This window comes from Citrobacter sp. TBCS-15, from assembly GCF_005280815.1.
Lineage (GTDB): Bacteria > Pseudomonadota > Gammaproteobacteria > Enterobacterales > Enterobacteriaceae > Citrobacter > Citrobacter werkmanii.
Map to the genome: position 1 here is coordinate 402,838 of NZ_SZWK01000292.1, position 230,686 is coordinate 633,523.

Here is a 230,686-nt window from a genome sequence, read left to right on the forward strand (position 1 = left end):
CGATCCGGTAAAAATGCGCGTGAGGTGATCTCTGCCGTTAAAGCCAAACTCGATACGCTGAAAAGCAGCCTGCCGGAAGGCGTTGAGGTAGTTACAACATACGATCGCAGTCAGCTTATCGATCGCGCCATTGATAACCTGAGCTACAAGCTACTGGAGGAGTTTATCGTCGTTGCGCTGGTGTGCGCGCTGTTCCTGTGGCATCTGCGTTCGGCATTGGTGGCGATTATTTCCCTGCCGTTGGGGCTGTGTATCGCGTTTATCGTGATGCATTTCCAGGGGCTGAACGCCAATATTATGTCGCTCGGGGGAATTGCTATTGCCGTTGGGGCGATGGTTGATGCGGCAATCGTGATGATTGAGAACGCCCATAAGCGACTGGAAGAGTGGGGGCATCAGCATCCGGGTGAAAAGCTGGATAACGCCACGCGCTGGAAGGTCATTACCGACGCCTCGGTGGAAGTTGGCCCGGCATTGTTCATCAGCTTGCTGATTATCACGTTGTCATTTATCCCTATTTTCACCCTTGAAGGGCAGGAAGGGCGGCTGTTTGGTCCGCTGGCGTTCACCAAAACCTATGCCATGGCGGGCGCGGCATTTCTGGCCATTGTGGTTATTCCGATCCTGATGGGGTTCTGGATCCGCGGCAAAATACCAGCGGAAAGCAGCAACCCGCTTAACCGCTTCCTGATCCGTATTTACCATCCGCTATTGCTGAAGGTGCTGCACTGGCCCAAAACCACTATCCTGGTCGCGGTGCTGTCAATACTGACGGTTATCTACCCGCTGAATAAAGTCGGTGGTGAATTCCTGCCGCAGATTAACGAAGGCGATTTGCTGTATATGCCTTCGACACTGCCGGGGATTTCGGCGGCGCAGGCGGCGGACATGCTGCAAAAAACCGATAAGCTGATCATGACCGTTCCTGAAGTGGCGCGCGTATTTGGTAAAACCGGCAAGGCGGAAACCGCAACAGATTCCGCGCCGCTGGAAATGGTTGAAACGACGATCCAACTGAAGCCGCAGGATCAGTGGCGTCCGGGTATGACGATGGACAAAATCATCGCCGAGCTGGACAAAACCGTGCGCTTGCCGGGGCTGGCGAATCTGTGGGTGCCACCTATTCGTAACCGCATCGACATGCTCTCTACCGGGATAAAAAGCCCTATCGGGATTAAAGTGTCAGGTAACGTTCTGGCTGATATCGACGCGACGGCGGAACAAATTGAAGAGGTGGCCAGAACCGTGCCAGGCGTCGCCTCTGCGTTAGCTGAGCGTCTGGTAGGGGGACGCTATCTCAACGTGGATATTAATCGTGAGAAAGCGGCCCGTTATGGCATGACCGTTGGCGATGTACAGCTGTTTGTGACCTCCGCAGTGGGAGGCGCGATGGTGGGCGAAACGGTAGAAGGGATCGCGCGTTATCCTATCAACCTTCGCTATGCGCAGAGCTATCGCGACAGCCCGCAAGCGCTGCGTAATTTGCCCATTCTGACCCCCATGAAACAGCAAATCACCCTGGCTGATGTGGCGGATGTCACGGTCGTTTCTGGGCCGTCAATGTTAAAAACCGAAGATGCGCGACCCACCAGTTGGATTTACATCGATGCCCGCGATCGTGACATGGTTTCGGTGGTGAACGATCTGCAAAAAGCGATCGCGGAAAAGGTACAGTTAAAGCCGGGGACCAGCGTGGCGTTCTCCGGTCAGTTCGAACTGCTTGAACGCGCCAGCCATAAGCTCAAATTGATGGTGCCGATGACGCTGATGATTATCTTCGTCCTGCTTTATCTGGCTTTCCGTCGCTTTGGCGAAGCGCTGCTGATTATCACCAGCGTTCCCTTTGCGCTGGTAGGGGGGATCTGGTTCCTCTACTGGATGGGGTTCCATATGTCGGTCGCGACCGGAACCGGGTTTATTGCGTTGGCCGGCGTGGCCGCAGAGTTTGGCGTGGTGATGCTGATGTATCTGCGTCACGCCATTGAAGCAGAGCCAGCGCTGGAAAACCCGCAAACCTTTACGGCGGATAAACTGGATGAAGCGTTATATCACGGCGCTGTACTGCGCGTGCGCCCGAAAGCGATGACCGTGGCGGTGATTATCGCCGGTCTGTTGCCCATCTTGTGGGGGACGGGAGCCGGGTCAGAAGTGATGAGCCGCATAGCCGCGCCGATGATTGGCGGCATGATCACCGCGCCGCTGTTGTCGCTATTCATCATTCCGGCTGCGTATAAGCTGATGTGGCTGCACAGGCATCGCAAGCAAAAGTAACCTTCTCAATCATACGCCTGTCTTCGGTTTGTACCCCGAAGCAGGCGTAGCTCTATGCTTCCAGCGCTTTCACGCGTTTGCGGTATTCGCCCGGCGTACAGCCGAATTCGCGTAGAAAGACTTTATAAAACGATGACTCGCTGGCGTAGCCCACCGATTCAGCTACCACAATCAATGGTTGAGATCCGCGTGACAACATCTGAGCGGCGATTTGCAGGCGCAAAGTGGTTAACACCGCCAGCGGTGTGGCGTTTGAGACTTCACGGAATAATTGCGCAAAGCTGGCCCGCGACATGTGTACGCGTTTCGCCAGCTCTTCGACGGTCCACGCAAAGGACGGTGATTCGAGCATCAGAAACACCACGGCTCCGAGTTTGGGGTGCAGCAGTAAATTCAACACGTTTTGTGCGGGCGATGCTCTGGTTAACCACTCACGAACGGCTAAGGCGAACAGCGTGGCGCATTGTTGGCTGCATACAGCGCTGGAACCCGGCAGCCCACTAATGGATTCCTGTTGCAATAGCGCAATCACGGCCTTGAGCCAATGGCTGACGGGACTCTTTTCTTCAGGCGCCAGAATCAGTGCTTCCGGTAGCGCGGTTAAAAAATAGCGTGAGGTGGCGTGCAGTTGCAGGCTACCGCAAACGATATGCGTTTGTTCATCCCCTGACTGGCAAAGTCGATGGGCGGAGTTCTGCGGCAGGATAACGAGAGTCCCTGGTCGCAGGGTGAAAGATGTCCCATCGGGCATATCAAGTTGGGCTGCCCCCTGAGTGACCGTATGCCAGCGGATAACGGACAGCTCGCCCGCCGCATGCGGCAGTTGCCAGTCTCTGCTCAGTAAACAGTTTTGATCGATCGAGCCTTGCGGATCGTTAAGCATGAGTAATCGACTGAGAGTGTCCATGAAGACTCCTGAGCAGTTTTTACCACTATTAGTTTGGCGGGATTATCTCGAAAATTCTAAATTAAAGTAATATCTTCAAAGTGTTAATTTATTATTCTTATATGTTTCGTGAAAAGAGGTTAAAAGTGATTTAGACGATTTGACAGTAATGAGCGCGTTCTGGATACGTTTCCCTTGCCTGGTTACCCCTATACTTCAGTTCAACAAATGAACAGTGACCAGGCGGAGAGAGAGCATGAATCAGTATCAGGCGATTATTATTGGATTTGGCAAAGCGGGTAAAACGCTGGCAGCTGCCCTGGCAAAAACGGGCTGGCGGGTGGCGATTGTTGAACAGTCGAACACCATGTACGGCGGGACATGCATCAACATCGGCTGTATTCCAACTAAAACCCTGGTACACGACGCTGAACTCCAGCATGACTTTGCTGCGGCGATGCAGCGCAAGGGTGCCGTTGTCAGTTTCCTGCGCGATAAAAACTTCCATAATCTGGCCGATCTGGAAAATGTAGATGTGATCGACGGTCGTGCTGAATTTGTCGATAACCGTACTGTGCGGGTCGTGCAGTCAACTGGCGCGATTGAGCTAAGCGGCGAGAAGATCTTTATTAATACCGGTGCGCAGTCAACGATACCAAACGTAGAAGGGTTAACCACCACACCGGGTGTGTTCGACAGTACCGGGCTGTTGAATTTGACGCAACGACCTGAGCGTTTGGGTATTTTGGGCGGCGGTTACATTGGTGTAGAGTTCGCATCAATGTTTGCCAACTTCGGCAGCAAAGTCACCCTTTATGAAGCCGCTCCGCTGTTTTTAGCCCGCGAAGATCGGGATATTGCCGAAGCTATCGCCGGGATTTTACGCGACAAAGGGGTTGAGATTATCCTTAACGCCAACGTACAGGCGGTTTCGTCCGTGGACGGCGCGGTACTGGTGAAAATGCCGGGAGGCGTCCAGACTGTGGATGCGCTGCTGGTGGCATCGGGCCGCACACCGGCGACCGAAAATCTGCAGTTGCAGAAAGCGGGTGTGGATGTAAACGACCGCGGCGCCATTATCGTGAATAAATATCTGCGTACCTCGGCAGATAATATTTGGGCAATGGGCGATGTCACCGGCGGGTTGCAGTTCACTTATATCTCACTGGATGATTTCCGTATTGTGCGTGACAACCTGTCAGGCGAGGGGGTACGTCACACCGGCGATCGTCAAAATATACCGTATTCCGTCTTTATGACGCCGCCGCTTTCCCGCGTGGGGATGACCGAAGAACAGGCCCGCGCCAGTGGTGCTTCTGTGCAGGTAGTCACGCTACCGGTGGCGGCGATTCCGCGTGCGCGAGTGACGGATGACACCCGTGGCGTACTTAAAGCGGTGGTGGATAGCGAAACGAAACAGATATTAGGTGTTTCGCTATTATGTGTGGATTCGCATGAGATGATTAATATCATCAAGACGGTTATGGATGCAGGATTACCCTATACAACTTTACGCGATCAAATATTTACCCATCCGAGTATGAGTGAATCATTAAACGATCTCTTTTCTCTCGTTAAATAATAAAAGCGCAGGGAAGATATACACCACGGATTTCCGTACTTGTCTGGAGCTGGACCTCTGGTGTTGAAGGATACGTTAATGCTGGCGGGAGCGGTGATGATCGTTGCAGATTCAGTCAGCTCAATCGTTATGCAGCGGTATTGAATTTTTAACGTTGTGCCCTCTGTAAGGTAGCAAGCCACTCTAGTTCGATTCGGTATTTACCGGGCCAGCAGGATGCTGGCTTTTTTCTGACTTAAGGGAAATTTATTTAATATATAAAATGTAACTATTCACTTTATAACAATAACGAGTCAGGGCTGTTTTGGCAGTTAATGATATGAAGAGGTGAGTACCATACGCACTGATGACAAAAGCGCGACAACCTGCGCATCGCCCAACCATCCCAATACCTTCATTTTTCTCTATTTTTTTCTGTGCAATTCTTGCTATTTGTTATCTCAAAACAGTATCTTAAATAAAATTATTATTCATTTTTGTTATAGTTAATCCATAAGTTCGCGTGGTTTTAAGCGCGGCTTAAGCTAGAATTATCCTGATTAAATGTTTTTACGTATCAATAATTGGCTAAAGATAGTTAAAAACTTAATTTTTAACCAACTGTCTGACATGGAATCCACTATGGTAATTAAGCACCAGGGCGGATGCTGATCTCGCGTTTTTGGGTAACCAAAAGCGGGACATATCTTAAATATGGAAATAAGGGTTTTAGAATGAGCTTTGGATTAGCAAAGGACAACAAGTTTGAAATCATCGCTATCCTTCGTGAAGAGCTGCACAAGAAAACGAAACTGGAAGTCTTATGCGAAAACAGTAGCGTTATCACACAGCTAGATAAGGTCGATTTCGAACGGTTTGTCATCTCCGGCCATGAAGAGATTGTGCCTGAAAAGGTCCAATACTTTATCCTGCACAGCGAAAGCGGGATTGTAAAATTTAGTGCCAGATTTGAACAAACTCCACCAGCAGGTGCGGAGGCAGGATTATCCTACCTCATCCCGGATATGATTTTCTTTGCCCAGCAGCGACAAAATCAGCGTTTTTCCTTCCTGAAGGGTTATGACTTTTTCTGTTTTGGTCGTTACAAAAACGGAGAAAACTACTCTTTCAGGATTAAAAACATCTCTCAGGGTGGCTGTGCGTTAATTGTTAAAGATGTAAATACCCGCTTTGTTTATAAAGATGCGGTGATTAAAAATGCCTCGCTGGAGTTTGATACGTTTGGCAGTTTACAGCTGGATTTAAAAGTGATCGATGTCGTCACGATCAATGAGTTTGATGAGGATAATCAGTTGTACTCCTGTCATCAGATCTCGTGTGAGTTCGATTTTAAAAATCGTCGTGAAGAGGCTGAAGTCGAGAAAATTATTATCAAATTTTTAATGAGTAACAAGATCAGAAGCTTATAAGGAGCGGTAAACAGGATGTTGATGTGTGGCAATGATAATTTTGTGGGCAACGGTATGTTCGCCTACCTGACCAGCAAACAAGTACCCGTACAAACATTCCAGTTTGAGGATATGTTGCATCAGTCATCATTATGTCAGCATCAAACCATGGTTTTTAATATCATTAATAATGAACAACCGTGTTCAGACGTCGTACAGTTTCTGAATAAAAATCGATTCAAGTTCTATAATAACGTCGTAGTGATTGTGGCTGACAGTTTGGTGGCGAAATTATGCGTGGAGTTATTATATATTGAGAAAGCAATAGTGTTGACTGAGAAATCTTCACTGCGAGATTTCGGTCAATTGGCGACGTTGTCGGTCGGGAAATGGAATCCCCGGCTGTATCGTTCGCAGAAAAGGTTAACTGAAAGGGAACAGCAGATCCTGAGTTTGCTGGTAAGTGGTTATACCGCTAAAGAAATTTCTGAATTAGTGAACCTTAACTATAAAACCATTCAGGCTCATAAAATGCGAGTCGTCGCCAAGTTGGGACTGAACAATACTTCTGATTTAAATAAATTAATTGTCAGATTCACCCATCGTATGTCTTTTTTACCCTAGTCTGGTGATTCTTTTCTGATGTAAAACATCTCATAGTAGATATAATTCGGGAGCGATGTGACTGGTTTTAAATTATATGATTTGTAGAGGTAGAGGGAATGTTTAATTCCAACGAGGTGCTCACCGCGCTTGAACAGGCATTGAATACCAGTCAGTTTTATATGGTTTATCAGCCCATTTTTAATTTGCACACTCAGCAAATTAGCGGATTTGAAGCATTAATGCGTTGGAACAGCCCTCAGATGGGGATGATCTCTCCCGATATTTTTATTACGTTATTGGAAGACAGCGGCAATATCATTTCAATTGAAGACATGGTTACCCACACACCCTGGGATGTGGCGACTTCCTGGCCCGATCCTCTTGTATTATCAATCAATATTTCCGCACTTGAATTTTGTGACCCTCTCTTACCCCAACGCGTCAGACGTAATCTCACCCTCTGTGGGCTACCGCCTTATCGGTGCCAAATTGAGGTGACGGAAACGTCACCACTGCGCGACAGCCAAATAGCGGTTAACAATATGCTGGAGCTAAAGGATATCGGGGTTAAACTCGCTCTTGATGATTTTGGTACTGGTCACGCGAATCTTAATTATCTGCTGAAGTATCCTTTTGATACCCTAAAAATTGATAAGGAATTTGTTGCTGGCATTGAGCCCGATACCCGATCGACAAAGATTGTGGAGGGCATTATTTCACTGGCACACAATTTTGGTATTGAAGTTCTCGCCGAAGGGGTGGAAACCCAGTCCCAACTGGACCGTTTAATGCAGATTGGCTGTGACAAAATTCAGGGCTTTTTCATTTCTCCGCCGGTGTTAGCAGAAGAAATCCCGTTACTCCTGACGCAGTATAATCGTTAATCCCACCTTTTTACGTTTCCCAACCCCTTGATTGTTCAGCGTTGTTGGTAAGCCCGTAGGGCCGATAAGCGTAGCGCATCAGACAGCCCTGAAAGGCAAAAAAAAGCCCCCTGCAGAACAGAGGGCTGGTGAGTTTATGACTGCTTAGAACGATTTCTTAAAGCCAATGGAAGCATTAATCGGGGCTTCAACTTGCGACTTACTACCACCGTTGCTGAATTGCGTACCCAGTTCACCGTAGACCTGCACGTTTCTGTCGATTGACCAGGACAGACCGGCCGCAACTTCAGTGCTGGAGTACTGCTGTGAGGATTCCAGCGTGGTGGTGGCGACCGCATTGCTAAAGTGCGTTTTGTCTTTTGAACCCAGACCCTGCCAAACGTTAACCCTGCCGTACGGCTGGAATTTGCCATGGTTGGTGTCATAGTCGGCAACCAGACGTACGCCCAGACGGGCGGTAAAGGAATCTGCGGTGTCCATTTTCACTTTCGTTTGGGTCACACCGTCAAGCCGACCATTATCAAAATCGCTGTATTGGTAGATCAACTGAGCCTGAGGTTCCAGACTCCAGGCGCTTGAACCCAGACGGAACGATTTACCCATCTCCGTTGACGCCGTCAGCGTGTTGCCTTTGACGGTATAAGAACCGTTGTTCCCGGTCGCCGCCAGGCGAGATTTATGGTTACCGTACTGCAGGACGTTATCAACATACATCCCATCGCCCGAGAACCAGGTGGCGTAACCGCCGACGTAAAACGCATTGTCATCGATGTTACCGCCTTTGCCGTCGCTGCCTGTCTTCGTGCCTTTCACGTTGCTGTCGATGTCAAGGATGCTGGTATACATCCCGGCTTTCCAGCTTTCGTTAGCATACATGTCAACGCCGACCTGAATACCCATGGTATGGGTGCTGGTTTGTGTCCCGGCCGCATCGTCCAGTTTGGTTTTACCGGAGTAACCAAGCATTCTCGCCCAGGCGCGATTATCTTCGTCAATACCCGGTTTAACCTCGTCGCCCATACGTTGGTGCATGTTACCCAGCAGGCTGATGTCGCCCTGACGCACAACGCTGGCAAGGCCAGAATACAGCATAGTTTCTGGACGATATTCGCTTCTCAGATACCAGTTTTCCCCCTGACCCTGAGCATTGCCCGCATGCAGTTGGTACTCAAACGCGCCTGCTGCCATACGATCGGCGGCAAGATGGAAGGCGTCACGCGACGTTTGCGCGGTGGTGGTTGCGCCATTGAGCGCCGTAACGACTTCGATACCATCACCGACGGTCGGCGCGCCGAGGCCAGAACCATCAACGTCCAGCAGCGTACTCCCGCTGGCTTTACCGCCATCAATAATCAGACGGTCGGCAATGCCTGCACCGCTACCATTCTGAATGGCCGCCATGTTGATGGTCCCTTTTTCGCCGATGTAATCCCCTTTGACGGTTAACGTTGCGCCAGTCTGCTGGCCGATGAGCGAGACATCACCGCCGTTGCTCAGGCCCGCGACTGTCTGGTTGTATCCCTGCGTGTTCAACATGGTGTCAGCGACAACGTAGTGGTGTGACGCACTACTCAGGGTGTTGGTGTTACCCGCCCGCAGTACGCCGTTGGCAATTAACGTTGCGCCGCTGTAGCTGTTTTCACCTTGCAGTTCCGTAATACCGCTGCCGGTTTGGTGCAACTGGCCTTTACCGCTGATATTGCCCGCTAACGCCAGGGTATCCGCGCGATCAACCTTGAGTACGCCGTTATCAACGATATCTCCCTGAATGCTGCCAATGTTACCGCCATTACCCAACTGTAAAACACCTTGTTCGATGGTAGTGCCCCCGGTGTAGGTATTATCCAGCGTCAGGGTGAGGGAGCCTTTACCGGTTTTGGTCAGATGACCATTACCTTCGACTTCCGTCAGCAGGGAAACGTTATGTCCGTTGGTATTGAATGTCCCGCCACCGGATTCCAGCGTCACCTGACGGGCGGTATCAAATGCTTCGCCATACTTCAGCGTACCGCCGTTGAAGGTAATACCCGTCTCTGGCGCGCCAAGGTTGGTATCACCCGCCACCTGCAACGTACCTGAGGTGATAGTGGTTCCACCGCTGTAGGTGTTGTCGCCAGTGAGGATCAGCGTCCCGAGATCGCCTTTATTCAGGCCGCCGGTACCGCGGATCACGCTGTCGATAGTTGCGGTGTAGTTTGCGCCGTCTACCGTGCCATCGCCGACGCGAATCAGCGTGTTCGCCGTGTCGGTGGTAATGGCCTCACCACCCACGCGATAGCCATCGGTGGCGAACTGTGCGCCGCTGATGATGACGTCGCCTTTGCTGTTATCGACGGTGACGTTGCCAGCTTCACCCTGGAAGACAGCGAAGGCGGCATCGGTAAACGGTGCGTTCAGCGCGCCTTCTGGCGTTGATTCATCCGTGGTCCAGTTGTCGTTACCCTGGCTGGATTGCCAGATACCGTCGCCGCCGTTGATGACGCCGTTGTTTTTCAGCTCGCCATTCTCACCGCCGGTGCCGTCCCAGAAGCGCAGCGTCAGTCCGGCATGGTTGACCAGGTTAACCTGGTTGTTAACCGAGGTTTGCACGTACAGGCTGTCTGCGGCTTCCGGCGCGTTGGCAATGTCCATCACATTGTTGGTCAAGGTGCCGGTGTAGTTGATGACGCGGTAAACGCCCACGTCAAAGCTGCCGCCCGGAGATGTCTCGATATTGAGCTTACCGTCGAGCGTCAAGTCGCCATTCACATCAATCAGGTCGTTGAAGGCCCCGCCTGGGGTATAAGCCTGACCAAACTGGTAATCCAGTTGGGCGTTATCACTCAGCGTCAGTGAACCGGTGGTCAGTTTACCCACGCTGTTGATGGCAGCACCAGCTGTAATATGAGCGTCGTCCAGCACGTCAACCGCGCCGCCGATAATACCGTTACCGCCGAGCGTCGCGCCGGATTTAACCGTTACCTGACCGGTCGCGGCGGACTGGTTGCCGTTGACCAGCAGCACGCCTTTATTGACGTCCGTGGTACCGGTGTAAGTGTTATCGCCTGTCAGCGTTAACGTACCGTCACCGATTTTCACCAGGCTGCCGTCGTTACCGCTGATAATGCCGCTGATGGTGTCATCAAGATGCAGATTCCCCAGCGACAATGTTTTATTGCCCAGTTCGACATTCCCCGCGCCGGACAACGAGCCGATAGACGTTGCGCTGTCGACCGCGCTGATATCGACCTTACCGCCCGCCAGGTTCTTAACGACGGTATTTTCAGCCATCGCCTGGTCGGCAAAGGTCATCAGTCCACTATTGTTCACGCTGGCATTGCCGCCGCTGGCATTATCTTCCAGAGCCAACGTACTGTCTTTTGCCACGTTAACCGTCGCGTTGCCTGCAGTGGCGTTGTCGGTTAACAGCGCTTTTGCTGCGCCCGTCAGGTTCAGTTTGGCGCTTGCGGCGGTGACGTTATCCGCCAGCGTTAACAGGCTGTCGGCGATGTTCATGGTCAGGGATTGCAGACTGGTATCTGTCCCGCTGACATTGAGCGTCGCCCCCTTATTGACGTTCACGGTGCTGCTTTCATTGCTACCAAAGGCTCCGGTTTTGCTGACGTTGACCGTGACATTGTTGGCATTACCCGTCCCGGCAATTTCGGTATCGCCTTTGTAGCTGTTGGCGCGATCGAGTGACAAGGTGCTGCCCGCATCGCTTGAGCTGCTGGTGACTTTCAGTTTACCGTCGCCGGTAATCTCACCGGCTGGCGTGAAGTGGTGCGAATTGAGGTCAAACACCGCCGCGTTATCACTCGTTCCCAGCTCAATAGTGCGATTGCTGGTCAGGTCTGCGCCCATCTGCAGGGTGGAGCCGTTGTTAATAACCAGATCGGTTCCGCTTTGGCCGAGGTTGCTGTCAGAGGAAATCTGCAACGTACCGCCATCAATGCGCGTGCCGCCGCGATACTCGTTATCACCGCTGAGGATCAGACGACCAAGGTCGGTTTTCACCAGCGTCAGTTTGTCAGTCGTGCTGGCTTCGCGGATCACGGACTCAATGGCCGCGGTATAGTTTTGACCCGCGCCACCGGCACCAACGCGCAGCAGCAGTTCACCGGTGCCTGGCGTCTGGCCTGCATGGGTCGCGTTTTCTGTGGTGGCATACGCGTTAAGCGCATCACCTTTAACCACATAGCCATCGGCGTCAAACTGTGCCCCGGAGAAATTAACTTCGCCCGCGGCGTTATCCACGGTAACGGTTCCGCCTTTGGTGGTGAAGACGGCAAAGGATTTTTGCGCCCAGGGGGCGTTACCTTCACCGGTTGCCGTGGTCCAGTTGTTATCTCCCTGGCTGCCGATCGCCATCCATTTGCCATCGCCGCCGTCAATTTTGCTGTTGCCTTCAATGCCCGACGCGCCATGGCTCTGGTTGACGGTTGCGCCGTCCCAGAACTGCAGGGTAACGCCGTTGGCATTCACCAGGTTGACCTGTTTGTCGATAGAGGTCTGGACAAAAATATTACTTTTATCCTGGCTGTCTGGTATTGCGCCCAGCTCCAGCGTCTGGTTATTCAGCGTGCCGCCGTAGTTATAGATACGATATACGCCCGGTCCGAAGTTACCGCCCTGTGAAGTGGTAACATCCAGGGTTCCGTCAAGTTGCAGATCGCCTGCGACGTTGACCAGATCGTTTAATGCACCGCCTGGCGTATAAGCGTTGCCCAGTTCGAAAGCGGAGGTCGTTTTGCTGCCAAGCTGCAGATTACCGTTAATGGTGAGCGTACCTGCACCGCCATCACCCGCGCTGAGGGTGGTGGCATCGTTCATCAATACATTGCCGCCGATAATGCCATTCCCGCCAAGTGTGGAGGTGCCGCTGACGGTAGTTGCGCCGCGCGCCGCGCTTTGATCGCCATTCACCAGCAGTGTACCGTTGGTGACGGTGGTGTCGCCGGTATAGGTGTTATTGCCGTTCAGGCGGGTAATGCCGCCGCCGATTTGTTGCAGTGCGCCGATGCCCGAAATCACCCCGTTGAGCAGGACGTTGTTGGCGCGGTTGATCGCCAGCATGCCGTTGTCGATGATGTCAGACACGGCGCTGACTTCGCCTGCATTTCCGCCGTCACCCAACTGCAGCGTACCGGTTTGATCAATGGTGGTAGAGCCGGTGTAGGTGTTGTTGGCGGTAAACACCGTGGTACCGCCCGCCGCACGTTCAAATTTCCCGTCGCCGCTGATGATACCGCGATAGATTTGCGCCGCTGATGCATCCCCCTGGGTGTCGAAGATAACCCGACTGCCTGCGCCCTGGGTCGTCACATCGTAATCGCCAATGCTGGCGGCAGTACTGGTCGGCTCAACGTGATCGCCGGTGCGCAGCGTTGCGCCATTATTTACGGCAATGGTTTTACTCGCCAGACTCAGGTTTTCAACGACGCGGACATCCGCGTTTGATCCGCTGATGGTCAGTGAATCCCAGCCGGAGCCAATGTTGGTGCCGGTATTCAGGTTGTCGCTGGCAAGCGTGCCAATCTTCGCATCTTTCGTATTGGTGAAGGTGAGGGCATTGCCCGTACCCGCAGCGGTAATGATGTGGCGCGTTTTATCCAGTATTACATTGCCGATGTTGGCTTTATTGTTGCCGCCAGTGCCAGCGAAATTCACTTCACCCGCATAGGAACCGCTACGCCAGTTGAAGGTGTCCCTGCCTTCGCCGGTATTGATGACACCGCTGGTGATACCGCCGCTGATATCAATGGTGTCATTTCCCTTGCCCGATTGAATCGCCACTGCCGTGTCGTTGATGGCCTGAAGGGTACCGGTATTGGTGATTTTTTTCTTGCTGTCGCCGCTGGCGTCAATCACCGGTGAAGTCGTACTGGCAGAAATAATCTTCCCGCTGTTGGTTAATGCGCTGACGTTTTTAGCGATGATCGCAGAACCGCCCGCGCTGTCATGTACGTTGATATCGGCACTGGTCGTGACCTGGCCATCCGTGTTGGCGCGGATACCGCTGCCTTCGCTGTTTAGCACCTCAACGGTATAGCCTTTGCCGATTTTCAGATCGTCCGTCACCGCGTCGCCATTGCGTTGCTCAAAGGCGAAACCGGTACCTTTCCCGTTGACGTTGAGGATGTTGTTCAGTCCATCGTTCATGGTCAGCGCGACGCTGGTGCGGATCCCTGGACCATCGTTGGAATCGATGGTGACATCACGCAGCGTGATATTGGTGTTGTTGGCATCGTTTTGAATACCGGCACCAGTACCCTCAGCGCGAATCATCACGCTTTGCGCGGCCAGTGCGCCAGCGCCCTCGGCCAGACGAATACCGTCAGCAGATCCATTGGTGGTAATGCTGTCGCCAGTTTTACCGTTGATCAGCAGACTGGCCCCCTGGGTCAGCAGAACGCCAGCAGTACCATCATCAACCTGAATTTTGCCCAGCTTACTAATCTGCGCGTTAGAGCCTGAGGCGCGTACGCCGATGCCGTTGCTGACATGCAGGGCGCTGGAGGAGTTATTGGTTAAGTTCCCGCCTTGTTGCACATCAACGCCGATGCTGTCGACGCTGGCCAGATCGATAATCGATTTGGTATCGAGGAGCAGGTTGCCCAGATTTCTCGCCACATAGGCGATAACCTTGTTGCCGCTGGCTTCAGAGGTGATCTTCGCGTTAGAGGTGAGGGTCGTGTTTGTAGCATTCCCCTGCGTGTTGCCATTCAACTGATGCGCCTGACCATCCACCACCCCGGCAATGGTGCTTTCACCGGTTAAATTGATGGTAGTTTTATCGCTGATGGTACCGTTGGCGCCGCCTTCGATGACCAACGCTGCGGAGTTGGTGCCCTTAACGGTAAACGTCGCTTCCCCGGTATCTACGCTGCTGCCTGTGCCGGTGGCGAGAACGCCAACAGAATTGTTACCGCTAAGCGTCAGATTCAGGTCAGAAGTGGACTGATCTTTCGGGTTAGTCGTATTACCGGCCAACAATGCGCCATTGGCGATACGGAAAATAGTGGTGCGATCCTGACCATTGTCATTCATCACTGCCTGCCCAATATTGGCGGTCGCACCTTTACCATACAGGTAATAACCAATCTGATCGGTGTTGTTGAACACCGGGCTACTCAGACTATCGACGTTAGCGATGGCATTATCACGCACGTGTACGCCGATATTACCGGCCTGATTCAGGGTGATACCAGAATAGACATTGACCGTTGCCTGACCGTTGGCGCCGCCTTCCGCCCAAATAGCATAGTTTCGGTTACCGACGCCGCCGTCACCGTCTACTACGATAGAACCAGAAGCGCTGGTGGTGACTTCGGCGTTTTTCTTATTGGCGCTGACGTGGATCCCGACGTTATTGTTGCCATTAACGTTAATCTTGCCGTCATTTCTAATGATCTGACCATTCTCTGCGCCACTGTCACGCACAGTGATGCCGTAGTTCTTGCTGGTGCCTCCACGATCATCGCCATTGATTGTGATAGTGCCGGTATTCAGCACATTACCTGTTGCATTGCCGATCAGGATCCCGGCGGCGTTACGTATGCCGACGCCAAGGGTGATGAGACCGTTGTTAATCACCTCTTTGGCGCTTTTGGTCATGATACCGGCGCTTGGGCTGGCACCGCCTGGCAATACGGCATCCAGGGAGGAATTATTCGCATCGCGGCCAAGGTATATCGTTGCATCTTTGGCGTTGGTAAATGTGGCGTTGTCGGCGACTTCCACGCCAAAGGCGGTGCCATTACCAAAGGACTTCTTGTTTTTGCGTCCGTCGACGATATTGATATCGCCGTTATTCGTGCCCTGCGCGTCGTTAGACAGCTGCATACCAATGGCCAGCGTCAGCGAAGTTTCGGGATCGTCTTTACTCCAGGGGTCGGCAGCAGAAGCGGTACCGAAGTTATCGGTAGTAATCGCCTGGTTGATGGTGCCTTCGTTGATAATGACGCTGGCGCCTTGCCCCTGCATACCAAATGCACCGTAGCTGTTGACGTTTTGGTTACCGTCTTTATCAATAAACAGCCCGGAGTTGATGGTTCCGTGGTTGGTTGCCGTTGCATCTTTCGCCAGCATGCCAATTGCCAGGCTTTGCCCGGTAGAGGTACGCAATGCGTTCAGTTCGCCCAGGTTAGTGATAACCCCGCCGTCAATGGCTTTCATAACGCCATTAATACTGCCGTCTACGGCGATCATCGCGTCTTTGTTCAACGTACCGGCGGTACCTGCGCCGTTGGCATAGATAGCGTGCAGCTCACCGCGATCGGCGGTTGTGTTATTGCTGTGCGACTCGCCATCGGTCCAGACGTCGTAATCCCAGGAGATAACATCAGATGACTTACCTGAGGTCAGTAAGTCATCAATCAGCTCAGCATACTTCGCTTGTGCGGCGGAGACGGTTGTGATTTGACTGTCTTCAACATCCAGCCACAACTGGATCTGACTGACTTTTTGTCCATCCGGTTTTTGCGCGGCATCATCGCTTTCGCCTAACAACCAGCTATTGAACTCAGCCAGTTCCGCAGCCGTGGTAATTGAGAACGTTTTTTCCCCCGTTTCGATAACCTCGCCAGCGTCGTTATAGCCATACGTCATCAGCGTTACATCGCCGCCAAATACGGAGGTTGTCCTGGAACCGTTAAACGTTTTGGTCGGAATAACGGGGGCGGCGTTAAATTTGATGTAGTTATCGGATTGCCAGTTCACCTGGCTGTTGGCGCCTTGCGCTTCCAGCAGTGAGGAATCTTTAGCCAGTAATTCGATGGTATTGGCTTTGTCACGCACATGAAGCGTATCGTTGCCAATATTCAGATTGGCCGTGGCGCCATTGGTCGCCAACGCGATGCCAAATTGCTTATAGATTTGCGTTTGTTGCGGATCATACGTATTTAAAACAGCATCGCCGATTTGTGATTCAGTGATAAACCCGGCTAACGCGCTGGTATCAAAAACTTTAATGGTTTCTGGCTCTCCAGGAAGCGCCGGATCAAAAATATCAAAATCCGTGCTTTGCGAAGGTTTCGCTGATTGGGTATGAGTCAGGTATTCTGCCAGCTCTTCCTCCGTGGAGATTGTTTTTACGCTCTGGTCAGGGCTGGTAGCCTTAAGCGTGATTTTGCCGGTTTGCAGCAGCTCACGGATAGTCGTTGACTCAACAACGCCGCTTTGGCCTGGGGTAATCGTCGGGATCGCGCCGCTGATATTGAGCGCCTGACCAGTGGTATTATCTTCATATAAGAAGCCGTAGTTATGAATTCCCTCATAAACGCCAGCGGAAATTCCTCGCTGGTAGTCAGTAGAAATATTATGATCGCCGGTATCAATAATCGGATCAGCCGAGGCCATCATCGACGCTCCGCTTAATGCGCCAGCCGCCAGTACGGCGACAGTTTTACGCGAGCTGCTTTTTTTCTTACCTTTAGTTAATTCAGACACGACCACCCAGATACCGAGCGCCGCGTTCCAAATAATGCTGTAAACTTTGTTCATATATAACCCTCGTCTACATTCCTGTTATGTATGTGTTAATACGTTGAGTTGTTGGCTATGGTTGGCCCGCGGACGCGTTACCCGGTATGGTGATTTTGGGCAAATAGGGTTCCCTTCCGAGCTATGCGGAATTAAAAAATGAGCCGAAAGGACAGCTTTAAATAATAACCGTGATAATTGTCCTTAAATAAGTCAGTTATGGCTGGCTATAGTGGGAAATGGTGTACTTGAGCTGGGTGTTATTTTTACCGAGCTTTCTGGCAATGTTGCTTTTGTACGCCCCGATGGTTTTTTCACTTTTTTGTGATGCCCCGGCGATTTGTGCCAGTGACCAACCCCGGGCAAGCATCATCATCACATTGAATTCGTTTGCGGTGATTTTTGTGTGCAGTGCTTTGATATTATTTTGTTTTTTATTCTGTATGATACGTGTAACGGCATGCAGCAGCCGATCAAGACTGGCATCTTGATCGAGTAATTGCATATTCTTCCCGCAAACGGTTTGAAAAAGAGAAAAGGTGGCTTCATCTGCCAAAACAATAATCTTTGTGGCAGGGCGGATAGCCATGCTGCGGATAATTCTGGCATATTTTAAAAAATCTGATTTGTCAGGATTAATAATGATGTAATCTGTATCATCTGGCAGAAACTTGACTGCTGAAAACGTCTGAGAGGAGTGGTACGTGATATCAATATATAAGGATGAACCACGTAGAATTTCTCGCATGCCTAGCCAGGGATAAAGTGAGTCACCCAAAAAAATAGCCTTAGACATTACGATCTCCTTGAAATTTTAATGCAAGCGGTCGCCTCTTTTTTCTGGCTGAAAAAAGAGTTTCTTGCGACGCGTGGAATGTTAATTAAATCTCGTATAACGTTCTTTGGTTTGAACGTATCCTTATTTATTGCCAATTCAACAGATATTTTCTGTATTTATTTGAAGCATTAACTATTCTGAAAGTAGATATTACACTTTGTTAAAATTTAAGATAAATCGTTTATATCACCTCTGAGCAGATGATTGATAGATTTCGCTTATGAATCACCATAAGAATGAGCCCACCTTTTCCATAAAGGCAGGATATTCCTGGGCTTATTGACGGCGATTTATTTAAAAATGATTATATTTCAAAGGAATGCTCGCTTGTGATGATGGACTGGTTGGTGGGTAGGAGAATTCTTAATTAAGATTAGGAAGAAGGGGCGGGTGGGAACAGTGAAGATGGAAATATCGCCAAATTTACATTAAGCATCTAAAAATGTTTGAATTTAAGGCTATTTAGCCAATTAAATAAACATTTATAGTTTTTTATTCTGAGTTGATCTTTTTGTGCTTTATTTGAGCATGTTGCTTGCCGTTGTCATTTTATCTGCTTACTTCGCTGCTAGCGCTCAGCCCGCTAACAGCTCCTGCTCGACCTGTTGCACCTGTTGTTCCAGTGAGTTGCGGATTTCCGTCAGCGCCCGTTGCTGGTCAGAGAAGTAAGCCTCTTTATCGGTCACGGAGGAAGCAAGGCGCCAGGCGTTTTCAGCCTCTAGTTCGGTAATCTCTTTCAGCAGTGCGTTAATTTGTTCTCTGAGCTGCTGTATTTTGCTGCGTAAATGCTGCAGATCGTTCAATCGGTCACTCGCCATCATCGGTTCGAGACCACTTTGTAACTGGGTCAGTAACGCCCGTACGGCGGCAAGGTCGGCATTTTGGCGCGCCTGGTTAAGCTGCACCATCATCTGATGCGCTTTCTCTTTCAGATCATCCGCCACCACGTCCGGGTGGCAAAGACGACTGGCCTGCCGCCACAGGCGTTTTAGCTCGTTACGTTCATCGGCAGAAAGTCGTTGGTCGCGAGTAAAACGATGCTGTGCGTCCTGCTGCTGCTCCTGATATTCATCATATTCATGACTGGCCTCTTCTTGTGCCTGGCGAGTCGCGCTGTCGTCCTGGCGAGAAAAGTCGTTTTCCAGCTCACGAATCTCCGCCAGCAGGGCGGTGATCAGCTCCGTTTGTTGCTGAATGCGTTGCCGGGTTTCGACAGATTCGCGCGAATCTGAGTGCTGGTTCATCCATTGCTGCTTGAGTCTGGCCAACTGCTCAACGGCCTGGGAAATATAGTGCTGACAGGATTGATAGTCTTTTTCCCGGCGCTTTCGCTCCGCTTCCTGTTTACGTTGGGCGCTGACGGCCAGTTGCTTACGCAGCTCAAGGATGCGGCTCATCAGCGGCCCAAGACGAAGATGGTATAGATCGTTGAAATCATCGAGGATTTGAATGCGCGTGTTGCGCTTATCAATCAGGTCACGCAGTTGTGTTTCAAGCGCTTTCAGTTCGAGTTTACTCGCCGCAATCGCAGGATCCTGCCACGTAGAGACCGCTCTCTGAGATTGCAGCCAGGCCGTGATTTCACGCAGAGCATCGCTAAAGCGCCGGGCTTCGATCGCCTGCACGATGGTGTCTGGCACGACTGACAAAGGCTCATTTTTCAGATGCGCCACCTGCTGAAAAATAATCTCCTCATCTTCCAGTTCAATAGCGCTTTTGACGATTTCCAGTCGTTTGATGATCTTATTCATGACAGTCGTTGCCTGGCCTGACTCAAAAACGAATGGCTTAAATACAACAGGCCCACCCGTTTGAAAATGTTAGAAAAACAGTAAGGTGCATTCTGTGGCCTGCAATACCTTTTCGTCCAGAATAATTCACTGTAATTATGAAAAGCGTGAACTCTGGTAAGGAGCCCACCCATGAAAAATAACAACTGCTCAGGCATCGCTGACAACCATGATGTTAAACGATTGCGCCTTGCGGCAACCAGGTTGAAATGTTAAAAGAAGCCCCTTCAATAAAAACGACACAGGGGAAGGGCGTGAAAAACGCGTCAACTGCATCTGGCACCAGCGTGCCTGATGCCGCGTCGACGAATGAGCCGACGCTTCAGCGGGGGTTGCAAAACCGCCATATTCAGTTAATTGCGCTGGGCGGCGCAATTGGAACCGGCCTGTTTTTGGGCATTGGACCGGCCATTCAGATGGCGGGGCCTGCGGTGTTACTGGGTTACGGCGTAGCCGGAATCATCGCTTTTTTGATTATGCGTCAACTGGGCGAAATGGTGGTGGAAGAACCCGTTTCCGGATCGTTTGCCCATTTTGCCTATAAATACTGGGGACCTTTTGCTGGCTTTTTGTCCGGCTGGAACTACTGGGTGATGTTTGTGCTGGTTGGCATGGCGGAGCTGACAGCGGCCGGCATCTACATGCAGTACTGGCTGCCCGATGTCCCCACCTGGATTTGGGCTGCCGCTTTCTTTGTGATCATCAATGCCGTCAATCTGGTTAACGTACGTCTGTATGGCGAAACGGAATTCTGGTTTGCGCTGATTAAAGTGCTGGCCATTATCGGCATGATTGGCTTTGGCATCTGGATGCTGTTTTCCGGTAACGGCGGGGAACATGCGAGCATCGATAATCTCTGGCGTTACAACGGCTTTTTTGCCACTGGCTGGAATGGATTGATCCTCTCGCTGGCGGTGATTATGTTCTCATTTGGCGGGCTGGAATTGATAGGGATCACCGCCGCGGAAGCGCAGGATCCACAGAAAAGTATTCCGAAAGCGGTAAACCAGGTGGTGTACCGTATTCTGCTGTTTTATATCGGTTCTCTGGTGGTGCTGCTGGCCTTGTATCCGTGGGTGGAAGTGAAATCGAATAGCAGCCCGTTCGTGATGATTTTCCATAATCTTGACAGTAATGTGGTGGCTTCTGCGCTGAACTTTGTCATTCTGGTGGCTTCGCTGTCGGTCTATAACAGCGGGGTTTACTCGAACAGCCGGATGTTGTTTGGTTTGTCCGTTCAGGGAAATGCGCCGAAGTTTTTAACCCGCGTCAGTCGCCGTGGCGTACCGGTGAACTCATTGATTTTGTCCGGCGCGATTACGTCACTGGTGGTGTTGATCAACTATGTGCTGCCGCAAAAAGCGTTCAGTCTGTTGATGGCGCTGGTTGTCGCGACGCTGCTATTAAACTGGATTATGATTTGTCTGGCGCATTTGCGATTCCGCGCGGCGATGCGCCGCAAAGGACGTGATACGCAGTTCAAAGCGCTGCTTTATCCGGCCGGAAACTATCTGTGCATTGCCTTCCTCGGCATGATTCTGGTGCTGATGTGCACCATGGATGATATGCGCCTGTCCGCTATTCTGCTGCCGATATGGATCCTGTTCCTGTTTGTTGCCTTCAAACTGCTGCGCCGCAAATCCCGCTAATATCTGACCGATCTCATCCTGGTGATGAGATCGGTCACTGCTTCTCATTGCCGATTAACGCTGAAAGATCCCTGACAATGCGCGAATATCATTTCCGGTAGGCGACTGATGAATGCGTAAGCCAAACTCTTCGATCACTGCAAATATATGGTCGAAGATATCAGCCTGAATACTTTCATATTCCAGCCAGACTACCGTATTAGTAAAAGCATAAATTTCGATCGGTAAACCGTGATCGTCCGGCGCAAGCTGGCGTACCATTAACGTCATATCTTTGCGAATCCGCGGATGGTGACGTAAATATTCGTTCAGATAGGCACGGAAAGTGCCAATATTGGTCATCCGGCGGTGATTCAATACCGATTCAGGCGCATCCAATAGCTGATTCCACTCGTCAATTTCCTGATGACGCGTAGTTAAATACGGCTTTAGCAGGTGTGCTTTATGCAGTCGCTGGCGTTCATCTTCGTCAAGAAAATGAATGCTGGTGGCATCAATGCTGATGCTGCGTTTAATGCGTCGACCACCGGAAGCTGACATCCCACTCCAGTTTTTAAAAGAGTCCGATACCAGTGACCAGGTGGGAATAGTGGTGATGGTGTTATCCCAGTTGCGCACTTTTACGGTGGTTAAACCAATATCGATAACCGCACCGTCTGCGCCGTATTTCGGCATTTCCAGCCAGTCGCCCAGTTTGAGCATATCGTTCGCTGAAAGCTGGATCCCAGCCACCAGACCGAGGATTGGATCTTTAAATACCAGCATTAAGACGGCGGCCATCGCGCCCAGGCCGCTTATCAGTATTGCCGGAGACTGACCAATCAGCAGGGAAATCATCAAAATCCCAACGATAATTGCGCCAATCAGTTTGATTCCCTGGAATATACCTTTCAACGGTAGCTGAGATGCGGCAGGGAGTTTTTGCGACAGATTGAGAATAACGTCCAGCAGGGAGAAGAGGGACAGCAGGGCGTACATCATGATCCACAGCTGTGCGCAGGTCACTAATATCTCTGCAGCTTCGCTGCCTTTTTGTAACCACAGCGCGGCCTGAATGTTGACAATGATACCCTGCAGGGTGAATGCCAGTCGGTGAAATAACTTATTCTGCGTGATGATTTGTAGCCACAGACGGGAGCTGGCGTTCGCGCGCTTTTCAAATGCGCGCAGCACCACCCAGTGCAAAATAACGTGAACAATAATGGCGGTGAGAAAAATAATGCCAAAAATCATCACCAGCGAGGTGGTGTGGTTTATTTCAATGCCGAGTTCTTCTACCTGAGATATCAATTCCTGCATAAGGTCTCCTTAATAAACAGCGGCCTATGATGACCGCTGTCGGGAGCTTATGCAAATTACGCTCGTCTTGCCTACGATTTTGCGGCGATGCTGGCGCACACCGGATTGATATTCAGCGTGCGGCGAAATAAAAGGGTAGTCAGTAACAGCACGGTCATCATTGTGGCTTCGACGGCTAAAAAACCGATAACCGAGCGCGTGTAATCGCCATGGTAATGTTGCTGCAGATGCAGGAACAGCGCCCCCAACACGGCGGGACCGAGTCCTAATGTTGCCTGCTGCAATGTACTCAGAATGGTGGTTCCGGCGCCCGCATCGTGCGTGGCGATATCGCGCATACCGATGCGATAAAAACTGTTCACAATCAGCGCCTGACCATAGCCGATAAACGCTGTAGCTGGAACGAGCGTAATGGCCGAGGTGCGCATGCCTGAATACCAGAAGGTCATCATTAACCCCATTAAGCCAGCGATCTGAATAACCAGCCCAGTGAGCAGAATACGCCCCGTACTATAGCGGGCAATTAATCCCGGGGCGTAACATGCAGAGATAAAATAGGCTGCGCCAAGCGCAATAAAGCTATTGCCGGATTCCCACGGGGCCATACCGAGACCGGCCTGTAAGGTTAACGCCATGCAGAACATAAATCCTGACCAGGCGCTAAAAAACAGTAATGCGATTAGCACGCCGAACCGGATGCTGCTGAGTTTTAACAGGCGTGGCGGTAAGAGAGGATGTTGCCCGGTCTGTTCTTGTCGTAACGCATTGCTGCGCATCCACCATCCTAAAGGCAGAATAGCGACCAGTGCAGCCTGCGTCTGCCACGGCCAGCCGGTTTCCGGGCCTAATGCCATAGGAAACAGCAAACAACAGAGAATCACAGCCAGACTACTGGTGCCCAGCCAGTCGATGCGGGTTCGGGTTTCCCGGGTGGTTTCAGGGACATAGCGTTGGCTGAACATCAGGACTAACAGACAAATCGGGACATTAATAAAAAAAGCATTGCGCCAGCCCAGCCCTGCAATATCTGCCGAAACCAGCCAGCCCCCGCCCATTTGGCCGACAATAAACGCGATGCCGCCAATGCCTCCATACAAACTGATGGCCCGCGCATGTTCAGGACCTTTCAGCGTGACGTGCAGGGTGGCAAGGATCTGTGGCACGATCAGCGCCGCACCCGCACCTTGTAGAACGCGAGCACTCAGCAACATGTGAATGGAATTCGCCATCCCGCAAAAAAGGGAGGCGATGCCAAACAGTACGACGCCCGCCATAAACAGGCGGCGGCGACCATAGTTATCACCAAGTTTGCTGCCTAGCGCCAGACAAACGGCGAAAGTCACCCCGTACAAAGCGACAATAAGTTCAAGCTGCGTGGTAGTGGCCTGGAGCGACTGGGTAATGGAATCCAGAGCGACATTGGTAATTGATGTATCAATGAGCGGGAGCATTTGGCCTGTCAATAACAGGAGCAACCCTATGCGGCCGGGTGAAACAGTTGATGTACTCATAGTAACTCCATTGCATCATTTTGCAGATGGACGTAGCATCACTGAAAAATTAAACGGGTACCAGTTCCTGATTATACTGGTATTGTTACTACTATGCTGGAGAGTCCATGGCGGTAATAGCGCAACAGGAATCCGCGGTTATCCTCCCCGATGATAGCCGCAAGCAGCTTGGCGCGTTTTTACGTGCGCGACGGGAAAGCCTCGATCCGCAGCGTCTGGGTCTGCCGCGTATTGGGCGGCGAAGAACGCCCGGTCTGCGCCGCGAAGAGGTCGCGATGCTGGCTAACGTGGGCGTCACCTGGTACACCTGGCTGGAGCAGGGGCGAGAGGTCAATCCGTCGCAAGCGGTCTTGCTGAATGTGGCGAATGCGCTGCAATGCAGTCCGCTGGAAACCCGCCACCTGTTTGTGCTGGCCGGATTGACGCCACCGGAATCCACGCCGGTGATGGTGTGTGAAGGGATCACACCAGGCACCCGAAAAATGCTCGACAGTCTGATGCCGCAGCCCGCCAGTATTCAGAAACCCAGTTTTGACATCGTGGCCTGGAATGAGAGTTTTTGCCGGTTGATGGGCGTTGATTTTTCCACGCTCCCGAGCGAAGACCGCAACTGTATTTACCTCTATCTCACCAATGAAACCTGGCGTAGCCGTATAGCAAACTGCGATGTATTACCGACGTTTGTTTCTTATTTCCGTGCGGCAATGGCGGAACATCGCAGCGATCCTGTTTGGGAAAATAAACTGGCACGCTTTTTTGCCGCATCGTCTGAATTTGAAGCATTATGGCATCAGCGTTATGACGTTCGCGGTGTGGAAAATCAGGTCAAAAACTTTGTCCATCCGCAGCTAGGGCGTTTTAGCTTGCAGCAAATGTACTGGTATTCCGCCCCGCGTAATGGTTCGCGGCTGCTGGTTTATTTACCGATGGATGAAGCGGGGGAGCAGGCACTGGCGTGGCTGAATCAGTAGTGATACGCCCGATGGCAGTGATACTCATCGGGCGTGACGGAAAAAATCAGACTTCCGTCAGCGTTGTTTCCAGCGGCAGACGAGATTTCGGCAGCGCAGCGTTGAAATCTTCCACGCTGTGATGACCTACCGGGACCACGACCACGCTAGTGAAACCTTTTTCTTTCAGGCCAAACTCTGCGTCGAGAACGGCGGCATCAAAGCCTTCGATTGGCACCGCGTCCAGGCCCAACGCCGCAACGCCCAGCAGGAAGTTACCGACGTTCAGGTACACCTGTTTCGCCATCCAGTGGTTGTCATCTTTGAGATCTTTGCGGTGCAGGTCGGCAAAGAAAGTACGGCCTTTATGGTTAGCGGCTTTGGCTTCCGGGGTAGCGAAACGCCCATCGCACTCTTCTTGATCGACAACGCGCTCCAGCCACGCATCGTCCATCGACGTTTTGGCGCAGAACACCACAACGTGGGATGCATCCAGCATTTTACGCTCGTTGAATATAAAGCCACCGGCTGCGGATTTCGCCACGCGCGCTTTACCTTCGTCAGTGCTGGCAACGATAAAGTGCCACGGCTGAGAGTTGGTGCTGGACGGACTAAACTGCAGCAGCGTTTTTAATTTTTCGGCCTGCTCAGCGGTCAGTTTTTTATTCGGATCGAATGCCTTAGTGGAGTAACGTTTTAAGGCGACAGAAACAATATCCATAACTACTCCTGGTGATTTTCCTACCCTGCGGGTGCGTTTTGTTCCAGCAGGGTACAGGGTTAGCAGAAAAAAGATAAGACAGAAAAATGCAAAAACACTTATCGACGTTAACGATAAATCAGACAGGGCGCAGGTGCTTTTGCTCTCGTTTGGGTAGGCCATCCACTACCTGGTGCCATGAGTCATTCACCAGGTCCGTCAGCAATGACTCGGTAATGTCGTCGCCTGGATAGACTGAGATCCAGTGCTTTTTATTCATGTGATAACCGGGTTCAATGCTGGGGTAGATCTGTTGATTTAACAATGATTTTTGCGGTTCGGATTTCAGGTTAACCAGCGGGCGTCCGTGATGTTCAAACACCAGCATGAAAATCTTACCACCGACCTTGAACACGTCGTATTCCGGGCCAAAAGGCCAGCAGTGCTCGGTGAAAGGCAGTTCTAGCGCAAGGCGCTTTGCGCAGTCATGCAGTGTCTTTCCGTCCATTATTTTTCCTCGCGAGTCAGGGCGCGCCACATGGCTTCAAACCCCAGCGAAATGTATTCAGCTGCGCGGGCAGGATTGCGGGCAGCGAATTCCATGGTTGTTTCTGCAAGTGTTAAAAAAAGCCCGTCGCCAAAGGCGCGATACTCGTCCGACATAAATTCAGGTCGCACGGAGCGATGGCAAAGATCGCGCAGTTCCGGGAACATATCGTCAGCCTTCTGTTCTGTTTCTTTACTGATTTTCTCGCTGACGGCCAACTGGCGAATGGTGCGATGTCCGCAGGTATGATTCAGACCCCAGCTAATGTAGCTATTCCAGATGTAGTGAGTCATGGTTTTGGCATCGGTCACTGAGCGATCCAGATTTGCCATCATTGACTGGCAGAGATCATGTTTTAAAAAGAGGTAAAGTTCGTTGATCAAATCATCTTTGGTCGCGAAATAGCGAAACAACGTTCCCTCCGCAACCCCTGCATTGCGCGCGATTACGGCGGTAGAGGCCGCAATACCTGATTGTGCAAATGCTGTGGTTGCAGCTTCCAGTAATGCCAATTTTTTGTCTTCACTCTTCGGACGAGCCACTACACTTTACCCTTAAGTCTGTAAAAAACATGATTGAATCACGGCCTTTGCAGCACCGCAACGGCGAATGTCAAAGATTGAAAATCATCTTGACGGCGAACTTTCGATTTCTATAATGAGTGCTTACTCACTCATAATCAAGGGTCAGTCGCGCAAACCAGCGGAAAGGAGGCGCGTTTAAGGTCAGGATATGAAGCGTCTCACAGTTTGTGTGGTTGTTATTATGCTTATTGCCGCTGCTACAAGTTTACCGTTTGTACTCAATGCCGGATTTGGCCAGGCGCCGCAAGGGGCACAACTGAGTCAGGTTGAACAGTCGCCACACTATCGTGATGGACAGTTTCATAACCAGCTGCCGACACCGGGCTATACCGGTAACAAAGGTATGCTGGCGGCCTGGTGGGAGTTTCTGGTCGCTAAGCGTGAAAATGCGCGGCCAGCACAGCCGTTACCGTTGGTGGCGAGCGATCTCGCCGGGTTACCGCCGCAGCAGGATACTCTGGTCTGGCTGGGTCACTCTTCATGGTATTTGCAACTGGCGGGTCAACGCATCCTGCTTGATCCGGTGTTCAGCAACTATGCCGCGCCGTTTTCATTTCTGAATAAAGCCTTTGCCGGGGATTTTCCGTGGACCGCACAGACAATGCCGGAGATCGATCTGCTTATCATCTCGCACGATCACTATGACCATCTGGATCTCGCCACCATCAAGGCGTTAATGCCGAAGATTAAGCGGGTGATTACGCCGCTGGGTGTGGGGTCGCATTTGCGTTATTGGGGAATGCGCAGCGAGATAATCGACGAACGTGACTGGAATCAGTCCGTCAGAGTGACGGACTCACTGATTGTGCATGTTCTGCCAGCCCGCCATTTTTCGGGACGAGGCATTAAGCGTAATCAGACGCTATGGGCCAGCTTTATGTTTGAAACGCCGGAACAGAACATTTATTACAGCGGTGATTCCGGCTATGGACCGCATTTTAAAGCCATTGGCGAGCAGTTTGGCTCGGTTGATTTGGCGATTATGGAGAACGGTCAGTATGACCTGGACTGGAAGTTTATTCACATGATGCCGGAAGAGACGGCTCAGGCCGCGGCGGATCTGCATGCGAAAGCCGTTTTGCCTGGGCACGCAGGTCGTTTTGTTCTGGCGAAACATACCTGGGATGATCCGTACAAACGACTGGCGCTTGCAAGCCGCCAACAAGATTACCGACTGCTGACGCCGATGCTGGGTGAACCGGTCATACTGTCCGAACCGGACCAAACATTTGCGGCCTGGTGGCAGCAGGCGAATCAATGAACACAGGGGAGAGCATGATGACGATTTCTGCTCAGGTAATTGATACGATTGTTGAATGGATTGATGATAATTTGAATCAACCATTGCGCATTGATGATGTTGCCCGCCATGCGGGTTATTCAAAATGGCACCTACAGCGTCTTTTTATGCAGTACAAAGGCGAGAGCCTGGGGCGTTACATCCGCGAGCGTAAACTGCTGCTGGCGGCGCGCGATCTACGCGATACCGATCAGAAAGTGTACGACATCTGTTTGAAGTACGGATTTGATTCGCAGCAGACCTTTACGCGTATTTTTACCCGTACGTTTAGTCAACCGCCTGGCGCTTATCGCAAAGAAAATCATAGCCGAACGCATTAACGGCACCGGGTTCTCGCGGGCTTAATCCGCCAGCGAGAACCAGCGCCGCCAGATGTAGCGCAGCACAAAATACTCAATCACCCCCAGTAGTAAAAACCACAGGCAAAACAGCAACGTGTAAAACTGGTTGAGGTCCATCAGATGAAAAGTGGCAACCAGTTTTTGCGCCAGCACCAGGCCCAGTGAAGGGGCAGGCAAGAGCAGGCAGGACAGAAAAGCCAGCAGCAGGATCCCTGCGGCGGTCATCAGCGATTCAAGCGGGTGTCTCATGGTATTGTTAAACTTGAGTTAAAATACCATTGTCCGGGATCTCAGCGGGCAACGCAAATCCCCCGCCTAAAGCCCTGCCCAAATCTCACAGTGTTTTTTCACCAGGCCACTCAACGATCCGCCTTCCGCCACGAAATCACGCATATTCTGTGCTTCATCATAACCATTTTTAACCTGTAGGCGTAAGGCTTCAATCGCGCTGGTCGCACCCACTTTGTCCGCAGAGGCGGCGACATTCTCCAGCAGCCGTAGCGTGTCATCCGCCAGGCGATGTCCATCGCCCGTATTCACGTCGGTGACGATTCCCGCCATACCAAAACGGCAGGCCTGAAAACGGTTGAATTTATACAGTAAATAATCCTGTTCCTGGTGTTTGAATGGACGTTTGGTGAGTAACCAGTGGGCGGTGGACTGAATCAGTCCCGCCATATTGACCGCGTGTTTAAGTGTCAGCGGAGTGTCCATTACCCGAACCTCAACCGTACCGAAGTGCGGGCTGGGGCGGATATCCCAGTGCAAATCTTTAATGCTATCAATCATGCTGGTGTAAGCCAGGCGACGAAATAGTCCCGTAAATTCCGGCCAATTATTCACCCATGGCATCGGACCGTTATCGGGAAATCCGGAGAATATATTCAGGCGCGAGCAGGCAAATTGCGTGTCGGATGTCTGCATATAAGGTGAGGCGGCAGAGAGCGCAATAAAATGAGGAACAAATCGCGACAGCCCGTGCAGGAGGTAAATGGCATCATCACCGTTGGCGCAGCCAACATGGACGTGTTGACCGAAAACGGTCGCCTGCTGAATAAGATAACCAAAATTTTCCAGATTACGTCGATAGCGTTCGTCATCGCAGACTTCCTGACGTTGCCATTTTTGAAATGGGTGCGTACCACCGCCGCAGATGGCGAGGTGATGATCTGCCGCAACCCGCATGATTATCTGCTGCATGGCCGACAATTCAGCATCAGCCTGGTCGATATTGCGACAAACTCCGGTTGCCATCTCCAGCATACTTTCGGTGATGTCGTGCTTCACCTCCCCGGCGGTAAGCTGCGGCTTAATGGCGTCAATCAGCCGGGAAGAATCCTGGCTCAGGTCGTAACCTGGGGGATTAACCACCTGCATTTCCAGTTCAATGCCTAACGTAAAAGGGTCGGAAACATGAAAATCGGGTAGTGACATAGGGTTCTCTTCAGCGTTGATTTTAATTAAGTATAGAAGGGCGGCTGATTTTCTGTTCGGCGTAAGAAATCATGGCATGACGCTTTGAAGGCGAAATGGCAGGTGCTATAACTATTTTTTGCTTCGCAACAGGGGTTGAGTCGTGCCGGAAATAAATCTTTATGGACAGACAGTCGGCGATGTTGTTCCGGACTGGAAAGGTGCCGCCGTGCTGCCACGGGAAGAGCTTGTTGGGCAGTACTGCCGTTTGGTTCCTCTGGATGCTGACAGCCATGTCGCCGACCTGTTTGATGCCTATGCGCAGGCACCCGACGATCGCGACTGGACCTGGCTTGCAAGCTCTCGCCCAACGAGCGTTGAAGCCGCGGCTTGCTGGATCACGGCAAAATCCACTGACGCCTCTCTGGTTCCTTATGCGGTAATTGAACAGCGTTCCGGGCGTGCCGTTGGCCTGGTGTGTTTTATGGCGATCGAGCGGGAGCATGGCTCGGTCGAAATTGGTCATGTGACCTGGTCGCCGCGCATGAAAAATACGGTACTCGGCACCGAAAGCGTCTGGCTGCTGCTGCGTCAGGCGTTTGCGTTAGGGTACCGTCGTGTGGAGTGGAAATGCGATTCGTTGAATACGGCGTCGCGACGGGCGGCAGAGCGTCTTGGATTTATCTTTGAAGGGCGTTTTCGCCAGAAGATTGTGCGTAAGGGGCGCAACCGCGACAGCGACTGGTTATCAATAATTGATAGCGAATGGCCGCAGCGCGATGCCGCATTGCAGCGCTGGCTGGCTGCCGACAACTTTGATGAACATGGGCGGCAACGCAGGTCGATGGCAGAGTGCTTTTCCTGTGAGGTCGTCAACGCTGAGACAGTGCAGACGCAACAGCAAGGTTATCAACAACGCTGGCAACAGGAACACGGTCCGGTGGCGCAAACACCGCCCGCGCCGCTGGCTGATTTTCTCGCCGCGCAACCCCATAATCCCAATCCCGTCTACGACACGCTCAGCTCTCGAGCAGGATTAGCGGCGCTGACAAAAGCGAATGTATCCGCCCTGGAGCCGATGGCGGCGATTATCAATACTGAAGTGGATACCGGGGAGCGTCGCATTCCGGTACGAATTTATCGCCCGACACTTACCACAGAGCCGAAGGTGGTGGTGTTTATCCATGGCGGTGGACATCTGAGTGGTTCGGTGGAGGTGTACGACCCCATCGCCCGACATCTGGCGATGGCGACAAAAAATACCGTTGTTGCGGTTGATTATCGACGTGCGCCAGAAAATCCTTACCCGGCGGGTCTTTGCGATGCTAAAGCCGCGATAGAAAACGTCTGGTCGCTGCTCGAAAGTCAGCATATTCCTTATACTCGCCAACTTACGCTTATTGGTGACAGCGGCGGCGGTGCATTCAGCGCGACGCTGGCCGCTGCTTTATCCCGCGAGCTGCCGGGATTAATTCATCGCCTGGTGCTGATTTATCCGAGCCTGGACTACACCCTGAACTGGCCGTCGGTACAGGAGAATGGTTCAGGAAAGCTGCTGGATGAAAGCAAAATACGCTGGTATTTTCAGCAATATTTCCGCAATGGAGAAGATCGTAAACAGGCGTCTCCGCTTTATCTGCCGCTGAGCCAGAATTTTCCATCTACCCTGGTATTCAGTGGTGGGCTGGATCCGTTACGGGATGAGGGTTTTGCATTTGTCGCCAGATTGCAGGCGGAGGGGATATCCGTTCAGCATGTGCACTTTCCTGGGATGACGCACGCATATTTGATGCTGGAGGATAAAGTTCCGCAGGAGGCGCAGGCTACGTATCAGGCGATTGGTGAGTTTGTTAAAAAATAACGTCGCACAGCGTAATGACCTGGCGATCGCGCTGAAACCAGCGAACGTTAATTTCCTGCCCGGCGAGGCTTTGCGAAAATAAGGGCTGGATTCGCAAGGTTATCTGGGTTGGGGTGAGGGCGGTAACTTTAGCGCTGGCGAACCCCGGTAACGCCGTAGTGTGTTCCGAAAACGTTTTATACAGGCTCTCCTTTGCGCTGAACGCCAGGGTTAAGGCGAGTGGAAAGGGCAGGTTGGCGTGATGCATAATCTGTCGTTCGTGGTTATCGACAATGCTGTCAGCCAGCTCAACGGCGGTTGGTGGTGGAAAAATAGTTTCGATGTCCACTCCAACGGGACGCGTCGACACCACCGCCAGCGCAGTTGATGCGCTATGGCTGATGCTGCCAAACAGATTTTGCGGCCATAACGGTTGGCGTTGTGCGCCGATGCCGGGTACGGTTTTGAGGCCAAATTCGCGCAGAGCGTATACTGCAGCGATCCGCCCTGCTAAGTGTTCAGCGTTGCGCTTACGTCCACTGGACAGGAGCTGAGCGTGGTGGGGGAGCCAGAGCAGCTCCTGCTCATGGAAGCTGGCGGGATCAAACTCGACAATATGCAGCGTGTGGTCTGCGAAAGTGAGTGGTGTGTGCGTGGTGTGCATGCTAGTGATGATTTCCCTCTCCCCACAGGCGAGGAGAGGGATAAACGTTATCAGAAGTGCGTGTTCACGCTCATGAACCACGTCCGGCCCGGTTCGTTATAGGTGTATGCGCCTGCGCCCGCCATATAGTCGCCAGTTTTGATATCACTGGTGGTTTGGGCATTACCTTCACGCCACAGACGTTTGTCGAAGACGTTATCCACGCCGCCGGTCAGGCTGACGTTTTTCGTCACATCCCAGGTCGCGCTCAGACCGACGATGCTGTACGGGCTGACTTCACTCGCCGAACTGCCGGTAACCGGTTTGCCCTGGTAATCATATTTTTTCGGCTGCTGTTTGCCGTACCAGGTAAAGGTTGATTGCAGTGACAAATCTTCGCGTGCCTGCCAGCTCAGCGTTGAGTTCAGCGTGTACTCAGGAATAATCGACAGGCGTTCGCCGGTCTCTTTATTCTTACTTTGCAGCATGTAAGTGATGTTGTTGGTCCAGGTAACGGTTTCGCTAACCGGCACGTTCAACGTCCCTTCCAGACCCTCAACCACCGCTTTAGGCACATTTTCCCACTGATAGATATCGGTGTAGGTTGTTGTTTCTTTGCCCGTAGTCGGGTTTTTCTGGGTAATTGACGTTCTGCTTAGCGGTGCGGTTCCCGCTTCGATCTTGTTGCGGTAATCGTTACGGAACCAGGTAACGCCTGCAAGCCAGCCGTCGCGTTTGAACTCCAGACCAATCTCTTTGTTGATGCTGGTTTCAGCTTTCAGATCATCGTTACCCATCATATAGCAGCCAATACCGGTGGCAGAACCGGTGGCGTAGCAACCCTGGCCTTTGCTGTACAGAATATAATTCGGGTTAGTCTGGTACAGGCTAGGTGCTTTATAGGCGCGCGCGATGCCCATTTTCAGCGTAAAGTCGTCGCCCAGCCCCTGAGACAGGTTCAGCGACGGGCTCCAGTTATCGCCCACAATGCTGTGGTGATCGAAACGCAGCCCCGGCGTCAGCATGGTGCTGTCGGTCAGTTCCATGTTGTTTTCAGCAAACAGAGAGAAAATTTCAGCTTGTGAATACGGGCTACGATCTGTACTGCTGGCACCAGGTATGTTCCCCCCCATAAACGTCTGGGTATTGGAACTCATGTCTTTCATACGCTGCTGATTCCACTCGGTACCCAGCGTCAGGTTCTGATTAACCAACAGGTCGAATGGAATGCTAATTTCGCTGTGTAGAGTGACATCCGCCAGGTCAGTGTCAGTAAAATGATTACTGTTAAATAATCCTTCAAGACCTCCTGCCAGACCTTCACCTAAGCGAGAGTTGCGGGTGTGTTCGTACTGCGCCCAGTTGCTGGTGGTAATGCCGCTGTCCCAACCGCCGTTCCACGTCAGCGCATAGTTCTGGCGGTACATACGGTTAGTTTCTTTACCGTAGTATTTTTTTACCAGCCCATTGGTTTTGTTATCGTTGTTGGTGTTCTGAGTGTCGCCAGCATACAGATTGCCCTGGCGGCTGTAGCCTGCTTCAAACTCCAGCGATTGCATCGGAGCAAAATCCCAACGCAGCTGGCCGTTGATATCTTTGTTTTTTACCCCTTCACGACCGGCTGGCATCGTATCGGCGTATGACCCTGTACGAGCCGACTGGTGACCGTCGTTGATGTCCCATGCGTCGGCCTGAGTTTTATCGAGATTACCGTACAGACGGAAGCTGAAATCCCCACCCAATGGGCCGTTCAGGCTAAAGTTGGTACGTTTGGTCGAGCCTTCGTCTTTGTGTTCCGGGGCATTGAAATAGGTATCCCACGAACCGTGCCATTCATTGCTGCCTTTTTTGGTGATGATATTCACCACGCCGCCCGCAGCACCATTGCCGTAACGTGCGGCGGCAGGACCACGCAGCACTTCAATACGCTCGATCATCTCCGGTGGTACCCAGGCGGTATCGCCGCGGGTATCACGCTCGCCGCGCCAGCCCTGACGCACGGAATTACGGCTGGTCACCGGTTTACCGTCGATCAGAATCAGGGTGTTTTCTGGACCCATACCACGAATATCAATCTGACGGTTGTTACCGCGCTGGCCGCTGGTTGAGTTACCAGTCAGGTTAACGCCAGGCATGGTACGGATGATTTCCGCCACATCTCGGGCGGGAGGATTTTTACGGATTTCATCCGCGGTGATGGTTGAAACACCCGGCGCCTGCAGGTTCTGCTGAGCGGCGGTAACGACGATGGTGTCTTCATGAGAGACAGCGGCGTTTTCAGTTTGATCTTCTGCCATTGCTGGCAGTGCTACCCCGTAAATCCCTAAATTGACCAATAAGGCCAGTGAATGAATCTTGTTGTTCATTGTATGTCCTGCTGTTCTTTTAGCCACGAGAACCCATGTGCCGTGGTGCGGCATTTGGTCTGATGTCGCCCGCATCCGCGTAAACCCTCCATTCCAGAAAAAGTACGCAGCGCCAGGTCGGTTTATAAGTGGTGAAAAACTGTGCGCGCTTCCCACAGCGCGACAATACGCTATTGCAAATGCAAATAGTTATCAATAATATTATCAATATATTTCACGCTGAATCATAAAAATTCACAATAAACATGGGGTTATGGCGGTGACGACGTTAAAGACGGGAAGCGAAGCGTGGTGGCAGTCGAAAAAAGGCCCGGAGTGGGAGCGTGAAGAGAACGGAAATTATCGGGTAACCTTCTGGTGGCGTGACCCGCAGGGAACGGAAAAAGAGTCAGCCATTCGTCGTGTGTGGGTCTATATCACCGGCGTCACCGACCACCATCAAAATGTCCCCCCTCAGTCGATGCAACGTATTAGCGGTACGAATGTTTGGTGCTGGAGTGTTTCCCTCAGCGCCCACTGGCGCGGTAGCTACTGTTTCATTCCCACCGCTCGGGACGATATTTTTTCCGCGCTGACGGCGGGTGAAGCGCCTGACCGAACTGTGTTGCGTGAAGGCTGGCGACAATTGTTACCGCAGGCGATTGCCGATCCTCTTAATCCTCAGAGCTGGCGGGGAGGTCGTGGCCATACGGTGTCTGCGCTGGAAATGCCAGACGCTCCCGTACAGCCTGGATGGGATCAGCCTGAAGATCCCGATTGCCCCGCAGTTTGCCTGCAATGGCACAGCACCAGGCTTGGGAATACGCGTCGCGTATGGGTATTTACCACCGGCGACGCCCGACCAGAAGCGCGTCCGCTGGCTATCCTGCTGGACGGTCAGTTTTGGGAACAAAGTATGCCGGTCTGGCCTGCACTGGCTGCGCTCACGCACCGCGGAGATCTCCCACCCGCCGTATATCTTCTGATTGACGCGATCGACACATCTCATCGTAGTCGCGAACTGCCATGTAACGCCGATTTTTGGTTGGCGGTACAGCAGGAGCTATTGCCGCTGGTGAAGAAGACCACTGCGTTCAGTGACGATCCACAGCGCACGGTGGTCGCCGGACAAAGTTTTGGCGGGTTGTCTGCGCTGTATGCGGGACTGAACTGGCCCACGCGCTTCGGCTGTGTGCTTAGCCAGTCCGGTTCTTACTGGTGGCCGCATCGCGGCGGTCATCAGGATGGGGCGATTGTTGAGCAACTGAAGAGCGGCCAGGTCAGCGTTCAGGGACTGCGTATCGTTCTGGAGGCCGGGATCCGCGAGCCGATAATTTTTCGTGCCAATCAGGCGCTATATGCCCAATTACCCTCTGCACCACAATCTATTTTCTGGCGTCAGGTTGATGGCGGACACGATGCGCTTTGCTGGCGCGGCGGCCTGATGCAAGGGCTAATGACGCTCTGGCAGCCGCTTTCCGAGACGATTTAACCGGACGATGTTCCACGACAGGAGTTGAGTATGGAATTCAGTAACCCCTTCGATAATCCGCAGGGCCAGTTTTACATTCTGCAAAACCCACAGCGTCAGTTTAGCCTCTGGCCGCAGCAGTGCTCCCTTCCTGCTGGCTGGCAAGTCGCGTGCGAACCGCAATCGCCGGAAGCCTGCCAGCAATGGCTGGACGCAAACTGGACCACCCTGACGCCAGCAAACTACGTTGATGTGCAGGAGGCTCCATGACTCAGCGTTTACCGTTAGTCGCGGCTCAGCCGGGGATCTGGATGGCGGAAAAACTCTCCACCTTGCCCTCGGCATGGAGCGTTGCGCACTATGTAGAATTAACCGGTGAACTGAACGCGCCGTTGCTGGCAAAGGCAATCGTTGCCGGTCTGGATCAGGCTGATACTCTGCGGATGCGGTTTAGCGAAGATAACGGCGAGGTCTGGCAATGGGTCGATCCTACGCTCACTTTTGCGCAACCTGAAATCCTCGATCTACGTGAAAATGCCAACCCACATGAAGTAGCCCGCGCACTGATGCAGGCCGATCTGCAACAGGACTTACGCGCTGATGGCGCTAAACCGTTGGTTTTCCATCAGCTCATTCAGGTGGGAGATAAACGTTGGTACTGGTATCAGCGTTATCATCATCTGCTGGTTGATGGCTTCAGTTTCCCGGCCATTACCCGCCAGATAGCCGCCATTTATCGCGCATGGCAGTGTGGACAATCCACGCCAGACTCGCCTTTTACGCCATTCGCCGAGGTCGTGGAAGAGTACCAACAGTATCGTCAAAGCGATGCCTGGCAACGTGATGGTGCTTACTGGACCGAGCAACGCAAGCAACTACCGCCCCCGGCCTCGTTGTCGGACAAACCGTTGCCGGGTCGTTCGGCCAGTGCCGATATTATTCGTCTGAAGCTAACCGCGCCAGAAGGAGCGTTCCGTCAGCTTGCGGCACGGATGCCTGACGTTCAGCGAGCAGATCTTGCCCTGGCGCTGGTGGCGTTGTGGCTGGGGCGTTTATGCAGCCGAATGGATTATGCCGCCGGGTTTATTTTTATGCGGCGTATGGGATCGGCGGCGCTCACGTCCACCGGACCGGTTTTAAACGTTTTGCCCTTTGGTGTGAGGTTGGATGCGGCAGAAAACTTGCCTGCGCTGGCACAGCGGTTGGCAGGGCAGTTGAAGAAAATGCGGCGACATCAGCGTTATGACGCTGAACAAATTGTGCGCGATAGCGGGCGTGCAGCCGCTGCCGAGCCGCTGTTCGGCCCGGTGCTGAACGTGAAAATATTCGATTATCAGCTGAATATTCCGGGCGTTCAGGCGCAGACCCATACCCTGGCGACAGGCCCGGTCAACGATCTTGAGCTGGCGCTATTCCCGGATGAAAACGGTGGGCTAAGTATTGAAATCCTCGCCAATAAACAGCGTTACGATGCCGCGACGCTGGCGCAACACGCATCGCGTTTAACCGCGCTTATCGAACAGTTTGCCGACAATCCGGCGCTACGCTGTGGTGAGGCCGGGATGCTGTTGCCAGCGGAGTATGAGCGGCTGGCGAAGATTAATGACACGACGGTGGAGATCCCGTCCACTACGCTGAGCGCGCTGGTGGCACAGCAGGCCGATAAAACGCCGGATGCCCTGGCGCTGGCCGATGCTCGCTATCAGTTAAGCTATCGCGAAATGCGCCAGCAGGTTGTGGCGCTGGCGCAGCTACTGCGTGCGCGTGGCGTACAGCCAGGTGACAGCGTTGCGGTAGCATTACCGCGTTCCGTGTTCCTGACGCTGGCGCTGCACGGTATTGTTGAAGCCGGCGCCGCCTGGCTACCATTGGATACCGGATACCCGGACGATCGCCTGCGGATGATGCTCGAAGACGCGAAGCCGAAATTGTTGATCGCAACCGATGAACAACTGGCGCGCTTTGGCGATATCCCAGGACTGGAAAGTCTGTGCTACAACGCGCCGCTCCCTGTGGGAGATACCGCGCCGTTGGCCCTCTCTCAACCTAATCATACGGCCTATATTATTTTTACTTCCGGTTCTACCGGCAGACCAAAAGGGGTGATGGTCGGGCAAACGGCCATCGTTAACCGTTTGCTGTGGATGCAAAATCACTATCCGCTGACGGCAGAGGATGTGGTGGCGCAAAAAACGCCGTGCAGTTTTGATGTCTCGGTGTGGGAATTTTTCTGGCCGTTTATTGCCGGCGCAAAATTGGTGATGGCGGAACCTGAGGCACACCGCGACCCGCTTGCGATGCAGCAATTCTTCGCCCAATACGGGGTGACGACCACTCACTTTGTCCCTTCCATGCTGGCTGCTTTTATTGCGTCATTGACGCCGGAAACTGCGCAGGAAAGTTGTGCCTCGCTGAAGCGGGTATTCTGCAGTGGCGAAGCCTTGCCTGCAGATTTATGTCGTGAGTGGGAACAGTTGACCCATGCGCCATTGCACAATTTATACGGGCCAACCGAAGCGGCGGTCGATGTGAGCTGGTATCCGGCCTGGGGGGAAGCGCTCGCCGCCGTAACCGGCAACAGCGTGCCGATTGGTTATCCGGTATGGAACACCGGTTTGCGGATCCTTGATGCCATGATGCGTCCGGTGCCCTTCGGCGTAGCGGGCGATCTATACCTGACGGGGATCCAACTGGCGCAGGGCTATCTGGGACGAGCGGATCTGACGGCAAGCCGCTTTATCGCCGATCCGTTTAATGCCGGTGAACGCATGTACCGTACCGGGGATGTGGCCCGCTGGCTGGAAAATGGCGCGGTGGAATATCTCGGGCGCAGCGATGACCAGCTTAAAATTCGCGGACAGCGTATTGAACTGGGGGAAATTGATCGGGTGATGCAGCAACTGCCCGATGTCGAGCATGCTGTTGCCCATGCCTGCGTATTTAATCAGGCAGCGGCGACCGGCGGCGATGCGCGTCAACTGGTGGGGTATGTGGTGTCGCAATCGGGTTTACCGCTGGACACATCTGGATTGCGGGAGAGTCTGCGCGAAAAACTGCCAGCGCATATGGTGCCGACGGTATTGTTGCAACTGGCGGAGCTGCCGCTCAGCGCGAACGGTAAATTGGATCGTAAAGCGCTACCGATGCCTCAGCTAACGTCGCGTACAACGGGACGTGCGCCGCGCCCAGGGATCGAAACCACCATTGCGCACTCTTTTGCAGCCTTGCTGGATTGTGAGGTCAATGATGTGGAGGCGGACTTCTTTGCGCTTGGTGGTCATTCGTTGCTGGCGATGAAGCTGGCAGCGCAGTTGAGCCGGGTTTTTGAGCGTCAGGTGACGCCAGGTCAGATTATGGTGGCTTCTACTGTTGAACAACTCAGCGCATTGCTGGAGAGTCAGGATGATGAACAGTCGCAGCGTCTGGGATTTGAGACGCTGCTGCCGCTGCGTGAAAGTCACGGCCCAACGCTGTTTTGCTTCCATCCGGCGTCGGGTTTTGCCTGGCAGTTTAGCGTGCTGTCGCGTTACCTCAGTCCACAGTGGTCGATTATAGGCATTCAGTCACCGCGACCGGATGGACCCATGCAAACGGCGGAAAACCTCGATGCGGTATGTGACCATCATCTGGCAACGCTGCTTAACCAGCAGCCTCACGGCCCATACTATTTATTAGGTTATTCACTGGGAGGCACTTTGGCGCAGGGGATTGCCGCGCGTTTACTCGCTCGGGGTGAGAAAGTTGCCTTTCTGGGGCTGCTGGATACCTGGCCGCCGGAAACGCAAAATTGGCAGGAAAAAGAGGCTAATGGCTTGGATCCTGCCGTACTGGCGGAGATCGAGCGTGAACGTGAAGCGTTTCTGGCCGCACAGCAGGGCAATGCGTCTGACGCGTTATTCAACGCTATCGAAGGTAATTATACCGATGCGGTTCGCCTGTTAACCACAGCCCACAGCGTACCTTTTGCGGGCCACGCTACGTTGTTTGTTGCTGAACGCACATTACCGCAGGACGTTAGCCCTGAACGTAGCTGGTCACCATGGATATCCAGTCTGGATGTTTATCGTCAGGACTGCGCGCATGTCGACATCATTTCTACCACCGCCTTTGAGACGATAGGGCCTGTAATTAATGCGCTGATTAATCAATCTGTGTAACAAAGTCACTTTTGCTATTGCGGCGATCGAACAACCCCATAATGCAGCGTCATGTTGTGGGGTTGTTACTTTACTGTGTGATGGGTTGGCGAGGAGAGTGAATAAATTCCGAATATAATTTTTGGTAGGGGCTGATGCGTAAAGAAAGTTTCGGATAATTCTGACTAGCTGGTAGACTTCTCCCACGGGAGTGTTTTTCTTATGGGAAAGTTTTCAGGTCACGCAACATGTCATCATTAAATATTAAGCAAGACAACGTTTCGGAATTTACTGCCTATCCTCAGCCTGCGGTAAACGCCAACGAAATAGATTTGGTTAACCTGATCGAAATCTTATGGCGCGCCAGGACGAAAATTGTGGCTACCGTTTTCGCCTTTGCCTGCGTGGGTATCCTGGTCTCTTTCCTGCTGCCGCAAAAATGGACCAGTCAGGCCATCGTGACCCCAGCAGAACCGGTTCAGTGGCAGAACCTCGAGAATACGTTGACCAAATTGCGCGTACTGGATATGGATATTGGCGTTAGCCGTGGGGATGTGTTTAACCTGTTTATCAAAAAATTCCAGTCACCCTCATTGTTAGAAGATTATCTGCGTTCTTCACCCTATGTGATGGATCAATTGAAAGGCGCTGATATTGACGAAATGGACCTGCACCGCGCAATCGTCAGGCTCAGTGAAAAAATGACCGCGGTTGACGCCAATGTCGGTAAGAAGAATGAGACCTCGCTGTATACCGCGTGGACCCTGAGCTTTACCGCCCCTCAGGCCGAAGAAGCCCAGTCTGTGCTACAGGGATATATCCGATATATTTCTGATATTGTAGTGAAAGAAACGCTGGAAGATATTCGCAATAAACTGTTCATCAAAACCAGTTATGAGAAAGAAAAATTGGCGATGGATCGCGTCAGGCTCAAAAACCAGATGGAAGCAAATATCCAGCGACTCAACTACTCACTGGAAATTGCGAATGCCGCCGGGATTAAAAAGCCGGTCTACAGTAATGGCCAGGCGGTGAAAGATGACCCTGATTTCTCTATTTCACTGGGCGCTGACGGTATCTCGCGTAAATTAGAAATAGAAAAATCAGTAACAGATGTTGCGGAGATTAACGGAGAATTACGTAACCGCCAATATCACGTTGATCAGCTGTTAGCGATGAATGTGAGTGACGTAAAATTTACGCCGTTTAAATATCAGCTTTCACCTTCGCTGCCAGTGCATAAAGATGGTCCGGCTAAATCGATGATCGTTATTCTGGCGGCGTTACTGGGTGGTATGGTGGCTTGTGGCGGCGTTCTGCTGAACTACGCCATGGTGTCGCGTAAGCAAAAAATGACGTTTATTGATCAGCAACTGGTGTGATTAATTGGCGTATGGCGGCGGGCAGTCGCCATACGTTAAATCTCGCTATTTGTTGCGCCCTAGTGGCACCACTAACGGCGTGCCGGCAACTGGATCGTCGATAATCATACAGCGTAATCCATAGATTTTTTCGATAAGCTCCGCAGTAACAATCTCCTTCGGTGCCCCCTCGGCAATAATTTTTCCGTCACGAAGCGCAATCAGATGCGTGGCGTAGCGACAGGCCTGATTGAGGTCGTGCAGAACGGCAGCCAGCGTGTAACCCTTCTCCCGGTTGAGTTCACTGAGCAGCTCCAGCAGATCAATCTGATGGCTGATATCCAGCCAGGTGGTGGGTTCATCGAGCAACATAATCGATGTTTCCTGCGCCAGTACCATTGCAATCCATGCGCGCTGACGTTGCCCGCCGGAAAGAGTATCTACACTTTGCGCCGCCAGATGCGTGATCCCTGTGGCCTGCATCGCTGTGTTTACCGCGATTTCATCTTCTTGCCGCCAGCGGGTAAACAGCGGCTGATGTGGGTAACGCCCGCGAGCAACCAGCTCCTGTACGGTAATATCACCCGGCGTGGTGGCGTTTTGCGCCAGCAAACCTATTCTGCGTGCGACCTCTTTGCTGGCATAGTGCTGAATATGCTCACCGTCGAGCCAAACCTTGCCGTGTGCGGGTGCCATCAGACGACTCAGTGTACGTAGTAGCGTTGATTTCCCGCAGCCGTTTGGCCCAATGATCGCGGTAAAGTGACCGTCGGGAATCGACACATTGAGGTTTTCCGCTACGGTAAACTTGCCATAACCCAGCGTTAACTGGTCGCCGCGCAAACGGGCAACTGATTCGATCATTTTTTGCGGGACTCCTGAATTAACAAGACGATAAGATAAATACCGCCGAGGCTTACGGTGACAACGCCCACCGGAAGCTGATAAGGCATAAACAGCTGTTGGGCGCATAAATCCGCCATCAGCAGCAGCAATGCGCCGCACAGCGCTGACATGGTTAATCCCCAGCGGGATGTGCCGCTAAGTCGACGCGCAATATGCGGGGCGACGAGAGCAATAAAGGAAATTGGACCTGCCAGCGCGGTGGCGGCGGCGGTCAGTACCACGGCGACCAGCATCATCATCAGACGCGAACGCTCAACGCTTACGCCAAGCGCACAGGCGCTGTCATCACCCATTTCCAGTAAACGCATCCGGCGCACCAGCAGTGTGGCGCACACCAGCATCACAATAATCAGCGGGGCAGAAGGCCAGGTCTTGGCCCAGGTCAGGCCATTGAGCGATCCGGCGTTCCACAGTCCGGCTGTTAACGCGGTTTCTAATGATGCTTTTAGCAGCAGCCAGGTGTTGAACGCCACCAGCATAGCGCGTATGCCAATACCAATAATAATTAGCCGGAAGGTGTCGATACCATTACGCCAGGCGAGCGCCCAGACTACCAGTGAAGTCAGGATCCCACCCAGCATAGCCGCCAGTGCGATAGCGGTGAGATGCTGGCCGAACAGCACCATTGCCACCAGTACACCGCTCCAGGCACCGGTATTGAAACCCATCACATCCGGGCTGCCCAACGGGTTGCGCATCAGCGACTGAAATATTGCGCCGCTCACGCCCAGTGCCGCGCCAATCAATAGCGCCATGAGCACGCGTGGCAAACGCCATTCGGTGACCACCAGCGTAATACTGCGCGGCGCATCGCCGAACAGAGCGGCAATAATTTGCTGAGTTTCCAGCGTAACGACGCCGCTACGCAGGCTCCATAAGCCAACGACGAGACACCCTACAACCAGCAGCAGGCTGCTGATGAGCAGACGGCGGGAGAGGTGCATCATGCGCCACCCCCGCGCGATTTACGGCGTACTAAAAAGATAAGCACCGGCGCGCCAATAAATGCGCTGACCACCGAGACACGCAGCTCGCCGGGGACAATCACACGACCGATAATATCGGCAATTAACAGTAGAGAGGGGGTTGCCAGCAGAGTGACGGGCAATGACCAGCGGTGATCGGCGCCTACCAGCCAGCGCGCCATATGCGGCATCATCAGGCCGATAAAGGCGATAGGACCAACAATCGCGGTCGCGCTGCCGCACAGGACAGTGATCGCCAGCAGGCCGATAAACTGCGTACGAGCGACTTTACTGCCAAGCGCGGTTGCGGTGTCACTGCCGAGACTCAGGCTATTCAGGGCACGGCTGAGGAACAATGCGACAGCCGCGGCAATCAATACCGGCACCAGTACTACCTTCAGCGTTTGCAGGCTGCGGATATCGAGGGAACCGGCCTGCCAGAAACGCAACTGATCGTAGACGTCCGGGTTGAGTAGGGCGATGCCGGTGGATAGCCCCTCGAGCACTGCACCCAGCGCAACGCCCGCCAGCGTCAGTCGTACCGGGCTGAGTTGCCCACCGCCCTGGCTACCGGTAAACGCCACAATCAGCGAGGCGGCCAGCGCCCCGGCAAAAGCCATCAGCAATTGTTCCTGTGGCGAAGAGAAACCGAACAGCGACGCGCCCAGCACGATGGCGAAGCTGGCGCCAGAGTTAACGCCAAGGATCCCCGGATCGGCGAGCGGGTTACGCGTGAGCGTTTGCATTAATGCGCCCGCCAGACCCAACGCGCCGCCGGCGAGCAGTCCTGCCAGCGTGCGTGGCAGTCGCGCGTCCAGCACGATGGTGCAATCCGCGCTTTGGCAACTGCTGGAGAGTGCGTCCAGCACCACGGAGGCAGGTAGCGATTTTGCGCCAATAACCAGACTTAATACCGTGGTGAGAACAAGTAATAACAATAGTCCGGGCACGGCGAAGGCGCGTGTCGCGGAAACAGAGCATGACATATCAACTTCCCTGATAATGATAGTAATTATCGTTATCGATCTTATTTGGATATGTTAGCATGTGCAGCCATCGAATGGATATTGAAAAAGTACCTGGTAAGGCTCTGTAATGAATCGACAATCCTGGCTGCTTAATCTCAGCCTGTTAAAGACCCACCCTGCATTTCGCGCCGTCTTCCTCGCTCGTTTTATTTCCATTGTCTCTTTGGGGCTGCTCGGTGTGGCGGTTCCGGTACAGATCCAGATGATGACCCAATCGACCTGGCAAGTCGGTTTGTCGGTGACGTTGACTGGCAGCGCGATGTTTATTGGCCTGATGGTTGGCGGCGTACTGGCCGACCGCTATGAGCGTAAAAAAGTGATCCTGTTGGCGCGTGGAACCTGTGGCATCGGCTTTATTGGTTTGTGTCTGAATGCGCTGCTGCCCGAACCGTCGTTACTGGCGATTTATCTGCTTGGTTTATGGGACGGTTTCTTTGCCTCGCTGGGCGTGACAGCTTTGCTGGCAGCAACGCCGGCGTTGGTCGGGCGGGAAAACCTGATGCAGGCCGGGGCGATTACCATGCTGACGGTGCGTTTGGGTTCGGTCATTTCGCCGATGCTTGGCGGAGTGCTGCTGGCGACCGGCGGCGTGGCCTGGAACTACGGGCTGGCGGCGGCAGGCACGTTCATAACCTTACTGCCTCTATTGAGCCTTCCTGCGTTACCTCCACCACCGCAGCCGCGCGAGCATCCGCTGAAATCGCTGCTGGCAGCATTTCGCTTTTTGCTCGCCAGTCCGCTGATTGGCGGCATTGCGTTGCTCGGGGGCTTGTTGACCATGGCGAGCGCCGTGCGCGTGCTGTATCCGGCGTTAGCGATTAACTGGCAGATGTCGAGCGCGCAAATAGGTTTGCTGTATGCGGCTATTCCTCTTGGCGCGGCGGTGGGGGCATTGACCAGCGGACAGTTGGCGCACAGCGTTCGTCCGGGACTGATCATGCTGGGTTCTACCGTGGCTTCGTTCCTGGCTATCGGCCTGTTTGGCTTGATGCCGGTCTGGGAGCTTGGGGTAGTCTGCCTGGCGCTGTTCGGTTGGTTAAGTGCGGTTAGTTCTTTGTTGCAGTACACCCTGTTACAGACGCAAACGCCAGAAGCGATGCTCGGGCGAATTAACGGTTTGTGGACGGCGCAGAACGTCACCGGGGATGCGATTGGCGCGGCGCTGTTAGGCGGTTTGGGGGCGATGATGACGCCCGTCGCCTCGGCAAGCGTGAGTGGATTTGGGCTGGTGATTGTTGGTCTGCTACTGCTGCTGTTGCTGGGGGAACTACGTCGATTCCGGCAAATGCCAGTGAATGCCTGATGGCGTTATGCTTTACGGTTTGCAGGCCGGATAGGGCGTTAGCCGCATCCGGCGCTGGCTTTTAAAAGAGAGCCGACAGACGTTGCAACAGCTGCGTCGCGCTGTAGTAGTCGAGACGGAAGGTTTCCGTGCCCAGGGCGTAAACACGTTTATTTTGCACGGCTGGCAGATGCGCCAGAAGTGGATTGGCATAAATGGCGTCGGCATCTTTGCTGTCGCCAGCAAACAGGAACAGCGCTTCGCCGTTCAGGCCTGCCGCCAGATTTTCACCGCCAAGCTGGATGATATCGTGGCGTTTTCCCTGGCTTTGGCTGGTGTGCAAACCGGCAGGCAGCGGTGCCAGCGTGAAACCTAACTGTTCCATCAGCTTGCCCTGCGCCGACTCAGGCGTCCAAAGATTGGCACTGTGCGCCGCAGCGGTATAGACCAGCGCGCTGACCGGCTGTGGTGGCAGGGTGATACGTTGCTTAACCGCTTGCAGTTGCTTATCAAATTCGGCAATACGCGCTGCTGCCTGTTGTTCCTGACCGGTAATTTCACCCAGTTGCGTCAGCAGCGACTGCCAGCTTTTGTCGTCGTAGTTGATGATAAGCGTGGGCGCGATGGTGGACAACTGATCGTATAGCGCGAGGGCGGAATCGCCGCCGGTGGCGCTGATTAGAATCAGATCCGGCATTTGTGCCGCTACGGCTTCAGCACTTGGTTCGCCGATGTACAGACGGCTGAGTTTGCGTTCCCTGGCCACGTCGCTCCATTGACGTAAAAAGCCCTGCGCATCGCCAATGCGGTTGTTCGGCGTGGTGGCGCCGCTGGCGATGACAGGGGCATCAATCGCCAGCAGCGAGCCGGTGAGGGTTACGCTGGTGGAGACAATGCGCTGCGGCTTATGCTCCAGCGTATGCGTGCCACGGCTGTCGGTGATCTGACGCGGCCAGTCGGCGGCGTGACCTAAAGAAACTCCTGAAATAAACACACCAGTCAGTAAAAGCACGGTGCGACAAAAAGAGGGGAGACTCACGAATCAGCTTCCTGTTATCAGTATGGTTAATGCTTCTCATTTTCATTGTTAGCGAGCAAGGATGCAAGCCAAAGTCGCACATTGTGCTGCCACAAGAGTTGACATACAGCCGCTTTGCTTTTAGGTTAGCGACCGAAAATATAAATGATAATCATTATTAGAGCCTTTATCATTTTTGGAGGATGATATGGATATGTCACTGGCCGAGGAAAAAACGCAGACTATGCCGACGCTCGCTCCCGACAGTTTTTTCTTTATGTCGCCGTATCGTAGTTTTACGACGTCAGGATGCTTCGCCCGCTATGCGGAACCGGCAATTGATGGCGATTCGCCAGACAGCCCTTTCCAACACAAAATGCACGCACTGTTTGCTGATGCCAAATCGCAGGGCATCGCTAACCCCATCATGGTCGGGGCAATTCCTTTCGATACCCGCCAGCCATCATCGCTGTTTATTCCCCAATCGTGGCAGAGCTTCTCTCGCACGGCAAAGCAGCAATCATCACGTTACTTTAACCGGCATCAGTCATTAAACGTGGTTGAGCGTAAATCGATTCCGGAACAGGACTTTTTTGAAGAGATGGTTGCCCGGGCGGCGGCGCTGACGGCAACCCCGGAAGTCGACAAAGTGGTGTTGTCACGCCTGATCGATATCACCACCGATGCCAATATTGACAGTGGGGCGTTACTTGAACGCCTGGTGGCGCAAAATCCGGCGAGTTACAACTTCCATGTCCCTATTGAAGACGGTGGCGTATTGATTGGCGCCAGCCCGGAACTGCTGTTACGCAAAGAGGGCGATCGTTTCAGTTCTCTGCCGCTGGCCGGCTCTGCACGTCGTCAGCCTGATGATGTGCTGGATCGCGAAGCAGGGATCCGCCTGCTGGCATCTGAGAAGGACCGCCATGAGCACGATCTGGTGACGCAGGCGATGAAAACGGTATTGCGCGATCGCAGCAGTGAACTGCAACTGCCTTCCTCTCCGCAACTGGTTACTACGCCGACGCTCTGGCATCTCGGTACGCCGTTTGAAGGTAAAGCCAACGCAGAGGAAAACGCACTGACGCTGGCGTGCCTGTTGCATCCGACGCCTGCGCTGAGCGGCTTCCCACATCAGGTTGCGCGCAAGCTGATCGCCGAGCTGGAGCCGTTCGATCGCGAACTGTTCGGCGGCATTGTCGGCTGGTGTGATGCTGAAGGCAACGGCGAATGGGTGGTGACGATCCGCTGCGCGAAGCTGCTGCGTAATCAGGTTCGTTTCTTTGCTGGCGCCGGAATTGTGCCTGCGTCTTCTCCGGTTGCGGAATGGCGTGAAACGGGAGCCAAGCTTTCCACCATGCTGAATGTTTTTGGACTGCATTAAGGAGTCATGATGAGTATTCCTTTCACCCGTTGGCCGGAGGAGTTTGCCCGCCGCTATCGTGAAAAAGGTTACTGGCAGGATTTGCCGCTGACCGACATTCTGACCCGTCATGCCGACAGCGACCATACGGCGATTATTGATGGTGAACGCCATTTGAGCTATCGCCAGCTGAATCAGGCCGCTGACAATCTTGCCTGCAGCCTGCGTCGTCAGGGAATCAAACCCGGCGAAACCGCATTGGTACAACTGGGCAATGTGGCTGAGCTGTACATCACCTTCTTTGCGTTACTCAAGCTGGGTGTCGCTCCGGTGCTGGCCCTGTTCAGCCATCAGCGTAACGAACTCAACGCCTATGCCAAACAGATTGAACCGGCGCTGCTGATTGCCGATCGCCAGCATGCGCTGTTTAGCGGGGAAGATTTTCTCAATACCTTTGTGGCTGAACACAATTCAGTGCGCGTGGTGCAACTGCGCAATGATGAAGGCGAACATAACCTGCAAAAGGCGATAGACCAGCCTACGGCTGATTTTACCGCGACGCCATCGCCTGCTGATGAAGTGGCGTACTTCCAGCTTTCCGGCGGTACCACCGGCACGCCAAAGCTTATTCCTCGTACTCATAACGATTACTACTACAGCGTGCGACGCAGTAATGAGATCTGCCGCTTTACCGGGGAAACGCGCTATCTGTGCGCGACCCCGGCGGCGCATAACTACGCCATGAGTTCGCCTGGCGCGCTGGGCGTGTTCCTGGCTGGCGGCACGGTGGTTCTCGCGGCTGACCCGAGCGCAACCCTGTGTTTCCCACTGATTGAACAGCATCAGGTTAACGTCACGGCGCTGGTGCCGCCGGCGGTGAGTCTGTGGCTGCAGGCGATTGCGGAGTGGGGGAGTAATGCGCAATTGGCTTCGCTGACGCTGCTGCAAGTTGGTGGGGCACGCCTTTCTGCCTCGCTTGCGGCGCGTATTCCAGCGGAGATTGGCTGCCAGTTGCAGCAGGTCTTTGGCATGGCGGAAGGGCTGGTGAACTACACCCGTCTGGACGACAGCCCTGAGCGCATCATCAACACCCAGGGCCGTCCGATGTGTCCGGATGATGAAGTCTGGGTTGCAGACGCTGACGGCAACCCCTTAGCCCAGGGAGAGACCGGACGTCTGATGACGCGTGGTCCGTACACTTTCCGCGGTTATTTCAAAAGCCCGGAGCACAACGCCAGCGCTTTTGACGCCAACGGTTTTTACTGCTCCGGCGATCTGATCGCTATCGATCAGGATGGCTATATCACCGTACAAGGACGTGAAAAGGATCAAATCAACCGGGGTGGCGAGAAGATCGCAGCAGAAGAAATTGAAAATCTGCTGTTACGCCACCCATTGGTGATCCATGCGGCCCTGGTCAGTATGGATGACGAACTGATGGGCGAGAAAAGCTGTGCCTGGCTGGTGGTGAAAGAGCCGCTGCGCGCGGTGCAGGTGCGCCGTTTCCTGCGCGGCCAGGGCGTGGCGGAATTCAAATTACCTGACCGCGTGGAGTGCGTTGAGTCACTCCCGCTGACCCCGGTCGGTAAAGTGGATAAAAAACAATTACGTCAGTGGCTGGCATCACGTTCACTGGCCTGAAGGAGAAATAGAAATGGCAATTCCTAAACTGCAGGCTTATGCGCTACCAACGGCGCTCGATGTTCCGGTGAACAAAGTCGACTGGGCATTTGACCCTGAACGCGCTGCGCTGCTGATCCACGACATGCAGGATTATTTTATCGGCTTTTGGGGCGATAACTGCCCGATGATGGAGCAGGTCATCGCGAACATCGCCGCGCTGCGCCAGTACTGCAAAGAGCATAACATTCCGGTGTATTACACCGCTCAGCCGAAAGAACAGAGTGATGAAGATCGCGCTCTGCTGAATGATATGTGGGGACCGGGCCTGACGCGTTCCCCGGAACAACAAAAGATCGTTGAGGCGCTGGCGCCGGATGAAGCGGATACTATTCTGGTGAAATGGCGTTATAGCGCATTTCATCGCTCTCCGCTGGAGCAGATGCTCAAGGAAACCGGACGTAATCAACTGATTATTACCGGTGTGTATGCTCATATTGGCTGCATGACCACTGCGACGGACGCTTTTATGCGCGATATCAAGCCGTTTATGGTCGCCGATGCGCTGGCGGATTTTAGTCGCGATGAACACCTGATGTCGCTGAAATACGTGGCGGGACGCTCCGGTCGGGTGGTAATGACCCAGGAGCTTTTGCCGACGCCGGTTCCGGCGAGTAAAGAGGCGCTGCGTAGCATTATTTTGCCGCTGCTTGATGAGTCCGAGGAGCCAATGGATGACGAAAACCTGATCGACTACGGGCTGGATTCCGTGCGCATGATGGCGCTGGCGGCACGCTGGCGTAAAGTTCATGGCGATATTGATTTCGTGATGCTGGCGAAAAATCCGACCATAGACGCCTGGTGGAAGCTGCTCTCCCGCGAGGTGAACTGATGGCCGGATTTGAGTTTGCAGGGAAAACCGTCTGGGTAACCGGCGCGGGAAAAGGCATTGGTTACACTACGGCACTGGCATTTGTGAAAGCAGGCGCGCAGGTGACTGGCTTTGATCGCGAATTTCCTCAGGATAACTACCCGTTTGCGACCGAAGTGCTGGATGTGGCCGATGCCGGGCAGGTGGCTGAGGTGTGCCAGCGCGTCCTTAAAGCGTGCGAGCGGCTGGATGTGTTGGTCAATGCCGCCGGTATTCTGCGCATGGGGGCCACTGACGCTCTGAGCGTTGAAGAGTGGCAGCAGACGTTTGCCGTTAACGTTGGCGGCGCGTTCAATCTGTTTCAGCAGACGATGGCGCAGTTTCGTCGTCAGCAGGGCGGGGCGATCGTGACCGTGGCGTCGGATGCGGCGCACACGCCGCGTATCGGCATGAGCGCTTATGGAGCGTCAAAAGCTGCGCTAAAAAGCCTGGCGCTCACCGTCGGGCTGGAACTGGCGGGCAGCGGTGTGCGCTGTAATGTGGTTTCGCCAGGCTCGACCGATACTGACATGCAGCGCACGTTATGGGTCAGTGATGACGCGGAACAGCAGCGTATTCGCGGGTTTGGCGAGCAGTTTAAGCTTGGTATCCCGTTGGGGAAAATCGCCCGTCCACAGGAGATCGCCAACACCATTTTATTCCTCGCCTCCGACCTTGCCAGCCACATTACGCTACAGGATATCGTGGTGGATGGCGGCTCAACGCTGGGAGCATGATGATGATCTGGAAACGCCATCTCACGCTGGATGAATTAAATGCCACCAGCTGCAACACCATGGTCGCGCACTTAGGCATCCTTTATACCCGGCTGGGCGATGATGTGCTGGAGGCCGAAATGCCGGTTGATACCCGCACGCATCAGCCGTTTGGTTTGCTGCACGGAGGCGCGTCGGCGGCACTGGCCGAAACGTTGGGTTCAATGGCGGGTTATCTGATGACCCGCGACGGGCAGTGTGTGGTCGGTACAGAACTGAACGCCACGCACCATCGGGCGGTTTCACAGGGCAAAGTGCGCGGTGTTTGCCAGCCACTGCATCTTGGACGGCAGAACCAAAGCTGGGAAATCGTTATCTTTGATGAGCAAGGACGGCGCTGTTGTACCTGCCGATTAGGTACTGCGGTGATGGGGTGAAGTCGCCCGGCAAAGTAAAATGAAATTGCAGGGTTAACAGGTAAATGAAGTGATCTAGTTAACACTGCAATGTAAAAATTCAGTGATACTTCGGGTTTGTATGGTTGTCATGTTGTTAAATTCAGAAAAGATGTTATAGAAACAAAATGTAACATCTCTCTGACCTGGACAACGGATAATCAATATGAATAAATCAGGGAAGTACCTCGTCTGGACAGTGCTCTCCGTTATGGGAGCATTTGCCCTCGGCTATATCGCATTAAACCGTGGTGAACAGATCAACGCGTTGTGGATAGTCGTGGCGTCGGTCTGTGTCTACCTTATCGCTTACCGTTTCTATGGCCTGTACATTGCGAAAAATGTGCTGGCGCTGGACCCAACGCGTATGACGCCAGCCGTGCGCCATAACGACGGTCTGGATTATGTTCCTACCGATAAAAAAGTGCTGTTCGGTCACCATTTTGCGGCGATTGCCGGGGCGGGTCCGTTAGTCGGACCGGTGCTGGCGGCACAAATGGGTTATTTGCCGGGGATGATCTGGCTGCTTGCCGGGGTGGTACTTGCGGGGGCAGTGCAGGACTTCATGGTACTGTTTGTTTCTACCCGTCGCGATGGTCGTTCCCTTGGCGAACTGGTGAAAGAAGAAATGGGCCCAACGGCGGGCGTTATTGCGCTGGTAGCCTGTTTTATGATCATGGTGATTATCCTCGCGGTACTGGCGATGATCGTCGTGAAAGCGCTGACCCACAGCCCGTGGGGAACCTACACCGTCGCGTTTACCATTCCGCTGGCGATCTTTATGGGGATCTACCTGCGTTATTTGCGTCCGGGCCGCATTGGCGAAGTGTCGGTCATCGGTCTGGTATTCCTGGTGTTTGCCATTATTTCCGGCGGTTGGGTGGCCGAAAGTCCGACCTGGGCACCGTATTTTGACTTTACCGGCGTACAACTGACGTGGATGCTGGTGGGTTACGGCTTTGTCGCTGCCGTGCTGCCAGTATGGCTGTTGCTGGCCCCGCGTGATTATCTCTCTACCTTCCTGAAGATCGGCACCATTGTTGGTCTGGCGGTGGGTATTCTGATCATGCGTCCGACGCTGACCATGCCTGCGCTGACCAAGTTTGTTGACGGTACTGGCCCGGTCTGGACCGGTAACCTGTTCCCGTTCCTGTTTATTACCATTGCCTGTGGTGCGGTATCTGGCTTCCACGCGCTGATCTCTTCCGGTACCACGCCGAAGATGCTGGCGAACGAAGGGCAGGCCTGTTTTATCGGCTATGGCGGAATGTTAATGGAATCCTTTGTCGCCATTATGGCGCTGGTTTCCGCGTGCATCATCGATCCGGGCGTGTACTTCGCGATGAACAGCCCGATGGCGGTGTTGGCTCCGGCGGGTACGGCGGATGTCGTTGCTTCTGCGGCGCAGGTGGTCAGCAGTTGGGGCTTTGCTATTACCCCAGACACCTTGCATCAAATCGCCAATGAAGTCGGCGAACAGTCCATCATTTCCCGCGCAGGCGGTGCGCCGACGCTGGCCGTTGGGATGGCGTATATTCTGCATGGTGCGCTGGGCGGCATGATGGATGTGGCGTTCTGGTATCACTTCGCCATTCTATTTGAAGCCCTGTTTATTCTGACGGCGGTTGACGCCGGTACACGCGCCGCACGCTTTATGCTGCAGGATCTGTTGGGCGTGGTATCACCGAGCCTGAAACGTACCGATTCACTGCCTGCGAACCTGCTGGCGACGGCGCTGTGCGTACTGGCCTGGGGTTATTTCTTACACCAGGGCGTGGTGGATCCGCTGGGCGGTATCAACACCCTGTGGCCGCTGTTTGGTATCGCCAACCAGATGCTGGCCGGTATGGCATTGATGCTCTGTGCGGTGGTGCTGTTCAAGATGAAACGTCAGCGCTACGCATGGGTAGCGCTGGTGCCAACGGCTTGGCTGCTGATTTGTACTCTGACTGCGGGCTGGCAGAAAGCGTTTAGCCCGGATGCGAAAATTGGCTTCCTGGCTATCGCCAACAAGTTCCAGGCGATGATCGACAGCGGTAATATTCCGGCGCAATACACCCAGTCGCAGCTGACGCAACTGGTGTTTAACAACCGTCTGGATGCGGGTCTTACCATCTTCTTCATGGTGGTTGTCGTGGTGCTGGGTCTGTTCTCGATTAAAACTGCGCTGGCAGCACTGAAAGAGGACAAACCGACGTCGAAAGAAACGCCGTACGAACCGATGCCGGAGAATGTCGAAGAGATCGTGGCGCAGGCGAAAGGCGCGCACTAATATTCTCTTCACCAACAAGCCCTCTCCTGAGCGGGGAGGGCATTTGTACGCCAGGGAATCACTATGTTTGAAACACTCGCTAAAGCCGGGAAGTATTTAGGGCAAACCGCCCGCTTGATGATCGGTGTGCCGGATTATGACAACTATGTTGAGCATATGCGCGTCACGCATCCGGATCAGACGCCAATGACCTACGAAGAGTTTTTCCGCGAGCGGCAGGATGCGCGCTATGGGGGGAAAGGCGGCGCGAAGTGCTGTTAATTTTTTGCCGGATGCGCTGACGCTTATCCGGCCTACAACTCCTCGAATTATTGTGAGCATTTGCCGTTATAATTAGTCGTCGTTGACCTGATAAGGCGAAGCCGTCATCAGGCAACCTGTACGATAGTCACACCGTCAACGATTCTACTTTCTCAAATGCTGCGCGCAGGGTATCTGGCGTTAACGTTACCGGCAGCGCATGAATAGATTCCACCGTGCGCAGGGTATGCGCAATCACCTTATCGATCTCAGCGCGATTTGCGATATCCACGTCTAACTGGGCCAGCCTGGTGGGGAGATTGAACCGCTGATAAGCGGTGACAAGTTGGGCCAGAACATCATCTTGCCCAAGTAATGCGCTCTGCACTAGAATGCCATACGCCACTTTGGTGCCATGGAGAAACTTCTCCGTTTGCGGGAGGACGGTCAGACCGTTATGGACCGAATGTGCCGCCGCCACACGGGTGTAGCGCTCGCCCAGACCACCAACCATGCCGCCGCCGGCTATAATCGCATCCACCACGTCGCAAAACGCCTGGGTTAGTTCACCACGCTGCTTATCTGCCAGTGCCTGCTCGCTGCTTTCCAGCAGGACGTCGCGGATGGCCAGCGCGCCGTTGATGCCCAGACGTACGGTAAGAGGTAACGTTTCTGGCTGGGGAGCCAGCACCACTGCCTCATACCATTTCGCCAGCGTATCGCCAATACCGGCCAGTAAATACTCTTCAGGCGCGTTGAGTATGATTCGTGGCTCAACCAGCACCAAAAAATTGGCATCGTCGAATATTTCGAAATGCAGCGCCTGACCGGCATCGTTGTACCAGACGGAAAGCGGCGTCCAGGCCGCGCAGGTGGCGGCAATGGTCGGGATCGCCACGAAAGGTAAATCAAGACGGCGAGCCAGCGCTTTAGCCGTATCGAGCAGTGTACCGCCGCCCACGCCAATCACGATGCTGCGATCATCTCCCGATTCTTTTGCCAGTTGAGCAACATCGGTTTCGCTGCAATGTCCCGTAAACAGTAGGTGCTTAGCCTCGGCAAGATGAAAAGCCTCTGGCAGATAAGGGCGCGCCGCATCGATGGCGCGCTCACCGTAAACCCAGACAGCGCGTGAGAGTTGGTCGGTTGTGAAAAAATCGTTGAGTCTCGACAAACTGCCGGGATGGGAAAAATAGTTGGCCGGGCCGGTGACGACGCGAATCTCGGTATTACTCATGTTGTGTTGTCCTTTTGGCTGTCCTGTCCTGGCAGGTTATATTTATATAGACGTCTGAACGTCTTGATTGCCAAATACTAGCATCGTGCTATAGTGGCTTCAACAACAACATCATTCGCTGGGATAACAATAATGAGTAATAACCCGCTGATTGTGCAAAGTAAACTGCCTAATCTGGGCACCACAATCTTCACGCAGATGAGCGCGCTGGCGCAGCAGCATCAGGCCATTAACCTCTCGCAGGGATTTCCTGATTTTGACGGTCCACACTTCTTGCAGGAACGTCTGGCATATCATGTTGCGCATGGCGCTAACCAGTATGCGCCGATGACGGGCGTGCAGCCGCTGCGCGAAGCCATTGCCGATAAAACAGCGGAGTTGTACGGCTATAAGCCCGACGCGACAAGTGAGATCACCGTCACGGCTGGGGCCACAGAAGCATTGTATGCAGCTATTACGGCGCTGGTGCGGCCTGGTGATGAAGTGATCTGTTTTGATCCGAGCTACGACAGCTATGCGCCTGCGGTGGCGTTATCCGGCGGCGTGGTGAAACGTATTGCGCTGCAACCGCCGTTATTTCGTGTGGACTGGCAGGAATTTGCCACGTTACTCAGCGAGCGTACCCGGTTAGTGATCCTCAATACACCGCATAACCCATCTGCGACCGTCTGGCAGCGCACTGATTTTGATGCGTTATGGCAGGCGATTAAAGAGCGTGAGATTTTTGTTATCAGCGACGAAGTTTATGAGCATATCTGCTTTGCCGCTCATGGACATGCGAGCGTGCTGGCTCATCCGCAGCTACGGGAACGCGCTGTTGCCGTTTCATCATTCGGTAAAACGTATCATATGACCGGCTGGAAAGTTGGCTATTGCGTTGCACCCGCCGCCATTAGCGCCGAGCTACGCAAAATCCATCAGTACCTGACGTTCTCAGTCAACACGCCTGCTCAGCTGGCGCTGGCGGATATGCTGCGGGAGGACCCAATACACTACCGCGAGCTGCCCATGTTTTATCAGAAAAAGCGTGATGTACTGGTGAATGCGTTACGCGACAGTCGACTGGAAATTCTGCCGTGTGAGGGGACGTACTTTCTGCTGGTCGATTACAGTGCGGTCTCAACGCTTAATGACGTTGAGTTTTGTCAGTGGTTAACTAAAGAAGTGGGCGTTGCGGCGATACCGCTGTCGGTGTTCTGCGCCGATCCTTTCCCGCATAAGCTGATCCGCCTATGTTTTGCCAAGCAAGAATCGACGCTGTTAGCAGCCGCAGAGCGTCTGGTTTCGCTGTAATTATTTCACTGTCCAGGCTTTGGAAAACCGACGGTCGGCAAATAACTCCTGCAGGCCGTTGATTTGTTTCAGTCGCAATACTTCGTCGTTATCCATGCCGAGTTCTTTAGCGATTTTTTCTTCACTCCAGCCCAGTTGCGATAATTCACGTACGATTTCCGACATGGCGTGGATTTGGTGGCGTCCGCGAGCGCGGTTGTGGCGGATTGTCGCCGCCATACGCTCATGACGATTGCGTTGCAGGCAGGTGACGGGCAGATAGCCTTTTAAGCGCGGTTTTAGCGATGCTTTATTTTTACCTAATTCATGGCGATGAAAACCGTCTACTATCTCATATTCTTCCCTGAATGATTCAACGACGACAATCGGCTGCGTGAAGCCATCCGCTTCAATAGATTTCAGCAGCAATTTTTTCTCTGGCGGAGCAACATTGTTCGGGTTGTAGTCGTTGGGATAAATATGGTCGCTTTTAACCCATAGCACGCAGTCTACCGGCTCTTCACGAAAAGGGCTGACGCTATGGATAGCTTTCCGGAATTCATTGATCGCTTCAATACGCTCTTCTTCAGACAGCGCAGAAAGAAAGTCCGTGAGTTCCTGAGTTAGTCGTTGCTGCATAAGATCCCCCATTCCTGGCGTTTGGTTTTCATTCGTTCAGTGTATCGCTGGTAGTTTTTCGTTTTTGTGGGACTGAACGAAAGTGCTCGACACCAGTAATCATTATTCAGGAGTACTTTGCAGATCCTTCTCCATGAGGGGATATCCCTGGAACCAATATCACTTTCCTGACTTTCCGGGATATTGTCCATACCTTTTTTCTTATACCACTGTATATAGACGGCGATTTTGTTGCGGTAATGCTCTGCGGTCTGTTCTGGCATGCTATTCAATAGCAGCATGGCGTACTCTTGCCAGCTTAAATGTTCAGGCTTGAGTATTTTCCTATGGCCATAAAAATGGTTGTCATGACCGGCGTAAATACCTCCGCTTTTAACACCGCTGACGCGGGCGCACATAGCCGCCCATCGCTGAGGCTCAATAACATGGTACAGCCACAGCCCCTGGCGTTGTTCAGGTCCAAAGGGTTCGCAAATACGCATATATCTTGTCGGGACCCCGGCCTGGTACATCAGATTATACAGGGGGTTACACGGCAATTTTGACTGCGCAAACCATGTCCAGATATCGGCTGTTTTCCAGTCATATAGCGGATAAATATACCAGGTGTGTCCACCAGGCGCAGCAGTCGTCCACGGCTTGTCATCGGCAAAACGTTGCTTGCGCGAATTAGCGATGGCCACAAAGCGATTATAGGACTCGTCCGCGCGAATGCCGACCATCATCGCGGCTGGTCGTTTATCTGAATACCAATCAGCGAACTCGCGAACAAATTGTTCAAACGTCATGCCGGGCTGGTAAAAAGAGAAATAATCAGGATCGGTTATGGCATCTTCCGGAGGCTGGCGAACCCACGGCGTTCCCGGTTCCCAACACTGCCATTCAGGTTGATATTGTGAAAGTGAGTTTTGTGTGGTCAGAGGTAACGCGACCCAATAAAAGCGTTCGATGACATCGGAATAACGTTCGCGAAGCGCCTGTACATAGTCGATAGTGCAGGAAAACTGGGCTTCCCAGTCGATAAATAACACGTCGAATTTTTTACCCGTCTGGCGGGCGCTTATGGCTGTCAGATGTAACATCAACCCTGAATCTTTCCCTCCAGAGAAAGAAACGCAAATACGTGGCAGAGCCTCAAGCGTCCAGGCAATACGTTCCTGCGCGGCTTCGAGAACGTTTTGATTCAGTGGTATTTTATAAACAGACATATCAAGTCCATATCCAGATTTTATTATTTACAGATATAATAAATGCTTGCAATAAGATATGCCAATTTCTCAAAGATGCAATGTTTTAATGTATTCATGATTTAAATGACTGTTTGTTAAGTTATACATATAACAGATTTGTCATGAAGGCTTTTTTTAATTTTATGGGCTAATCCTTTTAATATAATCAGCAAAAGACTGGTTGTTAAGCGAGGAACGATTGTACATTAAAAAAAGTTTAACCGGTGGTAATTTAAAATTAATGCTGATTTCTTTCAGGTTAAGTGCAGCGGCATTTTGCTCATAAATGATTGTAGGAATGATGCCAATAAGATCTGTGCTGGCAATAATATTAGTAATGGAAGTCAGTGAGTCACTGCTAAAACCAATTTTACGTTCTGGAAAAAGATCATTCGTTACAAACTGTTGCTCGTGGATACCGGGTTGCGTTGTGCTAAGCAATGTAAATTGCTCCCGCATGATTTCTTCGAGCGTGCTATGTGCAGACATTCTTGGATGACTACCACTGCATACCAAAGTGCATTCAATCTTTTTAAATAAGTTACATACAATAGAGCGGTTATGCACGGGAACCGTAGTTATCACCATATCTGCCTTCCGATACGCCAGTATATTCTCTGCGGTTTCTGCTGACATTAATATATCGTGGTGTTCAACTTCGATATCTGGATTTTTTCTTAGGGCATTGATTAATTCCGTTACCCCCAGTGTGGTGGTGATTTGCGGACTGTAGATAATGAATTTTTTTTTCAGACTGGAGTCATGCATAATATTAATGGTTTGCTCCAGCATATTCAGATTTTGCTCAAGATGATGATGAAGATTGACCCCCGTCACCGTAGGCGTAATGCCTTTACCGGATCGAATAAACAGGGGGTCGTTAAACTGTGTGCGTAGTCGTTGTAATGACTGGCTAACTGCTGATGGCGTGATATACAATGTTTCGGCAGCTTTGCTTATACTTAAATGTTGGTATATACATTCAAAAATGACCAGTAGATTCAGGTCAAATTTTTTGAGGTCATAGAGATTAGCCATCGTTATCTTCCTGTAAAGTTCTGTCAGGTGTAATTTGCATTAAGAATGTTATAAGTGAAATTATTCTATGAGTTTATGTTTGAATACTTAAAGTATGATGTACTGAAGCTAAAATAGCACAACAAGATTATTTCTTACGAGTAAAAAATCAGTGATGATGAGTGATTGAGATGAGAACGATAACAATCACTCATTTTGTTACCTTTATTTATTTCCCATGATAATGTTTAATTTTTCCTTATCGGGTAACCCGACTTCCTGTTGTAACGTATTGTCTTTACTCATGTAGTAGATGGCTGGCGTCACGTTTGCGCCCAAATCATCCATCAACTTTTGGTTGATATTGAGTATCTTCATCTGCTCGGGCGGGAGAGAGGCCGGAATTTCCAGCTTCATTTTGCCGCCAGAAGCTTCATAGTCATGCCAGGTTTTGGCCGGATCTTTTGCCGACAAGATTGCGACAGCTGTTGCCGGGCTTTCGGGTTTGATTACGCCCACTAACAGCGTACGCAGCTGAACTTTACCGGAATCGACCCACGGACGCGCCTGCTGCCAAAACTGCTTGCAATAAGGGCAGAAGGGATCGGCGAACACGTAGACAATTACCGGGGCCTCTTTATTTCCATCCAGAATCCACGAGGCTTTTTCCATTCGCTGCCACATCTCGCGCCCTGCTGGGGCATAGATCTCTTTTTCTATCAGCGTATTACTAAGATTTTCTCCTTTTTCGTTATACATATAACCGGAGATGGCATGTTTGCCGTCAGGAGTGACATAAATGGTTACTCCCATATCCTGGTATTTACCAAGATAACCTTTCATTCCACCTGGCGCGTCGAAGGGCTTCACGATGGTAATACCCTGTTTCTCAATGGCTTTAACAGGGGCCGGTAGCTCTTCGGCATGGACAATAGCGGGAAGCAAGGATAAGAGTAAGGTACGTTTAAACATTGATTTTCCTTATAAAATCAGAAGGAAAGGGGACTGAATTGCAAAACCTATCACAGCCATAGGTAAGATCGACAGTCTGTCGATTGCCCTTTCTTTAGTTGGGTGATGTAATCCCAATCGCTGTTACGACCTTTGTTAAGGTAATGTAGAGCGCAACACATAGCCAGCTCTGCTGGTACTGACGTTACCTGCGGGTAGCTCGGGTAATGAGGCTCCCTGCATAGGGGGCCTTTTTTACTTTTGTCTTTTAGGTTCGATTGAGTAAGTTGTTAGTTAACGCTTATTGATTTGATAAAGGAAACGCATTAGCCCTTTGAAGAGATTTTCGTTAACTTATCTCTCAACGAAAACACGGAGGAAGTACAGATGTCTTTGATTAATACCAAAATTAAACCTTTCAAAAACCAGGCGTTCAAAAACGGTGAGTTCATCGAAGTAACCGAGAAAGATACCGAAGGTCGCTGGAGCGTCTTCTTCTTCTACCCGGCTGACTTCACCTTCGTTTGCCCGACCGAACTGGGCGACGTTGCAGACCATTATGAAGAACTGCAGAAACTGGGCGTAGACGTTTACTCTGTTTCTACCGATACCCACTTTACGCACAAAGCATGGCACAGCAGCTCTGACACCATCGCAAAAATCAAATATGCGATGATCGGCGACCCGACTGGCGCCCTGACCCGTAACTTCGACAACATGCGTGAAGATGAAGGTCTGGCTGACCGCGCAACCTTTGTTGTTGACCCGCAGGGTATCATCCAGGCAATCGAAGTTACCGCTGAAGGTATCGGTCGTGATGCTTCTGACCTGCTGCGCAAAATTAAAGCCGCACAGTATGTTGCATCCCACCCAGGCGAAGTTTGCCCGGCTAAATGGAAAGAAGGTGAAGCGACTCTGGCTCCATCTTTAGACCTGGTTGGTAAAATCTAAAATTCGCTACGCCTTTCGCGCTACAGGTGCGTTGGCTACGCTTAATCACCCCGGTCACTTACTTATGTAAGCTCCCGGGGATTCATAAGCTTGCCGCCTGCCTGTAACGCGAAATTCTTGCGAATTAATCATTAAGCGGGTGCGTCGTGCCCGTTTTATTCCAACACCATGATGCAAACGTATTCAGACTGTCTGAACGAGGCCGCTTGCATGATGATGTTTTCAGAGAGGGAAGAAGAATGCTCGACACAAATATGAAAACCCAGCTCAGGGCTTACCTTGAGAAACTGACCAAACCTGTTGAGCTGATTGCTACGCTGGATGACAGCGCTAAATCGGCAGAAATCAAGGAACTGCTGACTGAAATTGCTGAACTGTCAGAGAAAGTCACCTTTAACGAAGACAATACTCTGCCGGTACGTAAGCCATCGTTCCTGATTACTAATCCTGGCTCTCATCAGGGGCCGCGCTTTGCGGGTTCTCCGCTGGGCCATGAGTTTACCTCGCTGGTGCTCGCGCTGTTGTGGACGGGCGGTCATCCGTCAAAAGAGGCGCAGGCGTTGCTGGAGCAGATCCGCGATCTCGACGGCGATTTTGAGTTTGAAACCTATTATTCACTCTCCTGCCATAACTGTCCGGACGTGGTGCAGGCGCTGAACCTGATGTCGGTACTGAACCCACGCATCAAGCATACGGCGATTGATGGCGGTACTTTCCAGAACGAAATCACCGATCGCAACGTGATGGGCGTTCCGGCGGTATTTATGAACGGTAAAGAGTTCGGCCAGGGCCGCATGACGCTGACTGAGATCGTGGCGAAAGTGGATACCGGCGCAGAGAAACGTGCGGCTGAAGAGTTGAACACGCGTGATGCCTATGACGTACTGATTGTTGGTTCCGGCCCTGCGGGAGCTGCTGCTGCGGTTTACTCTGCACGTAAAGGTATCCGCACCGGTCTGATGGGCGAACGTTTTGGCGGTCAGGTCCTGGATACCGTTGATATTGAAAACTATATCTCGGTGCCAAAAACCGAAGGCCAGAAACTGGCGGGCGCGCTGAAAGCACACGTCGATGACTATGATGTTGATGTTATCGATAGCCAAAGCGCCAGCAAATTGATTCCTGCGGCGCAGGAAGGTGGTCTGCATCAGATTGAAACAGCATCCGGCGCGGTGCTGAAAGCGCGCAGCATTATCATCGCGACCGGCGCGAAGTGGCGCAACATGAACGTTCCGGGTGAAGATCAGTATCGCACTAAAGGCGTAACCTATTGCCCGCACTGTGATGGCCCGCTGTTTAAAGGCAAGCGTGTGGCGGTGATTGGCGGCGGTAACTCCGGTGTTGAAGCCGCTATCGACCTGGCGGGCATCGTTGAACATGTGACGCTGCTGGAGTTTGCTCCTGAAATGAAGGCCGATCAGGTACTGCAGAATAAACTACGCAGTCTGAAAAATGTCGACATCATTTTGAATGCGCAAACGACAGAAGTAAAAGGCGATGGCAGCAAAGTGACTGGTCTTGAGTATCGTGACCGCGTAAGCGGAGATATTCATAGTGTGGAGCTGGCAGGTATCTTTGTACAGATTGGTCTGCTGCCGAACACCAACTGGCTGGAAGGCGCCGTTGAACGCAACCGCATGGGTGAAATTATCATCGATGCGAAGTGCGAAACCAGCGTGAAAGGTGTTTTCGCTGCGGGTGACTGCACAACCGTACCGTATAAGCAGATCATCATCGCGACAGGCGAAGGCGCGAAAGCCTCGTTAAGCTCTTTTGATTATCTGATTCGCACAACAGTAGCATAAAAAAGTAAGACTCACCTGCATGCCAAAACCGCCAGTCATCCGCTGGCGGTTTTTTATTTCCGCGCTTTCAGATTGTCAATTCTTGAAACAATAAACTGCATTAAATATTCATTTAATTAGCCTGATCATTAGTTTCATCAAAAAAAGAATAGGCATTTTCTTTATTATATTAACCTGCACTATGTTTTCATTTCTTGTGTGAATAAATGGTTGGTTAATTCATGGGTGAAATATATGAAACCCTGACGATCTTTGAATCGACAGGGTTATTGTTGCGTGATTTTTTTATTTCTTCTGATAGTAATACGCTGAAAAAAGCTTATTCCGCGCTGGATACAAATGCCTCGACGTTGACAGAGCACGAGTGGCTGCAAGCGGAGTATGACTTCAATGCACTCTTTATCGGGCCGCAGGCGCTCAAGGCCGCACCGTTTGCTTCAGTTTATCTCGAAGAAGATGCTCTTGTTATGGGTCAATCAACCCTGAGTATTCGGGAATTCATGGCAAATATCGGCCTATCTATAAATCATGTGAATAATATTCCTGATGATCATATTTCATATGTATTGGAGTTGGCCGTTTTATTATCGGTAAACGCCCGGGCATCAGCAGAATATCAGACTGTCCTCACTCGATATGTAAATGAGTATATAGTGGTTTGGGTTCCCGATTTTATAGAAAAAATAAAGATAAATGCACAGACCGCCACGTTGAGAACCGTAGCGGGAAAATTGTCTTCTTGGCTTGATGAATTAAACACGAGAGTATCATATGAGCAATGAACCGGGAGTTCTGAACAGACGTTCATTTTTGAAAGGGTTGATTGCCCTTGGCACGGTGGCTGCCCTACCAGGGGGACTGCTGACTTCACGTTGCGCATTAGCGCAACCGCCCATTCCTTTTAACCCGAAAACCTACAAAATTTATCGCAACGCCTGTCCGCGTAACTGCTATGACACCTGTAGCCTGAAAACATGGGTGAAGGACGATGTCATCACCTTTGTGGAAGGCGCGCCTGAGTCAACGTTTACTCATGGAGCACCCTGTGTTAAAGGGTTGAGCTACCCGCGTCGGGTATACAGCCCGGATCGCATTAAATATCCAATGGTTCAGGATGTTCGCGGTAGCGGTAACTGGCGTCGTATTTCCTGGGACGAAGCAATGCAGCGCATTGCGACCAAGATGCTGGAGATCAAAAAGAAAGATGGTTCAATGCTGGGCCTGGCGATGACCAAATATTCCGGCAAATTCGGGGTATTGAACTATGCGGTTGAAGGGATGATGTCTTCGCTGGGTTACACCACCCGTTTTGCCGGAACGCCTTGTTGGCCTGCCGGTATCGATGCCCAGAACTACGATATGGGCGATATGTGGTGTAACGACCCGGAAGATTTTGTGAAAGCAAAATACATCATCATCTGGGGTGCTAATCCGGCATGGTGCTCAATGCACACCATGAAGTATATCTACCAGGCGCGGGAGAAAGGGGCGAAAGTGATCGTTATCGATCCGCTGTTAACGCAGACCGCCGCAAAAGCCGATCTTTATTTACGCGTTCGTCCAGGTTCTGATGGTGCGCTGGCGCTGGGTATGGCACGTCATTTGGTGGATAAAGGCCTGGTGGACCAGGATTTCGTCAACAACTATTCTCATGGTTACCCGGAATTCGAAGCCTATCTGCGCAACAGTGTGACCGTTGAGTGGGCGGCTGAAATCTGTGGTTTGTCTGCGGATGTCATTCGTCAATTGGCGGAAGAATTTACGGCGGTTAATCCTGCTACCGTGTGGATTGGTTATGGCATGCAGCGCCATGTTAATGGTGGCGCGAATGTTCGTGCCATTGATGCTTTCGTCGCCATGACGGGTAATATCGGTATTGAAGGCGGCGGCGCTCGTTATGGGCATCTGCATACCTGGGGCTTTAACTACAATGCCATGCTGCAAAAGCCACCGGTAGGCTCCATCGGTATGCCTGGAGCAGCGGGTACAACCAGTGAGTTCGGTTCTGCTGGGGCAGTGGCGCAATATTCCGATCGTTCTCTTAATATCAACCAGACCGCCAAAGGAATTCTGGAAGCCAACGAACCGCCTGTTCGTATGCTTTGGGTTGCCTGTAAGAACCCATTTGCTCAGGATTTTGATCGCAGCAAGATGGAAAAGGCGTTTGAAAAACTGGAAATGGTGGTGTGCGCCGATCAGTTCTTTAATGAAACCGTCCAGCACGCCGATATCGTCTTACCGGTCACTACGGCCTTTGAAGAGTGGAATGTTGATGCCTCCTACTGGCATTACTGGCTCTCTATCAACCAACCGGCCATTAAGCCGATGTATGAGGCGAAATGCGATCTGGAGATTGCCGTTTTACTCTCCCGGACGATAAATAAGCTGGAGCCAGGTTCTTGTACATTCCCGCAGGAGTTCGATCATAAGCGCTGGCTGGACCAGGAATTTAACGACGGGATGGGCAAAATGTTTGGCATCTCCTCCTGGGATGATTTGCTGGATGGCCCGAAAAAAGCCATTTTGCCGAGCTCTGCGGCCTGGTATGACCGTAAATTTAATACCCCCTCTGGAAAGTTTGAATTCAAATCTGAGCTATGTGAGAAAAATGGCCATACGGCGCTTCCGGAATACAAAGCGGAAGCGAAAAGCACGCTGCCATTCCACCTGTTTACACCGCATGTGCAGTTCGGTATCCATTCCCAATTTATCAACCTTGACTGGATGCAGGTCTTCTATCCGGAGCCGTTTGTCTATATGCATCCGATTTCTGCAGAAAAAAGAGGCATTGCCGAAAACGACCTGGTGAAAGTGTTTAACACCGTAGGTGAAGTAGAACTGCGTGCGAAGGTGACCGCTAACGTTCCGGAAGATTTCCTGGTGATGTACGAGGCGTGGTTTCCGAAACGGAAATACAACGTACAAAACGTGGTGGCGGATACCCCGGCCGATATGGGGCTGATGAAAACCGGTGCACCGGGTGCGGCGATCCACAGTCAGTTTGCGGATATCATTTTGGTAAGTAAAGGAGCAGCGGCATGAGACGCGCGTTTTTAGTCAATAGCGATAAATGCATCGGTTGCCGTGGCTGCGCGATGGCGTGTAAGAGTTTTAACCAGTTGGAGCCTGAACGTTTCTGGCGCTACGTCTATCCGCTGGATAAAGAAATTTATCCGCATGAAGAGCGGGCGTTCTACTCGCTGGCTTGCAATCACTGTGAAAACCCAGCCTGCCTGGCGGCTTGCCCGGTCGAGGCTTACACCAAACGTGAGGATGGTGTTGTGGTGCATAACACGGAACGTTGTATTGGATGCAAAAACTGTATCCGTAATTGCCCATACGGAGCGCCGCGTTTCAATGAAGAGACGAAAAAGGCGGAAAAATGCAGCATGTGCTACGAACGCCTTGACGTTGGTATGCAACCGGCATGTGTAAATGCTTGTCCGGTGGGGGCGCTGACGCTAATCGATCTGGATGCCGACCCGATACCCAACAATGCCGTCCAGTATCCGCCGGGGTTCCCACGCATGCCGCAGCTTAATCCGGGCACGCGTTTTATCCTGGCGCGTCAACCGAAGCAGCCGGAGGTCAAGTAATGGAAAAGTATGAACTTCCTCTGGTCATTTTTACCGTACTGAGTCAGATGTCGGTTGGGATCACGCTGATTTTGACGCTACGCAAGCTGCAAGGAAAACTGGAAAGCAAACGCTTGTACTGGCTGGTTACCGGTCTGGTTCTGGCGGCTGCGTCCGTGGCAGCGATCCTGCACCTTGCGCATCCGGACCGTGCCTACAACGCCCTGATAAACCTGCAGCACGCCTGGCTAAGCCGTGAAATTCTTGGCGCAACCTTATATGGCGCGGCGGTGGGCGTGACGTTCCTGGCAAAAGGGCACAAGGTTCCGGCTGTTCTGGCGTCTGTCCTTGGGATTGCGCTGGTGGCGGTACAGGGTATGACCTATGCCGCACCGGCGATGGTGGCGATCGCCAACGGTCTGACGATGCTACTGTTCTTCATCACCGTGTGGGTTATGGGTTGTGCGGCTATTCCGCTGCTTAATCTCGCACCTGCCATTGCCGCATTACGCCAGGGAATTGTTGTTTGTATGGCGGTCATGATCGCAGCCCCAATTATCTGGTTAAGCGGCGGGACTATTATGCAGATGACCGCGCATGCCTGGCTGACCTCGCCGCTTTATCTGGCGAGCCTGGTTTGTCTGGCGCTGGCCTTTGTGTTGAGTCGTCAGGGCGAACGTCGGGCAAAAGCGTTGTTTGTTCTGCTGTTTGTTGGCGTAATCCTCAGTCGTCTGACATTCTTTGGCGATACGGTCAGCACCATCGTGAACATCGGTCATTTGTATTGATTGCACGGTAATAAAAACCCCCTGTCAGATGTTAACCTGGCAGGGGGTTTTTACAGCAAATCAGACGTTATTAACGAACAACCAATACCGGCAGAGTAGCATGGCGGACAACGCTGGAGGCGTTTGATCCGAGCAGGTGGGTACTGATGGACGGGTTACGCGACCCAATGACCACCACATCTGCATTCAACTCTTCACCCAACTCGTTGACCACGTCACGAACGCTGCCAAAGCGCACGTGTTGTTTAATGCGGGAGGGATCGATGCTGAAGTGACCGACCATTGTTTGCAGACGCGTTTCCGCTTCGTGCTGCAGATGCTCTTCAAAACGACGAACGTCTGCCGCAAAGCGGTGCAGGCTTAAGCTCGCTGAGCCTGGCAGCACATGCAGCAGATGGATAACGCCGTTTTCCTGTGCCAGGAATTCTGCATGGCGAATAGCCTTGTCACTCAGTTCCATTTCGAATACATCAACAGGCATTATGATTGTGTTGTACATAAACATTCTCCTTGTCATTACATGAACACATAACAGCATAGTATTAAAAATGATTCTGTCAGTCACGGCACAGATTTATGTTTTGCGAACAGGAAATAACGCGAGGGTAGGGAGATGAGGAGTAACCGGAAAGAGGATGCAGATGCATCCCCTGCAAGATAAAGCGAATAGCTTTGATAAGACAGAGTTAGCGCAGGTAGTCGCCCGCAGCTTCTGGTTGGTACTCAAGTTCGATGACTTCGAGGTGTGTTGAGGTACCGCCCGGCAGTTCCCAGTGAATGGTGTCGCCAACGCGAAGACCCAGAAGTGCCGCGCCAACAGGCGCCATGACGGAAAGCTGCGTGCTGCTGTCAGTCATGTTGGCCGGATACACCAGGGTACGCACACGGACTTCGCCATCACTCAGATTGCGGAATTTCACGCGGCTGTTCATGGTCACGACATCGTGCGGCATGGTTTCTGGAGAACACATTTGCGCGCGATCCAGTTCAGCGTTCAGGGCGTCGGCAATCGGTAAACCAGCAAACGCAGGTTGCTCCAACAGGCGGTCAATGCGTTCCGCATCGAGGTCGTTAATGATGATAGTTGGTCTGGACATTTATTACTCCATGTCGTCGATACTGCGGGTGCGCAGGTAAATAATCCCAAAAGAAAACCCTCACCGTCAGGCGGCAAGGGTTTAGCTTTTATGATGATACTGAGACTTACCCTATGTTTGAAGTGATTTAGTTCACATTCAGGTAAATCATCAATATTGTCGCGTATGCTGTGATTTTAGCCGAAAAACGTGATCGTTCTCCAATTTGCATTATGCTTTTTAAGCGCTCGTTGCGGGTGCGTCAATACAACTCAGTGTTCCGCTACAGGAGATCTCATGAGCCAGTACGACAAACTTACCTTAAAAGACGGCAGCTATTTGCATTTTAAAGACTGGGGAAGTGGACAGCCCATCGTGTTCAGCCATGGTTGGCCGCTGACGGCAGATGCGTTTGAGGATCAGATGCTGTTTCTTGGGTCGAAAGGATTTCGTGTGATCGCCCATGACAGGCGCGGACATGGCCGCTCGGCCCAACCGTGGGATGGCCACAATATGGATCAGTATGCTGACGATCTGGCTGAACTTACCGCGCATCTCAATCTTAAAGATGCCGTGCACGTTGGGCACTCTACCGGCGGGGGGGAAGTGGCGCGTTACATTGGTCGCCATGGGACGCAGCGGGTGGCAAAAGCGGTGTTAATTGGCGCGGTGACGCCCATCATGATCAAGACCGACTTTAACCCGAATGGCGTGCCGAAAGAGGTGTTTGATGGCATCCGGGAAGGGGTAGTGAACGATCGCGCCGCCTTCTTCTATGAACTGACCGCGGCATTCTATGGTTATAACCGTCCGGGCGCGAAAGAGTCGAAAGCTGTCCGGGAAAGTTTTGTTGAACAGGGCTTACAAGGGTCTATCAAAGCGTTGTACGACTGCATTCATGCGTTTTCAGAAACAGACCTGCGTGGCGACCTCGAAAAAATGACCATCCCGACGCTGGTGATCCACGGCGATGACGATCAGATTGTCCCGTTTGAAACCTGCGGCAAGGTCGCGGCAGAAATATTGCCGGACGCGCAGTTGAAGGTGTATGCCGGTGGTTCTCACGGCATTTGCACCACCCATAAACAGCAGATCAATGGCGATCTGCTTAACTTTATTCAGTCGTAATCTTTAACGGATTGTTCTACGCTGATCCTCTTTTTCCAGGGAGATGAGCGAAGCATAATTCGTGCTTAGCTGACGTTAACGACACCAGAGAAGGCTATGTATTTCTATCAACCATCACAGGGGCACGGCTTACCGCACGACCCGCTAAATGCCATCATTGGACCGCGCCCCATTGGTTGGATTGCGTCGCGTGATAGCAACGGGCGACATAATCTGGCGCCGTACAGTTTCTTTAACTGCTTTAACTACCATCCGCCGATTATTGGTTTTGCCAGCAGCGGCTGGAAAGATAGCGTGCAGAATATTGTCGAAACCGGTGAGTTTGTCTGGAACCTGACCACCCTTGAACTGGCTGGCGCGATGAATGAAACGTCTGCCAGCTTGCCGCACGGCGAGGACGAGTTTTTTGCCGCTGGGCTGAGTAAAGCCGACAGCCGGATTGTCGGCGTGCCGCGCGTGGCGCAAAGCCCGGTTAATTTTGAGTGCCGCTTATCGCAAAGCCTACAACTGACTACCGCTGATGGCTCACCGGTTGATACCTGGCTGGTATTGGGGGAAGTGGTAGGCATTCACATAGACGAAACGCTCCTGGAAGACGGCATCTATCAGACGGCGAAAGCGAAACCGGTACTGCGTGCTGGTGGGCCAACGGCGTATTATTCGATCAGTGAAACACACCGCTTTGATTTAGTTCGCCCGGACGCCCGAGCAAAACGCTAACCATGCAGACCGACGCCAGGCTGCGGCGTCGGTCGCTATTTTCAATATCCTGCCTTGTCGATAATAAACTGTTTACCGCAGTTACCCGGATGCGGCTGCGGTAAGAATGACTGCGCAGATAGCGGTTGGTTGATGGTGTCGGCTTTCAGGGAGAGCTGGATCTCTGTGAGATAAGCCGGATTGCCGTGGCAGCTTAGCTTCACGGCTTTGACGCTCTCTTTACCCCAGCTTTTGGCGATGGCGGCGTCAAATGCGTTGCGGCTGACGGTTTTACCGTAGTTATCCGCGAGGAACTTGCCCGCTTCACTGTTCTTAACCTCATTATTCAGCCGCACCATCGTGCCAAAGTATACGTCGGGATCAAAACCAAAACAGGCGCCGTGTTTGGCATACTCGTAGCGTTCCAGGCAGGATGTTCCGCCAGCCCCGGGCATCACCGCGCTCAGTTTCGCCGCACTCTCGAGTGACAGGCCGGTTTCAGGTGCGGCGCATTTACGGCTGGCACGCGCTTCAGGCAGGTTAGGAATGGGACGCGTTGCGCAGCCAAAACGCATCCAGCGGCGGTTATCTACTCCGCGAGCGGCGATCGATTTTGGCAGGCTGGGCCACAGGCCGTGAACGGTCAGGAAATCAGCTTTGTCCGCGCTCTCTTTTTGCAGACGACATTCGTCAGGCTCCTGACGATTACGCTCGTGTTGGCTTTGACAGAAACCAGTTTGCCAGGAAAGGGCCAGCACGTAGCGGTCAAAATCAGCGTACTGTTTTGCCTGAAGTTCATCGGCCTGAGCCGCAGAAACCGGGAGCAGAAGTGCTGCCAGTAAAGAAGAATAACGCCACGTTGATGTCATGATGATTTCGGATACTTATATAAATTCTGAATATCATCTATTTAATCATAAAAAATGCCAGTCAGGTTTAGCTGACTGGCATCATTTTCATCAGGCGTGAGCAGGAATGATTAGCTCCACATTGCCAGAATCGGCCAACCGACCAGCAGAAGCATAGCGATGTAGATAACGCCGAAGATAGCTCCCAGACGCCAGTAGTCTTTGGACTTCACATAACCACAACCGTAGATGATAACGCCAGGGCCTGTTGCATACGGAGTCAGGCAGCCCATGATACCGATGGACAGCACCAGCAGGATACACAGATGTTCCATTGGAACGCCTGGGATACCTTTACCGACCGCCAGAATAACCGGCAGCATGGTGGCGGTGTGTGCGGAAAGGCTGGCAAACAGGTAGTGAGCAAAGTAGAACACCAGCACTAGCACGATCACGGTCGCGTTAGGCGAGAAACCTTCCAGGTGCGTGCTCATGGTGTTAGCGAACCAGTCGATGAAGCCTGAACGGGTCAAACCATTTGCCATAACAACCAGCGTGGCGAGGTTAACCAGGGTGTTCCATGCGCTGTTATAGCGGGTAATATCTTTCCACGGTACAACGTGCAGCGCCAGCATCAGGGAAACGGCCAGCAGACCCACCGCGGTGGCATCAATCAGTTTACCCCCGAAGACCCACAGACCCAGGCTGAGCAGAACCAGACCGATCAGGGTTAGTTCTTTACGCGTCAGTTTACCCATGGTTTTCAGTTCTTCACCGGCCCATGCGGCAACTTCAGCACTGTGAGTGACTTCTGGTTTGTACAGAACGTAGGACAGCCACGGCGCAACGATCAGCAAAATAATACCGACCGGCAGGAAGCTGAGGAACCATTGCAGCCAACTGATTTGAATGCCAGCAATTTTGTTGACGAATTCCAGACCCAGTACGTTCGGCGCCGCGCCGGTCACGAACATAGAGGAGCTCAGGCTGGTACTGATGACCATCATCCACATCAGATATCCGCCGATACGGCGCGCGGAAGGATCGTTCGGGAATGATTTAAACAGCGGCGGCAGGTTTTTGATAACCGGGAATACGGTACCACCGGTACGCGCGGTGTTGGACGGTGTAAACGGCGCCAGCAGGATGTCGATAATAACAATCGCATAGCCCAGCGTCAGGGTACGTTTACCCATGAATTTCACCATGAACAGCGCGATACGACGACCCAGGCCGGTAACTTCATAACCCAGTGCGAAAATAAACGCGCCAAACACCAGCCACACGGTGGTGCTGGAGAAGCCCGCCAGACCCCACTTCAGCGCTTGCTTACCCGCTTTGAATGCCGGGTCGGCCAGCTCGGAAGCGTCAAACAGCAGATAGTTACTGCCGATAACGCAGATCGTCACGGCGATAAAGCTGATTGCCGTTGCCGGAATTGGCTCCAGAATCATCCCGACAATCATGGCCACGAACACGGCAAAATAGTGCCATGCCTGTGGGGGCATGCCATCAGGGACGGGGATAAGAAACATGACGCCCATGACTACCAATGGGGCCAGTAACTTCCAAATTTTATCTTTTGCTAAAGACATGTGTGTGATTCTCCGGAAAGGATCTTTAATTGTGATAATGATGAACTTGTGAAATCTGAGCTAAGAACCATGTGACGATCAGCAGATCGGCGCAGCCTCCAGGACTGAGGTTGCGTTCAATGCACTGTTGGTCGAACTGGCGTAGGTATTCGAGATCGGCAGGGGTACGAATCCCGCCTTGTTGCAACAACGTGGAGGCCTGCTGCTGTAACCAGCGCAAACCTTCTGCGCCACCACGGGAAGCCACGTTGGTGTCGCCGTTGATAGACATCAGCAGCAGTAACGTATCGAGTAACGCCAGTTCAGGATCGCGGCCCTCAGCCAGCAGCGCACGGTAGTGCGGCAGAGCATGCTGAATGACGAGGGGATATCCTGCTTCGGCTTCACCGCGTGCGCCGGTTAATCCCAGTTGCTGATAAAGACGTTGGCCGGCCGTGAGTTGTTGGTTGTTCTGGCGCAGTTCGCGCTCGGTCAGGCCACGGCAAAATGTTGCTGCCGTAGAGCAAAGGGTTTCAGCGGTAACGCTCAGGCGGAGCTGGAGCAGGCGGCCAATGGCGGCGCACAGCAATCCTAGCGAGAAGATGCTGCCTTTATGGGTGTTCACTCCGGCAGTGGCGCGAAACATATCGGCTTCGCAGGCCATGCCCAGAGGACGCAGTCCTTGCAGGACATCTTCCGGCGACTGCTGTGCGCTAAATGCGCCGTATTCGATAAAACGCGGTAGCCATGTCTGAATCGCTTCAGCACTGCGATAAAAATCTTCCAGCGCCATATCTTTATGCGCGCCGTTATTAATACGATCCACCAGACCCGGTTTGGGCGACAGGTTGACTTCCGTCAGCATGGCGCGCCACGCCAGCGTGGCGTAAGCGTCAGGCAGATCCAGAGGAAGGACTGCGTTATGAGTTGATGTTGCGGGAATCGGCATCATGCAGCAGTGCCTCCATCTGAGTGAGTAAGTCGGAAAGCGCGTGAGTTTTACCCCGCGCGCATTCGGCAGCGCTTTGCCCGCACAGCAGACAGCGGCGGGCAGGGAGCGCGAAATGACGCCGGGACAGAATTTCCCCTTCAGGGTTCAGGACGTCGATGTCCCATAACCGTCCCAGCGGGTGTGAATGCTCAAGTTCGATAGTGGCGAGCTTGAGGTCCTGGGCCGGAGCCTCAATGGCCAGCAGGCCTTCCGGTCCGCTGGCAGAGACCAGCGCAGTTTGCTCCCTGACAATCCAGGCGTTTTTTTCCGCCAGCGCGAGCAGGGCGGTGACGCCGTGATTAAAGATGCGACGGGTTAATTCGCTGTCTTTAATCGGACCTGGCGCGACCACGGTAAACGAGACCAGTGGCGCGTGATGACGCGTGAGCCAGGCATGCTGCCTTGCTTGTCTCTCATCGCGGCTGGCGAGCAGCTCGGGGATGGAAACCGCGTGGCAGGTGGCGTGTTCAGGGAGCAGGTGCATGGTTTATTCCTTCACCTGATGCACAACGTCAATTACCGAACCATCGCGGTAGCGCACAACGGCAATTACACGATCGGTAAATTCGATGGCGCGCGGTTGACCGGTTAGCTGCTGGGCACGTTCGCGCAGCCATTCAATCGACACCACTTTCATGCCAGCTTCTTGCAGGCGTTCCGCCAGTTCAGGGCGAGCAGGGTTGACGGCGATACCGTGGTCGGTAACCAGAATGTCAACGCTGGAACCTGGGGTTACGCAGGTCAGCACGTTATCTACCAATGTCGGGATGCGTCCACGAACCAGCGGTGCGACGATGATAGAAAGCGCTGCGGCCACAGCCGTATCGCAGTGACCACCGGAAGCGCCACGCAGTACGCCGTCGGAGCCGGTCAGTACGTTAACGTTGAAGCTGGTGTCTACTTCTAATGCGCTCAGTACCACAACGTCCAGACGGTCAACGGATGCGCCTTTCGAGCCCCAGTTAGCGTACTGGTTAGCGCTGATCTCAATGTGATTTGGATTGCGGGCCAGAGATTTCGCGGCGGCACTGTCGAAGCTTTGTACATCCAGCAGTTTGCGGATTAAGCCTTTTTCATGCAGATCAACGATGGTGGCGGTGATGCCGCCCAGCGCGAAATCGGCATGGATGTCGCGGCTACGCATTTTGTCTTCCAGGAAACGGGTAACGGCCAGAGACGCGCCGCCGGTTCCTGTCTGCAATGAGAAGCCTTCATTGAAGTAACCGGAGTTAGCAATGACGTCTGCCGCACTGCGGGCGATCAACAATTCACGCGGATTGGTGGTCATACGGGTCGCGTCCGCACCAATTTTGTCCGCATCGCCGACCTGGTCGATCTGCACGATCAGATCCACTTGATCCTGGGTAATGCTGGCCGGGTTATGCGGATAGGTCAGCAGCTGTTCTGTCAGCAGGACAACTTGTCTGGCGTTTTCGGCATCGACGCGGGCATAGCCCAGTGAACCGCAGCACGCTTTACCGGTATAACCGTTAGCGTTACCAAACTGGTCGCAGGACGGTACGCCGAGGAATGCGACATCAATGTTGAGCTCGCCACTTTGCACCAGGTGTACACGACCGCCGTGGGAGTGGATTTGCACTGGCTCAGCCAGCAGACCACGAGAAATCTCTTCTGCCAGCGGGCCACGCAGCCCGGAGGTATAAATTCGGCTGACCACGCCCTGACGGATGTGCTCAACCAGCGGCGCGTGGCAGTCGCTCAGTGAGCTTGAGGCCAGCGTCAGATTTTTAAAGCCCATGCTGGCGATGGCGTCCATCACCAGGTTAATCGTCAGATCGCCACCGCGAAATGCGTGGTGGAAAGAGATGGTCATACCATCCTGTAAACCTGAACGACGAATAGCGTCTTCCAGATTAGCGCACAGCTTTTTGTCGCGCGGTTTTTGCGCCTGCAATTCTGCTTTTGCGGTGCTCTGATAAGCGGAAAGCTCGCTTTCTGCATGACGGCTCCAGGTCGCCACGCGATCCTGGCGTTGAGACTGTTCGATTTTCTGCGTCATTTTTTTGCCTTATTCTTCGCGAATGCCGGAAAGTTCTGCCCGGGAGATAACCAGAAGGGCGCGCTCGATAACCGGGCTGTCGACCATCTTGCCGTTCAGGGAAACCACGCCACGACCTTCGCGGGCGGCAGCTTCAGCGGCTTCCACCACCAGACGGGCGTGAGCCAGCTCTTTGCTCGTCGGGGCATAGAGGTTATGCAGAAGTTCAATCTGGCGAGGGTTGATCAGCGACTTGCCGTCAAAACCCAGCTGCTTGATGTGTGAGGCTTCGTGCAGGAAACCTGCTTCGTTGTTGGCATCGGAATAGACGGTATCGAACGCCTGAATACCGGCAGAGCGCGCAGCCTGCAAAATAGAGCAACGGGCAAACAGCAGTTCAGTGCCTTCCGGGGAACGTTCAGTACGCAGGTTACGCACATAATCTTCTGCACCCAGTGCAATGCCGATCAGGCGTTCTGAAGCGTGGGCGATTTCTACCGCGCGGGTAATGCCTAACGGCGACTCGATGGCGGCTAACAGGCCGGTGCTGCCGGGCTCACGTCCGCAGGCGTTTTCGATGCGCAGGATTTCGTTTTCAATGTCGATGACATCCTGTGCGGTATCGGTTTTCGGTAAACGCACGATGTCAGCGCCGCCGCGCACAACAGCTTCGAGGTCGTTGATGCCCCATTCGGAGTCGAGGGCGTTCACGCGCACGATGGTTTCAACGTCGTGATACAGCGGATGTTGTAGCGCGTGGTACACCATGCGGCGAGCGGTATCTTTTTCACGCAGCGCGACGGAGTCTTCCAGGTCGAACATCAGCGCATCAGCCGGGTAGATAAACGAGTTGCTGACCATAGCGGCATTGGCGCCCGGTACGAACAACATGCTACGGCGGGTACGGGTTTTACGTTGTTGTAAAGATTCGGCAATCACTGGCAATCCTCCCATGGCAGTGCCGGAATACCGCCAGCGCGGGCCAGTAGTGCTTCCAGTCGCGCACGTAAAATGCAGTCCAGTGCGCCTTTATCATCAACATTTAATTGCACGCCGCGTACGTTGTAGCGGGACAGTACGTCCAGAATGGTGGCCCGAATGGCATCACCGAACTGCTTTTCGACGCTACTGTTAACCTGCAGGTCAATATCCTGCGAATCGAGTGGGGCGATGCGAATCATCACATCACCGGACTCGAGTGTGCCTGCGACGGCTGCCTGGTTTATTTTCATTTTTCACCTGTTGCTAATGCGGGGGTATTTTGGCGGACTGCCGCACCCGATGAGGCTCGTTCAACCATGCTTTGCAGATAGCGCAGCGTGGCGTCAGGAACCAGGGATGCGATAGCCGTGAGATCTTTTTTAACCAGCAGCTTGCGCACCCAGGAGGCGGAAATCGGCATCTCCTGGAAGCACAGCCGCTCAATTTCCACCAGTTCAATCGGTGGGGCGGGAAGCGTTGGGGTCTCCAGCCAGTAACGCATATCGTTGTTGTACTGGGAGGTGACGGTGCAATACGGCTCGGTACCCACGAAACGGTGCGTAACGCCGAGAGCCGGGGCCAGGTACTGGCGGAAGATTTTCAGGTCTATTTCGGTGTAGCAGTGGTTAATAACGCTCTGCTCTTTGATGAAGTAGCACGGGAACGTGGCGCGGGAAATGATGTATTCCGAACCGCGATGCACGGTTAAACGCGGAATGTCTTTTGTCCCTTTGAGTACCAAATCCAGTCGGTCTTCATACGGAAAACGCGAGGTATCTTCTTTCACCAAAAACAGATGCAGCCAGTCACATTGCGCGGCCGCCTGTTGGATCAGAAAACGATGACCGTTGGTGAAGGGGTTGGCGTTCATGACGATACAGCCAATTTTTTTCCCTTCATGACGCTGCTTTGCCAGCGATTCGGCGTAGCGTTTCAGCCGTGTGGTGCTGTTTTCCATCAATACCATAATGCCGGGCACGCTGGTGAGCGTGGAAAAGCCACACTGTTTAAACAGCGATTCGTACTCGGTTTTGGTATAGATGAAGAGGTGCGTACAGTGGCGCTCATAGGCGAGGTTGATGAGTTCTGTCGCCAGCGTCAGCGCCAGGCCTTCACCGCGCACGGACTCACAAATCGCGACGCACTTAATGATATTTCCGGCGATACCGCCACAGGCAATCAGGCGATCGTCACGGGTGACGGTGATAAATACTTCGACGGTGGTATCAACGCTCAGATCGTTCTCTTTCAGAAATTGCGCGATAGCCGCCATCTTTTTATTTTCTGAGCGTTTAACTTGCGTGAATATATTATTACCGAACATAGTAAATAGAGCCCCGATGCTATATTTGTTACTGGGTTTCTGTTTTTGTTGCTCTGATTAGCAACCTGATAACGTTTCGTTTGCAATTGAAGGGAATGGTTTTTTATTACGGAGTATTTCTTTTTTTCCCTGCTGCATACATCGTAAGGAGTATTTTGGAGGTAATTTTTGATTTATTTCACAATAAGTTAGAAGGTTTTAATGTGTTTTATGGTTTTAAGTTTTTTAATTAATTTAACTCGGAAATAGCGCGCGGTTTTAATTTGTTTAATTGATTTAAGGTGGGGAATCTGCAACGATCCTGTTTTATACCGTGACTTTTAAATAAAACATTTTTATTACAACTACAATAGAAAATAAGTTTCGGTAACGTCGGTGAGGAAAAATTATGGCAGAGCAGAAAAATAAAACACGGTTTCCTTTTTTTCGCAGTCTGGCGTTTCCGTTACGCATCTTTCTGCTCATTCTGGTCGTTTCTGTTCTTATTATCGCAGCGTTAGCACAATACTTTACCGCCAGTTTTGAAGATTATCTGACGACACACGTCCGTGATATGGCAATGAACCAGGCCAAAATCATCGCCTCTAATGACAGCATCATCGCGGCGGTGAAGCATCGTGATTACAAGCGTCTGGCGACTATTGCCGACAAACTACAGAGTGGGACTGATTTCGACTATGTCGTTATTGGAGATACGCACTCCATTCGTCTTTATCATCCGAACCCGGAAAAAATTGGTTACCCGATGCAGTTCACCAAGCCTGGCGCGCTGGAAAAAGGTGAGAGCTACTTTATTACCGGTAAAGGATCTATTGGGATGGCAATGCGCGCCAAAACTCCTATCTTTGATGACGATGGCAAAATCATTGGCGTGGTCTCAATTGGCTATCTGATCAGTAAAATTGACAGCTGGCGATCGGATTTTTTACTGCCAATGGCTGGGGTATTTATCCTGTTGTTGTTAGTACTTATGCTGCTCTCCTGGTTTTTTGCTGCCCATATTCGTCGGCAGATGTTAGGGATGGAACCTAAACAAATCGCGCGGGTGGTGCGTCAGCAGGAAGCACTGTTCAGCTCAGTGTATGAAGGGTTGATTGCCGTTGATCCTGACGGATATATCACCGCGATTAACCGCAGTGCGAGGAAAATGCTGGGGCTGTCATCGCCGGGTCGAAAGTGGCTGGGCAAACCGGTAAATGAAGTCGTTCAGCCAGCGGATTTTTTCACCCAGCAGATTGCGGAACAACGCCAGGATGCGATGGTTAATTTTAATGGGTTGAGCGTTATCGCCAACCGTGAGGCGATTCGCTCCGGTGATGAACTGCTCGGCGCCATTATCAGTTTTCGTAGTAAAGATGAAATTGCTACCCTTAATGCACAATTAACGCAAATCAAACAGTATGTTGAGAGCCTGAGAACGCTGCGTCATGAGCACCTGAACTGGATGTCGACCATTAATGGCCTGCTGCAAATGAAAGAGTATGACCGGGTGCTGGCTATGGTTCAGGGAGAGTCACAGGCACAGCAGCAACTGATTGACAGCCTGCGCGGCGCCTTTGCCGATCGTCAGGTGGCGGGTCTGTTATTTGGCAAGGTACAACGTGCACGGGAACTGGGTCTTACGATGACCATTGTTCCTGGCAGCCAACTGCACCAACTACCTGAAGGGCTGGATAGCACAGAGTTTGCAGCAATTGTTGGCAATCTGCTTGATAATGCATTTGAAGCGAGTTTACGCACCCAGCAAGGCAACAAAGTCGTCGAACTCTATTTGAGCGACGAAGGGGATGATGTGGTCATCGAAGTTGCCGATCAGGGATGCGGTGTGCCGGAAGCATTGCGTGAAAAAATATTTGAACAGGGTGTAAGCACCCGTACCGATGAACCAGGCGAACATGGCATCGGTTTGTATCTGATTGCAAGTTATGTGAGGCGCTGTAACGGGGTGATTACGCTCGAAGATAACTCCCCTTGCGGCACCTTATTTTCTTTATTTCTTCCGAAAGTGAAAAAAAATAATGACGGAACCATTAACGCTACTGATCGTTGAGGATGAAACGCTACTGGCGGAAATGCATGCTGAATATATCCGCCATATACCCGGCTTCAGCCAGATATGGCTGGCGGGTAATCTTGCGCAGGCAAGAATGATGATTGAGCGTTTTAAGCCCGGTTTGATTCTTCTTGATAACTACTTACCGGACGGTAAGGGTATTACTTTGTTGCATGAGTTGACCCAGGCGCGCTATCCGGGCGGTGTGGTCTTTACCACGGCGGCCAGCGATATGGAAACGGTCTCCGAGGCCGTGCGCAGCGGCGCGTTTGATTATCTGGTCAAACCTATCGCTTACGAGCGATTGGGGCAGACGCTTACGCGGTATCAACAGCGCAGACGCATGCTGGCAGGCAATGACAGCGCCAGTCAAAAGCAGATTGATGAAATGTTTAACGCCTACGCGCGCGGCGAGCCGAAAGGCGATTTGCCGACCGGGATTGATGCGTTAACGCTGAATGCGGTGCTGAAGCTATTTGCCGATCCGACGGTACATCATACTGCGGAAACGATCGCCCAGGCGCTCACCATCAGTCGTACGACCTCCAGACGCTATCTGGAGTACTGTGCCAGCCGCCATTTGATTATCGCGGAGATTATTCACGGGAAGGTAGGCAGGCCGCAGCGTATTTATCACGGCGGCTAAATGCTGATTTCTTAAGTAGGCCGGATAAGATGCTTTAGCATCGCCATCCGGCAACGGGGTTGAAATGCCGGATACGGCGTAAATGCCTTATCCGGCCTACATTTCGCTGAAAGTCAGCCGCCAACAACGGCTGAAGAAGAGCCTGGTACCATCACTTCGGTGGCGATAATCACCACCAGCAGTCCGACCAGTACCGGAACCGAGGTACGTTTCACCACTTCGAACGGAGAAATCTTCGCCATCCCTGCGACAGCCACAACCACGCCGGAGACCGGGGAAATTGTGCGCCCAAGGTTAGAAGCCTGAAGCATCGGGATAACAAGATAAGCCGGGTTAATGCCGGAAGAATGTGCCAGCTTAGGGATCATCTCAACGAAAGCATAGAACGGGGCGTTACCGGAGCCTGTAGTCATTGCCGCCAGCATCGTCAGGATCACCAGCACCATCATCAGAATAATGCTTGCTGAGCCAAACGAGGTGGCGATAGAGATCAGACTCTGAATAAAGCCGATGGTGCTCAACCCCTGGGCAAAAACACCCGCTGCAACAAGCAGCATAACTACGTTAGCAAAGGCATCCGCCATGCCACGGTAAGCGACTTCCAGACCTGAAAACACCTTTTGAGTGTTGAATCCACGAACAAATTCCAGAACGGCGGCGATGAGCATGCACAGTACCAGAATCGTAATGATGTGCAGCTGTGGACCCCATTTACCATCAAAAATCAGGACGCCTACGATCGGTGTAAACGGCAGGATGGCGTAAAAAGACGGCGCGGTAGTGGTGATTTCTGCCACGTCTAACATTTCGTGAGAAATGTTCTCTTTTTTATCCAGATAGCGCTGCCAGAAAAAGTGTGCGATCGCCATAGCAATGATGGCGGCAATGGAAATTGGCAGCGTGGTTTTAAACGCGAAATCAATCAACGGCATTTCTGCGGCTTTTGCCGCCAGCACTACATCACCGGATGTCGGTGAAAGAATGATTGCAGCGGGGGAGGCACATATGGCCGCCGCGGCGCCACGGCTGATCCCAACGTTTACCATGATCGGGAACAGCGTTGCCATCAGCAATACGCCCAGGCCGGTAGCTGACGAGACTGCCAGCGACATCAGACAGGCGACAAAATAGGCGGCAATCATCAACAGATAAGGTGAGTTGATATATTGCAGCGGTTTGGAGGCCAGCTTAACGACCATATCGTTCGCGCCAATATGCGTCATGTAGGCGGCAAAACCACACAGCATCATAATCATCATGCCGAGATCGCCACCGCGGCTCATCAGCAAAATTTTAATGTATTCAACAATGTCTGTAGCAGTATAGCCCGTCGTTGCTGCGCTGGAAGGCAGAACTTTATGTCCCATCACCGCACTGATAATCAGCAAAACCAGACCACCAACAAACAGTACGCCGGTGGCGGAATAACCTTTGATGATGTAGCGCGCCACACCCACAATAACCACAACCCCAATAAGGAGTTCAATAAATGTCAACATTGTTTCCCCTGTCGCATTGCTGCCCAGAAAGTAAAAAAACTAAAAAAAGTAAAAAGTGGTGACAGAATGTGCCTAATAAACCGATAACTATTGCTGATTGAAATCAATAAAAATACGGATTCAACCGATGGCCAGACTGTTTTTTCAACATCGTGGTTTAAAAAAGAATCTCCCCGGCAAAAACTGTGAAACGCATTGCTGTTGTGTGTATTTTGATATTAAAATGTTAAATTGTTGTTTCTTTATTTGCTTGTCACGTTTGAAAAGAACAATTTTATAGCAATTAAGAGAAACTTATTCCTGTAATAAAGCCCAGTAAATAGAGGGGAATCATCTTATAAGCATTATCCAAAGAATATTCTGATTTTTTACTTGCGCATTTTTGTTAAGTTAACATTAAGGTTGAGTTTGCTACAATTGCTAATAACTCCCAGGATGGTAATTAAGTTGTGATTGTCGCTAAACGATATTTTCTCATTTTTTCATTTCTTTTTATTCAGTTAGCTTTCATTCCCCAGGGGGCTGCTGAAGATAAAGGCTGGTTTGCCACATTTAAAGATAATGTCAGTGAAACCTGGCAGCAGCCGGAACATTATGATCTGTATGTACCGGCTATTACCTGGCATGCCCGTTTTGCTTACGATAAAGAAAAAACGGATCGCTACAACGAGCGACCTTGGGGGGCAGGATTTGGCCAATCCCGCTGGGATGATAAAGGAAACTGGCACGGGCTTTATATTATGGCCTTTAAGGATTCCTACAATAAATGGGAACCGATTGGCGGCTACGGCTGGGAGAAAACATGGCGTCCGCTGCCTGATGAAAACTTCCATACCGGCCTTGGCTTTACTGCTGGCTTTACCGCGCGCGATAACTGGAACTACATACCCGTGCCGGTGCTGTTACCGCTGGCGTCAATTGGTTATGGTCCGGCAACGTTCCAGATGACCTACATTCCAGGAACCTATAACAATGGTAACGTCTACTTTGCGTGGTTACGCTTCCAGTTTTGATAGGCTACCTGTAGTGTCAGTCAGGTATTAAAAGTCATTAAAAAACAGATAGATGGAAACTCTCACTGAAAAATAACGCGACATTTATCACTTTTTGATAAAGTTCGACTGGACAAAGCGCACCACAATTGTTGTACTGATACCCGACACAGCATTTGTGTCTATTTTTCATGTAAAGGTAATTTTGATGTCTAAGATTAAAGGTAACGTTAAGTGGTTTAATGAGTCCAAAGGATTCGGTTTCATTACTCCGGAAGATGGCAGCAAAGACGTGTTCGTACACTTCTCTGCAATCCAGACCAATGGTTTTAAAACTCTGGCTGAAGGTCAGCGCGTAGAGTTCGAAATCACTAACGGTGCCAAAGGCCCTTCTGCTGCAAACGTAATCGCTCTGTAAGCATACGACAGCAAGCATTCAAAACCCGCTTAATTGCGGGTTTTTTTCGCTCTAATGTGCGGGAGAGGCAGAAACCAGCCAGAATGCCAGAGCGGTCATCGCAAATGATCCCAGTAGATTAACCAGCACATTCACCATAGCCCAGCCAAAGCGTCCTTCCTGAAGTAAAAATACGACCTCTGCCGAGAAGGTGGAGAACGTTGTCAGCCCGCCGCAAAAGCCGGTAGTAATCAGAACCTTCCACATTGGATCGATGTTTGTCATACGATTAAACCACGCCAGACCCATACCAATGATAAACGCGCCAAGTAAGTTTGCCGCCAGTGTACCGAATGGAATAGCCTGATGCAGTGGGTTGAAGCGCATGCTCAACATCCATCTTGCTACGCTACCTGTACCACCACCGATAAAAACCGCTAAAAGAAGTTGTAACACAGCTAAATCCTGCTATTTGATTGTATATAGGGTGAGTGTAACGCTGAATAATCGTTGTTGGCGAGCCTGACAAACTTTTCTGGAGGGAATATGTTCGTTGCAGCAGGGCAGTTTGCCGTGGGACCTTCGTGGGAAAAGAATGCAGAAACCTGCGCCTTATTGATGTCCCAGGCCGCAGGAGAGGGAGTATCGTTGTTGGTATTACCGGAGGCGTTGCTGGCCCGTAACGATATTGACCCTGACCTGTCAGTAAAGTCAGCACAATTGCTGGAGGGTGGGTTCCTGACGCGTTTACTCCAGGAAAGCGCGCAAAATGAGATGACGACAATCCTGACGATTCATGTTCCTTCTGTGCCAGGCCGGGCATTTAACATGTTGGTGGCGTTACGAGGAGGCCGGGTGGTTGCCCATTATGCAAAATTGCATCTTTACGACGCGTTCGCGATTCAGGAGTCGCGGAATGTCGATGCCGGAGACGCCATAGCGCCGCTGCTGGACGTAGACGGATTAAAGGTAGGGTTGATGACCTGCTATGACCTGCGTTTCCCTGAGCTGGCGTTAGCGCACGCTCTGCAGGGGGCAGACATCCTCGCTTTACCTGCCGCCTGGGTGCGGGGAGCACTAAAAGAGCATCACTGGGCAACATTGTTGGCGGCAAGAGCCCTGGATGCCACTTGCTATGTTATTGCGGCTGGAGAATGTGGTAATAAGAACATTGGTCAAAGCCGGGTCATCGACCCCTTTGGCGTGACCATTGCCGCAGCGGCAGAAACGCCGGCGCTGATTATGGCCGAGGTTTCAGCAGAGCGGGTGAAGCAGGTCAGGGCCCAACTTCCGGTATTAAGTAACCGACGCTTTGCGCCACCGCAATTATTATGACGTTTTTTTAAACAAGGCTTGATTCACCTTGTTACAGATTGCTATTGTGTGCGCGCGTCGAAAGGCCGTTAATATTCTCAGGTTAATATGGCGCTTTATGCAGCCTGGTTTAAGTTAAGAAGGTATCTATGGGTGAGATTAGTATTACCAAACTGCTGGTGGTTGCCGCACTGGTCGTTCTGCTGTTTGGTACCAAGAAGTTACGTACACTGGGTGGAGACCTGGGAACGGCAATTAAGGGCTTTAAGAAAGCGATGAACGACGATAATGCCGATGCCAGAAAAGAGGCTGATGGTAGCGTTCAGGCGGAAAAGCTCTCTCATAAAGAGTAATGTCAGGAGCATGATGCTCTTACTGTGTGCTCTGTATGAAAAAAACCGGCAATTTGCCGGTTTTTTTATTGCTGAAATGTAAGTGAGTATTACACGATTACTTCACTTCCAGCCCTTTGGCCTGCATGTCAGCGTGGTATGAAGAACGAACGAATGGGCCGCAGGCTGCATGGGTAAAGCCCATCGCCATGGCTTCGGCTTTCATCTCGTCGAACTCATCCGGACTGACGTAGCGTTGCACTGGCAGGTGATGGCGGCTCGGCTGTAAATACTGCCCCAGCGTCAGCATGGTCACGCCATGGCTGCGCAGATCGCGCATGACTTCAATGATTTCGGCATTGGTTTCACCCAGACCTACCATCAGACCCGATTTAGTCGGGATCTCCGGGTGCGCTTCTTTGAAACGCGCCAGAAGCTTCAGCGACCAGTTGTAGTCAGCTCCCGGACGTACGTTACGGTAAATACGCGGTACGTTTTCCAGGTTGTGGTTAAATACGTCCGGCGGTGTGGCCGTGAGAATATCCAGCGCGCGATCCATACGACCACGGAAGTCAGGCACCAGAGTTTCGATCTTAATCGACGGACTTTTCTCGCGAATAGCGGTGATGCAGTCAGCAAAATGCTGAGCGCCGCCGTCACGTAGATCGTCACGGTCAACGGAGGTAATGACGACATAGCGCAGCGCCATGTCCGCAATGGTCTGAGCCAGTTTCAACGGCTCGTTGGCATCAGGCGCAACCGGACGGCCATGGGCAACGTCACAGAATGGGCAACGGCGAGTACAGATTGCGCCGAGGATCATAAAGGTTGCGGTTCCGTGATTGAAACATTCAGCCAGGTTAGGGCAGGAAGCTTCTTCGCAGACAGAGTGCAGGCCGTTTTTGCGCATTGCCGCTTTGATGCCCTGGATGCGAGTGGAGTCCGCTGGCAGTTTTATTTTCATCCATTCCGGTTTACGCAGCAGGGCTTCACGCTCTGTTGCCACATTTTTAACCGGGATAAGAGCCATCTTATCGGCATCGCGGTATTTAACACCGCGTTCCATCACAATGGGTTTACTCATAGCTTGCGTGTTCCAGTTGCGAATTACGAAGGAAAGCGTTTCAATTCAAGGGAATGTTGCATTTATCAACTATTTTTGAATTAGTGATACGCAGTATATCATTGAAACGGGCCAGAAAGCAGCCTGACAGGCTGGCAAAATGTAAAATAGTTGTTGTTTTGTGCCATTTGCCGCAACATATGCCGTGGCAAAGTATGACCGCATTTTTAGTCCGCAACGTATTCGTGCGGTGGGTTACCCAACAGCGCCAGAATGTTGGCCAGCAGGCGTGGGCGAATGCTCTCAGTGGTGGCCGCGCTATCCCATTGCGATACTTTTGCCATTTCCATTCCGGCATAACCACAAGGATTGATACGCAGGAAAGGCGACAGGTCCATATCCACGTTGAGCGCTAAGCCGTGAAATGAACATCCCTTACGAATACGTAACCCTAATGAGCAGATTTTCTTCTCACCGACATAAACGCCAGGCGCGTCGGCTCGCGGGTGGGCGTCGATGCCAATTTCCGCAAGGGTATTGACGACAGTTTGCTCCAGCAGCGTAACCAGCTCGCGAACACCCAGTTTGCGGCGTTTCAGGTTCAACAGCACATACATGACCTGTTGGCCCGGTCCGTGGTAGGTCACCTGACCACCACGATCGCTCTGAATCACCGGAATATCTCCCGGCATCAGTACGTGCTCGGCTTTACCTGCCTGACCCTGAGTAAAGACAGGATAATGCTCTACCAGCCAGATTTCATCATGACTGTTTTCATCGCGGGTATCGGTAAATTCGTGCATGGCCAGAGAGACTGGCTCGTAAGGTTGAAGACCGAGCTGGCGGACCAGAATTTTATCCTGATACAAAACGGCATCTCCGTAGATACTCACACAGAGTAGAGAATGTTAAAGAGGGGAAAAGTATATCACAGGAGGAAGAGGTTACCCGAGCGGGGATGCAGCGGGTAACCGACAGGTTTTACAGCACCATGCGTACGATATCGATATTACCTAATTCTTCGTACAGCGTTTCAACCTGCTCAATGTGTGTAGCAGTGATGGTGATAGAGACCGAGTGGTAGTTGCCTTTGCTGCTCGGTTTTACCGTCGGAGAGTAATCACCTGGCGCATGGCGCTGTACCACTTCAACCACCTGATCAACCAGCTCAGGCAACGCCTGCCCCATTACTTTGTAAGTAAATGGAGTAGGGAATTCAAGCAGTTCGTTAAGTTTGGTTTTCATGTCAGCTCCGGCGTTACATCAAAAAATAATAACTCCCACAGCGCGTGGGAGTTATCTGGATACCTAGTATATGGGGACGTAAATCACACTTTCAAGTGTTCGATTTTTAGCCAAACCAGTGGTGGAACATTAATTTAATGTAATCAATGATTTTCCCAAAGAAGTTGCCTTCCGGGATTTCCTGCAGCACGACCAGTGGGCGCTGCTCGATGGTTTTGCCATCAAGCTGGAAGTTGATAGTACCGACAACCTGGTTTTTCTGCAGCGGCGCGTGCAGTTCAGTGGTGTTCAGCACATAACTTGCTTTCAGATCTTTCATACGGCCGCGAGGAATAGTCAGGTAGACATCCTTATCGACACCTAACGATGCGCGATCGGTGTTACCAAACCAGGCGGGTTCTGAGGCAAATTCTTTACCCACTTTCAGCGGGTTGACGGTTTCGAAGAAACGGAAGCCCCAGGTCAGCAGTTTTTTGCTTTCGGTTTCGCGACCTTTATAGGTGCGACCACCCATTACGGCGGAGATCAGACGCATCTGGCCTTCGGTTGCGGATGCAACAAGGTTATAGCCAGCTTTATCGGTGTGACCGGTTTTGATACCGTCGACATTCAGGCTGTTATCCCACAGCAGACCGTTACGGTTTAACTGACGAATGCCGTTAAAGGTGAACTCTTTTTCTTTATAGATAGAGTATTCATTAGGCACATCGCGAATCAGCGCCTGACCAATCATCGCCATATCGCGGGCTGAACTGTACTGACCGTCAGCATCAAGACCATGAACGGTCTGGAAGTGGGTGTTTTTCAGACCCAGCGCGTTCACATAGCTGTTCATCAGGCCGACGAAAGCGTCCTGGCTACCGGCAGCGAAGTCAGCCATCGCCACACATGCGTCGTTCCCGGACTGCAGGTTAATACCACGGATCAACTGAGAGACAGGAACCTGCATGCCTGGCTTGAGGAACATCAGCGATGAACCTTTAAAGACCGGGTTACCCGTAGCCCATGCGTCATTGCCGACGGTGACCAGATCGGTTTCTTTGAACTTCCCGGCTTTCATCGCCTGGCCGATGACGTAGCTGGTCATCATTTTGGTCAGGCTGGCGGGGTCGCGGCGAGTGTCAGCATTCTGTTCTGCCAGAACTTTACCTGAATTGTAATCAATCAGGATATACGACTCCGCATCGATCTGCGGAACGCCGGGGATCATGGTTTTAATATTCAGGTCATCGGCATGTGCAGCAGAGAGAGTAGCTGCGCAGAGAGCCGCGGTGAGCGCCATACGCTGCACGAAACGAGCGGAAAAAGTGGTCTTCATGGTCTGAACTACGACGTCCGTGATGAAATTAAAAAAAGTGCCCTACTATAGCAAATGCATAACGGGCAGGCATCTGACTTTCCGCGTGACTTTGTTAATGTCATTTACGGAAATTGACAATTCAGATACCCGGTTTACGTTATTACATGCCGGTGATGAAGGACTGTAATTGCGCCTCGGATTGAAGACGCTGCTGCAATGAGGAGGCTTCAGTTTTGCTGGCGAATGGCCCCATCTGAATACGCCATACCGCGCCGTTTTGCACTACCCGTCCTGGGACGCCAAACTGCTGACTTAAGCGCTTTTGATACTGCTGCGCTCGGGTTTGATCGCTAACGGCACCGACCTGAACGACATAGCGTCCGTTGGTCGCAGCGGTTGGCGCGGCAACGGTCGCTGGCGCTGATACCGGGGCAGTTGATGCTGTGGGTGCGGCGGTTACAGGCTGTGGCGCAGGCGCGGGTTCACTGCCTTCAAGCACACCAGCAGCAAGCGTTGTCGGTGCGCCGAGGAAACCACTGCTGTTGACCGGCGCACCGCTGGCATCTTCGCTTTTCAGCGTGGAATTGCTGATAGGGCGGATGTCATTTTGCGGCTGGCCCGCATCCGGTGCGGAAGACATAGTGCCACCACCGCTTAAATCTGGGCGAGCGGGCAGGGCATAGGTTTGTTTCGCCACGGTCGTACAGGCCATACCCGGGCCGGATAATGAACCATCCTGAGCGACGATGATCGGGTCGATACGCACTTTGGTGTTGTTAGACGTGTTCAGTCGATCGGCGGCGGCACGTGAAAGTGAAATTACGCGATCGTTGCCATAAGGGCCGCGATCGTTAATGCGCACGACGATCATCCTGCCGTTTGCCAGGTTGGTGATTCTGGCATAGCTTGGGATCGGCAGCGTCGGGTGCGCAGCGGTCAACTGCATTGGATCAAACGCTTCACCAGACGCGGTTAAATTGCTTCCAGGCTCCGCATCATAAATAGCGGCAAGCCCGGCCTGGCTAAAGCGGGAGGGATCTTGGACTATTTTGTAGCTCTTACCATCACGCTGGTAGTCCTGATTCGCCGTTGGGTTCAGGGGTTCAAAGCGCGGATCGGCCCCGCTGATTTCAACAATCGGACCATTACACACCGCAGGCTGCGGCGCGACAGCAACCTGTTGCTGACCATCATCATTCGAACACGCCGCGAGCATTCCTGCTGCGATGCAGATACCAAGCCACTGCTTACGCATTGCGTACCCCTTACACGCTTTTCGACAACATTTTTCTATGGGTGTGGATCGACATAACAATCCCGAACCCGGCCATCAGCACGATCAGTGCCGAGCCTCCGTAACTGACCAATGGGAGTGGAACCCCAACCACAGGGAGAATACCGCTCACCATACCAATATTTACGAAGACATAAACGAATAATATCAACATTAAACCACCCGCCATGACGCGGCCAAAGGTGGTTTGTGCGCGAGCCGCGATCCACAACCCGCGCATAATCAGCAAAATGTACAGCGTCAGCAAAATCAAGATTCCCACCAGACCCAGCTCTTCCGCTAAGACGGCGAAGATAAAGTCAGTGTGGCGTTCGGGTAAAAACTCAAGCTGCGACTGCGTACCGTGCAGCCAGCCTTTACCGCGTAATCCGCCGGAACCAATAGCAATTTTAGACTGAATAATGTGATAGCCCGCGCCCAGCGGATCAGTTTCAGGGTCGAGTAACATCATGACGCGCTGACGCTGGTAGTCATGCATCAGGAAGAACCACAGTATCGGAATAAACGCGGCGACCAAAACGACTGCCACACCGATTAAGCGCCAGCTCAAACCAGAAAGGAACAGGACAAACAGGCCAGAAAGGGCAACCAGAATTGAGGTGCCGAGGTCAGGCTGAGCGGCAACCAGCAGCGTGGGCATAAAAATCAGCACCAGCGCAATCGCGGTATTTTTTAGCGATGGCGGGCAGACGTCGCGGTTGATGAAGCGTGCGACCATCAGCGGCACGGCAATCTTGGCGATTTCAGAAGGCTGAAAGCGCACGATACCCAAATCCAGCCAGCGCTGGGCGCCTTTGGAAATAGCGCCGAAGGCGTCAACCGCCACCAACAGAATGATGCAGAAGATATAGAGATAGGGCGCCCAACCTTCATAAACCCTGGGCGGAATTTGCGCCATCACCACCATGATGACCAGGCCCATCGCGATCTGGCCGACCTTACGCTCCATCATGCCAATATCCTGGCCGCTGGCGCTCCAGATGACCAGCGAGCTGTAGACCAGCAGAGCCAGCAAAATAAGCAACATTGTGGGATCGATGTGGATTTTGTCCCAAAATGTTTTTTTGTTCGGATTATCCGTCACGATTATTGGTCCTCAGCTGCTGCAACCGCTGGGTTTTCCGCAGGCAGATTGGTGTTGTTGTCGCCCAACATAATGTGGTCAAGGATCTGGCGCATAATCGTCCCTACAGCCGGACCCGCACCGCCGTTTTCAAGGATCATGGCGACAGCGACCTGGGGGTTATCGTAAGGTGCGAAGGCCGTCATTAACTTGTGGTCACGTAAACGTTCGGCGATTTTATGCGCGTTATAGGTTTCATTAGCTTTCAGGCCAAAGACCTGTGCGGTACCGGATTTCGCCGCAATTTTGTATGGCGCGCCAGCGAAATATTTATGTGCAGTCCCGTTAGGGCGGTTAGCGACGCCGTACATACCGTCTTTGGCGATTTCCCAGTAACCGGAATGAATATCGCCAACGGGCGGTTCGTGCGGCTGAACCCATGGGACTTGCTTGCCGTTTTCTGCCGTGCTCATCAGTAGATGCGGGACTTTTACCAAACCGTCGTTGATAAGGATCATCAGCGCTTTACTCATCTGGATAGGGGTTGCCGTCCAGTAACCCTGACCGATGCCGACCGGAATGGTATCACCCTGGTACCATGGCTTTTTAAACCGTTTTTGCTTCCATTCTCGGGTTGGCATGTTTCCGGAACGTTCTTCGGCAAGATCGATGCCCGTATATTGACCGTAGCCAAACTTGCTCATCCACTCGGAAAGCCGGTCTATCCCCATATCATAGGCGATTTGATAGAAAAACGTATCCGCGGACTCTTCCAGAGAGCGGGTGATGTTCAGGTGGCCGTGACCCCACTTTTTCCAGTCGCGGTAACGTTTCTCTGAGCCGGGTAACTGCCACCAGCCCGGATCGAACAGACCGGTATTGCGAGTGATGACGCCTGCGCTTAACGCAGAAACCGCAACGTAAGGCTTAACCGTCGACGCTGGAGGATAAACGCCTTGCGTGGCGCGGTTAACCAATGGGGTATTCGGGTCATTGAGCAACCCGGAGTAATCTTTACTGGAGATGCCATCCACAAACAGGTTGGGGTCGTAGCTTGGCATGGAGACCAGCGCCAGAACGCCACCGGTACGCGGGTCGGTGACCACCACGGCGGCGCGGCTCCCCGCCAACAGCGTTTCAATATACTGCTGGAGCTTCAAATCCAGCGTGAGATAAATATCATGCCCGGCCTGCGGCGCGACCTCTTTAAGCTGACGAATGACACGACCGCGGTTGTTGACTTCAACTTCTTCATAGCCGGTCTGTCCATGCAGCACGTCTTCATAATAGCGTTCAATACCGAGCTTACCGATATCGTGCGTCGCCGCGTAGTTAGCCAGTTTGCCGTCTTTGTCCAGGCGGTCCACGTCTTTATCGTTGATCTTCGATACGTAGCCAATCACGTGGGTCAGGGCGGAACCGTAAGGGTAGTAGCGGCGTTTATAGCCTTTGACTTCAACGCCAGGAAAGCGATATTGATTAACGGCAAACCGTGCGACCTGAACTTCCGTCAGGTTGGTTTTTACCGGAATAGAGGTGAAGCGGTGTGAACGGGCGCGCTCTTTTTTAAACGCGGCAATATCGTCGTCCGTCAGATCTACGACGTTGCGCAGCGCGTCGAGCGTATCCTGAATGTTGTCTACCTTCTCCGGCATCATTTCAATCTGATAAATGGTGCGGTTAAGGGCAAGCGGAATTCCGTTGCGGTCATAAATAATGCCGCGACTGGGAGGAATAGGTACCAGTTTAATGCGGTTCTCGTTCGAACGTGTCTGATAATCAGTAAAACGAACGATTTGCAGATTATACAGGTTGGCGATCAGCACGCCGGTCAGCAGCAAAATCCCCAAAAAAGCGACCAGCGCCCGGCGCACAAACAGCGCGGACTCAGCCGAATAGTCGCGAAAAGAATTCTGTAGTTTCATCCGCTGCTTAATCTACTCAAGAATCAATGATCACTCACGGTGATAAGGATGGTTGGTGGTAATGCTCCACGCCCTGTACAGACTCTCCGCTACCAGAACCCGAACAAGAGGGTGAGGAAGGGTTAACGCAGAGAGTGACCAGCTTTGTTCCGCCGCTGCTTTACAAGCGGGAGACAGACCTTCCGGCCCGCCGATCAGCAGACTGACGTCGCGGCCGTCCAGTTTCCAGCGCTCCAGTTCGGTCGCCAGCTGCGGCGTGTCCCAGGGTTTGCCCGGAATATCAAGGGTGACGATGCGGTTCTTGCCTGCGGCGGCCAGCATCTGCTCACCCTCTTTATCGAGAATGCGTTTAATGTCCGCGTTCTTGCCGCGTTTTCCTGCCGGGATTTCGATCAGCTCAAAGGGCATATCTTTCGGAAACCGACGCAGATACTCGGTAAATCCAGTTTGTACCCAGTCAGGCATTTTCGTACCCACAGCGACAAGTTGCAGCTTCACGCATTAACTCCAGAGTTTTTCCAGTTCGTACAGGCGACGGCTTTCTTCCTGCATCACGTGGACAATCACATCGCCGAGGTCAACGACGATCCAGTCAGCGACGTTCTCGCCTTCCACGCCGAGCGGCAGCAGGCCAGCTGTGCGGGACTCCTGAACAACGTGATCTGCGATGGACATAACGTGACGGCTGGACGTGCCAGTGCAGATAATCATGCAATCAGTGATGCTGGATTTGCCCTGAACGTCTAAGGCGATGATGTCTTGACCTTTCAGGTCATCAATTTTGTCGATTACAAAATCCTGGAGTGCTTTACCCTGCAAGTGTTCCCCCTGGGTGAAAAGAGTTAAAAACGTCTGTTAGTATACCTGAACCAGAGGCGATATCGGGACAAATGTCTCCGAAAGCGCTTTTGAAGTGCGCTATCATCCCACCCCACGCCACAGAATGCATCGCCATTTTTGTAAAACAATTTCTGCAAAGCTCTGAAAGGCGGGAAAAGTCAGGTTGCGGAGGATAACAGCCTGTCAGGGGGTGTCAATGGGAGAGAGGCCCTTCGGCAGAAAAAACCGCGCATTCACTCCCCGTCATGCCATACGGCTCGGCTATTAAGCACTTTCAGTACCGCGAAATCGTCACATAAATCTATCGCGCTCCAGCAGCCTTGTTCGACGCGGAAATGCCACATTGCCGCAGCCGGCATGGACAGCAGGCGGGCAATCAAAACGCTCAGCACGCCCTGATGACTCACCACCAGCAGATTTTGACTCGCTTTATAATCGGCAAGCTGGGCAATGAAGCGTTCAACCCGCTGAGAAAATGCCTGAAAGCCTTCGCCATTTGTTGGCGTTGCGTTCTGCCAGTCGTTACACCATAAGGCGTAATTTTCAGCGTCTTCACGTGCTAAATCGCGATGGTGGCGCATTTCCCAGTCACCAAAAAACATCTCATTCAGCTCAGGCATAATACGTACCGGGAGGTCGCGATCGCCTAAGATCAACCGGGTTGTATGGCGGGCGCGTTCGAGTTCGCTGCAAAGCACGTTGTCAACGGGAAGATTATGTAACAACTTGCCCACTGTTTGCGCCTGTGCGATCCCCCGCTCCGTTAGCGCAGTGGGAGCGTGGCCGCTGTATAATCCGGCGACATTGGCGTCGGTTTCGCCATGCCGTACTAACCAGAGTCTCATGTTTTCCTCGTGAAGCTATTCGCACAAAATATGATGTTTGCCCTGATTGCGCAGAGTTTTTTCACTAAAATACCCTTTTTTACGTGGAGCGGCACGATGTCTTTATTGAAGAGCGCGCATGGTGGTAATACCCGAGAAGCCGCCGAATTGTTGGGTATCTCGCCTGAACAATTGCTGGATTTTAGCGCGAATATTAACCCGCTGGGTATGCCAGCAAGTTTAAAACGCGCGATTATCGACAATCTGGACAGCGCGGAGCGTTACCCGGATGTCGATTACGCTCAACTGCATACGGCACTGGCGGATCATCATCAGATTCCGGCCTCGTGGATCCTGGCCGGAAACGGTGAGACCGAGTCTATTTTTACCCTGGTGCATGGCCTCAAGCCAGGCCATGCGATGATCGTCACGCCCGGGTTTGCGGAATATCGTCGGGCGTTGCAATGGGGGGGGTGTACGATTCATGAATTTGCGCTGCGTGAAGAGGATGGTTGGCAGCTTACCGAGGCCATCCTCGATGCGTTAACCCCAGAACTGGACTGCCTGTTTCTCTGTACACCTAACAATCCCACCGGATTACTGCCCGATAACCACCTGCTACACGAGATTGCTACCCGTTGTGAGCTGCTTGGGATCACTCTGATCCTTGATGAAGCATTTATTGATTTTATTGCCGGTGAACCGGGGTTTATCCCGCTGCTGCACGGGAATCCACATATTTGGGTGCTGCGCTCGCTGACTAAATTCTATGCGATACCGGGATTGCGCCTGGGGTATCTGGTCAACAGTAACGAACACGCCGTTGCACAGATGCGTAGCCAACAAATGCCGTGGTCAATTAATGCGTTTGCTGCCCTTGCAGGCGAGATTATTTTACCCGATAGCGCCTATCAGCAGGCGACGTGGAAATGGCTGGAGCAAGAGGGGGCGCGGTTTGATCAACAGTTGCAAGCACTGTCCGGCCTGACGGTGTATCCCGGCCGGGCAAATTATCGTTTATTACGCTGCGATCGGGAGGATGTTGATCTGCAACGCGCCATGCTCGAACAACATGTTTTGATCCGCAGTTGCGCCAACTATCCAGGACTGGATACGCGTTATTATCGGGTGGCCGTTCGCAGCATGGAAGAGAATAACCGACTGCTGGCGGCATTACGCAAGGCGCTTAGCGGTACAGCCCTTGTTGATTGATATAGTCAAGCACAGCGCCTGGCAGTAAGTCGTCGCACGGCTCGCCTTTTTCCAGGCGTTCGCGGATCAGCGTGGCGGAGATATTAAACCACGGCGTTTCGGCCAGGTAAATTTTCCCGCAGGGCAGGTTGTGCAGGTCTTCCGGCGAATGGGTCAGATGATCCTCCAGCCAATGCTGGTGCTTTTCCTGCGCCATTTCGAGTGGATAGCCCGGACGTCGGCACACAATAAGATGTGTGTTACCCAAAATCGTGTGGTAGTCATGCCAGGAAGGAAAGGTTAGCAGCGAGTCCTGACCAATAATAAACGCTAACGGCACGTCCGGACCTTGCTCTTCGCGCCACTCTTGTAGCGTTTGCGCGGTGTAGGAGGCGGTATCGCGTTTGAGTTCGCGTTCATCCAGAGAAAACAGCGGCTTATCAGCAATGGCCAGTTCAACCATACGCTTACGTTGTTCGCCGGATGCTTCGGGTTGCGCGCGATGTGGCGGCACGTTATTGGGCATGATGATGACCCGGGAAAGGCCAATCAGATTCGCCAGAATTTCAACCGGTTTAAGATGACCATAATGCACCGGATCAAAGGTGCCGCCGAACAGAGCCTGCAATGATTTCATATCAACCATCAATAAAAACATCGGCCAGCGATTTATGGCAGAGCAAAAGGGAAAGTCCCTCAAGTTCTGCCCACACTGACTGACCATAGTCTTGTTTAAGCGTAATTTCCGTACGTGTTAACAGCGTCACCGCCTGACGCAGCTGTGCCGGATTTAGCCGGTTAAGCGCATCTCCCATCATGCCACGGCGATTTTGCCACACACGATGTTTATCAAACAACGTGCGTAAGGGCGTATGGGCCGACTGCCGTTTCAGGTTGACCAGCAGCAGCAATTCGCGCTGTATCGTACGCAGTAAAATAACCGGTTCGCTGCCTTCAAGGCGTAACTGTTGCAGGATGTGCAGCGCGCGCTTGCTTTTGCCCATCAGCAGAGCATCCACCCAGTGGAATGGCGTAAAGTGCGCGGCATCGTTAACGGCTTTCTCCACGCGAGGCAGCGTGAGTTTGCCATCAGGCCACAGTAATGCTAACCGCTCAAGTGCTTGCGCCAGAGCTAACAGGTTACCTTCATAGCAATAGCACAATAGCTGATTGGCTGCGTCATCCAGTTGCAGGTTGTTAAGTTTCGCTCTCGCGGCAACCCAGCGCGGTAGTTGTGCTTGCTCCGGTGTCTGGCAGCTAACCTGAACCGCGTTATTCGCCAGCCCGGTATACCATGCGCCGTTTTCCTGTGCCTTAGTCAGTTTGTTGCCGCGAACAATCAGCAGCAGATCGTCATGAAGCAGAGTGACCAGCGACGCGAGTTGTTCGTTAATGGCGGCATTGGGGCCATTTTCAGGCAACTGCAAAAGCAGCGTTTGACGACTGGCAAACAGGCTCATCGCCTGGCAGAGTGAAAATATTTCTCCCCAGTCGGTGCTGGTGTCCAGAGTAAAAGCGTGGTGTTCTTCGAATCCTTGCGTTGCGGCAGCCAGACGGATGGCATCCTGGCTTTCCTGCAATAAGAGGGGATCGTTGCCCAGTAGTAAATACGCCGCGCGCAGCCCTTCATTGAGCTGTGCGCGGAGTTGTTCAGGGTACAACTTGAGCATCAGTTACCCAGCGTGGTGGAAACACGTGCTGGAGATGACGCAGGCGCTGCGGCTGGCGTCGCTGCTGGCTCGGCATCCGCACTGGAGGACCGAGTGTCGGCCAGATGTACGCTTGGCAGCTTACGAATCAACTGTTCTGCCGCTTTGTCGTACATCTCTTTGATGATCATGTCCTGCTCGTTATCCTTCGCCAGCGCAGCCTGTGGGTTGTCAAAGAACGAACGATAAACTTTAGCGCTGATGGGGTAAATATCGTGTCCCGGAATCAGCACGGTGGCGCTTACGGACATCACCATCTGGTATTCAGCCGTTTGACCGTTCTGGAATACCGACGCCGTATCCTGCGAAATGCTGACCGCGCCAAGGCGTAAGGACGTCACATCTTTACGCATTGAACCGTCTTCAAGCAGCGTAACGCCGTTCAGACGCAACTGATTACGAACCGCGCGGCTTAACGGGCCGTTCGGATCGCCAGAGTTCAGAATCATGGTTTTCATTGAGGGTGGAACCTGCGTAGTACTACGCAGATGCCAACCGCACCCGGCGGTGACCAGCACCGCCAGAGATAACAACAATGTTGTCAGAAGTCGCACGCTTCCTCCCGCGCTTAGCCAACGACCAGATTGAGGAGTTTACCCGGTACATAAATCACTTTACGTACGGTAACGCCATCAAGATATTTTGCCACCAGGTGTTCCTGGCCAGCACGTTCACGAACCTGTTCTTCGGTGGCGTTTACCGGAACGGTGATTTTGCCACGTACTTTACCGTTAACCTGAACGACAACCAGCGTTGAGTCTTCAACCATAGCGCTTTCGTCAGCTACTGGCCACGGTGCGTTATCGATATCGCCTTCGCCTTTCAGCGCCTGCCATAGGGTGAAGCAAACGTGTGGGGTGAACGGGTTAAGCATACGCACAACGGCCAGCAACGCTTCCTGCATCAGGGCGCGGTCCTGCTCGTCTTCCTGTGGCGCTTTCGCCAGCTTGTTCATCAGCTCCATAATCGCCGCAATTGCGGTGTTAAAGGTCTGACGACGACCGATATCATCGGTGACTTTAGCGATAGTTTTGTGCACGTCGCGACGCAGCGCTTTTTGATCTTCGCTCAGAGCATCAACGTTCAGGGCAGCGACATCCCCTTTGGAAGTATGTTCGTAAACCAGTTTCCAGACACGTTTCAGGAAGCGGTTAGCCCCTTCAACGCCGGATTCCTGCCATTCCAGGGTCATGTCAGCCGGAGAGGCGAACATCATAAACAAACGCACGGTGTCTGCGCCGTAACGCTCAACCATCACCTGCGGGTCGATGCCGTTGTTTTTGGACTTGGACATCTTGCTCATGCCGGTATACACCAGTTCATGACCTTCGGCGTCCTTCGCCTTCACAATACGACCTTTTTCGTCGCGTTCAACGATGGCATCAACCGGAGAAACCCAGTTACGCTCGCCGTTGGCGCCGACGTAGTAGAACGCATCTGCCAGCACCATGCCCTGACACAGCAGCTGTTTAGCCGGCTCGTCAGAGTTGACCATGCCCGCGTCGCGCATCAGTTTGTGGAAGAAGCGGAAGTAGAGCAGGTGCATGATGGCGTGTTCGATACCGCCAATGTAGATATCAACCGGCAGCCAGTAGTTAGCGGCTTCTGGATCCAGCATGCCTTCGTTGTACTGCGGGCAGGTATAACGCGCGTAGTACCAGGAGGATTCCATAAAGGTATCGAAGGTGTCGGTCTCACGCAGCGCAGGCATGCCGTTAATGGTGGTTTTCGCCCACTCAGGATCGGCTTTGATCGGGCTGGTGATGCCGTCCATGACCACGTCTTCCGGCAGAATAACCGGCAGTTGATCTTCTGGTGTTGGCAGCACGGTACCGTCTTCCAGCGTCACCATCGGAATCGGCGCGCCCCAGTAACGCTGACGGGAAACGCCCCAGTCGCGCAGACGATAGTTAACTTTACGCTCACCCACGCCTTTAGCGACCAGCTTGTCAGCAATGGCGTTGAAGGCAGCTTCGAAGTCGAGGCCGTCAAACTCACCGGAGTTAAACAGTACGCCTTTTTCAGTCAGTGCCTGTTCCGACAGATCCGGCTCTGCACCTTCGGCGGTCAGAATGACCGGCTTGATGGTCAGGCCATATTTGGTGGCAAATTCGTAGTCGCGCTGATCGTGACCCGGAACGGCCATCACGGCGCCTGTACCATATTCCATCAGGACAAAGTTTGCCGCCCAAACCGGGATCTCTTCGCCAGTCAGCGGGTGAACCGCTTTAAAGCCAGTGTCGACGCCTTTCTTCTCCATGGTCGCCATTTCGGCTTCAGCAACCTTGGTGTTGCGGCATTCGTCAATGAAGGCGGCCAGTTCAGGGTTGTTCGCGGCGGCTTTCTGCGCCAGCGGGTGACCAGCGGCAACGGCCAGGTAGGTCGCACCCATAAAGGTATCCGGGCGGGTGGTATAGACGGTCAGCGTGTTGTCGTAACCGTTCACGTCGAAGGTGATTTCCACACCTTCCGAACGACCGATCCAGTTGCGCTGCATGGTCTTAACGGTGTCCGGCCAGTGATCCAGGTTATCCAGATCGCGCAGCAGTTCGTCTGCGTAAGCGGTGATTTTAATGAACCACTGCGGGATCTCTTTGCGCTCAACTTTGGTATCGCAACGCCAGCAGCAGCCGTCGATAACCTGCTCGTTGGCGAGAACGGTCTGATCGTTCGGGCACCAGTTGACCGCAGAGGTTTTCTTGTACACCAGGCCTTTTTTGTACAGCTCGGTGAAGAACTTCTGTTCCCAACGGTAGTATTCCGGGGTGCAGGTCGCCAGCTCGCGGCTCCAGTCATAACCAAAGCCCAGCATTTTGAGCTGGTTTTTCATGTAGGCGATGTTGTCGTACGTCCACGGTGCCGGTGCGGTGTTGTTTTTAACCGCAGCGCCTTCCGCAGGCAGACCGAACGCATCCCAGCCAATAGGCTGCAGTACGTTTTTGCCCAGCATACGCTGGTAGCGGGCGATCACGTCACCGATGGTGTAGTTACGTACGTGGCCCATGTGTAGTCGACCAGAAGGATAGGGAAGCATAGACAGGCAGTAATACTTCTCTTTGCTCTCGTCTTCGGTCACTTCAAATGTGCGCTTCTCATCCCAGTGAAGCTGTACTTTGGATTCTATCTCTTCCGGGCGGTATTGCTCTTGCATGGCAGCCAGTGGTCCTGTTTTCAATACAGCTACAAACGTAGCTCTAGATGTGGTGTTTCAGATCCGCATAGCATAGCCCAAACGCCCGCGCCAAAACAGCCTTTCGCGCATTCAGCGTTGAATTCCCGCAAGGATAATTCTTGCACGAATTTACACACTCTGTGGACAGTCTTGCAAAGCGTAGCGTAAATAACGTCTATTATTATAGACAGTTAACGACCCAGGAGGTGAAGTGATGAACAAGGTTGCTCAATATTACCGCGAACTGGTGGCTTCACTGAGCGAACGCCTGCGTAACGGCGAACGCGATATTGATGCGCTGGTGGAGCAGGCGCGTCAGCGAGTTATGCAGACCGGGGAGTTAACGCGAACCGAGGTGGAAGAGGTCACCCGGGCCGTCAAACGTGACCTGGAAGAGTTTGCGTTGAGTTATGAAGAGAGTCTCGATGAGGAGACTGACAGCGTCTTTATGCGGGTTATCAAAGAGAGTATCTGGCAAGAACTGGCCGATATTACCGATAAAACGCAGCTCGAATGGCGCGAAGTCTTTCAGGATCTCAGCCATCATGGGGTTTATCACAGCGGCGAGGTGGTCGGCCTGGGCAATCTGGTCTGCGAGAAGTGCCACTTCCATTTAGCGGTATACACCCCGGATGTGCTGCCGCTGTGCCCGAAATGCGGGCACGATCAGTTCCAGCGCAGGCCGTTTGAGCCTTAATGATTAGACGTGCCAAACGTCATTTGTAGGCCTGATAAGATGTGTCAGCATCGCCATCAGGCAATATGCCGGATGGTGGCGCAAGCGCCTTATCCGGCCTACATTTTTACGCGTAATATCTTAAACGTTCTGCCAGCAGATCGACAAACCCCTGGCGATCCACGTCCACAATCACGGTGGCGTTTGGCTTATTGCCGCTCAGGAAGTAATAATCCACCACAGTCATCCCCTGGGTGTATTTGCCCTGGGTTTCCACGCCGACCCAGCGCTCGACGGTGGTAAAAAGTTCAGGTTTCAGCAGCCAGGCAATGGTACATGGGTCGTGCAGCGGCGCGCCGATGAATCCCCATTTTTCGTCTTTATGATATTCAAAGAAAAAGTCGAGTAGTTCTGCCACGATCGTCGAAACAGGGTTGCCGATAGCGCGGAATCGCTCGGTATCTTCACGATGTATTTGCGCTTTATGCGTGACGTCCAGCCCGGCCATTACCACTGGGATACCTGACTGGAATACGATCTCAGCGGCTTCAGGATCAACATAGATATTGAATTCCGCCGCGGGCGTCCAGTTCCCGAGGCCCATCGCACCACCCATAATCACGATACGGGCGATTTTGGCGTGCAATTCCGGGTGGCTGTTCAAAAGCAATGCGACGTTAGTTTGCGGCCCGGTGGAGACAATGGTCACCGGTTCCGGGCTGTCCCGCAGGGTTTTTGCCATCAGTTCCACGGCGGTACAGTCCAGAGGAGCGAAAGCGGGTTCCGGCAATGCCGGGCCATCCAGCCCACTCTCACCGTGGACGTTATCGGCAATAATCAGATCGCGCATCAGCGGTTTTACGGCTCCGCCGGCTACGGGGATATCCGTACGGTTGAGTAACGTTAACATGCGTAATACGTTACGCAGCGTTTTGTCGGGCGTCTGGTTGCCGGCAGAAGAGGTGATTGCTTTCACATTCAGTTCAGGTGAGGCGAGGGCGAGAACAATTGCGATAGCGTCGTCATGACCTGGATCGCAATCAAACAGAATAGGAAGTGCCATTGTTGCTCCTTGTAAGTGGGACTTTGTGACAAGGGTAACGCTGGGCTGTACCTGTTTCGAGAAGTGAAGAGATAAAGCGTGAGGTGGCGCGCACATAGCGGTGCGCGCCAGCAAGATTAGTGCAGGATTTTCGCGAGGAAGTCTTTGGCGCGGTCCGATTTCGGATTGGCGAAGAACTCTTCTTTCGGTGAGTCTTCAACAATTTTCCCTTCATCCATGAAGATCACCCGGTTCGCCACTTTCCGCGCAAAGCCCATTTCGTGGGTCACCACCATCATGGTCATTCCTTCATTGGCCAGTTCAACCATGACGTCCAGTACTTCGTTGATCATTTCAGGATCAAGCGCAGATGTCGGTTCGTCAAACAGCATGGCGATAGGATCCATGCACAGTGCCCGGGCGATGGCGACACGCTGTTGCTGTCCCCCGGAGAGCTGAGCCGGAAACTTCTCGGCATGGGCCGCCAGACCGACACGCTCCAGCAGCTTCTGCGCTTTTGCGCGGGCAGGCGCTTTATCGCGTTTCAGCACTTTGACCTGGGCCAGAGTCAGGTTTTCAATGATCGACAGATGTGGAAATAGTTCAAAGTGCTGGAACACCATGCCCACACGGGAACGCAGTTTGGCCAGATCGGTTTTTTTGTCGTTCACCACGGTACCATCAACCGTGATGATGCCCTGTTGTACCGGCTCCAGACCGTTTACCGTTTTGATAAGCGTGGATTTACCGGAACCTGAAGGGCCGCAGACCACGACCACTTCACCTTTTTTCACTTCCGTAGAGCAGTCGGTCAGCACCTGAAAGTGACCATACCATTTAGAAACATTTTTCAGGGTAATCATTAAACTGTCCTTTTCTTCAAATAGCTGACCAACAACGATGCGCTCAGACTGAATACAAAATAAACGGCGCCAGCAAACAGGATCATTTCAACCTGCGTGCCGTCACGCTCGCCAATGGTGGAGGCGGTACGGAAGAAATCTGCCAGACTTAATACATAGACCAGCGAGGTATCCTGGAAGAGTACGATACCCTGGGTAAGCAGCAGCGGCACCATCGCGCGGAAGGCCTGCGGCAGAATAATGAGCTTCATCGACTGCCAGTGGGTCATCCCCAGCGCCAGCGCGGCGCTGGACTGCCCACGAGAAATACTCTGGATCCCAGCCCGGATAATCTCTGAGTAGTACGCGGCTTCAAACATCGAAAACGCGACCATCGCCGAGATCAGGCGAATATCGGTTTTTGGCGACAGACCCAATACGTTTTGCAGGAAGCCAGGCACAATCAGGTAGAACCACAGCAGTACCATCACCAGTGGAATAGAACGGAATACGTTGACGTAGCCTTTCGCAAACCAGGCTATCGGCGCGAAGCTGGACAGACGCATGACCGCCAGGATCGTTCCCCATACGATACCAATGACGACCGCCGTGACAGTGATTTTCAGCGTGATGATCAGCCCGTCCAGCAGATACGGCAGGGAAGGGACAATAGAACTCCAGTCAAATTCGTACATTATTTGCCTCCCATATTGCCCGGCAGGCGGATCTTGCGTTCGACGAGATTCATCACCAGCATGATGACAGCGTTAATCAGCACGTAGGCCAGGGTAATAGCCGTAAACGATTCCCAAGCGTGGGCGGAGTAATCCAGCAGCTTACCTGCCTGAGCAGCCATATCGACCAGGCCGATGGTGGAGGCGATCGCGGAGTTCTTCACCAGGTTCATCATCTCTGAGGTCATTGGCGGAACAATCACGCGGTAAGCGTTTGGCAGCAGAACATAACGATAAGCCTGAGGCAACGTCAGCCCCATTGCCAGAGCTGCGTTTTTCTGCCCACGAGGCAGAGACTGAATAGCAGCGCGAACCTGCTCGCAGACGCGCGCGGCGGTAAACAGCCCCAGACAAAGCATGGATGAAAGGAAGAACTGAATATTGGGATCCAGTTCCGACTTGAACCACATACCAATGTTTTCCGGTAACAGTTCAGGAATGACCAGATACCAGGTGAAAAATTGGACAATGAGCGGAACGTTACGAAACAGCTCAACGTACAGGGTGCCGATCCCGGCGAGGAAGCGGTTGGGGACTGTGCGTAAAATGCCGAATAAAGAACCGATGAGGAAAGCGATAATCCAGGCCGTAATGGATAACGCGACCGTGACCTGGAAACCACTCCAGAGCCAGCCGAGATAGGTGGTGTTGCCGAACGGGGCTTGTTGTAAAAAAATGCCCCAGTTCCAGTCTATAGACATAAATCTACTCCAGAAAAAAAAGGGTAGCAGCGCTACCCTCGAAGATTGTTATTCGGCGTTTTGCGGTTTTCAGGCCTGATGGGGAACGACCATCAGGCTTATAGTCTGTCCGTGCCGGGTAACAATCGAGAGGGAGGGGAAGCCTCCCATTTATTTTAGTTAGTTAAGCGCTTTATCATTCGGTTCTTTGAACAGGGCTTTCATCTCGTCTGACAGTTCGAAATTCATGTTCAGGTTCTTCGGTGGAATTGGGTTTTTAAACCACTTATCAAACCATTTTTCCGCTTCGCCTGAGGTCTGCGCCTTGGCGATAGTGTCGTCCATCAGCTTTTTGAACTCAGGGTCATCTTTGCGCAGCATGCAGCCATAGGCTTCCTGAGACTGTGGCTTGCCGACGATCTCCCAGTTGTCTGGTTTCTTCGCCTTCGCGCGTTCGCCAGCCAGCAGGGCGTCATCCATCATAAAGGCAACGGCGCGGCCGCTTTCCAGAGTACGGAAAGAGTCACCATGGTCCTTCGCGCTGATGATGCGCATATCCATTTTTTGTTCTTCGTTCAGCTTGTGCAGCAGCACTTCCGAGGTGGTACCCGAAGTCACGACCACGGCCTTGCCTTTCAGGTCAGCGAAATCTTTAACATCACCGCCTTTTTTCGCCAGCAGACGGGTGCCAACAACGAAAATAGTGTCAGAGAATGCCGCTTGTTTTTGACGCTCGACGTTATTGGTGGTGGAGCCACATTCAAAGTCGAAGGTACCGTTTTGCAGCAGCGGGATACGGTTCTGTGAGGTGATCGGGATCAGTTTTACCTGTAGGTCAGGCTTGTTGAGTTTTTTCTTCACGGCTTCAACGATGGCGTTGGAGTAATCCTGTGAATAACCGACCACTTTTTGCTGATTATCGTAGTAAGAAAACGGTACCGATGATTCACGGTGGCCGACAACGATAACGCCATTTTTGGCGATCTTGTCCAGCGTGCTGCCTGCCGCTGGTGCTGCGTCTTCTGCGTGCGCCAGACCGGCGGACATTCCCATGACCAGCATGGCAGTGGCGAGCTTACGTAATTGCATATCCAACTCCTTTATCGTCTGCGCCAGGGACGCATTGATACCCATTGTGATGTTGTTATTGTTTGCTACTTAAACGTGCAGTCTTGTATATGTTTGTTAACATTTAGTTTGGATGAATGTAAAGAATTTGCTGTGTTATTGTTTATTTTTGCGAAGTGCGCCGCACCATTTGGGGGCAAAAATATCTTGTTGCACTTTTCAGGTGCTACCAAAGCTCAACTTTGGTGCGACCAGGTTGCACATTCAGCCAAAACGGCGTTTGCCTTGTATAACAAAGCAATAGGCGTGCCAGAATGGGCAAGGTAGGGAGTTTTGTCGGCCGGATAAACACATCGTTATCCGGCCCGGGGAAGGAAGGTTATTTACGACGCTGGCGCAGGCTCATTACCAGCGCGCCAAAGCCAAACAGCGCGGTAAGCAGCCATAGCGGCCAGTTACCGGTACGGGCATACGGGGTTAAGCCCGTGGTTGGCGTCACGCTGGTGGTCAGAACCTGGCGGGTAAACTGCGGGATCATCGCCTGAATCTCACCCTGTGGACCAATCACCGCCGTAATACCGTTGTTGGTGCTACGCAGCAGCGGGCGCGCCAGTTCCAGGGAACGCATACGCGCCATCTGGAAGTGCTGCCACGGGCCGATAGACTTACCAAACCACGCATCGTTAGAGATGGTGAGCAGATAATCCGTATCCGGGCGGAAGTTATCGCGAACCTGTTCGCCAAGAATGATTTCGTAGCAGATAGCTGCGGTCAGCTTAAAGCCATGCGCATGCAGCTGTGGCTGCACATACGGTCCGCGGCTGAACGACGACATAGGCAGGTCAAAGAACGGCGCTAACGGGCGCAGGATCGATTCCAGCGGAACAAACTCGCCAAACGGTACCAGATGGTTTTTGTTGTAGCGGTTGCTGGAGTCGTAGTTGTACGGACTGTCTTTACCCAACGTGATAATGGTGTTGTAGGTGTCGTAACGGTTCTGCTTATTCAGCCGCGCGTCTACGATACCGGTAATCAACGTGCTGTTTTTCGATTTCAGCAGGTCATCCATCATGCTCAAAAAACGCTGCTGGTTAATTTCCAGGTCCGGGATAGCGGACTCCGGCCAGATGATCAGCTGTGATTTGCCCATTTCAGGCTGGGTGGCGTCGAGATAAATTTTCAGCGTATTAAGTAGCTGACCTTCATCCCATTTGAGTGACTGTGGAATGTCACCTTGTACCATCGAAACCTGAGTCGTTTTTTCCGGCTCAAGCGTATACCACTGGATGTAGCGCAGCGGGAAGGGCAGAGCGAAAAGCACCACGCCTGCAACCAGCGGTTTCCAGTTACGCTGTACGATAGCCAGCGCCAGCAGGCCGCTGACCATCATCAGCAGGAAGTTAATCGCTTCAACGCCCATCACCGGCGCCAGCCCTTTTAGCGGGCCGTCAATCTGGCTGTAGCCGAACTGCAGCCACGGAAAGCCGGTCAGCACCCAGCCCCGCAGGAACTCGGTTATCTGCCAGACAACCGGCGCGGCAATGGCGACGCGTAGCCAGGTTGTTTTCGGCCACAGGCGTGACAACACGCCAGCAAACAGACCGGTATAGAGTGAAAGGTAGGCGGCAAGCAGTACCACAAGGAAAACGTTAACCGGACCTGGCATACCGCCAAACTGCGCGATGCTGACGTAGACCCAGTTAATGCCGGAACCAAACAACCCCAGGCCCCAGAAGTAGCCGATAGCGGCGGACTGAAGTGGACGGCGGTTGAGGGTGAGAGCCTGCAGGCCCATCAGCGATACGATCGCCGCAGGCCAGATGTCATACGGAGAGAAAGCCAGCGTCCCGCAGGCACCGAATAATAACGCCAGCAGCAGGCGAATGCGCTGGCGTTCAATTAGTGAGGCAAATGCCATGTAGTCTAAGATCCAGTTTCGGGTTTATTCGTCCAGTTTGGGCTGGGGTGAGTCGTCCGGAATTCTGACATGAACCTGAATAATACGACGGCTGTCGGCCATTGCCACTTTGAACTGGTAACCATCAATGTCGATAGTCTCCCCACGAGCGGGCAGATGACCAAAGGCCTGCATGACCAGACCGCCAATGGTATCGACTTCTTCGTCGCTAAAGTGGGTGCCAAAGGCTTCGTTGAAGTCCTCAATTGGCGCCAGCGCGCGAATGGTCCAGGTGTGGCGACTGAGCTGACGGAAGTCGATATCATCTTCTTCGTCGTACTCATCTTCGATTTCACCAACGATCAGTTCAAGGATGTCCTCAATGGTCACCAGACCAGAGACACCGCCGAACTCGTCGATGACGATAGCCATATGATAACGCTGGGAGCGGAACTCTTTCAGCATGCGGTCAACGCGCTTGCTTTCCGGTACGACAACCGCCTGGCGTAACACTTTCTCCATGCTGAAAGCTTCGGCATCGCTGCGCATAAACGGCAGCAGATCTTTGGCCATCAGAATCCCTTCAATGTGATCTTTGTCTTCGCTGATCACCGGGAAACGCGAGTGGGCTGACTCGATAATGACATCGAGGCATTCATCAAGGGTCTGGTTGCGTTTCAGGGTAATCATTTGCGAGCGGGGGATCATGATGTCGCGAACACGCTGGTCCGCAATGTCCATCACCCCTTCGAGCATATCACGCGTATCTTCATCGATAAGGTCGTTCTGCCCGGAATCACGGATCAGCTCCAACAGTTCGTCGCGGTTTTTGGGTTCACCGTGGAAAAGTTGGCTCAGTAACAGGGAAAAAAATCCCTTTTTGCTGGTTAACGTGTCACTACTGTGTGAATTGTCGTCGCTCATGGCGTCGTATGGGTTCTCATGTTAGTTAATAGGTCGCTCAATGCGCGTAAACTCAGCGCATGGCTTCATGGGAAGCCCGGGCAGATGCCCGACGGCTTATTCCTTCTCGGCAATGTACGGATCCTCATAGCCCAGAGCAAGCATAATCTCTGTTTCGAGGGATTCCATTTCTTCCGCTTCATCATCTTCGATATGGTCGTAGCCGAGTAAATGCAGGCTACCGTGCACCACCATGTGCGCCCAGTGGGCTTCAAGCGGCTTACCTTGCTCCTGAGCTTCTTTCTCAACCACCTGACGGCAGATGATCAGATCGCCCAGCAGCGGCATCTCAATGCCCGGCGGAGCTTCAAACGGGAAAGAGAGCACGTTGGTTGATTTATCTTTTCCGCGATAGGTCAGGTTCAGCTCGTGGCTTTCCGCGTCATCGACCAGGCGAATCGTCACTTCAGACTCTTCCTGAAACTGCGGGATTACCGCATCCAGCCAGCCCTGAAACTGACTTTCTGTGGGTAAACCGGTTTCGTCTTCACATGCCAGCTGTAAATCGAGAATAACCTGACTCATTTTTGCTCCTGCTCCTGAGCTTCGCGCTTGCGTTCCGCTGCCAGCTCGGCTTTACGTTTCTGTTCTGCTTCTTCCCAGGCTTCATACGCCGTGACGATACGGGCAACCACCGGGTGGCGAACCACGTCTTCGCTATGGAAGAAATTAAAACTAATCTCGTCAACTTCGGCCAGCACCTCAATGGCATGACGCAGACCTGACTTGGTGCTACGCGGCAGGTCAATCTGAGTGATATCGCCGGTGATGACCGCTTTGGAGTTAAAGCCGATACGGGTCAGGAACATTTTCATCTGTTCGATGGTGGTGTTCTGGCTTTCATCAAGAATGATGAACGCATCGTTCAAGGTACGACCGCGCATATAGGCCAACGGCGCCACCTCAATGACGTTACGCTCGATCAGTTTTTCGACCTTCTCAAAACCGAGCATTTCGAATAGCGCGTCATACAGCGGACGTAAATACGGATCGACTTTCTGGCTGAGATCTCCCGGCAGGAAGCCCAGTTTTTCACCCGCTTCCACTGCCGGACGGGTCAGCAGAATTCGACGGACCTCCTGGCGCTCAAGTGCATCGACCGCGGCGGCAACCGCAAGATACGTTTTACCCGTACCCGCAGGGCCAACGCCGAAGGTGATGTCGTGATCGAGGATGTTGGCGATGTACTGCGCCTGGTTTGGCGTACGCGGTTTAATCACTCCGCGTTTGGTTTTGATATTCACCGCTTTGCCAAATTCCGGCACGCTGTCCGCGCTTTGCTCAAGCACTCGCGCTTCTTTAATCGCCAGATGAATTTGCTCAGGTTCAATGTCCTGGGTCTGACCGCGCATTGGGGCGGTATCGACATACAGGCTGCGTAAAATATCAGCCGCAGCGGTGACGCAAATTGGGCGACCGGTCAGCTTAAAGTGGTTATCCCGACGGTTAATTTCGATGCCGAGACGACGTTCCAACTGTTTGATGTTGTCATCAAATGGACCGCAAAGGCTCAACAGGCGGGCGTTGTCTGCGGGTTCAAGGGTGATTTCGCGAGTGTCTATGTTCAAACTGTTCCTCTTTAGCATGTCTCGCCGGACGCTGAACATTTACCGGCATCTAAGGAAATTATTCACGCCATAGGGAAAAGGCGCAAGCATTGCAATAAATATGGGGATTGCAGGAGGAAATACAAGGCCCGCCAGAGCTGACGGGCCAGAAGATTAAGGCTGGTAAATACCTACACCCAGATCGTTTTCTTTGCGGGTACGCGCAATGACCGACTCAGGGGATTCTGCGATGCGCAGACCCATTTCGTCCTCGGTGCGAACCACTTTACCGCGCAGGGAGTTTGTCCAGACATCGGTAATTTCAACATCCACAAACTTACCGACCATTTCCGGGGTGCCTTCAAAGTTCACCACACGGTTGTTTTCGGTACGGCCTGACAGCTCCATAATGCTTTTGCGCGACGTACCTTCAACCAAAATGCGCTGGATTGTGCCGACCATACGACGGCTCCAGGCCATGGCCTGCTGGTTGATACGCTCCTGCAGGATATACAGACGCTGTTTTTTCTCTTCTTCCGGTACGTCGTCAACCATATCGGCGGCCGGGGTGCCAGGACGCGCAGAGAAGATAAAGCTGTAGCTCATGTCAAAATTCACGTCTGCAATCAGCTTCATGGTCTGCTCGAAATCCTGTGTGGTTTCGCCTGGGAAGCCAACGATGAAATCCGAGCTAATCTGAATGTCCGGACGCGCTGCGCGCAGTTTGCGGATAATCGCTTTGTATTCCAGCGCGGTATGGGTGCGCCCCATCAGATTCAGTACGCGATCTGAACCGCTCTGTACCGGCAGGTGCAGGAAGCTCACCAGCTCCGGCGTGTCGCGATAAACTTCAACGATATCATCGGTGAATTCGATCGGATGGCTGGTGGTGAAGCGGATGCGGTCAATGCCGTCGATCGCCGCCACCAGACGCAGCAGGTCAGCAAAGGATCCTGTTGTGCCGTCATAGTTCTCACCGCGCCAGGCGTTGACGTTTTGCCCCAGCAGGTTCACTTCACGCACGCCTTGCGCCGCAAGCTGAGCGATTTCGAACAGGATGTCATCCGCCGGGCGGCTGACTTCCTCACCGCGAGTGTAGGGCACCACGCAGTAGGTACAATATTTATTACAGCCTTCCATGATGGACACAAACGCGCTTGGACCTTCAGCACGCGGTTCCGGCAGGCGGTCAAACTTTTCTATCTCCGGGAAACTGATATCAACTACCGGGCTACGGCTAGTGCTTCCACGTACTTTGTTGATCATTTCCGGCAGGCGATGCAGAGTCTGCGGCCCAAAAATAATATCGACGTAGTGGGCGCGCTGGCGAATATGGTCGCCTTCTTGTGACGCGACACAGCCACCGACACCGATGATGAGATTGGGGTTTTTCTCTTTTAACAGCTTCCAGCGGCCCAACTGATGGAAAACTTTTTCCTGAGCCTTCTCACGGATTGAGCAGGTATTCAGCAGCAGCACATCCGCTTCTTCCGCCACGTCGGTCAGTTGATACCCATGAGTGGCATCCAGCAGATCGGCCATCTTCGATGAATCGTATTCGTTCATCTGACAGCCCCAGGTTTTAATATGGAGTTTTTTGGTCATCGACTTGCTCTTGCGAAATTGTGGCTGAAATGCAGGGCGCATAGTGTACTGCTTTGGCGCGGTTGTGACCAGTATGACGGATGTCAGCCTCAAGGGGTAAAAAATCCTGTAAACTTACACAATACATGTAACAGGATGATTGACCACATGACAAATCAACCAACGGAAATTGCCATTGTCGGCGGGGGGATGGTCGGCGGCGCGCTGGCGCTTGGACTGGCGCAGCATGGATTTACGGTAACGGTCATTGAACACGCCGTTCCCGCGCCGTTTGTGGCTGATGGACAGCCCGATGTCAGAATTTCCGCCATTAGCTCCGCCTCGGTGTCGTTGCTGAAAGGACTGGGGGTCTGGGATACGGTTCAGGGTATGCGCAGTCATCCTTACCGTCGTCTGGAAACGTGGGAATGGGAAAATGCCCATGTAATGTTTGATGCCGCCGAGCTTAAGTTACCTTTGCTGGGCTATATGGTGGAAAACACGGTTCTGCAACAGGCACTCTGGCAGGCGCTGGAAGCCCACCCTAAAGTCACGTTGCGCGTACCGGCGTCATTGATCTCTCTGCATCAACATCACGATCGGCATGAGCTTGAACTGACTGGTGGTGAGAAAATCAGCGCGAAGCTGGTGATCGGCGCGGATGGCGCAAATTCTCAGGTGCGGAAAATGGCCGGGATTGGTATTCATGCCTGGCAGTATGCGCAGTCCTGCATGTTGATCACCGTACAATGCGATAACGCGCCCGGCGATAGCACCTGGCAACAATTCACGCCTGACGGTCCACGCGCGTTTTTGCCGCTGTTTGATAACTGGGCCTCGCTGGTGTGGTATGACTCACCAGCGCGTATCCGCCAGTTGCAAGGTCTGAATATGTCGCAACTGCAGGCGGAGATCGCCAAACACTTCCCGTCACGACTCGGCAACGTTACGCCTGTGGCGGCGGGGGCATTCCCGCTTACGCGTCGTCACGCGCTGCAATATGTCCAGCCAGGGCTGGCGTTGGTGGGGGATGCCGCGCATACCATTCATCCGCTGGCAGGGCAGGGCGTAAATCTCGGGTTCCGTGATGTGGATGCGCTGATTGACGTGCTGGTTAATGCGCGCAGCTACGGTGAATCCTGGGCCAGCCAGCCGGTGCTGAAACGCTATCAGAACCGTCGTATGACTGATAATTTCATTATGCAGAGCGGGATGGATCTGTTCTACGCCGGATTCAGCAACAATCTACAGCCACTGCGTATCATGCGTAATCTCGGATTAATGGCCGCAGAGCGCGCAGGCGTACTGAAGCGTCAGGCGTTGAAGTATGCGTTAGGATTGTAATTCAGGCAGGCCTACGGGGAAAATACGTAGGCCTGATAAGCGGAGCGCCATCAGGCGATAAATGCAGAAAAGCAAAAAGCTCGCAGAAGCGAGCTTTTTTAATATGGCTGGGGTACGAGGATTCGAACCTCGGAATGCTGGTATCAGAAACCAGAGCCTTACCGCTTGGCGATACCCCAACGGGCGCATCCACAATGTGGACGACTTTTGAAATTGGCTGGGGTACGAGGATTCGAACCTCGGAATGCCGGAATCAGAATCCGGTGCCTTACCGCTTGGCGATACCCCAACAATATTTTGGCGTTACCGAACGAGTCGATACGTCCTTAATATGGTGGCTACGACGGGATTCGAACCTGTGACCCCATCATTATGAGTGATGTGCTCTAACCAGCTGAGCTACGTAGCCATATATTACTTATTCTTCGATGGCTGGGGTACCTGGATTCGAACCAGGGAATGCCGGTATCAAAAACCGGTGCCTTACCGCTTGGCGATACCCCAATGACCGTTGCGGTGAACCGCTATATCGAAGAAAAAAATGGCTGGGGTACCTGGATTCGAACCAGGGAATGCCGGTATCAAAAACCGGTGCCTTACCGCTTGGCGATACCCCATCCGTGCAACGCTTACGGGTGAATGGTGCGGGAGGCGAGACTTGAACTCGCACACCTTGCGGCGCCAGAACCTAAATCTGGTGCGTCTACCAATTTCGCCACTCCCGCAAAAAAGATGGTGGCTACGACGGGATTCGAACCTGTGACCCCATCATTATGAGTGATGTGCTCTAACCAGCTGAGCTACGTAGCCATATATTACTTATTCTTCGATGGCTGGGGTACCTGGATTCGAACCAGGGAATGCCGGTATCAAAAACCGGTGCCTTACCGCTTGGCGATACCCCAATGACCGTTGCGGTGAACCGCTATATCGAAGAAAAAAATGGCTGGGGTACCTGGATTCGAACCAGGGAATGCCGGTATCAAAAACCGGTGCCTTACCGCTTGGCGATACCCCATCCGTGCAACGCTTACGGGTGAATGGTGCGGGAGGCGAGACTTGAACTCGCACACCTTGCGGCGCCAGAACCTAAATCTGGTGCGTCTACCAATTTCGCCACTCCCGCAAAAAAGATGGTGGCTACGACGGGATTCGAACCTGTGACCCCATCATTATGAGTGATGTGCTCTAACCAGCTGAGCTACGTAGCCATCTTTTTTTCGCGTAACCTTATCGGCGTTGCGGGGCGCATTATGCGTATTGAGCCTTGAAGCGTCAACCCCTTTTTCATTGAAAATAGCTGGAATGTGACTGTTTGGTTAGGTTGCGAACAGCATGGCGCAATATTCGGCAATTATTAGTTATTAATTGTTTTTTTGCACAGAAAACAGACATAAAAAAAGAGCCCCGCAGGGCCCTTTTCTAAGGATTAACTTATTTATAAGCGGACTGATGTACGCCAACTGCACGGCCAGAGGGATCGTTCATGGTTTTAAACGCTTCATCCCATTCAATCGCTTTGGCAGAAGAACAGGCTACTGATGGCCCGCCAGGCACACATTCCGCCGCGCTGGCAACCGGGAACAATTCTTCAAAAATCTCACGGTACAAATACGCTTCTTTAGATGATGGCGTGTTGTAAGGGAAACGGAAGCTGGCGGTTTCCAGTTGCTGGTCAGAAACTTGCTCAGCAGCCACCTCTTTCAAGGTATCAATCCAGCTGTAACCGACACCATCAGAGAACTGCTCTTTCTGACGCCATGCGACGCTGGCAGGCAGGTAAGATTCAAAACATTCGCGCAGCACATGTTTTTCCATTTTGCCGTTGCCGCACATTTTATCCTGCGGGTTGATGCGCATCGCCACATCAAGGAATTTCTTATCCAGGAAGGGCACGCGAGCTTCCACACCCCAGGCAGACATCGCTTTGTTGGCGCGGGCGCAGTCGAACATATGCAGCGCCTGCAGCTTACGCACGGTTTCTTCATGCAGCTCTTTCGCGTTTGGCGCTTTGTGGAAATAGAGATAGCCGCCGAATACTTCGTCAGAGCCTTCACCCGACAGCACCATTTTAATGCCCATCGCTTTAATTTTACGCGACATTAAGTACATTGGCGTCGATGCGCGGATCGTTGTGACATCGTAAGTTTCGATGTGATAAATCACGTCACGGATAGCATCCAGACCTTCCTGCACGGTGAAGTGGATCTCATGGTGCACGGTCCCCAGATGGTTCGCTACCTCTTGCGCGGCTTTCAGATCCGGTGCGCCTTCCAGCCCGACGGCGAAGGAGTGCAACTGTGGCCACCAGGCTTCGCTACGTTCCTGATCTTCAACACGGCGCGCCGCGTATTTTTTCGTAATCGCGGAAATGACGGATGAATCCAGACCACCGGACAGCAGCACACCATAAGGAACATCTGACATCAGGTGGCTTTTCACTGCATCTTCCAGCGCCTGACGCAGCTCGTTTTTATCGGTCACGTTGTCTTTGACCGCATCGTATTCAAACCAGTCGCGCTGATAGTACTGACGAATTTCGCCGTCCTTACTCCACAAATAGCTACCGGCCGGGAATTCTTTGATCGTGCGGCATACCGGAACCAGGGCTTTCATTTCAGACGCGACGTAGAAGTTACCGTGTTCGTCGTAACCCATATACAGTGGGATGATCCCGATATGATCACGACCGATCAGGTAGGCGTCCTGCTCGCTGTCGTACAGGGCAAAAGCAAACATGCCTTGCAGGTCATCCAGGAACTCTGGGCCTTTTTCCTGATACAGCGCGAGGATAACTTCGCAGTCTGAACCCGTCTGGAACTGATAGCGATCGCCATATTCCGCTCGCAGCGCCTGATGGTTATAAATTTCACCGTTAACAGCCAGGATATGCGTTTTTTTCACGTTATACAGCGGCTGAGCGCCGGCATTGACGTCGACGATGGACAGACGTTCGTGCGCCAGAATGGCGTTATCACTGGCGTAAATACCTGACCAATCCGGGCCGCGATGGCGCATCAGACGAGACAATTCCAGGGCTTTTTTACGCAGTTCAACTGCGTCAGTTTTAATATCGAATACGCCAAAAATAGAACACATAACCTTCTCCGTTAACCTGTTGCGTAATGCTTTTTATGTTTGCTTGATAAAGAAAATGCCGCAAAGCGGGAGAGGGCGCAAGCGAATTACGGTGCGGAAAATAAAAAACGCAATGGTCATTGCTGATTGATGAAAAAAGATTATGTAATGAGCGCTATTATTAATGAATCAACAGTGAAGTGGTGATTTTATTGAATGGATGTATTTTTCAGGCCGGATAACTTGCAGATGTTGTTATCCGGCTAAAGAGATTAAATGACGTCTATTTCAGCAACGGACGGGTAAATCCAGCTCGGTCTGAACGGCATGCTGTCGATGTCGTCAAGCGTTGAGACGCCAGACAATACCAGAATGGTTTCCAGACCGGCCTGGAATCCTGCCAGAATATCGGTACGCAGGTTATCGCCAACGATAACGGTCTCTTCTGAGTGCGCCTGCATTTTGTTGAGCGCCGCGCGAATAATCCACGGGCTGGGTTTGCCGACATAAAACGGCTTACGACCAGAGATTTTCTCGATACCGGCGCAGAGCGCCCCGCAGGCTGGATAAAAGCCGCGGCCGTGAGTATCCGGGTTTGTGGCGATGAAACGCGCGCCGTTAGCGACAAAATATGCTGCTTTATGCATCATGTCCCAGTTGTAGGAGCGCGTTTCGCCAACAATCACAAAATCGGGGTTCACGTCGGTAATGGTAAATCCGGCTTTATATAGCTCATGAATTAATGCGCCTTCACCTACCACGTAGGCCTTTTTCCCTTCCTGGCGACGAAGAAAATCAGCGGTAGCCATGGCGGAAGTATAAAAGACGCTATCGGGGACATTCACACCCGCGGTGGCGAAGCGGTTTGCCAGATCTTGCCCGGTCTGTGAAGGATAGTTAGTCAGCAGAACTAACGGCAGGCCTTTTTCCAGGATCCCGGTCAGAAATTCTGCCGCACCCGGTACGGCAACATTGTCGTGCATCAGCACGCCGTCGATATCACAAATTACATTCTTGATGGTCATGAACAACCCAGGGAATTAGTTATGAGTCTTATAGTAATCCACTACTATATGAGAGCATTAGTTTTCCAGCAAACGTTGCAGCAGTGTACCGTTGAGCATCGCACGCTTCACCAGCGCAAAGGCGCCAATGGCGGAACGGTGATCCAGTGTGGAACGAACCACCGGTAAATTATGGCGAAACGCTTTCAACGCCTGTGTGTTGATACAGCTTTCTATTGCAGGCAACAGCACTTTATCCGCCTCAGTAATTTCGCCTGCAATGACGATTTTTTGTGGGTTAAACAGGTTGATGGCGATGGCAATGGTTTTACCCAAGTGGCGACCAACATGTTCAATAACTTCTGCCGCCAGGTTATCGCCCTTATTCGCCGCCTTACAGATAGCTTTAATGCTGCAATCATCCAGCGTGAGTCGGCTGGGATAACCCTGTTTCAGTAAGTTTTGCACGCGGTGTTCGATAGACGCATTGGCGGCAATGGTTTCCAGACAGCCGAAGTTACCGCAGTGACAGCGCTCACCCAGTGGCTCTACCTGAATGTGACCAATCTCGCCCACGTTGCCATTGCGACCGATAAAAATTCGGCCATTGGAAATAATTCCTGCCCCGGTTCCGCGATGAACACGCACTAAAATGGAGTCTTCGCAATCCTGGCTTGCCCCAAAATAGTGCTCAGCCAGCGCCAGGCTGCGGATATCGTGACCGACAAAGCAGGTCACCTTGAAGCGTTTTTCGAGCGCTTCGACCAGCCCCCAGTTTTCGACCTGAATGTGTGGCATATAGCGAATGACGCCGCTTTCAGGATCAACCAGACCGGGCAGGATGACGGAAATCGCAATCAGCTCGCGGATTTTCCGCTGGCAGCTGTCAATAAAAGTGGCAATGGTGTTGAGTAGCGCATACTCCAGCGTTTCCTGGGTGCGCTCCGGGAGAGGGTAATGCTCTTCGGCGACCACTTTACTGCTCATATCATAGAGCGTGAGCGTTGTGTCGTGACGGCCCAGACGTACGCCAATGGCGTGGAAGTTGCGGGTTTCGGTGACGATAGAGATAGCGCGGCGGCCTCCGGTGGAGGCCTGCTGATCGACTTCTTTGATCAGCCCGCGTTCGATCAACTGACGCGTAATTTTGGTTACGCTGGCGGGGGCAAGCTGGCTTTGCTCGGCAATCTGAATGCGCGAGATTGGCCCATGCTGGTCAATCAGGCGATAAACCGCCGCGCTGTTAAGCTGTTTTACGAGATCAACATTACCTATTTGAGCTTGTCCGCCTGGTGTCATTCTTTCTCTTACTCAGTAACGACCTCGTTGCCATTAACGATGGTCTTGATGATTTTAAAGTCGTGCGTGAACGCAGTCAGGTTGGCTACTTTGCCTGGCGCGATGCTGCCGAGTCGTTTGTCGACGCCAATGGCGCGAGCAGGGTAGAGCGTTGCCATGCGTAACACTTCGTCGAGAGCGATATTCGCATGTTCGACCAGATTGCGTATGCCTTCAATCATGGTTAATGATGAACCGCTCAATGTCCCGTTCTCATCAACGCACAATCCATTCCGGTAGTATATTGTTTTACCAGCGAAAATGAACTGTTCAATATTTGCTCCTGCCGGCGCGGTCGCGTCGGTAACCAGGCACAGCTTGTCGCCTTTCAGGCGCTTGGCATTACGGATATTGACGTAGTCAACATGCAGACCATCAGCGATGATACCGCAATAAATATCGGCTTCATCAAGAATAGCGCCCGCCAGGCCAGGTTCACGGCCCGTTATATAAGGCATGGCGTTAAACAGATGCGTTGCGAAGCTAATCCCTGCGCGGAAGCCGATTTTGGCCTCTTTTACCGTCGCATTTGAGTGACCGGCGGAAACCACAATACCTGCATTTACCAGTTTGGTGATGACCTCTACAGGGACCATTTCTGGTGCCAGCGTGACTTTGGTTATCACGTCAGCATTATCGCACAGGAAATCAACCAACGCAGCGTCCGGTTGACGGACAAATCCCGGATTATGGGTGCCTTTTTTCACCAGATTCAGCCACGGACCTTCCAGATGAAGCCCTAATGCCTGATTCGGGTGCTTCGCCAGGTATTCACGCATGACGCGAACGCCTTGTTTCATCAGGTCGTCGCTGGTGGTGATAAGCGTAGGCAGATAGTTGGTGCAGCCTGATTTTTCATTGGCTTTCTGCATGATTTCCAGTGTTTCAACGGTCACGGCTTCTGCCGTATCGTTAAACTGTACGCCGCCGCAGCCGTTTAGCTGTACATCGATAAAACCGGGGGAAATAATGGCCCCATTCAGTGAGCGCTGTTCAATTCCTGACGGTAACTCAGCCAGTGGGCAAACGCTGTCAATCAGGCCATTGGCGACAACAATCGCATGGTCATCAAGAATTTCGTGACCGGTAAAAATCCGGCCCTGGGTTAAAGCATACATTCCGACCCCCGATTTCAAAAAATGCCGCCCTGCAACTTATCGACAGGGCGGAGACATCAATTACAGACCTTTAATATTTTCCGCTTCTAACTCGTTAAAGTATTTCAGCGTTTTCACTTTCAGTTCCATGGTGGAAGGCTCATCGCATACCACAACGGCTTTTGGATGCAGCTGCAGACAGCTGATGGTCCACATGTGGTTAACGTTCCCTTCAACGGCGGCTTGCAGCGCCTGCGCTTTCTGATGACCCAGTACCAGGATCATCACCTCTTCGGCATCCAACAGGGTGCCCACGCCCACGGTCAGGGCATATTTAGGCACCTGGCTTACGTCGCCGTCAAAGAAGCGTGAGTTAGCAACACGCGTGTCGTGAGTCAGCGTTTTGATGCGGGTACGGGAAGCCAAAGAAGAGGCTGGCTCGTTGAACGCGATGTGACCATCGTTGCCTACACCGCCCATAAACAGGTGGATTTTACCGTAAGAACGGATTTTTTCTTCATACTGACGGCATTCTGCATCAATATCCGGCGCGTTACCGTTGAGGAGGTTGATGTTTTCTGCTGGAATATCAACGTGATCAAAGAAGTTGCGATGCATGAAGCTGTGATAGCTTTCCGGATGCTCTTTCGGCAGGCCAACATATTCGTCCATATTGAAAGTAACAACATGCTTGAAGCTCACCTGGCCCGCTTTGTGCATTTCAACCAATGCTTTATAAGCTGTCAGCGGGGTACCGCCCGTCGGCAGGCCCAGAACGAACGGACGATCTGCCGTTGGTTTGAACGCGTTAATACGGTTAACGATATGGCGAGCAGCCCATTTGCCGACTTGTCCAGCGGTATTCAGGGGGATCAGTCTCATTCTTCACCTCAAAAGTAAATGTAAGCAATTGGCGGATTGAGTCTCTGTGCAGTATTAAGCGTAACCTGGTTTTGCATCGGTAAGGATCAATCCGTTTCGATTTTTTGAATGATAAAATAAGTTTTCGTAGTTAGCCAGTGGAAGGGAGGGTTAATAACGATATTTGGTGACTGGAATCACAAAAAACACGCGTTTAATTTGCGATACGAATTAAATTTTCACACACTCTGAATGTAGATGAATGGTTAATATCGTTGATCCAGAATCTTGCTGTCAGGAATGGTCGCACAATAAAAATATGGCTTCAAAGAAGCCTAATCGGGGTCTCGTAGGGGGAATAAAATGAATATTTTAGGTTTTTTCCAGCGGCTGGGTAGGGCGTTACAGCTCCCCATCGCTGTGCTGCCAGTCGCGGCACTGTTGCTGCGATTCGGCCAACCAGATTTACTAAACGTACCTTTCATCGCGCAAGCGGGCGGGGCTATCTTTGATAACCTGGCGCTGATTTTCGCTATCGGTGTGGCTTCCAGCTGGTCAAAAGACAGCGCGGGTGCGGCAGCGCTGGCGGGTGCGGTTGGTTATTTCATATTGACCAAAGCAATGGTTACCATTAACCCTGCCATCAACATGGGTGTGCTGGCGGGTATCATCACCGGTCTGGTCGGCGGTGCGGTGTATAACCGTTGGTCTGGTATCAAACTACCTGACTTCCTGAGCTTCTTTGGCGGCAAACGCTTCGTGCCGATCGCCACTGGCTTCTTCTGTCTGGTGCTGGCTGCTATCTTCGGCTACGTGTGGCCGCCGGTGCAGAACGCCATCCATGCGGGTGGTGAGTGGATCGTAGGCGCTGGCGCGCTGGGTTCCGGTATCTTTGGTTTCATCAACCGTCTGCTGATCCCAACCGGTCTGCATCAGGTTCTGAACACCATTGCCTGGTTCCAGATTGGCGAATTTACTAACGCTGCAGGTACCGTATTCCACGGTGATATCAACCGCTTCTACGCGGGTGACGGCACTGCGGGTATGTTCATGTCTGGTTTCTTCCCGATCATGATGTTTGGTCTGCCGGGTGCGGCGCTGGCGATGTACTTCGCGGCTCCGAAAGCGCGTCGTCCGATGGTTGGCGGCATGCTGCTGTCCGTTGCGATCACCGCGTTCCTGACCGGTGTTACTGAGCCGCTGGAATTCCTGTTCATGTTCCTGGCACCACTGCTGTATCTCCTGCACGCACTGTTAACCGGCATCAGCCTGTTCGTTGCGACGCTGCTGGGGATCCACGCGGGCTTCTCCTTCTCCGCAGGTGCTATCGACTACGTGTTGATGTACAACCTGCCGGCAGCAAGTAAGAACGTCTGGATGCTGGTTGCGATGGGTCTGGTCTTCTTCGTTATCTACTTTGTGTTGTTCAGCGCGGTTATTCGTATGTTTAACCTGAAAACGCCGGGCCGCGAAGATAAAGAAGACGATATCGTTACAGAAGAAGCGAACAGCAACACTGAAGAAGGTCTGGCTCAACTGGCAACCAACTACATTGCTGCGGTTGGCGGTACCGATAACCTGAAAGCGATTGACGCCTGTATCACCCGTCTGCGTCTGACCGTGGCCGACTCTGGTCGCGTAAACGATGCGATGTGTAAACGTTTAGGTGCATCTGGTGTCGTTAAGCTGAATAAGCAAACCATCCAGGTCATCGTAGGTGCGAAAGCGGAATCCATTGGCGACGAAATGAAGAAAGTTGTGGCGCGTGGCCCGGTTGCGGCAGCGTCTGCTGAAAGTGCGCCAGCAGCAGCGGCCCCGGTTGCAAAACCGCAGGCTGTCGCGAACGCAGTCACCGTTGAAGCGCTGGTTTCTCCGATTACCGGTGACGTTGTTGCGCTGGAGCAGGTTCCTGATGAAGCCTTCGCCAGCAAAGCAGTAGGCGACGGTGTGGCAGTGAAACCAACGGATAAAATCGTGGTTGCTCCGGCTGCGGGCACCATCGTGAAAATCTTCAACACGAACCATGCGTTCTGTCTGGAAACCGTTAAAGGCGCGGAAATCGTCGTCCATATGGGTATCGATACCGTAGCGCTGGAAGGTAAAGGCTTTAAGCGCCTGGTTGAAGAAGGTGCGGAAGTGACTGCGGGCCAACCGATTCTGGAAATGGATCTGGATTTCCTGAACGCCAATGCACGTTCCATGATTAGTCCGGTTGTGTGCAGCAACAGCGATGATTTCGGCGCTCTGGTCATTAAAGCCGAAGGTCATGTGGTTGCCGGTCAGACACCACTGTATGAGATTAAAGGTAAGTAACTGCTCCTGAGTAAAGTGAGTTAAATGCCTTAAGCGGCGGGGGATATTCCTCCGCCGCTTTTTTTTGCAGCAAATACCCTCATATATCCTGTTGAAACACCTTTTTTGTGCAACTAATAGTTGTCTCCTGACGTCGCTTATAAGATCATGTTCCGTTATACGTTGTTTACGCTTTGAGGAATCCACGATGAGTGAGGCTGAAGCCCGCCCGAGTAACTTTATTCGTCAGATCATCGATGAAGATCTGGCCAGTGGTAAGCACACCACGATCCATACCCGTTTTCCGCCGGAGCCAAATGGCTATCTGCACATTGGCCACGCGAAATCCATTTGTCTGAACTTTGGCATTGCGCAAGATTACCAGGGCCAGTGCAACCTGCGTTTTGATGATACGAACCCGGTTAAAGAAGATATCGAGTACGTTGAGTCGATTAAAAACGACGTTGAATGGTTAGGTTTCCACTGGACTGGTGACATTCGCTACTCGTCGGACTACTTCGATCAGCTTCACGCCTATGCGGTAGAACTTATCAATAAAGGTCTGGCGTACGTTGACGAACTGTCAGCAGACGAAATCCGCGAATACCGCGGTACGCTGACTCAGCCGGGTAAAAACAGCCCATTCCGCGATCGCAGCGTCGAAGAGAACCTCGCGTTGTTCGAAAAAATGCGTACCGGAGGCTTTGAAGAAGGTAAAGCCTGCCTGCGCGCGAAAATCGACATGGCATCGCCGTTTATCGTGATGCGCGATCCGGTGCTGTACCGTATTAAGTTCGCTGAACACCACCAGACCGGCAACAAGTGGTGCATCTACCCGATGTACGACTTTACCCACTGCATCAGCGATGCGCTGGAAGGCATCACGCATTCACTGTGTACGCTGGAGTTCCAGGATAACCGCCGTCTGTACGACTGGGTGCTGGACAACATCACCATCCCGGTTCACCCGCGCCAGTACGAATTCTCGCGCCTGAATCTGGAATATACCGTGATGTCCAAGCGCAAGCTGAACCTGCTGGTTACCGACAAGCACGTTGAGGGCTGGGACGATCCGCGTATGCCAACGATTTCTGGTCTGCGTCGTCGCGGTTATACCGCTGCTGCTATCCGTGAATTCTGCAAACGCATTGGCGTGACCAAGCAGGACAACACCATTGAGATCGCCTCGCTGGAATCCTGCATTCGTGAAGATCTGAATGAAAACGCGCCGCGCGCGATGGCGGTTATCGATCCGGTGAAGCTGGTTATCGAAAACTACCCACAGGGCGAGAGCGAAATGGTGACCATGCCTAATCATCCGAATAAACCGGAAATGGGCAGCCGTGAAGTGCCGTTTAGCGCTGAAATCTGGATCGATCGCGCTGACTTCCGCGAAGAAGCGAACAAGCAGTACAAGCGTCTGGTGATGGGTAAAGAAGTACGTCTGCGTAATGCTTACGTGATCAAGGCCGAGCGTGTAGAGAAAGATGCGCAAGGGAATATCACCACCATTTTCTGCACCTACGATGCCGACACTCTGAGCAAAGATCCGGCCGATGGTCGTAAAGTCAAAGGTGTTATTCACTGGGTCAGCGCGGCTCATGCGCTGCCGATTGAAATCCGCCTGTACGATCGTCTGTTTAGCGTACCGAACCCTGGTGCGGCAGAGGACTTCCTGTCCGTGATTAACCCGGAATCACTGGTGATTAAACACGGCTACGGCGAGCCATCACTGCAGGCCGCGGTTGCAGGCAAAGCGTTCCAGTTTGAACGCGAAGGCTATTTCTGCCTCGACAGCCGTTACGCTACGGCTGATAAGCTGGTGTTTAACCGCACCGTTGGTCTGCGTGATACGTGGGCTAAAGCGGGCGAATAAGCCGCAACACATCTTGTCTAAACGCCGCATCATGCGGCGTTTTTTTATGCCAAAAAACGTGTGCCAGGCTCCGTTTGCGGAGCGAATTAATTACATGCCTGTAATAATAAAACGGCTGAATGTTTTTACGTTTAAATAACTTACCTCAATATGAGATGGGCTGAAACCGATTTCATCTTCATGGAAAACAAGCGATTTTTTCATTTTTTCAACGCTTTTTTATCTCTCGATGAAAATGTAACAGAAAGCAATGAAATATGTGCGGTTGCTCATACTATTACATACTCGTTACAGAAAGAGATTGATAATTCGCGTCGCGAAAAATAGTCTATTCATTGTAGTCACTGAGGTTTTCTTGGCGCTACTTTTTTAATTTTTGTTTTTTCGCTGACCGCTTTTATCGGCAGCATTTTTATGTCAAAGAGGATTAACATATGCGTACGTTTAGTGGCAAACGTAGTACGCTGGCGCTGGCTATCGCCGGTATCACAGCAATGTCGGGTTTCGTTGTCGCTCCCCAGGCTCACGCCGAAGGTTTCATTGATGACTCCACTTTAACCGGCGGCATCTATTACTGGCAGCGTGAACGTGACCGTAAAGATGTCACCGATCATGACAAATACAAAACCAACCTTTCTCACTCGACCTGGAACGCTAACCTCGACTTCCAGTCCGGTTATGCGGCCGATATGTTTGGTATTGATATCGCAGCATTCACCGCGATTGAAATGAACGAAAGTAGCGAAAGCGGCCATCCAAACGAAATCGCATTCTCTTCAAAAAATAAAGGCTATGACGAAGATTACTCCGGCGACAAGAGCGGAATTAGCCTTTATAAAGCAGCGGCCAAATTTAAATACGGCCCAACCTGGGCGCGCGCCGGTTACATTCAACCAACCGGACAGACGCTATTGGCTCCGCACTGGAGCTTTATGCCTGGTACCTATCAGGGTGCCGAAGCTGGTGCCAACTTCGACTATGGTGATGCTGGCGCACTGAGCTTCTCCTATATGTGGGCCAACGAATATAAAGCGCCGTGGCACACCGAAGTCGATAAATTTTATCAGGCCGATAAAAAGACCAGCGTAGATTACCTGCACTCAATCGGCGCGAAATATGACTTCAAAAATAACCTGTTGCTGGAAGCGGCATTTGGTCAGTCCGAAGGCTACGTCGATCAATACTTCGCGAAAGCCAGCTACAAATTCGATTTAGGCGGTAACCCGTTTACCACAAGTTATCAGTTCTACGGCGCGCGCGACAAAGTTGATGACCGCACCGTGAACGATATTTATGACGGCACGGCCTGGCTGCAGGCGTTGACCTTCGGCTACAAAGTGGCGGAAGTGGTTGACCTGCGACTGGAAGGGACCTGGGTTAAAGCGGACGGGCAGCAGGGGTATTTCCTGCAGCGTATGACCCCGACCTACGCCTCATCAAACGGTCGTCTGGATATCTGGTGGGACAACCGTTCTGACTTCAACGCCAACGGCGAAAAGGCCGTCTTCTTCGGTGCAATGTATGACCTGAAGAACTGGAACCTGCCGGGTTGGGCAGTCGGTGCGTCCTACGTTTACGCCTGGGATGCCAAGCCATCTACCTGGCAGCTCAATCCGGATGCGTACTACGACAAAAACCGGACTATCGAAGAGTCTTCTTACAGCCTGGATGCGGTCTATACCCTGCAGGATGGTCGTGCAAAGGGCACCATGTTTAAACTGCACTTCACCCAGTACGACAACCATTCAGACATTCCGAGCTGGGGCGGTGGTTACGGCAACATCTTCCAGGATGAACGCGACGTGAAGTTCATCGTTATTGCTCCGTTCACCATCTTCTAATGCCAACAGCGGCAGACCAGACGTCTGCCGCTCCGTTGAGGAAAGTGCTATGAAAAAACTGATACTCATCGCCATTATGGCATCAGGGCTGGTGGCTTGTGCGCAATCCCCTTCGCCGAAAGAAGACAGTCGCCTGAAAGAAGCCTACAGCGCGTGTATTAACACCGCGCAAGGATCGCCGGAGAAAATTGAAGCCTGCCAAAGCGTGCTGAATGTGTTGAAGAAAGAAAAGCAGCACCAGCAGTTTGCTAATGAAGAAAGCGTACGCGTACTGGATTATCAGCAGTGTATCCAGGCCACGCGCACGGGTAACGATCAGTCCGTTAATGCTGATTGCGACAAGGTCTGGCAGGAAATACGTAGCAAGAATGCTGCGCAGTAATTCGAGAAAAGAAAATGACAACGGGCGGAGAGTTTTCCGCCCGTTTGCTTTTCAGAGCTTATGTTCCACTGGTTGATAGCCCCGACTCAGTCGGACAAACAGCATTGCCGTGGCGGCGAGTCCACAAAGCGCTGCGCACATCAGCCACCATCCCGGTGAGCTTTTATCCCCGGTTAGCTGGACCAGCGCCGTGGATATGACTGGTGTAAGGCCGCCAAAAATCGCCGTGGCAAGACTGAATGCCAGTGAAAAGCCCACCGTACGGACATAGACAGGCATCACCTCGGTGAGTGCCGCGACCATTGCCCCGTTGTACATGCCAAAAAAGAACGAGAACCAAAGCAGGACCAGCGTCATGCGCATGAAGTCTGGCGCGGCGGTGAGCCAGTGCATTACCGGCCAGGTGGTAAGCAGTGCGAGTACAGTAATCCCCATCAATACCGGACGACGACCAATTCGGTCAGATATCGCTCCGCCAATCGGCAGCCAAATAAAGTTAGAAATACCGACCAGCATGGTGACTACCAGGCTATCGCGCGCGCTCAGGTGGAGTACGGCCCTGCCGTAGGTTGGGGTGTAGACGGTAATAAAGTAAAACGTCGTGGTGGTCATCGCTACCAGCAGCGTACCCGCAGCGATCAGACGCCAGTTTTTGATGATAGTGGTGAAAATTTCCCTGGTGTCGGGACGGTGCGTACGTTGTAAAAATGCGTCTGTCTCCTGAAGCGAACGGCGCAGGACGAAGATCAACGGAATAATCATGCAACCAATAAAGAACGGAATGCGCCAGCCCCATTCAGAGATCTCATCGTGCCCCAGTGTGGCATTCAGAGCGTAGCCAATCAGCGCCGCCACCACAATGGCGACCTGTTGGCTGGCGGACTGCCAACTGGTGTAGAAACCTTTATTACCAGGCGTGGCGATTTCAGAGAGATAAACCGAAACGCCTCCCAGCTCTACGCCCGCAGAGAAGCCTTGCAATAATCGACCGACTAATACCAGCACAGGGGCCAGCAGGCCAATGCTTTGATAACCGGGAACCAGGGCAATCAGCAGGGTACCGCAGCCCATGATCGCCAGCGTCACCATCAGTCCTTTACGGCGACCAATTCTGTCGATGTAAGCACCCAGCACGATTGCGCCAACGGGCCGCATTAAAAAACCCGAACCGAAAACCGCAAAGGTCAACATGAGCCCGGCAAATTCACTCTCCGCGGGGAAGAACGTCTTTGCGATATAGGTGGCGTAAAACCCGAACAGAAAAAAGTCGAACTGTTCGAGAAAATTACCGCTGGTTACCCGCAGTATTGCGCCGAAAGTTCCAGCGCGCGATGGTTGTTGTGTCATTAGGGTTGCTCCACTGTCTTATCATAATATTTATAGAGGTAAGAGTTTGCGGGTTAGTCGCCTGTGACCCCCGCTTGTTTGCCGCGCCGTTTCTCAATCGCCCACTTGAGTAAGGCTGCGCAGCGGTAAAATCCGTGGGCAAATTTTCCGTAAGGAATGGTCAGAAAAAGCGCCATGACCACGCCGAGATGAATGGCCAGTAAAATAGCCATCCATGAAGTGTCCCTTCCCGCCAGCAGCGCCAGACCAGTCAAACTGGTCAGCAGCAGCAGCAAAATAAAACCGCGATCCATCGGTTTTTGCCGGGCGTCGCCATGCAGCGGTGAACGCTTAAGATTCAGCCATAGCAAGCCCGCCGGGCCGACAACCAGACCAATGCCGCCCAACGTGCCCAGCATCACCGGCACGCTGAAGAACGGGTAGGGCGCTTCTATACCTGCAAAGTAGTGATAGCCCGTTGCCACCACGGTGGCGGCAAAGCAGAGCATAAAACCGTAGAAGGTAAAGTGGTGGAAACGGCGGCGCATCAGGGTGAAAGCATCATCCGCTTCGTTACAACCTTTGCCGTGGCCACCATCGAGATATTTCAGCGTCAGCGCATCGTGTGAGGCTTCAGCAATCTCGGCGGAACGCGGCATACCCGGAGAGATCTCGCGCCAGAAGCGGATCACGCCGGCCATCAGCAAACCGATCGCCAGAATAAACACCGAACCAAACATCCAGGCCAGCAGGTTATGCGGGAAAATTTGATAGAAATCCCCGGCCAGCGGAGGATGGAATAGTGAGCCTTTCAAACCTATAGCGAGGAGTAAAAACAGGATCAGACCGAAAACCAGCGCCAGCGTCACGGTGACGCCTGCGCGACGATAAAGCGCGCCAAAGGCGGCGGGTTGCGCGTAATGCTGATAGGTTTCGAGCCGGACTTCCGCCATCGCCTTCGGTACGTTGATGGCAAATTCATGAGGCGGGGCATACTGACATGCGTGCAGGCAAGCGCCGCAGTTATGGCACAAGTTTGCCAGGTAATTGATATCCGCTTTACCGAATTCCAGACGCTGCGTCATGGCCGGGAATACGGCGCAAAAGCCTTCACAATAGCGACAGGCATTGCACACTTGCATCACACGTTCAACTTCAGCTTCCGGTTCGGTGATAATTTGCGCTTCGATGATCAGTTTCTCAAGCTGCTTCATGACGAGTCTCCTTACGTGCGGCCAGCGCGGCTTCTTTTCCGGCAATGCGGCCAAAGGTCGTGCCGATCGACATCCCCACGCCTGCGGTGTAGCCCTTACCCAGCACGTTGCCCGCCATCATCTCTCCGGCGACAAACAGATTACGGCTTGGAAGCCCGGCAAAATGCACCGCGGCGCGTTCGTTCACTTTTAACCCAAGATAAGTGAAGGTGATCCCTGGCCGCAGGGCATAGCCGTAGTATGGCGGCCGGTCCAGCGGTCGCGCCCAGTGCGTTTTCGCGGGTAGCAAATCTTTGGTGGTGCAGTTATCCAGAACGGTATGGTCGAACTGGCCGGGCTGGCAGGCGTTGTTGTATTCCGTCACGGTGTGGGTAAAGCGTTCGGCATCCAGTCCTAACTGAAGGGCCAGTTCTGCCAACGTATTGGCCTGCGCGCCGGGAAAGACCGGAGGCATAAAGTGGCCGATAGCTTTACTGTCGATGATGGAGTAACCAATCTGCCCTGGCTGTTGAGCGACCAGACGTCCCCAGATGGCGTAGCGTTTCGGCCAGAAATCTTCGCCTTCATCATAAAAACGATCTGCGTCACGGTTTACCATTATGCCGAGCGAGACGCAGTCCACGCGGGTGCAAATTCCGCCATCATATAATGGTGCTCTGGCATCAATAGCCACGCAGTGTGACTGGGAGGGATCGCCGATAATGTCGGCTCCGGCATCCATCATAAATTTGAGCAGTACGCCCTGGTTAAAGCGCGTGCCGCGAATCAGGAAGTTATCCGCAGGCCATTCGCCGCGCTCGTTCTCTCCCCACGCTTCTCGCAGCCATTCGCGGTTTGACTCAAACCCGCCAGCGGCAAGCACGCAGGACTTAGCGGTGATGCGCTCTTCGCCTGCTAACGCCGCCACGAACTCGCCATTACGCAGTTCAAGCGCCTGAACGGGGGTGTTATAGCGAATTTGAACACCCAGCTTTTCTGCGCTGCGATAATAGGCATTTACCAGGGCCTTTCCACCGCCCATAAAAAAGGCATTGGTTCGCGCCACGTGCAAAGCGCCGGAGAGAGGAGGCTGAAAGTTAACGCCGTGCTGACGCATCCAGTCACGGCATTGTGAAGAGGTACGGATCACCAGACGCGCCAGCGCTTCGTTGGTATTCCCTTCTGTGACGCGCCACAGATCCTGCCAGAATTCTTCTTCAGGATAGCTTTCCACCAGCACATCCTGCGGCGCGTCATGCATACAACGTAAATTACGTGTGTGTTGGGAGTTTCCTCCGCGCCATTCACGGGGAGCCGCTTCGAGCAGGAGTACCGAAGCTCCTTGCTCGCGGGCGGTCAAGGCAGCACACAACGCGGCATTGCCACCGCCAATCACCAGAACATCAACCATCGTATACTCCATTACCATTTAACTATTTGTTAAATTTGTAATTGAAATGTATACGTACAGGCTGTGTGGGCGCTATGACGTGACGCTAAACAGTGCTTTAGTTATTGTAAAGCGTAGCGCCAGGCCAGCTTCCGGCTTCCACCAGTTGATGCATAACTTTCGTCAGCACCACACGGGCGGCGAGGCCTGCCGGGGTAAGTTCATCGTCAGAGAGACTGACCAGAAAGTTAGGGCGGCTAAGTATCGGATTATGGACGCCGATCACTCTTAGAGTGTCTTTATCGAGATGGGAGATCGCCGCACCGGGCTGAAGAGTGGCGCCAATGCCACTGCGTACGGCGCGCATCAGTAACGCCAGACCATCAATTTCAGTAGCGATCTCAATATTTAGCGCGTGTTCCTGGCAGATGGCATCCAGCCTGCCGCGCAGACCGTGTCCCGGGCTTGGCATGATCAATGGAATATTTGCCAGTTGGGCAGGCGCAATATTGTCGTCGACAATATCAGCCAATAGGGCATGGGTCCCAATCAAAAACAGCCGTTCTTCAAGAATCGGTCTGGCGCTCCAGCGCAGGATCTTTTCTTTTTGAAACACGATAGCCAGATCAATCTGGCGGGTATTAATCATTCGTTCCAGGTTGCCAGAGAGACTTTCCACCACATGCAGGCGAACATCAGCATAGCTTTCCCGCATGGCGTGAATAAAAGGCATGCCGAGAACGGAAGCGGTACTGGGAGCCATACCGACGCTGACATGCCCGGAAAGTCGGGCCTCGCGGGCGGCGAGGATTGCATCGTCTGCATGCCGGAGCGCCAGCTGCGCCTGGGAGTAAAAAGCCAGTCCGGCGCTGGTGGGTGTCACACCGCGCGAGGTGCGTTGTAGCAGGCGAATAGCAAGTTCGTTTTCGAGCCGCGTCATTTGCTGACTGAGCGCCGAAACGCCGATATTAAGATCGAGCGCTGCGCTACCCATGCTGCCGGTTTCTACAATGCGAACAAAATAGCGTAGCTGGCGAAGTTCCATTTCAACTCTCCGGAAGGGCAATTGATTTTTACATTAAAGCAACATTGACGGAGAAGGAAGAGGGTGCTGGTCAAATTCAGCCCATAAAAAAAGCCAACCGGAAGGTTGGCTTTTCAGAAAGCGTCACATTATTTGCCGTCGTGCGCATGCTCATCTTCGCGGCAATCGCCTTCGGCGCAGTGGCCGTAAAGATAGAGGCTATGGTTGGTTAAGCGAATACCATGTTTAGCCGCAATCTCACGCTGGCGCGCTTCAATGGAATCATCGCTGAACTCGACCACTTTGCCGCAGTCGAGGCAAATGAGGTGATCGTGGTGATGCTGTTGAGTCAGTTCGAAGACGGATTTACCACCTTCAAAATTATGGCGGGTCACGATACCGGCATCATCAAACTGGTTCAGCACACGATACACGGTCGCCAGACCAATTTCTTCACCCATATCGATCAGGCGCTTGTATAAATCTTCCGCACTGACGTGATGGTTATCCGGTTCCTGAAGAACTTCCAGAATTTTTAAACGAGGAAGCGTTACTTTCAGGCCAGCCTTCTTTAATGCGGTATTGTTGTCAGTCATGCGGAATCTGTCCTGTAGCTAAACGATTCACTTCATTAACAGAAGTGACAGAAATTGCACTTGAGAAATTGCATATCATTATAGAACTGCCATGGTTAAATGAAAACTGCAAGTCTCTGGCATATATTGTTAATCAAAACGTGGTATCGCCGACAAACACACTGTGCAACACCCGATTGGCATCCAGCCATTGTACAGGGTCAGACGAAAAAGTTACAAATTTGTAGCAATTATTTTGATTGGTTTTATCTATTGATGCGGCGCAGATGATGATCTACGCCGCGTGAAATCAGGCATTGATGATTTCGTCGAGGTGCAGTTCTTCTGAGATCTGCTTAACCCATTTTTCTACGCGTTCTGCGGTCAGCTCCGGCTGGCGATCCTCATCAATAGCCAGACCAACAAAGTGGTTGTCATCAGCCAGACCTTTGGACGCTTCAAAGTGATAACCCGCCGTTGGCCAGTGACCGACGATGGTGGCGCCGCGTGGCTCAATGATGTCGCGAATGGTGCCTAACGCATCGCAGAAGTATTCTGCGTAATCTTCCTGGTCGCCACAGCCAAACAGTGCGACCAGTTTGCCGTTAAAATCAATGTCTTCGAGGGTAGGGAAGAAATCGTCCCAGTCACACTGCGCTTCACCGTAGTACCAGGTTGGAATGCCGAGCAGCAGAATGTCATACCCTTCCAGGTCTTCTTTGCTGCTTTTTGCAATGTCATGTACATCGGCAACGTCTTTACCAAGCTGTTTTTGAATCATTTTTGCGATGTTTTCGGTATTACCGGTGTCGCTGCCGAAAAAGATGCCAGTGATTGCCATGAGTAAAATAACCTCTTGAAACTTATTGAAATGGTGGTGGCGCATTGCCCACGGATAAGGGCAATCATAGCAGAACAGTCAGGCATGCGGAAACAGCAAACACGCGGGACTGCACTCTGTGCTACACGATTTATGATTTAGAGCAGAAATTCAGACTATGCCTGACCGCGCAATGCGGTGAGTTGGGTCATCAGCATCTCTTCGATGAGTTCACTGCGACTCATGTTACGCGCCTCGGCCAGCTCGTTTAACGCGTCAACGGCATCAGCGTTCAGTTTCAGTTCGACACGCTTAAGCCCGCGAACTTTGTCACGTTTAAGCTGATTACGTTTATTTATACGTAACTGTTCATCACGCGAGAGCGGATTAGTTTTGGGTCGTCCCGGGCGACGCTCCTGCGCGAACAGATCTAATGTCGTACGGTCCGTTTGTTCTTTGGCCATGATCTTGGTGACTTCGGGGAAACAATCAGCCAGGCGTCTGCCCGGATGGATAGCGCGCCATAATACATCAGCAGGGGAGGCACGCCAACGCCCACGCGCGTAATCGCGCACGGACGCTGAGTTTTTAATCAGTTAGCCTGCTCGTTCAGATAACGACGAATGGCCCGCAGCACTGCTTCAGGTTTTTCCGCATGTACCCAATGCCCCGCGCCCGCAATTACGTGCGCCCGAGCCTGCGGGAATTGTGCCAGCAGCTGCCCGCGATACGCTTCGGTGACATAAGGGGAGTTACCGCCAGGGATAAACAATGCCGGGTGCTCCCACGCCGGGACGGTTTCCCAACCAACGATATGGGGATATTGATCCCACAATACGGGAACGTTAAAGCGCCACTCGCCGTCAACAAAGGATTTCAGCAGAAACTGGATAACACCTTCCTCTTGCAGATACTGGCGCATGACGCTTGCCGCCTGCTGGCGTGAGGACGCTTGTGCATCGGTTACGGCATTGATTGCCGCAAAAATCTCATCGTGACGGCGCACATGATAGTCAACTGGCGCAATATCAATAGCCACCAGCCGATCGATACGGTCAGGGGCCAACGCGCTTAACGCCATGACGGCTTTCCCCCCCATCGAGTGACCAATAAAGATCGCTTTTTCGATCTGTTGATCGTCCAGCGTATCCACCAGGTCTTGCGCCATGGCCGCATAATTCATCTCAGGCGATCGGGGCGAGAGGCCATGATTTCGCATATCAACCTGGATGATATCGTGATCGGCCACCAGATCGCGCGCCAGGATCCCCAGGTTATCCAGACTACCAAACAGGCCGTGAACCAGGACGATGGGAGAATTATTGTGCAGGTTTTGCGCAGATTGCGCTCGGATATTCAATTTCATGGCAAAGTTCTTTTTTTCACACTCACGGGTTAGGGTATCATGTTGACCATTCTGCCACAGGGCTGCAACAACTACGGTTACTCCGAGTTTTATCAGCCACCAGGCTTGACGCTATCCGCTGTTGGGATTTGCCTTTACACTACGCGTGTTAACCCAACAACTTGTATTCAGCTAAACACTGCACTGGATTAAGATGAAAACGATTGAAGTTGATGATGAACTCTATAGCTATATTGCCAGCCACACCAAGCATATCGGCGAGAGCGCATCCGACATTTTACGGCGTATGTTGAAATTTTCCGCCGCATCACAGCCTGTCACTCCGGTAGTAAAAGAAGTCCGCGCTGTGCAACCTGTCGTGGAAGCCAAGCCGGTTAACCCCGTAAAAGATAAAGTGCGCGCGATGCGTGAACTGCTGTTGTCCGATGAATATGCGGAACAGAAGAAAGCAGTAAATCGCTTTATGCTGGTGCTGTCTACACTCTATTCTCTGGATCAAAACGCGTTCGCCGAAGCAACGGATTCGTTGCATGGCCGTACGCGCGTTTATTTTGCAGCAGATGAACAGACGCTGCTGAAAAATGGTAATCAAACCAAACCGAAACACGTGCCAGGCACGCCGTACTGGGTGATCACCAATACCAACACCGGCCGTAAATGCAGCATGGTGGAGCACATCATGCAGTCAATGCAATTCCCTGCGGAATTGATTGAAAAGGTTTGCGGAACAATTTAATCCTTGCATTAGAAGGACCAGGCAATGGCAATCCACAACCGTGCAGGTCAACCTGCGCAACAGAGTGATTTGATTAACGTCGCCCAACTGACGGCACAGTACTATGTACTGAAACCAACGGCAGGGAACGCTGAGCACGCCGTCAAGTTCGGTACGTCCGGGCATCGCGGCAGCGCAGGTCGTCATAGTTTTAACGAGCCGCATATTCTGGCTATCGCCCAGGCGATAGCTGAAGAACGTGCGAAAAACGGGATTACTGGCCCGTGCTATGTGGGCAAGGATACCCACGCGCTGTCTGAACCGGCTTTTATCTCTGTGCTGGAAGTGCTGGCGGCGAATGGTGTTGACGTCATCGTGCAGGAAAACAACGGCTTTACGCCAACCCCTGCCGTGTCGAATGCCATCCTGGTCCACAACAAAAAAGGCGGTCCTCTGGCTGACGGCATTGTGATCACGCCGTCCCACAACCCGCCGGAAGACGGCGGCATTAAATACAACCCGCCAAACGGTGGTCCGGCAGATACCAACGTCACCAAAGTGGTGGAAGACAGGGCTAACGCGTTGCTGGCTGACGGTCTGCAAGGCGTGAAGCGTATGTCGCTGGACGCCGCGCTGGCATCGGGTCATGTGAAAGAGCAGGACCTGGTTCAGCCGTTTGTTGAAGGGCTGGCAGATATCGTCGACATGGCGGCGATCCAGAAAGCGGGTCTGACGCTGGGTGTCGATCCGTTGGGCGGTTCCGGTATCGAATACTGGAAGCGTATTGCGAAGCACTACAACCTGAACCTGACTATCGTTAACGACCACGTTGATCAGACTTTCCGCTTTATGCATCTCGATAAAGACGGCGCAATCCGTATGGACTGCTCCTCCGAATGCGCGATGGCGGGTCTGCTGGCGCTGCGTGACAAGTTCGATCTGGCCTTTGCCAACGATCCGGACTATGACCGTCACGGTATCGTCACTCCGGCGGGGCTGATGAACCCGAACCACTACCTGGCGGTGGCGATCAACTATCTGTTCCAGCATCGTCCGCAATGGGGCAAAGATGTTGCCGTCGGTAAGACGCTGGTTTCCTCGGCGATGATTGACCGCGTGGTCAACGATCTGGGCCGTAAGCTGGTGGAAGTGCCGGTCGGTTTTAAATGGTTTGTTGACGGTCTGTTCGACGGCAGCTTTGGCTTTGGTGGTGAAGAGAGTGCGGGCGCATCTTTCCTGCGTTTCGACGGTACACCGTGGTCGACCGACAAAGATGGCATCATCATGTGCCTGCTGGCGGCAGAAATTACCGCTGTGACCGGTAAGAATCCGCAAGAACACTACAACGAACTGGCTGCTCGCTTCGGCGCGCCGAGCTACAACCGTTTGCAGGCGAGCGCGACCTCCGCACAGAAAGCGGCGCTGTCTAAGCTGTCTCCGGAAATGGTAAGCGCCAGCACGCTGGCGGGCGACCCGATCACCGCACGTCTGACCGCGGCACCTGGCAATGGGGCTTCCATTGGCGGTCTGAAAGTGATGACTGACAACGGCTGGTTTGCCGCGCGTCCGTCAGGTACGGAAGACGCTTATAAAATTTACTGCGAGAGCTTCCTGGGTGAGGAACACCGCAAGCAGATCGAAAAAGAAGCTGTTGAGATCGTCAGTGAAGTGTTGAAAAACGCGTAAACCCCTGGCCGGATAAGACGTAAGCGTCGTGATCCGGTATGAATGATGAAAAGCCGGATCGCGCATAAGCTGATCCGGCTTTTTTTATTCAGTTGACCCGTCCCAGGCTTAAATCCGGATAACGTGATGATTGAATTCAAACACACCTAACAAGATCATCATTATCATTGAAAATAGCTGTCGCTAAGCAGGTAGAATAATAAACAGGCCCAGCAGTGATATGGCATCAGGGACGCCACACCATTTATTATTTGCTGCGCAAAAATGGAGGCTTGACTGGACTATCGGACCTCCTGGGTTGGTATAGAGGAAACTGTTAACGGCTTGGACAACGAGTCCGCAGATAATTGAGCGAAAAAATCAATGAATTCGAAGAACACTTTTAGCGTGCGAACCAATTAGGCGTTATCCTTGGTTCTTAATTTTCGTGGGCTGTTATGAGTATATTTATATATATGTCAGCCAATATTGACTGAACTGTTACCGATTATTACACCACCACAGTCAACCGCATCCCCCGTTCTGGCGGCAGGCAAACCATCGATAAAGACACTTTCTGATCCGCCTGCTATTTTTCGGGGGTGAGGTGGGTGTTTGGGTTTAGCGTGTGGTGTTAGCGGATCCCCCTGGCGAGCTGCTGGTAAGCCGTCAATAAATACAGTTGATGAACCTGCGATGATGACAGTTTCGTAATAACCGTCATGCTGAGTACCTTTATCGCTGAGCTTGGCTGCAGTGGGCATGTTTTTCTCCAGGTTGTAATATAATCGTCATAAAAAAACAAATGCTTTATTTGTAGATGTCGACAGATTTGATAGAAATCATGAGGTGTTCTCATTGCTGTAAAAAATATCTTTATTTAATCCTTATAATATAATGATTTAACTTTTTTTCCATCTATCTTTATATGAACTTGATTGGACTTAACCATGAGGATATTATTACTATTGATTCCCTTAAAATTAAATCTATCCATAAATTTTATTAACTGGTTACTTTCCGAGATATAATTATTTTTTATCGGTGGTAAATGTGGTGGTATATGATATTGATGTGGGTTATTTCCATCCCCAATCAAAGATAAAATTTTTTCATTTATATTTTGTTCAATAAACCATTCTTGTTTTACGAAGGTGAAATCAGTAGTTCTGATGCTGTAGATTTTAATATTAGGCATAAAATAATAATATTCGTTAAGCTTTATTTGAAAATGTACTTCACTATGCGGAGAAAGTTTATACCAGTCATCTTTTTCAAAAGAACTACGATAATCGCAAATGCTTCCTAAATAATCTAATGAAATATTAGCCGTGGATATAAAGAAAAGCATCCTACATAGTTTTATATCAGATGCGATTTCTTTATTTTTTGTTGGTATATAAGGTAGAGATGTTGTCCGAATAAAATATGGGTGAGATTTTTCATTCTTAAAGGAAAGTGTTGCAAGTATATTATTGTTATTATTATTTACCGATAATGAGAGATATAAACCGTTTAACGCTTGCTCATTAGTGTTAGCAACTTCAAATGATTTAAAACGCACTATAGGATAATTTGGTAAGTACCATTGCTTGGGATGTAGTTGAGCTTTTTCATATTCATATCCATTCCACCCTCTCATTCCATATCCGTATTTGATAATGGATAATTCATTTGCTGATAACCAGTTTGGTATAACTAATATCATTAATAATATTTTTTTGAAGTTAAGTTTATTTAAATAAATGAAACGCTTCATTTTATTAAGGCTCTTATATTTTTGATTTAAAGAGTTAATCTGCGAAGGATAATGAAAAATAATTCCTCACTCGTTTTTAATTTCTATTTCAAAGTATCTTTCAATATTGTAAGCATTGTCAAAAACAAGATCGAATTTATTTTCAGTAATTAATTTATTAGCTCCTTTCACATGCCCATTGTAGTCATCATTATCTTCTTGATAGGGCGATTGCTTATTTCCTTCAGAGTCATAATCTGATGTCCCCATTCCTCCACCATTAGGGTCTGTAAAAAATTTGGGTATATGGCTTAATTCGTGGCAAAGTGTAGACACCCGAGAGTCATGGCCGGTAAGTTTTGAGCATATGCGTTTCTTTTCATTACTGTCTTTTTTTCTCCGTCCCACAAAATTTATACCAATTTCAACCTTATAGTCCTTCTGTGGCTCCCCTGGTACTTTAGCACTAACTTCACGTGGTTCATTAATTTTGTTAATAAAACTTTTAATGGTCATTGTACTTTTCACATACCTAATTCGCCTAATACAATCTTCCATCACACCCTTTGCGCTTATTTTAACAAGATGTTGCTCTCCTCTTACAGGCATATTTATATGAACAAATTCATCACCCTATATACCAAATATCGTTTGGAATTCGTTCTTTTCTTTGTCTTCCCAAGTTTTAAGATCTTTCTCTCTTTGATTTAATACCTTATCCAGAGCCTCTAATGTTTCTGTTATCATTGCATCAAAATCATTTATTTTACATTGTTTAAAAACTATCATTTCTTTTGACGGTTTACCGTGTGTTTTATCACTCATTCTTCTTCTCCCCAACATGTATCAAAATCAGGATTGATAAGTTTTATTGCAATTTCTTCATCGTTATCTTGGGTAAATATTTCGGTATACCCATTCTGATCTGTCTCTCCATATATTTGAGTTCCATCTACAAAATATGCGATATAACGTATGTTTGAATATGGTTCTTGTTTTTTATCAAAAAAATGAAATTGAAGATGATATTTTTCAGAATCCTGATTCGTCAGTTGTAATGGCCGAATGGCATCACCCGGACTCCCCCCACTGTTAAGATTAATTTTCGATCCCCCGATATCCACACCTCCTGCGTGTATCACCACAAATGAGCCGCCCACCTTCAGACTGATCTTACTGTCACTCTGGAGGACAATATCGCCCTCAACGCGGATCCCCTGCGCTCCGGCTACCTTCTGCGCCATATCGCCTTTCACTTCCAGGCTGTGCTTACCCCCGACCAGGCTGATATGGTCTTTTGTGGTGCGGTGCTCCTGCTTCCCTTCAACGCTCACGCTTCTGTTGCGCACAACGCTCAGCGACGTGTCATGACCAATGCGCACGGTGCGATCGTTTGTGACTTCCTGCGTATGATCGTGCTGCACCGTGATGCGCTGATCGTTCCCGACCGTGACATGCCGGTCATGCGCCACGGTGGTTTTCTGATCGTGGCCGCCAGCATTCTCCTTACCCACCGTCACCGTCTGGCCCAGACCCACGGTAATGTTCTCGTTGTTGCCGATGGTTTCGCTGTGATCCACCTTCACATCGGTGGTGCGATTGTTCAGCACCTCGGTATCCATGTTCTTCTGCGCATGGATATAGACCTGCTCCTGGTCTGTGGCATCGTCAAAGGTCAGCTCGTTAAATCCGTCGCCCTGATAGGTTTTGGAGCGGATGGTCATTTTTGTCCGGGTGGCCGGCAGGTCACCCGGCGAGGGATTATCTTCGTGATAGGCCCGTCCCGTCACGACAGGCTGATCCGGGTCACCGTTGAGGAAATCCACAATCACTTCCTGCCCCACGCGGGGAATGGCGAGGTGATCAAATCCGGCCCCGGCCCATGCCTGTGACACCCGTATCCAGCAGGAGCTGTCCTCCGTGCCGCCATGATAGCGGTCCCACAGGAACTTCAGCCGCACCCGGCCATACTCATCACAGAAAATCTCTTCCCCTGCCGGGCCGGTAACCACCGCGCTTTGCGGACCGTCCACTCTGGGCTTTGGCAGGGGGCGGGGACGCCATGTCTGTTCTGCCGGGATAACGGAAAACTGGTTGGTGAGCAGAGTCCCCTGTCCGGCGCTGCCGTGGCGGGCCTGAGGCTGCACGCCTACCAGCGTGCTGCTCACCACCTGCCAGTTGCGGTTAAGCGCAGGTATCGGGTGGTCTGACAGGGTAAAGCGGATGCCGGGCCATAATTTGGGAGAATTACTGACACAGAGTGCCGTTTCGGCCTCACTGCGCCAGCCTTCTATTTTATAGCGGGTGAAATCCTCCCCGTGCTGTTCGTCCTTGAAACGGCCCGGATAATCAAAAATCTCATACTGCGCCCACTGACCGTTCAGATTATCCGCTTCCTGCTCATAATATCCGGGCCAGTCGGGGACTTTGAACGTGTAATCCTGGCTCGTCACGGAAGAGGGGCTGACGGTGGCCTCGTAACGGAACTGGCTGATGCACTCCGTGGTGACTTCCGTGGTTGTGTTCGGATTGAACGCTATGGAGGCCGGAAGCCGGGACAGTCCGGCGACGTTATCGCAGAGCGTCATTTTCTGGTCGGCTCCCTCCGGGGAGAACCGGTCAAAAAAGAAAATCCCTTCCTCGGACCACAGTCGTGTCAGGAACGCAAGGTCAGACTCGCCGTACTGGACGCAGAATTCCCGTGCAGGGTGGTCCTCGTAAAAACAGGGCGTCCAGGTGGTGATGCCGTTTTCACGCAGCAGGGTGTCAGAGATAGCCTGAATATCCTGCTGCTGGAAAATGCGGAAGTTCTGCCGCAGGGCGCAGCGCCAGAGAGGGGGCTGAATTCTGAAGCGGTACTGCATCTGCCAGCCGTCGTGCTCTTTCATGCCAAAGGTGGAAATCACGCCGCTGATACGGCGCAGCACCTGTGCACCCTGCCAGAGGGTCAGGGTGGCATTTTTTTCAAGCAGTTCTTCAGCACGCTGGCGGAAAGAGTCGCTGGCGACATCCACCTCCAGCATAAAGGGGAGTGAATATTTCTGGACCAGACGGAAACTGACCACCGCGAAGGTGGTGGAACTCTGCCCGTCAACTTCCAGCGTGAAACGAAGTCCTTTCAGTGACATAAAATGCCTCTCTGATGCATGACAGGAAAATAAATACTGCGGCAGTAGCTGAGAGTGATATTTATATTCAGGCACGCTACCGCCGAAGTTTCCGGCATCTGCCATCTCCCGTGAATAAAAACGTAATGCGATATTCTTCGAATGGTTTTAGCTTTTCTCTGCATATTTTGAGCAGTATATTCCATGTCTGCGAATATCGGTTTCCTCTTGCTGTAATAATTAAAAATCATACAAATATATTATATTTGTATGATCCTTACGATGTTATTTAATCTTTACCATTCGGAAGTTAATTATCATTATATATTGCTGAAATGAATGGTTGCCTTGTTATCTGTGTAATGCAAACATTATTACCATGTCATTTTCGCTATTTTGTGTTGTATATCACAGCACAGAGAATTCATACATTATTTTAAAAAATCGATTTAAAAATGCTCCTGCGGACGTATTATTGTTGTCATAACTGAATCTGTATTATTTCCATTCCAGTGAATGGTTGCTGCGGTGTCCATTCCGGATATGTTCTGTTATTGCTTGCAAATATAACCTGAGGAAATGTTATTGCCGGTAATAACAAAGACGGCAGTATTCATCCTGGATCTCTTAATCATTGCGGGAGTTAATACCATGGCTTTTGAAGAGCGTTATTACCTGGAAGAGCTGGACTATCTTCGTCAGATGGGGAAATTAATGGCAAAGGAAAAGCCCTGGCTGGCCCGTTTCCTGGCGGAGAAGGATGGCGATCCGGATGTTGAGCGCCTGATGCAGGCTTTTGCATTTCTTGCCGGTGGACTGCGGCAAAAACTGGAGGACGGTTTTCCTGAATTCACTCACGGGATCATCAGGATGCTGTGGCCTAATTATCTGCGTCCGGTTCCTGCCATGACGGTCATTGAATACCGGCCTAAAAACCGGCTGAAAAAGCCGGTACAGGTTTGCCGCGATGCGTTGATCAGATCCCGTACAACAACGGGGTCATTATCCCTGAACCGGGGACCGCTGTCCGACAGCCAGTCAACGCGCCCTCCGGCCTGCCATTTTACGCTGGCCAGGGATCTCTGGTTACAGCCCCTGCATATCCGGGATATACGCAACAACAGTACCCTTAAAAAGGGCTGTATTGAGATTGATTTTTTTGCGGACAGCGGAGTGTCCCCGAATGCTCTGGATCTGAATAAACTCAGCTTCTGGCTGGGTAATGACGACGACTATACCCGGTATCAGTTGTATCTGTGGTTCAGTGAGTGCCTGATGGACGCCGAGCTGGTTGCCGGGGAGTGCCAGGTACCGCTGCCGGATGTATGGCTGGATCCGGCTGGGTTTGAGCGTGAGGACGCACTGCTGCCCTGGCCTGAAAGGGTCCACAATGGCTACCGGGTTCTCCATGAATATTTTTGCTTTCCGGAAAGTTTTTTCTTCTTCCACCTTCGTGGGGCGGTGTCATTGCCGGATGATTTTCCGCTCAGTCATTTTACGCTGAGGCTGCATTTTTGCGATCCGCTGCCGGGTGATGTCAAACTGGACAACCGTTCGCTGCGGCTTTACTGCACACCTGCTGTTAACCTGTTTATGCACACTGCTGAGCCGATCCGACCCGATGGTCGTGTGTTGCAATATCCGTTGCTTGCCAGCCGCCGACGCCCGGACGCGTATGATATTTTCCGGGTGGCGTCGGTGAGCTGTCACACTCAGGCCCCGGAGGGGGGGGCCGGGAAAGGTAAAAACAGACAGATGTGGCCTGAGTTTGAAAGTTTTGACCATCAGACAGAATTCAGTGGCCAGAGGAAAGTCGTGTACTGGCAGCACCGGACAAAAACCTCGCTACTCCATCGCGGCACTGAGCACACCGTCGCTTTCATACATGCCGATGGCAGCCAGCCGGACCCTTCCCTGACGGAAAATGAAGTCGTTACGGCTGAGCTGGTCTGTACCAACCGGATGTTACCTGAACAACTGCATCCCGGCGATGTCTGCGTCGCCGTGGGCAAAAATCCGGCAGTGGCCTCTTTCAGTAACGTTACATGTCCGACATGTTCACTCAATCCGGTGACCGACGATGACAGGCTCTGGTTGCTGATTTCCTGTATGAACCTGAATTATCTTTCCCTGCTGGAGCGGGAGGCGCTGATTGAGATCCTGTGCACTTTTGACCTGCCCGGTATTCATCATCCCCAACTGGCCCGGCTTTCACGTGAGAAACTGGATGCGATAGAACGAATGGAAACGAAACCGATAGACTGGTTGTTTAAGGGCGTTCCGAGGAGAGGGCTTGCCACCACACTGTGGATCAACCCGGCTCCGTTTGTCAGTGAGGGGGAGATATATCTGCTGGGGGCCGTGCTGTCACAGTTTTTTGCGCTGTATGCCAGTACCGGTTCATATCACCACCTGAAAATTATCAATACGGAAAGCCAGAAATCATGGATGTGGCGGAATAGCGGTCAACACCCCCTGATGTAACCGGGATGGCTTTTTAGGTCCCCAATGAGCGATGGTTATGGCTGCTAACAGAATCCGTGACAATCTATAACTATGAGCGTCCACATCTGGCCCAGAAATACAAAACGACCGATCATATTCAGCAAGCATTCGATAGACGGATAACTTTCAACTTATATCAGGACTCGTTAATTCTGAATTCACGGCATAAACCGATAGCCAATCCCGGTTTCGGTCAGAAAATGACGTGGACGAGCCGGGTCCAGCTCCAGTTTCTGGCGCAGGTGTCCCATATAAATTCGCAGATAATGGCTGTGCTCAACGGCGTTTGGCCCCCAAACCTGATTTAACAACTGGCGTTGCGTCAGTACCTTCCCGGCATTATTCAGCAGTACCGCTAACAGGCGAAACTCAATTGGCGTCAGATGGATTTCCTCGTCGTCACGGTGTACGAGGCGGGCGGCGAGATCCACTTTTACGTTGGAAAAATGCACCACCGGTTCGGGGGACGCGCCGCTGGCGTGGCGCCGCAATGCCACGCGCAATCGCGCCTGTAGCTCGCCAATACCAAAGGGTTTACTGAGATAGTCATCGGCACCGGCATCCAGCGCGGCGATTTTATCGCTCTCTTCGCTACGGGCTGAAAGCACGATTACTGGAATTGCGCTCCACTGTCGCAGGTCGCGAATAAAATCAATGCCGTCGCCGTCTGGCAGGCCGAGATCGAGAATGATGAGATCGGGTTTTCGCGTGGCGGCTTCCAGCAGACCACGTTGCAGCGTTTCCGCTTCATATACACGCAGGCCATCGGCTTCCAGCGCGGTGCGCAGAAAGCGGCGAATGGCCTGTTCATCTTCAACAATCAGAACGTTTGTCACATATCCTCATGAAAATCTTCAAGTTCAGGGGGGATTTCCTGGGGCAGTGTAACACGGAAACAGGCTCCTCCCTGGGCACGATTATGGGCGGAAATGGTACCGCCGTGCACGTCCACAATCGCCTGACAAATGGCCAGCCCCAATCCCACGCCGGGTACCGATGACTCTTTGTTTCCTCTGGAAAATTTGTCAAAAACACGCTGTTCCATACCCGACGGAATACCCGGTCCATTATCCCAGACGTCCAGTTGCAGGTGCTCACCGTTGACGCTGGCATCAATGCCGATTTGTGCCTGCGGACCCGCGTATTTTACGGCGTTCTCCAGCAGATTAATCAACACCCGTTCAAAAAGCGGGCCATCGACATGGATCAGCGTCAACGGTTCGGGTAACGACAGATTAATCGGGGCTGAGAGTCCCGGCTCCAGCATCTGCAGGGCGCTGCCCACCACCTCTTCCAGCGTTAACCACTCCTTCTTAAGATTAAAGCCGCCAGACTGAATTCGCGCCATATCCAACAGATTATTAACCAGTCGGGTGGTATTCAGCACGTGCTGGCGAATCTCACTGGCCTGGCGCGCATGCGGCGAACCTTCACTGGCCAGATCCAGCGTTAAAATTTCAGCCTGACCGAACAGTACCGTCAGCGGCGTGCGCAAATCGTGGGACAGGGCGGCAAGCAGCGCATTGCGAATACTTTCACGCTCACTGGCAAACCGGGCCTGCTCTTCGCTGGCGGTCAGCGTCAGACGTTCCAGCGCACTGGCGACCAACAGGGTAAAGGTTTCCAGCAGGCGCTGCTGCTCAGGGATCATCAACTGACGCAGATTTCCCGGTTCCACTACCAGTAGCCCATGCGTTTTATCGGCGCTTTTTAGCGGTAAGATTTGGTACGGTACCCCCGGTAAGGTATCCGTGCCCGCGCCAGCTGGCTGCCCTTTGTCAAAACTCCATTGGGCAATGGCATCGTCCCATGGCGTCATGCCCTGTTGATGGGTGAGGGGCGCCAGCTTACCGTGTTCATCAGGTAATAAAACCTGACTACGGGCCTGAAACGTTGAGGCGATAAACTGTTCGCTGGTAGCGGCGATATCCTGCTGACTCCGTCCAACGGCTAACGCTTTCGACATCTCATACAGATGGCGCGTACGTTGTTCCCGATAGCGCGCCACCCGCGCCTGATACCGGACTCCGGCGGTGAGATTACCGATAACCAGCCCTACCGTTAGCATCACGGTAAAAGTGAGTAGGTACTGGACGTCGGAAACGGCCAGCGTCCCACGCGGGGCAATAAAGAAGAGATCGAAGCTGGCGACGTTAATAAAGGTTGCCAGCACGGATGGCCAGCGTCCGTAGAACAGGGCGATAACCACCACACCCAGCAAATAGAGCATTACCAGGTTAGCGGCATCAAAGGCCATCAGCCACTGCATCGCGATCAGCGTAATGATGGCACACAGCGCGACGGCAACCACACAACCCTGAATTTGTACCCGCCATTTATCTTTAAAGGTGCGGCTATCCGTAGTGGGTAGCGTCGGGCGTGAAGGCGGTTCGTCCAGCGCGACAATCATCAGATCGAGATCCGGTGCGCGATGGGCCAGTTTGTCGGCAAAGGAATCGCTGCGCCACCAGCGACGCGTTGTCGGACGCCCGAGCACAATTTTTCCCAGATTATGCTCGCGGGCATAGCGGATTACCGCTTTATCTTCAGCGGGATCGGAAAGTGTGGCGGTTTCCGCGCCCAGCTCCTGGGCTAATCGCAGGGCGCTTAAGATCGCGCGGCGCTGTTTTTCGGGGAGTCGGTGCAGCGCTGGAGTTTCGACATACACTGCGTGCCAGACGCTGCCGAGACGCGCCGCCAGTCGCGCGGCGGCGCGTACCAGTTTTTCGCTGCCAGTGTTGTGCCCAATGCACAGCAAAACGGCGTCGCGGGTATGCCATACTTTCTCTTCCCCTGGACGTCCGCGCCAGGCGCGCATTTGATCGTCCACCCGATCGGCCGTGCGGCGCAGGGCCAGCTCGCGCAGCGCGATCAAATTACCTTTGCGAAAGAAATGCTCGATGGCTCTTTCCGCCTGACCGGCGATATAGACCTTGCCTTCATTCAGGCGCTGCCGCAAATCATCGGGGGGAAGATCGACCAGCACCACATCGTCAGCAGCATCGAAAAAAGGATCGGGGACGGTTTCGCGAACCTGAATACCGGTGACGCCGCTGACCACATCATTGAGACTTTCCAGATGCTGTACGTTAACGGTAGTAAAGACGTCGATACCGGCTTCCAGCAGCTCTTCAATATCTTGCCAGCGCTTAGGATGGCGTGAACCTGGCGCATTACTGTGCGCCAGTTCATCCATTAAAATGAGCGCCGGACGGCGGGCCAGGGCGGCATCGAGATCGAACTCGCTGATGTGACGACCATGACGCGCGTGTCGCTTTAGCGGCAGGATGCTGAGACCGTCCAGCAGCGCGGCGGTCTCTTTGCGTCCGTGGGTTTCCACCACGCCAATCAGCACATCTAACCCCTGCGCCCGCAGCCGCTGGGCTTCCGTTAGCATGGCCCAGGTTTTGCCGACGCCCGCGCAGGCACCGAAGAATATTTTTAGTTTTCCGCGGTGCGGGGCAGTGGTCTGCTCCAGCAGACGATCGGGGTCGGGACGTAAGGGTTCGCTATGCATGTCCTTTTTCTCAGTGCTTATCCAGCGCTAAATTAAGTTCCACCAGGTTCACCACCGGCTGACCGATAAAACTGACCAACGGCTTTTGCGTGTATTGTGCAACCAGGCGCGACACCTCTTCAACGCTGAGGTTGCGGGCCTGCGCCACGCGGGGAATTTGCCAGGCCACCGCGTCGGGCGTCAGGTTGTTATCCAGCCCGCTGGCCGACGCGGTTACCAGCTCTAGCGGAACGGCAGGACTAGCCTGTGGATTGGCAGCACGCAGCGCGGCAATCCGGCTTTGCAACTGTTTATCCAGTTCCGGGTTGCTGACGGCCAGATTACTGCCGCCAGAAGCCATGGGATTATAGGGCATTTCCGCCGTCGCAGACGGACGCCCCTGAAAATAACCGGCGGCGGTAAAATGTTGCCCAATAAGTTCAGAGCCGCGAACAACCTGATCTTCGCGGATCAAGGAGCCGTTAGCCTGGTGGGGAAACCACCACTGCCCCAGCGCGGTGGTCAGCAGCGGGTAAGCCCCGCCGGTTATAAGCATCAGGAAAATCAATGTTGATAATGCAGGACGTAATCCACTCATCTGAAACCTCACACCAGACCCAGCAGGGTCAGCAGTACATCAATCGCTTTAATGCCAATAAATGGCACCACCAGACCGCCCAGGCCGTAGATCCACAAATTACGGCGCAACATTGCAGATGCGGATAACGGCTTGTAGCTCACGCCTTTAAGCGCCAGTGGGATCAGAAAAATGATTATCAGCGCATTAAAGATAACCGCGCTGAGGATCGCTGAGTCCGGCGAATGCAGTCCCATTACGTTAAGTGCATTGAGCTGCGGATAGGTGGCGGCGAACGCGGCCGGAATAATGGCGAAATACTTTGCCACGTCATTGGCGATACTGAAGGTGGTCAGCGAGCCGCGCGTCATCAGCATCTGTTTACCAATGTGCACCACTTCAATCAGTTTGGTGGGGTTGGAATCAAGATCCACCATGTTGCCAGCTTCCTTCGCCGCCTGGGTCCCTGAGTTCATGGCGACCGCGACATCCGCCTGCGCCAGTGCCGGGGCGTCGTTGGTTCCGTCGCCGGTCATCGCCACCAGACGGCCTTCCGCCTGATACTGACGAATCAGCGCCAGCTTGGCTTCCGGCGTGGCCTCCGCTAAGAAATCATCCACCCCGGCTTCAGCGGCGATCGCGGCGGCGGTCAGGCGGTTATCGCCGGTGATCATCACCGTTTTGATGCCCATTTTGCGCAGTTGGGCAAAACGTTCTTTGATCCCGCCTTTCACAATATCTTTCAGGGCTATCACGCCCAGTACGCGGGAGCCTTCGGCTACCACCAGCGGCGTAGCGCCAAGGCGAGCGACGTTGTCGACCTTCTGCTCTACATCGGCGGGGAAGTGACCGCCGTTGGCTTCAACGTGACGACGAATGGCATCAACCGAACCTTTGCGGATCATACGGTTGTCGATGTTGATACCGCTCATACGACTTTGCGCGGTAAATGGAACAAAGGTAGCGTGCAGCGATTGCACGTCGCGGATACGCAGATTGAAGCGCTGTTTAGCCAGGATAACGATGCTGCGGCCTTCCGGCGTTTCATCGGCCAGCGATGAAAGCTGAGCGGCGTCGGCCAGCGTTTTTTCGTCCACGCCGTGGGCAGGCAGAAAATCCGAAGCCTGGCGATTACCCAGCGTAATGGTGCCGGTTTTATCCAGCAGCAGGACGTCCACGTCACCCGCGGCTTCGACCGCACGTCCGCTGGTGGCAATGACGTTCGCGCCCAGCATACGGCTCATCCCGGCCACGCCAATGGCAGAAAGCAGACCGCCGATGGTGGTGGGGATCAGACAAACGAGCAGGGCAACCAGTACCGTGACGCTGACTGCGCTGCCGCCCCAGGCGGAAAACGGCCACAGGGTGGCGGTCGCCAACAGAAAAACGATGGTCAGGGCAATCAGCAGGATCGTCAGGGCGATTTCATTGGGGGTTTTACGCCGCTGCGCGCCTTCGACCATGGCGATCATCCGGTCGAGGAATGTTTCGCCGGGGTTTACGCTGCATTCAATCACCAGCCAGTCGGAGAGGATGCGGGTCCCGCCGGTGACCGAGGCAAAATCGCCACCGGATTCACGAATGACCGGCGCAGACTCACCGGTAATCGCGCTTTCGTCCACCGATGCGCCACCTTCGATCACCTCACCGTCACACGGGATAATATCGCCAGCTTCCACCAGCACAATATCGCCTTTACGTAAATCATCGGCAGGGACGTGATCCATGGCTGAGCCGTATTTTGGTTCGCGAAGTTTGCGGGCAAAAGCGGTTTTTTTCACCCCTTTCAGACTGTTAGCCTGCGCTTTACTGCGTCCTTCCGCCAGCGCTTCGGCAAAGTTGGCGAACAGGACGGTGATCCACAGCCATAGACTTATCGAGCCGGTAAACCACGGATTGCCTGGCATATAACCTGTTGCCATCGCCAGCGTTAACAACGTGGTCAGCAGACTACCCAGCCAGACGAGAAACATCACCGGATTACGCCATTGGGTATGTGGGCTTAATTTTTTCACGGCATCCATCAGCGCCTGTGCGACCAGAGAAGGTTCGAACAGCGCCAGTTGCTTGCGACTCATAGTAATGTGCTCCGCATCACTCAGTGTAATGACAGGTATTCTGCGACCGGGCCAAGGGCCAGGGCAGGAACAAAGGTGAGAGCGCCAACCAGTAACACCGTACCGATTAGCAACCCGACAAACAGCGCGCCGTGGGTAGGTAGCGTGCCTGGGCTTGCTGGCTGGATCTTTTTACTGACCAGCGACCCGGCAATAGCCATCACGGGTACGATCACGCCGAAGCGACCGAAGAACATGCACAGCGCCAGCAGGCAGTTCCAGAACGGGCTATTGGCGCTTAATCCGGCAAAGGCGCTACCGTTGTTGTTCGCGGCAGATGACACGGCATACAGCACTTCACTAAAACCATGTGGACCCGGGTTGAGCATGGCGCTACGCCCGGCATCGGTCATCATTGCTATTGCTGTGCCGAGCAGGACCAGCGCAGGGGTGACCAGAATCGCCAGCGCGGTCATTTTCATTTCGCGCACGTCGATTTTCTTACCCAGGTATTCCGGTGTTCGGCCAATCATCAGCCCGGCGATGAACACAGCCAGCAGTACGAACAGCAGCATACCGTACAGACCTGAACCCACACCGCCGAAGACCACTTCGCCAATTTGCATCAGCCACATCGGCACCATTCCGCCGAGTGCGGTAAAGGAGTCATGCATCGCAATCACTGCGCCACAGGATGCCGCCGTTGTGACGACCGCAAACAGACTGCTGACCAGTACACCAAAGCGGCTCTCTTTGCCCTCCATGTTGATATTGCTGTTTGCACCTAACTGCATCAGATGCGGGTTGCCCTGAACTTCGGCCCACATCACGACGGCTACGCAAATGACAAAAATGAGCGACATGGCCCATAACAGGGTCCGGCCCTGACGACGATCGCCCACCACATCGCCAAAGGCAAAACACAGCGCGGTAGGAATTAAGAAAATAGCCAGCATCTGTACCAGGTTGGTCAGCGCGGTTGGGTTTTCAAACGGATGTGCTGAGTTAGCGTTAAAGAAACCGCCTCCGTTGGTGCCGAGCATCTTAATCGCTTCCTGCGAAGCGACAGGTCCCATCGGCAGCAACTGTTTCACCCCTTCAAGCGTCGTGATGGGCTGATAGGGCAATACGTTTTGCAGCACGCCTTGTTGAATAAAAAACAGGGCGATGAGCAGCGCGATTGGCACGAGGATCCACAGCGTAATACGAACCAGATCGACCCAGGCATTACCCAGCGTATCCATACTCTGGCGCGTAAAGGCACGCGTCAGGGCAAAAATCACCGCAATTCCGGTCGCCGCGGACAGGAAGTTCTGCACGGTCAACCCAGCCATCTGGCTGAAGTAGCTTAAAGTGGTTTCACCGGCATAAGATTGCCAGTTGGTATTGGTGACAAAACTCACCGCCGTGTTGAGCGCCAGATGCCATGAAAGTCCTGGTAGCTGCTGAGGATTCAGCGGCAACAGATTTTGCGCCATCAGCATCGAAAACAGGACCAGCAGGCCCAGCACATTGAGCGCGAGGATTGCCAGCAGATACTGCCGCCAGTTCATCTCCTGCTGCGAAATACCCAGACCACGCCAGAGCACACTCTCCACGCCAGCAAGGCCCGGCAGAGACGTATTATTGATGAGTCGGGCCAGCCCAAACCCCAGCGGTCTGGCGATGACAAACAGCACCAGCAAGAAACTGGCAATGAGTAAAAATCCTTGAGCCGCCATCAGAACGCCTCCGCATTAATCAGGGCATACACAAGGTAACCTAATAATAAAAAGACCAGCCCAATGCCGGTTATCACGCCTGCACTCACAGTGCACCTCCAGTGGCATAAATGTGATAACCAGAGCGTAGGTTTTTGCTTGCAAAGATTTCGCAAAAATCGGCGGGCGAGGTGTAAAAAAAGTATAAAAATGGCAAAGACCATTATTTAACTAATGATTAGTATTAATTTAACTTTTATGTAACTTAATTACGGTTTTAAGCTAAACGGGGCATAAATAGATAAAAATAAGTGGTCGGATGAGTAGTAAAATTACACACAAGGCGGTATTATTTTCATCAGTTAACCAACTTTATTTTTCCGGTGCGATTCACCGAACAGTTATATGGGAGAGGATTATGGACTTTTATAAAGAATATCCAGCACACATTGTTTTCTTACGCCGTACCTTTGCCGTAGTGGCGGGCGTACTGGCTCTGCCGGTCATGCTGTTCTGGAAAGACCGCGCCCGTTTTTACAGCTATCTACATCGCGTCTGGTCTAAAACCAGTGATAAGCCGGTGTGGATGGAGCAGGCGGAAAAAGCCACCTGCGATTTCTACTGATAGCTAATAAATCCCCAAAAGCCGCTGATATCAGCGGCTTTTTTGCTCATGATAGCTACACTTATCTCAGGAATGAAAAAGGAGCGATCATGAGCGAGAAAATCCCTGTTGGTATCAGTGCCTGTCTGTTGGGGGAGGCGGTTCGCTATGATGGTGGGCATAAGCGGCTGGCCTTTGCTGTAGAAGAACTGTCGCCGTGGGTCGCGTTCGAACCTGTTTGCCCTGAAATGGGGATCGGGTTACCAGTCCCGCGACCTGCGTTGCATCTGGTCAAAGAGGGTGAGGCTGTCTCCCTGCGTTTTAGTGATAAGCGCGAGGGGGATTTGACAGACGCAATGACGGCTTTTAGTCAGCGACAAAGCGATCGTCTGGCGCATTTGTGCGGCTATATTGTCTGTGCGAAATCACCCAGTTGCGGTATGGAACGGGTGCGAGTCTACGACGCGGAAGGCAAAAACAACCGTAAAGCCGGACGAGGGATCTTTACGTCTGTGCTGATGTCGACGTTACCCTGGCTTCCCGTGGAAGAGGACGGGCGTTTACACGACCCGCAGATTCGGGAAAATTTTGTTGAGCGCATTTATGCTTTGCACGAGCTCAATACTATCCGACAGCAAGGGTTAACGCGCGGCGCATTAATCGATTATCATAGTCGTTACAAGCTATTACTGTTGGCCCATTCCCAGCCGGACTATCGCGACCTCGGGCGTTTTGTGGCGGCGATTGGCGAATGGCAAGATCTGCAGGCTTATTTTGTCGAGTATCGCTTAAGGCTGATGAGTTTGCTGGCTCATCTTCCCTCCCGTCGCAACCATACCAACGTGCTGATGCATGTCCAGGGCTATTTCCGTACGCAATTAAATTCTCGTCAGCGGCAGGAGCTGGCCTCTCTCATTGACGGTTATCGACGTGCGACTCAACCGCTGCTTGCGCCAATAACATTACTCAAACACTATATGGCGGAATACCCGGATGCTTATCTCTCCGGGCAGCGCTATTTCAATCCCTGGCCAGAGGCTCTGCGTTTGCGCTACGGGCGTTAAGTTTTTTCTTCAGGAGTGTTATGACCACCCATTTGGTCTGGTTTCGGCGTGATTTACGCTTGCACGACAACCTCGCACTGGCGGCGGCTTGTCGGGATCGTTCCGCGCAGGTACTGGCGTTATATATCGCTACCCCCGAGCAGTGGAAGGCCCACGATATGGCCCCGCGCCAGGCGGCATTTACCTGCGCACAGTTGAATGCGTTACAAACGGCGTTGGCAGAAAAAGGTATTCCTCTACTGTTTCACGAAGTGGCTGATTTTGCGGCCAGCGTGGACATCGTCAAAAGTGTTTGTCTGCAGCATGACGTCAGTCGATTATTTTATAACTATCAATATGAAATAAACGAACGGCAGCGTGATGCAAACGTAGAAAAATCATTACCCCAGGTAGTGTGCGAAGGGTTTGATGACAGTGTGATCCTGCCTCCGGGGGCGGTGATGACCGGCAATCATGAGATGTATAAAGTGTTCACGCCGTTTAAAAATGCCTGGCTGAAGCGGATTAAAGACGGTATTCCAGAATGTGTGAGCGCGCCGAAAGTGAGAGAAAGTGGCGCTCTTGACGCACCGTTAACACCAATTACGCTGAGCTATCCACAGCAAGATTTTGATGCGCAGAGGTTTGTGGTAGATGAAAAATTGGCCATCGCGCAATTACGCCAGTTTTGCCAGCAGGCTGCGGGAGAATACGAACAGCAGCGTGATTTTCCAGCGATTGACGGGACCAGTCGATTATCCGCAAGTCTGGCGACAGGCGGGTTATCGCCGCGCCAATGCCTGAATCGACTGCTCGCGGAGCAGCCGCAGGCGCTTGAGGGCGGGTCAGGTAGCGTCTGGCTGAACGAGCTTATCTGGCGTGAGTTTTATCGCCACCTGATGACGTATCATCCGGCGCTGTGTCGGTATCAACCCTTTATCCGCTGGACCGATCGCGTGCAATGGCAGAATGACCCGGCGCATTTGCAGGCCTGGCAAATGGGTCAAACGGGTTACCCGATTGTAGACGCGGCGATGCGTCAGCTCAACGCCACGGGCTGGATGCATAATCGTTTACGCATGATTACGGCCAGTTTTTTAGTGAAAGACCTGCTGATCGACTGGCGCAAAGGCGAGCAGTATTTCATGTCGCAACTGATCGATGGCGACCTGGCGGCCAACAACGGCGGCTGGCAGTGGGCCGCGTCTACCGGGACCGATGCCGCACCGTATTTCCGCATATTTAACCCCACGACGCAGGGCGAAAAATTTGACCGTGACGGTGAGTTTATCCGCCAGTGGCTGCCGGAACTGCGCGATGTGCCGGGTAAAACCATTCATGACCCGTGGTCGTGGGCGGAAAAAGCGCAGGTGACGCTCAACTATCCTCGCCCGATTGTCGATCATAAGCAGGCAAGACTGGCGACGCTGGCGGCATATGAGGCGGCGCGTAAAGAGTAAAGGCATGGTGGATTTTGCGTAATGCCTTCCAGCAGAATGAAAGTGTTGCGGTCTGGGGCTTTTAGCGCTGAAGCGTGCGCGCAAGGTTGTTAATGCCCTGATGCAGATGCTTTTATCTGGCAGTAAAGTTCCGTCATCTTCATTCAGGTGATGGAACTTGATGACAATGCCAACAACCTCCACACCGCACGATGCGGTGTTTAAAACGTTTTTACATCATCCCGAAACCGCGCGGGATTTTCTCGACATTCACCTGCCAGCTGAACTGCGGACGCTTTGCGATTTGAATTCGCTGAAGCTGGAGTCAGAAAGCTTTATTGAAGCGGATTTACGTTCGCGCTACTCCGACGTGCTCTGGTCTTTGCACACACGCAACGGTGACGGTTATGTCTATGTGGTGATAGAGCATCAAAGTTCAGCCGAGCCGCATATGGCTTTTCGTCTGTTGCGTTATGCGATGGCGGCGATGCAGCGCCATCTGGACGCAGGGCATAAGGAACTGCCACTAGTGATACCGATGCTCTTTTATCATGGCTGCCGAAGCCCCTATCCGTACTCATTGTGCTGGCTGGATGCCTTTGCCGACCCCGTGGCGGCAAGACAGCTTTATTCCAGCGCATTTCCGTTGGTAGACATAACGGTGGTACCCGATGATGAGATCATGGCTCACAGACGAATGGCGCTGCTGGAATTAATGCAAAAACATATCCGTCAGCGGGATTTGCTGGGGCTGGTAGAGCAACTGGCCACGCTGCTACTTACTGGATGCGCTAATGACACGCAATTACAGGCGATGTTTAATTACATCCTACAATCTGGCGACGAATCTCGTTTTAATGAATTTATGCAGGAGATAGCGCAACGGATCCCCCAACATAAGGAGAGGCTGATGACTATTGCAGAGCGGTTACGGTTAGATGGATTACAGGAAGGGTTACAGCAGGGTAAACAAGAAGCCGCATTACGTATAGCGCAAACCATGCTGGAACAAGGTATAGATCGCACAATGGTGCTACTGGTTACAGGTCTTACTGAAGAGGAACTCGCAGCAATTCATGCATAATTACCTGAAAAAACAGGCCCGAATCATATTACATCATCGGGCCTGTACACTCAGGACTCTACCGCTAACGCACGGTTTCTGAATTTCAGCGACTGGTACAGCCAAATCAGCAGCACCAGTACCACACAGGCCAGTGCGCCCCAGGTAATTTCGCTAAAGACGTCGATGTAGGCATTGATGGAATAGTTGATGGCTCCGGCAGCGTCAAACGAACCTTGTGACGTCTGGTCGGCGATCACCCCAGCCAGGTAGTTGGCGATTGCGCCGGAAAGCAGCATATAAATGCCGGTTAATACACCGGTTACACCGGGGATCTCGATGCGCGTAATTTGTGACATTGCCACCGGGTCGATAAACAGTTCGGCAAAACCCATGACCGCCAGCCCCAATACCATCAGCGGCATGGAAGAGTGGCCGTAAGCGGCGGACCAGCGGGCGCTTAAGGTCAGAATACAAAAACCGGCGCTCATTAAACCGAGACCAAGGGCGAATTTACCCCAGATGCGTACGGTGCGATTACCGCTTACGCTCTCTTTGACCACCCAGGCCAGCACGATACCGCACAGCATAACCGCAAAGGCGTTAACCGACTGGAACATCGCGGTGGGTACGGAATACCCCAGAATGTCGCGATTAACAAAGCGGTCGATATACAGGCTGATTGAGCTGCCGCCCTGTTGAGCAAAGGCCCAGAACAGCATGCTAAAGAAGGTCAGCGTGACGATAAGCCCCAGTTCTTTGCGCTGTTTCTGCGTTTGCGCCTGGCGATAAATCTTCGCCAGAACCGCCAGACCAATGACAGTGGCAACGATCAGGGCGTACACGGACCACTCTTTCCAGAACAAGACAGTAATCAGCAGTGGGGCGGCAACCAGCAGGACTAACAGCCAGGCCCAGTTTGGCAGTATATATTTTTTTGCACACAGGACGGCCTTGTTGACGCCGGTGGTATGGGCGAAATGGCGATTGCCACATAAGAAAATCACCAGCCCCGCCAGCATGCCGATAGCGGCCAGCGTAAAGCCCATCGCCCAGCTGTACTCTTCCTGCACATAGCCGCAGGCTATCGGGGCAATGATTGAACCAATATTTCCGGCAGCATAGAGCAGAGAGAACCCACCGTCGCGACGCGGATCTTCAGGCTGGTACAGCTCACCCAGCAGACAACTGACGTTGGATTTAAACAGACCGTAGCCACAGACGATAATCGCCAGCGATAAATAAAGGAATGCCGGGGCCATTTCGCTGGCGCCCAACACCAGATGCCCCACCGCCATCAAAAATGCGCCGATCATCACCGCCATCCGGTTGCCGAGCACTTTATCCGCCAGATACCCACCGAGAATGGGGGTGACATAGACCAGCGAGCAGTAGGCGCTGAACAGTTCATAGGCGTGATTATCGTCGTACTTAAGCTGGTTAGTGAGATACAGAATCAGCAGCGCACGCATACCGTAAAAACTGAAATATTCCCAAATTTGTAGCGCGACAACGTAATAAATCGCCCGCGGTTGAGATGCTTGTTTATTCATTGTTTTCTCGAAGTAAATGTCTCACAACAGGCTGAATGTGCTGTGCGAGCGTGTTTCCTTAAAGTTGTAACTTTGATACAGATCTGATTATTTTTGCAATATGCTGTCTGGTTGCATAAATATACATGAATTAGATCGCGTGGTGGTATGCAAATTGCGTTCTACAGCGGTGTGATTGTTTCTTAATGTGTCAGTGAAATGACTATCGACGAACGCAGGCGAGGACGCTATTTTAACCTAAGCTGTGTTGCTGATTGGGCAGGCAGAATTTATGACAACGAGGACGATGATGAAAAACACCGAACTGGAACAACTGATCAATGACAAACTGAACAGCGCCGCCATTAGCGACTATGCGCCGAACGGTTTGCAGGTTGAGGGCAAAGAGACGGTGCATAAAATCGTGACAGGCGTGACCGCAAGCCAGGCGCTGCTGGACGAGGCGGTGCGCCTGCAGGCGGATGCGGTCATCGTTCATCACGGTTATTTCTGGAAAGGCGAATCTCCGGTGATTCGCGGCATGAAGCGCCATCGTCTGAAAACGCTGTTGGAAAATGATATCAACCTGTATGGCTGGCATCTGCCGCTGGATGCCCACCCGGAACTAGGTAATAACGCGCAGCTTGCCGCGCTGTTGGGTATTACCGTGATGGGGGAAATTGAGCCGCTGGTGCCGTGGGGTGAACTCTCTATGCCGGTTCCGGGGCTGGAGCTGGCGTCGTGGATTGAGGCGCGTCTGGGCCGTAAACCTTTATGGTGCGGTGATACCGGGCCGGAAAAGGTGCAACGCGTCGCGTGGTGTACGGGGGGCGGTCAAAGCTTCATTGATAGCGCAGCCCGGTTTGGCGTCGATGCCTTTATTACCGGGGAAGTCTCAGAGCAAACCATTCACTCAGCCCGCGAACAAGGGCTGCATTTTTATGCTGCCGGTCACCATGCAACCGAACGCGGCGGGATTCGCGCATTAAGTGAATGGCTGAATGAAAACACCGATCTGGATGTCACGTTTATCGATATTCCTAACCCAGCGTAATTAATAAAGAGGGACGAAAGTGCAGCGAGCGCGTTGTTATCTGTTAGGTGAGACTGCGGTAGTGCTTGAACTGGAGCCGCCCATTACGCTGGCGTCTCAGAAACGTATCTGGCGTCTGGCCCAGCGTTTGGCTGATGCCCCGAATGTGCGTGAAGCTATTCCGGGAATGAACAATATCACGGTGATCTTGCGCGACCCGCAAACGCTGGCGCTGGATGCGATTGAACGCCTGCAGCGCTGGTGGGAAGAGAGCGAAGCGCTGGAACCGGATTCGCGTTTTATTGAAATCCCCGTCACTTATGGCGGTGAGTTTGGTCCGGATCTGGCAGCGGTCGCCCGGCACAGTGGATTAAGCGACAAGCAGGTCGTCGAACTTCATGCGTCAGTCGACTATGTGGTGTGGTTTATTGGTTTTCAGCCAGGGTTCCCCTATCTCGGGAGCTTACCTGAACAACTGCATACCCCAAGACGGGCAGAGCCGCGTCTGCTTGTTCCGGCAGGTTCTGTAGGTATCGGTGGATCGCAAACGGGGGTCTATCCGCTTGCCACGCCCGGCGGATGGCAATTGATTGGGCGTACCTCGGTGTCGCTATTTGATCCAAAACGAGAAGAGCCGATCCTGTTACGCGCTGGGGATACCGTGCGTTTTGTTCCGCAGAAGGAGGGGGTATGTTAAACATCATTCGCGCGGGCATGTATACCTCGGTCCAGGACGGCGGACGCCACAATTTTCGTCAATCCGGCATCAGCCACTGCGGTGCGCTGGATAAACCAGCGCTGAACGTTGCTAACCTGCTGGTGGGAAATGATGCGAATGCCGCTGCGCTGGAAATCACGCTGGGGCAACTGGTCGTGGAATTTGAAGCCGATGGTTGGTTTGCGCTGACCGGCGCTGGATGCGAAGCGCATCTGGATCGTGCTCCTGTGTGGAGCGGGTGGCGGCTGCCGGTGAAAGCGGGACAGCGCTTGACGCTAAAACGTCCACATCATGGTATGCGGAGTTATCTGGCTGTAGCGGGCGGATTTGATGTACCTGAAGTGATGGGGTCGCGTAGCACCGATCTTAAAGTTGGCATTGGCGGGCTGGAAGGGCGTCTGCTGCGCGATGGCGATCGGCTGGCGATTGGAGCATCTACCCGGCAATTTAGTGGGCCGCAGGGGGTAAAACAGCTGATGTGGGGAAACCACATTCGTGCGCTGCCCGGGCCTGAATATCAGGAATTTGACGAGGTCTCGCAGGCGTCTTTCTGGCGTTCGCCGTGGCAGCTTAGTCCGCAAAGTAACCGGATGGGGTATCGCCTGCAGGGGCAGCCGTTGACGCGTATGACCGATCGCGAGTTGCTGTCGCATGGCTTACTCCCCGGCGTGGTGCAGGTTCCGCATAATGGTCAACCGATCGTGCTGATGAATGATGCCCAGACGACGGGCGGCTATCCGCGCATCGCCTGCATCATCGAGGCGGATATGTATCATCTGGCGCAGATCCCGCTCGGCCAGCCGATTCATTTTGTGCAGTGTTCGCTGGAGGAAGCGCTTAAGGCGCGCCATGATCAGCAGCGTTATCTGCAACAGTTAACATGGCGACTTAACAATGAAAATTGATCTCAACGCAGACCTCGGCGAGGGCTGTGCTAACGATGCAGCGCTGCTGCAACTGGTTTCGTCAGCGAATATCGCCTGTGGGTTTCATGCTGGTGATGCGCAAACCATGCTTTCAAGCGTGCGTGAAGCGCTAAAAAATGGTGTGGCGGTAGGTGCACATCCGAGCTTTCCGGATCGGGAGAATTTTGGCCGTAGCGCCATGACTCTGCCAGTGGAAACGGTGTATGCGCAAACGCTGTATCAAATTGGCGCGCTGGCAGCCATTACGCATGCGCAGGGTGGCGTGATGCACCATGTGAAACCCCACGGCATGCTTTATAACCAGGCGGCAAAAGATCCACAGTTGGCGGATGCGATTGCGAAAGCGGTGCATGCCTGCGATCCCTCGCTGGTTCTGGTGGGGCTGGCGGGAAGCGAACTGATTCGCGCCGGGGAACATTATGGCCTGGTGACGCGTCAGGAGGTTTTTGCCGATCGGGGTTATCAGGCTGACGGCAGTCTGGTTCCGCGTAGCCAGCCTGGCGCATTGATAGAGGATGAAGAGCAGGCGCTGGCGCAAACGCTAGAAATGGTGCAATCCGGTAGAGTAAAAAGTCAGAGCGGAACATGGGCGAACGTGACGGCCCAGACGGTATGCATTCATGGGGATGGCGAGCACGCACTCGCTTTTGCCCGTCGCTTGCGCAGCGCATTCGATGCATGCAATATTCAAATTAGCGCATAAATTTTTTCATAAAAAACAATAATATATCACACAACAACATAAGGGACTGAATTATGGGAGAGGCTGTTTCTCTCTGGCCATTGACGGGGATCGCCGTCATTGTGGTCGGATTTCTTTTACGTTTTAACCCGGTATTGGTGGTCATTATTGCCGGGATCGTCACCGGACTGGCGGCGCATATGCCAATCGCTACCATTCTGGAAAAGCTGGGTGAGGGATTTCTCAACACCCGCAACCTGCCGTTTATCCTGCTGATCCCACTGGCGGTTATTGGCCTGTTGGAGCGTCACGGACTCAAAGAGCGCGCTCAGGCGTGGATTGCCAAAATCCGCAGTGCCACCAGCGGCCGTCTGCTTATTGTCTATCTGTTTATTCGTGAGGCTACCGCGGCTTTAGGGCTGACCAGCCTGGGGGGACATCCGCAGATGGTGCGTCCGCTGCTGGCGCCAATGGCAGAAGGGGCCGCCGAGAAAAACCACGGTGAGATACCGGGGGCGGTTCGTTATCGTCTGCGCGCCATGTCTGCCGCGACCGATAACGTTGGGCTGTTTTTCGGTGAAGATATCTTTGTTGCCTTCGGTGCGATCATATTCATGCACAACTTTATGCTGGAGTCTGGCGGGATCCAGACCGAACCGCTGCATATTGCCCTGTGGGGGATCCCGACGGCAATATGCGCCTTCCTGATCCACGGCACGCGTCTGTGGCGGCTGGACAGCTATTTGCAGCGTGAAGTGGCGAAAGCGAATGCCGCAGCACAGGGAGAAGCAAAATGAATTTTCAGCAAAGCTATCTCTACTGGCTGGCAGGTGCGGTTTTACTGATTGTGGCGCTGATGTCCTGGCGGGATAAAGCTAACCCGCGTCGCTTAACCACCGGTCTGTTTTGGGGCCTGTACGGCGTTCTCTTTCTGCTTGGCGACTGGACATACTCGCTGTTTGGCGATAAACGCGCGGTGCATATTGCCGTCGGCGTCGCGGTGGTCATACTGGCCCTGATCGCCGGTTTCGGCGGCGTAAAGCTGGGAAGCTACCATCAGCGAACGCCGCAACAGCGTGAAGAAAGCGCCAGTAGGTTGGGTAACCGCTTGTTTTTCCCGGCGCTGGCGATCCCGGTGGTGACCGTTATCGGTGTACTCATGTTCAACCATATTCCGGGCTTACAGGATGCGCTGTTTGGACCGGGTAATCACGCCACATTGGTGACGCTTTTCTCTATGACCGCAGGCTCGTTGATTGGTCTGGCGATGGCGATAAAAATGACCCATGAGCGGGTGCATCAGCCGATTCAGGAAGCACGCCGACTGCTGGACTCCATCGGGTGGGCATTCATCCTGCCGCAGATTCTGGCTACTCTTGGACTGTTGTTCACTGCGGCGGGTGTCGGCAGCGGTATATCCTGGCTGACGCAAGAATACCTGGCGGTGGATAGCCGCTTTATCGCGGTGGCGGTGTACACCATTGGTATGGCCTTGTTGACGATGGTGATGGGCAATGCGTTTGCCGCTTTCCCGATTGTGACCGCTGGGATTGGTATTCCGATCCTCGTATTGCAACACGGTGGTAACCCAGCGGTGATGGCGGCGATTGGTATGTTCTCGGGGTATTGCGGAACGTTGATGACGCCAATGGCGGCGAACTTCAATATTGTGCCTGCGGCGCTGCTGGAGCTACCAGACAAAAACGCGGTGATTAAAGCGCAGGTGCCGACGGGCATACTGCTACTGTTGGTTAACGTTTTTCTGATGTATTTCCTGATGTTCCTGTAAGGAGGAAGGATGAAAACAGTACTCATCACGGGATTTGAACCCTTTGGCGGCGAGTCAGTTAACCCTTCCTGGGAAGTGGTCTCGGGCCTCGACAATGCTATCATCGATGGATGCCGCGTCGTTGCCCGCCAGTTGCCGTGCGTCTTTGGCGAGTCTCTCGCCGTACTCAATGCTGCAATTGACGCATTGTCGCCATCGCTGGTGCTGGCAGTAGGGCAAGCGGGTGGTCGATCGGATATCACCGTGGAACGCGTGGCGATCAACGTTGACGATGCGCGTATTGCGGATAATCAGGGGCAACAGCCGATTGATGTACCGATTGTGGCCGATGGCCCTGCGGCGTGGTTTAGCACATTGCCGATCAAAGCGATGGTTGTCTCCATGCGCAACGCGGGAATTCCGGCCTCGGTTTCTCAGACGGCGGGCACCTTCGTGTGTAACCACGTGATGTATGGCCTGCTGCATAAATTACGCGACGTGCCGGCAGTGAAGGGCGGTTTTATTCATATTCCTTATCTGCCACAACAGGCCGCGCAGCACCCCGGAGCGCCAAGTATGGCGGCTGAAACCGTTCGTCGGGCGCTGGAGGTCGCGATTGCCACCGCATTGCAGGTGGATAGCGATATCGCCATGACGGGCGGTGCAACACATTAACAAAGGACAGTATTATGCCTGAAGGCCCGGAGATCCGCCGTGCGGCGGATACCCTGGAGGCGGCAGTCAAAGGTAAACCCCTGACGGATGTCTGGTTTGCCTTTGAGCAGTTAAAACCGTATCAATCCCAACTCATCGGGCAGAGTGTTACCCAGCTTGAAACGCGGGGTAAAGCCTTGCTGACCCATTTTTCCAATGGTCTGACGCTGTATAGCCACAATCAGCTTTACGGCGTGTGGCGAGTGGTCGATACCGGCAACATGCCGCAAACCACGCGGGTGCTGCGCGTCAGGCTGCAAACCGAGGATAAAACTATCCTGCTGTATAGCGCGTCTGACATCGAAATGCTGACACCAGAGCAGCTCACCACCCATCCATTTCTGCAACGGGTTGGACCGGACGTGCTGGATTTGCGTTTAACGCCCGCAGAGGTAAAAACGCGTCTGCTGTCACCCCGTTTTCGCAATCGCCAGTTTTCCGGTCTGTTGTTAGATCAAGCGTTTTTGGCGGGATTAGGTAACTATCTGCGGGTAGAAATTCTCTGGCAGGTGGGGTTGACCGGTCAGCATAAAGCGTCACAGCTTAGCGATGAACAGTTGGATGCGCTGGCGCAAGCGCTGCTTGATATTCCTCGCCTGTCGTATAACACTCGCGGCCAGGTCGATGACAATAAGCACCACGGCGCGCTGTTTCGCTTTAAGGTCTTTCACCGGGACGGCGAAGCCTGTGAGCGCTGTGGCGGCATCATCGAGAAAACGACACTTTCCTCGAGACCCTTTTACTGGTGTCCCGGATGTCAGACGTAGATCTATACCGAAGCATATGTTTTACGATATTGCAGCGGCGTTTTGCCCATGTTTTTGCGAAAGCAGGTAATAAACCAGGCATATTCGGAGAAACCAACCTGTGCGGCAATATCGCGTACCGAGCCGTTGGTATGTAACAGCAGTTCGCAGGCCTGACGGATACGGCGCATCATCAGGTATTCCTGAATGGTACCGCCGGTCTCTTCGTGAAAACGGCGGGAGGCGTGACCCCGCGAGCAACCCATCTCGCTGGCGATATCTTCCAGCGAGCAGCGCTGGTGAAAGTGAGTTTCGATCCAGCGGATAATGCTGACCGAAAATGTATTTTGTCCCGTGGCCTGCGCCTGATGTGGCAGCAGGCTAATGAGCTGCATCACCAGAAATGCGCTGTCACTGATGCTAAAAGTCTGGTCTTTGCTTTGCTCTTCAAAACGGCTCAGCAAGGTTTCAATGACTGGCTGAACGTCGCCTACGTCAAATACTCGCGCTTTCTCTCCCCTGCCGCACAGTTGGCGCAGCAGCATCTGCTGGCGAGGAAAATCCCGCAGGTACTGCTCAATCTGTGGGCCGTTAAAGTGCAGCGTAGTACGATGATAAATATTACGATCATCCTGTTCGACAAACACTTTATGCAGCTTACCCGGCGGGAAAATAAAAATACGCCCGGGTTTGACGGTGTATTGTTGGTGCTCCATAAGCGCGATGCCTACTCCCTGAGAAACCGATAATATCTCCACGCACTGGTGCCAGTGATAGTAGTTCGCTGGCATATCCTTCATCCGATTAAAGTAAATCGACTTGTCGTTGAGGCTTATGTGCTCAAGATAGCTACTGTCTTCAGTCCGCTGCATTTATGTCTCGCCTGGCAATGTGAATAAACTTAAGTTTTTATCACTGTAATCGAATTTTCTCCGCAAAATGCAGGTGAATGTTGTTCTTCATCACTAGCGTTGTGTGGAAATACGACAATTATCACATTTGTATGTCAGCCCAAATCCTTATTATGCGCCCAATACTTCATCAAATGAAACGAGGTTTCATTATGCGAGCAAGGCAAGAGTATGCAGAAAAGGCGCGGCAATGGTTGGCATCAGCCATTCCTCATCTCTACCGTGATAACACGCGTTTGGACGTGGGCGAAACGTCTGCACAATATCCAATGGATATTGCCGGCATGGAGGGGTTTGCGCGTCTATTGTGGATCCTTTCACCGTTGTTAAGTGGGGGAGATGCGAGTGAGTATCGTGAGGCTTTTATTTGCGGTATTCGTCATGGCTGTGACCCCGAACATCCAAATTATTGGGGCAATCTGGTTGATAACGATCAGCGCTGCGTGGAAATGGCCGCCTTCGGCGTTGCATTGGCTCTGCCGAATACCGGGTTATGGGACGCCTTAACAACCGATGAGCAGGACAATCTGGAGCGCTGGTTACGGCAAAGTGCTGATATCCAAATCCCGGACAATAACTGGCACTTCTTCCCGGTATTGGTGCAGGTCGGTCTTAAATGTGTCGGACGCCACTACGACATGATGGTTATTGATAAGCATCTGAATGCGATTGAACCTTTCTGGTTGGGTAATGGCTGGTACTCAGATGGTGCAGGCAAACCGCGCGATTACTATATCTCCAGCGGGTTTCATTTTTATAGTTTGCTGTATAGCCATCTTATGCAGGACGCCGACCCTGAACGGTGCCTGCGCTACCGTCAGCGGGCGCGTCAGTTTGCCAAAGATTACATCTACTACTTTACCTGTGAGGGCGATGCGATTCCGTTTGGCCGCAGTCTGACCTATCGCTTTGTTCAGGTTGCGTTCTGGAGCGCCGTCGTTTGGACGGAACTGGATGTTTTTACGATCCCTATCGTCAAAGGCGTGATTTTGCGCCACCTCGACTGGTGGTTCGCGCAGCCTTTCATTGGCCCGGATGGTTTATTTACGCTGGGATATACCTACCCGAACCTGGTGATGACCGAAGATTACAACAGTCCATGTTCGCCCTGGTGGGCATGTAAGGCGTTGCTGATTTTAGCACTGCCGGAACAGAGCGCGTTCTGGCAGGCCGAGTCGGCCCCGTTGCCTGAACTTGAGCCGATTCATCCGATAAAGGAAGCGGGACAATTTATCGTTCATGATGATGAAAACCGACACGCCTGGATGCTGATGTCCGGGCAGTATGACCGCAATAACTTTGTCAATTTCGATGCCAAATACGGCAAATTTGCTTACTCCAGCCACTTTGGTTTTACCCTGGAGCGCGGTCATTATGGTCTGAACCATGCTGCCTGTGATTCGATGCTGATGTTCAGCGAACAGGATAACTACTGGCGTGGACGCCGTGAGTGCGATTCTGTTGAAATGACGGATGCGTTGATCCGAAGCCGATGGCTCCCGTGGTCAAACGTCGTCGTCACGACCTGGCTCGTCCCGTTTCAACAGGGACATATTCGCATCCATCGCGTTGAAACCACGCGCCTGCTTGACTGTGTCGAGGGGGGATTCGCGCTTAACCGCCATCAACTCATCGATACCCAAACTGCATCGCATGGGGTCACGCTTCGTGCCAGCTCCGGCATATGCCAGATAACCGATCTGTTGGCTGAGCGTCAACCGGAGGTCGTCACAACGCCACCCAACAGCAACATTCTGTATGCCTCACCGGGGGAGATCCCCTGTCTTCGTAGCACGCTTACGCCGGGTACACACTGGCTGGCCTGCGCTGTCAACGCCACATCGCTTTTATCGCTGCCGTTTGCGGCGGCAATGGCGTTCGACCGTGAAAATCAGGTGCTGACGCTGGGTGTGAAAACGCTGGAAATCATATAACTGACGCATGTGCGGAGAAAAATAATGACTAACCCTGTTCAGTCGACGCGCTCGGCTTACATCAAACTGAGCCTGTTCGTATTCCTGTTTACCTTTACCTGGGCGGCCAGTTTTGGCCTGTACGCTATCTGGCTGGGAGATAAAGCCGGGTTGGATGGTGTGGAGATCGGCACGGTGTTTGCCGTAAACGGTGTTTTTGCGGTAGTTATCAAACCTGTTTACGGTTACATCATGGATAAAATGGGCATGAAAAAACATTTGCTCTATTTTGTCTGTCTTGTTTCGGCCCTGATGGCGCCATTTTTTATCTGGTGTTATTTGCCGCTATTACAAACGCATTTTATCAGCGGGATGATCGTCGGTGCGCTATTTTTCAGCCTTGGCTGGTATGCGGGCGTGGCGACGGAAGAGTCCTATGTTGACCGTTTCAGTCGTCTGTACGCGATGGAATTTGGCCGGATCCGCATGTGGGCGGCGCTGGGGTGGGCAACGGCGTCTTCATTCTCTGGGTATCTCTACAATATCTCGCCCAAAATCAACTTTGTTATCAGTAGCGTTTCCGCGCTGTGCATGTTTGCGGTTCTGCTGACGCTGAAAGTTGATCACTTTGGCCAGGAAGAGAATGACGTTCTGTCGAAAGAGAAGATTGTCATTGGCGATGTTTTCGAGCTGCTGCGCAATAAAAAATTCTGGACCTTTGCGCTGTATATCGCCGGAGTGGCATGGATGATGTTTATTGCCGAACAGCAGTTCTCTCGCTATTTCGTCACCTTCTTTAGCACGAAAGAAGAAGGCAACGCCATGTTTGGCTACATGAGTACCGCGCAGTCAGCCGCAGAGTTTTTCGGCATGATGCTGGTACCCGCCATTATTAACCGCATTGGCGCTAAGCAGGGGATGATCCTGACCGGTCTTGTGATTAGCCTGCGTTTGATTATCTCCGGATTAACTAACGATCCGTTGATTATCTGTCTGGTGAAGCCGTTGTATGGGATTGAAATCGCCCTGATTCTGGTGTCGGTCTTCAAATACATTGCCGAGCATTTCGATAAACGCGTTAACGCCACGATGTACCTACTGGGCTATCAGGCCATGATTTATGTCGGTTCTATTGTCGTGGCACCACCTGCCGGCTACGCCTACCAAAAAATTGGTTTTGAGCATACCTATCTGATTATGGGCGTGATAGCTCTGGTATTTACTGGGATCTCCGCCATCACGCTTTCTACTTGCTATCAACACAAAAAAACCATTACAGCCCCTGTCCATGGGCAAGAAGCCACCCATTAAAATGAAGAAAACGAGAGAATTATGTCTGTAACTATCCGTAAAGAACCGATCGTTCCTGTTGTACTGCGAAGCGGCGAACGCGCTGCTATTGCGCAGAAGATTCGCCGCGCTTTACCGGTAATTTTATCTGCTGTCGATCGTAACCGCGATTATTTTGACCTGCGTTATCCCGATGCGGCATGTGAAAACGGTCGCTACCCAATTATTGATAATCAGGAATGGACTACCAGTTTCTGGACTGGTCAGCTGTGGCTGGCATGGGAATGGACGCGTAATGACGCGTATCGCACGTTGGCCGAACAACATGTCCGTTCTTTTGGTGAACGTATTGCCCGACGGGACCATACCAATCACCACGATCTGGGTTTTCTGTACAGCCTATCCTGTATAGCGGCCAATAAACTGACCGGCAATCGCGAGGCGACTTATATCGCGCAGCAGGCGGCAGAAGTGCTGATGGAACGCTATCACGAGAAATGCGGCATTATTCAGGCGTGGGGCGAACTGGATAATCCGGAGCAGCAGGGCAGGATGATTATAGACTGCAATATGAATCTGCCATTGTTGTATCAGGCAAGCGCCAGCACTGGCGATCCTCGTTATGCAGAGGCGGCGAAAAATCATATTGAGCAGGCGCGACGTTATATTGTGCGCGAGGACGGTTCGACGTTCCATACATATTATATGGATGTTCACACCGGTGAACCGCGGTTTGGCAATACGCATCAGGGTTTTTCCGATGACTCCTGCTGGTCACGAGGGCAGGCATGGGGTGTTTATGGCTTTTTGCTGAATTATCTCTATACCGGAGATGAGCGACTACTGGAACTGAGCCAGACGCTGGCAAACTACTTTATTAATCGTCTTCCAGAGGATCTTGTCTGCTATTGGGATCTTGCGCTTACCGATCCGAATAGTAAAAGGGATAGTTCCGCCAGCGCGATTCTCGCCTGCGCGTTGTTGGAGCTGGTAAAACAGTTACCGGCAACCCACCCGGATCGTGAAAGCTATGAAGCGCTGGCATTACGGATGATTGCGCGAATGCTTGATGATTATCTGAATACGTCGCATAAAGCCGGCGAAGGATTATTAAAACACTCTGTTTATTATTACAAAGGTAATGTCGGCGTGGATGAATGCTGCTCGTGGGGGGATTATTTCCTGATGGAGGCGATGACCCGCGCAATATCCTGCTGGAATAGTTACTGGTAATATTCTGCTCCCCCAGTTAAATAATCAGGCTATTGATTTAGCAGGGGGGGATTTTATCTCTGTACGGCGAGGAAAATATAATGAAAAGTAATAATATTAATACAGCCATATTAATGGCTACACTGGTCATGCCTGCAACTGGCGTTATGGCCGCGGAAAATAATGCGACTCCTGTCTCTCTGGTAAAATCAACGCCATTTACTACTGTATATTTTGCGCCACGTACGCAGTATCGAACTGCCAGCAAAGGCTTTTTACAGCGATTGATGTTAACCGGTGTAGTACAGGATTCAGACAGTATTTTTAAAAGTATGTACTGGAGTTTTGAAACTGATGCCGATCTTGGTAAAAATATGGATCAATGGAAAAGTAGCTATCAGGAAGCTGAATTTAACAAGCCTTTTGTATTGGGCGATAGTGACTTCTGGCTTGAACCCGGCGTAGTCTTTCACTGGGAGTCCGCGGGCTCACGCGTCGATCCTTATATAGGCATTGGCTATCATTTTGACCCAACGCTGGGCGCCGTATTACGCTACCGTTATAACCATCAAAATCATGACAGCGAAACACTGCAAGGTGACTGGGATGACTCTTCAGAACACCGCGTCGATATTTATTTAACCAAGTATTTTACGCCAAACTTCTGGGTTCAATATAATCCAACGTATTATAGCAAAACGCATGGCGACAAGTTTGAATATGCCAATGGCAAGAATCATACCCTGCAGCATAACTTTGTCTTTAACTTTCATACTACGCCGCGGTTTTATCCATTTTTTGAATTAGGTTATCTTGATAAATATCAAGATGGCGATGATACAAAAAATGAATATCAAATAAGGGTAGGGTTTAAATATAATTTAAACTAATCCCGGCTTACGATGATGAGTTTTTTGGCGCATGCGCTGAAATAAAACGCGCCACCGCCGGACCGGTCAATAAAATACTGAACAGCCGCAGGGTTTGCATCGCCATGATCAGCGCCATATCGGCGTGGCTGCCTGCGGCAATTACCGCGACGGAATCCACTCCGCCAGGGCTGGTCGCCAGATAGGCGGTGAGAAAGTCGATTTGCATGTAATGCGCCAGACCCCAGGCCATAGCGGCACAAATCGCCATCAGTGAAAAAATGGACAACAATATTTGCGGCAGGGGGCGCAGCGCCATAAAAAAGATCTGTTTGTCAAAGCCAAGACCGATTTGCCAGCCAATCGCCATATACGCTATCGCCAGTAACCATTCCGGTAGTTCAATGACCATCACACCGCCCGCGTTCAGCAATGCACCCGCCAGCATGGGCAGCAACATCACGCCAGAGGGGATACGCAGTAAGCGCCCGGCTGTACCGGCAACAGCGGCCAGCAGTATGGTGCTCAACAGATTAACACTCAGCGGCGGAAACCAGACGATTTGCTGATTGACCGTTTGCGCCTGATCGCCCATTACAAGTCGGGTCACTAACGCGGCAGCGCCAACTACCAGCAGTACGCGCAAGTACTGCATAAACGCTACCAGGCGGATATCAGCGCCATAATCCTGCGCCATAGCAACCATCGCGGCTGCCCCTCCCGGTGATGAGCCCCACGCGCCTGTGTTACCCGGTAGATTGCTGTAGCGAACCAGCAACCAGCCGATTACCGCGCTGCTAATAAGGGTTGTCAGCAGGATGACAATCACCATCGGCCAGTGTGCCGCAAGTGTCGTTAAAATAGATCCTGTGAGGTTTTGTGCAATCATGCAGCCGAGAATGGCCTGAGCGGCAAGAAATGTGCAGCGGGGAGGGTGCAGAGAGATCCCGCGCATACTGAAAATGATACCGACAATCATCGAGCCGAGCAGCAATGCGCCTGGAAGATGGATCAACAGAAAGAACAGGGAAAGAAGGAGTGATAGCAGAAATAGCAGGCTCCACTGCAAAACAGGCATCCCATGCTCCTGAGTTATATGCTGCGTTTAACGTATTGATACAGCATAGAGAAAAAGTCCGCTGAAAAAAATATCAGGTATCAATAAAAACGGGCTAAACCGGTGTTCCAGTAAATAGCGCTTTATGCCTGTTATCTGAAAAAATCGTCGACAGCATCATTCCAGGCATGTCCGAAGACAGACCATTCCTTACTGATTGTAGGTGGAAAACCGCTCCGGCAGTATCCATTTTTAGATTCAAAATCAAAGACACCGTGTGGGTAACCATTTATCAGCAACACACATTTCTTATTGTCTTCTGACCAACCGATCTTCACATCCGATGGGATATGTCCATCTGACACGTCTTCTGCGTTGTAAATGTGTAGTACATCTTTGATAGGATTTCCGTCAGTAGATTCATCAAGTGCATAGAAATATCCGGTTTGACCATCATCTTCAAATACAGCTATGTATGAACCTTCTGGGGCCAAACTTTCTATTACCTGCGCTTCACCGACAATAAGTCGAGCTTGAACCGTAACCGTGATCGTCATTTTAATTTTCCGCATGTATAAACATTCGTTGTTATATGAATTACACTGATAATTCGAGTGTTTGATTTGAAAATTTTTAGGTTGATTCTTTAAATGATGGATGTCCCTGGGACTTACGCCATCTTTTGATTTCATCAATGACGCCTTGTGGGCTGTCTTCCCTGTCATCCGGGGGATAAAAAAATCAATCCATTGCCTTCTGGATGAACCACGATTTTATCGAAGTGTTTGACTAACATATTACTGTGGGGTTCAAATTCTCTTCCTTTCAGATTGCTGGGATTTTCAAATAATTCATTCAAGAGTTCTATGAATTCGGCTTCGGTGTAGTCTTCGACTTTTTGCTTAAGATGATTCATATACTCACCTTTTTAATAAGTTTCTTTGTATAGCTCATTTAGAATCTTTAAATAACTCTAATCCATGAGATGTTCTCCACTTTTTTATTTCTTTAAATATTCCCAAGGGTGAACATTCAATCTCATCTGGAGTATTAAAAATCAGTCCATTACCAAGTGGATGCTGGGTGACTTTGACTACATGTAGTTGCAGGTTATCGATAAATTTACCAAAATCACTGGCATTTAGTCCATGTTTATTCTCAAAAAAGTTGGATAGCAGATCAATGAACTCTGACTCAGTGTAATCGCTTATTGTTTTTTCATTATCTATTAGCATTTTTATGTATTCCTATATGTAAGCGAGGAGTAGTAATGTTTATATTATCCATATTAAACGCTTCTCCGCCATGCTGGATTTCTTCTAAGTGATGAAGTTCAAAAGTGCTTCTGCCACCTACTTGCTCTGAAGGACCAGGATATGGTGCTAACCCCATTCTTATCAGGGTTTGGTTAGAAGGTTTAAAATCCTTCATTAGCTCAGGGCACTCTGACACCGCAAGCCAGAACTCTCTTCTGAAATGGTCAAAGTTGCGAAACGTTCTTCCTCGCAGCTTATCTGCGACCTGTGCCGGTATCGGCGCTCCCAGCCCCGAACTGGCGGCCTCAAGCCAACGATTATTTCCGGATAAAATTTCACCGTGGCCGGTTGCTGTACCGGGTTCGTCTCGGGCTGTTTTCAGGTATACATATATCGGCTGAATACCTGAATCGGCCGGAAAGACCAGAATATAATCGTTAAAATCGGCGACATCCGGCACAAGGAACGGTGGCGTGGTGTACTCATTTTTGCCATCCGGGATGGGTGTTACCAGAATGGTTGGCTGATCCAGCGGTGGAACATCGCTTCCAGTATGTTTAGGGACATCACCCGTCGCAGGATTTTCTGGCGTCCATGTGATTAACGGCCCGTCTACATCGTGGGCAGGCGTAAATTCATAGCGATGGTGTTCATCATTCCATAGCATATTCGCGACGCGCACGTTTTCATACGGAGTACCTTCGCCGGTATGCACGCCGTAGACTTGCGACTTACCGTGAATGTCGGTTCCCCAGAAAAAACGAACCCGGGTTGTGGCTGTGCCACCTACCAGCGCCTTTTTCCGCAGTTCTTCCTCATACCAGAACTCATCACGTCCGGGAACGCGTGCGCTGCCCGTACCCGCAGACGGAATATACAGCGCGGAAGCCAACGCTCCGATATAAGGAACGCCGCGTGCGGCGCTGAGCATGCCACCGAGTGACCACTCGCCCCACACCTGCGTCAGCCCACCTAAGATCGGCAGTGCGGCCGAGGCTTCTGCGGGTTGTGTATATCCGCAACAATCATCAACGGAAGATTGTGCGAAAACCGCCATCTGACCGAAGTTTTCAGCCGATTCTTCACGGCTTCCGGCGTCTGTACAGCCTTTCTCTTTCAGACAAGATTTGGCATAGACCGGTGTGACTGCAGGAATGAGTGGTGCTGGGGGGGAAGGGCGGTTCGCAACGGGTATTATCGAACAAACCGGCTGATTGCGGGGCGGTATAAACAAACGATTGTACTCAGCAGGTAACGCCAGGTAGTCAAACTCCGTATTGGCAATCAGGTGCTTGCAAAGAATATAGTCATACGACACCGCAATTTCTTCGGTATCCAGCGCGTTTAGGGCCACATAGGTTTGTATGCTTTTTACCGAAGCATTTCTTAATTGAATATAATAGTAGCGCTCCCATCTGCCGAAGCTGTTTATTCGCCATAAATCAATTTCAATAAACAGATGTTCATTATTATTGATGGCGTTAATAAATAGTGGTGTGCTTTTATCAATTAATTTTTCAAATCTTAGTGTCCGGGTATTGATACCAGAACCCGTATTAACTAATCCGTTAGAGAGAGAAAAAGCAAAAATCTCATCAGGATGGTTTTCCTGCCGGCGATTTCCTGTCGATGCGTCTGTGCCACAACCAGAAGAGATATTGCCTTGTCGCTCACCTGTTATCTTCAGATAAATAAGGTCGCCCATACCATTTAATCCAGCGCTGTGTTTTATGACGCTGGATTAAATAGTTAATGAGTTTAAAAATCAAATAATGTATTGGCAATTAATGCTGTATTAAATAGGGTAGAGATTACGCTCGATTAAATATATTAAAGGGCGAGTAAGCGAGAGAAAGTAATATTGAAGAGGTGAATGCAATGAACAGGACGGGAACTGAAAAAAGCCACCGGAATTGCCCGGTGGCCTGAACAATTAACGCTTAATATCAGACTTAAAATCGCGCTTGTCGTAGCCGGTATACAGCTGACGAGGACGGGCGATTTTCATGCCGTCAGTGTGCATTTCATTCCAGTGTGCAATCCAGCCAACGGTACGCGCCATGGCGAAGATCACGGTGAACATGGAGGACGGAATGCCCATCGCTTTCAGAATGATGCCAGAGTAGAAGTCTACGTTCGGGTAGAGTTTCTTCTCGATGAAGTACGGGTCGTTGAGCGCAATGTGCTCAAGCTCCATTGCCACTTCCAGCAGATCATCTTTGGTACCCAGCTCTTTCAGCACTTCATGGCAGGTTTCACGCATCACGGTGGCGCGCGGGTCATAGTTTTTGTAAACACGGTGACCAAAGCCCATCAGGCGGAAAGAATCATTCTTGTCTTTCGCGCGGCGAACAAATTCCGGAATGTGTTTAACCGAGCTGATTTCTTCCAGCATTTTCAGCGCAGCTTCGTTGGCGCCGCCGTGTGCCGGTCCCCACAGGGAAGCAATACCAGCCGCGATGCAGGCAAACGGGTTAGCACCTGAAGAGCCTGCAGTACGCACGGTAGAGGTTGAGGCGTTCTGTTCGTGGTCAGCGTGCAGGATCAGGATACGGTCCATGGCGCGTTCCAGGATTGGATTGACTTCGTATTTTTCGCACGGCGTGGAGAACATCATGTTCAGGAAGTTACCGGCGTAGGAGAGATCATTGCGCGGGTAAACGAACGGCTGGCCGATGGAGTATTTGTAGCACATCGCAGCCATGGTCGGCATTTTGGACAGCAGACGGAAGGCGGCGATTTCACGGTGACGCGCATTATTTACGTCCAGAGAATCGTGATAGAACGCAGCCAGCGCCCCGGTGACACCGCACATAACGGCCATCGGGTGAGAGTCGCGGCGGAAACCGTGGAACAGACGCGTGATCTGCTCGTGAATCATGGTATGGCGAGTGACCGTGGTTTTGAACTCGTCGTACTCCTCCTGCGTCGGTTTTTCGCCGTACAGCAGGATATAACACACTTCCAGATAGTTGGACTCGGTCGCCAACTGGTCAATCGGGAAGCCGCGATGCAGCAAAATGCCTTCATCACCATCGATGAACGTAATTTTGGATTCGCAGGATGCGGTAGAGGTGAAACCTGGGTCAAAAGTAAACATCCCCTTTGAGCCAAGGCTACGAATATCAATAACATCTTGACCGAGCGTACCTTTCAGCACATCCAGTTCAATAGCAGCGTCACCATTTAGAGTGATTTTTGCTTTAGTATCAGCCATTTACGGTCTCCTTAGCGCCTTATTACTTAAGACTGCGGAAGTCAGACTTGTTTTCGATACATCAATCAACCGTTACCAGTTTTTTATTCGGCTCGCCGCTCTGCGATAGAGGCGAAAACCAGGGTACAGAGCAATGGGCGCTTGCAGGTAAATCAGTTAACTCATGGTGAAATAGTAACAAATCAACAACTTAGCAATCCGAATTATTTAACCTGTCTATCACTAATAACTGTCCTGAAGGTATTGGTCAATACTTCCACACTGTTACATAACTAAATCTCCGGTGAAAGAGTGACCCCATAACTTTTACGCATTATATGCTTTTTCTGGTGTCGTTTGTAACAACTTTGTTTAATGATTGTCAAATCAGATGATTAAAAATTAAAATAATGTTGTTATCGTGACCTATGTCACTGTTCGGGATAAAACCCGACAAACTATATGTAGGTTAATTGTAATGATTTTGTGAACGTCCTATACTGCCGCCAGGTCTCCGGAATACCCTGCAATCCCGAGCCAACCAGCGTTGTAACGTGTCGTTTTAGCAACTGGAAGCAGTGTTTTATATGACGCGTAGTTATAGTAAGGACGCTGTCTGACCCGCAAGCAGACCGGAGGAAGGAAATCCCGGCGTCTTTCAGACTACAGAAGTCTTCATCTTCTGTGCCCGAAGTCCAAAGGGAATAATAAGAACAGCATGTGGGCGTTATTCATGATAAGAAATGTGAAAAAACAAAGACCTGTCAATCTGGATCTGCAAACGATCCGGTTCCCAATCACGGCGATAGCGTCCATTCTCCATCGCGTATCCGGAGTGATCACCTTCGTGGCGGTCGGGATTCTGTTGTGGTTATTGGGTACCAGCCTTTCCTCCCCTGAAGGTTTCCTCACGGCGTCATCCATTATGAATAACTTCTTCGTGGAGTTAATCATGTGGGGGATCCTGATTGCGCTGGCCTATCACGCCGTAATGGGCATTCGCCATCTGTTGATGGATTTTGGCTATATCGAAGAAACCCTCGAAGCAGGGACACGCTCCGCCAAAATTTGTTTCGTTATCATTGTCGTGCTTTCACTTCTCGCAGGAGTCCTCGTATGGTAAGCAACGCCTCCGCATTAGGACGCAACGGCGTACATGACTTCATTCTGGTCCGTGCTACCGCTATCGTTCTGACGTTATACATCATCTATATGGTCGGCTTCTTCGCCACCAGCGGCGAGTTGACCTTTGAAGTCTGGACCGGTTTTTTCTCATCGGCATTCACCAAAGTCTTCACTCTGCTGGCACTTTTTTCCATCTTGATTCATGCCTGGATTGGCATGTGGCAGGTGTTGACCGACTACGTTAAACCTCTGGCTGTACGCCTGATTCTGCAACTGGCTATCGTCGTTGCGCTGGTGGTTTACGTCATTTATGGATTTGTTGTGGTGTGGGGTGTGTAATGAAACTGCCAGTCAGAGAATTTGATGCTGTTGTGATTGGTGCCGGTGGCGCAGGTATGCGCGCGGCGCTGCAAATTTCCCAGAGCGGACAGACCTGTGCGCTGCTCTCCAAAGTGTTTCCAACCCGTTCCCATACCGTATCTGCGCAGGGTGGCATCACCGTGGCGCTCGGTAATACCCATGAAGATAACTGGGAATGGCACATGTACGACACCGTCAAAGGGTCGGACTACATTGGTGACCAGGACGCAATTGAATATATGTGTAAAACTGGCCCGGAAGCGATTCTGGAGCTGGACCATATGGGCCTGCCGTTCTCTCGTCTAGATAATGGCACCATTTATCAACGTCCGTTTGGCGGTCAGTCGAAAAACTTCGGCGGCGAGCAGGCGGCACGTACCGCAGCAGCGGCAGACCGTACCGGCCACGCGCTACTGCACACCCTGTATCAGCAGAACCTGAAAAACCACACCACCATCTTCTCTGAGTGGTATGCACTGGACCTGGTGAAGAATGCTGATGGCGCGATTGTCGGTTGTACCGCACTGTGTATTGAAACCGGTGAAGTCGTTTACTTTAAAGCTCGTGCCACCGTACTGGCGACGGGTGGCGCAGGTCGTATTTATCAATCAACCACTAACGCCCACATCAACACTGGTGACGGTGTAGGTATGGCTATCCGCGCTGGCGTGCCGGTGCAGGATATGGAAATGTGGCAGTTCCACCCGACCGGTATCGCTGGCGCGGGCGTGCTGGTCACAGAAGGTTGTCGTGGTGAAGGCGGCTACCTGCTGAACAAACACGGCGAGCGCTTCATGGAGCGTTATGCCCCGAATGCGAAAGACCTGGCGGGTCGTGACGTGGTGGCGCGTTCCATCATGATCGAAATCCGTGAAGGCCGCGGCTGCGACGGCCCATGGGGTCCGCACGCCAAGCTGAAACTCGATCATCTGGGTAAAGAAGTGCTGGAGTCCCGGCTGCCGGGTATTCTCGAACTGTCTCGTACCTTTGCCCACGTTGACCCGGTGAAAGAGCCGATCCCGGTAATTCCTACCTGTCACTATATGATGGGCGGTATCCCGACCAAAGTAACCGGCCAGGCGTTGACCGTGAACGAGCAGGGCGAAGATGTGGTGATTCCGGGGCTGTTTGCGGTAGGCGAAATCGCCTGCGTATCGGTTCACGGCGCCAACCGTCTGGGCGGCAACTCGCTGCTGGATCTGGTGGTCTTTGGTCGTGCGGTGGGTCTGCATCTGCAGGAATCTATCGCGGAACAGGGCGACCTGCTGGATGCGACGGAAGACGAGATCGATGCTTCTCTGGCTCGTCTGAATCGCTGGAACGGCAACCGTAACGGCGAAGATCCGGTAGCCATTCGCAAAGCGCTGCAGGAATGTATGCAGCATAACTTCTCGGTATTCCGCGAAGGCGATGCGATGGCGAAAGGACTGGAAGAGCTGAAAGCGATTCGCGAGCGTCTGAAAAACGCCCGTCTGGATGATACCTCCAGTGAATTTAACACCCAGCGCGTTGAGTGTCTGGAGCTGGATAACCTGATGGAAACCGCTTACGCCACTGCAGTCTCTGCAAACTTCCGTACCGAAAGCCGTGGCGCGCATAGCCGCTTCGACTTCCCGGAACGTGATGATGAAAACTGGCTGTGCCATTCCCTGTACCTGCCAGAGTCGGAAACCATGACGCGACGTCAAGTCAATATGGAACCGAAGCTGCGCCCGGCATTCCCGCCGAAGATTCGTACTTATTAATGCGGAGACAGGACAATGAAACTCGAGTTTTCAGTTTATCGCTATAACCCGGACGTTGACGATGCTCCGCGCATGCAGGATTACACCCTGGAAGCGGAAGAAGGGCGCGACATGATGCTGCTGGATGCATTGATGCAGCTGAAAGAAAAAGATCCGTCGCTATCGTTTCGTCGCTCCTGCCGTGAAGGGGTCTGCGGCTCTGACGGTCTGAACATGAACGGCAAAAATGGACTGGCCTGTATCACACCTATTTCTGCGCTGAATCAGCCGGGCAAGAAAATTGTCATTCGCCCGCTGCCGGGTTTACCGGTTGTGCGCGATTTGGTGGTAGACATGGGACAATTCTACGCACAGTATGAGAAGATTAAGCCTTACTTATTGAATAATGGGAAAAATCCACCGGCTCGCGAGCATTTACAAATGCCAGAGCAGCGTGAGAAGCTCGATGGGCTGTATGAATGTATTTTGTGTGCATGCTGCTCAACGTCCTGCCCATCATTCTGGTGGAACCCGGACAAGTTCATCGGTCCGGCTGGTCTGCTGGCCGCGTATCGCTTCCTGATCGACAGCCGCGATACCGAGACCGACAGCCGCCTGGAAGGTTTAAGTGACGCTTTCAGCGTATTCCGCTGTCACAGCATCATGAACTGCGTCAGCGTATGTCCTAAGGGGCTGAACCCGACGCGTGCGATCGGCCATATTAAGTCGATGCTGCTCAAGCGTAGTGCGTAAGTTGTTGTAGTGGTTGCCGGATGGCGACGTAAACGTCTTATCCGGCCTACAGGTACAATCCCGTAGGCCTGATAAGTGAAGCGCCATCAGGCAAATTGTTAATGTAGGAAACCTCTAAAAACTGCCACATGATTAGACAGTTTTTAAAGGTTCCTTCGCGAGCCAAACAAAAAGAGCTCGCAAGTGAACCCCGGCACGCACATCGGTGTGCGTGGTAGTATCCACGGCGAAGTAAGCATACAAATGCTTAAGGGATCACGATGCAGAACAGCGCTTTGAAAGCCTGGTTGGACTCTTCTTACCTCTCTGGCTCGAACCAGAGCTGGATAGAACAGCTCTATGAAGACTTCTTAACCGACCCTGACTCGGTAGATGCTAACTGGCGTTCGACGTTCCAGCAGTTACCTGGCACCGGAGTCAAACCGGATCAACTCCACTCAAAAACACGTGATTATTTCCGTCGGCAGGCGTTGATTACCCCACGTTACTCTTCTTCTATTTCCGACCCTGATGCCAATGTGAAGCAGGTTAAAGTCCTGCAGCTCATTAACGCCTACCGTTTCCGCGGCCATCAACATGCGAATCTTGATCCGCTGGGACTGTGGCAACAAGAGAAAGTGGCCGATCTGGATCCGTCTTTCCACGATCTGACCGATGCGGATTTCCAGGAAAGCTTTAACGTAGGTTCTTTTGCCGGCGGCAAAGACACCATGAAGCTGAGCGACCTGGTTGTTGCGCTGAAACAAACCTACTGCGGCCCGATTGGCGCCGAGTATATGCACATCACCAGCACCGAAGAAAAACGCTGGCTTCAGCAGCGCATCGAGTCTGGCCGCGCCGCGTTTAGTAGTGAAGAGAAAAAACGCTTCCTCAGCGAACTGACCGCAGCGGAAGGTCTGGAACGTTACCTGGGCGCGAAGTTCCCGGGTGCAAAACGCTTCTCGCTGGAAGGCGGTGATGCGTTAATTCCGATGCTGAAAGAGATGATCCGCCACGCGGGTAACAGTGGTACGCGTGAAGTGGTGCTGGGCATGGCGCACCGTGGTCGTCTGAACGTACTGGTCAACGTGCTGGGTAAAAAGCCGCAGGATCTGTTCGACGAATTCGCGGGCAAACATAAAGAACATCTCGGCACTGGCGACGTGAAGTACCACATGGGCTTCTCGTCAGATATCGAAACCGAAGGCGGTCTGGTACACCTGGCGCTGGCGTTTAACCCGTCACACCTGGAAATTGTTAGCCCGGTGGTAATCGGTTCCGTCCGTGCGCGTCTGGATCGTCTGGATGAGCCGAGCAGCAATAAAGTCCTGCCTATCACCATTCATGGTGATGCGGCGGTGACCGGGCAGGGCGTGGTGCAGGAAACCCTGAACATGTCGAAAGCGCGTGGTTACGAAGTGGGCGGTACCGTTCGCATCGTTATCAACAACCAGGTGGGCTTCACTACCTCTAACCCGTTGGATGCGCGTTCTACCCCATATTGCACCGACATCGGTAAGATGGTTCAGGCGCCGATTTTCCACGTCAATGCGGATGACCCGGAAGCAGTCGCTTTCGTCACGCGTCTGGCGCTGGACTTCCGTAATACCTTCAAACGCGATGTCTTCATCGATCTGGTGTGCTACCGCCGTCACGGCCATAACGAAGCCGATGAGCCGAGCGCAACCCAGCCGCTGATGTATCAGAAAATCAAAAAGCATCCGACCCCGCGCAAAATCTACGCCGACAAGCTGGAAGCGGACAAAGTCGCCACGCTGGAAGATGCGACCGAAATGGTCAACCTGTATCGCGATGCGCTGGATGCTGGCGAGTGCGTAGTGAAAGAGTGGCGTCCGATGAACATGCACTCCTTCACCTGGTCGCCATATCTCAACCACGAATGGGATGAAAGCTACCCGAACAAAGTTGAGATGAAGCGTCTGCAGGAGCTGGCTAAACGCATCAGCACTGTACCTGAAGCGGTTGAAATGCAGTCGCGCGTTGCCAAAATTTACGGCGATCGTCAGGCCATGGCCGCAGGCGAGAAGCTGTTCGACTGGGGGGGCGCAGAGAATCTGGCTTACGCCACACTGGTTGACGAAGGCATTCCGGTTCGTCTGTCGGGTGAAGATTCCGGTCGCGGAACCTTCTTCCACCGCCACGCGGTTATTCATAACCAGGCGAACGGTTCAACCTACACGCCGCTGCAGCATGTGCATAACGGCCAGGGCACGTTCCGCGTATGGGACTCCGTACTGTCTGAAGAAGCGGTGCTGGCGTTTGAATACGGTTACGCCACGGCAGAACCGCGCACTCTGACTATCTGGGAAGCCCAGTTCGGTGACTTCGCCAACGGTGCTCAGGTCGTTATCGACCAGTTCATCTCTTCCGGCGAACAGAAATGGGGTCGTATGTGCGGTCTGGTTATGCTGCTGCCGCACGGCTACGAAGGTCAGGGCCCGGAGCACTCCTCCGCGCGTCTGGAACGTTATCTGCAACTTTGCGCTGAGCAAAACATGCAGGTTTGCGTCCCGTCCACCCCGGCACAGGTGTACCACATGCTGCGTCGTCAGGCGCTGCGCGGTATGCGTCGTCCGCTGGTGGTGATGTCACCGAAGTCGCTGCTGCGTCACCCGCTGGCGGTGTCTACGCTGGACGAACTGGCAAATGGCACCTTCCTGCCGGCTATTGGCGAAGTCGATGAACTTGATCCGAAAGGCGTGAAGCGTGTTGTGATGTGTTCTGGTAAGGTTTATTACGACCTGCTGGAGCAACGCCGCAAGAATGACCAAAAAGATGTTGCCATTGTGCGCATCGAACAGCTCTATCCGTTCCCGCATAAAGCGGTGCAGGAAGCGCTGAAACCGTTTGCTCACGTACATGATTTTGTCTGGTGCCAGGAAGAGCCGCTCAACCAGGGCGCATGGTACTGCAGTCAGCATCATTTCCGTGAAGTGATTCCATTTGGGTCCGCTCTGCGTTATGCAGGTCGCCCGGCCTCTGCCTCTCCGGCAGTAGGGTATATGTCCGTTCACCAGAAACAGCAACAAGATCTGGTTAATGACGCGCTGAACGTCGATTAAATAAAGGATAAATAATGAGTAGCGTAGATATTCTTGTTCCCGACCTGCCTGAATCCGTAGCGGATGCAACGGTTGCAACCTGGCACAAAAAACCGGGCGATGCAGTACGTCGTGATGAAGTACTGGTAGAAATCGAAACTGACAAAGTGGTACTGGAAGTACCGGCATCAGCGGACGGTATCCTTGATGCGGTTCTGGAAGATGAAGGGACAACCGTCACCTCCCGCCAGATCCTCGGTCGCTTGCGTGAAGGCAACAGCACTGGTAAAGAAACCAGTGCCAAGTCTGAAGAGAAAGATTCTACTCCGGCACAGCGCCAGCAGGCGTCGCTTGCAGAGCAGAACAACGATGCCCTGAGCCCGGCGATCCGTCGCCTGCTCGGTGAACATAACCTCGAAGCCAGCGCCATCAAAGGCACTGGCGTCGGTGGCCGTATCACCCGCGAAGATGTGGAAAAGCATCTGGCCAAAGCGCCGGCAGCAAAAGCCGAAGCCAAAGCGCCAGCAGCCGCGCCAGCGCCACAGCCTCAACTGGGTGCGCGTGGCGAAAAACGTGTACCGATGACCCGTCTGCGCAAACGCGTAGCCGAACGTCTGCTGGAAGCGAAAAACTCCACCGCCATGCTGACCACGTTCAACGAAGTCAATATGAAGCCGATTATGGACCTGCGCAAGCAGTACGGTGATGCGTTCGAAAAACGCCACGGTATCCGTCTGGGCTTTATGTCTTTCTACGTGAAAGCGGTGGTTGAAGCGCTGAAACGCTATCCGGAAGTCAACGCGTCCATCGATGGCGATGACGTGGTGTACCACAACTACTTTGATGTCAGCATGGCGGTCTCCACGCCGCGCGGCCTGGTAACGCCGGTCCTGCGTGATGTGGATCTGCTGGGTATGGCTGACATTGAGAAGAACATTAAAGAACTGGCAGTAAAAGGTCGCGACGGCAAGTTGACGGTTGAAGATCTGACGGGCGGTAATTTCACCATCACTAACGGCGGTGTGTTCGGTTCCCTGATGTCTACGCCGATCATCAATCCACCGCAGAGCGCCATCCTGGGTATGCATGCCATCAAAGATCGTCCGATGGCGGTAGACGGCAAGGTTGAAATCCTGCCGATGATGTATCTGGCGCTGTCTTACGATCACCGTCTGATCGATGGTCGTGAGTCAGTAGGCTTCCTGGTAACCATTAAAGAGTTGCTGGAAGATCCAACGCGTCTGCTGCTGGACGTGTAACGAAAAAGAGTATCACCTGCCCCGTAGGTCTGGACGCCTTATCAGGCCTACGGGTAAAAGATAACGATTACCTGAAGGATGGACAGAACACATGAACTTACATGAATATCAGGCAAAACAACTTTTTGCCCGCTATGGCTTACCGGCACCGGTGGGTTATGCCTGTAATACTCCGCGTGAAGCTGAAGAAGCCGCATCTAAAATCGGCGCAGGCCCGTGGGTAGTGAAATGTCAGGTTCACGCTGGTGGCCGTGGTAAAGCGGGCGGTGTGAAGGTTGTTAACAGCAAAGAAGACATTCGCGCTTTTGCTGAGCACTGGCTGGGGAAACGTCTGGTGACTTACCAGACAGACGCTAATGGCCAACCGGTAAATCAGATTCTGGTTGAAGCGGCGACCGATATCGGTAAAGAACTTTACCTCGGCGCAGTGGTTGACCGTAGTTCCCGTCGCGTGGTCTTTATGGCCTCGACTGAAGGCGGCGTGGAAATCGAAAAAGTAGCGGAAGAAACCCCGCACCTGATCCATAAAGTGGCGCTGGATCCGCTGGCAGGACCGATGCCTTACCAGGGGCGTGAGCTGGCGTTCAAACTGGGTCTGGAAGGTAAACAGGTTCAGCAATTCACCAAAATCTTCATGGGGCTGGCGACTATTTTCCTGGAGCGCGACCTGGCGCTGATCGAAATCAACCCGCTGGTAGTAACTAAACAGGGCGATCTGATCTGCCTCGATGGCAAACTGGGCGCTGACGGCAACGCACTGTTCCGCCAGGCTGACCTGCGCGAAATGCGCGACCAGTCTCAGGAAGATCCGCGTGAAGCGCAGGCTGCACAGTGGGAACTGAACTACGTCGCACTGGACGGTAACATCGGTTGTATGGTTAACGGTGCGGGCCTGGCAATGGGCACCATGGACATCGTTAAGCTGCACGGCGGCGAACCGGCTAACTTCCTCGACGTGGGCGGCGGTGCGACCAAAGAGCGTGTAACCGAAGCGTTCAAAATCATCCTCTCCGATGACAATGTAAAAGCCGTACTGGTTAACATCTTCGGCGGTATCGTACGTTGCGACCTGATCGCTGACGGTATCATCGGCGCGGTAGCGGAAGTGGGCGTTAACGTTCCGGTTGTCGTTCGTCTGGAAGGCAACAACGCCGAACTCGGCGCGAAAAAACTGGCTGATAGCGGCCTGAATATTATTGCAGCGAAAAGTCTGACGGATGCAGCTCAGCAGGTTGTTGCCGCAGTGGAGGGGAAATAATGTCAGTTTTAATTAATAAAGATACCAAGGTTATCTGCCAGGGCTTCACCGGTAGCCAGGGGACATTCCACTCCGAACAGGCGATTGCTTACGGTACGCAGATGGTTGGCGGCGTAACGCCAGGCAAAGGCGGCACCACTCACCTTGGTCTGCCGGTGTTCAACACCGTGCGTGAAGCGGTAGAAGCAACCGGCGCAACCGCTACCGTTATCTACGTTCCGGCGCCGTTCTGCAAAGACTCCATCCTGGAAGCGATCGATGCAGGCATCAAACTGATTATCACCATCACCGAAGGTATCCCGACGCTGGATATGCTGACCGTGAAGGTGAAGCTGGATGAAGCTGGCGTACGCATGATCGGCCCGAACTGCCCAGGCGTGATCACCCCGGGCGAATGCAAAATCGGCATCATGCCGGGTCACATTCACAAGCCGGGTAAAGTGGGTATCGTTTCCCGTTCCGGTACGCTGACCTATGAAGCGGTTAAGCAGACCACCGACTACGGTTTCGGCCAGTCCACCTGTGTCGGTATCGGCGGCGACCCGATTCCGGGCTCTAACTTCATCGACATTCTGAAGCTGTTCCAGGAAGATCCGCAGACTGAAGCGATCGTGATGATCGGCGAGATCGGCGGTAGCGCGGAAGAAGAAGCGGCGGCGTACATTAAAGATCACGTCACCAAGCCGGTTGTCGGTTACATCGCGGGCGTCACCGCGCCGAAAGGCAAACGTATGGGCCACGCCGGTGCGATCATCGCCGGTGGTAAGGGTACCGCTGACGAGAAATTCGCGGCTCTGGAAGCTGCTGGCGTGAAAACCGTTCGCAGCCTGGCCGATATCGGCGAAGCGCTGAAAACCGTTATTAAGTAAGAAGTAAAAAAACAGCCCTGACTATCTGCATGGTCAAGGGCTGGTCCCGTTTCGACATGGTTGGCCATCTGATGATGGCCTTTTTTTTGTCCTTAAATATTTTTCTTGCCAATTGATCATAATCATCTGCACAAATGAGATTATTTTTTGCGGTCAACATCATTCTTTCTCTTGGTTAAATTCTGCATATTATCGGTTTTAATATTATGAGTGCTGGAGGAGAGCGTGCTGCTGAAAATTCAGAATGATTATTTACACGGTTTTTTCTCGATAGCCGAAATATTCTCCCGTGCGACCGGGTTAGCCACGGTTGTGATTGATATTAATGGTAAGCCACTCTCAGATTGTCATAATTTTAATTCTTTCTGCAGATTAATGCGGGCGGATGAGCGCTATCGTGTGGACTGCCAAAAATGCGATAAGCAGTGTGCTTTTGAGGGGTTAAAACAGCTTAAGCCCAGAATACTCACCTGTCATGCCGGGTTAAGTCTGTTCTCGATGCCATTAATTGATGAAGGGCATCTTTATGGTTTTATTGTCTGCGGACAGGTCCGGCCAAAGTATCAGGAATATAAAACTATTGTTATTGGTAATAAATTTTCATGGATGGATGACCCCAAAATAAAAGCTGAATGGGGTCAGATTGCGGTAGTGGATAATAATACGCTGGTAGCGTCGGCTAATTTGTTAAGTTTTATTGTTGATAATTATGCGGAAGAACAACAATCCGCTCAAGTTTCAGTTTCACCGATCCGTTACATTCGTCATTATGTTACTGAACCTTCCCGTCATGAGAAAAAACTTCTGGCGGCGCTGCGTTATATTGATGAGAATTTATATGGTGAATTATCCCTGGAATCCGTCGCGGCGCATGTGTGCTTAAGCGCGAACTATTTCAGCCGATTTTTTAAGAAACGGCTGGGCATTAATTTTAAAACCTGGGTGAGTCAGAAAAAAATGCAGAAAGCGGGGGAGTTGTTGCACGACCCTGAGCATTCAATAGACAGTATTGCCAGGAAACTTCAATATGCGCAAACCAGCTACTTTTGCCGCGTTTTCAGGGCGGCGCATCAAACGTCGCCCCAGTCTTTTCGTCATGCCAGGCTTTCGCAGTAAAGATCTTCTGGCAAGGTGATGGCGTCGGGTATAAAAGAGAGCCGATCGCTCAGGGTCACCACCTCACCAATAACAATCAGTGCAGGTGGAGCAATGTTAGCCTCCTGCGCTTTGCTCAGTAATGAACCGAGCGTACAGGTTAGTCGGCGTTGATTCTCCCGGGTGGCGGACATAATTAGCGCAGCGGGTGTATCTGCTGATTTACCGCCCATCAACAGCTCTTCGCAAATAAACGCCAGATTGGCGATACCCATGACGATAACCAGCGTGCCATTTAGCTTCGCCAGTTGACGCCAGTCCTGCTGCTGGTTGCCTTCCCGCGTATGGCCTGTCACCACGTGAAAACCGGAGGCGAAATCGCGATGCGTCACCGGAATTCCGGCATAGGTCAGGCCGCCGATGGTAGAACTGATACCCGGCACAACTTCAAATGGGATACCCGTTTCAACAAGATCCTCAACTTCTTCGGCCCCACGACCAAACACATAAGGATCGCCCCCTTTCAGGCGTACGATGTTGCTATGTGTTTGGGCATACTGGACCAGTAATGCGTTAATTTCATCCTGAGGAACACAATGATAGCCTGGATTTTTGCCGACATTGATAAGCAGGCAATCAGGTAATGCCCATTCCAAAATTTTAGGATTGACCAGCCGATCGTAAATAATGACATCAGCCTGTTTAATGCACATCATCGCTTTGAGGGTGAGCAATGAAATATCACCGGGACCTGCTCCAACGAGCCAGACCTTTCCGAAAGTTTTCACATTGTGTCCTTTATCACGTCTAACAAAAAAAGGCAGAAACTACATCAAGGAATGATTAAAAGCAGTCGTTTGCCCGTAAGTTATAACGTGAAATTATCTAAAATTATTGCATGGATAATATTGATTAATCTCGCAAAGTTTTTTCTGCAATAAACAAGTTAACTTGAAAAATTATTAAGAACTTATTGGCACTATTTGCATAGGTTTAACCTTATTTAAATTGTGTTTATTGTTGTGCTTGAGTATTATTGGTTAATATTTATCCGCCATCAGTATGAGTAAATCATGGATTGGATCAATGACATCAATGGATGAAATAAAATATAACTCTCGATGCTTATCTGGGTGTCTTGAATTATTTTTTATAAATTAAACTATTTTTGTACGCTGCATATGGAAGAGGTTATGAGAGGAAAAATACCGAAGACGGAGTTGCTGGTAACTTTTGAAGTTGTTGCGCGTCACGAAAGTTATACCCGGGCTGCTGAAGAGCTGGCTTTAACACAAAGTGCTGTTTTCCGCCAGGTGAATGCACTGGAGGATTTTCTGAATACCTCGCTATTTAATCATGCCAAGAAACGCATTTTTTTAAATGCGGCGGGCAAACATTATTTAAGTATCGTTAAAGAAACGTTAAATAAACTTGAGCGAGATACGACGACGATAATGACCTGGCAGCCGACGGTGCAGGTTATTGAGCTGGCAGTGAATCCGACCTTCAGCACGCATTGGCTGATTCCGAACCTGCGCGAGTTCAACAAACTCAATCCTGATATTATCGTCAATATCCATTCGCTGGCGAATATTGGTGATTTTCTCAATCGGGAGTATGACGCGGCAATCATGCGTGAAGATTTCTACTCGCCATGGTCGGGCGTTGAGTACCTGTTTGAAGAGGAAATCCTGCCGGTATGTAGCCGCTGCTTGCTGGCCGAACCGGATCGGAAACTGGCAGTCGAGGAGTTGCTGAACGAATTCCCGCTTTTGCACCAAAGCACGCGTATCAAGGGTTGGCAGGAATGGTTTGCGCTGTCCGATATCAGCAGTCCACTGGTCAATAAAGGTCCAAGGTTTGATCTGTTGTCGATGCTGATTGCGGCGGTTCGCTCTAATCTTGGCGTGGCGTTGCTTCCTCGTTTTGCCATTCAGCACGATCTGGACAGCGGTGATATGGTCATTCCTTGCGATGTCCCGATGCGCACCGGGAACCGTTTCATCATGACGTGGCGTGAAGAGAAAGCGGAATCTGTGCATTTACAGATCTTCCGGGACTGGCTGTTGAATAAATCTGTGGTATCGCCTGCCTGATAGTACCGTGTGCCTTGTCAGGCCTGCAAAGAACGGTAGGCCGGATAAGACGCCAGCGCGTCGTTATCCGGCAAAAGAATAGTTACCAGTCGATTCCCACCTGCGCCTGAATACCGCTGTCAAACGCGTGCTTGACCGGGCGAATTTCGCTGACCGTATCGGCCAGTTCCAGCAACAGTGCGTGGCATCCGCGTCCGGTGACGATAACACTTTGTCCGACAGGGCGATTTTCGATGGCGCTGAGAACCTCCTGGGTATCCAGATAGTGGTAAGCCAACATGTAAGTCAGTTCATCCAGTACCACCAGATCGTAATGCGCATCAGCCAGCATGCGCTTACTTTCTTGCCAGACTACCGTTGCCGCCTCGATATCCGCTTGCCGGTTTTGGGTTTCCCAGGTAAACCCGGTGCCCATAATATGGAATTCAACGCCGAGCGGTTGCAGGGTGTTGTACTCGCCATTATCCCACTGACCTTTGATAAACTGCGCGATGCCAACGGTTTTTCCGTGACCAACCGCGCGCGTTGCCGTGCCAAAGGCTGCGGTGGATTTCCCTTTACCGTTGCCGGTGAAGACAATCAGGATCCCTTTCTTCTCCGTTGCCGCCGCCACGCGGGTATCAACCTGTTCTTTCAGTTTCTGCTGACGCTGGCGGTGTCTGTCATTATTGGCTCGCGCTTCCATTGAGGCTCCTTAATGTCCTGCCGGACAGGTTGCGCAGCGATGCTGCTGCTCAAACTGACTAAAGAAGTTATTACCTTTGTCGTCGACTAACACGAAGGCCGGCATATTTTTAACTTCCATCATCCAGACCGCTTCCATTCCCAGTTCGGGATATTCCAGGCAGTGCAGGCTTTTCACGTACTGTTGTGCAAGCAGGGCCGCGGCGCCGCCGATGCTGCCGAGGCTAAACCCACCGTGTTTATGGCAGGCATCAGTGACCTGTTGGCTGCGGTTACCCTTGGTGAGCATAATGAGACTGCCGCCTTGTGCCTGGAAAGCATCGACATACCCATCCATGCGCCCGCCGGTGGTGGGACCCATTGAACCACAGGCCTGATTCTCCGGCGTTTTGGCGGGACCAGCGTAATAAACGATATGCTTTTTCATGTATTCCGGCATCGGTTCGCCGTTATCCAGGCGCGCTTTGATGTTAGCGTGGGCAATATCACGGGCGACAACAATTGGGCCACTTAACGACAAACGAGTACCGATAGGCAGAGCGGACAGGTCGTGCAGAATCTCGCGTAGCGGGCGGTTGAGATCCAACTGTACGGTTTGGGCGCCATTTTCTACCCGTTGGGAATCAGGTATGAACTTGCCCGGGTTATGCTCCAGTTTCTCCAGCCAGATACCGTGTTTGTTAATTTTAGCCTTAATGTTGCGGTCGGCTGAGCAGGAGAGGGCCATGGCGATAGGACAAGACCCCCCGTGACGCGGCAGGCGAATCACGCGGATATCGTGGGCAAAGTACTTGCCGCCAAACTGCGCGCCGATACCAAACTCGCGGCTGGCATTGAGTAACTCGGCTTCCAGGGCCGTATCGCGGAACGCCTGACCCAGTTCGTTCCCGCTGGTGGGCAGGTTATCGTAATACTTGGTTGACGCCAGCTTGGCGACTTTCAGCGCCTGGTCGGCAGACAAGCCTCCAACGACGAAAGCGATGTGATAAGGCGGGCAGGCGGCTGTGCCCAGTGATTTCATTTTTTCGATCAGAAAGGCGGTGAGCTTTTCCGGCTGCAGAATGGATTTTGTTTCCTGGAACAGCGCCGCTTTGTTGGCCGAGCCGCCGCCTTTGTTGACGAACAGGAAGCGGTATTCATTACCCGGCGTGGCGCTGATATCGATTTGTGCCGGCAGGTTAGTCTGAGTATTGACCTCGGTGTACATATCCAGCGGGGCATTTTGCGAATAACGCAGGTTGTTTTCGGTGAAAGTGGTATACACGCCTTTGCTTAACGCTTCTGCGTCATCGCCGCCGGTCCAGACATGCTGACCTTTGCAGGCCACAATCGTTGCCGTTCCGGTATCCTGACAGTTAGGCAGCACGCCTTTGGCCGAAACTTCAGCGTTGCGCAGTAGCTGCAATGCAACATACTTATCGTTACCGCTGGCCTGTGGATCGTGCAGAATGCTGGCGATCTGTTTCAAATGTCCGGCGCGCAGGAAGAATGAAGCCTCATAAAATGCCTGCTGTGCTAATAAGGTTAACGCTTCTGGCGCAACCTTAATCACTTCCTCTCCGTCTAACTCAGAAACTGTAACGTGCTGATTACTCAGTAATTCATATTCGGTACTATCTTTACCCTGAACAAAGAGTTCCTGCCAGACAAATGGTTTAGACATGTTTACTTCTCACCTCTTCGTGTTGTTTGCCGGATAAGCGAAGCGCCATCCGGCATAGAGTTATTTTGCTAAAAAGACATTCGCTTCGGTCGCTTCGGCGACATATTCGATCGTTTTCTGTGCACGAACGCTGTTACCGGCTTCATCCAGCGGCGGGGAATAGACGGCTATCGCATATTCGCCTGGCACAACGGCAACCATCCCACCGCCGACGCCGCTTTTCGCCGGGATGCCTACGGTGTACAGCCACTTACCACTACCGTCGTACAATCCGGCAATGGCCATTTCAGCCAGTACCTGCGGGACATATTTTTCATTCAGCAATTGCTTACCGTTGAACGGTGATTTGCCTTTGTTGGCGAGTACCGCGCCCATTTTGGCCAGTTGCTCAACGGTGATATCGACTGAGCACTGACGGGTATAAATTTCGACAGCGTCGTCTGTGTTGCCATAGAAGCTGTTATAGGATTCCATCAGCTTCGCCAGCGCCTGGTTGTGCTGGTTGGTTTCCATCTCGGATTTGAAAACCGGCTCGTTCACGGTGAGTGTGGCATCAGCCCAGACGTTCAGGTTGTCGAGGATTTTGTTCCAGCGATCGGTTTTATCTTTGGCTTCGATCAGGCTAACGGTGCTCATCGCCCCGGCGTTTACCAGCGGGTTTTCCGGCGCGCCTTTAGTCAGTTCTACCGCTAAACCTGAATTGAACGGCATGCCGGTGGCATTGGCCCCAAGTTTCTCCAGGACTACCTGTGGGCCATGCTGTTCCATGGCGAGCGCCAGGGTGAAGACTTTACTCAGGGATTCCATTGGGAAGGGCTTGTTAACATCGCCCACCTGATAGATCTTGCCGTCCACCGTGGCAATGGTGATGGCAAAATTTTTCGGGCTGTAGGTCGCCAGGGCAGGGATGTAGTCGGCGACTTTGCCATCGTTGTTACTTTTATATTTCTGATGTGCCTGGTCGATAATCTTTGCGTAATCCGGCGTGGTTTGCGCGAGAGTCGTTGCGCTAAACAAAACGCTGAAGGAAAAAATACTCACGCCGAGAAGAGTTTTATTCATGGTGTAATCCTGTTGGTGTGTTCATCATCGTGCTGGATGGCGGTGTTCCACCTTATCCGGCCTACGGATAATTGACCGTTTTGTAGGCCGGATAAGCGCGCTATCAGGACATCGCAACTTCTGACTGTTCGGTCACCGGACGTTCTTGTTCCGGTGTCTTCACTGGCGCAGTTCCGCGACAACCCTGGCCGAAGTGTTCGCCTTCCCAACGACCCACAATGGCAGCGCCCATGGCGTTACTCATGACGTTGGTAGCAGAACGACCCATATCGAGGAATGGATCCACACCCATCAGTAGGATCAGACCGGCTTCCGGAATGTTGAACTGGTTCAGGGTGGCGGCGATTACCACCATTGATGCACGCGGTACGCCCGCCATCCCTTTTGAGGTCAGCATCAGAATCAACAGCATGGTGATTTGCTCACCCATGCTCAATTCGATGTTGCACGCCTGGGCAATAAATACGGTGGCAAAGGAGCAGTACGCCATCGAGCCGACCAGGTTAAAGGAGTAACCGATAGGCAGAACGAAGCTGGCGATTTTTGAGGAAACACCGAATTTTTCCAGCTTGTCCAGCGTGCCCGGGAAAGCGGCTTCAGAGCTGGAGGTGGTGAAGGCCAACAGTGCAGGTTCGAGGATTGATTTCGTTAAACGCGCGATGCAAGGCCCTACGATCATGGTGGACAGGCCAATCAGGATCGCCCACAGCATACCCAGCGTCAGGTAGAATTCACCCATAAAGATCCCGGCGCTGACCATCACACCCAGACCACGTTCGGCAATCAGACCCGAAATAGCGGCAAAAACGGTCAGTGGCGCAAACAGCATGACGTAACCCGTCAGCTTCAGCATCACGTGTACCAGTGAATCCAGAACCTTCACTATAGGCTCGGCTTTCTCACCAATTGCGGCAAGGCTGCAACCGAGGAAAATTGAGAAGACGACGATCTGCAGAATTTCGTTACGTGCCATCGCATCAACAATACTGGTTGGTACTGCGTGCGAGATGAATACTTTCAGCGTGAATGGCTCAGACTTAACGGCGGCAACGGCTCCGGCGTCATGTGGAACAAAGTTGATGCCAGCGCCTGGCTGGAAAATATTAACGATAACCAGTCCCAGCGCGATTGACAGCAGTGAGGCGCAAATAAACAGGAAGAAGGTTTTCGAAAATATACGTCCCAGCGTTTTGGCATCGCCCATTTTGGCAATACCCACAACCAAAGTTGAAATAACCAATGGGGCGATAATCATTTTCACCATGCGTAAGAATATGGTGGTGAAAATGGAAATATCTGCTGCATAAGATTTTGCCGTTTCAGCCGCGACCATATTATTTATGGCCACCCCGGCAATCATGCCGAGTATCAGGCCTAATATGATCATCTTCGTTAAACTTATTTTCTTCATGTGTACTCCATCGGATAAAGGTTGGTAATTGGAATTGTGTAGGGCGGCGCGCGCCTGAACCCGGACAGCAGTTCAGACGCACGCCTGTTGTGACCAACCGCATGAATAATTCGAAGCACTGTGATACAGCTGAATTCTGTGCTCCAATGGTTGTTATTGTGTTTTTTTACTACAGGTCGAACTCAATACTTAATAATGGCGCGTGTTGCTGCGCACCATAAACATCATTGTCACCAACATTGCCGGAGATAATATCGCGCGGCATGACAATTTTTACGGCATTCGCCGGGTCAAACCAGACAATATTATGAATAAAATCAGGTTTGACATTATATAAACCAGCAATAAGCTGTGGCGTTAATTGTTCTGAACGCTTCACTCGCTGATAATCTTCACGGGTTTTAAATAAAATATCTAAAACCAGTTCGTACGGCCCGGCGTTTTTGGAACGAATGACCTGCGCCAGTGAACAAATTGAGTGTTTCATGCCTGAACTCCTTCTGGCGTCACCTGTTCAATGTGGAAATCAAAACGCAGCGCATCGCTCGCTTCAATCAGGTGATAGATCGAGAACTCATACACCGGTCCACTCTGAATATCGGATGGCGAGAACGGGAAGGCGAGGTTGCCTGCGGTCGCAATGCGATTTTCATAGCCGTAGTGCAGCAGGGTAGAGCGCACCAGCGAGCAAACGCTGTTGGCGATATCCTGCGTCGGTGCGACGACGTCCAGTAAAATCCCTAGCTCATGACCGGCGGTTTTCATCGGTTCATGGTTGCCCATCACACCGTTCTTACCGTACAGGTGGAAGGTCATACGGATACTGTCGTCAGTCAGCGAGAGGTTACGCTTAACGCTGGCCTGTACCTCTTCGAGAATGGTGTCAATTCCGGCAATCATGATCGGGTCACGCGTTCCGGCGATAGTCAGGCAGCGGAAGCCAACCTGACGTGCGCCTTCCAGTTTCAACGCATACGGCGTTTCTTCATGACGTGAACCGCTGACATACACTTCACCCTCGTTAACCTGAGTGAAGGTGCACGCTTTCAGGTTCAGTACGCCGCCTGGCCCCGGCAGGAAGTACGGATCGGACTTCTCATACAGGGTGTGCGCCGCCGCGGAAGTTTCAGTGAACTTACGCTTGGGATTGAACGCTTTCAGCGTAAAGCCGTTGTCGTCAATGATCCCCATCGCACAATCTGAGCCAGAGCCAGGGGTGGCGGCAATGGCGGCACACTCAAGGATCTTACCGCAATGAAGCGCCAGACCTTCATCAAAGCCCTGCATAATCGGCAGCGCGGCGAAGCAGGCCGGATCGTAAGCACGTCCGCCCAGTACCACCTGCGCACCGGCTTTCAGCGCACGCTGGAAAGGCTCGACGCCCATCTGCGCGACAATGTAGGTGCTGTCTTCAATTGCCTCGTGAGTCAGTTCAGGCACAAAATCGAGCGCGGTGATTTTGCCGTTATCCAGCGCCTGATGAACGATCTCTTTGTCGACATCAGACGGGATCAGCGCCATGGAGAAGGACAGGTTTTCTTCCTGAGCAATCTCATGGATTATCTGGCGACACCACTCCAGATGCGGAGCGGCGCCTGAACCACCGGCCGTGCCAATCACTACCGGGATGTTGTTCTTAACGCCTGCCACGATCATATAGCGCAGATCGCGTTTCACACCGGCCCTGTCGGTAAACGGTTTACCTGCCCCCAGGTAGTGGGGGCCTGGATCGGAGGAACCTGCGTCAACAGCAATAAGATCCGGTGACTCTTCCATGGCTTTACGAAAACTTTCTTCCGGGAAGCCATAACCCAGGATAGCCGTAGGCGATAAGATCTTAAATGTGCGTGCCATCTCTTAATCCTTAGTTTGCAACAACGCGATGGTGCGGTTCATTTCGTTAAACACGATGTTGAGACCTTCATCGAAACCCATACCTGGTTTGACCAGCATGCGCATAGGACGCGCGGCCAGCGCGACGTGTACGCAGGTGCGAGCACTGATTTCCGTTTCGTTACAGGTACCGCCCTGATAGGCTTCCATTGCGTGTTTGTTACAATACAGCACCGCATCAACGATGTTATGAATACCGCCCAGATCCGGGGTTTTGATCTGCACCATGTGGCAACTGCCCGCGTCGGTGAAGTCCACGATGTCCTGATAGGTGTTACACCACTCATCCGCAACGATTTTCACGCCGGAACCCAGACGGGTCAGTTCTTTGGTAATGGCGGTTAACATGCGGATCTGATCCGGCTTGTTACCGGCATCCACCGGACCTTCAATGTACAGCGGCAGGCCCTGGGCTTCCGCTTCCAGGCTGGCGATATATTCAGCGCAGCGCACCGGATCCATATCGAAGATCAGACCGATAGTGCCATAGACATCAATGTGCAGCGTCGGGTGATAACGCTCGCTGGTGCGCAGGCTTAAGATGCGATTAGACAACCAGCGCACATACTCACGCAGTTTTTCACCTTTAAAGCCCAGCTTCTCTTCCACGTTGTTGATCAGCGCGTGCGGCAGAACGTCCACGCCTTTGAGGATCATCTTGTCGACGGCGATATAACGGTCATCACCGCTCTGACCAAATAATGGAATGGCTTCCGGGACGCATGGCAGTTGCCACTCGTCGCACACCACTTCAGTTTTCAGGCGGCCGGTCGCCAGTGCGGCCGCGTCGAGCAGTGCTTGAGACAGACCATAACGGACCGCGGTATGCAGCAGATGACCGTCGATACGCAACTGATCAAAGAAGCGGGCGTTTGGCAGGAAAGCATCCACGTCACGGCCTTCCAGCAGCGGCTTGATGTGATCGTTGAGGAAAGGGATAAAGTTTTCAGCCAGGAACAGCGGGTCGCGACCGCCTGCACCTGAATATTGCACTGCTGCGCAATCACCTACCGCCACGGCGCCGTTTTCCAGAACCAACTGCACAGAAACGCATTCACCCGCCTGGCGAACAGAGGTAAAGCCAGGTGTTACCGGGGAGCCGGTATAGATAAACCCGTCATGACCGGCGCCGTTTTTGATGGCCTGCTGATCGTCAAAATAAAATGAGGAGTAGCCAGCGGTGAAAAGGGCCTGTTTAATTTTCATTATGGTCTTCCTATTAATTTACTGTGGGATACGGCGTTGATGTCATCAATGACCATCTGGAAAGAAGGTTTACGGCCTTCGAAATGCGCGCGCTCTGCGACGTAGTCGTGGTGCAGGGCGAGAACGTCTTTCGGCAGCGGAACGGCACCGGCTTCGAGAATACGGATGGCTCCTGTGTTATCGCGCACCGGCAGGATCTTCCCGGCGTTACAGGCGGCAGGGGCGAAAGGCACATCCAGCACGCCTGCTTCAAAGGCCAGCACCGTACCGCGCGCAATGTCGCCATTGCCGAGTTCAAAGACTTTTTTCAGCACCGCGCGGACTTCGCTCTTGATCAGCTCGACTTCCTGTTCCACGGCTGCGCACTGCGGGAATTTCTGGTCACTGACCATGTTGAGCATCTGGCGTGAGGCTTTAAGTCCCTGGGCGTTCGCTGCCGCAGTTGGGATACCGAACGCTTCGTGCGGGCTTTTGGTGATCACTTTTGTTGCGCCCGACATACCGGCAACCGCTGCGCCCCAGGCGATAACGGAGAAGGCTTTCGCTTCATCTTCCGGGAATCCGCCCATCCACTGGTGGAAAACGGTGCTCAGTTCATAATCGTCGAAGCCGTGGTTATGGAAATATTCGTGGGACAGCTCACGCAGCGCCTGAATAGCGGCAATATCCTGCGTCAGGCTACCGACCTGACCGTAGCCGACGGTGATTGACTTCACGCCCTGTTCCAGCGCCAGCAGACCTTCAATAATCGCTACCGAGTGGGACATAAACGGCGGGATCAGGGTGCCGGTCAGCGGACCAAACGGTTCGCGGTTGATGCGAATGCCGTTCTCTTCGTACAGACCCATCAGGCGATCGCAGTACTGCCAGTCGCGGATGGATTTTTCCAGGGTGACGCGTTTGGCGTAAGGGATGTTGTAAGAGATACCGCCGCCTTCGTAGCTGGTAAAGCCACTGGCCATGGCGATTTCTGCCAGCAGACGCGCATCCGGCGTCCCGTGGCGAACCTGGATCGGTTTTTCCAGCGACTCAGTCATACGGCGGCAGGCAGCAACCCCGTGATTGACGACCGGTAAACCATTCAGCTTGGAAGTCCCCGCTTCGATGGATTTCTGGATCCCGACAGCGGCTTCTTCATAGCGGTTCAGACGGGTATAGGCATCAATAGTACTTGGCAGAAGATCGCACTCTTCCTGCAACGTTTTGAGCAGTGCAATATGCTCGTCCATTAATGCCACGCCTGCGCGCGGCTGACTCAGGGTTTTACCTTCCTGATCGGCCTTCAGCAGAGCGAGGGAAAAGCGCTTCTTGTCTGGAATTGATTGCTGGTATTTCACGCCATCTTCGAAGTTCTCAACGTCTTTGCCGGTTTCCCAGGTTTGCAACACCTGATGCCTTTCGGTCATGAATTCGTCATGGGTCAATTTTTTATTTCGAAGTTCCATTCGTAGCTGCCTTTAGTTTTGTAGGGTTAAACACTGAATGCTGGTGCGAGCAGCGGCTTGCGGGTACAGCCTGGCGACGTTTGCCAGTAGAGGGAGCAGGCCATTTGAATCGCGGTAATACTCAAACTGATTCGGTAACAGAATTCTTTTACCCTGGTCGTCCAGCTCTCGGTATTTGAGCCAGTTATGGATATCGAACTGGCTGGCGCGAGAGAGCCATCCACCTGAACCGACGACTTTGCGTACGGTGGTGAGATCGCGACCCATCTGTAAATCTACGTTACCCACGCAGGTGCAAACCTGCTTTTTAGTGCCCGCGTGGCGCTCAGCGGCATAGCCCACGCATAAACCTGCCAGCAGAGTGTCGAAATATTTCTCCTCCTCGCTGAGTGGCAGGTAATCCGGCTGCCCAACCAAATGATGCAGGTAGCGGTAAAATGCTTCCTCGCGCTGCGGCTGTTGGGCGAAGATGACTTTCACCATATCCTGCGTGCTTTCTCCCACCACGACGGCGGAAACGCGCATCCCCAGGTCGCCTTCAACGGTACGTTTGACGAAAGGCTCTGGAACACCATGCAGGACGGTATCGGGGGAGAGGGTATTCGCGCTGGCCGAATAGACATCCGTGGTGGCTCCGCCCATATCAATCAGCATGAATTCCTTCCATGCGCTGTCGTAATCGCTAATGGCTTTGACTAACTCATATACCGTCCATGGCGTCGGCATTGGCTCTTCGCCTGTTTCACCGACAATGACATCCAGACCTTTGCCTTTCACTATGCGCGACAAAAAAACATCACAAATCGCCTGGCGCGCGGCAAACGGATTCGGGTGATCGAGATCAGGTAGAATGTTGTCTACCGTGGTCAGATCCTTGTGCCCGAGAATCGTTTGTATTTCATCCTGAATGTCCCGGTTTCCTGCGTAGATAATGGCGCAATCCAGCTTCGAGTCTGCCAATGCACGCGCATTCGCCAGACCGTAGCTTTCTTCTCCACCGTCTGTACCGCCGGTAAATAACAGGATGTCCGGTGGTGATGATTCCAGCTCCTGTATGTCATGACGGTTCAGCTTGTACGAATAATATTGCGCGATTTTCGCTCCTGCCGAATGGGCGGTAACTTTTGCTGATTCCAGCGTAATGGAAGGCACCAGCCCCATCGCTGCAACGGCGAGTCCACCCTTGGCCGAGGAGGAGTATTTCAACTGCACTTCACCACTTTTCAGTAACGGGCGAGCATCGGCAACATTCAGCACCTGATTCAGGCTGGCAAAAAAACCGTCTGCCAGATGATGTGTGGTGGTTGGGGTCAGGACATGGTTTACCAGGGTTAACTCCTCGCCTTCATGGGCGAAGAGGGCTGCCTTGGTCCAGGTCGAGCCGATATCGACAGAAACTGTTTGCATCAGATAGCCTCTTCCAGGCAACGCTGTTCGAGGCCATTGTGTTGGTGAATATCATTGGCGATAAGCGCGCAGACATCCTCCAGATCGTGGCTGGGGGCGAAGACGCGGTTAAATCCCATCTCTTTAAACTTCACTTCCACATCGGCGAAGTCATGTTTGCCTACAACCAGGTTGCCGCCGACGTACAGCAGAATGTCACCGAGTCCGCGTTCGATGCAGCGTTCACGTAACCCAAGGCAGTCAATGTCACCATGACCGTAGATGGAGGACACCACGATGGCATCGGCGCCTGTTTCAATCGCGGCATCAATATATTCATCCTGGCTCACCATCACCCCGAGGTTGATTACGTGAAAATCATGCGCAGTAAAAACGCGATCCAGAACTTTATTGCCTACTGCATGGCAGTCAGCACCGATGACGCCAATAACAAGTGTAGATTTTTTCATGGGTAATCCTCTGTAGGGCTGATGGTCAATAAGTGAAAATACTTTTCTAATATTCAGAGCTTGTATTGTGACAACCTTTTAATAGGGTTGGAGTTTCTGTGGAAGCGAAAAAGGAAGCAATTGATCTATTTTCAAAATATCCTGATAAAAATGATTGTTATATTTTTTGTTGGAAAAATGTGTTTTTAATCATGTGCTTATGTTGTGTTTTCTGTGTTGATTTTAATTTTTTAGAAAATCGAGTAATAAATGACTTGCCATGTTTGTGATCAAAATCTTATTTTGTTGTGCACGCCATTCAGGTCGCGCTTTTAATAATTTCAAAAAATCTCTTCACTAAATAACTTGTGAACCATCTAACGGTTTTTTATTTATTAATCTTATATGTCACAATTATTTCTTTGTTAAATTTAGGATAAAAATGATAATGAATTGTTTTTGTCATATTTAATCTTTGCCACAGAAACGAAGAAGTAGCGTGAACGATAACTTACGGTGATGATAAAAGTGACAGGCGGACTTTCTGCGCCAGAACGTTTAATGCAATGCGTTGGTCAATGGGGCGCGTTTTCGCTTCCAGTTGAGATAGTTACATCTTGGTGTTAATTATAAGTAAAAATAAAATGAATAAATTGTATGAAATAACTATTCCACACCTTGCCAAACAAAAAACTGTGAGCTACCCAGCAATAGTGACTCTTTATCTGCTATCAATTTTGTCTGCCTGAGCGGTTAAAAGACCGTGTAGATTTAAATAAATATTCTATCATTTGTAGTAACGACAAATACTCATTGAAAAACATGTCGTTAACATGATGTTCACTAGTCACTGTAGTGTTAAACACCATTAACAATAAATTTGAAAATTGATTTAAATCAAAGTTTAAAACTTGGAAAACAACACAAAAAGAGGTTAAATTGCCGCAGATCAAATTGGTCTGAGAGTGATAAATTAGCTATAAATTGATCACTATCGAAAAATGCAAATTTGCCTCGATAAAAACCTGTTTATTGTAAGGATTTTACGGCGTAATATAATTGCGGGATCAATTTGAGTGTTTTATTAACATGTTTGTAACCTTTCATCATTGTCGTTTCTTCAAATGAGAAGAATGAACAGCGGCGGAAGGAAGCAGATAAATTTGTATTGGGGCATGCGTGTGACCCTTTCTAACGGGGTTCACTCTCGGAGTCTTCATGCGATGAGCAAGGAGTCATGATGTTAGATATAGTCGAACTGTCGCGCTTACAGTTTGCCTTGACCGCGATGTACCACTTCCTGTTTGTGCCACTGACGCTCGGTATGGCGTTCTTGCTGGCCATTATGGAAACGGTCTACGTCCTTTCCGGCAAACAGATTTATAAAGATATGACCAAGTTCTGGGGCAAGTTGTTTGGTATCAACTTCGCTCTGGGTGTGGCTACCGGTCTGACCATGGAGTTCCAGTTCGGGACTAACTGGTCTTACTATTCCCATTATGTAGGGGATATTTTCGGTGCGCCGCTGGCTATCGAAGGTTTGATGGCCTTCTTCCTCGAATCCACCTTTGTAGGTCTGTTCTTCTTCGGTTGGGATCGTTTGGGTAAAGTCCAGCATATGTGCGTCACCTGGCTGGTGGCACTGGGTTCTAACCTGTCCGCACTGTGGATTCTGGTTGCGAACGGCTGGATGCAAAACCCAATCGCCGCGGATTTCAACTTCGAAACCATGCGTATGGAGATGCTGAGCTTCTCCGAACTGGTGCTCAACCCGGTTGCCCAGGTGAAATTTGTTCACACGGTGGCATCGGGGTATGTCACTGGCGCGATGTTCATTCTTGGCATCAGTGCTTATTACATGCTGAAAGGCCGTGACTTTGCGTTCGCAAAACGCTCCTTCGCGATTGCTGCCAGCTTTGGTATGGCGGCTGTGCTGTCTGTTATCGTGCTGGGTGATGAATCCGGTTACGAAATGGGCGACGTACAGAAAACTAAACTCGCCGCTATTGAAGCTGAGTGGGAAACTCAACCTGCTCCTGCTGCGTTTACCTTGTTCGGTATTCCCGACCAGGATAAACAAGAAAACAAATTTGCGATTCAAATTCCTTATGCGCTGGGCATCATTGCCACCCGCTCTGTTGATACACCGGTCATTGGTCTGAAAGACCTGATGGCGCAGCATGAAGAGCGTATCCGTAACGGGATGAAGGCGTATCAGCTGCTGGAAGAATTGCGTGCGGGGTCAACCGATCAGGCTGTTCGTGACCAGTTCAACAGCATGAAGAAAGATCTGGGTTATGGTCTGCTGCTGAAACGCTATACGGACAACGTCACCGACGCAACCGAAGCGCAAATTCAACAGGCAACGAAAGATTCTATTCCTCGCGTTGCGCCGCTGTATTTCGCTTTCCGTATCATGGTGGCGTGTGGCTTCTTGCTGCTGGCCATTATTGCGCTTTCCTTCTGGAGCGTCATTCGTAACCGCATCGGTGAGAAAAAATGGCTGCTGCGTGCCGCGCTGTACGGTATTCCACTGCCGTGGATTGCTGTAGAAGCAGGTTGGTTTGTCGCCGAATATGGCCGACAACCATGGGCAATCGGCGAAGTATTACCAACGGCGGTGGCAAACTCATCGTTGACAGTAGGCGATCTGCTGTTCTCCATGATCCTGATTTGTGGCCTGTATACCCTGTTCCTGGTGGCAGAATTGTTCTTAATGTTCAAGTTTGCGCGCCTCGGCCCGAGCAGCCTGAAAACCGGTCGCTATCACTTTGAGCAGTCCAATGTGACTTCTCAGCCGGCACGCTAAGACAGGAGTCGTCAAATGATCGATTATGAAGTATTGCGTTTTGTCTGGTGGCTGTTGGTCGGCATTCTGCTGATTGGTTTTGCGGTCACTGATGGCTTCGACATGGGGGTGGGCATGCTCACCCGTTTCCTCGGTCGTAATGATACCGAGCGTCGAATTATGATTAACTCCATCGCTCCGCACTGGGACGGTAACCAGGTTTGGCTCATCACCGCGGGTGGCGCTCTGTTCGCTGCCTGGCCGATGGTGTATGCCGCTGCGTTCTCTGGTTTCTATGTGGCGATGGTTCTGGTACTGGCGTCATTATTCTTCCGTCCGGTCGGTTTTGATTACCGTTCCAAGATTGAAGACACTCGTTGGCGTAACATGTGGGACTGGGGCATTTTCATTGGTAGCTTTGTTCCGCCGCTGGTAATTGGCGTGGCGTTCGGTAACCTGTTGCAGGGCGTACCGTTCCATATCGATGAGTACCTGCGTCTGTACTACACCGGTAACTTCTTCCAGTTGCTGAATCCGTTTGGTCTGCTGGCAGGTATCGTGAGCGTTGGGATGATCATCACCCAGGGCGCAACCTACCTGCAGATGCGTACGGTTGGTGAACTGCACCTGCGTACGCGTACCACCGCGCAGGTAGCGGCGCTGGTGACTCTGGTCTGCTTCGCGCTGGCCGGCGTGTGGGTGATTTACGGTATTGACGGTTATGTTGTGACCTCTGCAGTGGATCATCATGCCGCCTCTAACCCGCTGACCAAAGAAGTGGCGCGCGTTGCTGGCGCATGGATGGTGAACTTTAATAATGCACCTATCCTGTGGCTGGTTCCTGCACTGGGCGTGGTTCTGCCGCTGTTGACCATCCTGACTTCTCGTATGGAGAAAGGGGCATGGGCGTTCGTCTTCTCCTCACTGACGTTAGCCTGCATCATCCTGACTGCCGGTATCGCAATGTTCCCGTTTGTGATGCCATCCAGCACCATGATGAACGCGAGTCTGACCATGTGGGATGCGACTTCCAGTCAGCTGACGCTGAACGTGATGACCTATGTGGCACTGGTGTTTGTACCGATCATTCTCATCTACACCACCTGGTGTTACTGGAAAATGTTTGGTCGCATCACCAAAGAAGATATTGAACGTAACACCCATTCTCTGTACTAAGTAAGGAGCTAAATATGTGGTATTTCGCATGGATTCTGGGAACGCTTCTTGCCTGTGCATTTGGGATAATCACAGCCCTGGCGCTTGAGCACGTTGAATCAGGCAAAGCCGGACAAGAAGAAAGCTGATGATCAACCTTATCGCGATGGTTTATGCGGTAATGGACAAGCGCCCCTTGCGGGCGCTTTCCTTTGTGCTGGCAATCGTGTTGGCTGGCTGCATATTCTGGGACCCGTCACGTTTCGCGGCCAAAACCAGTGAGCTTGAAATCTGGCATGGTTTTCTGCTGATGTGGGCTGTCTGCGCTGGTATCATTCACGGCGTTGGCTTTCGTCCTCGCGCGGTGCACTGGCAGGGCATCTTCTGCCCGCTGATCGCTGATATCGTCCTCATTGTTGGTCTGATTTTCTTCTTCTTTTGAATAAGAAACATCCTTAAATATTTATGGGCTTGCATAAGCCCATAATTTTTTACTCTCCGTTTACTTTCCCCCATTCCAAAGCACCATTCCCGCGCGTATAGTAGCGAAGTTTGAAAGCACTAACCTTTTGTTGCATTACCGGGATGTACAGTGAAGACAGCGCGATATACAACGACATTCTTGATGCATCGCGGCGGCAAAAACGCGAGTCACCAGGCGCTTACCAGGGTAAGCAACGGGTGTGAGTGGACGAAGCCAACAAAGAGGCAGTAAGAATGAATAAGTATATGTTTCGATGGCCGGTTCGTGTCTACTATGAAGACACCGATGCCGGTGGGGTGGTTTACCACGCCAGCTACGTCGCTTTTTATGAAAGGGCACGCACAGAGATGCTGCGTCATCATCACTTCAGTCAGCAGGTGCTGCTGGCAGAACGCGTAGCCTTTGTGGTACGCAAGATGACTCTTGAGTATTTTGCGCCTGCGCGGCTCGACGATATGCTCGAAGTCCAAACCGAAATTACGTCAATGCGTGGCACCTCATTGGTTTTCACGCAACGCATTGTCAACGCAGAGAACGCCGTGCTGAATGAAGCCGAAGTTCTGATTGTTTGCGTTGATCCACTCAAAATGAAGCCTCGTGCGCTTCCCAAGTCTATTGTCGCGGAGTTTAAGCAGTGACTGACATGAATATCCTTGATTTGTTCCTGAAGGCAAGCCTTCTGGTTAAACTTATCATGTTGATTTTGATTGGTTTCTCAATCGCATCCTGGGCCATTATTATCCAGCGGACCCGTATTCTGAATGCCGCTTCACGTGAAGCAGAAGCATTTGAAGACAAGTTCTGGTCTGGTATTGAGTTGTCACGCCTGTATCAGGAAAGCCAGGGGCGTCGTGATAATTTGGCAGGGTCGGAACAAATTTTCTATAGCGGATTCAAAGAGTTTGCGCGTTTGCACAGGGCAAATAGCCATGCGCCGGAAGCGGTCGTTGAGGGGGCATCCCGTGCGATGCGAATTTCGATGAACCGTGAACTGGAAACGCTGGAAACGCATATTCCATTCCTCGGCACCGTCGGCTCCATCAGTCCGTATATCGGTCTGTTCGGAACCGTTTGGGGGATCATGCACGCGTTTATCGCGCTGGGCGCGGTAAAACAGGCAACGCTGCAAATGGTCGCACCGGGTATCGCGGAAGCGCTGATTGCAACGGCTATCGGTCTGTTTGCGGCAATCCCTGCGGTTATGGCTTACAACCGACTGAATCAGCGCGTGAACAAGCTGGAACTGAATTACGACAACTTTATGGAAGAGTTCACCGCGATTCTGCACCGCCAGGCGTTTACCGTTAGCGAGAGCAACAAGGGGTAAGCCATGGCCAGAACGCGTGGACGAGGTCGTCGCGAACTTAAGTCCGAAATCAATATTGTACCGCTGCTCGACGTACTGCTGGTGCTGCTGCTGATCTTTATGGCAACCGCGCCGATCATTACCCAGAGCGTGGAAGTCGATCTGCCGGATGCGACCGAATCGCAAGCCGTCAGCAGTAACGACGAACCTCCGGTCATTATTGAAGTTTCCGGCATTGGGCAATACAGCGTGGTGGTTGAAAAAGATCGTATGGATCAACTGCCGCCGGAGCAGGTTATCGCGGAAGCGAAAAGCCGCCTGCAGACCAATCCGAAAACGGTCTTTTTAATCGGTGGTGCGAAAGACGTGCCTTATGATGAAATAATTAAAGCGCTGAACTTGTTACACAGTGCAGGCGTAAAATCGGTTGGCTTGATGACGCAGCCAATCTGATGTCTGCGTATTGCTGGCTTGAAAGATAGCGCGTAACAGGCGAACAGTTTTTTGGGAACCGAGAGTGTCAAAGGCAACCGAACAAAACGACAAGCTCAAAAGGGCGATAATTATTTCAGCGGTGCTGCATGTCATTTTATTTGCAGCGCTGATCTGGAGTTCGTTCGATGAGCACATTGATGCTTCAGCCGGCGGCGGTGGCGGTTCGTCCATCGACGCCGTTATGGTTGATCCTGGTGCCGTTGTGCAACAGTACGACAGGCAGCAGCAACAGCAGGCAAGTGCGAAACGTGCAGAAGAGCAGCGTGAAAAACAGGCGCAGCAGCAAGCTGAGGAACTTCGCGAGAAGCAGGCGGCTGAGCAAGAGCGACTGAAGCAGCTGGAAAAAGAACGTTTAGCCGCGCAGGAAAAAGTGCGCGAACAGGCGGAACAGCAGAAACAGGCTGAAGCTGCCGCCGCGAAAGCGCAAGAGCAACAGAAACAGGCTGAAGAAGCTGCGGCGAAGGCTGCTGCAGACGCGAAGGCCAAGGCGGATGCACAGGCGAAACAAGCGGCAGATGCCGCGAAGAAAGCCGCTGCGGACGCACAGAAAAAAGCTGAGGCTGAAGCCGCTAAAGCCGCCGCTGATGCGAAGAAAGTTGCCGAAGCACAAGCCGCTAAGGCTGCCGCAGACGCCGCGAAGAAAGCCCAGGCTGAAGCTGCTAAGCAAGCTGCAGCAGAAAAAGCTGCCGCCGAAAAAGCAGAAAAAGCCGCTGCCGCAAAAGCTGCTGCCGCTGAAAAAGCGGCGGCTGAAAAGAAAGCCGCTGCGGAAAAAGCCGCTGCAGACAAGAAAGCTGCCGCTGATAAAGCTGCTGCTGACAAGAAAGCTGCGGCAGATAAAGCCGCTGCTGCGAAAAAAGCGGCTGCTGAGAAGGCCGCTGCGGCCTCTGGCGTTGACGACTTGTTGGGTGACTTAAGCTCCGGTAAGAATGCGCCGAAATCAGGTGGTGGAGCGAAAGGAAGCGGTCAACCGGCGAAAGATAGTGGTACAAGTGGTGCAAATGGCGGCGCATCTGGCGCTGATATCAGTGCTTACGCCTCTCAAATTCGTAATGCGATCCAGAGCCGTCTGTATGGTGCTGATTTGTACGCGGGTAAATCTTGCGTACTACATATTAAGTTAGCACCCGATGGTCTGTTACTGGATGTGACCGAAGAGGGCGGCGATCCGGCATTGTGCCAGGCCGCGTTGACGGCTGCGAAAACAGCCAGAATTCCTAAACCGCCTAGCCAGGCTGTTTATGAAAAAGTAAAAGATGCCAAACTGGACTTTAAACTGTAATAACAACCCCTGAGAAATCGGGGGAAACAGTCTAAGGTTGAGACAGAGTTCTGGTAGTTTTGTGTATTTGAGTTTGTTAACATTCTGCTAAATTATCGTGGGCGTTCCGTCCAGATAAGGGAGATATGATGAAGCAGGCATTACGAGTAGCATTTGGTTTTCTGATGCTGTGGGCAGCAGTGCTGCATGCAGAAGTACGTATCGAGATCACCCAGGGGGTGGACTCGGCACGCCCGATTGGCGTTGTCCCATTCCAGTGGGCAGGGCCGGGTGCTGCACCTGAAGATATCGGTGGTATCGTAGGTGCTGACCTGCGTAACAGCGGTAAATTTAACCCATTAGATCGTTCTCGTCTGCCACAGCAGCCGGGTACCGCGGCGGAAGTTCAACCTGCTGCATGGTCTGCGCTGGGTATTGATGCCGTCGTGGTCGGGCAGGTAACGCCGAATCCGGATGGCTCCTACAGCGTGGCTTATCAACTGGTTGATACCGGCGGCGCGCCGGGTACCGTACTGGCGCAGAACACCTATAAAGTGAACAAGCAATGGCTGCGTTACGCGGGCCATACTGCCAGTGACGAAGTATTTGAAAAACTGACCGGTATTAAGGGCGCATTCCGTACCCGTATCGCGTATGTTGTTCAGACCAACGGTGGTCAGTTCCCGTACGAATTACGCGTGTCCGACTACGATGGTTACAACCAGTTCGTGGTTCACCGTTCTCCGCAGCCGCTGATGTCTCCGGCGTGGTCTCCGGACGGTTCAAAACTGGCTTACGTAACCTTCGAAAGCGGTCGTTCTGCGCTGGTTATTCAGACGTTGTCTAACGGCGCTGTTCGTCAGGTCGCTTCTTTCCCGCGTCACAACGGCGCACCGGCGTTTTCTCCGGATGGCAGCAAACTGGCGTTTGCCCTGTCTAAAACCGGTAGCCTGAACCTGTATGTCATGGACATTGGTTCTGGTCAAATCCGTCAGGTGACGGATGGTCGCAGCAACAACACGGAACCAACCTGGTTCCCGGACAGCCAGAATCTGGCCTTTACGTCTGACCAGGCCGGTCGTCCGCAGGTATACAAAGTTAACGTCAACGGCGGTGCTCCGCAGCGTATTACCTGGGAAGGTTCGCAAAACCAGGATGCGGATGTGAGCAGCGACGGTAAATTTATGGTAATGGTAAGCTCGGCTAACGGTCAGCAACACATTGCCAAACAAGATCTGGTAGCGGGTGGCGTACAAGTTCTGTCGTCAACGTTCCTGGACGAAACGCCAAGTCTGGCACCTAACGGCACTATGGTAATCTACAGCTCTTCTCAGGGGATGGGATCCGTGCTGAATTTGGTTTCTACAGATGGGCGTTTCAAAGCGCGTCTTCCGGCAACTGATGGTCAGGTTAAATTCCCTGCCTGGTCGCCGTATCTGTGATAATAAATAATTGATTAATAAAGGAATCATTGAAATGCAACTGAACAAAGTGCTGAAAGGGCTGATGATTGCTCTGCCTGTTATGGCTATTGCGGCGTGTTCTTCTAACAAGAACGCCAGCAATGACGGCAGCGAAGGCATGCTGGGTGCCGGCACTGGTATGGATGCAAACGGTAGCGGCAACATGTCTTCTGAAGAGCAAGCGCGTCTTCAGATGCAGCAGCTGCAGCAGAACAACATCGTTTACTTCGATCTGGACAAGTACGATATCCGTTCTGACTTCGCTGCAATGCTGGATGCGCACGCTAACTTCCTGCGTAGCAACCCGTCTTACAAAGTCACCGTAGAAGGTCATGCGGACGAACGTGGTACTCCTGAGTACAACATTTCCCTGGGGGAGCGTCGTGCAAACGCCGTTAAGATGTACCTGCAGGGTAAAGGCGTTTCTGCTGACCAGATCTCTATCGTTTCTTACGGTAAAGAAAAACCTGCAGTACTGGGTCATGACGAAGCGGCTTACTCCAAAAACCGTCGTGCCGTACTGGTTTACTAAGAGAATTGCATGAGCAGTAACTTCAGACATCATCTGTTGAGTCTGTCGTTACTGGTTGGCATAGCGGCCCCCTGGGCCGCTTTTGCACAGGCGCCAATCAGTAGTGTCGGCTCAGGCTCGGTCGAAGACCGTGTCACTCAACTCGAGCGTATTTCTAACGCTCACAGTCAGCTTTTAACCCAACTCCAGCAACAACTCTCCGATAATCAGTCCGATATTGACTCCCTGCGTGGTCAAATTCAGGAAAATCAGTATCAGCTGAATCAGGTTGTTGAACGTCAGAAACAGATATTGCTGCAGATGAATAATCTTGGCAGCGGTGGCGCACCTGCGGCGCAGTCTGCGGGTGGGGATCAGAGCGGGGCGGCGACCCCTGCGCCTGATGCGGGAGCTGCGGCAACGTCAGGGGCTCCGGCACAAACTGGCGATGCGAATACCGATTACAATGCAGCAATCGCCCTGGTACAGGATAAATCCCGTCAGGATGACGCGATTGACGCATTTCAGAACTTCATCAAAAAGTACCCGGATTCTACTTACCTGCCAAATGCCAATTATTGGCTGGGTCAGTTGAATTACAACAAGGGTAAAAAAGATGATGCCGCGTTCTATTTCGCTTCGGTAGTTAAAAACTTCCCGAAATCACCTAAGGCTGCAGACGCGATGTATAAAGTCGGCGTCATCATGCAGGACAAAGGCGACACAGCAAAAGCTAAAGCGGTTTATCAGCAGGTTATCACTAAATATCCTGGCACTGATGGCGCGAAACAAGCGCAAAAACGCCTTAACGCGATGTAATGACCACCATGCGACCAGAAATCGTGTTATTTCTGGTCGCGTCGTGTGATTCCTAAGCAGTTGAGTTATTTACCTCGAAATTTTTGTTGCGCTAAAATCTGAAATCAGTAATATATGCCGCCGTTGCCAAGGGATATCAAACAGCCTGAAAGCAGCGAAAAAAGTGGGTCGTTAGCTCAGTTGGTAGAGCAGTTGACTTTTAATCAATTGGTCGCAGGTTCGAATCCTGCACGACCCACCACTAACTCAGTTAGTAAGTAGTATCCAGCGTAGTATCGGGTGATTAGCTCAGCTGGGAGAGCACCTCCCTTACAAGGAGGGGGTCGGCGGTTCGATCCCGTCATCACCCACCACTCGGGGCGTTAGCTCAGTTGGTAGAGCAGTTGACTTTTAATCAATTGGTCGCAGGTTCGAATCCTGCACGCCCCACCAATTTTAACATCGTACTCAGATGTTAAACGTGAAGGATAACGTTGCTTTAGCAACGGCCCGTTAGGGCGAGACGAAGTCGAGTCATCCTGCACGCCCCACCAATTCTTGGTGGTTCCGAGTAAAAATTTGTCAGTGACATCCGAGCGGGTCGTTAGCTCAGTTGGTAGAGCAGTTGACTTTTAATCAATTGGTCGCAGGTTCGAATCCTGCACGCCCCACCAATTTTAACATCGTACTCAGATGTTAAACGTGAAGGATAACGTTGCTTTAGCAACGGCCCGTTAGGGCGAGACGAAGTCGAGTCATCCTGCACGCCCCACCAATTCTTGGTGGTTCCGAGTAAAAATTTGTCAGTGACATCCGAGCGGGTCGTTAGCTCAGTTGGTAGAGCAGTTGACTTTTAATCAATTGGTCGCAGGTTCGAATCCTGCACGACCCACCAATGTTTCTGGTGAAAGCGATAGTAAGCCGTGAAGGATAACGTTGCGTAAGCAACGGCCCGTAGGGCGAGGCGAAGCCGAGTCATCCTGCACGACCCACCATCCTGAATCATTGAAGCAGTACCCCATATGGGGGCGTTAGCTCAGTTGGTAGAGCAGTTGACTTTTAATCAATTGGTCGCAGGTTCGAATCCTGCACGCCCCACCAGTGTAAAAAGGCGCCCTAAAGGCGCCTTTTTGCTATGCACAGAATTAACGATTCGAACCTGCAGCAGGTTCGGGTCGAACGTAGTGAGACAACGGAGCCGTTTACGGCGACGGCCCGGAGGGCGAGCAAAGCGAGTCATCCTGCACGCCCCACCAGTGTAAAAGAGGGCGCTGGCGGCGCCTTTTTGCTATCTGCAATATGGAAGATTCGAACCTGCTTGCCTGATGCGTTTCGCTTATCAGGCCTACGGGTGCCAAATGTAGGCCGGATAAGACGCCAGTCGCCATCCGGCACTCATCACACGCAATTATTGTGACTTTTCTGCGCTAATCCGCTATCTTGTTTAGCATATAAAACAAATCGAACCGAATATGGCGTGCGTCACGCTTTTAATCGGTTATTTCGTTAAGCTAGTAAAACGAGAAAGCAAGATGAGCGTGATGTTTGATCCTGAAGCAGCAATTTATCCGTTCCCGCCGAAGCCAGCACCGCTGAGTGCGGACGAAAAACAATTTTACCGTAAAAAAATCAAGCGCCTGCTGAAAGAGCGTGATGCCGTTATGGTCGCGCACTATTACACCGATCCTGAAATCCAACAGTTGGCCGAAGAGACCGGCGGCTGTATTTCTGATTCTCTGGAGATGGCGCGGTTCGGCTCAAAACATCCCGCTTCTACGCTGTTGGTTGCGGGCGTGAGATTTATGGGAGAAACCGCCAAAATTCTCAGCCCGGAAAAGACCATCCTGATGCCAACCCTGCAGGCAGAATGTTCATTAGATCTGGGTTGTCCGATTGATGCGTTCAGCGCGTTTTGCGACGCGCATCCGGATCGCACCGTAGTGGTTTACGCCAATACCTCAGCAGCAGTTAAAGCACGTGCCGACTGGGTCGTGACCTCCAGTATTGCGGTTGAACTTATTGAGCATCTTGATAGTTTGGGTGAAAAAATCATCTGGGCCCCGGACAGACATCTGGGCAACTACGTGCAAAAACAGACCGGTGCAGACGTTCTTTGTTGGCAGGGGGCGTGTATCGTCCACGACGAGTTTAAAACTCAGGCTTTAACACGCATGAAAGCGCTTTACCCCAATGCCGCCGTGCTGGTGCATCCGGAGTCCCCTCAGTCCATCGTTGATATGGCCGATGCGGTCGGGTCAACCAGCCAGTTAATCAACGCAGCAAAATCGTTACCGCACCAGCAACTGATAGTGGCGACAGACCGGGGTATTTTTTACAAAATGCAGCAAGCTGTTCCCGATAAAGAGTTGCTTGAAGCGCCAACGGTTGGCGAAGGGGCAACCTGTCGCAGTTGCGCGCATTGTCCGTGGATGGCGATGAACGGCCTCAAGGCGATTGCTGAGGGGCTGGAGCAGGGGGGAGCGGCTCACGAGATACATGTAGATGCAGCGCTGCGAGAAGGTGCATTGCTGCCGTTAAACCGCATGTTGGAATTTGCGGCTACACTTCGGGCTTAAGTAATTTATTTGCTCTGGGGGAAAAGATGGACTTTTTTAGCACGCAGAACATTCTGGTACATATTCTGATCGGTGCGGGCGGTTACGATCTGTCGTGGATCGAGGCCGTGGGGACGATCGCCGGGTTATTGTGTATTGGCCTTGCGAGCCTTGAGAAAATCAGTAATTACTTCTTCGGACTGATAAACGTCACGCTGTTTGCGATTATTTTCTTTCAGATCCAGCTCTATGCCAGCCTGTTGCTGCAGGTTTTCTTTTTTGCCGCGAATATCTACGGCTGGTATGCCTGGTCCCGGCAAACCAGCCAGCATGAGGCAGAGCTGAAAATACGCTGGTTGCCGTTACCGAAAGCGATCGGTTGGCTGGCTGCTTGCGTGGTGGCGATTGGCCTGATGTCGGTCTATATCGATCCGGTGTTTGCATTTTTGACACGTATTGCCGTGAATATTATGCAGGGGCTGGGATTACAGGTGGCGGCTCCAGAGTTGCAACCCGATGCCTTCCCGTTCTGGGATTCCTGCATGATGGTGTTGTCGATTGTGGCGATGATCCTGATGACGCGCAAATACGTTGAAAACTGGCTGTTGTGGGTGATCATTAACGTCATTAGCGTCGTGATCTTTGCTCTGCAAGGCGTATATGCCATGTCACTGGAATATATGATCCTGACGGTTATCGCCCTGAACGGAAGCAGGATGTGGATTAACAGCGCGCGTGAACGTGGTTCCCACGCGCTGTCCCATTAATGGTGATGATGTGCATGGCCGGACACGCCCTGATACAGGTGGCAGTCCGGCCCATTGCACGGCTGATATTCCATCTGGATCGTGGCGTGTTCAATCTGGTAGTGATGAATCAGGAAATGTTGAATACGCTCGAGCAGGGCGTCGTGATCGTGCGGCGGGACTACCTGTACATGCAGCGTCATGACCGGTTTTTCACCTACCATCCAGACGTGTACATGATGCACATTGCGAACTTCGGGGATATCCCGGCTGAGATGGCGCTGCAATGCGGCAATATCCAATGTAAGCGGAGCGCCTTCCAGTAATTCATTTACGCTATCTTTTAACAACCGCCAGGCGCTACGCAGTACCAACACGGAAACCAGAATCGAGAGAATCGGGTCCGCTGGCGTCCAGCCTGTCCAGATGATAATCAGCGCAGCGATGATAGCCCCAACCGAGCCGAGCAAATCGCCCATTACGTGTAGTGCTGCGGCGCGGACGTTAAGGTTTTTCTCTTCACTGCCGCGATGTAAAACCCAAAAAGCGAGCACGTTCGCCAGTAAGCCCGCGACAGCAATGATCATCATCATGCCGCCCGCTACGGGACGTGGCGTATGAAAGCGCTCAATCGCCTCCCAGACGATTAAAATGGTGATCACAACCAATGCGATAGCGTTAACAAACGCGGCTAATGTTGTGAGTCTCAACCAGCCGAAAGTGTGCCGTATAGTGGGCGGGCGTCTGGAAAACTGGACCGCCAACAGCGCAAATAGAAGCGCGGCGGCATCTGTGAGCATATGTCCGGCATCGGCCAGTAATGCCAGCGAGCCTGAAAGTACCCCACCCACCACTTCAACCAGCATAAATCCGGCTGTGATGCAGAATGCGAAAAGCAGTCTGCGGGCATTATTGTCCTTTGGTTGCTCAGGAGAAGTATGAGTATGTGAGTGCGCCATTATGCCATCCCTTTGTTATTCTCACCTTTACTGTATGTCATGATACCGTTTTTAGGATGATAAAATTAAAAAGGAGAGCTATTGCTCTCCCGTTATTAGCTTTATTTTCAGCGCTACTGGGTAGTACCGTCAGTTTTGGTGTCGGCATCATTATTGATGCCGTTTCCGGTCTCAACCTTCTTATTTACATCCGGGCAGTGTCCGTCCTTACACATGGTGTTTTTATGCACCTCGTCTTTGGTCATTCCTTCATGGTTCATTGATGAACCGTCCGGATGCAGCATTGTGCCACCCGAATTCACATTGTTGTTATCGACATTATTTGGCGCAACGTTTTCGCGTGCGTCTGGCGCGACTTGACCGGCATCTGCCGCGGAATTTGCCTGGCCGTTATTCGACTGCGTGCTGGTGTCAGCTGCCAGTGCCGCGCCGCTGGCGAGGCTGAGTGTGGCTGTCAAAAAGAGTGAAGTCAGCTTTGTCATATGCATATTATGCTCCTGTTATGATAGAGATGTCGGATAACGTCTTCCAACAGTGCATGTGCCAATACATCAGCAGGACGTGGTTAAAAGTTTTGCTATAGAAATTATAACCAGCATAGAATCTTGAAATATATGAAAATTTAAGCTGTTGCAGTTATAAATTGTAGTCTTGATCTCTTTTTTCGCTACTTTATTGCGTTTTTTTGGTCTATTCCAGGATTAATCCGTCCAAAGTGTAAAACCCCGTTTACACTTTATGACTGAAGATATAGATTGGAGGGATTGCATTCATTTATATAAGTATGGCAACGCTGGAATAATCATGAATTATCAGAACGACGATTTACGCATTAAAGAGATCAACGAATTATTACCCCCGGTCGCACTGCTGGAAAAATTCCCCGCTACTGAAAATGCCGCCAATACGGTGGCGCATGCCCGTAAGGCGATTCATAAAATTCTCAAAGGCAGTGACGATCGTCTGCTGGTGGTGATTGGGCCGTGTTCTATTCATGATCCGGCAGCGGCTAAAGAGTATGCCGCTCGCTTGCTGGCGCTACGTGAAGAGTTAAAAGGCGAACTTGAAATCGTCATGCGCGTCTATTTTGAAAAACCGCGTACTACCGTAGGCTGGAAAGGACTTATCAACGATCCGCACATGGATAACAGCTTCCAGATCAACGACGGTCTGCGCATTGCCCGTAAACTGCTGCTGGATATCAACGACAGTGGTTTGCCGGCAGCAGGCGAGTTCCTGGATATGATCACCCCGCAATATCTTGCCGATCTTATGAGCTGGGGAGCAATTGGCGCACGTACCACAGAATCTCAGGTACACCGTGAGTTGGCGTCAGGTTTGTCCTGCCCGGTTGGTTTTAAAAACGGTACTGATGGCACCATCAAAGTCGCCATTGATGCAATCAATGCTGCCGGGGCGCCGCATTGCTTCCTGTCTGTCACCAAATGGGGTCATTCGGCGATTGTGAATACCAGCGGTAATGGCGATTGCCATATCATTCTGCGCGGCGGCAAAGAGCCGAACTACAGCGCTCAGCACGTTGCCGACGTGAAAGAAGGTCTGGTTAAAGCGGGGCTTTCTCCGCAGGTGATGATCGACTTTAGCCATGCCAACTCCAGCAAGCAGTTCAAAAAGCAGATGGATGTTGCGAAAGACGTTTGCGGACAGGTTGCCGGTGGCGAAAAAGCAATTATTGGCGTAATGATTGAAAGCCATCTGGTTGAAGGTAATCAGAACCCGGATAGCGGTGAACCACTGACCTACGGCAAGAGCATCACCGACGCCTGCATTGGTTGGGAAGATACCGATGCGGTGTTACGCCAGTTGGCGGAAGCGGTAAAAGCGCGCCGCGGGTAAAAAACTCATCCGGGTTATCCCCGGTAAGCCGGATAAGGCAACGCCGCCATCCGGCAATAAAAAAAGCGTGGAGCATTCCACGCTTTTTTCGTTTGACCCGGGATGAAAATTACTTCGCTTTACCCTGGTTAGCAACGGCTGCGGCTTTTGCCGCGATCTCGTCAGCGTTACCCAGATAGTAGTGTTTGATCGGCTTAAAGTTTTCGTCGAACTCATACACCAGCGGTACACCGGTCGGGATGTTCAGTTCGAGGATTTCATCTTCGCCCATGTTATCCAGGTATTTCACCAGCGCACGCAGGGAGTTGCCGTGAGCGGCGATAATCACGCGCTCTCCGCTTTTCATACGCGGCAGAATGGTTTCGTTCCAGTAAGGAATCACGCGATCGATGGTAAGCGCCAGGCTTTCGGTGACCGGCAGTTCTTTGTCAGTCAGTTTGGCATAACGCGGATCGTGACCCGGATAACGCTCGTCATCTTTAGTCAGTTCCGGCGGGGTGACCGCAAAGCCGCGGCGCCATTGCTTAACCTGCTCGTCACCGTATTTTTCAGCGGTTTCTGCTTTGTTCAGACCCTGTAGCGCGCCGTAATGACGTTCGTTCAGTTTCCAGGATTTCTCAACCGGCAGCCAGGCCTGATCCAGTTCGTCCAGTACGTTCCATAGGGTATGGATGGCACGTTTCAGCACAGAGGTATAAGCAAAATCGAAGCTATAGCCTTCCTCTTTCAGCAGTTTGCCTGCCGCTTTTGCTTCGCCTACGCCTTTCTCGGACAGATCAACGTCATACCAACCGGTAAAACGGTTTTCCTTGTTCCACTGACTTTCACCGTGACGTACCAGAACCAGCTTAGTTACAGCCATACACTCACTCCTATCAATCATATTTAATGATAATAATTCTCATTATATTGCCGTAATGAGTCAGCGGCAATGCTTACGCATAACCATAGCGAAAATAGCGCCATAGTGTAAGGTTCTTGTGAACTCAAGGTTGCGATTTTGTCTTTGGATGGTGGGCTTTTGAGCGGATTTGCTGTGGGAAACAAACAACAGGCCTGATAGATTTACGCTATCGGGCCTGTCAGGATGAACTGTCAGGCAGGAATAAACTGATATTCTGTCACGCTGGCATACTCTTCACCCGGGCGCAGGAAACAGTCCGGCTGTGGCCATTCCGGATGGTTCGGGCTGTCCGGCAGAAACTCACTTTCCAGCGCCAGACCTTGCCAGTCTTCGTAGGCCTCCGGCCCACGTGAAGGCGTACCGCCAAGGAAGTTCCCGGAGTAAAACTGCAATGCCGGAGCGGAGGTGTAAACCACCATCTGCAGTTTTTCATCCTGAGACCAAACCTGAGCCGCCGGAGTACGCGCATTGCCTTGTGCCTGGAGCAGGAAGGCGTGATCGTAACCTTTTACTTTGCGCTGATCGTCATCGGCCAGAAATTCGCTGGCGATGATTTTCGGGGAACGGAAATCAAAAGTGCTTCCGGCGACGGATTTCAGCCCGTCATGCGGGATACCCATTTCGTCTACGGGTAAATACTCGTCCGCCAGAATTTGCAGCTTGTGCTGGCGCACATCCGTTTTGTCACCGTCGAGATTAAAATAGACATGATTCGTCAAATTTACCGGGCAGGGCTTATCAACCGTGGCACGGTAGGTTATCGAAATCCGATTATCGTCAGTCAGGCGATACTGCGCGGTGGCGCAAAGATTACCAGGGAAACCCTGGTCGCCATCGTCAGACGTTAAGGCAAACAGCACCTGACGGTCATTCTGATTCACTATCTGCCAGCGACGTTTGTCGAAACCGTTCGGTCCGCCGTGCAGTTGGTTATCACCCTGGCTTGGCAGCAATTCAATGGTTTCGCCGTCAAAGGTATAGCGGCTGTTGGCGATACGATTAGCGTAGCGGCCAATGGAAGCCCCCAGAAACGCAGCCTGTTCCGGGTATTGCTCCGGACTGGCGCAACCGAGCAGGGCTTCGCGCACGCTACCATCGCTAAGAGGAATACGCGCAGAGAGCAGCGTTGCGCCCCAGTCCATGAGCGTGACCACCATCCCTGCGTCATTGCGCAGGGTGAGCAGGCGAAACGGCTGACCGTCGGGCGCCATTACGGGAATTTCGTTTAACATTGTCCGGCTCCTTGTGAAGGTTTACAGACGTAAAATGTTTCTTTAATACCGGTTTTGGCTTCGTACTGTTCGGCGACAGCCTGCTGCACGGCAGGCACCAGATCTTGCGGGATCAGCGCCACAATACAGCCCCCGAAGCCGCCGCCAGTCATGCGCACACCGCCTCTGTCGCCGATGGTTGCTTTGACAATCTCAACCAGCGTATCAATTTGCGGCACGGTAATTTCAAAGTCATCGCGCATTGAAGCGTGAGATTCTGCCATCAGTTGACCCATGCGTAGCAGGTCGCCTTTTTCCAGCGCCTGCGCGGCTTCAACGGTACGCGCATTTTCCGTGATCACGTGACGAACGCGTTTGGCGACAATCGGATCCAGTTCGTGAGCAACTGCGCTAAAGGTTTCAAAGCTGACATCACGCAGGGCAGGTTGCTGGAAGAAACGCGCCCCGGTTTCACACTGTTCGCGACGGGTGTTGTACTCGCTACCCACCAACGTACGTTTAAAATTGCTGTTGATGATTACCACCGCAACGCCTTCAGGCATGGAAACGGCTTTGGTCCCCAGCGTACGGCAGTCGATCAGTAGCGCATGATCTTTCTTGCCAAGCGCGGAGATCAACTGATCCATAATGCCGCAGTTACAGCCGACAAACTGGTTTTCAGCTTCCTGGCCGTTCAGGGCAATCTGCGCCCCGTCGAGCGGCAGATGATAAAGCTGCTGGAACACGGTGCCTACTGCCACTTCCAGCGAAGCCGAAGAGCTTAAGCCTGCGCCCTGAGGCACATTTCCGCTGATCACCAGATCCGCGCCGCCAAACGCATCGTTGCGTTTTTGCAGATGCTTCACCACGCCACGCACGTAGTTTGACCACTGCTGGCTGTCATGAGCGATTATTGGCGCGTCCAGAGAGAACTCGTCCATTTGATTATCGTAGTCAGCCGCGATAACGCGAACTTTTCTGTCATCGCGTGTCGCACAGCTAATCACGGTTTGATAGTCGATAGCGCAGGGCAGAACGAATCCGTCGTTATAATCGGTATGTTCGCCAATCAGGTTTACACGGCCCGGTGCCTGAATAGTATGGGTGGCAGGGTAGCCAAATGTTTCAGCAAACAGAGATTGTGTTTTTTCTTTCAGACTCATTATTTAAACTCCGGATTCGCGAAAATGGATGTCGCTGACCGCACGCAGTCGTTCAGCCGCTTGTTCTGCCGTCAGGTCGCGCTGGGTCTCCGCCAGCATTTCGTAACCGACCATAAATTTGCGCACGGTTGCCGAACGCAGCAGCGGCGGATAAAAGTGCGCGTGCAACTGCCAGTGTTGGTTTTCTTCACCGTTAAACGGCGCGCCGTGCCAGCCCATGGAGTAGGGGAATGAGCACTGGAACAGATTGTCGTAACGACTGGTCAGTTTTTTCAACGCCAGCGCCAGATCAGCGCGCTGTTCGTCGGTCAAATCGGTGATACGCAGAACATGCGCTTTCGGCAGCAGCAGCGTTTCGAACGGCCATGCCGCCCAGTAGGGCACGACTGCCAGCCAATGCTCAGTTTCAACGACCGTCCGACTACCGTCCGCCAGTTCACGCTGGACGTAATCAAGGAGCATCGGCGCGCCCTGTTCGGCGAAGTACGCTTTTTGCAGGCGATCTTCACGTTCGGCTTCGTTGGGCAGAAAGCTATTGGCCCAAATCTGTCCGTGAGGATGGGGGTTCGAACACCCCATTGCCGCGCCTTTATTCTCAAAGACCTGCACCCAGGGATAGGTTTTGCCTAAATCTGCCGTCTGTTCCTGCCACGTTTTCACGATTTCTGTTAGCGCAGGCACGCTGAGTTCCGGCAGCGTTTTGCTGTGATCGGGCGAAAAGCAAATCACGCGGCTGGTACCGCGCGCGCTTTGACAGCGCATTAACGGATCGTGGCTGTCCGGCGCGTCCGGGGTATCGGACATCAGCGCGGCAAAGTCGTTGGTAAAAACATAGGTCCCGGTGTAATCCGGGTTTTTATCGCCGGTAACGCGTGTATTGCCTGCACACAGGAAGCAGTCCGGGTCATGTGCGGGTAGAACCTGCTTAGATGGTGTTTCCTGCGCCCCTTGCCAGGGGCGTTTTGCACGATGCGGTGAGACGAGGATCCACTGCCCGGTGAGCGGGTTAAAACGGCGGTGTGGATGATCGACAGGATTGAATTGCGTCATGATTGATCCTTAATCCGTATATCCCTGCGGATGGCGTGACTGCCAGTGCCACGTGTCTTGTGCCATTTCATCCAGGGTGCGAGTTACGCGCCAGTTGAGTTCGCGATCGGCTTTGCTGGCATCTGCCCAGTAGGCCGGAAGATCGCCATCACGACGCGGGGCAAAATGGTAATTCACCGGTTTACCGCAGGCTTTACTGAAGGCGTTGACCACATCCAGCACGCTGCTGCCGATGCCCGCCCCGAGGTTGTAAATATGCACGCCCTGTTTGCCCGCCAGTTTTTCCATCGCGGCGACGTGGCCATCTGCGAGATCCATGACGTGGATATAGTCGCGAACGCCGGTGCCATCTTCGGTAGGGTAGTCGTTGCCAAATATGGCAAGGGACTCGCGGCGGCCAACGGCAACCTGTGCGATGTAAGGCATCAGGTTGTTAGGAATACCTTGCGGGTCTTCACCCATATCACCTGACGGATGCGCGCCAACCGGGTTGAAGTAGCGCAGTAAGGCGATACTCCAGTCGGGCTGTGCTTTTTGCAGATCGGTCAGGATCTGTTCAACCATCAGCTTACTTTTGCCATACGGGCTTTGTGGTGTGCCGGTGGGGAAGCTTTCAACGTAAGGAATTTGCGGCTGATCGCCATAGACGGTCGCGGAGGAGCTGAAAATGAAGTTTTTCACGTTAGCGGCGCGCATGGCATTTACCAGACGCAGCGTCCCGTTGACGTTGTTGTCATAGTATTCCAGCGGCTTGGCAACGGACTCGCCAACGGCTTTTAACCCGGCAAAATGGATGACGGTGTCAATGGCATGATCGTGCAGAATTTCGGTTATCAGCGCTTCGTTACGGATGTCTCCTTCCACAAAGGTCGGATGCTTGCCGCCTAAACGTTCAATGACGGGCAGAACGCTGCGCTTGCTGTTGCAGAGGTTATCCAGGATCACTACCTCGTGACCGTTTTTCAGCAACTGCACGCAAGTGTGGCTTCCTATGTAACCGCTACCACCTGTAACCAATACTCTCATAATTCGCTCCGTTAAGCCTATGGTATGCAATAAACATAGCATAACAAAGATGCGAAAAGTGTGACATGGAATAAATTAGTGGAATCGTTTACACAGAGACATTTTCACTCGTTTGCGTGAGTTGTTTTATTTTAAATCATTAGGTTAAGTTGTTATCTCGGAGTTTATCTGAAAAAAATGCAGAAAAAAGGGCGTGTTAAGCGCCCTCAAATGAAAATTAACGCAGAGAGGTTTGTCGATAGGCGTAGATTTCGCCCTCGGGCACAAACTCCAGTCGATGGGTAATGCAGGCTGGGGCGTCTTCAGCGTGGTGGGAGACAAACAGCAGCTGCGTTTCGCCTTCACCGATCAGTACATCCACAAATCGACGAATCAGTTGGCGATTGAGCGGGTCCAGGCCTTGCAAAGGCTCGTCGAGGATCAACAAAGTCGGGTGTTTAACCAGCGCACGCACAATCAACGCCAGACGTTGCTGCCCCCAGGAAAGACTGTGGAACGGCGCATCCGCGGTACGTTTATCCATGCCCAGAATATCCAACCACTGTTGGACCAGTTTATGCTGTCTGTCAGAGACGGCCTGATAGATGCCGATTGAGTCAAAGTAGCCGGAGAGAATAACATTGCGTACCGTCGTACTGACCCGGTAATCCAGATGCAGACTACTGCTGACGTAGCCGATGTGTTTTTTAATATCCCAGATAGTTTCACCGCTACCCCGGCGGCGGCCAAACAGTGTTAAATCGTTGCTGTAGCCCTGGGGGTGATCGCCGGTGATTAAACTCAGTAGGGTTGATTTTCCCGCACCGTTGGGGCCGACGATTTGCCAGTGTTCTCCTGGATTTACCTGCCAGCTCAGATGATGCAGGATAGGGCGATCGTTATACGAGACGGTGCCATCGTTGAGCACAATCCGCGGCGCGTTATCGGACAGCGTGCGACGGACCGAAGGCTCATCCGGCTCGGGTAACTGAATACCTTCCAGGCGTTCACTATGGGCGAGTTGGGCGATTAATGCCTGTTGCAGAAGGTCTGCTTTTGCACCGGTTTCAGTCAACGTGCAATCGGCAAGAACGCCGGCAAACTGCACGAAATCGGGAATCTCATCAAAGCGGTTAAGCACCAGTACCAGCGTAAAACCGGTCTGATGCAGTTCAGCGAGCAGTTCTGCTAACTGGCGACGGGACGCCACGTCCAGCCCGTCAAAAGGCTCATCAAGGATCAGTAAATCCGGTGCAGACATTAACGCCTGGCAGAGCAGGGTCTTACGTGTTTCACCGGTGGAAAGGTATTTGAAACGCCTGTTGAGCAGGGCAGAAATACCAAATTGCTGCGCCAGCGCAGCGCAGCGGGTGGGATCGTTGACCTCATCCTGAATGATTTCAGCGGTGGTACGCCCGGTGTCATCTTCACCGGGGCTGAGAAGATCGGTGTTGTTTCGCTGCCACTCGTCACTGACCAGCTTTTGTAGCTGCTCAAAGGAAAGTCGGGTAATACGCGTGAACTGACAGTGCCGCTCGCCTTTCAGTAGCGGCAATTCTCCTGCCAGCGCGCGGGCCAGGGCGGATTTCCCACTACCGTTAGAGCCAACAAACGCCCAGCTATCACCTGCGTTTAACGTTAAGGCATCTAACTGGAGCGTTTTTGTGTCGCTAAGACGAAACGTGCCTTGCGAAATTTGCAATGATGACATTTTGTATCCCATTATTTGCAGCAATGAATAACAGGGATACGTGTTCTTCAGGCTGATGTCAATCAACTCAGCACAGCGTCGCAATAATCACTTTGTCAGCATTAAAATATGCTGTTGCGTTAGCACCTTCAGCTAAAGCGTGAGTCTGTTCTACTGGCAACGTCGCACACAGCGTCTGGCCGTCTGGCAACGTCATTAACACCTCACACTGTTCTGTGCCGCGTTCGATATGACTAATCGTGCCATGCAACTGATTATCGGCGGCCTGAGCGATAGCATCGTCCTGGGTGATACCCACCCACGGTGCTTTCAACAGAATTAATACTTCTTTGCCTTCCTCAAGACCCAAACGCTCACCGCTTTGCGCAGTAATCGCCACCTTCAGACGCGTTTCGCCATCGGCCAACAGGACGTCGACATGCTGTTGAACCTGATTGTGGTCGCGGGCGGTTATTGTGCCAAACCATTGGTTACGGGCGCTGGTTTGCAGTGAAAAGCGGGAAATGGCTGCCAGCAGACTATTGAGCGGCAGCGCATCGTCATCGCTCAACACATCAAACGCTTTTTGTTGAATTTGCGCGAGCAAATCATACAGTTGGATCAGACGCTGGCCATAACGCGTCAACACCGCGCCGCCGCCGCCTTTACCGCCGGTGGCGCGCTCAACCAGCGTCTGCTCACTGAGCTGGTTCATTTCGTTAATCGCATCCCAGGCGCTTTTATAACTGATACCCGCATCCTTCGCGCCCTGACTGATGGAGCCGGAAAGCGCAATGTGCTTAAGCAGAGAAATGCGACGGGGATCGGCAAACAGTTTTTGCTGAAGTTTCAGCGTAAGAAGGATTTCGGCCTGCATCACAAGCTCCTGGCAAAAAAGGGTATTGTGACGGAAAACCGCGTGCGCGCAAAGCCGACCGCACAAAAGGGGAGTGCTTTTCTGCGTTATGCGGTTAGAATACGTCTAAGGACTATATCTGGAGTTGACCATGTTAGAGTTATTGAAAAGTCTGGTATTCGCCGTAATCATGGTACCTGTGGTGATGGCCATCATTCTGGGTCTGATTTACGGATTGGGTGAAGTGTTCAACATTTTTTCCGGTATCGGTCAGAAAGACCAGTCCAGACAGAATCATTGATTCCCCAAACGCCCGCTCAGTCGGGCGTTTCTATTTTTGCCTTTCAGCTCGTTTTCTCTGACAACAGTTTCTCAAGATCCTGCTTCTCCTGCCGATATTTTCATGGTGTAACCTCTAATTGGTATTAATAACCGCTGGGAAAATCCTGACTTAACCGTTATATTTGCGCGTACATAACGAAACTCAAAGGAGCTACAGATGGCACGCACATGGTTACGCTTGTTTGCAGGGGCGACGCTTTCTCTTTCTGTCGCAGGACAAGCATTGGCGGATGAAGGGAAAATCACGGTATTCGCAGCGGCTTCGCTCACCAACGCGATGCAGGATATTGCTACGCAATATAAAAAAGAGAAGAACGTTGACGTCGTCTCCTCTTTTGCCTCTTCTTCTACGCTGGCGCGTCAGATTGAAGCAGGCGCGCCTGCTGACCTGTTTATTTCTGCCGATCAGAAATGGATGGATTATGCGGTAGACAAAAAATCGATTGATACCGCCACGCGAGCAACGCTGTTAGGCAACAGTCTGGTGGTGGTAGCGCCGAAAGCCAGCGCTCAGAAAGACTTTACTATCGACAGTAAAACCAACTGGACCCGTTTGCTGAATGGTGGACGCCTGGCTGTCGGCGATCCGGAACATGTTCCGGCAGGCATTTATGCCAAGGAAGCACTGCAAAAATTGGGCGCATGGGATACTCTGGCGCCGAAACTGGCACCTGCGGAAGACGTTCGCGGTGCGCTGGCGCTTGTAGAACGTAACGAAGCGCCGCTGGGGATCGTCTATGGTTCCGATGCTGTCGCCAGCAAAGGCGTCAAGGTTGTCGCGACCTTCCCGGAAGATTCACACAAAAAAGTGGAATACCCTATCGCGATTGTTGATGGGCATAAAAACGCAACGGTCAGCGCGTTCTATGATTACCTGAAAGGACCGCAGGCTGCTGAAATCTTTAAACGTTATGGATTTACGACCAAGTAATGATACTGACCGATCCTGAATGGCAGGCCGTCATACTGAGCCTGAAAGTTTCTTCCCTGGCCGTGCTGTTTAGTTTGCCGTTTGGGATCTTCTTTGCCTGGCTGCTTGTGCGATGCAAGTTCCCGGGCAAAGCGCTGCTCGACAGCGTTTTGCATTTGCCGTTGGTGCTGCCGCCGGTTGTGGTGGGGTATCTGCTGTTGATCGCCATGGGGCGGCGCGGATTTATCGGCGAGCGGCTGTATGACTGGTTTGGCATCACCTTTGCCTTTAGCTGGCGCGGTGCGGTGCTGGCTGCGGCGGTGATGTCTTTCCCTCTTATGGTACGGGCAATTCGTCTGGCGCTGGAAGGTGTCGACGTCAAGCTGGAGCAGGCGGCCCGAACGCTGGGAGCCGGGCGTTGGCGCGTATTCATGACGATTACCTTACCGCTGATGTTGCCCGGCATTATTGTCGGGACGGTGCTGGCGTTCGCGCGTTCCCTCGGGGAATTCGGCGCAACGATTACCTTTGTCTCCAATATTCCTGGCGAAACCCGCACCATCCCCTCGGCGATGTATACCCTGATCCAAACGCCTGGCGGTGAAAGCGCAGCGGCAAGGTTATGTATCATTTCTATTGTGTTGGCGCTGATTTCACTGCTGATTTCTGAATGGCTGGCGCGTATTAGCCGTGAGCGGACGGGGCGATAATCATGCTGGAACTTAACTTCTCCCAGACGCTGGGAACCCATTGCCTGACGCTCAATGAAACGCTGCCTGCCAGTGGGATTACCGCTATTTTTGGCGTATCCGGCGCTGGGAAAACGTCGCTGATCAACGCTATCAGCGGCCTGACGCAGCCGCAGTCCGGGCGTATTGTGCTTAACGGTCGGGTGTTAAACGATGTCGAAAACGGAATCTGCTTAACGCCTGAAAAGCGTCGGGTGGGCTATGTATTCCAGGATGCGCGTCTGTTTCCCCATTATAAGGTGCGCGGTAACCTGCGCTACGGTATGGCGAAAAGCATGGCCGGGCAGTTTGATAAGCTGGTGGCGTTGCTGGGCATTGAACCGCTGCTTGATCGCCTACCGGGAAGTCTTTCCGGCGGCGAAAAACAGCGCGTCGCTATTGGTCGGGCGCTGCTTACCGCGCCAGAGTTATTACTGCTTGATGAACCGTTAGCCTCGCTGGATATTCCGCGCAAACGCGAGCTGCTGCCTTATCTGCAACGTCTGGCGCGTGAAATTAATATTCCGATGCTGTATGTCAGCCACTCGCTTGATGAGATTTTGCACCTGGCAGACAAAGTGATGGTGCTGGAAAACGGGCAGGTCAAAGCATTTGGTTCGCTGGAGGACGTCTGGGGGAGTAGCGTAATGCACCCCTGGCTGCCGAAAGAACAGCAGAGCAGCATTCTGAAAGTCAGCGTGCTGGAGCATCATCCTCACTACGCGATGACCGCGCTGGCGCTGGGCGATCAGCATCTGTGGGTCAATAAGCTTGAGCAGCCGCTGCAATCCGTGCTGCGCATTCGCATTCAGGCGTCTGATGTTTCGCTGGTACTCCAGCCGCCCCAGCAGACCAGTATTCGTAACATACTGCGTGCGAAGGTCGCCCAGTGCTATGACGATAACGGCCAGGTGGAAGTGCAGCTTGAGGTAGGCGGGAAAACGCTGTGGGCGAGGATCAGCCCGTGGGCCAGGGATGAGCTTGGCATCAAACCTGGCCTGTGGCTGTACGCGCAAATTAAAAGCGTGTCGATCACCGCCTGATTACAGCAGGTGGGTGTAGATAAACTTCGCGATGCTGTCGGTGGTATTGTCACCAATCACGATGTTGGCGCGGGCTTTGACCGCGTCATCCGCATTGCCCATCGCCACGCCAGTGCCTGCGGCTTCCAGCATGCTGATATCGTTAAAGTTGTCGCCAAAGGCGATCACATTTTCCATTGACCCTCCCTGTGCTGCAATCCACTGGGTAAGGCGTCGCCCTTTGCTGTTACCTTTACGGGCAATATCGACCTGATCGTGCCAGGACCATTCACACTCCAGCCCCAGTTGTTGTTCAACGTCTTTACCAAACTGCTGCAGTTTTGGAATATCTTCGTCGGTAAGGGCAAATTTCCACACGGCGTTGACATCATGCGCGGCCTGCGCCAGCGAAGGAACCTGGGTGAAGGTTGGGCGCTGTTCCGGCGGCAGCGTTTGCGCCCAGTTAGCGGTACGCACCACATGCCCGGTCGGACGCTCATACAGCATGGCCTCGTCAACATACATCAGTCCATGAATTTGATGTTCATCCAGCATTTCGATCAGCTGCAATGCCTGGTCAACCGGAAGAGGATCGGATTCCAGTACCTTTTTTGCATGATAATCATACAAGTAAGTGCCGTTGCAGCAAATTGCAGGTGTATCCAGCGCCAGCGCCTGATAAAAAGGATGAATAGCAACGTGATGGCGACCTGTGACAATGATAAGTTGGTAGCCTGCTTCTCTGGCGCGTGAGAGCGCTTCAAGAGAGGATGGCAACAAGGTTTTTTTCGGGGTCAGCAAGGTACCGTCTAAATCCAGGGCAATCACGCGTGCGGTCATAGGTTTTTCCAGATTAAGGTTGAGAATTGTGTCTGTTGGAATGGTACACCGAGACGGGAGCCGGACAAAATTCTGAGTCTTAATTAAGCATTCACCGTTAAAAGCGTCTACCTTAGGCGTGTGTCAGGCAATTGCAGCCACCTGCCAACAAGCAAAGGAGTATTCATGAAACAAACCGTTTATACCGCCAGTCCTGAGAGTCAGCAAATTCATGTCTGGAGCCTGAATCACGATGGTTCTTTGACGCTGACCCAGGTGGTTGATGTGCCGGGTCAGGTACAGCCGATGGTCGTCAGCCCGGATAAGCGCTATCTCTATGTCGGTGTGCGCCCGGAGTTTCGTGTTCTGGCATATCGTATTGCGCCTGATGACGGTGCGCTGACCTTCGTTGCGGAGTCTGCACTGCCGGGTAGCCCGACGCATATTTCTACCGATCATCAGGGGCGTTTTGTGTTTGTCGGCTCCTATAATGCGGGCAGCGTGAGCGTCACGCGTCTGGAAGATGGTCTACCGGTGGGGCTGGTGGATGTGATTGAAGGTCTTGACGGCTGCCACTCGGCCAACATCTCTCCGGATAACCGCATTCTGTGGGTCCCGGCGTTGAAGCAGGATCGTATCTGTCTGTTTGACGTCAGTGATGATGGTCATCTGGTCGCCCAGGAGCCAGCAGAAGTGACCACCGTGGAAGGCGCGGGTCCGCGTCATATGGTGTTCCATCCGAATAAGCAATACGCCTATTGCGTGAATGAGCTGAACAGCTCTGTTGACGTCTGGGAGCTGAAAGATCCGCACGGCAAAATTGAGTGTGTGCAGACGCTGGATATGATGCCAACTGATTTCTCCGATACCCGATGGGCGGCAGATATTCATATTACACCGGATGGTCGTCATCTGTATGCCTGCGATCGTACCGCCAGCCTGATT

204 protein-coding genes, 17 tRNA genes, 1 other RNA gene and 4 pseudogenes (2 of these 226 running past the window's edge) are annotated in these 230,686 nt (G+C 52.1%); 101 read left to right on the top strand and 125 right to left on the bottom strand.

Going from position 1 to position 230,686, the window contains the following annotated elements:
- A protein-coding gene (locus tag FDW96_RS19555; protein ID WP_042309917.1) for a CusA/CzcA family heavy metal efflux RND transporter crosses the window boundary here: on the top strand, positions 1–2,271 show its 3' portion. It extends 873 nt beyond the left edge of the window; 2,271 of the gene's 3,144 nt are visible here — the last part of the coding sequence; its start codon lies beyond the left edge, outside the window; its stop codon occupies positions 2,269–2,271.
- 52 nt (positions 2,272–2,323) lie between these two features.
- Here FDW96_RS19555 and rclR read toward each other — a convergent pair whose 3' ends face one another.
- Positions 2,324–3,178, bottom strand: a complete 855-nt coding sequence (gene rclR / locus FDW96_RS19560) for a reactive chlorine-specific transcriptional regulator RclR (RefSeq protein ID WP_137366158.1) — start codon at positions 3,176–3,178, stop codon at positions 2,324–2,326.
- A gap of 235 nt (positions 3,179–3,413) precedes the next feature.
- On the opposite strand from rclR, the gene rclA reads away from it, so the two are divergent.
- The 5 genes and pseudogenes from rclA (at position 3,414) to FDW96_RS19585 (ending at position 7,617) form a co-directional block, all read left to right on the top strand.
- Positions 3,414–4,739 (top strand): reactive chlorine resistance oxidoreductase RclA, encoded by a 1,326-nt coding sequence (gene rclA, locus FDW96_RS19565; RefSeq protein ID WP_137366159.1) that lies wholly within the window; start codon positions 3,414–3,416, stop codon positions 4,737–4,739.
- A 15-nt stretch (positions 4,740–4,754) separates the two neighbouring features.
- A pseudogene (locus FDW96_RS19570) lies at positions 4,755–4,883 on the top strand (DUF417 family protein); the annotation flags it as partial.
- A gap of 569 nt (positions 4,884–5,452) precedes the next feature.
- On the top strand, positions 5,453–6,148 hold the full coding sequence (locus tag FDW96_RS19575; protein WP_042309913.1) for a flagellar brake protein: 696 nt from the start codon (positions 5,453–5,455) through the stop codon (positions 6,146–6,148).
- Positions 6,149–6,169: 21 nt separating this feature from the next.
- Positions 6,170–6,751 (top strand): LuxR family transcriptional regulator, encoded by a 582-nt coding sequence (locus FDW96_RS19580; protein ID WP_170973568.1) that lies wholly within the window; start codon positions 6,170–6,172, stop codon positions 6,749–6,751.
- A 98-nt stretch (positions 6,752–6,849) separates the two neighbouring features.
- Positions 6,850–7,617, top strand: coding sequence for a bifunctional diguanylate cyclase/phosphodiesterase (locus FDW96_RS19585; RefSeq protein ID WP_042309909.1), 768 nt, complete (start codon positions 6,850–6,852; stop codon positions 7,615–7,617).
- Between the two features lie 144 nt (positions 7,618–7,761).
- Here FDW96_RS19585 and FDW96_RS19590 read toward each other — a convergent pair whose 3' ends face one another.
- The 3 genes from FDW96_RS19590 to FDW96_RS19600 all read right to left on the bottom strand — a co-directional run bounded on the left by FDW96_RS19590 (position 7,762) and on the right by FDW96_RS19600 (position 19,668).
- The gene (locus FDW96_RS19590) at positions 7,762–17,100 is read right to left on the bottom strand and encodes an autotransporter outer membrane beta-barrel domain-containing protein (protein WP_137366160.1); all 9,339 of its coding nucleotides are present in this window, start codon (positions 17,098–17,100) and stop codon (positions 7,762–7,764) included.
- A 196-nt stretch (positions 17,101–17,296) separates the two neighbouring features.
- Positions 17,297–17,875, bottom strand: a complete 579-nt coding sequence (locus FDW96_RS19595; RefSeq protein ID WP_137366161.1) for a LuxR C-terminal-related transcriptional regulator — start codon at positions 17,873–17,875, stop codon at positions 17,297–17,299.
- 617 nt (positions 17,876–18,492) lie between these two features.
- Positions 18,493–19,668 carry a DnaJ family molecular chaperone gene (locus FDW96_RS19600; protein ID WP_061381621.1) on the bottom strand — a complete coding sequence of 392 codons (1,176 nt, stop codon included), beginning with the start codon at positions 19,666–19,668 and terminating at the stop codon, positions 18,493–18,495.
- Positions 19,669–19,961: 293 nt separating this feature from the next.
- Here FDW96_RS19600 and pheP point away from each other — a divergent pair, with 293 nt between their 5' ends.
- Positions 19,962–21,356 (top strand): phenylalanine transporter, encoded by a 1,395-nt coding sequence (pheP, locus tag FDW96_RS19605; RefSeq protein ID WP_094301016.1) that lies wholly within the window; start codon positions 19,962–19,964, stop codon positions 21,354–21,356.
- A 54-nt stretch (positions 21,357–21,410) separates the two neighbouring features.
- Here pheP and FDW96_RS19610 read toward each other — a convergent pair whose 3' ends face one another.
- Both FDW96_RS19610 and FDW96_RS19615 read right to left on the bottom strand, forming a co-directional pair.
- Positions 21,411–22,655: a mechanosensitive ion channel family protein gene (locus FDW96_RS19610; protein WP_042309900.1), complete on the bottom strand. Its 1,245-nt coding sequence runs from the start codon at positions 22,653–22,655 to the stop codon at positions 21,411–21,413.
- A gap of 71 nt (positions 22,656–22,726) precedes the next feature.
- Positions 22,727–24,166, bottom strand: a complete 1,440-nt coding sequence (locus tag FDW96_RS19615) for an MFS transporter (RefSeq protein ID WP_212732926.1) — start codon at positions 24,164–24,166, stop codon at positions 22,727–22,729.
- 107 nt (positions 24,167–24,273) lie between these two features.
- On the opposite strand from FDW96_RS19615, the gene FDW96_RS19620 reads away from it, so the two are divergent.
- Positions 24,274–25,137: a helix-turn-helix transcriptional regulator gene (locus FDW96_RS19620; protein ID WP_079225085.1), complete on the top strand. Its 864-nt coding sequence runs from the start codon at positions 24,274–24,276 to the stop codon at positions 25,135–25,137.
- Positions 25,138–25,183: 46 nt separating this feature from the next.
- On the opposite strand, the gene nfsB is transcribed toward FDW96_RS19620, so the two are convergent.
- The 3 genes from nfsB to FDW96_RS19635 form a co-directional block, all read right to left on the bottom strand.
- Complete coding sequence (gene nfsB, locus FDW96_RS19625; RefSeq protein ID WP_137366162.1) at positions 25,184–25,837, bottom strand: oxygen-insensitive NAD(P)H nitroreductase; 654 nt, start codon at positions 25,835–25,837, stop codon at positions 25,184–25,186.
- A gap of 118 nt (positions 25,838–25,955) precedes the next feature.
- Positions 25,956–26,324, bottom strand: coding sequence for an MmcQ/YjbR family DNA-binding protein (locus tag FDW96_RS19630; protein ID WP_137366163.1), 369 nt, complete (start codon positions 26,322–26,324; stop codon positions 25,956–25,958).
- Entirely contained in the window at positions 26,324–26,905 is a 582-nt protein-coding gene (locus FDW96_RS19635) for a TetR/AcrR family transcriptional regulator (protein ID WP_061381627.1), read from the bottom strand. Before FDW96_RS19635 ends, FDW96_RS19630 begins: the two co-directional genes overlap by 1 nt.
- Positions 26,906–27,095: 190 nt before the next feature.
- Here FDW96_RS19635 and FDW96_RS19640 point away from each other — a divergent pair, with 190 nt between their 5' ends.
- Complete coding sequence (locus FDW96_RS19640) at positions 27,096–28,208, top strand: MBL fold metallo-hydrolase (protein ID WP_137366164.1); 1,113 nt, start codon at positions 27,096–27,098, stop codon at positions 28,206–28,208.
- Between the two features lie 17 nt (positions 28,209–28,225).
- Entirely contained in the window at positions 28,226–28,567 is a 342-nt protein-coding gene (locus FDW96_RS19645) for a RamA family antibiotic efflux transcriptional regulator (RefSeq protein WP_042310172.1), read from the top strand.
- Positions 28,568–28,588: 21 nt separating this feature from the next.
- On the opposite strand, the gene FDW96_RS19650 is transcribed toward FDW96_RS19645, so the two are convergent.
- Positions 28,589–28,837, bottom strand: coding sequence for a DUF1158 domain-containing protein (locus FDW96_RS19650; protein ID WP_079225076.1), 249 nt, complete (start codon positions 28,835–28,837; stop codon positions 28,589–28,591).
- A 66-nt stretch (positions 28,838–28,903) separates the two neighbouring features.
- The gene (locus FDW96_RS19655; RefSeq protein ID WP_137366165.1) at positions 28,904–30,022 is read right to left on the bottom strand and encodes a YbdK family carboxylate-amine ligase; all 1,119 of its coding nucleotides are present in this window, start codon (positions 30,020–30,022) and stop codon (positions 28,904–28,906) included.
- Positions 30,023–30,164: 142 nt separating this feature from the next.
- On the opposite strand from FDW96_RS19655, the pseudogene FDW96_RS25445 reads away from it, so the two are divergent.
- Together FDW96_RS25445 and FDW96_RS25450 are read left to right on the top strand one after the other, a co-directional pair.
- Positions 30,165–30,854 (top strand): annotated as a pseudogene (locus tag FDW96_RS25445) (GNAT family N-acetyltransferase); the annotation flags it as partial.
- Between the two features lie 294 nt (positions 30,855–31,148).
- Positions 31,149–31,862 (top strand): annotated as a pseudogene (locus FDW96_RS25450) (alpha/beta hydrolase); the annotation flags it as partial.
- Here the strand turns inward: FDW96_RS25450 and entD are convergent.
- The gene (entD, locus tag FDW96_RS19665; RefSeq protein WP_137366166.1) at positions 31,852–32,505 is read right to left on the bottom strand and encodes an enterobactin synthase subunit EntD; all 654 of its coding nucleotides are present in this window, start codon (positions 32,503–32,505) and stop codon (positions 31,852–31,854) included. The pseudogene FDW96_RS25450 and the gene entD sit on opposite strands and share 11 nt — an antisense overlap.
- A 50-nt stretch (positions 32,506–32,555) precedes the next feature.
- On the bottom strand, positions 32,556–34,850 hold the full coding sequence (locus FDW96_RS19670) for a TonB-dependent siderophore receptor (RefSeq protein WP_042309884.1): 2,295 nt from the start codon (positions 34,848–34,850) through the stop codon (positions 32,556–32,558).
- A 253-nt stretch (positions 34,851–35,103) separates the two neighbouring features.
- On the opposite strand from FDW96_RS19670, the gene fes reads away from it, so the two are divergent.
- From fes to wzz(fepE), 4 genes are all read left to right on the top strand, one after another.
- Positions 35,104–36,321 (top strand): enterochelin esterase, encoded by a 1,218-nt coding sequence (gene fes, locus FDW96_RS19675; protein WP_137366167.1) that lies wholly within the window; start codon positions 35,104–35,106, stop codon positions 36,319–36,321.
- Positions 36,322–36,351: 30 nt separating this feature from the next.
- The gene (locus FDW96_RS19680; protein ID WP_079225062.1) at positions 36,352–36,570 is read left to right on the top strand and encodes an MbtH family protein; all 219 of its coding nucleotides are present in this window, start codon (positions 36,352–36,354) and stop codon (positions 36,568–36,570) included.
- Positions 36,567–40,457 (top strand): enterobactin non-ribosomal peptide synthetase EntF, encoded by a 3,891-nt coding sequence (gene entF / locus FDW96_RS19685; protein ID WP_137366168.1) that lies wholly within the window; start codon positions 36,567–36,569, stop codon positions 40,455–40,457. The genes FDW96_RS19680 and entF overlap by 4 nt, the downstream gene beginning before the upstream one ends.
- A gap of 227 nt (positions 40,458–40,684) precedes the next feature.
- On the top strand, positions 40,685–41,818 hold the full coding sequence (wzz(fepE), locus tag FDW96_RS19690) for an LPS O-antigen length regulator Wzz(fepE) (protein WP_042309880.1): 1,134 nt from the start codon (positions 40,685–40,687) through the stop codon (positions 41,816–41,818).
- Between the two features lie 45 nt (positions 41,819–41,863).
- Here wzz(fepE) and fepC read toward each other — a convergent pair whose 3' ends face one another.
- Genes fepC through fepD form a run of 3 tightly spaced genes read right to left on the bottom strand, consistent with a single transcriptional unit; the run spans position 41,864 to position 44,654 of the window.
- Positions 41,864–42,661 carry an iron-enterobactin ABC transporter ATP-binding protein gene (fepC, locus tag FDW96_RS19695; protein ID WP_042309879.1) on the bottom strand — a complete coding sequence of 266 codons (798 nt, stop codon included), beginning with the start codon at positions 42,659–42,661 and terminating at the stop codon, positions 41,864–41,866.
- Positions 42,658–43,650, bottom strand: a complete 993-nt coding sequence (fepG, locus tag FDW96_RS19700) for an iron-enterobactin ABC transporter permease (protein WP_170974731.1) — start codon at positions 43,648–43,650, stop codon at positions 42,658–42,660. Before fepG ends, fepC begins: the two co-directional genes overlap by 4 nt.
- Positions 43,647–44,654: a Fe(3+)-siderophore ABC transporter permease gene (fepD, locus tag FDW96_RS19705; RefSeq protein ID WP_137366169.1), complete on the bottom strand. Its 1,008-nt coding sequence runs from the start codon at positions 44,652–44,654 to the stop codon at positions 43,647–43,649. The genes fepG and fepD overlap by 4 nt, the downstream gene beginning before the upstream one ends.
- Before the next feature lie 109 nt (positions 44,655–44,763).
- On the opposite strand from fepD, the gene entS reads away from it, so the two are divergent.
- On the top strand, positions 44,764–45,999 hold the full coding sequence (gene entS, locus FDW96_RS19710; RefSeq protein WP_042309873.1) for an enterobactin transporter EntS: 1,236 nt from the start codon (positions 44,764–44,766) through the stop codon (positions 45,997–45,999).
- Positions 46,000–46,060: 61 nt separating this feature from the next.
- Here entS and fepB read toward each other — a convergent pair whose 3' ends face one another.
- A complete protein-coding gene (gene fepB, locus FDW96_RS19715) occupies positions 46,061–47,017 on the bottom strand; it encodes a Fe2+-enterobactin ABC transporter substrate-binding protein (protein ID WP_042309871.1) in 957 nt (318 codons plus the stop codon).
- Between the two features lie 187 nt (positions 47,018–47,204).
- Here fepB and entC point away from each other — a divergent pair, with 187 nt between their 5' ends.
- The 7 genes from entC to FDW96_RS19750 all read left to right on the top strand — a co-directional run bounded on the left by entC (position 47,205) and on the right by FDW96_RS19750 (position 54,593).
- Positions 47,205–48,380 carry an isochorismate synthase EntC gene (gene entC / locus FDW96_RS19720; RefSeq protein ID WP_079225054.1) on the top strand — a complete coding sequence of 392 codons (1,176 nt, stop codon included), beginning with the start codon at positions 47,205–47,207 and terminating at the stop codon, positions 48,378–48,380.
- Positions 48,381–48,389: 9 nt separating this feature from the next.
- Entirely contained in the window at positions 48,390–50,000 is a 1,611-nt protein-coding gene (entE, locus tag FDW96_RS19725; protein WP_137366319.1) for a (2,3-dihydroxybenzoyl)adenylate synthase EntE, read from the top strand.
- A 13-nt stretch (positions 50,001–50,013) separates the two neighbouring features.
- Positions 50,014–50,871, top strand: a complete 858-nt coding sequence (locus tag FDW96_RS19730; RefSeq protein ID WP_042309864.1) for an isochorismatase — start codon at positions 50,014–50,016, stop codon at positions 50,869–50,871.
- Entirely contained in the window at positions 50,871–51,626 is a 756-nt protein-coding gene (gene entA, locus FDW96_RS19735) for a 2,3-dihydro-2,3-dihydroxybenzoate dehydrogenase EntA (protein WP_137360481.1), read from the top strand. The genes FDW96_RS19730 and entA overlap by 1 nt, the downstream gene beginning before the upstream one ends.
- 2 nt (positions 51,627–51,628) lie before the next feature.
- Entirely contained in the window at positions 51,629–52,042 is a 414-nt protein-coding gene (gene entH / locus FDW96_RS19740; RefSeq protein ID WP_137349022.1) for a proofreading thioesterase EntH, read from the top strand.
- Positions 52,043–52,226: 184 nt separating this feature from the next.
- Positions 52,227–54,332 carry a pyruvate/proton symporter CstA gene (cstA, locus tag FDW96_RS19745; RefSeq protein WP_006685575.1) on the top strand — a complete coding sequence of 702 codons (2,106 nt, stop codon included), beginning with the start codon at positions 52,227–52,229 and terminating at the stop codon, positions 54,330–54,332.
- Positions 54,333–54,395: 63 nt separating this feature from the next.
- Complete coding sequence (locus FDW96_RS19750; protein ID WP_003022064.1) at positions 54,396–54,593, top strand: YbdD/YjiX family protein; 198 nt, start codon at positions 54,396–54,398, stop codon at positions 54,591–54,593.
- 127 nt (positions 54,594–54,720) lie between these two features.
- On the opposite strand, the gene FDW96_RS19755 is transcribed toward FDW96_RS19750, so the two are convergent.
- Positions 54,721–55,809 (bottom strand): oxidoreductase, encoded by a 1,089-nt coding sequence (locus FDW96_RS19755; protein ID WP_137366170.1) that lies wholly within the window; start codon positions 55,807–55,809, stop codon positions 54,721–54,723.
- A gap of 132 nt (positions 55,810–55,941) precedes the next feature.
- Between FDW96_RS19755 and FDW96_RS19760 the strand changes: the two genes are divergently transcribed.
- Positions 55,942–57,102, top strand: coding sequence for a pyridoxal phosphate-dependent aminotransferase (locus FDW96_RS19760; protein WP_061381643.1), 1,161 nt, complete (start codon positions 55,942–55,944; stop codon positions 57,100–57,102).
- Here FDW96_RS19760 and FDW96_RS19765 read toward each other — a convergent pair whose 3' ends face one another.
- From FDW96_RS19765 to dsbG, 4 genes are all read right to left on the bottom strand, one after another.
- Positions 57,103–57,720, bottom strand: a complete 618-nt coding sequence (locus FDW96_RS19765) for a ParB/RepB/Spo0J family partition protein (RefSeq protein ID WP_042309856.1) — start codon at positions 57,718–57,720, stop codon at positions 57,103–57,105.
- The gene (locus tag FDW96_RS19770; protein ID WP_042309854.1) at positions 57,705–58,928 is read right to left on the bottom strand and encodes a phosphoadenosine phosphosulfate reductase; all 1,224 of its coding nucleotides are present in this window, start codon (positions 58,926–58,928) and stop codon (positions 57,705–57,707) included. Before FDW96_RS19770 ends, FDW96_RS19765 begins: the two co-directional genes overlap by 16 nt.
- Before the next feature lie 162 nt (positions 58,929–59,090).
- Positions 59,091–59,987 (bottom strand): LysR family transcriptional regulator, encoded by an 897-nt coding sequence (locus tag FDW96_RS19775; RefSeq protein WP_042309852.1) that lies wholly within the window; start codon positions 59,985–59,987, stop codon positions 59,091–59,093.
- A 204-nt stretch (positions 59,988–60,191) separates the two neighbouring features.
- Positions 60,192–60,938 (bottom strand): thiol:disulfide interchange protein DsbG, encoded by a 747-nt coding sequence (gene dsbG, locus FDW96_RS19780; RefSeq protein ID WP_061381644.1) that lies wholly within the window; start codon positions 60,936–60,938, stop codon positions 60,192–60,194.
- Positions 60,939–61,304: 366 nt separating this feature from the next.
- Here dsbG and ahpC point away from each other — a divergent pair, with 366 nt between their 5' ends.
- From ahpC to FDW96_RS19810, 6 genes are all read left to right on the top strand, one after another.
- The gene (gene ahpC, locus FDW96_RS19785) at positions 61,305–61,868 is read left to right on the top strand and encodes an alkyl hydroperoxide reductase subunit C (protein WP_004859485.1); all 564 of its coding nucleotides are present in this window, start codon (positions 61,305–61,307) and stop codon (positions 61,866–61,868) included.
- 239 nt (positions 61,869–62,107) lie between these two features.
- The gene (gene ahpF, locus FDW96_RS19790; protein ID WP_137366171.1) at positions 62,108–63,673 is read left to right on the top strand and encodes an alkyl hydroperoxide reductase subunit F; all 1,566 of its coding nucleotides are present in this window, start codon (positions 62,108–62,110) and stop codon (positions 63,671–63,673) included.
- Positions 63,674–63,894: 221 nt separating this feature from the next.
- Positions 63,895–64,455, top strand: coding sequence for a molecular chaperone (locus tag FDW96_RS19795; protein ID WP_061381645.1), 561 nt, complete (start codon positions 63,895–63,897; stop codon positions 64,453–64,455).
- The gene (locus FDW96_RS19800) at positions 64,445–66,715 is read left to right on the top strand and encodes a molybdopterin-dependent oxidoreductase (RefSeq protein WP_137366172.1); all 2,271 of its coding nucleotides are present in this window, start codon (positions 64,445–64,447) and stop codon (positions 66,713–66,715) included. The genes FDW96_RS19795 and FDW96_RS19800 overlap by 11 nt, the downstream gene beginning before the upstream one ends.
- Positions 66,712–67,269 (top strand): 4Fe-4S dicluster domain-containing protein, encoded by a 558-nt coding sequence (locus FDW96_RS19805; protein ID WP_137366173.1) that lies wholly within the window; start codon positions 66,712–66,714, stop codon positions 67,267–67,269. The genes FDW96_RS19800 and FDW96_RS19805 overlap by 4 nt, the downstream gene beginning before the upstream one ends.
- Positions 67,269–68,036, top strand: coding sequence for a DmsC/YnfH family molybdoenzyme membrane anchor subunit (locus FDW96_RS19810; protein ID WP_061381647.1), 768 nt, complete (start codon positions 67,269–67,271; stop codon positions 68,034–68,036). Before FDW96_RS19805 ends, FDW96_RS19810 begins: the two co-directional genes overlap by 1 nt.
- Positions 68,037–68,106: 70 nt before the next feature.
- On the opposite strand, the gene uspG is transcribed toward FDW96_RS19810, so the two are convergent.
- Together uspG and rnk are read right to left on the bottom strand one after the other, a co-directional pair.
- Positions 68,107–68,535 (bottom strand): universal stress protein UspG, encoded by a 429-nt coding sequence (gene uspG, locus FDW96_RS19815; protein ID WP_016152215.1) that lies wholly within the window; start codon positions 68,533–68,535, stop codon positions 68,107–68,109.
- Positions 68,536–68,722: 187 nt separating this feature from the next.
- Positions 68,723–69,133 carry a nucleoside diphosphate kinase regulator gene (gene rnk, locus FDW96_RS19820; protein WP_005120853.1) on the bottom strand — a complete coding sequence of 137 codons (411 nt, stop codon included), beginning with the start codon at positions 69,131–69,133 and terminating at the stop codon, positions 68,723–68,725.
- A 276-nt stretch (positions 69,134–69,409) separates the two neighbouring features.
- Here rnk and FDW96_RS19825 point away from each other — a divergent pair, with 276 nt between their 5' ends.
- Together FDW96_RS19825 and FDW96_RS19830 are read left to right on the top strand one after the other, a co-directional pair.
- Entirely contained in the window at positions 69,410–70,240 is an 831-nt protein-coding gene (locus tag FDW96_RS19825; protein ID WP_038638697.1) for an alpha/beta fold hydrolase, read from the top strand.
- 96 nt (positions 70,241–70,336) lie between these two features.
- A complete protein-coding gene (locus FDW96_RS19830; RefSeq protein WP_042309838.1) occupies positions 70,337–70,960 on the top strand; it encodes a flavin reductase family protein in 624 nt (207 codons plus the stop codon).
- Positions 70,961–71,001: 41 nt separating this feature from the next.
- On the opposite strand, the gene rna is transcribed toward FDW96_RS19830, so the two are convergent.
- The 8 genes from rna to citC all read right to left on the bottom strand — a co-directional run bounded on the left by rna (position 71,002) and on the right by citC (position 78,656).
- Positions 71,002–71,808 carry a ribonuclease I gene (gene rna / locus FDW96_RS19835; protein WP_061381648.1) on the bottom strand — a complete coding sequence of 269 codons (807 nt, stop codon included), beginning with the start codon at positions 71,806–71,808 and terminating at the stop codon, positions 71,002–71,004.
- A 110-nt stretch (positions 71,809–71,918) separates the two neighbouring features.
- Positions 71,919–73,382: a citrate/succinate antiporter CitT gene (gene citT / locus FDW96_RS19840; RefSeq protein WP_038638704.1), complete on the bottom strand. Its 1,464-nt coding sequence runs from the start codon at positions 73,380–73,382 to the stop codon at positions 71,919–71,921.
- Positions 73,383–73,407: 25 nt separating this feature from the next.
- Positions 73,408–74,313: a triphosphoribosyl-dephospho-CoA synthase CitG gene (gene citG, locus FDW96_RS19845; RefSeq protein ID WP_061381649.1), complete on the bottom strand. Its 906-nt coding sequence runs from the start codon at positions 74,311–74,313 to the stop codon at positions 73,408–73,410.
- Positions 74,282–74,836 carry a citrate lyase holo-[acyl-carrier protein] synthase gene (gene citX / locus FDW96_RS19850; protein WP_061381650.1) on the bottom strand — a complete coding sequence of 185 codons (555 nt, stop codon included), beginning with the start codon at positions 74,834–74,836 and terminating at the stop codon, positions 74,282–74,284. The genes citG and citX overlap by 32 nt, the downstream gene beginning before the upstream one ends.
- Positions 74,837–74,839: 3 nt before the next feature.
- The gene (citF, locus tag FDW96_RS19855; RefSeq protein ID WP_042309829.1) at positions 74,840–76,372 is read right to left on the bottom strand and encodes a citrate lyase subunit alpha; all 1,533 of its coding nucleotides are present in this window, start codon (positions 76,370–76,372) and stop codon (positions 74,840–74,842) included.
- 9 nt (positions 76,373–76,381) lie between these two features.
- Entirely contained in the window at positions 76,382–77,290 is a 909-nt protein-coding gene (locus tag FDW96_RS19860) for an aldolase/citrate lyase family protein (protein WP_042309827.1), read from the bottom strand.
- Positions 77,287–77,583, bottom strand: a complete 297-nt coding sequence (gene citD / locus FDW96_RS19865) for a citrate lyase acyl carrier protein (protein ID WP_003831276.1) — start codon at positions 77,581–77,583, stop codon at positions 77,287–77,289. Before citD ends, FDW96_RS19860 begins: the two co-directional genes overlap by 4 nt.
- Positions 77,580–78,656 carry a [citrate (pro-3S)-lyase] ligase gene (gene citC, locus FDW96_RS19870; protein ID WP_038638718.1) on the bottom strand — a complete coding sequence of 359 codons (1,077 nt, stop codon included), beginning with the start codon at positions 78,654–78,656 and terminating at the stop codon, positions 77,580–77,582. Before citC ends, citD begins: the two co-directional genes overlap by 4 nt.
- A 388-nt stretch (positions 78,657–79,044) precedes the next feature.
- On the opposite strand from citC, the gene dpiB reads away from it, so the two are divergent.
- Positions 79,045–80,706, top strand: a complete 1,662-nt coding sequence (gene dpiB, locus FDW96_RS19875) for a sensor histidine kinase DpiB (protein ID WP_042309825.1) — start codon at positions 79,045–79,047, stop codon at positions 80,704–80,706.
- The gene (dpiA, locus tag FDW96_RS19880) at positions 80,675–81,355 is read left to right on the top strand and encodes a two-component response regulator DpiA (RefSeq protein WP_003831279.1); all 681 of its coding nucleotides are present in this window, start codon (positions 80,675–80,677) and stop codon (positions 81,353–81,355) included. The genes dpiB and dpiA overlap by 32 nt, the downstream gene beginning before the upstream one ends.
- A 113-nt stretch (positions 81,356–81,468) precedes the next feature.
- Here the strand turns inward: dpiA and dcuC are convergent, their stop codons facing one another.
- Positions 81,469–82,854: an anaerobic C4-dicarboxylate transporter DcuC gene (gene dcuC / locus FDW96_RS19885; protein ID WP_137348942.1), complete on the bottom strand. Its 1,386-nt coding sequence runs from the start codon at positions 82,852–82,854 to the stop codon at positions 81,469–81,471.
- Between the two features lie 449 nt (positions 82,855–83,303).
- Between dcuC and pagP the strand changes: the two genes are divergently transcribed.
- Together pagP and cspE are read left to right on the top strand one after the other, a co-directional pair.
- Positions 83,304–83,867: a lipid IV(A) palmitoyltransferase PagP gene (gene pagP, locus FDW96_RS19890; protein WP_038638726.1), complete on the top strand. Its 564-nt coding sequence runs from the start codon at positions 83,304–83,306 to the stop codon at positions 83,865–83,867.
- 187 nt (positions 83,868–84,054) lie between these two features.
- A complete protein-coding gene (gene cspE / locus FDW96_RS19895) occupies positions 84,055–84,264 on the top strand; it encodes a transcription antiterminator/RNA stability regulator CspE (RefSeq protein ID WP_000034825.1) in 210 nt (69 codons plus the stop codon).
- A gap of 51 nt (positions 84,265–84,315) precedes the next feature.
- Here the strand turns inward: cspE and crcB are convergent, their stop codons facing one another.
- Positions 84,316–84,699: a fluoride efflux transporter CrcB gene (crcB, locus tag FDW96_RS19900; RefSeq protein ID WP_003831281.1), complete on the bottom strand. Its 384-nt coding sequence runs from the start codon at positions 84,697–84,699 to the stop codon at positions 84,316–84,318.
- Positions 84,700–84,789: 90 nt separating this feature from the next.
- On the opposite strand from crcB, the gene FDW96_RS19905 reads away from it, so the two are divergent.
- On the top strand, positions 84,790–85,578 hold the full coding sequence (locus tag FDW96_RS19905) for a deaminated glutathione amidase (protein WP_061381654.1): 789 nt from the start codon (positions 84,790–84,792) through the stop codon (positions 85,576–85,578).
- Between the two features lie 128 nt (positions 85,579–85,706).
- On the top strand, positions 85,707–85,910 hold the full coding sequence (gene tatE, locus FDW96_RS19910) for a twin-arginine translocase subunit TatE (RefSeq protein ID WP_042309820.1): 204 nt from the start codon (positions 85,707–85,709) through the stop codon (positions 85,908–85,910).
- Between the two features lie 97 nt (positions 85,911–86,007).
- Here the strand turns inward: tatE and lipA are convergent, their stop codons facing one another.
- From lipA to FDW96_RS19960, 10 genes are all read right to left on the bottom strand, one after another.
- Positions 86,008–86,973, bottom strand: coding sequence for a lipoyl synthase (lipA, locus tag FDW96_RS19915; protein ID WP_042309819.1), 966 nt, complete (start codon positions 86,971–86,973; stop codon positions 86,008–86,010).
- A 206-nt stretch (positions 86,974–87,179) separates the two neighbouring features.
- Positions 87,180–87,821, bottom strand: a complete 642-nt coding sequence (gene lipB, locus FDW96_RS19920) for a lipoyl(octanoyl) transferase LipB (RefSeq protein WP_042309816.1) — start codon at positions 87,819–87,821, stop codon at positions 87,180–87,182.
- A 112-nt stretch (positions 87,822–87,933) separates the two neighbouring features.
- Positions 87,934–88,197 (bottom strand): DUF493 family protein YbeD, encoded by a 264-nt coding sequence (ybeD, locus tag FDW96_RS19925; RefSeq protein WP_003022706.1) that lies wholly within the window; start codon positions 88,195–88,197, stop codon positions 87,934–87,936.
- 106 nt (positions 88,198–88,303) lie between these two features.
- Positions 88,304–89,515 carry a D-alanyl-D-alanine carboxypeptidase DacA gene (gene dacA / locus FDW96_RS19930; RefSeq protein ID WP_038638745.1) on the bottom strand — a complete coding sequence of 404 codons (1,212 nt, stop codon included), beginning with the start codon at positions 89,513–89,515 and terminating at the stop codon, positions 88,304–88,306.
- Positions 89,516–89,657: 142 nt separating this feature from the next.
- Positions 89,658–90,752 (bottom strand): endolytic peptidoglycan transglycosylase RlpA, encoded by a 1,095-nt coding sequence (gene rlpA / locus FDW96_RS19935; RefSeq protein ID WP_137366174.1) that lies wholly within the window; start codon positions 90,750–90,752, stop codon positions 89,658–89,660.
- A gap of 10 nt (positions 90,753–90,762) precedes the next feature.
- Positions 90,763–91,875 (bottom strand): peptidoglycan glycosyltransferase MrdB, encoded by a 1,113-nt coding sequence (gene mrdB, locus FDW96_RS19940; protein ID WP_006685529.1) that lies wholly within the window; start codon positions 91,873–91,875, stop codon positions 90,763–90,765.
- 2 nt (positions 91,876–91,877) lie between these two features.
- A complete protein-coding gene (gene mrdA, locus FDW96_RS19945) occupies positions 91,878–93,779 on the bottom strand; it encodes a peptidoglycan DD-transpeptidase MrdA (RefSeq protein WP_042309811.1) in 1,902 nt (633 codons plus the stop codon).
- 30 nt (positions 93,780–93,809) lie between these two features.
- Entirely contained in the window at positions 93,810–94,277 is a 468-nt protein-coding gene (gene rlmH / locus FDW96_RS19950) for a 23S rRNA (pseudouridine(1915)-N(3))-methyltransferase RlmH (RefSeq protein ID WP_003022725.1), read from the bottom strand.
- A gap of 3 nt (positions 94,278–94,280) precedes the next feature.
- Positions 94,281–94,598 carry a ribosome silencing factor gene (gene rsfS, locus FDW96_RS19955; protein ID WP_003022728.1) on the bottom strand — a complete coding sequence of 106 codons (318 nt, stop codon included), beginning with the start codon at positions 94,596–94,598 and terminating at the stop codon, positions 94,281–94,283.
- Positions 94,599–94,852: 254 nt separating this feature from the next.
- Positions 94,853–95,464 carry an adenosylcobalamin/alpha-ribazole phosphatase gene (locus FDW96_RS19960; protein WP_042309809.1) on the bottom strand — a complete coding sequence of 204 codons (612 nt, stop codon included), beginning with the start codon at positions 95,462–95,464 and terminating at the stop codon, positions 94,853–94,855.
- Between the two features lie 96 nt (positions 95,465–95,560).
- Between FDW96_RS19960 and cobD the strand changes: the two genes are divergently transcribed.
- Positions 95,561–96,655 (top strand): threonine-phosphate decarboxylase CobD, encoded by a 1,095-nt coding sequence (gene cobD, locus FDW96_RS19965; protein WP_061381698.1) that lies wholly within the window; start codon positions 95,561–95,563, stop codon positions 96,653–96,655.
- Here cobD and nadD read toward each other — a convergent pair.
- The 4 genes from nadD to leuS are packed head-to-tail and all read right to left on the bottom strand — an operon-like array spanning position 96,630 to position 101,494.
- Positions 96,630–97,271, bottom strand: coding sequence for a nicotinate-nucleotide adenylyltransferase (gene nadD, locus FDW96_RS19970; protein ID WP_137366175.1), 642 nt, complete (start codon positions 97,269–97,271; stop codon positions 96,630–96,632). The genes cobD and nadD overlap by 26 nt on opposite strands.
- A 1-nt stretch (position 97,272) precedes the next feature.
- The gene (gene holA / locus FDW96_RS19975; protein ID WP_038638754.1) at positions 97,273–98,304 is read right to left on the bottom strand and encodes a DNA polymerase III subunit delta; all 1,032 of its coding nucleotides are present in this window, start codon (positions 98,302–98,304) and stop codon (positions 97,273–97,275) included.
- Positions 98,304–98,897 (bottom strand): LPS assembly lipoprotein LptE, encoded by a 594-nt coding sequence (gene lptE / locus FDW96_RS19980; protein WP_137366176.1) that lies wholly within the window; start codon positions 98,895–98,897, stop codon positions 98,304–98,306. Before lptE ends, holA begins: the two co-directional genes overlap by 1 nt.
- 14 nt (positions 98,898–98,911) lie before the next feature.
- Positions 98,912–101,494, bottom strand: coding sequence for a leucine--tRNA ligase (gene leuS, locus FDW96_RS19985; protein ID WP_094301018.1), 2,583 nt, complete (start codon positions 101,492–101,494; stop codon positions 98,912–98,914).
- Positions 101,495–101,729: 235 nt separating this feature from the next.
- On the opposite strand from leuS, the gene FDW96_RS19990 reads away from it, so the two are divergent.
- The gene (locus tag FDW96_RS19990; RefSeq protein WP_079225032.1) at positions 101,730–102,212 is read left to right on the top strand and encodes a zinc ribbon-containing protein; all 483 of its coding nucleotides are present in this window, start codon (positions 101,730–101,732) and stop codon (positions 102,210–102,212) included.
- Positions 102,213–102,318: 106 nt separating this feature from the next.
- On the opposite strand, the gene rihA is transcribed toward FDW96_RS19990, so the two are convergent.
- The 10 genes from rihA to miaB form a co-directional block, all read right to left on the bottom strand.
- A complete protein-coding gene (gene rihA, locus FDW96_RS19995; protein ID WP_137366177.1) occupies positions 102,319–103,254 on the bottom strand; it encodes a pyrimidine-specific ribonucleoside hydrolase RihA in 936 nt (311 codons plus the stop codon).
- Positions 103,255–103,370: 116 nt separating this feature from the next.
- Entirely contained in the window at positions 103,371–104,096 is a 726-nt protein-coding gene (gene gltL, locus FDW96_RS20000) for a glutamate/aspartate ABC transporter ATP-binding protein GltL (protein WP_042309800.1), read from the bottom strand.
- On the bottom strand, positions 104,096–104,770 hold the full coding sequence (gene gltK / locus FDW96_RS20005) for a glutamate/aspartate ABC transporter permease GltK (protein WP_003022757.1): 675 nt from the start codon (positions 104,768–104,770) through the stop codon (positions 104,096–104,098). Before gltK ends, gltL begins: the two co-directional genes overlap by 1 nt.
- A complete protein-coding gene (gene gltJ, locus FDW96_RS20010) occupies positions 104,770–105,510 on the bottom strand; it encodes a glutamate/aspartate ABC transporter permease GltJ (RefSeq protein WP_038638776.1) in 741 nt (246 codons plus the stop codon). The genes gltK and gltJ overlap by 1 nt, the downstream gene beginning before the upstream one ends.
- Positions 105,511–105,669: 159 nt before the next feature.
- Positions 105,670–106,578: a glutamate/aspartate ABC transporter substrate-binding protein GltI gene (gltI, locus tag FDW96_RS20015; protein ID WP_003022762.1), complete on the bottom strand. Its 909-nt coding sequence runs from the start codon at positions 106,576–106,578 to the stop codon at positions 105,670–105,672.
- A 358-nt stretch (positions 106,579–106,936) separates the two neighbouring features.
- Complete coding sequence (gene lnt, locus FDW96_RS20020; RefSeq protein WP_061381657.1) at positions 106,937–108,475, bottom strand: apolipoprotein N-acyltransferase; 1,539 nt, start codon at positions 108,473–108,475, stop codon at positions 106,937–106,939.
- 24 nt (positions 108,476–108,499) lie between these two features.
- Positions 108,500–109,378, bottom strand: coding sequence for a CNNM family magnesium/cobalt transport protein CorC (corC, locus tag FDW96_RS20025; RefSeq protein WP_038638785.1), 879 nt, complete (start codon positions 109,376–109,378; stop codon positions 108,500–108,502).
- A 96-nt stretch (positions 109,379–109,474) separates the two neighbouring features.
- Positions 109,475–109,942, bottom strand: coding sequence for an rRNA maturation RNase YbeY (gene ybeY / locus FDW96_RS20030; RefSeq protein ID WP_042309797.1), 468 nt, complete (start codon positions 109,940–109,942; stop codon positions 109,475–109,477).
- The gene (locus tag FDW96_RS20035) at positions 109,939–110,985 is read right to left on the bottom strand and encodes a PhoH family protein (RefSeq protein WP_042309794.1); all 1,047 of its coding nucleotides are present in this window, start codon (positions 110,983–110,985) and stop codon (positions 109,939–109,941) included. Before FDW96_RS20035 ends, ybeY begins: the two co-directional genes overlap by 4 nt.
- 153 nt (positions 110,986–111,138) lie before the next feature.
- A complete protein-coding gene (gene miaB, locus FDW96_RS20040) occupies positions 111,139–112,569 on the bottom strand; it encodes a tRNA (N6-isopentenyl adenosine(37)-C2)-methylthiotransferase MiaB (protein ID WP_042309792.1) in 1,431 nt (476 codons plus the stop codon).
- A gap of 147 nt (positions 112,570–112,716) precedes the next feature.
- Between miaB and ubiF the strand changes: the two genes are divergently transcribed.
- Positions 112,717–113,892, top strand: a complete 1,176-nt coding sequence (gene ubiF / locus FDW96_RS20045) for a 3-demethoxyubiquinol 3-hydroxylase (protein ID WP_137366178.1) — start codon at positions 112,717–112,719, stop codon at positions 113,890–113,892.
- Between the two features lie 104 nt (positions 113,893–113,996).
- On the opposite strand, the gene FDW96_RS20050 is transcribed toward ubiF, so the two are convergent.
- The 16 genes from FDW96_RS20050 to nagB all read right to left on the bottom strand — a co-directional run bounded on the left by FDW96_RS20050 (position 113,997) and on the right by nagB (position 121,291).
- Positions 113,997–114,071: transfer RNA gene (locus FDW96_RS20050), tRNA-Gln, on the bottom strand.
- Positions 114,072–114,106: 35 nt separating this feature from the next.
- Positions 114,107–114,181, bottom strand: a tRNA-Gln gene (locus tag FDW96_RS20055).
- 43 nt (positions 114,182–114,224) lie between these two features.
- Positions 114,225–114,301: transfer RNA gene (locus FDW96_RS20060), tRNA-Met, on the bottom strand.
- A 20-nt stretch (positions 114,302–114,321) separates the two neighbouring features.
- Positions 114,322–114,396, bottom strand: a tRNA-Gln gene (locus FDW96_RS20065).
- Positions 114,397–114,434: 38 nt separating this feature from the next.
- Positions 114,435–114,509, bottom strand: a tRNA-Gln gene (locus FDW96_RS20070).
- Positions 114,510–114,532: 23 nt separating this feature from the next.
- Positions 114,533–114,617, bottom strand: a tRNA-Leu gene (locus FDW96_RS20075).
- An 8-nt stretch (positions 114,618–114,625) separates the two neighbouring features.
- Positions 114,626–114,702: transfer RNA gene (locus FDW96_RS20080), tRNA-Met, on the bottom strand.
- Positions 114,703–114,722: 20 nt separating this feature from the next.
- A tRNA-Gln gene (locus tag FDW96_RS20085) sits at positions 114,723–114,797 on the bottom strand.
- Between the two features lie 38 nt (positions 114,798–114,835).
- Positions 114,836–114,910 (bottom strand) — tRNA-Gln (locus FDW96_RS20090).
- A 23-nt stretch (positions 114,911–114,933) separates the two neighbouring features.
- Positions 114,934–115,018: transfer RNA gene (locus FDW96_RS20095), tRNA-Leu, on the bottom strand.
- Between the two features lie 8 nt (positions 115,019–115,026).
- Positions 115,027–115,103 (bottom strand) — tRNA-Met (locus FDW96_RS20100).
- Between the two features lie 223 nt (positions 115,104–115,326).
- Positions 115,327–116,991 carry an asparagine synthase B gene (asnB, locus tag FDW96_RS20105; RefSeq protein WP_003847376.1) on the bottom strand — a complete coding sequence of 555 codons (1,665 nt, stop codon included), beginning with the start codon at positions 116,989–116,991 and terminating at the stop codon, positions 115,327–115,329.
- A gap of 251 nt (positions 116,992–117,242) precedes the next feature.
- Positions 117,243–117,995: a ribonucleotide monophosphatase NagD gene (gene nagD / locus FDW96_RS20110; protein WP_038638796.1), complete on the bottom strand. Its 753-nt coding sequence runs from the start codon at positions 117,993–117,995 to the stop codon at positions 117,243–117,245.
- Between the two features lie 57 nt (positions 117,996–118,052).
- Entirely contained in the window at positions 118,053–119,273 is a 1,221-nt protein-coding gene (locus FDW96_RS20115) for an N-acetylglucosamine repressor (RefSeq protein WP_042309787.1), read from the bottom strand.
- Between the two features lie 8 nt (positions 119,274–119,281).
- Entirely contained in the window at positions 119,282–120,430 is a 1,149-nt protein-coding gene (gene nagA, locus FDW96_RS20120; protein ID WP_137366179.1) for an N-acetylglucosamine-6-phosphate deacetylase, read from the bottom strand.
- 60 nt (positions 120,431–120,490) lie between these two features.
- A complete protein-coding gene (gene nagB / locus FDW96_RS20125; protein WP_137366180.1) occupies positions 120,491–121,291 on the bottom strand; it encodes a glucosamine-6-phosphate deaminase in 801 nt (266 codons plus the stop codon).
- Between the two features lie 342 nt (positions 121,292–121,633).
- Between nagB and nagE the strand changes: the two genes are divergently transcribed.
- The 4 genes from nagE (at position 121,634) to chiQ (ending at position 127,661) form a co-directional block, all read left to right on the top strand.
- On the top strand, positions 121,634–123,583 hold the full coding sequence (gene nagE, locus FDW96_RS20130) for a PTS N-acetyl glucosamine transporter subunit IIABC (protein WP_061381661.1): 1,950 nt from the start codon (positions 121,634–121,636) through the stop codon (positions 123,581–123,583).
- 187 nt (positions 123,584–123,770) lie between these two features.
- Positions 123,771–125,438 (top strand): glutamine--tRNA ligase, encoded by a 1,668-nt coding sequence (gene glnS, locus FDW96_RS20135; RefSeq protein ID WP_061381662.1) that lies wholly within the window; start codon positions 123,771–123,773, stop codon positions 125,436–125,438.
- Positions 125,439–125,872: 434 nt separating this feature from the next.
- Positions 125,873–127,279, top strand: a complete 1,407-nt coding sequence (gene chiP, locus FDW96_RS20145) for a chitoporin (protein WP_038638807.1) — start codon at positions 125,873–125,875, stop codon at positions 127,277–127,279.
- A 49-nt stretch (positions 127,280–127,328) separates the two neighbouring features.
- Positions 127,329–127,661, top strand: a complete 333-nt coding sequence (chiQ, locus tag FDW96_RS20150; protein WP_038638809.1) for a ChiQ/YbfN family lipoprotein — start codon at positions 127,329–127,331, stop codon at positions 127,659–127,661.
- A gap of 51 nt (positions 127,662–127,712) precedes the next feature.
- Here the strand turns inward: chiQ and FDW96_RS20155 are convergent, their stop codons facing one another.
- The 9 genes from FDW96_RS20155 to ybfF all read right to left on the bottom strand — a co-directional run bounded on the left by FDW96_RS20155 (position 127,713) and on the right by ybfF (position 135,355).
- Positions 127,713–129,008 (bottom strand): MFS transporter, encoded by a 1,296-nt coding sequence (locus tag FDW96_RS20155; protein WP_038638812.1) that lies wholly within the window; start codon positions 129,006–129,008, stop codon positions 127,713–127,715.
- Positions 129,009–129,061: 53 nt separating this feature from the next.
- Positions 129,062–130,201, bottom strand: coding sequence for a tricarballylate utilization 4Fe-4S protein TcuB (gene tcuB, locus FDW96_RS20160; protein ID WP_042309776.1), 1,140 nt, complete (start codon positions 130,199–130,201; stop codon positions 129,062–129,064).
- Positions 130,188–131,591 (bottom strand): FAD-dependent tricarballylate dehydrogenase TcuA, encoded by a 1,404-nt coding sequence (gene tcuA / locus FDW96_RS20165; protein ID WP_137366181.1) that lies wholly within the window; start codon positions 131,589–131,591, stop codon positions 130,188–130,190. Before tcuA ends, tcuB begins: the two co-directional genes overlap by 14 nt.
- 97 nt (positions 131,592–131,688) lie before the next feature.
- Positions 131,689–132,615 carry a tricarballylate utilization LysR family transcriptional regulator TcuR gene (gene tcuR, locus FDW96_RS20170; RefSeq protein ID WP_042309772.1) on the bottom strand — a complete coding sequence of 309 codons (927 nt, stop codon included), beginning with the start codon at positions 132,613–132,615 and terminating at the stop codon, positions 131,689–131,691.
- Between the two features lie 128 nt (positions 132,616–132,743).
- Positions 132,744–133,190 carry a ferric iron uptake transcriptional regulator gene (fur, locus tag FDW96_RS20175; RefSeq protein ID WP_003022836.1) on the bottom strand — a complete coding sequence of 149 codons (447 nt, stop codon included), beginning with the start codon at positions 133,188–133,190 and terminating at the stop codon, positions 132,744–132,746.
- Positions 133,183–133,269 carry a ryhB-regulated fur leader peptide gene (locus tag FDW96_RS26300; protein ID WP_137349021.1) on the bottom strand — a complete coding sequence of 29 codons (87 nt, stop codon included), beginning with the start codon at positions 133,267–133,269 and terminating at the stop codon, positions 133,183–133,185. Before FDW96_RS26300 ends, fur begins: the two co-directional genes overlap by 8 nt.
- A 210-nt stretch (positions 133,270–133,479) precedes the next feature.
- Positions 133,480–134,010, bottom strand: coding sequence for a flavodoxin FldA (fldA, locus tag FDW96_RS20185; protein ID WP_054176141.1), 531 nt, complete (start codon positions 134,008–134,010; stop codon positions 133,480–133,482).
- A gap of 155 nt (positions 134,011–134,165) precedes the next feature.
- Positions 134,166–134,453 carry a LexA regulated protein gene (ybfE, locus tag FDW96_RS20190; protein ID WP_042310165.1) on the bottom strand — a complete coding sequence of 96 codons (288 nt, stop codon included), beginning with the start codon at positions 134,451–134,453 and terminating at the stop codon, positions 134,166–134,168.
- A gap of 128 nt (positions 134,454–134,581) precedes the next feature.
- The gene (gene ybfF / locus FDW96_RS20195) at positions 134,582–135,355 is read right to left on the bottom strand and encodes an esterase (protein WP_061381665.1); all 774 of its coding nucleotides are present in this window, start codon (positions 135,353–135,355) and stop codon (positions 134,582–134,584) included.
- A gap of 193 nt (positions 135,356–135,548) precedes the next feature.
- On the opposite strand from ybfF, the gene seqA reads away from it, so the two are divergent.
- Together seqA and pgm are read left to right on the top strand one after the other, a co-directional pair.
- Positions 135,549–136,091: a replication initiation negative regulator SeqA gene (gene seqA / locus FDW96_RS20200; RefSeq protein ID WP_042309768.1), complete on the top strand. Its 543-nt coding sequence runs from the start codon at positions 135,549–135,551 to the stop codon at positions 136,089–136,091.
- A gap of 24 nt (positions 136,092–136,115) precedes the next feature.
- Positions 136,116–137,756 carry a phosphoglucomutase (alpha-D-glucose-1,6-bisphosphate-dependent) gene (gene pgm / locus FDW96_RS20205; RefSeq protein ID WP_016152262.1) on the top strand — a complete coding sequence of 547 codons (1,641 nt, stop codon included), beginning with the start codon at positions 136,116–136,118 and terminating at the stop codon, positions 137,754–137,756.
- 458 nt (positions 137,757–138,214) lie between these two features.
- On the opposite strand, the gene FDW96_RS20210 is transcribed toward pgm, so the two are convergent.
- From FDW96_RS20210 to FDW96_RS20230, 5 genes are all read right to left on the bottom strand, one after another.
- Positions 138,215–138,499, bottom strand: a complete 285-nt coding sequence (locus tag FDW96_RS20210; protein ID WP_137348934.1) for a type VI secretion system PAAR protein — start codon at positions 138,497–138,499, stop codon at positions 138,215–138,217.
- 116 nt (positions 138,500–138,615) lie between these two features.
- Entirely contained in the window at positions 138,616–139,494 is an 879-nt protein-coding gene (locus FDW96_RS20215; RefSeq protein WP_137366182.1) for a hypothetical protein, read from the bottom strand.
- Positions 139,495–139,560: 66 nt separating this feature from the next.
- Positions 139,561–139,989 (bottom strand): hypothetical protein, encoded by a 429-nt coding sequence (locus FDW96_RS20220; protein WP_137366183.1) that lies wholly within the window; start codon positions 139,987–139,989, stop codon positions 139,561–139,563.
- Between the two features lie 117 nt (positions 139,990–140,106).
- Complete coding sequence (locus FDW96_RS20225) at positions 140,107–140,298, bottom strand: hypothetical protein (RefSeq protein WP_137366184.1); 192 nt, start codon at positions 140,296–140,298, stop codon at positions 140,107–140,109.
- A complete protein-coding gene (locus FDW96_RS20230) occupies positions 140,295–142,601 on the bottom strand; it encodes a type VI secretion system Vgr family protein (protein WP_137366185.1) in 2,307 nt (768 codons plus the stop codon). Before FDW96_RS20230 ends, FDW96_RS20225 begins: the two co-directional genes overlap by 4 nt.
- A 630-nt stretch (positions 142,602–143,231) precedes the next feature.
- Here FDW96_RS20230 and tssF point away from each other — a divergent pair.
- On the top strand, positions 143,232–145,064 hold the full coding sequence (gene tssF, locus FDW96_RS20240) for a type VI secretion system baseplate subunit TssF (protein WP_137366186.1): 1,833 nt from the start codon (positions 143,232–143,234) through the stop codon (positions 145,062–145,064).
- A 179-nt stretch (positions 145,065–145,243) separates the two neighbouring features.
- On the opposite strand, the gene kdpE is transcribed toward tssF, so the two are convergent.
- Genes kdpE through kdpF form a run of 6 tightly spaced genes read right to left on the bottom strand, consistent with a single transcriptional unit; the run spans position 145,244 to position 153,025 of the window.
- Positions 145,244–145,921: a two-component system response regulator KdpE gene (gene kdpE, locus FDW96_RS20245; RefSeq protein ID WP_042309758.1), complete on the bottom strand. Its 678-nt coding sequence runs from the start codon at positions 145,919–145,921 to the stop codon at positions 145,244–145,246.
- Complete coding sequence (kdpD, locus tag FDW96_RS20250; RefSeq protein ID WP_042309756.1) at positions 145,918–148,602, bottom strand: two-component system sensor histidine kinase KdpD; 2,685 nt, start codon at positions 148,600–148,602, stop codon at positions 145,918–145,920. The genes kdpE and kdpD overlap by 4 nt, the downstream gene beginning before the upstream one ends.
- Before the next feature lie 10 nt (positions 148,603–148,612).
- Positions 148,613–149,179: a potassium-transporting ATPase subunit KdpC gene (gene kdpC / locus FDW96_RS20255; protein WP_079224998.1), complete on the bottom strand. Its 567-nt coding sequence runs from the start codon at positions 149,177–149,179 to the stop codon at positions 148,613–148,615.
- A gap of 8 nt (positions 149,180–149,187) precedes the next feature.
- Complete coding sequence (gene kdpB, locus FDW96_RS20260) at positions 149,188–151,236, bottom strand: potassium-transporting ATPase subunit KdpB (protein ID WP_137366187.1); 2,049 nt, start codon at positions 151,234–151,236, stop codon at positions 149,188–149,190.
- A gap of 20 nt (positions 151,237–151,256) precedes the next feature.
- Positions 151,257–152,936 carry a potassium-transporting ATPase subunit KdpA gene (gene kdpA / locus FDW96_RS20265; RefSeq protein ID WP_042309750.1) on the bottom strand — a complete coding sequence of 560 codons (1,680 nt, stop codon included), beginning with the start codon at positions 152,934–152,936 and terminating at the stop codon, positions 151,257–151,259.
- Positions 152,936–153,025 carry a K(+)-transporting ATPase subunit F gene (gene kdpF / locus FDW96_RS20270; RefSeq protein WP_077949339.1) on the bottom strand — a complete coding sequence of 30 codons (90 nt, stop codon included), beginning with the start codon at positions 153,023–153,025 and terminating at the stop codon, positions 152,936–152,938. Before kdpF ends, kdpA begins: the two co-directional genes overlap by 1 nt.
- A 308-nt stretch (positions 153,026–153,333) precedes the next feature.
- On the opposite strand from kdpF, the gene FDW96_RS20275 reads away from it, so the two are divergent.
- The 4 genes from FDW96_RS20275 (at position 153,334) to FDW96_RS20290 (ending at position 157,085) form a co-directional block, all read left to right on the top strand.
- Positions 153,334–153,540: a YbfA family protein gene (locus FDW96_RS20275; protein WP_003022870.1), complete on the top strand. Its 207-nt coding sequence runs from the start codon at positions 153,334–153,336 to the stop codon at positions 153,538–153,540.
- Positions 153,541–153,629: 89 nt separating this feature from the next.
- Positions 153,630–154,583 (top strand): DUF523 and DUF1722 domain-containing protein, encoded by a 954-nt coding sequence (locus FDW96_RS20280; RefSeq protein ID WP_061381671.1) that lies wholly within the window; start codon positions 153,630–153,632, stop codon positions 154,581–154,583.
- 20 nt (positions 154,584–154,603) lie between these two features.
- Complete coding sequence (gene phrB, locus FDW96_RS20285) at positions 154,604–156,022, top strand: deoxyribodipyrimidine photo-lyase (RefSeq protein ID WP_137366188.1); 1,419 nt, start codon at positions 154,604–154,606, stop codon at positions 156,020–156,022.
- Positions 156,023–156,182: 160 nt separating this feature from the next.
- Complete coding sequence (locus tag FDW96_RS20290; protein ID WP_061381673.1) at positions 156,183–157,085, top strand: Rpn family recombination-promoting nuclease/putative transposase; 903 nt, start codon at positions 156,183–156,185, stop codon at positions 157,083–157,085.
- Between the two features lie 50 nt (positions 157,086–157,135).
- On the opposite strand, the gene dtpD is transcribed toward FDW96_RS20290, so the two are convergent.
- Complete coding sequence (dtpD, locus tag FDW96_RS20295; RefSeq protein WP_061381674.1) at positions 157,136–158,617, bottom strand: dipeptide permease DtpD; 1,482 nt, start codon at positions 158,615–158,617, stop codon at positions 157,136–157,138.
- Between the two features lie 289 nt (positions 158,618–158,906).
- Between dtpD and ybgI the strand changes: the two genes are divergently transcribed.
- From ybgI to nei, 8 genes are read left to right on the top strand one after another with little or no spacing between them, the layout of a single operon-like run.
- Entirely contained in the window at positions 158,907–159,650 is a 744-nt protein-coding gene (gene ybgI, locus FDW96_RS20300) for a radiation resistance protein YbgI (RefSeq protein ID WP_016152273.1), read from the top strand.
- 19 nt (positions 159,651–159,669) lie between these two features.
- Positions 159,670–160,326, top strand: coding sequence for a 5-oxoprolinase subunit PxpB (gene pxpB / locus FDW96_RS20305; protein WP_061381675.1), 657 nt, complete (start codon positions 159,670–159,672; stop codon positions 160,324–160,326).
- Positions 160,320–161,252 (top strand): 5-oxoprolinase subunit PxpC, encoded by a 933-nt coding sequence (gene pxpC, locus FDW96_RS20310; RefSeq protein WP_038638865.1) that lies wholly within the window; start codon positions 160,320–160,322, stop codon positions 161,250–161,252. Before pxpB ends, pxpC begins: the two co-directional genes overlap by 7 nt.
- On the top strand, positions 161,242–161,976 hold the full coding sequence (gene pxpA / locus FDW96_RS20315; RefSeq protein ID WP_137366189.1) for a 5-oxoprolinase subunit PxpA: 735 nt from the start codon (positions 161,242–161,244) through the stop codon (positions 161,974–161,976). The genes pxpC and pxpA overlap by 11 nt, the downstream gene beginning before the upstream one ends.
- A gap of 53 nt (positions 161,977–162,029) precedes the next feature.
- Complete coding sequence (locus FDW96_RS20320) at positions 162,030–162,752, top strand: DUF969 domain-containing protein (protein ID WP_061381677.1); 723 nt, start codon at positions 162,030–162,032, stop codon at positions 162,750–162,752.
- A complete protein-coding gene (locus tag FDW96_RS20325) occupies positions 162,749–163,744 on the top strand; it encodes a DUF979 domain-containing protein (RefSeq protein ID WP_042309733.1) in 996 nt (331 codons plus the stop codon). Before FDW96_RS20320 ends, FDW96_RS20325 begins: the two co-directional genes overlap by 4 nt.
- Before the next feature lie 9 nt (positions 163,745–163,753).
- Entirely contained in the window at positions 163,754–164,398 is a 645-nt protein-coding gene (gene pcp / locus FDW96_RS20330) for a pyroglutamyl-peptidase I (protein ID WP_042309730.1), read from the top strand.
- A 14-nt stretch (positions 164,399–164,412) separates the two neighbouring features.
- The gene (gene nei / locus FDW96_RS20335) at positions 164,413–165,204 is read left to right on the top strand and encodes an endonuclease VIII (RefSeq protein WP_079224986.1); all 792 of its coding nucleotides are present in this window, start codon (positions 164,413–164,415) and stop codon (positions 165,202–165,204) included.
- Between the two features lie 2 nt (positions 165,205–165,206).
- On the opposite strand, the gene FDW96_RS20340 is transcribed toward nei, so the two are convergent.
- On the bottom strand, positions 165,207–166,055 hold the full coding sequence (locus FDW96_RS20340; protein WP_061381679.1) for an AraC family transcriptional regulator: 849 nt from the start codon (positions 166,053–166,055) through the stop codon (positions 165,207–165,209).
- Positions 166,056–166,246: 191 nt separating this feature from the next.
- Here FDW96_RS20340 and FDW96_RS20345 point away from each other — a divergent pair, with 191 nt between their 5' ends.
- The 4 genes from FDW96_RS20345 (at position 166,247) to FDW96_RS20360 (ending at position 171,399) form a co-directional block, all read left to right on the top strand.
- The gene (locus tag FDW96_RS20345; protein ID WP_167371255.1) at positions 166,247–168,028 is read left to right on the top strand and encodes a DUF2264 domain-containing protein; all 1,782 of its coding nucleotides are present in this window, start codon (positions 166,247–166,249) and stop codon (positions 168,026–168,028) included.
- A gap of 24 nt (positions 168,029–168,052) precedes the next feature.
- Positions 168,053–169,318, top strand: a complete 1,266-nt coding sequence (locus FDW96_RS20350; RefSeq protein WP_137366190.1) for an oligosaccharide MFS transporter — start codon at positions 168,053–168,055, stop codon at positions 169,316–169,318.
- Between the two features lie 21 nt (positions 169,319–169,339).
- The gene (locus FDW96_RS20355; RefSeq protein WP_137366191.1) at positions 169,340–170,530 is read left to right on the top strand and encodes a glycoside hydrolase family 88 protein; all 1,191 of its coding nucleotides are present in this window, start codon (positions 169,340–169,342) and stop codon (positions 170,528–170,530) included.
- Between the two features lie 80 nt (positions 170,531–170,610).
- The gene (locus FDW96_RS20360; protein WP_042309719.1) at positions 170,611–171,399 is read left to right on the top strand and encodes an oligogalacturonate-specific porin KdgM family protein; all 789 of its coding nucleotides are present in this window, start codon (positions 170,611–170,613) and stop codon (positions 171,397–171,399) included.
- A gap of 7 nt (positions 171,400–171,406) precedes the next feature.
- Here the strand turns inward: FDW96_RS20360 and FDW96_RS20365 are convergent, their stop codons facing one another.
- The 8 genes and pseudogenes from FDW96_RS20365 to FDW96_RS25330 form a co-directional block, all read right to left on the bottom strand.
- Positions 171,407–172,456 (bottom strand): AbrB family transcriptional regulator, encoded by a 1,050-nt coding sequence (locus tag FDW96_RS20365; RefSeq protein WP_137366192.1) that lies wholly within the window; start codon positions 172,454–172,456, stop codon positions 171,407–171,409.
- A 131-nt stretch (positions 172,457–172,587) separates the two neighbouring features.
- A complete protein-coding gene (locus FDW96_RS20370; protein ID WP_061381699.1) occupies positions 172,588–172,992 on the bottom strand; it encodes a DUF2251 domain-containing protein in 405 nt (134 codons plus the stop codon).
- Between the two features lie 76 nt (positions 172,993–173,068).
- The gene (locus FDW96_RS26305) at positions 173,069–173,131 is read right to left on the bottom strand and encodes a hypothetical protein (protein WP_311379671.1); all 63 of its coding nucleotides are present in this window, start codon (positions 173,129–173,131) and stop codon (positions 173,069–173,071) included.
- A 25-nt stretch (positions 173,132–173,156) separates the two neighbouring features.
- Positions 173,157–173,351: a bacteriocin immunity protein gene (locus FDW96_RS20375; RefSeq protein ID WP_306463087.1), complete on the bottom strand. Its 195-nt coding sequence runs from the start codon at positions 173,349–173,351 to the stop codon at positions 173,157–173,159.
- A 34-nt stretch (positions 173,352–173,385) separates the two neighbouring features.
- Positions 173,386–173,670: a bacteriocin immunity protein gene (locus FDW96_RS20380; protein WP_137366193.1), complete on the bottom strand. Its 285-nt coding sequence runs from the start codon at positions 173,668–173,670 to the stop codon at positions 173,386–173,388.
- The gene (tssD, locus tag FDW96_RS20385) at positions 173,657–175,396 is read right to left on the bottom strand and encodes a type VI secretion system tube protein TssD (RefSeq protein WP_137366194.1); all 1,740 of its coding nucleotides are present in this window, start codon (positions 175,394–175,396) and stop codon (positions 173,657–173,659) included. Before tssD ends, FDW96_RS20380 begins: the two co-directional genes overlap by 14 nt.
- 228 nt (positions 175,397–175,624) lie before the next feature.
- Entirely contained in the window at positions 175,625–176,908 is a 1,284-nt protein-coding gene (locus tag FDW96_RS20390) for a citrate synthase (RefSeq protein ID WP_006685463.1), read from the bottom strand.
- A gap of 203 nt (positions 176,909–177,111) precedes the next feature.
- Positions 177,112–177,222 (bottom strand): annotated as a pseudogene (locus FDW96_RS25330) (hypothetical protein).
- 383 nt (positions 177,223–177,605) lie between these two features.
- Here FDW96_RS25330 and sdhC point away from each other — a divergent pair.
- From sdhC to FDW96_RS20435, 9 genes are all read left to right on the top strand, one after another.
- Positions 177,606–178,010 (top strand): succinate dehydrogenase cytochrome b556 subunit, encoded by a 405-nt coding sequence (sdhC, locus tag FDW96_RS20395; protein WP_042309715.1) that lies wholly within the window; start codon positions 177,606–177,608, stop codon positions 178,008–178,010.
- Positions 178,004–178,351 carry a succinate dehydrogenase membrane anchor subunit gene (sdhD, locus tag FDW96_RS20400; protein WP_005122550.1) on the top strand — a complete coding sequence of 116 codons (348 nt, stop codon included), beginning with the start codon at positions 178,004–178,006 and terminating at the stop codon, positions 178,349–178,351. Before sdhC ends, sdhD begins: the two co-directional genes overlap by 7 nt.
- Positions 178,351–180,117, top strand: a complete 1,767-nt coding sequence (sdhA, locus tag FDW96_RS20405) for a succinate dehydrogenase flavoprotein subunit (protein ID WP_038638885.1) — start codon at positions 178,351–178,353, stop codon at positions 180,115–180,117. The genes sdhD and sdhA overlap by 1 nt, the downstream gene beginning before the upstream one ends.
- Before the next feature lie 15 nt (positions 180,118–180,132).
- Entirely contained in the window at positions 180,133–180,849 is a 717-nt protein-coding gene (sdhB, locus tag FDW96_RS20410) for a succinate dehydrogenase iron-sulfur subunit SdhB (protein WP_003022921.1), read from the top strand.
- A gap of 260 nt (positions 180,850–181,109) precedes the next feature.
- Entirely contained in the window at positions 181,110–183,911 is a 2,802-nt protein-coding gene (gene sucA / locus FDW96_RS20415; protein WP_038638891.1) for a 2-oxoglutarate dehydrogenase E1 component, read from the top strand.
- A gap of 14 nt (positions 183,912–183,925) precedes the next feature.
- On the top strand, positions 183,926–185,149 hold the full coding sequence (gene odhB / locus FDW96_RS20420; RefSeq protein ID WP_042309710.1) for a 2-oxoglutarate dehydrogenase complex dihydrolipoyllysine-residue succinyltransferase: 1,224 nt from the start codon (positions 183,926–183,928) through the stop codon (positions 185,147–185,149).
- A gap of 91 nt (positions 185,150–185,240) precedes the next feature.
- Positions 185,241–186,407, top strand: coding sequence for an ADP-forming succinate--CoA ligase subunit beta (gene sucC, locus FDW96_RS20425; RefSeq protein ID WP_038638897.1), 1,167 nt, complete (start codon positions 185,241–185,243; stop codon positions 186,405–186,407).
- The gene (sucD, locus tag FDW96_RS20430) at positions 186,407–187,276 is read left to right on the top strand and encodes a succinate--CoA ligase subunit alpha (RefSeq protein ID WP_003022929.1); all 870 of its coding nucleotides are present in this window, start codon (positions 186,407–186,409) and stop codon (positions 187,274–187,276) included. The genes sucC and sucD overlap by 1 nt, the downstream gene beginning before the upstream one ends.
- A 225-nt stretch (positions 187,277–187,501) precedes the next feature.
- Positions 187,502–188,392 carry a PocR ligand-binding domain-containing protein gene (locus FDW96_RS20435; RefSeq protein ID WP_137366195.1) on the top strand — a complete coding sequence of 297 codons (891 nt, stop codon included), beginning with the start codon at positions 187,502–187,504 and terminating at the stop codon, positions 188,390–188,392.
- Here FDW96_RS20435 and cobA read toward each other — a convergent pair.
- Positions 188,371–189,159, bottom strand: coding sequence for a uroporphyrinogen-III C-methyltransferase (gene cobA, locus FDW96_RS20440; RefSeq protein ID WP_042309705.1), 789 nt, complete (start codon positions 189,157–189,159; stop codon positions 188,371–188,373). The two genes, FDW96_RS20435 and cobA, sit on opposite strands and share 22 nt — an antisense overlap.
- A gap of 405 nt (positions 189,160–189,564) precedes the next feature.
- Here cobA and FDW96_RS20445 point away from each other — a divergent pair, with 405 nt between their 5' ends.
- A complete protein-coding gene (locus FDW96_RS20445; protein ID WP_137360528.1) occupies positions 189,565–190,467 on the top strand; it encodes a LysR family transcriptional regulator in 903 nt (300 codons plus the stop codon).
- 82 nt (positions 190,468–190,549) lie between these two features.
- On the opposite strand, the gene cobO is transcribed toward FDW96_RS20445, so the two are convergent.
- From cobO to glmS, 10 genes are all read right to left on the bottom strand, one after another.
- A complete protein-coding gene (gene cobO, locus FDW96_RS20450; protein ID WP_042309700.1) occupies positions 190,550–191,152 on the bottom strand; it encodes a cob(I)yrinic acid a,c-diamide adenosyltransferase in 603 nt (200 codons plus the stop codon).
- A gap of 9 nt (positions 191,153–191,161) precedes the next feature.
- Positions 191,162–192,814, bottom strand: coding sequence for a class I fumarate hydratase (locus FDW96_RS20455; protein WP_061381689.1), 1,653 nt, complete (start codon positions 192,812–192,814; stop codon positions 191,162–191,164).
- Between the two features lie 60 nt (positions 192,815–192,874).
- Positions 192,875–193,876, bottom strand: coding sequence for a glutaminase A (glsA, locus tag FDW96_RS20460; protein WP_137349211.1), 1,002 nt, complete (start codon positions 193,874–193,876; stop codon positions 192,875–192,877).
- Between the two features lie 103 nt (positions 193,877–193,979).
- Positions 193,980–195,287 (bottom strand): dicarboxylate/amino acid:cation symporter, encoded by a 1,308-nt coding sequence (locus tag FDW96_RS20465; protein ID WP_061381690.1) that lies wholly within the window; start codon positions 195,285–195,287, stop codon positions 193,980–193,982.
- Positions 195,288–195,456: 169 nt separating this feature from the next.
- Positions 195,457–195,774: a DUF4387 domain-containing protein gene (locus FDW96_RS20470; RefSeq protein ID WP_008320068.1), complete on the bottom strand. Its 318-nt coding sequence runs from the start codon at positions 195,772–195,774 to the stop codon at positions 195,457–195,459.
- Entirely contained in the window at positions 195,771–197,141 is a 1,371-nt protein-coding gene (locus FDW96_RS20475; protein WP_042309692.1) for an acyclic terpene utilization AtuA family protein, read from the bottom strand. Before FDW96_RS20475 ends, FDW96_RS20470 begins: the two co-directional genes overlap by 4 nt.
- A gap of 3 nt (positions 197,142–197,144) precedes the next feature.
- Positions 197,145–198,386: a methylaspartate ammonia-lyase gene (locus FDW96_RS20480; RefSeq protein ID WP_042309690.1), complete on the bottom strand. Its 1,242-nt coding sequence runs from the start codon at positions 198,384–198,386 to the stop codon at positions 197,145–197,147.
- Positions 198,386–199,831, bottom strand: coding sequence for a methylaspartate mutase subunit E (locus FDW96_RS20485; RefSeq protein ID WP_042309688.1), 1,446 nt, complete (start codon positions 199,829–199,831; stop codon positions 198,386–198,388). The genes FDW96_RS20480 and FDW96_RS20485 overlap by 1 nt, the downstream gene beginning before the upstream one ends.
- Before the next feature lie 12 nt (positions 199,832–199,843).
- On the bottom strand, positions 199,844–201,238 hold the full coding sequence (gene glmL, locus FDW96_RS20490; protein WP_137366196.1) for a methylaspartate mutase accessory protein GlmL: 1,395 nt from the start codon (positions 201,236–201,238) through the stop codon (positions 199,844–199,846).
- Positions 201,238–201,687 carry a methylaspartate mutase subunit S gene (gene glmS, locus FDW96_RS20495; protein WP_038638933.1) on the bottom strand — a complete coding sequence of 150 codons (450 nt, stop codon included), beginning with the start codon at positions 201,685–201,687 and terminating at the stop codon, positions 201,238–201,240. The genes glmL and glmS overlap by 1 nt, the downstream gene beginning before the upstream one ends.
- Positions 201,688–202,906: 1,219 nt before the next feature.
- Between glmS and cydA the strand changes: the two genes are divergently transcribed.
- The 20 genes from cydA to pnuC all read left to right on the top strand — a co-directional run bounded on the left by cydA (position 202,907) and on the right by pnuC (position 215,246).
- Positions 202,907–204,475, top strand: a complete 1,569-nt coding sequence (gene cydA, locus FDW96_RS20500) for a cytochrome ubiquinol oxidase subunit I (RefSeq protein ID WP_038638936.1) — start codon at positions 202,907–202,909, stop codon at positions 204,473–204,475.
- A gap of 15 nt (positions 204,476–204,490) precedes the next feature.
- Positions 204,491–205,630 (top strand): cytochrome d ubiquinol oxidase subunit II, encoded by a 1,140-nt coding sequence (cydB, locus tag FDW96_RS20505; RefSeq protein ID WP_038638939.1) that lies wholly within the window; start codon positions 204,491–204,493, stop codon positions 205,628–205,630.
- Between the two features lie 14 nt (positions 205,631–205,644).
- Entirely contained in the window at positions 205,645–205,758 is a 114-nt protein-coding gene (gene cydX / locus FDW96_RS20510) for a cytochrome bd-I oxidase subunit CydX (RefSeq protein WP_061381940.1), read from the top strand.
- Positions 205,758–206,051 (top strand): cyd operon protein YbgE, encoded by a 294-nt coding sequence (ybgE, locus tag FDW96_RS20515; RefSeq protein ID WP_061381939.1) that lies wholly within the window; start codon positions 205,758–205,760, stop codon positions 206,049–206,051. The genes cydX and ybgE overlap by 1 nt, the downstream gene beginning before the upstream one ends.
- Positions 206,052–206,326: 275 nt before the next feature.
- Complete coding sequence (gene ybgC / locus FDW96_RS20520; protein WP_061381938.1) at positions 206,327–206,731, top strand: tol-pal system-associated acyl-CoA thioesterase; 405 nt, start codon at positions 206,327–206,329, stop codon at positions 206,729–206,731.
- Entirely contained in the window at positions 206,728–207,420 is a 693-nt protein-coding gene (tolQ, locus tag FDW96_RS20525) for a Tol-Pal system protein TolQ (protein WP_003022976.1), read from the top strand. The genes ybgC and tolQ overlap by 4 nt, the downstream gene beginning before the upstream one ends.
- A 3-nt stretch (positions 207,421–207,423) precedes the next feature.
- Positions 207,424–207,852 carry a colicin uptake protein TolR gene (gene tolR / locus FDW96_RS20530; RefSeq protein WP_003022978.1) on the top strand — a complete coding sequence of 143 codons (429 nt, stop codon included), beginning with the start codon at positions 207,424–207,426 and terminating at the stop codon, positions 207,850–207,852.
- Positions 207,853–207,916: 64 nt separating this feature from the next.
- Positions 207,917–209,173: a cell envelope integrity protein TolA gene (gene tolA, locus FDW96_RS20535; protein WP_042309680.1), complete on the top strand. Its 1,257-nt coding sequence runs from the start codon at positions 207,917–207,919 to the stop codon at positions 209,171–209,173.
- Between the two features lie 128 nt (positions 209,174–209,301).
- Positions 209,302–210,594 carry a Tol-Pal system beta propeller repeat protein TolB gene (tolB, locus tag FDW96_RS20540; protein ID WP_038638949.1) on the top strand — a complete coding sequence of 431 codons (1,293 nt, stop codon included), beginning with the start codon at positions 209,302–209,304 and terminating at the stop codon, positions 210,592–210,594.
- 34 nt (positions 210,595–210,628) lie between these two features.
- On the top strand, positions 210,629–211,147 hold the full coding sequence (gene pal / locus FDW96_RS20545) for a peptidoglycan-associated lipoprotein Pal (RefSeq protein WP_006685431.1): 519 nt from the start codon (positions 210,629–210,631) through the stop codon (positions 211,145–211,147).
- A gap of 9 nt (positions 211,148–211,156) precedes the next feature.
- Entirely contained in the window at positions 211,157–211,945 is a 789-nt protein-coding gene (gene cpoB, locus FDW96_RS20550) for a cell division protein CpoB (RefSeq protein WP_061381936.1), read from the top strand.
- 165 nt (positions 211,946–212,110) lie between these two features.
- A tRNA-Lys gene (locus FDW96_RS20555) sits at positions 212,111–212,186 on the top strand.
- A gap of 36 nt (positions 212,187–212,222) precedes the next feature.
- Positions 212,223–212,298: transfer RNA gene (locus tag FDW96_RS20560), tRNA-Val, on the top strand.
- Between the two features lie 3 nt (positions 212,299–212,301).
- Positions 212,302–212,377: transfer RNA gene (locus FDW96_RS20565), tRNA-Lys, on the top strand.
- A gap of 145 nt (positions 212,378–212,522) precedes the next feature.
- Positions 212,523–212,598: transfer RNA gene (locus tag FDW96_RS20570), tRNA-Lys, on the top strand.
- Between the two features lie 145 nt (positions 212,599–212,743).
- Positions 212,744–212,819: transfer RNA gene (locus FDW96_RS20575), tRNA-Lys, on the top strand.
- A gap of 130 nt (positions 212,820–212,949) precedes the next feature.
- Positions 212,950–213,025: transfer RNA gene (locus FDW96_RS20580), tRNA-Lys, on the top strand.
- Between the two features lie 22 nt (positions 213,026–213,047).
- Positions 213,048–213,180, top strand: a non-coding RNA gene (locus FDW96_RS20585) — RtT sRNA.
- Positions 213,181–213,456: 276 nt separating this feature from the next.
- Positions 213,457–214,500 carry a quinolinate synthase NadA gene (gene nadA / locus FDW96_RS20590; RefSeq protein ID WP_137366197.1) on the top strand — a complete coding sequence of 348 codons (1,044 nt, stop codon included), beginning with the start codon at positions 213,457–213,459 and terminating at the stop codon, positions 214,498–214,500.
- Positions 214,501–214,526: 26 nt separating this feature from the next.
- Positions 214,527–215,246 carry a nicotinamide riboside transporter PnuC gene (gene pnuC / locus FDW96_RS20595; protein ID WP_137366198.1) on the top strand — a complete coding sequence of 240 codons (720 nt, stop codon included), beginning with the start codon at positions 214,527–214,529 and terminating at the stop codon, positions 215,244–215,246.
- On the opposite strand, the gene zitB is transcribed toward pnuC, so the two are convergent.
- Together zitB and FDW96_RS20605 are read right to left on the bottom strand one after the other, a co-directional pair.
- Positions 215,243–216,184 carry a CDF family zinc transporter ZitB gene (zitB, locus tag FDW96_RS20600; RefSeq protein ID WP_042309673.1) on the bottom strand — a complete coding sequence of 314 codons (942 nt, stop codon included), beginning with the start codon at positions 216,182–216,184 and terminating at the stop codon, positions 215,243–215,245. The genes pnuC and zitB overlap by 4 nt on opposite strands.
- 113 nt (positions 216,185–216,297) lie before the next feature.
- Positions 216,298–216,672, bottom strand: coding sequence for a YbgS-like family protein (locus tag FDW96_RS20605; protein ID WP_042309671.1), 375 nt, complete (start codon positions 216,670–216,672; stop codon positions 216,298–216,300).
- A 316-nt stretch (positions 216,673–216,988) separates the two neighbouring features.
- On the opposite strand from FDW96_RS20605, the gene aroG reads away from it, so the two are divergent.
- The gene (gene aroG, locus FDW96_RS20610) at positions 216,989–218,041 is read left to right on the top strand and encodes a 3-deoxy-7-phosphoheptulonate synthase AroG (protein WP_038638968.1); all 1,053 of its coding nucleotides are present in this window, start codon (positions 216,989–216,991) and stop codon (positions 218,039–218,041) included.
- Positions 218,042–218,150: 109 nt separating this feature from the next.
- Here aroG and gpmA read toward each other — a convergent pair whose 3' ends face one another.
- The 7 genes from gpmA to modE all read right to left on the bottom strand — a co-directional run bounded on the left by gpmA (position 218,151) and on the right by modE (position 225,941).
- Positions 218,151–218,903: a 2,3-diphosphoglycerate-dependent phosphoglycerate mutase gene (gene gpmA, locus FDW96_RS20615; RefSeq protein ID WP_042309669.1), complete on the bottom strand. Its 753-nt coding sequence runs from the start codon at positions 218,901–218,903 to the stop codon at positions 218,151–218,153.
- Positions 218,904–219,136: 233 nt separating this feature from the next.
- Complete coding sequence (galM, locus tag FDW96_RS20620) at positions 219,137–220,177, bottom strand: galactose-1-epimerase (RefSeq protein ID WP_061381934.1); 1,041 nt, start codon at positions 220,175–220,177, stop codon at positions 219,137–219,139.
- On the bottom strand, positions 220,171–221,319 hold the full coding sequence (gene galK / locus FDW96_RS20625; RefSeq protein ID WP_137366199.1) for a galactokinase: 1,149 nt from the start codon (positions 221,317–221,319) through the stop codon (positions 220,171–220,173). The genes galM and galK overlap by 7 nt, the downstream gene beginning before the upstream one ends.
- A gap of 3 nt (positions 221,320–221,322) precedes the next feature.
- Positions 221,323–222,369 carry a galactose-1-phosphate uridylyltransferase gene (galT, locus tag FDW96_RS20630; RefSeq protein WP_038638980.1) on the bottom strand — a complete coding sequence of 349 codons (1,047 nt, stop codon included), beginning with the start codon at positions 222,367–222,369 and terminating at the stop codon, positions 221,323–221,325.
- A 9-nt stretch (positions 222,370–222,378) separates the two neighbouring features.
- Positions 222,379–223,395 carry a UDP-glucose 4-epimerase GalE gene (gene galE, locus FDW96_RS20635; protein WP_038638984.1) on the bottom strand — a complete coding sequence of 339 codons (1,017 nt, stop codon included), beginning with the start codon at positions 223,393–223,395 and terminating at the stop codon, positions 222,379–222,381.
- Positions 223,396–223,612: 217 nt separating this feature from the next.
- Positions 223,613–225,085 carry a molybdate ABC transporter ATP-binding protein ModF gene (gene modF / locus FDW96_RS20640; RefSeq protein WP_137366200.1) on the bottom strand — a complete coding sequence of 491 codons (1,473 nt, stop codon included), beginning with the start codon at positions 225,083–225,085 and terminating at the stop codon, positions 223,613–223,615.
- Positions 225,086–225,152: 67 nt separating this feature from the next.
- Positions 225,153–225,941: a molybdenum-dependent transcriptional regulator gene (modE, locus tag FDW96_RS20645; RefSeq protein ID WP_137366201.1), complete on the bottom strand. Its 789-nt coding sequence runs from the start codon at positions 225,939–225,941 to the stop codon at positions 225,153–225,155.
- A gap of 130 nt (positions 225,942–226,071) precedes the next feature.
- On the opposite strand from modE, the gene FDW96_RS20650 reads away from it, so the two are divergent.
- The 4 genes from FDW96_RS20650 (at position 226,072) to modC (ending at position 228,943) form a co-directional block, all read left to right on the top strand.
- Entirely contained in the window at positions 226,072–226,221 is a 150-nt protein-coding gene (locus tag FDW96_RS20650) for an AcrZ family multidrug efflux pump-associated protein (protein WP_003023026.1), read from the top strand.
- Positions 226,222–226,419: 198 nt separating this feature from the next.
- Positions 226,420–227,193: a molybdate ABC transporter substrate-binding protein gene (gene modA / locus FDW96_RS20655; RefSeq protein WP_042309657.1), complete on the top strand. Its 774-nt coding sequence runs from the start codon at positions 226,420–226,422 to the stop codon at positions 227,191–227,193.
- Complete coding sequence (gene modB, locus FDW96_RS20660) at positions 227,193–227,882, top strand: molybdate ABC transporter permease subunit (protein WP_042309655.1); 690 nt, start codon at positions 227,193–227,195, stop codon at positions 227,880–227,882. The genes modA and modB overlap by 1 nt, the downstream gene beginning before the upstream one ends.
- Before the next feature lie 2 nt (positions 227,883–227,884).
- Positions 227,885–228,943 carry a molybdenum ABC transporter ATP-binding protein ModC gene (gene modC / locus FDW96_RS20665; protein ID WP_038638999.1) on the top strand — a complete coding sequence of 353 codons (1,059 nt, stop codon included), beginning with the start codon at positions 227,885–227,887 and terminating at the stop codon, positions 228,941–228,943.
- Here the strand turns inward: modC and FDW96_RS20670 are convergent, their stop codons facing one another.
- Positions 228,944–229,762 carry a pyridoxal phosphatase gene (locus FDW96_RS20670; RefSeq protein WP_137366202.1) on the bottom strand — a complete coding sequence of 273 codons (819 nt, stop codon included), beginning with the start codon at positions 229,760–229,762 and terminating at the stop codon, positions 228,944–228,946.
- Positions 229,763–229,927: 165 nt separating this feature from the next.
- Here FDW96_RS20670 and pgl point away from each other — a divergent pair, with 165 nt between their 5' ends.
- Positions 229,928–230,686, top strand: the 5' portion of a protein-coding gene (gene pgl / locus FDW96_RS20675) for a 6-phosphogluconolactonase (RefSeq protein WP_042309651.1). The gene runs 237 nt beyond the window's last position; 759 of the gene's 996 nt are visible here — the first part of the coding sequence; its start codon is at positions 229,928–229,930; the stop codon falls past the right edge of the window.

What these genes read in the sequence shown, in the direction of transcription:
- galE (WP_038638984.1), bottom strand. Translation starts at nt 223,395, where the DNA reads ATGAGAGTATTGGTTACAGGTGGTAGCGGTTACATAGGAAGCCACACT.
- uspG (WP_016152215.1), bottom strand. Translation starts at nt 68,535, where the DNA reads ATGTACAACACAATCATAATGCCTGTTGATGTATTCGAAATGGAACTG.
- entE (WP_137366319.1), top strand. Translation starts at nt 48,390, where the DNA reads ATGAGTATTCCTTTCACCCGTTGGCCGGAGGAGTTTGCCCGCCGCTAT.
- FDW96_RS19615 (WP_212732926.1), bottom strand. Translation starts at nt 24,166, where the DNA reads ATGAGTACATCAACTGTTTCACCCGGCCGCATAGGGTTGCTCCTGTTA.
- chiP (WP_038638807.1), top strand. Translation starts at nt 125,873, where the DNA reads ATGCGTACGTTTAGTGGCAAACGTAGTACGCTGGCGCTGGCTATCGCC.
- FDW96_RS20210 (WP_137348934.1), bottom strand. Translation starts at nt 138,499, where the DNA reads ATGCCCACTGCAGCCAAGCTCAGCGATAAAGGTACTCAGCATGACGGT.
- FDW96_RS19770 (WP_042309854.1), bottom strand. Translation starts at nt 58,928, where the DNA reads ATGTCTGTTTATAAAATACCACTGAATCAAAACGTTCTCGAAGCCGCG.
- gltI (WP_003022762.1), bottom strand. Translation starts at nt 106,578, where the DNA reads ATGCAATTACGTAAGCTCGCCACTGCCATGCTGGTCATGGGAATGTCC.
- rclR (WP_137366158.1), bottom strand. Translation starts at nt 3,178, where the DNA reads ATGGACACTCTCAGTCGATTACTCATGCTTAACGATCCGCAAGGCTCG.
- entD (WP_137366166.1), bottom strand. Translation starts at nt 32,505, where the DNA reads ATGCACACCACGCACACACCACTCACTTTCGCAGACCACACGCTGCAT.
- FDW96_RS20290 (WP_061381673.1), top strand. Translation starts at nt 156,183, where the DNA reads ATGACAATGCCAACAACCTCCACACCGCACGATGCGGTGTTTAAAACG.
- FDW96_RS20280 (WP_061381671.1), top strand. Translation starts at nt 153,630, where the DNA reads ATGAGCGAGAAAATCCCTGTTGGTATCAGTGCCTGTCTGTTGGGGGAG.
- entC (WP_079225054.1), top strand. Translation starts at nt 47,205, where the DNA reads ATGGATATGTCACTGGCCGAGGAAAAAACGCAGACTATGCCGACGCTC.
- tolB (WP_038638949.1), top strand. Translation starts at nt 209,302, where the DNA reads ATGAAGCAGGCATTACGAGTAGCATTTGGTTTTCTGATGCTGTGGGCA.
- ybeY (WP_042309797.1), bottom strand. Translation starts at nt 109,942, where the DNA reads ATGAGTCAGGTTATTCTCGATTTACAGCTGGCATGTGAAGACGAAACC.
- FDW96_RS19760 (WP_061381643.1), top strand. Translation starts at nt 55,942, where the DNA reads ATGAGTAATAACCCGCTGATTGTGCAAAGTAAACTGCCTAATCTGGGC.
- FDW96_RS19750 (WP_003022064.1), top strand. Translation starts at nt 54,396, where the DNA reads ATGTTTGAAACACTCGCTAAAGCCGGGAAGTATTTAGGGCAAACCGCC.
- rna (WP_061381648.1), bottom strand. Translation starts at nt 71,808, where the DNA reads ATGACATCAACGTGGCGTTATTCTTCTTTACTGGCAGCACTTCTGCTC.
- rlpA (WP_137366174.1), bottom strand. Translation starts at nt 90,752, where the DNA reads ATGCGTAAGCAGTGGCTTGGTATCTGCATCGCAGCAGGAATGCTCGCG.
- cobD (WP_061381698.1), top strand. Translation starts at nt 95,561, where the DNA reads ATGTCTTTATTGAAGAGCGCGCATGGTGGTAATACCCGAGAAGCCGCC.
- FDW96_RS20480 (WP_042309690.1), bottom strand. Translation starts at nt 198,386, where the DNA reads ATGAAAATTAAACAGGCCCTTTTCACCGCTGGCTACTCCTCATTTTAT.
- FDW96_RS19630 (WP_137366163.1), bottom strand. Translation starts at nt 26,324, where the DNA reads ATGGACGGAAAGACACTGCATGACTGCGCAAAGCGCCTTGCGCTAGAA.
- FDW96_RS19795 (WP_061381645.1), top strand. Translation starts at nt 63,895, where the DNA reads ATGGGTGAAATATATGAAACCCTGACGATCTTTGAATCGACAGGGTTA.
- entA (WP_137360481.1), top strand. Translation starts at nt 50,871, where the DNA reads ATGGCCGGATTTGAGTTTGCAGGGAAAACCGTCTGGGTAACCGGCGCG.
- entH (WP_137349022.1), top strand. Translation starts at nt 51,629, where the DNA reads ATGATCTGGAAACGCCATCTCACGCTGGATGAATTAAATGCCACCAGC.
- kdpC (WP_079224998.1), bottom strand. Translation starts at nt 149,179, where the DNA reads ATGAGTGGATTACGTCCTGCATTATCAACATTGATTTTCCTGATGCTT.
- phrB (WP_137366188.1), top strand. Translation starts at nt 154,604, where the DNA reads ATGACCACCCATTTGGTCTGGTTTCGGCGTGATTTACGCTTGCACGAC.
- pnuC (WP_137366198.1), top strand. Translation starts at nt 214,527, where the DNA reads ATGGACTTTTTTAGCACGCAGAACATTCTGGTACATATTCTGATCGGT.
- ybeD (WP_003022706.1), bottom strand. Translation starts at nt 88,197, where the DNA reads ATGAAAACCAAACTTAACGAACTGCTTGAATTCCCTACTCCATTTACT.
- tcuR (WP_042309772.1), bottom strand. Translation starts at nt 132,615, where the DNA reads ATGGAACTTCGCCAGCTACGCTATTTTGTTCGCATTGTAGAAACCGGC.
- mrdA (WP_042309811.1), bottom strand. Translation starts at nt 93,779, where the DNA reads ATGAAACTACAGAATTCTTTTCGCGACTATTCGGCTGAGTCCGCGCTG.
- kdpA (WP_042309750.1), bottom strand. Translation starts at nt 152,936, where the DNA reads ATGGCGGCTCAAGGATTTTTACTCATTGCCAGTTTCTTGCTGGTGCTG.
- ubiF (WP_137366178.1), top strand. Translation starts at nt 112,717, where the DNA reads ATGACAAATCAACCAACGGAAATTGCCATTGTCGGCGGGGGGATGGTC.
- FDW96_RS19800 (WP_137366172.1), top strand. Translation starts at nt 64,445, where the DNA reads ATGAGCAATGAACCGGGAGTTCTGAACAGACGTTCATTTTTGAAAGGG.
- glnS (WP_061381662.1), top strand. Translation starts at nt 123,771, where the DNA reads ATGAGTGAGGCTGAAGCCCGCCCGAGTAACTTTATTCGTCAGATCATC.
- gltJ (WP_038638776.1), bottom strand. Translation starts at nt 105,510, where the DNA reads ATGTCTATAGACTGGAACTGGGGCATTTTTTTACAACAAGCCCCGTTC.
- asnB (WP_003847376.1), bottom strand. Translation starts at nt 116,991, where the DNA reads ATGTGTTCTATTTTTGGCGTATTCGATATTAAAACTGACGCAGTTGAA.
- dacA (WP_038638745.1), bottom strand. Translation starts at nt 89,515, where the DNA reads ATGAAGACCACTTTTTCCGCTCGTTTCGTGCAGCGTATGGCGCTCACC.
- rnk (WP_005120853.1), bottom strand. Translation starts at nt 69,133, where the DNA reads ATGTCCAGACCAACTATCATCATTAACGACCTCGATGCGGAACGCATT.
- FDW96_RS19585 (WP_042309909.1), top strand. Translation starts at nt 6,850, where the DNA reads ATGTTTAATTCCAACGAGGTGCTCACCGCGCTTGAACAGGCATTGAAT.
- FDW96_RS20455 (WP_061381689.1), bottom strand. Translation starts at nt 192,814, where the DNA reads ATGTCTAAACCATTTGTCTGGCAGGAACTCTTTGTTCAGGGTAAAGAT.
- tcuB (WP_042309776.1), bottom strand. Translation starts at nt 130,201, where the DNA reads ATGAAGCAGCTTGAGAAACTGATCATCGAAGCGCAAATTATCACCGAA.
- fes (WP_137366167.1), top strand. Translation starts at nt 35,104, where the DNA reads ATGGCGGTGACGACGTTAAAGACGGGAAGCGAAGCGTGGTGGCAGTCG.
- ybfF (WP_061381665.1), bottom strand. Translation starts at nt 135,355, where the DNA reads ATGAAATTGAATATCCGAGCGCAATCTGCGCAAAACCTGCACAATAAT.
- modC (WP_038638999.1), top strand. Translation starts at nt 227,885, where the DNA reads ATGCTGGAACTTAACTTCTCCCAGACGCTGGGAACCCATTGCCTGACG.
- odhB (WP_042309710.1), top strand. Translation starts at nt 183,926, where the DNA reads ATGAGTAGCGTAGATATTCTTGTTCCCGACCTGCCTGAATCCGTAGCG.
- FDW96_RS19680 (WP_079225062.1), top strand. Translation starts at nt 36,352, where the DNA reads ATGGAATTCAGTAACCCCTTCGATAATCCGCAGGGCCAGTTTTACATT.
- chiQ (WP_038638809.1), top strand. Translation starts at nt 127,329, where the DNA reads ATGAAAAAACTGATACTCATCGCCATTATGGCATCAGGGCTGGTGGCT.
- sdhB (WP_003022921.1), top strand. Translation starts at nt 180,133, where the DNA reads ATGAAACTCGAGTTTTCAGTTTATCGCTATAACCCGGACGTTGACGAT.
- pal (WP_006685431.1), top strand. Translation starts at nt 210,629, where the DNA reads ATGCAACTGAACAAAGTGCTGAAAGGGCTGATGATTGCTCTGCCTGTT.
- sdhA (WP_038638885.1), top strand. Translation starts at nt 178,351, where the DNA reads ATGAAACTGCCAGTCAGAGAATTTGATGCTGTTGTGATTGGTGCCGGT.
- nadA (WP_137366197.1), top strand. Translation starts at nt 213,457, where the DNA reads ATGAGCGTGATGTTTGATCCTGAAGCAGCAATTTATCCGTTCCCGCCG.
- citT (WP_038638704.1), bottom strand. Translation starts at nt 73,382, where the DNA reads ATGTCTTTAGCAAAAGATAAAATTTGGAAGTTACTGGCCCCATTGGTA.
- FDW96_RS19670 (WP_042309884.1), bottom strand. Translation starts at nt 34,850, where the DNA reads ATGAACAACAAGATTCATTCACTGGCCTTATTGGTCAATTTAGGGATT.
- zitB (WP_042309673.1), bottom strand. Translation starts at nt 216,184, where the DNA reads ATGGCGCACTCACATACTCATACTTCTCCTGAGCAACCAAAGGACAAT.
- ahpF (WP_137366171.1), top strand. Translation starts at nt 62,108, where the DNA reads ATGCTCGACACAAATATGAAAACCCAGCTCAGGGCTTACCTTGAGAAA.
- fur (WP_003022836.1), bottom strand. Translation starts at nt 133,190, where the DNA reads ATGACTGACAACAATACCGCATTAAAGAAGGCTGGCCTGAAAGTAACG.
- gpmA (WP_042309669.1), bottom strand. Translation starts at nt 218,903, where the DNA reads ATGGCTGTAACTAAGCTGGTTCTGGTACGTCACGGTGAAAGTCAGTGG.
- FDW96_RS20445 (WP_137360528.1), top strand. Translation starts at nt 189,565, where the DNA reads ATGAGAGGAAAAATACCGAAGACGGAGTTGCTGGTAACTTTTGAAGTT.
- FDW96_RS20390 (WP_006685463.1), bottom strand. Translation starts at nt 176,908, where the DNA reads ATGGCTGATACTAAAGCAAAAATCACTCTAAATGGTGACGCTGCTATT.
- gltL (WP_042309800.1), bottom strand. Translation starts at nt 104,096, where the DNA reads ATGATTACCCTGAAAAATGTTTCTAAATGGTATGGTCACTTTCAGGTG.
- FDW96_RS19650 (WP_079225076.1), bottom strand. Translation starts at nt 28,837, where the DNA reads ATGAGACACCCGCTTGAATCGCTGATGACCGCCGCAGGGATCCTGCTG.
- rclA (WP_137366159.1), top strand. Translation starts at nt 3,414, where the DNA reads ATGAATCAGTATCAGGCGATTATTATTGGATTTGGCAAAGCGGGTAAA.
- seqA (WP_042309768.1), top strand. Translation starts at nt 135,549, where the DNA reads ATGAAAACGATTGAAGTTGATGATGAACTCTATAGCTATATTGCCAGC.
- modF (WP_137366200.1), bottom strand. Translation starts at nt 225,085, where the DNA reads ATGTCATCATTGCAAATTTCGCAAGGCACGTTTCGTCTTAGCGACACA.
- FDW96_RS19730 (WP_042309864.1), top strand. Translation starts at nt 50,014, where the DNA reads ATGGCAATTCCTAAACTGCAGGCTTATGCGCTACCAACGGCGCTCGAT.
- fepG (WP_170974731.1), bottom strand. Translation starts at nt 43,650, where the DNA reads ATGATGCACCTCTCCCGCCGTCTGCTCATCAGCAGCCTGCTGCTGGTT.
- FDW96_RS20670 (WP_137366202.1), bottom strand. Translation starts at nt 229,762, where the DNA reads ATGACCGCACGCGTGATTGCCCTGGATTTAGACGGTACCTTGCTGACC.
- nei (WP_079224986.1), top strand. Translation starts at nt 164,413, where the DNA reads ATGCCTGAAGGCCCGGAGATCCGCCGTGCGGCGGATACCCTGGAGGCG.
- cstA (WP_006685575.1), top strand. Translation starts at nt 52,227, where the DNA reads ATGAATAAATCAGGGAAGTACCTCGTCTGGACAGTGCTCTCCGTTATG.
- FDW96_RS20360 (WP_042309719.1), top strand. Translation starts at nt 170,611, where the DNA reads ATGAAAAGTAATAATATTAATACAGCCATATTAATGGCTACACTGGTC.
- FDW96_RS19595 (WP_137366161.1), bottom strand. Translation starts at nt 17,875, where the DNA reads ATGTCTAAGGCTATTTTTTTGGGTGACTCACTTTATCCCTGGCTAGGC.
- FDW96_RS19825 (WP_038638697.1), top strand. Translation starts at nt 69,410, where the DNA reads ATGAGCCAGTACGACAAACTTACCTTAAAAGACGGCAGCTATTTGCAT.
- kdpB (WP_137366187.1), bottom strand. Translation starts at nt 151,236, where the DNA reads ATGAGTCGCAAGCAACTGGCGCTGTTCGAACCTTCTCTGGTCGCACAG.
- sdhC (WP_042309715.1), top strand. Translation starts at nt 177,606, where the DNA reads ATGTGGGCGTTATTCATGATAAGAAATGTGAAAAAACAAAGACCTGTC.
- glmL (WP_137366196.1), bottom strand. Translation starts at nt 201,238, where the DNA reads ATGCAAACAGTTTCTGTCGATATCGGCTCGACCTGGACCAAGGCAGCC.
- pxpC (WP_038638865.1), top strand. Translation starts at nt 160,320, where the DNA reads ATGTTAAACATCATTCGCGCGGGCATGTATACCTCGGTCCAGGACGGC.
- sucC (WP_038638897.1), top strand. Translation starts at nt 185,241, where the DNA reads ATGAACTTACATGAATATCAGGCAAAACAACTTTTTGCCCGCTATGGC.
- tssD (WP_137366194.1), bottom strand. Translation starts at nt 175,396, where the DNA reads ATGGGCGACCTTATTTATCTGAAGATAACAGGTGAGCGACAAGGCAAT.
- FDW96_RS19990 (WP_079225032.1), top strand. Translation starts at nt 101,730, where the DNA reads ATGAACAAGGTTGCTCAATATTACCGCGAACTGGTGGCTTCACTGAGC.
- FDW96_RS20650 (WP_003023026.1), top strand. Translation starts at nt 226,072, where the DNA reads ATGTTAGAGTTATTGAAAAGTCTGGTATTCGCCGTAATCATGGTACCT.
- FDW96_RS20325 (WP_042309733.1), top strand. Translation starts at nt 162,749, where the DNA reads ATGAATTTTCAGCAAAGCTATCTCTACTGGCTGGCAGGTGCGGTTTTA.
- FDW96_RS20320 (WP_061381677.1), top strand. Translation starts at nt 162,030, where the DNA reads ATGGGAGAGGCTGTTTCTCTCTGGCCATTGACGGGGATCGCCGTCATT.
- FDW96_RS20345 (WP_167371255.1), top strand. Translation starts at nt 166,247, where the DNA reads ATGCGAGCAAGGCAAGAGTATGCAGAAAAGGCGCGGCAATGGTTGGCA.
- citX (WP_061381650.1), bottom strand. Translation starts at nt 74,836, where the DNA reads ATGCACCTGCTCCCTGAACACGCCACCTGCCACGCGGTTTCCATCCCC.
- leuS (WP_094301018.1), bottom strand. Translation starts at nt 101,494, where the DNA reads ATGCAAGAGCAATACCGCCCGGAAGAGATAGAATCCAAAGTACAGCTT.
- nadD (WP_137366175.1), bottom strand. Translation starts at nt 97,271, where the DNA reads ATGAAATCATTGCAGGCTCTGTTCGGCGGCACCTTTGATCCGGTGCAT.
- FDW96_RS20115 (WP_042309787.1), bottom strand. Translation starts at nt 119,273, where the DNA reads ATGACACCAGGCGGACAAGCTCAAATAGGTAATGTTGATCTCGTAAAA.
- modB (WP_042309655.1), top strand. Translation starts at nt 227,193, where the DNA reads ATGATACTGACCGATCCTGAATGGCAGGCCGTCATACTGAGCCTGAAA.
- tatE (WP_042309820.1), top strand. Translation starts at nt 85,707, where the DNA reads ATGGGTGAGATTAGTATTACCAAACTGCTGGTGGTTGCCGCACTGGTC.
- cpoB (WP_061381936.1), top strand. Translation starts at nt 211,157, where the DNA reads ATGAGCAGTAACTTCAGACATCATCTGTTGAGTCTGTCGTTACTGGTT.
- FDW96_RS20220 (WP_137366183.1), bottom strand. Translation starts at nt 139,989, where the DNA reads ATGACCATTAAAAGTTTTATTAACAAAATTAATGAACCACGTGAAGTT.
- sdhD (WP_005122550.1), top strand. Translation starts at nt 178,004, where the DNA reads ATGGTAAGCAACGCCTCCGCATTAGGACGCAACGGCGTACATGACTTC.
- FDW96_RS19640 (WP_137366164.1), top strand. Translation starts at nt 27,096, where the DNA reads ATGAAGCGTCTCACAGTTTGTGTGGTTGTTATTATGCTTATTGCCGCT.
- citG (WP_061381649.1), bottom strand. Translation starts at nt 74,313, where the DNA reads ATGATGCCGATTCCCGCAACATCAACTCATAACGCAGTCCTTCCTCTG.
- nagD (WP_038638796.1), bottom strand. Translation starts at nt 117,995, where the DNA reads ATGACCATCAAGAATGTAATTTGTGATATCGACGGCGTGCTGATGCAC.
- FDW96_RS26300 (WP_137349021.1), bottom strand. Translation starts at nt 133,269, where the DNA reads ATGATATGCAATTTCTCAAGTGCAATTTCTGTCACTTCTGTTAATGAA.
- rihA (WP_137366177.1), bottom strand. Translation starts at nt 103,254, where the DNA reads ATGGCACTTCCTATTCTGTTTGATTGCGATCCAGGTCATGACGACGCT.
- cydX (WP_061381940.1), top strand. Translation starts at nt 205,645, where the DNA reads ATGTGGTATTTCGCATGGATTCTGGGAACGCTTCTTGCCTGTGCATTT.
- galK (WP_137366199.1), bottom strand. Translation starts at nt 221,319, where the DNA reads ATGAGTCTGAAAGAAAAAACACAATCTCTGTTTGCTGAAACATTTGGC.
- citD (WP_003831276.1), bottom strand. Translation starts at nt 77,583, where the DNA reads ATGAAAATAAACCAGGCAGCCGTCGCAGGCACACTCGAGTCCGGTGAT.
- dpiA (WP_003831279.1), top strand. Translation starts at nt 80,675, where the DNA reads ATGACGGAACCATTAACGCTACTGATCGTTGAGGATGAAACGCTACTG.
- fldA (WP_054176141.1), bottom strand. Translation starts at nt 134,010, where the DNA reads ATGGCAATCACTGGCATCTTTTTCGGCAGCGACACCGGTAATACCGAA.
- holA (WP_038638754.1), bottom strand. Translation starts at nt 98,304, where the DNA reads ATGCTCAAGTTGTACCCTGAACAACTCCGCGCACAGCTCAATGAAGGG.
- ahpC (WP_004859485.1), top strand. Translation starts at nt 61,305, where the DNA reads ATGTCTTTGATTAATACCAAAATTAAACCTTTCAAAAACCAGGCGTTC.
- FDW96_RS19590 (WP_137366160.1), bottom strand. Translation starts at nt 17,100, where the DNA reads ATGAACAAAGTTTACAGCATTATTTGGAACGCGGCGCTCGGTATCTGG.
- cydB (WP_038638939.1), top strand. Translation starts at nt 204,491, where the DNA reads ATGATCGATTATGAAGTATTGCGTTTTGTCTGGTGGCTGTTGGTCGGC.
- FDW96_RS20340 (WP_061381679.1), bottom strand. Translation starts at nt 166,055, where the DNA reads ATGCAGCGGACTGAAGACAGTAGCTATCTTGAGCACATAAGCCTCAAC.
- nagB (WP_137366180.1), bottom strand. Translation starts at nt 121,291, where the DNA reads ATGAGACTGATCCCCCTGAATACCGCTGGACAAGTCGGCAAATGGGCT.
- FDW96_RS19580 (WP_170973568.1), top strand. Translation starts at nt 6,170, where the DNA reads ATGTGTGGCAATGATAATTTTGTGGGCAACGGTATGTTCGCCTACCTG.
- FDW96_RS20355 (WP_137366191.1), top strand. Translation starts at nt 169,340, where the DNA reads ATGTCTGTAACTATCCGTAAAGAACCGATCGTTCCTGTTGTACTGCGA.
- lnt (WP_061381657.1), bottom strand. Translation starts at nt 108,475, where the DNA reads ATGGCATTTGCCTCACTAATTGAACGCCAGCGCATTCGCCTGCTGCTG.
- FDW96_RS19775 (WP_042309852.1), bottom strand. Translation starts at nt 59,987, where the DNA reads ATGGCTAATCTCTATGACCTCAAAAAATTTGACCTGAATCTACTGGTC.
- kdpD (WP_042309756.1), bottom strand. Translation starts at nt 148,602, where the DNA reads ATGCATAGCGAACCCTTACGTCCCGACCCCGATCGTCTGCTGGAGCAG.
- FDW96_RS20350 (WP_137366190.1), top strand. Translation starts at nt 168,053, where the DNA reads ATGACTAACCCTGTTCAGTCGACGCGCTCGGCTTACATCAAACTGAGC.
- nagE (WP_061381661.1), top strand. Translation starts at nt 121,634, where the DNA reads ATGAATATTTTAGGTTTTTTCCAGCGGCTGGGTAGGGCGTTACAGCTC.
- nagA (WP_137366179.1), bottom strand. Translation starts at nt 120,430, where the DNA reads ATGTATGCTTTAACCCAGGGCCGGATTTTTACCGGTCACGAAATTCTT.
- galM (WP_061381934.1), bottom strand. Translation starts at nt 220,177, where the DNA reads ATGTTAAACGAAATTCCCGTAATGGCGCCCGACGGTCAGCCGTTTCGC.
- FDW96_RS20470 (WP_008320068.1), bottom strand. Translation starts at nt 195,774, where the DNA reads ATGAAACACTCAATTTGTTCACTGGCGCAGGTCATTCGTTCCAAAAAC.
- FDW96_RS19810 (WP_061381647.1), top strand. Translation starts at nt 67,269, where the DNA reads ATGGAAAAGTATGAACTTCCTCTGGTCATTTTTACCGTACTGAGTCAG.
- ybgE (WP_061381939.1), top strand. Translation starts at nt 205,758, where the DNA reads ATGATCAACCTTATCGCGATGGTTTATGCGGTAATGGACAAGCGCCCC.
- ybgC (WP_061381938.1), top strand. Translation starts at nt 206,327, where the DNA reads ATGAATAAGTATATGTTTCGATGGCCGGTTCGTGTCTACTATGAAGAC.
- cspE (WP_000034825.1), top strand. Translation starts at nt 84,055, where the DNA reads ATGTCTAAGATTAAAGGTAACGTTAAGTGGTTTAATGAGTCCAAAGGA.
- dtpD (WP_061381674.1), bottom strand. Translation starts at nt 158,617, where the DNA reads ATGAATAAACAAGCATCTCAACCGCGGGCGATTTATTACGTTGTCGCG.
- FDW96_RS19645 (WP_042310172.1), top strand. Translation starts at nt 28,226, where the DNA reads ATGACGATTTCTGCTCAGGTAATTGATACGATTGTTGAATGGATTGAT.
- miaB (WP_042309792.1), bottom strand. Translation starts at nt 112,569, where the DNA reads ATGACCAAAAAACTCCATATTAAAACCTGGGGCTGTCAGATGAACGAA.
- FDW96_RS19765 (WP_042309856.1), bottom strand. Translation starts at nt 57,720, where the DNA reads ATGCAGCAACGACTAACTCAGGAACTCACGGACTTTCTTTCTGCGCTG.
- FDW96_RS19905 (WP_061381654.1), top strand. Translation starts at nt 84,790, where the DNA reads ATGTTCGTTGCAGCAGGGCAGTTTGCCGTGGGACCTTCGTGGGAAAAG.
- FDW96_RS20465 (WP_061381690.1), bottom strand. Translation starts at nt 195,287, where the DNA reads ATGAAGAAAATAAGTTTAACGAAGATGATCATATTAGGCCTGATACTC.
- fepC (WP_042309879.1), bottom strand. Translation starts at nt 42,661, where the DNA reads ATGATCGAATCAGTTGCCCGTTTGCGCGGCGACCAGTTAACGCTGGGT.
- cydA (WP_038638936.1), top strand. Translation starts at nt 202,907, where the DNA reads ATGTTAGATATAGTCGAACTGTCGCGCTTACAGTTTGCCTTGACCGCG.
- FDW96_RS20485 (WP_042309688.1), bottom strand. Translation starts at nt 199,831, where the DNA reads ATGGAACTTCGAAATAAAAAATTGACCCATGACGAATTCATGACCGAA.
- aroG (WP_038638968.1), top strand. Translation starts at nt 216,989, where the DNA reads ATGAATTATCAGAACGACGATTTACGCATTAAAGAGATCAACGAATTA.
- citC (WP_038638718.1), bottom strand. Translation starts at nt 78,656, where the DNA reads ATGTTCGGTAATAATATATTCACGCAAGTTAAACGCTCAGAAAATAAA.
- corC (WP_038638785.1), bottom strand. Translation starts at nt 109,378, where the DNA reads ATGAGCGACGACAATTCACACAGTAGTGACACGTTAACCAGCAAAAAG.
- FDW96_RS20375 (WP_306463087.1), bottom strand. Translation starts at nt 173,351, where the DNA reads ATGAATCATCTTAAGCAAAAAGTCGAAGACTACACCGAAGCCGAATTC.
- dsbG (WP_061381644.1), bottom strand. Translation starts at nt 60,938, where the DNA reads ATGTTTAAACGTACCTTACTCTTATCCTTGCTTCCCGCTATTGTCCAT.
- fepD (WP_137366169.1), bottom strand. Translation starts at nt 44,654, where the DNA reads ATGTCATGCTCTGTTTCCGCGACACGCGCCTTCGCCGTGCCCGGACTA.
- FDW96_RS19620 (WP_079225085.1), top strand. Translation starts at nt 24,274, where the DNA reads ATGGCGGTAATAGCGCAACAGGAATCCGCGGTTATCCTCCCCGATGAT.
- FDW96_RS19830 (WP_042309838.1), top strand. Translation starts at nt 70,337, where the DNA reads ATGTATTTCTATCAACCATCACAGGGGCACGGCTTACCGCACGACCCG.
- entF (WP_137366168.1), top strand. Translation starts at nt 36,567, where the DNA reads ATGACTCAGCGTTTACCGTTAGTCGCGGCTCAGCCGGGGATCTGGATG.
- ybfE (WP_042310165.1), bottom strand. Translation starts at nt 134,453, where the DNA reads ATGGCCAAAGAACAAACGGACCGTACGACATTAGATCTGTTCGCGCAG.
- modE (WP_137366201.1), bottom strand. Translation starts at nt 225,941, where the DNA reads ATGCAGGCCGAAATCCTTCTTACGCTGAAACTTCAGCAAAAACTGTTT.
- FDW96_RS19610 (WP_042309900.1), bottom strand. Translation starts at nt 22,655, where the DNA reads ATGCAGGAATTGATATCTCAGGTAGAAGAACTCGGCATTGAAATAAAC.
- FDW96_RS20365 (WP_137366192.1), bottom strand. Translation starts at nt 172,456, where the DNA reads ATGCCTGTTTTGCAGTGGAGCCTGCTATTTCTGCTATCACTCCTTCTT.
- modA (WP_042309657.1), top strand. Translation starts at nt 226,420, where the DNA reads ATGGCACGCACATGGTTACGCTTGTTTGCAGGGGCGACGCTTTCTCTT.
- FDW96_RS20380 (WP_137366193.1), bottom strand. Translation starts at nt 173,670, where the DNA reads ATGCTAATAGATAATGAAAAAACAATAAGCGATTACACTGAGTCAGAG.
- FDW96_RS19655 (WP_137366165.1), bottom strand. Translation starts at nt 30,022, where the DNA reads ATGTCACTACCCGATTTTCATGTTTCCGACCCTTTTACGTTAGGCATT.
- glsA (WP_137349211.1), bottom strand. Translation starts at nt 193,876, where the DNA reads ATGAATAAAACTCTTCTCGGCGTGAGTATTTTTTCCTTCAGCGTTTTG.
- FDW96_RS19960 (WP_042309809.1), bottom strand. Translation starts at nt 95,464, where the DNA reads ATGAGACTCTGGTTAGTACGGCATGGCGAAACCGACGCCAATGTCGCC.
- FDW96_RS20155 (WP_038638812.1), bottom strand. Translation starts at nt 129,008, where the DNA reads ATGACACAACAACCATCGCGCGCTGGAACTTTCGGCGCAATACTGCGG.
- FDW96_RS19805 (WP_137366173.1), top strand. Translation starts at nt 66,712, where the DNA reads ATGAGACGCGCGTTTTTAGTCAATAGCGATAAATGCATCGGTTGCCGT.
- glmS (WP_038638933.1), bottom strand. Translation starts at nt 201,687, where the DNA reads ATGAAAAAATCTACACTTGTTATTGGCGTCATCGGTGCTGACTGCCAT.
- pgm (WP_016152262.1), top strand. Translation starts at nt 136,116, where the DNA reads ATGGCAATCCACAACCGTGCAGGTCAACCTGCGCAACAGAGTGATTTG.
- FDW96_RS20605 (WP_042309671.1), bottom strand. Translation starts at nt 216,672, where the DNA reads ATGCATATGACAAAGCTGACTTCACTCTTTTTGACAGCCACACTCAGC.
- FDW96_RS20475 (WP_042309692.1), bottom strand. Translation starts at nt 197,141, where the DNA reads ATGGCACGCACATTTAAGATCTTATCGCCTACGGCTATCCTGGGTTAT.
- cobO (WP_042309700.1), bottom strand. Translation starts at nt 191,152, where the DNA reads ATGGAAGCGCGAGCCAATAATGACAGACACCGCCAGCGTCAGCAGAAA.
- tssF (WP_137366186.1), top strand. Translation starts at nt 143,232, where the DNA reads ATGGCTTTTGAAGAGCGTTATTACCTGGAAGAGCTGGACTATCTTCGT.
- gltK (WP_003022757.1), bottom strand. Translation starts at nt 104,770, where the DNA reads ATGTACGAATTTGACTGGAGTTCTATTGTCCCTTCCCTGCCGTATCTG.
- entS (WP_042309873.1), top strand. Translation starts at nt 44,764, where the DNA reads ATGAATCGACAATCCTGGCTGCTTAATCTCAGCCTGTTAAAGACCCAC.
- dcuC (WP_137348942.1), bottom strand. Translation starts at nt 82,854, where the DNA reads ATGTTGACATTTATTGAACTCCTTATTGGGGTTGTGGTTATTGTGGGT.
- nfsB (WP_137366162.1), bottom strand. Translation starts at nt 25,837, where the DNA reads ATGGATATTGTTTCTGTCGCCTTAAAACGTTACTCCACTAAGGCATTC.
- FDW96_RS20230 (WP_137366185.1), bottom strand. Translation starts at nt 142,601, where the DNA reads ATGTCACTGAAAGGACTTCGTTTCACGCTGGAAGTTGACGGGCAGAGT.
- FDW96_RS20225 (WP_137366184.1), bottom strand. Translation starts at nt 140,298, where the DNA reads ATGAGTGATAAAACACACGGTAAACCGTCAAAAGAAATGATAGTTTTT.
- FDW96_RS19575 (WP_042309913.1), top strand. Translation starts at nt 5,453, where the DNA reads ATGAGCTTTGGATTAGCAAAGGACAACAAGTTTGAAATCATCGCTATC.
- galT (WP_038638980.1), bottom strand. Translation starts at nt 222,369, where the DNA reads ATGACGCAATTCAATCCTGTCGATCATCCACACCGCCGTTTTAACCCG.
- FDW96_RS20275 (WP_003022870.1), top strand. Translation starts at nt 153,334, where the DNA reads ATGGACTTTTATAAAGAATATCCAGCACACATTGTTTTCTTACGCCGT.
- dpiB (WP_042309825.1), top strand. Translation starts at nt 79,045, where the DNA reads ATGGCAGAGCAGAAAAATAAAACACGGTTTCCTTTTTTTCGCAGTCTG.
- sucD (WP_003022929.1), top strand. Translation starts at nt 186,407, where the DNA reads ATGTCAGTTTTAATTAATAAAGATACCAAGGTTATCTGCCAGGGCTTC.
- sucA (WP_038638891.1), top strand. Translation starts at nt 181,110, where the DNA reads ATGCAGAACAGCGCTTTGAAAGCCTGGTTGGACTCTTCTTACCTCTCT.
- FDW96_RS20370 (WP_061381699.1), bottom strand. Translation starts at nt 172,992, where the DNA reads ATGACGATCACGGTTACGGTTCAAGCTCGACTTATTGTCGGTGAAGCG.
- tcuA (WP_137366181.1), bottom strand. Translation starts at nt 131,591, where the DNA reads ATGGTTGATGTTCTGGTGATTGGCGGTGGCAATGCCGCGTTGTGTGCT.
- pcp (WP_042309730.1), top strand. Translation starts at nt 163,754, where the DNA reads ATGAAAACAGTACTCATCACGGGATTTGAACCCTTTGGCGGCGAGTCA.
- tolR (WP_003022978.1), top strand. Translation starts at nt 207,424, where the DNA reads ATGGCCAGAACGCGTGGACGAGGTCGTCGCGAACTTAAGTCCGAAATC.
- pxpA (WP_137366189.1), top strand. Translation starts at nt 161,242, where the DNA reads ATGAAAATTGATCTCAACGCAGACCTCGGCGAGGGCTGTGCTAACGAT.
- lipA (WP_042309819.1), bottom strand. Translation starts at nt 86,973, where the DNA reads ATGAGTAAACCCATTGTGATGGAACGCGGTGTTAAATACCGCGATGCC.
- FDW96_RS20215 (WP_137366182.1), bottom strand. Translation starts at nt 139,494, where the DNA reads ATGAAGCGTTTCATTTATTTAAATAAACTTAACTTCAAAAAAATATTA.
- citF (WP_042309829.1), bottom strand. Translation starts at nt 76,372, where the DNA reads ATGACGCAGAAAATCGAACAGTCTCAACGCCAGGATCGCGTGGCGACC.
- FDW96_RS19600 (WP_061381621.1), bottom strand. Translation starts at nt 19,668, where the DNA reads ATGAATAAGATCATCAAACGACTGGAAATCGTCAAAAGCGCTATTGAA.
- FDW96_RS19755 (WP_137366170.1), bottom strand. Translation starts at nt 55,809, where the DNA reads ATGAGTAATACCGAGATTCGCGTCGTCACCGGCCCGGCCAACTATTTT.
- ybgI (WP_016152273.1), top strand. Translation starts at nt 158,907, where the DNA reads ATGAAAAACACCGAACTGGAACAACTGATCAATGACAAACTGAACAGC.